The sequence below is a fragment of the Vibrio penaeicida genome, from assembly GCF_030689305.1.
Taxonomy (GTDB): Bacteria; Pseudomonadota; Gammaproteobacteria; order Enterobacterales; family Vibrionaceae; genus Vibrio; species Vibrio penaeicida_B.
The window spans coordinates 57,672-288,357 of sequence record NZ_JAUYVM010000008.1; the positions used below are offsets into that span (position 1 = coordinate 57,672).

Annotated in this window: 194 protein-coding genes and 1 tRNA gene (2 of these 195 only partly in view); 68 read left to right on the forward strand and 127 right to left on the reverse strand. The window is 44.1% G+C overall.

Annotated elements, in window-relative coordinates:
* The 3 genes in view from Q8W40_RS14140 to Q8W40_RS14150 are tightly spaced (at most 3 nt apart) and all read left to right on the forward strand, a layout consistent with a single transcriptional unit that may run on beyond the window.
* A protein-coding gene (locus Q8W40_RS14140; protein ID WP_305398071.1) for a carbohydrate ABC transporter permease crosses the window boundary here: on the forward strand, positions 1 to 542 show its 3' portion. Its footprint begins 379 nt before the window's first position; 542 of the gene's 921 nt are visible here — the last part of the coding sequence; its start codon lies beyond the left edge, outside the window; its stop codon occupies positions 540 to 542.
* Entirely contained in the window at positions 539 to 1,375 is an 837-nt protein-coding gene (locus Q8W40_RS14145; RefSeq protein ID WP_305398072.1) for a carbohydrate ABC transporter permease, read from the forward strand. Before Q8W40_RS14140 ends, Q8W40_RS14145 begins: the two co-directional genes overlap by 4 nt.
* Before the next feature lie 3 nt (positions 1,376 to 1,378).
* Positions 1,379 to 2,083: a 6-phosphogluconolactonase gene (locus tag Q8W40_RS14150; RefSeq protein WP_305398073.1), complete on the forward strand. Its 705-nt coding sequence runs from the start codon at positions 1,379 to 1,381 to the stop codon at positions 2,081 to 2,083.
* Between the two features lie 111 nt (positions 2,084 to 2,194).
* On the opposite strand, the gene Q8W40_RS14155 is transcribed toward Q8W40_RS14150, so the two are convergent.
* Positions 2,195 to 4,399 (reverse strand): hypothetical protein, encoded by a 2,205-nt coding sequence (locus Q8W40_RS14155; RefSeq protein WP_305398074.1) that lies wholly within the window; start codon positions 4,397 to 4,399, stop codon positions 2,195 to 2,197.
* A gap of 506 nt (positions 4,400 to 4,905) precedes the next feature.
* On the opposite strand from Q8W40_RS14155, the gene Q8W40_RS14160 reads away from it, so the two are divergent.
* The 14 genes from Q8W40_RS14160 (at position 4,906) to Q8W40_RS14225 (ending at position 22,377) form a co-directional block, all read left to right on the forward strand.
* Positions 4,906 to 6,105: a DEAD/DEAH box helicase gene (locus Q8W40_RS14160; RefSeq protein ID WP_305398076.1), complete on the forward strand. Its 1,200-nt coding sequence runs from the start codon at positions 4,906 to 4,908 to the stop codon at positions 6,103 to 6,105.
* Between the two features lie 380 nt (positions 6,106 to 6,485).
* A complete protein-coding gene (locus Q8W40_RS14165) occupies positions 6,486 to 8,741 on the forward strand; it encodes a PKD domain-containing protein (protein ID WP_305398078.1) in 2,256 nt (751 codons plus the stop codon).
* A 582-nt stretch (positions 8,742 to 9,323) separates the two neighbouring features.
* Positions 9,324 to 10,868 carry a purple acid phosphatase family protein gene (locus Q8W40_RS14170; protein ID WP_305398079.1) on the forward strand — a complete coding sequence of 515 codons (1,545 nt, stop codon included), beginning with the start codon at positions 9,324 to 9,326 and terminating at the stop codon, positions 10,866 to 10,868.
* A 338-nt stretch (positions 10,869 to 11,206) separates the two neighbouring features.
* Complete coding sequence (gene agaR, locus Q8W40_RS14175) at positions 11,207 to 11,980, forward strand: transcriptional repressor AgaR (protein ID WP_305398081.1); 774 nt, start codon at positions 11,207 to 11,209, stop codon at positions 11,978 to 11,980.
* A 371-nt stretch (positions 11,981 to 12,351) separates the two neighbouring features.
* Positions 12,352 to 13,128 (forward strand): transcriptional repressor AgaR, encoded by a 777-nt coding sequence (gene agaR, locus Q8W40_RS14180; protein WP_305398083.1) that lies wholly within the window; start codon positions 12,352 to 12,354, stop codon positions 13,126 to 13,128.
* A gap of 8 nt (positions 13,129 to 13,136) precedes the next feature.
* The gene (locus Q8W40_RS14185; protein WP_305398084.1) at positions 13,137 to 14,444 is read left to right on the forward strand and encodes a D-tagatose-bisphosphate aldolase, class II, non-catalytic subunit; all 1,308 of its coding nucleotides are present in this window, start codon (positions 13,137 to 13,139) and stop codon (positions 14,442 to 14,444) included.
* Positions 14,444 to 15,616, forward strand: a complete 1,173-nt coding sequence (locus Q8W40_RS14190; RefSeq protein WP_305398086.1) for an SIS domain-containing protein — start codon at positions 14,444 to 14,446, stop codon at positions 15,614 to 15,616. The genes Q8W40_RS14185 and Q8W40_RS14190 overlap by 1 nt, the downstream gene beginning before the upstream one ends.
* 2 nt (positions 15,617 to 15,618) lie before the next feature.
* Positions 15,619 to 16,095 carry a PTS N-acetylgalactosamine transporter subunit IIB gene (agaV, locus tag Q8W40_RS14195; protein WP_305398088.1) on the forward strand — a complete coding sequence of 159 codons (477 nt, stop codon included), beginning with the start codon at positions 15,619 to 15,621 and terminating at the stop codon, positions 16,093 to 16,095.
* Between the two features lie 31 nt (positions 16,096 to 16,126).
* Positions 16,127 to 16,903 carry a PTS N-acetylgalactosamine transporter subunit IIC gene (agaW, locus tag Q8W40_RS14200; protein WP_305398090.1) on the forward strand — a complete coding sequence of 259 codons (777 nt, stop codon included), beginning with the start codon at positions 16,127 to 16,129 and terminating at the stop codon, positions 16,901 to 16,903.
* The gene (gene agaE / locus Q8W40_RS14205) at positions 16,893 to 17,777 is read left to right on the forward strand and encodes a PTS N-acetylgalactosamine transporter subunit IID (RefSeq protein WP_305398092.1); all 885 of its coding nucleotides are present in this window, start codon (positions 16,893 to 16,895) and stop codon (positions 17,775 to 17,777) included. The genes agaW and agaE overlap by 11 nt, the downstream gene beginning before the upstream one ends.
* Before the next feature lie 111 nt (positions 17,778 to 17,888).
* Positions 17,889 to 18,329 (forward strand): PTS galactosamine/N-acetylgalactosamine transporter subunit IIA, encoded by a 441-nt coding sequence (agaF, locus tag Q8W40_RS14210; RefSeq protein ID WP_305398093.1) that lies wholly within the window; start codon positions 17,889 to 17,891, stop codon positions 18,327 to 18,329.
* Entirely contained in the window at positions 18,319 to 19,545 is a 1,227-nt protein-coding gene (nagA, locus tag Q8W40_RS14215; protein WP_305398095.1) for an N-acetylglucosamine-6-phosphate deacetylase, read from the forward strand. The genes agaF and nagA overlap by 11 nt, the downstream gene beginning before the upstream one ends.
* A complete protein-coding gene (locus Q8W40_RS14220) occupies positions 19,536 to 20,390 on the forward strand; it encodes a tagatose bisphosphate family class II aldolase (protein ID WP_305398097.1) in 855 nt (284 codons plus the stop codon). The genes nagA and Q8W40_RS14220 overlap by 10 nt, the downstream gene beginning before the upstream one ends.
* 319 nt (positions 20,391 to 20,709) lie before the next feature.
* A complete protein-coding gene (locus Q8W40_RS14225; RefSeq protein ID WP_305398099.1) occupies positions 20,710 to 22,377 on the forward strand; it encodes a metallophosphoesterase in 1,668 nt (555 codons plus the stop codon).
* Between the two features lie 120 nt (positions 22,378 to 22,497).
* On the opposite strand, the gene Q8W40_RS14230 is transcribed toward Q8W40_RS14225, so the two are convergent.
* From Q8W40_RS14230 to Q8W40_RS14245, 4 genes are read right to left on the reverse strand one after another with little or no spacing between them, the layout of a single operon-like run.
* Positions 22,498 to 23,559 carry a threonine-phosphate decarboxylase gene (locus tag Q8W40_RS14230; protein WP_305398101.1) on the reverse strand — a complete coding sequence of 354 codons (1,062 nt, stop codon included), beginning with the start codon at positions 23,557 to 23,559 and terminating at the stop codon, positions 22,498 to 22,500.
* Positions 23,556 to 24,548 (reverse strand): adenosylcobinamide-phosphate synthase CbiB, encoded by a 993-nt coding sequence (cbiB, locus tag Q8W40_RS14235; RefSeq protein ID WP_305398104.1) that lies wholly within the window; start codon positions 24,546 to 24,548, stop codon positions 23,556 to 23,558. The genes Q8W40_RS14230 and cbiB overlap by 4 nt, the downstream gene beginning before the upstream one ends.
* Positions 24,548 to 25,087: a histidine phosphatase family protein gene (locus tag Q8W40_RS14240; protein WP_305398106.1), complete on the reverse strand. Its 540-nt coding sequence runs from the start codon at positions 25,085 to 25,087 to the stop codon at positions 24,548 to 24,550. Before Q8W40_RS14240 ends, cbiB begins: the two co-directional genes overlap by 1 nt.
* 60 nt (positions 25,088 to 25,147) lie before the next feature.
* A complete protein-coding gene (locus Q8W40_RS14245; RefSeq protein ID WP_305398108.1) occupies positions 25,148 to 25,831 on the reverse strand; it encodes an ArsR/SmtB family transcription factor in 684 nt (227 codons plus the stop codon).
* Between the two features lie 90 nt (positions 25,832 to 25,921).
* On the opposite strand from Q8W40_RS14245, the gene Q8W40_RS14250 reads away from it, so the two are divergent.
* From Q8W40_RS14250 to Q8W40_RS14260, 3 genes are all read left to right on the forward strand, one after another.
* Positions 25,922 to 26,269, forward strand: a complete 348-nt coding sequence (locus Q8W40_RS14250) for an NIPSNAP family protein (protein WP_305398109.1) — start codon at positions 25,922 to 25,924, stop codon at positions 26,267 to 26,269.
* Complete coding sequence (locus tag Q8W40_RS14255; RefSeq protein WP_305398110.1) at positions 26,266 to 26,592, forward strand: antibiotic biosynthesis monooxygenase family protein; 327 nt, start codon at positions 26,266 to 26,268, stop codon at positions 26,590 to 26,592. Before Q8W40_RS14250 ends, Q8W40_RS14255 begins: the two co-directional genes overlap by 4 nt.
* 123 nt (positions 26,593 to 26,715) lie before the next feature.
* Complete coding sequence (locus tag Q8W40_RS14260) at positions 26,716 to 27,624, forward strand: LysR substrate-binding domain-containing protein (RefSeq protein WP_370693390.1); 909 nt, start codon at positions 26,716 to 26,718, stop codon at positions 27,622 to 27,624.
* 27 nt (positions 27,625 to 27,651) lie between these two features.
* Here Q8W40_RS14260 and Q8W40_RS14265 read toward each other — a convergent pair whose 3' ends face one another.
* The 6 genes from Q8W40_RS14265 to Q8W40_RS14290 form a co-directional block, all read right to left on the reverse strand.
* A complete protein-coding gene (locus Q8W40_RS14265; RefSeq protein ID WP_305398112.1) occupies positions 27,652 to 28,290 on the reverse strand; it encodes a glutathione S-transferase in 639 nt (212 codons plus the stop codon).
* Positions 28,291 to 28,360: 70 nt separating this feature from the next.
* Positions 28,361 to 29,062 carry a cupin domain-containing protein gene (locus Q8W40_RS14270; RefSeq protein WP_305398114.1) on the reverse strand — a complete coding sequence of 234 codons (702 nt, stop codon included), beginning with the start codon at positions 29,060 to 29,062 and terminating at the stop codon, positions 28,361 to 28,363.
* Between the two features lie 98 nt (positions 29,063 to 29,160).
* Positions 29,161 to 30,108: a DNA-binding transcriptional regulator DsdC gene (dsdC, locus tag Q8W40_RS14275; RefSeq protein ID WP_305398116.1), complete on the reverse strand. Its 948-nt coding sequence runs from the start codon at positions 30,106 to 30,108 to the stop codon at positions 29,161 to 29,163.
* A 64-nt stretch (positions 30,109 to 30,172) separates the two neighbouring features.
* Positions 30,173 to 31,543 carry a cytochrome P450 gene (locus Q8W40_RS14280; RefSeq protein WP_305398118.1) on the reverse strand — a complete coding sequence of 457 codons (1,371 nt, stop codon included), beginning with the start codon at positions 31,541 to 31,543 and terminating at the stop codon, positions 30,173 to 30,175.
* 126 nt (positions 31,544 to 31,669) lie between these two features.
* The gene (locus Q8W40_RS14285) at positions 31,670 to 32,347 is read right to left on the reverse strand and encodes a hypothetical protein (protein ID WP_305398119.1); all 678 of its coding nucleotides are present in this window, start codon (positions 32,345 to 32,347) and stop codon (positions 31,670 to 31,672) included.
* A 35-nt stretch (positions 32,348 to 32,382) separates the two neighbouring features.
* Entirely contained in the window at positions 32,383 to 33,030 is a 648-nt protein-coding gene (locus Q8W40_RS14290) for a class I SAM-dependent methyltransferase (RefSeq protein WP_305398121.1), read from the reverse strand.
* A 202-nt stretch (positions 33,031 to 33,232) separates the two neighbouring features.
* On the opposite strand from Q8W40_RS14290, the gene Q8W40_RS14295 reads away from it, so the two are divergent.
* Positions 33,233 to 34,561, forward strand: coding sequence for a D-serine ammonia-lyase (locus tag Q8W40_RS14295; protein WP_305398123.1), 1,329 nt, complete (start codon positions 33,233 to 33,235; stop codon positions 34,559 to 34,561).
* A gap of 63 nt (positions 34,562 to 34,624) precedes the next feature.
* On the opposite strand, the gene Q8W40_RS14300 is transcribed toward Q8W40_RS14295, so the two are convergent.
* Positions 34,625 to 35,083 (reverse strand): RNA-binding S4 domain-containing protein, encoded by a 459-nt coding sequence (locus Q8W40_RS14300; protein ID WP_305398125.1) that lies wholly within the window; start codon positions 35,081 to 35,083, stop codon positions 34,625 to 34,627.
* 59 nt (positions 35,084 to 35,142) lie between these two features.
* Positions 35,143 to 35,838: an HAD family hydrolase gene (locus tag Q8W40_RS14305; protein WP_305398127.1), complete on the reverse strand. Its 696-nt coding sequence runs from the start codon at positions 35,836 to 35,838 to the stop codon at positions 35,143 to 35,145.
* Between the two features lie 173 nt (positions 35,839 to 36,011).
* Between Q8W40_RS14305 and Q8W40_RS14310 the strand changes: the two genes are divergently transcribed.
* Positions 36,012 to 36,635, forward strand: coding sequence for a LysE family translocator (locus Q8W40_RS14310; protein ID WP_305398128.1), 624 nt, complete (start codon positions 36,012 to 36,014; stop codon positions 36,633 to 36,635).
* A 44-nt stretch (positions 36,636 to 36,679) separates the two neighbouring features.
* Here the strand turns inward: Q8W40_RS14310 and Q8W40_RS14315 are convergent, their stop codons facing one another.
* A complete protein-coding gene (locus tag Q8W40_RS14315; protein WP_305398129.1) occupies positions 36,680 to 37,192 on the reverse strand; it encodes a GNAT family N-acetyltransferase in 513 nt (170 codons plus the stop codon).
* A 48-nt stretch (positions 37,193 to 37,240) separates the two neighbouring features.
* Positions 37,241 to 38,365 carry a response regulator gene (locus Q8W40_RS14320; RefSeq protein ID WP_305398130.1) on the reverse strand — a complete coding sequence of 375 codons (1,125 nt, stop codon included), beginning with the start codon at positions 38,363 to 38,365 and terminating at the stop codon, positions 37,241 to 37,243.
* Positions 38,366 to 38,421: 56 nt separating this feature from the next.
* Here Q8W40_RS14320 and Q8W40_RS14325 point away from each other — a divergent pair, with 56 nt between their 5' ends.
* On the forward strand, positions 38,422 to 42,480 hold the full coding sequence (locus Q8W40_RS14325; protein WP_305398132.1) for a PAS domain-containing hybrid sensor histidine kinase/response regulator: 4,059 nt from the start codon (positions 38,422 to 38,424) through the stop codon (positions 42,478 to 42,480).
* Between the two features lie 132 nt (positions 42,481 to 42,612).
* Here the strand turns inward: Q8W40_RS14325 and Q8W40_RS14330 are convergent, their stop codons facing one another.
* Positions 42,613 to 44,919 carry a response regulator gene (locus Q8W40_RS14330; protein ID WP_305398133.1) on the reverse strand — a complete coding sequence of 769 codons (2,307 nt, stop codon included), beginning with the start codon at positions 44,917 to 44,919 and terminating at the stop codon, positions 42,613 to 42,615.
* Between the two features lie 417 nt (positions 44,920 to 45,336).
* Here Q8W40_RS14330 and sstT point away from each other — a divergent pair, with 417 nt between their 5' ends.
* Positions 45,337 to 46,551 (forward strand): serine/threonine transporter SstT, encoded by a 1,215-nt coding sequence (sstT, locus tag Q8W40_RS14335; RefSeq protein ID WP_305398134.1) that lies wholly within the window; start codon positions 45,337 to 45,339, stop codon positions 46,549 to 46,551.
* A gap of 69 nt (positions 46,552 to 46,620) precedes the next feature.
* Here sstT and Q8W40_RS14340 read toward each other — a convergent pair whose 3' ends face one another.
* Positions 46,621 to 47,718: a tetratricopeptide repeat protein gene (locus Q8W40_RS14340; RefSeq protein ID WP_305398136.1), complete on the reverse strand. Its 1,098-nt coding sequence runs from the start codon at positions 47,716 to 47,718 to the stop codon at positions 46,621 to 46,623.
* A 459-nt stretch (positions 47,719 to 48,177) separates the two neighbouring features.
* On the opposite strand from Q8W40_RS14340, the gene glgX reads away from it, so the two are divergent.
* Positions 48,178 to 50,127, forward strand: coding sequence for a glycogen debranching protein GlgX (glgX, locus tag Q8W40_RS14345; protein WP_305398138.1), 1,950 nt, complete (start codon positions 48,178 to 48,180; stop codon positions 50,125 to 50,127).
* A gap of 288 nt (positions 50,128 to 50,415) precedes the next feature.
* Positions 50,416 to 52,128 carry a sensor domain-containing diguanylate cyclase gene (locus Q8W40_RS14350; RefSeq protein WP_305398140.1) on the forward strand — a complete coding sequence of 571 codons (1,713 nt, stop codon included), beginning with the start codon at positions 50,416 to 50,418 and terminating at the stop codon, positions 52,126 to 52,128.
* 2 nt (positions 52,129 to 52,130) lie between these two features.
* Here the strand turns inward: Q8W40_RS14350 and Q8W40_RS14355 are convergent, their stop codons facing one another.
* A complete protein-coding gene (locus Q8W40_RS14355; protein WP_305398142.1) occupies positions 52,131 to 53,126 on the reverse strand; it encodes an arginine deiminase-related protein in 996 nt (331 codons plus the stop codon).
* A 603-nt stretch (positions 53,127 to 53,729) separates the two neighbouring features.
* Between Q8W40_RS14355 and Q8W40_RS14360 the strand changes: the two genes are divergently transcribed.
* From Q8W40_RS14360 to Q8W40_RS14370, 3 genes are all read left to right on the forward strand, one after another.
* The gene (locus tag Q8W40_RS14360) at positions 53,730 to 55,595 is read left to right on the forward strand and encodes an ABC transporter ATP-binding protein (protein WP_305398143.1); all 1,866 of its coding nucleotides are present in this window, start codon (positions 53,730 to 53,732) and stop codon (positions 55,593 to 55,595) included.
* 148 nt (positions 55,596 to 55,743) lie between these two features.
* Positions 55,744 to 56,355: an outer membrane protein gene (locus Q8W40_RS14365; RefSeq protein ID WP_305398144.1), complete on the forward strand. Its 612-nt coding sequence runs from the start codon at positions 55,744 to 55,746 to the stop codon at positions 56,353 to 56,355.
* Positions 56,356 to 56,732: 377 nt separating this feature from the next.
* Positions 56,733 to 56,981, forward strand: a complete 249-nt coding sequence (locus Q8W40_RS14370; protein ID WP_126608361.1) for a hypothetical protein — start codon at positions 56,733 to 56,735, stop codon at positions 56,979 to 56,981.
* A gap of 129 nt (positions 56,982 to 57,110) precedes the next feature.
* Here Q8W40_RS14370 and Q8W40_RS14375 read toward each other — a convergent pair.
* Both Q8W40_RS14375 and Q8W40_RS14380 read right to left on the reverse strand, forming a co-directional pair.
* Positions 57,111 to 57,184, reverse strand: a tRNA-Gly gene (locus Q8W40_RS14375).
* 116 nt (positions 57,185 to 57,300) lie between these two features.
* Positions 57,301 to 57,765 (reverse strand): Lrp/AsnC family transcriptional regulator, encoded by a 465-nt coding sequence (locus Q8W40_RS14380; protein ID WP_305398145.1) that lies wholly within the window; start codon positions 57,763 to 57,765, stop codon positions 57,301 to 57,303.
* A 411-nt stretch (positions 57,766 to 58,176) separates the two neighbouring features.
* Here Q8W40_RS14380 and Q8W40_RS14385 point away from each other — a divergent pair, with 411 nt between their 5' ends.
* Positions 58,177 to 59,130, forward strand: a complete 954-nt coding sequence (locus tag Q8W40_RS14385; RefSeq protein WP_305398146.1) for a hypothetical protein — start codon at positions 58,177 to 58,179, stop codon at positions 59,128 to 59,130.
* Between the two features lie 35 nt (positions 59,131 to 59,165).
* Here Q8W40_RS14385 and Q8W40_RS14390 read toward each other — a convergent pair whose 3' ends face one another.
* Both Q8W40_RS14390 and Q8W40_RS14395 read right to left on the reverse strand, forming a co-directional pair.
* Entirely contained in the window at positions 59,166 to 59,879 is a 714-nt protein-coding gene (locus Q8W40_RS14390) for a DUF1223 domain-containing protein (RefSeq protein WP_305398147.1), read from the reverse strand.
* Positions 59,880 to 59,955: 76 nt separating this feature from the next.
* Positions 59,956 to 60,912: a DHH family phosphoesterase gene (locus tag Q8W40_RS14395; protein WP_305398149.1), complete on the reverse strand. Its 957-nt coding sequence runs from the start codon at positions 60,910 to 60,912 to the stop codon at positions 59,956 to 59,958.
* A gap of 241 nt (positions 60,913 to 61,153) precedes the next feature.
* On the opposite strand from Q8W40_RS14395, the gene Q8W40_RS14400 reads away from it, so the two are divergent.
* Positions 61,154 to 61,513 carry a diacylglycerol kinase gene (locus tag Q8W40_RS14400; protein WP_305398151.1) on the forward strand — a complete coding sequence of 120 codons (360 nt, stop codon included), beginning with the start codon at positions 61,154 to 61,156 and terminating at the stop codon, positions 61,511 to 61,513.
* Between the two features lie 88 nt (positions 61,514 to 61,601).
* On the opposite strand, the gene Q8W40_RS14405 is transcribed toward Q8W40_RS14400, so the two are convergent.
* A complete protein-coding gene (locus tag Q8W40_RS14405) occupies positions 61,602 to 61,769 on the reverse strand; it encodes an alternative ribosome-rescue factor A (protein ID WP_370693391.1) in 168 nt (55 codons plus the stop codon).
* A 147-nt stretch (positions 61,770 to 61,916) separates the two neighbouring features.
* Here Q8W40_RS14405 and Q8W40_RS14410 point away from each other — a divergent pair, with 147 nt between their 5' ends.
* Positions 61,917 to 62,687: a DUF4344 domain-containing metallopeptidase gene (locus tag Q8W40_RS14410; RefSeq protein ID WP_305398153.1), complete on the forward strand. Its 771-nt coding sequence runs from the start codon at positions 61,917 to 61,919 to the stop codon at positions 62,685 to 62,687.
* Positions 62,688 to 63,243: 556 nt separating this feature from the next.
* A complete protein-coding gene (locus Q8W40_RS14415; RefSeq protein WP_305398155.1) occupies positions 63,244 to 66,405 on the forward strand; it encodes an Ig-like domain-containing protein in 3,162 nt (1,053 codons plus the stop codon).
* Positions 66,406 to 66,493: 88 nt separating this feature from the next.
* On the opposite strand, the gene Q8W40_RS14420 is transcribed toward Q8W40_RS14415, so the two are convergent.
* Both Q8W40_RS14420 and Q8W40_RS14425 read right to left on the reverse strand, forming a co-directional pair.
* The gene (locus Q8W40_RS14420) at positions 66,494 to 66,805 is read right to left on the reverse strand and encodes a hypothetical protein (protein WP_305398157.1); all 312 of its coding nucleotides are present in this window, start codon (positions 66,803 to 66,805) and stop codon (positions 66,494 to 66,496) included.
* Entirely contained in the window at positions 66,802 to 67,737 is a 936-nt protein-coding gene (locus Q8W40_RS14425) for a hypothetical protein (protein WP_305398159.1), read from the reverse strand. The genes Q8W40_RS14420 and Q8W40_RS14425 overlap by 4 nt, the downstream gene beginning before the upstream one ends.
* Positions 67,738 to 68,074: 337 nt before the next feature.
* Between Q8W40_RS14425 and Q8W40_RS14430 the strand changes: the two genes are divergently transcribed.
* Positions 68,075 to 68,452 carry a VOC family protein gene (locus tag Q8W40_RS14430; RefSeq protein WP_305398160.1) on the forward strand — a complete coding sequence of 126 codons (378 nt, stop codon included), beginning with the start codon at positions 68,075 to 68,077 and terminating at the stop codon, positions 68,450 to 68,452.
* Positions 68,453 to 68,506: 54 nt separating this feature from the next.
* On the opposite strand, the gene Q8W40_RS14435 is transcribed toward Q8W40_RS14430, so the two are convergent.
* The 24 genes from Q8W40_RS14435 to Q8W40_RS14550 all read right to left on the reverse strand — a co-directional run bounded on the left by Q8W40_RS14435 (position 68,507) and on the right by Q8W40_RS14550 (position 98,532).
* Positions 68,507 to 69,121: a fumarylacetoacetate hydrolase family protein gene (locus Q8W40_RS14435; RefSeq protein WP_305398161.1), complete on the reverse strand. Its 615-nt coding sequence runs from the start codon at positions 69,119 to 69,121 to the stop codon at positions 68,507 to 68,509.
* 33 nt (positions 69,122 to 69,154) lie between these two features.
* The gene (locus Q8W40_RS14440; RefSeq protein WP_305398162.1) at positions 69,155 to 69,607 is read right to left on the reverse strand and encodes a MarR family winged helix-turn-helix transcriptional regulator; all 453 of its coding nucleotides are present in this window, start codon (positions 69,605 to 69,607) and stop codon (positions 69,155 to 69,157) included.
* Positions 69,608 to 69,636: 29 nt separating this feature from the next.
* Complete coding sequence (locus Q8W40_RS14445) at positions 69,637 to 73,305, reverse strand: SbcC/MukB-like Walker B domain-containing protein (RefSeq protein ID WP_305398163.1); 3,669 nt, start codon at positions 73,303 to 73,305, stop codon at positions 69,637 to 69,639.
* Complete coding sequence (sbcD, locus tag Q8W40_RS14450; protein ID WP_305398164.1) at positions 73,302 to 74,582, reverse strand: exonuclease subunit SbcD; 1,281 nt, start codon at positions 74,580 to 74,582, stop codon at positions 73,302 to 73,304. The genes Q8W40_RS14445 and sbcD overlap by 4 nt, the downstream gene beginning before the upstream one ends.
* 131 nt (positions 74,583 to 74,713) lie before the next feature.
* Positions 74,714 to 75,124 (reverse strand): VanZ family protein, encoded by a 411-nt coding sequence (locus tag Q8W40_RS14455; RefSeq protein WP_305398166.1) that lies wholly within the window; start codon positions 75,122 to 75,124, stop codon positions 74,714 to 74,716.
* A gap of 25 nt (positions 75,125 to 75,149) precedes the next feature.
* Complete coding sequence (gene galU / locus Q8W40_RS14460) at positions 75,150 to 76,016, reverse strand: UTP--glucose-1-phosphate uridylyltransferase GalU (RefSeq protein WP_104402839.1); 867 nt, start codon at positions 76,014 to 76,016, stop codon at positions 75,150 to 75,152.
* Positions 76,017 to 76,142: 126 nt separating this feature from the next.
* Positions 76,143 to 77,450, reverse strand: coding sequence for an HlyD family type I secretion periplasmic adaptor subunit (locus tag Q8W40_RS14465; RefSeq protein WP_180958415.1), 1,308 nt, complete (start codon positions 77,448 to 77,450; stop codon positions 76,143 to 76,145).
* 10 nt (positions 77,451 to 77,460) lie between these two features.
* A complete protein-coding gene (locus tag Q8W40_RS14470) occupies positions 77,461 to 79,161 on the reverse strand; it encodes a type I secretion system permease/ATPase (protein WP_305398169.1) in 1,701 nt (566 codons plus the stop codon).
* A 211-nt stretch (positions 79,162 to 79,372) separates the two neighbouring features.
* Positions 79,373 to 80,278: a hypothetical protein gene (locus Q8W40_RS14475; protein ID WP_305398171.1), complete on the reverse strand. Its 906-nt coding sequence runs from the start codon at positions 80,276 to 80,278 to the stop codon at positions 79,373 to 79,375.
* 558 nt (positions 80,279 to 80,836) lie between these two features.
* A complete protein-coding gene (locus Q8W40_RS14480) occupies positions 80,837 to 82,705 on the reverse strand; it encodes an acyltransferase family protein (protein ID WP_305398173.1) in 1,869 nt (622 codons plus the stop codon).
* Positions 82,706 to 82,845: 140 nt separating this feature from the next.
* Entirely contained in the window at positions 82,846 to 84,087 is a 1,242-nt protein-coding gene (locus Q8W40_RS14485; protein WP_305398175.1) for an O-antigen ligase family protein, read from the reverse strand.
* A 3-nt stretch (positions 84,088 to 84,090) separates the two neighbouring features.
* Positions 84,091 to 84,849 carry a heparin lyase I family protein gene (locus Q8W40_RS14490; protein WP_305398177.1) on the reverse strand — a complete coding sequence of 253 codons (759 nt, stop codon included), beginning with the start codon at positions 84,847 to 84,849 and terminating at the stop codon, positions 84,091 to 84,093.
* A gap of 1 nt (position 84,850) precedes the next feature.
* Entirely contained in the window at positions 84,851 to 85,573 is a 723-nt protein-coding gene (locus Q8W40_RS14495; protein WP_305398179.1) for a WecB/TagA/CpsF family glycosyltransferase, read from the reverse strand.
* Positions 85,566 to 86,684 carry a glycosyltransferase gene (locus Q8W40_RS14500; protein ID WP_305398180.1) on the reverse strand — a complete coding sequence of 373 codons (1,119 nt, stop codon included), beginning with the start codon at positions 86,682 to 86,684 and terminating at the stop codon, positions 85,566 to 85,568. The genes Q8W40_RS14495 and Q8W40_RS14500 overlap by 8 nt, the downstream gene beginning before the upstream one ends.
* Positions 86,685 to 86,686: 2 nt before the next feature.
* Positions 86,687 to 87,571 (reverse strand): glycosyltransferase family 2 protein, encoded by an 885-nt coding sequence (locus Q8W40_RS14505; protein WP_305398181.1) that lies wholly within the window; start codon positions 87,569 to 87,571, stop codon positions 86,687 to 86,689.
* Positions 87,572 to 87,596: 25 nt separating this feature from the next.
* A complete protein-coding gene (locus Q8W40_RS14510; protein ID WP_305398182.1) occupies positions 87,597 to 88,724 on the reverse strand; it encodes a glycosyltransferase in 1,128 nt (375 codons plus the stop codon).
* Between the two features lie 13 nt (positions 88,725 to 88,737).
* Positions 88,738 to 90,150: an oligosaccharide flippase family protein gene (locus tag Q8W40_RS14515; protein WP_305398184.1), complete on the reverse strand. Its 1,413-nt coding sequence runs from the start codon at positions 90,148 to 90,150 to the stop codon at positions 88,738 to 88,740.
* Positions 90,143 to 91,123: a polysaccharide pyruvyl transferase family protein gene (locus Q8W40_RS14520; RefSeq protein WP_305398186.1), complete on the reverse strand. Its 981-nt coding sequence runs from the start codon at positions 91,121 to 91,123 to the stop codon at positions 90,143 to 90,145. The genes Q8W40_RS14515 and Q8W40_RS14520 overlap by 8 nt, the downstream gene beginning before the upstream one ends.
* Positions 91,124 to 91,127: 4 nt before the next feature.
* A complete protein-coding gene (locus Q8W40_RS14525; protein WP_305398188.1) occupies positions 91,128 to 92,123 on the reverse strand; it encodes a glycosyltransferase family 2 protein in 996 nt (331 codons plus the stop codon).
* A 9-nt stretch (positions 92,124 to 92,132) separates the two neighbouring features.
* Entirely contained in the window at positions 92,133 to 94,343 is a 2,211-nt protein-coding gene (locus tag Q8W40_RS14530) for a GumC family protein (protein WP_305398189.1), read from the reverse strand.
* A gap of 27 nt (positions 94,344 to 94,370) precedes the next feature.
* Positions 94,371 to 94,904 carry a polysaccharide biosynthesis/export family protein gene (locus tag Q8W40_RS14535; protein WP_101113098.1) on the reverse strand — a complete coding sequence of 178 codons (534 nt, stop codon included), beginning with the start codon at positions 94,902 to 94,904 and terminating at the stop codon, positions 94,371 to 94,373.
* Between the two features lie 8 nt (positions 94,905 to 94,912).
* Positions 94,913 to 96,163, reverse strand: coding sequence for an outer membrane beta-barrel protein (locus tag Q8W40_RS14540; RefSeq protein ID WP_305398191.1), 1,251 nt, complete (start codon positions 96,161 to 96,163; stop codon positions 94,913 to 94,915).
* A gap of 13 nt (positions 96,164 to 96,176) precedes the next feature.
* Positions 96,177 to 97,577: an undecaprenyl-phosphate glucose phosphotransferase gene (locus tag Q8W40_RS14545; protein ID WP_305398362.1), complete on the reverse strand. Its 1,401-nt coding sequence runs from the start codon at positions 97,575 to 97,577 to the stop codon at positions 96,177 to 96,179.
* A gap of 307 nt (positions 97,578 to 97,884) precedes the next feature.
* Complete coding sequence (locus Q8W40_RS14550; protein ID WP_305398193.1) at positions 97,885 to 98,532, reverse strand: LuxR C-terminal-related transcriptional regulator; 648 nt, start codon at positions 98,530 to 98,532, stop codon at positions 97,885 to 97,887.
* A gap of 563 nt (positions 98,533 to 99,095) precedes the next feature.
* On the opposite strand from Q8W40_RS14550, the gene Q8W40_RS14555 reads away from it, so the two are divergent.
* Positions 99,096 to 99,578: an acyl-CoA thioesterase gene (locus Q8W40_RS14555; RefSeq protein ID WP_305398195.1), complete on the forward strand. Its 483-nt coding sequence runs from the start codon at positions 99,096 to 99,098 to the stop codon at positions 99,576 to 99,578.
* Positions 99,579 to 99,872: 294 nt separating this feature from the next.
* Positions 99,873 to 100,124, forward strand: coding sequence for a hypothetical protein (locus tag Q8W40_RS14560; RefSeq protein WP_101113103.1), 252 nt, complete (start codon positions 99,873 to 99,875; stop codon positions 100,122 to 100,124).
* Positions 100,125 to 100,614: 490 nt separating this feature from the next.
* On the opposite strand, the gene malG is transcribed toward Q8W40_RS14560, so the two are convergent.
* The 3 genes from malG to malE all read right to left on the reverse strand — a co-directional run bounded on the left by malG (position 100,615) and on the right by malE (position 104,355).
* Positions 100,615 to 101,505: a maltose ABC transporter permease MalG gene (gene malG / locus Q8W40_RS14565; RefSeq protein WP_305398197.1), complete on the reverse strand. Its 891-nt coding sequence runs from the start codon at positions 101,503 to 101,505 to the stop codon at positions 100,615 to 100,617.
* Positions 101,506 to 101,515: 10 nt separating this feature from the next.
* Positions 101,516 to 103,087, reverse strand: a complete 1,572-nt coding sequence (gene malF, locus Q8W40_RS14570) for a maltose ABC transporter permease MalF (RefSeq protein WP_305398199.1) — start codon at positions 103,085 to 103,087, stop codon at positions 101,516 to 101,518.
* An 86-nt stretch (positions 103,088 to 103,173) separates the two neighbouring features.
* Entirely contained in the window at positions 103,174 to 104,355 is a 1,182-nt protein-coding gene (gene malE / locus Q8W40_RS14575; protein ID WP_305398201.1) for a maltose/maltodextrin ABC transporter substrate-binding protein MalE, read from the reverse strand.
* Positions 104,356 to 104,752: 397 nt separating this feature from the next.
* On the opposite strand from malE, the gene malK reads away from it, so the two are divergent.
* Positions 104,753 to 105,862, forward strand: a complete 1,110-nt coding sequence (gene malK, locus Q8W40_RS14580; RefSeq protein ID WP_305398203.1) for a maltose/maltodextrin ABC transporter ATP-binding protein MalK — start codon at positions 104,753 to 104,755, stop codon at positions 105,860 to 105,862.
* 74 nt (positions 105,863 to 105,936) lie between these two features.
* Here malK and Q8W40_RS14585 read toward each other — a convergent pair whose 3' ends face one another.
* The 4 genes from Q8W40_RS14585 to Q8W40_RS14600 all read right to left on the reverse strand — a co-directional run bounded on the left by Q8W40_RS14585 (position 105,937) and on the right by Q8W40_RS14600 (position 109,731).
* Positions 105,937 to 106,107 (reverse strand): hypothetical protein, encoded by a 171-nt coding sequence (locus Q8W40_RS14585; protein WP_305398204.1) that lies wholly within the window; start codon positions 106,105 to 106,107, stop codon positions 105,937 to 105,939.
* A 141-nt stretch (positions 106,108 to 106,248) separates the two neighbouring features.
* The gene (locus tag Q8W40_RS14590) at positions 106,249 to 106,902 is read right to left on the reverse strand and encodes a LuxR C-terminal-related transcriptional regulator (protein ID WP_370693388.1); all 654 of its coding nucleotides are present in this window, start codon (positions 106,900 to 106,902) and stop codon (positions 106,249 to 106,251) included.
* A 629-nt stretch (positions 106,903 to 107,531) separates the two neighbouring features.
* The gene (locus tag Q8W40_RS14595) at positions 107,532 to 107,732 is read right to left on the reverse strand and encodes a chromosome partitioning protein ParA (RefSeq protein ID WP_101113110.1); all 201 of its coding nucleotides are present in this window, start codon (positions 107,730 to 107,732) and stop codon (positions 107,532 to 107,534) included.
* A gap of 82 nt (positions 107,733 to 107,814) precedes the next feature.
* On the reverse strand, positions 107,815 to 109,731 hold the full coding sequence (locus Q8W40_RS14600; RefSeq protein ID WP_305398205.1) for a methyl-accepting chemotaxis protein: 1,917 nt from the start codon (positions 109,729 to 109,731) through the stop codon (positions 107,815 to 107,817).
* A 272-nt stretch (positions 109,732 to 110,003) separates the two neighbouring features.
* On the opposite strand from Q8W40_RS14600, the gene Q8W40_RS14605 reads away from it, so the two are divergent.
* Genes Q8W40_RS14605 through Q8W40_RS14630 form a run of 6 tightly spaced genes read left to right on the forward strand, consistent with a single transcriptional unit; the run spans position 110,004 to position 116,903 of the window.
* Positions 110,004 to 110,960 carry an AAA family ATPase gene (locus Q8W40_RS14605; protein WP_305398207.1) on the forward strand — a complete coding sequence of 319 codons (957 nt, stop codon included), beginning with the start codon at positions 110,004 to 110,006 and terminating at the stop codon, positions 110,958 to 110,960.
* 9 nt (positions 110,961 to 110,969) lie between these two features.
* Complete coding sequence (locus Q8W40_RS14610) at positions 110,970 to 111,890, forward strand: DUF58 domain-containing protein (protein ID WP_305398208.1); 921 nt, start codon at positions 110,970 to 110,972, stop codon at positions 111,888 to 111,890.
* Position 111,891: 1 nt separating this feature from the next.
* Positions 111,892 to 112,380, forward strand: coding sequence for a DUF4381 domain-containing protein (locus tag Q8W40_RS14615; RefSeq protein WP_305398209.1), 489 nt, complete (start codon positions 111,892 to 111,894; stop codon positions 112,378 to 112,380).
* Positions 112,377 to 113,339 carry a vWA domain-containing protein gene (locus Q8W40_RS14620; protein WP_305398210.1) on the forward strand — a complete coding sequence of 321 codons (963 nt, stop codon included), beginning with the start codon at positions 112,377 to 112,379 and terminating at the stop codon, positions 113,337 to 113,339. Before Q8W40_RS14615 ends, Q8W40_RS14620 begins: the two co-directional genes overlap by 4 nt.
* Complete coding sequence (locus Q8W40_RS14625; protein WP_305398212.1) at positions 113,332 to 115,281, forward strand: VWA domain-containing protein; 1,950 nt, start codon at positions 113,332 to 113,334, stop codon at positions 115,279 to 115,281. Before Q8W40_RS14620 ends, Q8W40_RS14625 begins: the two co-directional genes overlap by 8 nt.
* Positions 115,275 to 116,903: a BatD family protein gene (locus Q8W40_RS14630; protein WP_305398214.1), complete on the forward strand. Its 1,629-nt coding sequence runs from the start codon at positions 115,275 to 115,277 to the stop codon at positions 116,901 to 116,903. Before Q8W40_RS14625 ends, Q8W40_RS14630 begins: the two co-directional genes overlap by 7 nt.
* Positions 116,904 to 117,098: 195 nt before the next feature.
* On the opposite strand, the gene Q8W40_RS14635 is transcribed toward Q8W40_RS14630, so the two are convergent.
* From Q8W40_RS14635 to Q8W40_RS14645, 3 genes are all read right to left on the reverse strand, one after another.
* Positions 117,099 to 118,358 carry a sensor histidine kinase gene (locus Q8W40_RS14635; protein WP_305398216.1) on the reverse strand — a complete coding sequence of 420 codons (1,260 nt, stop codon included), beginning with the start codon at positions 118,356 to 118,358 and terminating at the stop codon, positions 117,099 to 117,101.
* Entirely contained in the window at positions 118,355 to 119,026 is a 672-nt protein-coding gene (locus tag Q8W40_RS14640; protein WP_104402803.1) for a response regulator transcription factor, read from the reverse strand. Before Q8W40_RS14640 ends, Q8W40_RS14635 begins: the two co-directional genes overlap by 4 nt.
* A gap of 318 nt (positions 119,027 to 119,344) precedes the next feature.
* Positions 119,345 to 121,369 carry a sensor histidine kinase gene (locus tag Q8W40_RS14645; RefSeq protein ID WP_305398219.1) on the reverse strand — a complete coding sequence of 675 codons (2,025 nt, stop codon included), beginning with the start codon at positions 121,367 to 121,369 and terminating at the stop codon, positions 119,345 to 119,347.
* A gap of 375 nt (positions 121,370 to 121,744) precedes the next feature.
* On the opposite strand from Q8W40_RS14645, the gene Q8W40_RS14650 reads away from it, so the two are divergent.
* Together Q8W40_RS14650 and Q8W40_RS14655 are read left to right on the forward strand one after the other, a co-directional pair.
* The gene (locus tag Q8W40_RS14650; RefSeq protein WP_305398221.1) at positions 121,745 to 123,265 is read left to right on the forward strand and encodes an HD domain-containing phosphohydrolase; all 1,521 of its coding nucleotides are present in this window, start codon (positions 121,745 to 121,747) and stop codon (positions 123,263 to 123,265) included.
* 189 nt (positions 123,266 to 123,454) lie between these two features.
* Positions 123,455 to 124,459, forward strand: a complete 1,005-nt coding sequence (locus tag Q8W40_RS14655) for an adenosine deaminase (protein WP_305398223.1) — start codon at positions 123,455 to 123,457, stop codon at positions 124,457 to 124,459.
* A gap of 111 nt (positions 124,460 to 124,570) precedes the next feature.
* On the opposite strand, the gene Q8W40_RS14660 is transcribed toward Q8W40_RS14655, so the two are convergent.
* The 5 genes from Q8W40_RS14660 to Q8W40_RS14680 form a co-directional block, all read right to left on the reverse strand.
* Positions 124,571 to 126,457 (reverse strand): methyl-accepting chemotaxis protein, encoded by a 1,887-nt coding sequence (locus Q8W40_RS14660; protein ID WP_305398225.1) that lies wholly within the window; start codon positions 126,455 to 126,457, stop codon positions 124,571 to 124,573.
* A gap of 302 nt (positions 126,458 to 126,759) precedes the next feature.
* Complete coding sequence (gene cyoE / locus Q8W40_RS14665; protein ID WP_305398226.1) at positions 126,760 to 127,653, reverse strand: heme o synthase; 894 nt, start codon at positions 127,651 to 127,653, stop codon at positions 126,760 to 126,762.
* 2 nt (positions 127,654 to 127,655) lie between these two features.
* The gene (locus tag Q8W40_RS14670) at positions 127,656 to 128,738 is read right to left on the reverse strand and encodes a COX15/CtaA family protein (RefSeq protein WP_101111514.1); all 1,083 of its coding nucleotides are present in this window, start codon (positions 128,736 to 128,738) and stop codon (positions 127,656 to 127,658) included.
* A gap of 20 nt (positions 128,739 to 128,758) precedes the next feature.
* A complete protein-coding gene (locus Q8W40_RS14675; protein WP_305398227.1) occupies positions 128,759 to 129,331 on the reverse strand; it encodes a hypothetical protein in 573 nt (190 codons plus the stop codon).
* Entirely contained in the window at positions 129,309 to 130,139 is an 831-nt protein-coding gene (locus Q8W40_RS14680) for an SURF1 family protein (protein ID WP_305398228.1), read from the reverse strand. Before Q8W40_RS14680 ends, Q8W40_RS14675 begins: the two co-directional genes overlap by 23 nt.
* Between Q8W40_RS14680 and Q8W40_RS14685 the strand changes: the two genes are divergently transcribed.
* Positions 130,138 to 130,353 (forward strand): DUF2909 domain-containing protein, encoded by a 216-nt coding sequence (locus Q8W40_RS14685; protein WP_305398229.1) that lies wholly within the window; start codon positions 130,138 to 130,140, stop codon positions 130,351 to 130,353. The genes Q8W40_RS14680 and Q8W40_RS14685 overlap by 2 nt on opposite strands.
* A 30-nt stretch (positions 130,354 to 130,383) precedes the next feature.
* Here the strand turns inward: Q8W40_RS14685 and Q8W40_RS14690 are convergent, their stop codons facing one another.
* Genes Q8W40_RS14690 through coxB form a run of 4 tightly spaced genes read right to left on the reverse strand, consistent with a single transcriptional unit; the run spans position 130,384 to position 134,571 of the window.
* Positions 130,384 to 131,259, reverse strand: a complete 876-nt coding sequence (locus Q8W40_RS14690; protein ID WP_305398231.1) for a cytochrome c oxidase subunit 3 — start codon at positions 131,257 to 131,259, stop codon at positions 130,384 to 130,386.
* The gene (locus Q8W40_RS14695) at positions 131,256 to 131,849 is read right to left on the reverse strand and encodes a cytochrome c oxidase assembly protein (RefSeq protein ID WP_305398232.1); all 594 of its coding nucleotides are present in this window, start codon (positions 131,847 to 131,849) and stop codon (positions 131,256 to 131,258) included. The genes Q8W40_RS14690 and Q8W40_RS14695 overlap by 4 nt, the downstream gene beginning before the upstream one ends.
* A 14-nt stretch (positions 131,850 to 131,863) precedes the next feature.
* Positions 131,864 to 133,459, reverse strand: a complete 1,596-nt coding sequence (gene ctaD, locus Q8W40_RS14700; protein WP_305398234.1) for a cytochrome c oxidase subunit I — start codon at positions 133,457 to 133,459, stop codon at positions 131,864 to 131,866.
* Entirely contained in the window at positions 133,456 to 134,571 is a 1,116-nt protein-coding gene (gene coxB, locus Q8W40_RS14705; RefSeq protein ID WP_305398366.1) for a cytochrome c oxidase subunit II, read from the reverse strand. Before coxB ends, ctaD begins: the two co-directional genes overlap by 4 nt.
* A 501-nt stretch (positions 134,572 to 135,072) precedes the next feature.
* On the opposite strand from coxB, the gene Q8W40_RS14710 reads away from it, so the two are divergent.
* Positions 135,073 to 136,785, forward strand: a complete 1,713-nt coding sequence (locus Q8W40_RS14710; RefSeq protein ID WP_305398235.1) for a phospho-sugar mutase — start codon at positions 135,073 to 135,075, stop codon at positions 136,783 to 136,785.
* A 198-nt stretch (positions 136,786 to 136,983) separates the two neighbouring features.
* The gene (locus Q8W40_RS14715; RefSeq protein WP_305398236.1) at positions 136,984 to 137,730 is read left to right on the forward strand and encodes a substrate-binding periplasmic protein; all 747 of its coding nucleotides are present in this window, start codon (positions 136,984 to 136,986) and stop codon (positions 137,728 to 137,730) included.
* Positions 137,731 to 137,769: 39 nt separating this feature from the next.
* On the opposite strand, the gene serB is transcribed toward Q8W40_RS14715, so the two are convergent.
* Positions 137,770 to 138,678, reverse strand: coding sequence for a phosphoserine phosphatase SerB (gene serB, locus Q8W40_RS14720; protein ID WP_305398238.1), 909 nt, complete (start codon positions 138,676 to 138,678; stop codon positions 137,770 to 137,772).
* 351 nt (positions 138,679 to 139,029) lie between these two features.
* Here serB and Q8W40_RS14725 point away from each other — a divergent pair, with 351 nt between their 5' ends.
* The 3 genes from Q8W40_RS14725 to Q8W40_RS14735 all read left to right on the forward strand — a co-directional run bounded on the left by Q8W40_RS14725 (position 139,030) and on the right by Q8W40_RS14735 (position 143,010).
* The gene (locus Q8W40_RS14725; RefSeq protein ID WP_305398239.1) at positions 139,030 to 139,668 is read left to right on the forward strand and encodes a response regulator; all 639 of its coding nucleotides are present in this window, start codon (positions 139,030 to 139,032) and stop codon (positions 139,666 to 139,668) included.
* 373 nt (positions 139,669 to 140,041) lie between these two features.
* The gene (locus tag Q8W40_RS14730; RefSeq protein WP_305398241.1) at positions 140,042 to 141,460 is read left to right on the forward strand and encodes a coniferyl aldehyde dehydrogenase; all 1,419 of its coding nucleotides are present in this window, start codon (positions 140,042 to 140,044) and stop codon (positions 141,458 to 141,460) included.
* Between the two features lie 23 nt (positions 141,461 to 141,483).
* Positions 141,484 to 143,010 (forward strand): AMP-binding protein, encoded by a 1,527-nt coding sequence (locus Q8W40_RS14735; protein WP_305398243.1) that lies wholly within the window; start codon positions 141,484 to 141,486, stop codon positions 143,008 to 143,010.
* Positions 143,011 to 143,191: 181 nt separating this feature from the next.
* Here the strand turns inward: Q8W40_RS14735 and Q8W40_RS14740 are convergent, their stop codons facing one another.
* Positions 143,192 to 144,283, reverse strand: a complete 1,092-nt coding sequence (locus Q8W40_RS14740; protein WP_305398244.1) for an AraC family transcriptional regulator — start codon at positions 144,281 to 144,283, stop codon at positions 143,192 to 143,194.
* A gap of 602 nt (positions 144,284 to 144,885) precedes the next feature.
* Between Q8W40_RS14740 and Q8W40_RS14745 the strand changes: the two genes are divergently transcribed.
* Both Q8W40_RS14745 and Q8W40_RS14750 read left to right on the forward strand, forming a co-directional pair.
* Positions 144,886 to 147,168: a lipoxygenase family protein gene (locus tag Q8W40_RS14745; protein ID WP_305398245.1), complete on the forward strand. Its 2,283-nt coding sequence runs from the start codon at positions 144,886 to 144,888 to the stop codon at positions 147,166 to 147,168.
* Between the two features lie 13 nt (positions 147,169 to 147,181).
* On the forward strand, positions 147,182 to 147,529 hold the full coding sequence (locus tag Q8W40_RS14750) for a hypothetical protein (protein WP_305398246.1): 348 nt from the start codon (positions 147,182 to 147,184) through the stop codon (positions 147,527 to 147,529).
* Between the two features lie 160 nt (positions 147,530 to 147,689).
* Here the strand turns inward: Q8W40_RS14750 and Q8W40_RS14755 are convergent, their stop codons facing one another.
* The 18 genes from Q8W40_RS14755 to Q8W40_RS14840 all read right to left on the reverse strand — a co-directional run bounded on the left by Q8W40_RS14755 (position 147,690) and on the right by Q8W40_RS14840 (position 168,267).
* Positions 147,690 to 150,362: an ATP-binding protein gene (locus tag Q8W40_RS14755; protein WP_305398247.1), complete on the reverse strand. Its 2,673-nt coding sequence runs from the start codon at positions 150,360 to 150,362 to the stop codon at positions 147,690 to 147,692.
* Between the two features lie 5 nt (positions 150,363 to 150,367).
* Positions 150,368 to 151,402, reverse strand: coding sequence for an amino acid ABC transporter substrate-binding protein (locus tag Q8W40_RS14760; protein WP_305398248.1), 1,035 nt, complete (start codon positions 151,400 to 151,402; stop codon positions 150,368 to 150,370).
* 46 nt (positions 151,403 to 151,448) lie between these two features.
* Entirely contained in the window at positions 151,449 to 153,083 is a 1,635-nt protein-coding gene (locus Q8W40_RS14765) for a Na/Pi cotransporter family protein (RefSeq protein ID WP_305398250.1), read from the reverse strand.
* 18 nt (positions 153,084 to 153,101) lie between these two features.
* Entirely contained in the window at positions 153,102 to 153,842 is a 741-nt protein-coding gene (locus tag Q8W40_RS14770; protein ID WP_126606675.1) for an amino acid ABC transporter ATP-binding protein, read from the reverse strand.
* Positions 153,843 to 153,853: 11 nt separating this feature from the next.
* Entirely contained in the window at positions 153,854 to 154,984 is a 1,131-nt protein-coding gene (locus tag Q8W40_RS14775) for an amino acid ABC transporter permease (RefSeq protein WP_305398252.1), read from the reverse strand.
* 12 nt (positions 154,985 to 154,996) lie between these two features.
* Positions 154,997 to 156,166 carry an amino acid ABC transporter permease gene (locus Q8W40_RS14780; protein WP_305398254.1) on the reverse strand — a complete coding sequence of 390 codons (1,170 nt, stop codon included), beginning with the start codon at positions 156,164 to 156,166 and terminating at the stop codon, positions 154,997 to 154,999.
* 59 nt (positions 156,167 to 156,225) lie between these two features.
* Entirely contained in the window at positions 156,226 to 157,245 is a 1,020-nt protein-coding gene (locus Q8W40_RS14785; RefSeq protein WP_305398256.1) for an amino acid ABC transporter substrate-binding protein, read from the reverse strand.
* 247 nt (positions 157,246 to 157,492) lie between these two features.
* Positions 157,493 to 159,232 carry an ABC transporter ATP-binding protein gene (locus Q8W40_RS14790; protein WP_305398257.1) on the reverse strand — a complete coding sequence of 580 codons (1,740 nt, stop codon included), beginning with the start codon at positions 159,230 to 159,232 and terminating at the stop codon, positions 157,493 to 157,495.
* A gap of 10 nt (positions 159,233 to 159,242) precedes the next feature.
* Entirely contained in the window at positions 159,243 to 160,172 is a 930-nt protein-coding gene (locus tag Q8W40_RS14795) for an acetamidase/formamidase family protein (RefSeq protein ID WP_305398259.1), read from the reverse strand.
* A gap of 7 nt (positions 160,173 to 160,179) precedes the next feature.
* On the reverse strand, positions 160,180 to 161,793 hold the full coding sequence (locus tag Q8W40_RS14800) for an ABC transporter substrate-binding protein (RefSeq protein WP_305398260.1): 1,614 nt from the start codon (positions 161,791 to 161,793) through the stop codon (positions 160,180 to 160,182).
* Positions 161,794 to 161,807: 14 nt separating this feature from the next.
* Complete coding sequence (locus Q8W40_RS14805; protein WP_101111539.1) at positions 161,808 to 162,734, reverse strand: ABC transporter permease; 927 nt, start codon at positions 162,732 to 162,734, stop codon at positions 161,808 to 161,810.
* Positions 162,731 to 163,579, reverse strand: coding sequence for an ABC transporter permease (locus tag Q8W40_RS14810; protein ID WP_305398262.1), 849 nt, complete (start codon positions 163,577 to 163,579; stop codon positions 162,731 to 162,733). Before Q8W40_RS14810 ends, Q8W40_RS14805 begins: the two co-directional genes overlap by 4 nt.
* On the reverse strand, positions 163,579 to 164,160 hold the full coding sequence (locus Q8W40_RS14815; protein ID WP_305398264.1) for an ANTAR domain-containing response regulator: 582 nt from the start codon (positions 164,158 to 164,160) through the stop codon (positions 163,579 to 163,581). Before Q8W40_RS14815 ends, Q8W40_RS14810 begins: the two co-directional genes overlap by 1 nt.
* On the reverse strand, positions 164,157 to 165,281 hold the full coding sequence (locus Q8W40_RS14820; protein WP_305398266.1) for a transporter substrate-binding protein: 1,125 nt from the start codon (positions 165,279 to 165,281) through the stop codon (positions 164,157 to 164,159). The genes Q8W40_RS14815 and Q8W40_RS14820 overlap by 4 nt, the downstream gene beginning before the upstream one ends.
* Positions 165,282 to 165,733: 452 nt before the next feature.
* Positions 165,734 to 166,198 carry a GNAT family N-acetyltransferase gene (locus Q8W40_RS14825; RefSeq protein ID WP_305398267.1) on the reverse strand — a complete coding sequence of 155 codons (465 nt, stop codon included), beginning with the start codon at positions 166,196 to 166,198 and terminating at the stop codon, positions 165,734 to 165,736.
* A 43-nt stretch (positions 166,199 to 166,241) separates the two neighbouring features.
* Positions 166,242 to 166,811, reverse strand: coding sequence for a hypothetical protein (locus tag Q8W40_RS14830; protein WP_305398269.1), 570 nt, complete (start codon positions 166,809 to 166,811; stop codon positions 166,242 to 166,244).
* Positions 166,812 to 166,913: 102 nt separating this feature from the next.
* The gene (gene gloA2, locus Q8W40_RS14835; protein ID WP_305398270.1) at positions 166,914 to 167,303 is read right to left on the reverse strand and encodes an SMU1112c/YaeR family gloxylase I-like metalloprotein; all 390 of its coding nucleotides are present in this window, start codon (positions 167,301 to 167,303) and stop codon (positions 166,914 to 166,916) included.
* A 58-nt stretch (positions 167,304 to 167,361) separates the two neighbouring features.
* Complete coding sequence (locus tag Q8W40_RS14840; protein WP_305398272.1) at positions 167,362 to 168,267, reverse strand: LysR family transcriptional regulator; 906 nt, start codon at positions 168,265 to 168,267, stop codon at positions 167,362 to 167,364.
* Between the two features lie 122 nt (positions 168,268 to 168,389).
* Here Q8W40_RS14840 and Q8W40_RS14845 point away from each other — a divergent pair, with 122 nt between their 5' ends.
* Positions 168,390 to 169,196 (forward strand): SDR family NAD(P)-dependent oxidoreductase, encoded by an 807-nt coding sequence (locus Q8W40_RS14845; RefSeq protein WP_305398273.1) that lies wholly within the window; start codon positions 168,390 to 168,392, stop codon positions 169,194 to 169,196.
* 121 nt (positions 169,197 to 169,317) lie between these two features.
* On the opposite strand, the gene Q8W40_RS14850 is transcribed toward Q8W40_RS14845, so the two are convergent.
* Positions 169,318 to 170,061 (reverse strand): sporulation protein, encoded by a 744-nt coding sequence (locus Q8W40_RS14850; protein ID WP_126607568.1) that lies wholly within the window; start codon positions 170,059 to 170,061, stop codon positions 169,318 to 169,320.
* A gap of 123 nt (positions 170,062 to 170,184) precedes the next feature.
* Positions 170,185 to 170,619: a hypothetical protein gene (locus Q8W40_RS14855; RefSeq protein WP_305398368.1), complete on the reverse strand. Its 435-nt coding sequence runs from the start codon at positions 170,617 to 170,619 to the stop codon at positions 170,185 to 170,187.
* A 271-nt stretch (positions 170,620 to 170,890) separates the two neighbouring features.
* On the opposite strand from Q8W40_RS14855, the gene Q8W40_RS14860 reads away from it, so the two are divergent.
* The gene (locus Q8W40_RS14860; protein ID WP_305398275.1) at positions 170,891 to 171,523 is read left to right on the forward strand and encodes an SDR family NAD(P)-dependent oxidoreductase; all 633 of its coding nucleotides are present in this window, start codon (positions 170,891 to 170,893) and stop codon (positions 171,521 to 171,523) included.
* 111 nt (positions 171,524 to 171,634) lie between these two features.
* Here Q8W40_RS14860 and Q8W40_RS14865 read toward each other — a convergent pair whose 3' ends face one another.
* From Q8W40_RS14865 to Q8W40_RS14905, 9 genes are all read right to left on the reverse strand, one after another.
* Positions 171,635 to 172,645 (reverse strand): acyltransferase family protein, encoded by a 1,011-nt coding sequence (locus tag Q8W40_RS14865; protein ID WP_305398277.1) that lies wholly within the window; start codon positions 172,643 to 172,645, stop codon positions 171,635 to 171,637.
* Positions 172,646 to 173,000: 355 nt separating this feature from the next.
* The gene (locus Q8W40_RS14870) at positions 173,001 to 173,714 is read right to left on the reverse strand and encodes a helix-turn-helix domain-containing protein (protein WP_305398279.1); all 714 of its coding nucleotides are present in this window, start codon (positions 173,712 to 173,714) and stop codon (positions 173,001 to 173,003) included.
* 98 nt (positions 173,715 to 173,812) lie between these two features.
* Entirely contained in the window at positions 173,813 to 174,334 is a 522-nt protein-coding gene (locus Q8W40_RS14875) for a GNAT family N-acetyltransferase (RefSeq protein ID WP_305398281.1), read from the reverse strand.
* A gap of 175 nt (positions 174,335 to 174,509) precedes the next feature.
* On the reverse strand, positions 174,510 to 174,956 hold the full coding sequence (locus Q8W40_RS14880) for a methyltransferase family protein (RefSeq protein ID WP_305398283.1): 447 nt from the start codon (positions 174,954 to 174,956) through the stop codon (positions 174,510 to 174,512).
* A 65-nt stretch (positions 174,957 to 175,021) separates the two neighbouring features.
* The gene (locus Q8W40_RS14885; protein ID WP_305398285.1) at positions 175,022 to 175,609 is read right to left on the reverse strand and encodes a Crp/Fnr family transcriptional regulator; all 588 of its coding nucleotides are present in this window, start codon (positions 175,607 to 175,609) and stop codon (positions 175,022 to 175,024) included.
* A gap of 64 nt (positions 175,610 to 175,673) precedes the next feature.
* Positions 175,674 to 177,173, reverse strand: a complete 1,500-nt coding sequence (locus tag Q8W40_RS14890) for an SgrR family transcriptional regulator (protein WP_305398287.1) — start codon at positions 177,171 to 177,173, stop codon at positions 175,674 to 175,676.
* A gap of 27 nt (positions 177,174 to 177,200) precedes the next feature.
* Positions 177,201 to 178,205, reverse strand: coding sequence for a Gfo/Idh/MocA family protein (locus Q8W40_RS14895; RefSeq protein ID WP_305398289.1), 1,005 nt, complete (start codon positions 178,203 to 178,205; stop codon positions 177,201 to 177,203).
* 169 nt (positions 178,206 to 178,374) lie between these two features.
* Entirely contained in the window at positions 178,375 to 178,509 is a 135-nt protein-coding gene (locus tag Q8W40_RS14900) for an entericidin EcnAB (RefSeq protein WP_126607578.1), read from the reverse strand.
* Positions 178,510 to 178,653: 144 nt separating this feature from the next.
* Positions 178,654 to 179,049 (reverse strand): RidA family protein, encoded by a 396-nt coding sequence (locus Q8W40_RS14905; protein WP_305398370.1) that lies wholly within the window; start codon positions 179,047 to 179,049, stop codon positions 178,654 to 178,656.
* A 173-nt stretch (positions 179,050 to 179,222) separates the two neighbouring features.
* On the opposite strand from Q8W40_RS14905, the gene Q8W40_RS14910 reads away from it, so the two are divergent.
* Positions 179,223 to 179,918, forward strand: coding sequence for a helix-turn-helix transcriptional regulator (locus Q8W40_RS14910; RefSeq protein ID WP_305398290.1), 696 nt, complete (start codon positions 179,223 to 179,225; stop codon positions 179,916 to 179,918).
* Positions 179,919 to 179,949: 31 nt separating this feature from the next.
* Here the strand turns inward: Q8W40_RS14910 and Q8W40_RS14915 are convergent, their stop codons facing one another.
* Positions 179,950 to 180,831: a LysR family transcriptional regulator gene (locus tag Q8W40_RS14915; RefSeq protein ID WP_305398292.1), complete on the reverse strand. Its 882-nt coding sequence runs from the start codon at positions 180,829 to 180,831 to the stop codon at positions 179,950 to 179,952.
* Between the two features lie 203 nt (positions 180,832 to 181,034).
* On the opposite strand from Q8W40_RS14915, the gene Q8W40_RS14920 reads away from it, so the two are divergent.
* A complete protein-coding gene (locus Q8W40_RS14920; protein WP_305398294.1) occupies positions 181,035 to 182,222 on the forward strand; it encodes an MFS transporter in 1,188 nt (395 codons plus the stop codon).
* A 202-nt stretch (positions 182,223 to 182,424) separates the two neighbouring features.
* Positions 182,425 to 183,027, forward strand: coding sequence for a LysE/ArgO family amino acid transporter (locus tag Q8W40_RS14925; RefSeq protein WP_305398295.1), 603 nt, complete (start codon positions 182,425 to 182,427; stop codon positions 183,025 to 183,027).
* Between the two features lie 123 nt (positions 183,028 to 183,150).
* Here the strand turns inward: Q8W40_RS14925 and Q8W40_RS14930 are convergent, their stop codons facing one another.
* The 4 genes from Q8W40_RS14930 to Q8W40_RS14945 all read right to left on the reverse strand — a co-directional run bounded on the left by Q8W40_RS14930 (position 183,151) and on the right by Q8W40_RS14945 (position 187,602).
* Positions 183,151 to 184,434 carry an extracellular solute-binding protein gene (locus Q8W40_RS14930; protein WP_305398296.1) on the reverse strand — a complete coding sequence of 428 codons (1,284 nt, stop codon included), beginning with the start codon at positions 184,432 to 184,434 and terminating at the stop codon, positions 183,151 to 183,153.
* A 69-nt stretch (positions 184,435 to 184,503) separates the two neighbouring features.
* The gene (locus Q8W40_RS14935) at positions 184,504 to 185,376 is read right to left on the reverse strand and encodes a carbohydrate ABC transporter permease (protein ID WP_305398298.1); all 873 of its coding nucleotides are present in this window, start codon (positions 185,374 to 185,376) and stop codon (positions 184,504 to 184,506) included.
* Positions 185,376 to 186,515, reverse strand: a complete 1,140-nt coding sequence (locus Q8W40_RS14940) for a carbohydrate ABC transporter permease (protein ID WP_305398372.1) — start codon at positions 186,513 to 186,515, stop codon at positions 185,376 to 185,378. Before Q8W40_RS14940 ends, Q8W40_RS14935 begins: the two co-directional genes overlap by 1 nt.
* Positions 186,502 to 187,602, reverse strand: a complete 1,101-nt coding sequence (locus tag Q8W40_RS14945; protein WP_305398300.1) for a cellulase family glycosylhydrolase — start codon at positions 187,600 to 187,602, stop codon at positions 186,502 to 186,504. The genes Q8W40_RS14940 and Q8W40_RS14945 overlap by 14 nt, the downstream gene beginning before the upstream one ends.
* A gap of 193 nt (positions 187,603 to 187,795) precedes the next feature.
* Between Q8W40_RS14945 and Q8W40_RS14950 the strand changes: the two genes are divergently transcribed.
* From Q8W40_RS14950 to Q8W40_RS14970, 5 genes are all read left to right on the forward strand, one after another.
* Positions 187,796 to 188,803 (forward strand): LacI family DNA-binding transcriptional regulator, encoded by a 1,008-nt coding sequence (locus tag Q8W40_RS14950; RefSeq protein ID WP_185829781.1) that lies wholly within the window; start codon positions 187,796 to 187,798, stop codon positions 188,801 to 188,803.
* A gap of 15 nt (positions 188,804 to 188,818) precedes the next feature.
* Positions 188,819 to 189,238, forward strand: coding sequence for a GFA family protein (locus Q8W40_RS14955; RefSeq protein ID WP_305398302.1), 420 nt, complete (start codon positions 188,819 to 188,821; stop codon positions 189,236 to 189,238).
* Positions 189,239 to 189,252: 14 nt separating this feature from the next.
* Complete coding sequence (locus tag Q8W40_RS14960) at positions 189,253 to 189,786, forward strand: cysteine hydrolase family protein (protein WP_305398304.1); 534 nt, start codon at positions 189,253 to 189,255, stop codon at positions 189,784 to 189,786.
* 51 nt (positions 189,787 to 189,837) lie between these two features.
* On the forward strand, positions 189,838 to 190,422 hold the full coding sequence (locus tag Q8W40_RS14965; protein WP_305398305.1) for an NAD(P)H-dependent oxidoreductase: 585 nt from the start codon (positions 189,838 to 189,840) through the stop codon (positions 190,420 to 190,422).
* Between the two features lie 112 nt (positions 190,423 to 190,534).
* Positions 190,535 to 191,557, forward strand: a complete 1,023-nt coding sequence (locus Q8W40_RS14970) for an alpha/beta hydrolase family protein (RefSeq protein WP_305398306.1) — start codon at positions 190,535 to 190,537, stop codon at positions 191,555 to 191,557.
* Positions 191,558 to 191,606: 49 nt separating this feature from the next.
* On the opposite strand, the gene Q8W40_RS14975 is transcribed toward Q8W40_RS14970, so the two are convergent.
* Positions 191,607 to 192,704 (reverse strand): helix-turn-helix domain-containing protein, encoded by a 1,098-nt coding sequence (locus tag Q8W40_RS14975; RefSeq protein ID WP_305398309.1) that lies wholly within the window; start codon positions 192,702 to 192,704, stop codon positions 191,607 to 191,609.
* Positions 192,705 to 193,289: 585 nt separating this feature from the next.
* Here Q8W40_RS14975 and Q8W40_RS14980 point away from each other — a divergent pair.
* Positions 193,290 to 194,186, forward strand: coding sequence for a LysR substrate-binding domain-containing protein (locus Q8W40_RS14980; protein ID WP_305398374.1), 897 nt, complete (start codon positions 193,290 to 193,292; stop codon positions 194,184 to 194,186).
* A 674-nt stretch (positions 194,187 to 194,860) separates the two neighbouring features.
* Here the strand turns inward: Q8W40_RS14980 and Q8W40_RS14985 are convergent.
* Both Q8W40_RS14985 and Q8W40_RS14990 read right to left on the reverse strand, forming a co-directional pair.
* A complete protein-coding gene (locus Q8W40_RS14985) occupies positions 194,861 to 195,796 on the reverse strand; it encodes an ornithine cyclodeaminase family protein (RefSeq protein WP_305398310.1) in 936 nt (311 codons plus the stop codon).
* Positions 195,797 to 196,939, reverse strand: coding sequence for an alanine racemase (locus tag Q8W40_RS14990; RefSeq protein ID WP_305398311.1), 1,143 nt, complete (start codon positions 196,937 to 196,939; stop codon positions 195,797 to 195,799).
* Between the two features lie 91 nt (positions 196,940 to 197,030).
* Here Q8W40_RS14990 and Q8W40_RS14995 point away from each other — a divergent pair, with 91 nt between their 5' ends.
* Positions 197,031 to 197,999: a LysR substrate-binding domain-containing protein gene (locus Q8W40_RS14995; protein WP_305398312.1), complete on the forward strand. Its 969-nt coding sequence runs from the start codon at positions 197,031 to 197,033 to the stop codon at positions 197,997 to 197,999.
* A gap of 90 nt (positions 198,000 to 198,089) precedes the next feature.
* Here the strand turns inward: Q8W40_RS14995 and kdgR are convergent, their stop codons facing one another.
* From kdgR to Q8W40_RS15015, 4 genes are all read right to left on the reverse strand, one after another.
* On the reverse strand, positions 198,090 to 198,878 hold the full coding sequence (gene kdgR, locus Q8W40_RS15000; protein WP_305398314.1) for a DNA-binding transcriptional regulator KdgR: 789 nt from the start codon (positions 198,876 to 198,878) through the stop codon (positions 198,090 to 198,092).
* 608 nt (positions 198,879 to 199,486) lie between these two features.
* On the reverse strand, positions 199,487 to 201,205 hold the full coding sequence (locus tag Q8W40_RS15005) for a dipeptide ABC transporter ATP-binding protein (RefSeq protein WP_305398315.1): 1,719 nt from the start codon (positions 201,203 to 201,205) through the stop codon (positions 199,487 to 199,489).
* Positions 201,205 to 202,368: an ABC transporter permease gene (locus tag Q8W40_RS15010; RefSeq protein ID WP_305398317.1), complete on the reverse strand. Its 1,164-nt coding sequence runs from the start codon at positions 202,366 to 202,368 to the stop codon at positions 201,205 to 201,207. The genes Q8W40_RS15005 and Q8W40_RS15010 overlap by 1 nt, the downstream gene beginning before the upstream one ends.
* A 2-nt stretch (positions 202,369 to 202,370) precedes the next feature.
* Positions 202,371 to 203,378 (reverse strand): ABC transporter permease, encoded by a 1,008-nt coding sequence (locus Q8W40_RS15015; RefSeq protein WP_305398318.1) that lies wholly within the window; start codon positions 203,376 to 203,378, stop codon positions 202,371 to 202,373.
* 372 nt (positions 203,379 to 203,750) lie between these two features.
* On the opposite strand from Q8W40_RS15015, the gene Q8W40_RS15020 reads away from it, so the two are divergent.
* A complete protein-coding gene (locus Q8W40_RS15020) occupies positions 203,751 to 204,983 on the forward strand; it encodes an aspartyl protease family protein (RefSeq protein ID WP_305398319.1) in 1,233 nt (410 codons plus the stop codon).
* Between the two features lie 124 nt (positions 204,984 to 205,107).
* On the opposite strand, the gene glpK is transcribed toward Q8W40_RS15020, so the two are convergent.
* The gene (gene glpK, locus Q8W40_RS15025) at positions 205,108 to 206,598 is read right to left on the reverse strand and encodes a glycerol kinase GlpK (protein WP_305398320.1); all 1,491 of its coding nucleotides are present in this window, start codon (positions 206,596 to 206,598) and stop codon (positions 205,108 to 205,110) included.
* A gap of 293 nt (positions 206,599 to 206,891) precedes the next feature.
* On the opposite strand from glpK, the gene glpD reads away from it, so the two are divergent.
* Positions 206,892 to 208,448 carry a glycerol-3-phosphate dehydrogenase gene (gene glpD / locus Q8W40_RS15030; RefSeq protein ID WP_305398322.1) on the forward strand — a complete coding sequence of 519 codons (1,557 nt, stop codon included), beginning with the start codon at positions 206,892 to 206,894 and terminating at the stop codon, positions 208,446 to 208,448.
* Positions 208,449 to 208,794: 346 nt separating this feature from the next.
* Entirely contained in the window at positions 208,795 to 209,760 is a 966-nt protein-coding gene (locus Q8W40_RS15035) for a GlxA family transcriptional regulator (RefSeq protein ID WP_305398324.1), read from the forward strand.
* Between the two features lie 33 nt (positions 209,761 to 209,793).
* On the opposite strand, the gene Q8W40_RS15040 is transcribed toward Q8W40_RS15035, so the two are convergent.
* The 15 genes from Q8W40_RS15040 to tssE form a co-directional block, all read right to left on the reverse strand.
* Positions 209,794 to 211,722 (reverse strand): hypothetical protein, encoded by a 1,929-nt coding sequence (locus Q8W40_RS15040; protein ID WP_305398326.1) that lies wholly within the window; start codon positions 211,720 to 211,722, stop codon positions 209,794 to 209,796.
* Between the two features lie 15 nt (positions 211,723 to 211,737).
* Entirely contained in the window at positions 211,738 to 212,379 is a 642-nt protein-coding gene (locus Q8W40_RS15045; protein ID WP_305398328.1) for a protein kinase domain-containing protein, read from the reverse strand.
* 8 nt (positions 212,380 to 212,387) lie between these two features.
* Positions 212,388 to 215,846 (reverse strand): type VI secretion system membrane subunit TssM, encoded by a 3,459-nt coding sequence (gene tssM / locus Q8W40_RS15050; RefSeq protein WP_305398330.1) that lies wholly within the window; start codon positions 215,844 to 215,846, stop codon positions 212,388 to 212,390.
* Between the two features lies 1 nt (position 215,847).
* A complete protein-coding gene (gene icmH / locus Q8W40_RS15055; protein ID WP_305398331.1) occupies positions 215,848 to 216,990 on the reverse strand; it encodes a type IVB secretion system protein IcmH/DotU in 1,143 nt (380 codons plus the stop codon).
* A gap of 7 nt (positions 216,991 to 216,997) precedes the next feature.
* The gene (gene tssK / locus Q8W40_RS15060) at positions 216,998 to 218,314 is read right to left on the reverse strand and encodes a type VI secretion system baseplate subunit TssK (RefSeq protein WP_305398332.1); all 1,317 of its coding nucleotides are present in this window, start codon (positions 218,312 to 218,314) and stop codon (positions 216,998 to 217,000) included.
* A complete protein-coding gene (tssJ, locus tag Q8W40_RS15065) occupies positions 218,314 to 218,784 on the reverse strand; it encodes a type VI secretion system lipoprotein TssJ (protein WP_126607380.1) in 471 nt (156 codons plus the stop codon). The genes tssK and tssJ overlap by 1 nt, the downstream gene beginning before the upstream one ends.
* Positions 218,784 to 219,737 carry a type VI secretion system-associated FHA domain protein gene (locus tag Q8W40_RS15070; RefSeq protein WP_305398335.1) on the reverse strand — a complete coding sequence of 318 codons (954 nt, stop codon included), beginning with the start codon at positions 219,735 to 219,737 and terminating at the stop codon, positions 218,784 to 218,786. Before Q8W40_RS15070 ends, tssJ begins: the two co-directional genes overlap by 1 nt.
* Before the next feature lie 33 nt (positions 219,738 to 219,770).
* The gene (locus Q8W40_RS15075; RefSeq protein ID WP_305398336.1) at positions 219,771 to 220,466 is read right to left on the reverse strand and encodes a transporter substrate-binding domain-containing protein; all 696 of its coding nucleotides are present in this window, start codon (positions 220,464 to 220,466) and stop codon (positions 219,771 to 219,773) included.
* On the reverse strand, positions 220,463 to 221,602 hold the full coding sequence (locus tag Q8W40_RS15080; protein WP_305398337.1) for an ABC transporter substrate binding protein: 1,140 nt from the start codon (positions 221,600 to 221,602) through the stop codon (positions 220,463 to 220,465). The genes Q8W40_RS15075 and Q8W40_RS15080 overlap by 4 nt, the downstream gene beginning before the upstream one ends.
* Entirely contained in the window at positions 221,599 to 223,797 is a 2,199-nt protein-coding gene (locus tag Q8W40_RS15085) for an MFS transporter (protein ID WP_305398339.1), read from the reverse strand. The genes Q8W40_RS15080 and Q8W40_RS15085 overlap by 4 nt, the downstream gene beginning before the upstream one ends.
* 9 nt (positions 223,798 to 223,806) lie before the next feature.
* Positions 223,807 to 224,961 carry a D-alanine--D-alanine ligase family protein gene (locus Q8W40_RS15090; protein ID WP_305398340.1) on the reverse strand — a complete coding sequence of 385 codons (1,155 nt, stop codon included), beginning with the start codon at positions 224,959 to 224,961 and terminating at the stop codon, positions 223,807 to 223,809.
* Between the two features lie 165 nt (positions 224,962 to 225,126).
* Complete coding sequence (gene tssH, locus Q8W40_RS15095) at positions 225,127 to 227,733, reverse strand: type VI secretion system ATPase TssH (RefSeq protein WP_305398341.1); 2,607 nt, start codon at positions 227,731 to 227,733, stop codon at positions 225,127 to 225,129.
* 8 nt (positions 227,734 to 227,741) lie between these two features.
* Positions 227,742 to 228,725 (reverse strand): type VI secretion system baseplate subunit TssG, encoded by a 984-nt coding sequence (gene tssG / locus Q8W40_RS15100; protein WP_101111589.1) that lies wholly within the window; start codon positions 228,723 to 228,725, stop codon positions 227,742 to 227,744.
* Positions 228,707 to 230,488 (reverse strand): type VI secretion system baseplate subunit TssF, encoded by a 1,782-nt coding sequence (tssF, locus tag Q8W40_RS15105; protein ID WP_305398342.1) that lies wholly within the window; start codon positions 230,486 to 230,488, stop codon positions 228,707 to 228,709. The genes tssG and tssF overlap by 19 nt, the downstream gene beginning before the upstream one ends.
* Positions 230,481 to 230,686: the final stretch of a type VI secretion system baseplate subunit TssE gene (gene tssE / locus Q8W40_RS15110; RefSeq protein WP_305398343.1), read on the reverse strand. The gene runs 211 nt beyond the window's last position; only the last 206 of its 417 coding nucleotides appear in the window; its start codon lies beyond the right edge, outside the window — the gene reads right to left on this strand; its stop codon occupies positions 230,481 to 230,483. The genes tssF and tssE overlap by 8 nt, the downstream gene beginning before the upstream one ends.

A 230,686-nucleotide genomic window follows, 5' to 3' on the forward strand; every position in this document is an offset into this window, starting at 1 on the left:
CCATCGTCTCTGCCAGAATGTGGGAATGGATGTTCCACGATCAATATGGCGTGATCAATCAAATAGGCATGTCGATTGGCATTCTGAGTGAAAAGATCGCATGGACGGCAGATCCACAATGGTCGATGGCTGCGATTATCTTCGTCGATGTTTGGAAAACCACCCCCTTTATGACGCTGTTGATCTTGGCCGGTTTGCAAATGCTCCCAAAAGACATCTACGAGGTGGCGAAAGTGGATAATGTCCCTGCTTGGCGAGTCTTTTGGCACATAACCTTACCCCTGATCAAGCCAGCCATTTTGGTGGCGGTAGTATTCCGATTGTTGGATGCGCTGCGTATGTTCGATTTGGCGTATGTGTTAACAGGAAGCAGTGAGTCAACGATCACTATGTCGATATTTGCGCGTAAGCAGTTGGTTGATTTTCAAGATATGGGGTACGGGGCAGCGGCTTCAACTCTGTTGTTCTTCATTGTTGCCTTAGTGACGATCGGGTATTTGTACTTATCCCGCAATAGCTTAATGTCTAAGGAGTCAAGGTGAAGAACTCCACCAGAAATCGCCTCAGCAAAGGGCTGTTCTACATTTTGGTCGCCATTATTGCGGTGTATACCCTATTTCCATTCTATTGGTCTATCGTTTCCTCGTTTAAGCAAGGGGCTGATTTATTCAAAGTCGAGTTTTTCCCAAGCATCCAGTGGGACAATTACATCAGCGTCCTCAGCAATGGTACGTTTTTACGCAATATTCTTAACTCGGTTATTGTCGCGACCGCGGTTGTTGCTGTGTCGCTATTCCTTTCTGTCACCGCGTCTTACGCTCTAGGGCGAGTCAACTTTAAAGGGAGAACCACGATTTTGATGGCGATATTGAGTGTGTCTATGTTTCCTCAAGTGGTGATTCTGTCAGGGCTGCTGGGCATGATAAACCTGCTTGAACTGTACAACACACTCTGGGCGTTGATCCTTGCCTATATGATCTTCACCCTGCCCTTTACCGTTTGGGTCATCACCACTTTTATGAAGGAGCTGCCCCAAGAATTAGAAGACGCCGCAAGAATGGATGGCTGCTCTACCTTTCGAATCATTACCCACGTATTCTTCCCAATACTGGGGCCGGCTTTAGTTAGCACAGGTTTGCTGGCATTCATTGCGGCATGGAACGAATTCTTGTTCGCCCTAACTTTTGTTCTCAATGATGAAATGCGCACGGTTCCTGTAGCCATCGCACTCATTTCTGGCGCTAGCCGTTACGAATTGCCATTTGGTGCCATTATGGCCGCTTCGGTCATTGTGACGGTTCCACTCGTTGTATTGGTTTTAATGTTCCAACGAAAAATTGTATCGGGGCTGACAGCAGGTGCGATTAAAGGATAATTTATGAACGTCACTCAATTGAAAAACCACGAAGAAGTGTCGGCTTACCTCGCCCGTATGCTCACTAGCCAAATTCAAGTCACGCCAGATTCAAGGATCATACTCGCTTCTGGTGGCACACCATCTTTAGCCTATGAAATTACAGGCGAACAGCTACTAGGAGTCGATACCTCACGCGTCACCATCATCAAGCTGGACGAGTGGGTTGGGCTACCTGAAACCAGCGGCAGTAGTTGCGAGTATCAACTGACCCATGAAGTGATAAAACCGTGGGGGATCGAACCACACCATTATATTTCTTTTAACGGCTCCGCGAGTGATATTTTAAGTGAAGCGCTGCGTGTTAAAAGCTGGCTAGCTGCATGCCAACCTGCACACCTTTGCGTTTTGGGGATAGGGCTTAACGGACATATTGGATTCTTAGAGCCTTCCCCTTCTTTGCCGCATCGTTCAAGCGTTGTACCACTGCATGCTATGTCGAAAAACCACCCTATGGTCAAAAATCAGTACGAGGTATCGCTCGGTATCACCATTGGAATTGGCGACATTATGGAGTGTGAAAAAGTCGTCTTAGTAGCAACGGGGGAACACAAGCAACAAATTCTCGCTCGGTTACTGGAAAGTGACATTTCCACGTCACTGCCTGCCAGCCTATTGAAACTGCATCCCAACGTTGAATTGATAGTAGATGATAGCGCGATGTTTTAAGTTTCAGTACTAATGTTAAGGAAGATATACCCAAATGATCCTGTATCCTATTCTTACGATCCGTAGGACGATCTGAGTATTGAGCAACTAACACCCAGATCGATGGCGAGTCTACGAACTCAAATATTCGCTATACAGGTAGTCAATTTGATTTCTATCACCATTTTTAGAGATTGTGATGACGCAACTGAATTCCGCACCGTTCATATCATCAAATCGAGGTTTTCTTGGATCTACCTCTAGCTCAGCAATGGTGTATGACGCTTGATCTGCATTAGGAATCAACTGACCATTCATTCGCCACTGATAAGATTCTACTTTTTCATCATCCTTCAATTCACTGTCAGCACTTACTGAGAGAGTATTACCCACAGCAGGTGTTCCAGAAATATGCAACAGAGGGCGAGCTTGGCGGAATGCTTTACTGCTGAGTTTAGGCGCATCAATTGTTTGATGGTTAATAGCCGAAAGGGTTTCTTCAATAACAGGTTCATTATTACCATCCAAGATAATATCACCATTTCCGTCTCTGGCGTACCTGACATAGTCGCCTATTACATCCGAATTACCTCGTAGATCCACATCACTAATAGTATTTTCGAAAGACAGGTTGTTGACGATTTCACCAGTCCAAGGAACGCGAACACCAACACACCATCGAACCGCAGAAACACGATTGTGATTAATTAACATATCGAAACGTCGCTGTTCATTTTCTCGGTCATTCGTATTTCCAAGATCAAACCCTGAGATGAGTATCCCTGAAGCCATACCTAGGTAACCTCCAACAGCGTTATCATAAATACTGATCGAATGGGATACATTTTCAGAAGCAGCACCAATACCAAAAGTATTTGCAGTAGCTGAATGACCAACTGGAATTCCACCCGAATAAATCAAGTTATTACGACAAGTACCGTTACGACCTGCCAAGCCTATACCAAAAAATTTCCCCCCTACTATACAATTCTCAACAAGATAATGATTCGCATCAATAGCCATTGAGCCTTTCAAACTCGTCGATTCGAGAGATTGCAAACAAACACAATCGTGTACCCAGATATCGTAACACCGGTTACCCACAGAACCTTGCTCACTAAATTGAATGCAATCAGCACCTCCACCTAGAGGTGCATTAAAATAACTGAACGCGATTTCCATCGATCTGTGCCTGTACACCTCTTCCCCTGTATTCACTCCTCGACCATAAACACCATCGCCATAAATATTTTCTACTCGCAAAAACTCGATTCTTGTTCCTTTGCACTCAACTAACCTAATTCCTGAAGAATTAGCATGTTCGTTATTTCCGGATAACGTTATTCTGAGTAAATTTAGATCAATTGTTCCATACACATATAAAGGTATAACCCCTGTCATTTCTGTTCCTGACAAATCTGAATTACTCGAATCTAAATCAATATCTTTGATTACTGTGTTGGCTCTGAGTGCAATAATTTTTCCTTTTGCGGTATCTGGCTGATACCTAATTCCTTCCACTAGATGTTCACGATAATTACCTGAATTTTGTACTAAAGCAGTATTACCTGTCACTATCATTTTCGGTTTATCTAAAAGAGGATCACCAAATGCGCCATAGGTTTGATCCTGATTCATGATTATACCAAGCTCAAATGTGTCCCCCCTTCGGTAGTATATTTCATGAATTTGATAAGAAACTGGAACTGACAGTTCTGATTCCAAAACTGGCTTGTGAGGTTGTTTCCCATCGTTACCTGCATCCCCATGTTGAACGACAAAACGAGCATTCATTGCATCATCATAGATGGACACTTCCAGTTTAGTGGTTTGAATAAGATCATTTCGCGTTCTGGATACTTCAATAATGCGGGAAAATGTATTCACTATAAGAGAAGAATCCTGAACACTTAACACACCATCGATTAGCTGAAACCCCGCTGAATCTCCAGATAAATTCCATAGATCTCCGAACTGGTTTTTGCCAATACGCCCTAGAACGTAACCGTTAGGTGCATCGATCCCGACTCGCAGACATTCAAAAAAAAGATATTCACGATCACGCCCTTCCAAGGTGTCAAAAGGAGGCGGTAACTTATCCATATCAAGCTCAGGTATTAAGCCTCGCTGACTACTAGCGCTAGTATCTCTTTTCACACTATATAAGTGTTCCCACAAAGGATTAGATATCGGCACCCCCGGAGAAATATCTGCCGTTGCTAAATAATGATGAATAAAGCCGTCCTCAATAATTCGAACTTCTGAGCCCTTGATATAATCTAAATCTATATCGTGAACCGTTATCGCGTAGTCCCTTTTCTTTAACTCTATGGTCATATTATTTCTTCCCTAACTTTTTGTGACGTTGATATAATTAACTATTGACGCTTTTATAAATTATCACCACAATATCAGTCACTCAATATTAGAAAAGAGTTATATCGAATTTAAACAATCCATCGTAATATTTATCTCTCTAAAGGTAAGTTATATTTTTAAAAATTTAATATTTAAAATAATAAAGCATTAGTAAATAATGATTAACGTATAGAGATATTAAATTGAAAGCTAATTAAATACTAAGTAATCACTCATTCTGAGAATTCGAAAACTTGCTTGATCATCAGCCCTCAATATTTTCCCTCACTAAATGCATGCCAATCGTCTCACTCTCTCTTGATACCACTCTTGGTTTCCATGTGGCTTAACCTTAAAAATTCCCCCACTTCAACAGCAATCTAAGGTGACTTGGTAAGGGTAAATCACAGCAAACCATGCTAGAATCTGCGCCACTATTTGCACCGTGTTGTAGGTGCACGCTTAAATATCAATTGGATTTCTTCATGCCATTTTCCAAATTAGGACTCAGCCGTCCGATCACTACCGCTATTGCCGAGCAAGGTTACGACTCCCCGACGCCGATTCAGGAACAAGCCATTCCGGTTGCTCTGCAAGGGAAAAACATCATTGCCGCAGCGCAAACGGGAAGCGGTAAAACCGCCAGCTTCGTGCTGCCTATTTTGGAACAACTGAGCCAATCAGAAACTCAGCGTAAAAAGCGTTTCAGAGCATTAATCTTAACCCCGACTCGTGAACTCGCTGTTCAGGTTAATAAAAGCATTAAAGTGTACGCCAAGCATCTAAACCTAAAATCGCTTGTGGTTTATGGAGGTGTAGATGATAAGCCTCAAAAGCAAAAGCTGATTGAAGGCATTGATATTCTAGTAGCGACACCAGGGCGTTTGCTGGATCTGTACACGCAACGTGCCGTGCATTTTGATGAAGCGGAAATATTGGTTCTCGACGAAGCCGATAAAATGCTCGACATGGGCTTTATCGACGACATCAACAAAATCATCGAGCGCTTGCCTGTTGATGTGCAAAACCTGCTGTTCTCTGCCACGCTTTCTCGTAAAGTTCGAGACTTGGCAAAAACCGCTGTGCCAAACCCTGTCGAGATTTCTTTGCACCTGCAAAACGCTGAAAAGCCAAAGATCGACCAGTGGCTAGTGACGGTAGATAAAGACAAGAAATCAGCATTGTTGAGCCATTTGATTCAAGAGAATGACTGGGACCAAGCACTTATCTTTATAGAAACCAAACATGGTGCGGCTAAATTAGTCTCTCAGCTCGAGAAACGTGGCATTCAAGCGGAAGCGTTCCACAGTGGTCGCAGCCAAGCTATTCGCGGGCAAGTCTTAGCGGACTTTAAATCTGGTAAAGTGAAATACTTAGTGGCGACAGGCGTTGCTGCCCGCGGGATAGACATTACCGAACTAAGCCGAGTGGTGAACTACGATTTACCCTTCCCGCCAGACGAATACGTGCACCGCATTGGCCGTACGGGTCGTGCAGGTAAATCAGGTGAAGCGATCTCTTTTGTATCCAAAGACAACTTCAAAAATCTTTGCATGATTGAGAGCCTAATGGGTGAATTGATTGTGCGTAAAGAAGTGGAAGGATTCGCGCCAAGAAAAGAAGTGCCCATTTCTATTCTAAATTATGTGCCTAAGAACAAACGTAAGCCTAAAGATAAAAACTAAAGGCGCTCACAACCTATTGTGAGAAGTCTGGTCAATACCCTTCGTTATTCCTCATAACAAAACCTCATCGACTGAGCCCTCATCAACCGAGGGCTTCATCACGAAAAGTACTCCACGTGTGAAGCAAGCCATCTCTAGCTACTCACTCCGCTTGGCATTCAGGTAACAAATCCGTCTAAGTGCATTTTATGTTCAATGAATGCAAAAACTATGACAGGTTGAACGAACCTCACGTACATAATTATTGTTATTTCAGTTAATTACCGAAGTTTGCGAGTGATTTATAAATTAAAGGTCAGTGCGATTGTTTCTAGAGTATTGGGTTGATAGCTTGCCAGCAGAAGTATCCGATATCTATTTAAATAAGAGGTAAAAGATCTATGAAAAGCTTCACCTTGCGTCCTTTATTCGTTTCCACAGTGTTGGCAACAATGACACTCTCCGCTGCTCATGCCGCGACCACAACTTGGCCGGGTCAAGAAGTGGGCGTATTAACCTATAACCTGACGGCCGACAAGCTGATTAAAACAGGTCCGATTCGCCTAGGGCAGATGGACTTAAATATCTCCGATGCAGAGCTTGATCAAATTCGAGCCAGTGCTCCCGATCAAGCCACGGCTGACAAACTTGTCGAAATTGCGATCCTGAAGCGAAAGGTATGGCGAGCACCTTATTCTTTCGTCATCCCAAATGAACGACCGCATTGGGCAATGGCCATGGCGCATGCCGCGCAGCTTTTCAAAAACGTGACCGGGATTGATGATCCTTACCACAGTGCAAACCTCTACGCAGCCAAAACGCTTCAAGAGAGTGCCGTCGGCGCCGACTATGAAGCAAAAACCTTTACTTATCCGACGCCTCCTACCTATAAAGACCAAGATCCAAATCACTCTAATTATGGCATCTGGAGCACGCTACATAACGGCAGAACCAAACACGATGGATTCTTTCAACTAGAAGGACATATGTATTCTGCTTACGGTGAAATGATGAGGATGTTCCCTAATCGATTCTACAAAGGCATCAAACCAGATTCCGTCTATAAAGCAGTCGCACCTTATGAGATGACCTCTCCAATATATAATGCGGTATTTAAGCCTGAACAAGGAAAAAACAGTTTCGTACCAAGTGCCATTGGCGCGTCGTACTACAACATTTTTGCTTACTACATTTTGGCGCGATCTTCAGATAACTTCGGCGAATTTGTCGTTGAATCAAAAGATCCACTGGCATTAACTAAGTTGATTTCTGTCGGTTACAACCGAGGATTGAGCCCTAACAGCATGGCGTTGAATCCTTTAAAACCGGATGTAAGAGCACACTGCGCGTCTTTGACTGTCATTGACGAATGCTTCGACCCAGAGAACCAAGGTGGCTTCGGAACCAGTTACCTCTATCAAGTGCCGTACAAAGCGGTAGAGCTTAAAGACGTAGCCGAAAATAACGGACCTGGATACCCAGGCTACTACACCAGTCAGATTGACTGGGCAACGGTAAGCAGCTATTTGGACGCACTTGGACCACTTTATACACCTGAAGAAATCACCTCGGCAAAAGCTTCCGCAAAAACAGCATTTGATGCGGTTGCAAAGCAAGGAAGCATAGATTTTGCGAACCAATTTGGCGGTGTTCTTGATGCTATTTTGTTGTCACTTCCAGTGGACACGCCTTGGACACAGCTATGTAAAGCTGATGGCGGCGCGTATGACGCCTTCAACCGTGATGGTACCTTTAAAGGTGTTGAACACAGTTACCGATGCAAACCAGAGACTGTGAGCAAACCGCTTATCTTAGGTACGCGCGTGGGCGACAGAGCACCAGTTGCAAGAGCTGGTGAAGACCAGATCATAAGCCATGTTAAAACAGTGACACTTGATGGGTCTAAGTCTTTTGACCCAGACGGTGATTCCATCACTTATTCATGGAAACAAGTCAGCGGAGCACCTATAGCTTTAACCACTCAAGGTTCACAGGCGACATTTTCAGCGCCGTTAGTGACAGCCACAAGTGTTCATAACTTCCAACTTACGGTCACAGGTAATGGAAAAACAGGCACCGACGAAGTGGTAGTAACATTACGACCTAACCAAGCGCCAGTTATCGCTTACAAGCCCATTAAAGATATCTTTATCGGCGATACGGTCACGATTGACGCAAGTAAAACGATAGACCCTGATGGCGACGCGATTAGCTTCCGCTGGGCTGGGTTGCCAGATGGCTCCGTTGTGAATACAACAACACCCACCATTAGCTTCAACGTACCGGCTGCGACAACTTACACTATTGAGTTAACCGCCACCGACTCGTTAAACAATTCAGCAGTCACCTCTATTCCTGTTCTGGTTGAACTTGTCGACACAGGTTCCACTTGGGATTCGAGCAAAGTTTACCAAAAAGGCGATATCGTTCGTCACCGCAACAAAGAGTTTACGGCTCAATGGCAAACTCAAAGCGAGGAACCAGGGGTTGCTGAAGTGTGGCTGCAATCTTACGGTCCTGAAATCACCGAATGGGATCCAAAACGCATCTATGGTAAAGGCGACCGAGTGCTGTACAACAGCGCAACTTGGGAAGCGAAATGGTATGCCAATTTTGAGAATGTTCCCGGTATCGATGGCGCTTGGGAAAAAGTATAACCAACCACTATTACTTATTACTAGTTAATTAAAGGAGAGCGTAAGCTCTCTTTTATTGTGACCTTTATTCCATGTTCCCCTTTAAATAATGTTATAAGCTCTCAAATTTAAAACCATATAATAAAATTCAACCAAATCAAAAGAAGGGATCAAATAAAAAAGTAAATCATTACTTATTAAAAACCACATTCCATTTAAGCTACCCCCTTCCCTTAGATCTTACTAAAAAACTCCACTCTGAATGAGAAAAAACTCAAAACATACTGATTATCATAATTTTTATCAGAAATACCCGACAAGTTAACGTCTTCACAACATAAATTTGAACTGTGATTAGTCAGAAACCGAAATATGAAAACAATAATTAAATAATAAAAATTTCACTTTTTCTAAAACTCTAACCCTTACTTTCCTTCTTTGTATAGCGTCATTCAAAGCGTACATTTTCTTTTATTAAAAACGAAAGAAAAAACATCATAAAGTTTAATGGGACAAATGTGATCGAGTTAAATAATAAAATTATTTTTAGCTGATTAAATACTTGAATACAACTCGAACATTGATAAATCGCTAGGAGAAAACATGAAAAATCCGTGGCTAACAACCTGTCTATTAAGTGGTGTTGGTATTTGTACCTCTGCAATTGCTAACCAAGAATTTCGCGTTCACCCATACTTACAAAATCCGACGGATAGCGGCATGACCATCATGTGGTTATCAAATGAAAAGTCGCCCGGTGAAGTGACACTACAGCAACATGGTAAGAATAAAGTGTTCACCTCAACACCAAGAGAAGCCAAAGAGTTACGCTATTTTCCGACAGAAATAGAGAAATATGGAAAAGAGTTGGCCAGCACCAGCGCACCTTACATTCATAGTGTCACCCTATCTGGCTTGAATGCTGGAACAGAATACAATTATGCGGTTACACAAAACGGACAAACCTATAATGCCACTTTTACCACAGCACCGAGTAAAGATGGGAACGTTCGGTTTGTCGTGTATTCAGATTCAGAAACAGAGCCTGAATCGACTGGTCGAACCCGTCGCTGGTCTGAACCATATGGCGACTTTAACCGACAGTATATTGTTGATCAGACAATAGGCTACCAACAGAACATGAATGTGATTTCATCAAGACAGCCAAATTTTATCGCCATTGCGGGGGATTTGGTTGAGTCAGGGAATGAACAACGTGATTGGGATGAATTTTGGCGACACAATTCCGGCGAGCTGGGTAATGTCGCTTCGCGTGTTCCCATCTTGCCTGCAATAGGCAACCACGAAAACTACCCAGGTCCGGATGGCGGCAAAAATGAGTACGTAGAAGATCTCTCTGCCCAAGCAATTGCTCGCTACCAAACCTATTTTGATGTACCAGACAACGGCAGCAAGCGTTCTGTGTTTAAAGACAGATATTACCGAGTGGACTATGGTCCCATCACATACATCACCATAGACACGTCCGACGGCAAAGCCGACAAATCGAGCCAAGATACCAACTGGCGTTTGACAGGGATAAACGCCCCCGACTTCAACCCAGGTTCAGAACAGTATCAATGGTTGGAAAAACAACTGGCGGACGCCCAAAAAACAGCCCAATTCACTTTTGTGCAGTTTCATCATGTGCCTTATTCCGTCGGTCCACACGGATTTCCGACTGGCGACCAAGGATTTGAAAAAGGCCAAGATAACCAGTCTGGCGTACCAGTAAGAGTCCTCACTCCACTGTTCAAAAAATACGGTGTCGATGCCGTATTTGCAGGGCACGATGAGATGTACGAGCACTCCGTCGTAGAAGGTATTCATTTTTACGATGTTGGTGTTGGCGGCGACGGGCTTCGCGGTCCCTATTTCGGTAAAGATGGTAAATTCGATGTCCCGCTAGATAACCCTCACCAAGTTTTTCTCGCTCACCTTGACGCTCCAGAGGTGTGGGAAGGCAAAAAGCTGGTAAGTGGTGGTAAGCACTACGGTCATTTAGAAGTGAATGTTCAGAAAACCGAGAAAGGAACGTGGTCGGCGGAAATCGCTCCTGTCTACGTATTCCCAATTATGGACAAATCCGGATTTATCCAAAGCTGGGAAAGAAGAATGTACGACGATGTTGTTACCTTAACCAACTGAGAGAACTAGTTATTACGCGTGCCAGTGCGTACAAGTAAGCATATGAGTAACTGGGTACATGAGTGACTGAATATATTAATAACTAAATATATCAGACACTAACTCAATGGCTTCCTTGTCTACGCTGGCACATTTTTTAAAGCGAGAAGCCTTATTGTGTAACTGTAGGATGTTTGTTACCCCTAAATTATTCGATAAAGGATGAGTCCGATTATGAATGAGTTTGACCGCTTAGATTTTTGATAGCTTGAGTTACTCGATAACTTAAGCTGTTTGATGTCAAGGCAACGTGAGCTAAAGTTAGGCATATACCAATAGCAGAATACGTTTAACCGCCAATGACTGACACAGCAAAACGTCGCGAAGCCATTTTGAGCCACATCCAAACCCACCAGCAAGGTGATGTAAATCATTTCTCGGAGCAATTCCAAGTATCTAAAGTCACCATACGAAACGATCTTAATTACTTAGAAAAACAAGGGTGTGTGACTCGATGTTATGGCGGGGCAAAGCTAAACCATCAATTTGCATTCGATCAACCCTTAAACGACAAACAACAAATCAACAACCGTATTAAGTCAGAGCTCGGTGCTTACGCCGCTAACTTGATCAAGGATGGTGACACCATTTTGCTTGATTCCGGATCCACCACCGAACAAATTGCCCATCACTTAAAAGGCAAACACAATTTAACGGTGATGACCAACGCCATTAATATCGCCTACCATCTTGCCACCCAAGATGGAGTTGATGTTATGGTCACTGGTGGCGTACTTCGTAAAAACTCTTACTCACTCTATGGTGCGGCTGGAGAGCACCTACTTGCAAGCTACCGTTTTAACCTCTTATTTATTGGGGTAGACGGGTTCGACAAAGAAACGGGAATCAGCACGTCCCATCAAGGGGAAGCTGAGGTCAACCGAAAGATGCTTGCGTCGGCGCAGACCGTTGTCGCCATTACCGACTCATCGAAGTTCGATCGCCAAAGCTTTTGCTCGATCGCACGCCCAGAACAAATCGACATACTGATTACCGATAACGGTATTCCGGTTGACTACGCAGAAGCTCTCAAAGCCAAAGGCATTGAGGTGCATATCGTCACCGTCGCTTAACCGCATTATGCGTTAAGGTCTCCCACTTCAATTCAGTATTATTCAAACCTTTTATCTACCCCTATTACTAAAAATGTGATCTTACGCATACGTCACTTCGAAATCTTGCTATGGCTCACTCTTTCATTGCCCCTTTCAGTTCTGAAATCGCAGATCAATGGTGTGATGGTATCTATTGACTGAAACATCAAAATTAAAACGAAAGTAAAACCTTTCACTTTTCATGAACCGAAAGGGTTTTGACCCCAAAAACGAAAGACAATCACCTGTGATCGACCTTTCATTTTTGTTTCATCATGCCTGATTTAATTCACTACAGCAGACAAGAGAACATTTCAGCTGTTTATGAAATACGAAGAAAGGCATTGGTAATGACGAGCACACAAAGACGACAAAAAATCATGGAACACATTCGTTCCCACGGCTCAGGTAAGGTAGATGAGTTCGTAGATGAATTTGACGTGTCAGCAGTGACTATTCGCCATGATCTCAATTTACTGGAAAAAGAAGGCTGCGTTTTTCGATGTTACGGTGGCGCAAATTTGAATCCGAATTTTGCCTTCGACCAGCCGCTATACCGCAAAGATCAGCTCAACCGCAGCACCAAGCAAAAAATCGCTCACGCGGCAGCAGCACTGGTGCAAGATGGGGAAGCCATCATACTCGACTCCGGTTCAACCATTGGGCTAATGCCGCAATACCTCACGAATAAGCAGCATCTTGTCGTTCTCACTAACGCGCTGAATACTGCGTATCAACTCAGCAACAATGAGCAAATCGACTTACACGTGGTCGGTGGCAGTTTGCGCAGAGCGTCGTGCTCATTAACTGGGCATCACGGCGAACAACAAATTCGCTCTTACCTGTTCGATAAACTGTTCTTAGGGGTCGATGGGTTCGATCTGGGCGCAGGCATCACTACACCAGACAACCTCGAAGCTCAAATCAACCGTACCATGTGCGACGTTGCAAGACAGATCATCGCGGTGACCGACTCCAGCAAATTCGGGCGTAAAAGCTTTTGCATGATCCGAGCTGCCAGCCAAATCGACGTATTGGTCACCGACAGCAACATTCCCCATACCACTCATCAAGCGCTGCTCGATATGGGTGTCGACGTCATTCTCGCCGATCAAACGGTTAATTAGGAACTACCATGAAATCTCTACAATCGCTGATTGAACAGCATAAACAAGGACAAACCACTGGCATTTACTCTGTGTGCTCAGCCCATCCTTTGGTGTTGGAAGCCGCTATTAAACAAGCAGCCGCTGACAATCAATTGGTTTTGATAGAAGCGACCTCCAATCAAGTTAACCAGTTTGGTGGCTACACGGGCATGACACCATTGAGTTTTTCCGAACACGTTTATCAGCTAGCCGAAAAACACCGTTTCCCCGCCGAGCGTATCGTTTTAGGTGGTGATCACCTTGGTCCGAACTGTTGGCAACATTTGCCAGCACGCCAAGCCATGGAATATTCCGCGCAAATGATTCATGACTACGTGAGCGCAGGGTTTAAAAAAATTCACCTTGATTGCTCCATGTCCTGTGCTGACGACAAATCACCATTGAGTGAAGCCATCATGGCAGAACGTGCCGCACAACTTTGTGTTGTCGCGGAAAGCGCATGGAATGAAGCAGGTGGAGAGCCACCACTGTACGTGATTGGCACCGAAGTGCCCACGCCCGGTGGCGCACTGGAGTCATTGGAAGAAGAAGGGCTTGAGCTTACAACACCTGAAGAAGCACGAGCCACTCTAGATGCCCATCACCAAGCATTTTACGATGTAGGTCTTGAGCATGTTTGGTCACGCATCATTGGCTTAGTTGTCCAGCCGGGCGTGGAGTTTGATCACCATTCAATTCATCACTATCAAAGCAGCGCGGCTCAACCTTTGAGCAAGGTAGTGGAAGATCTGCCTCACCTTGTCTTTGAAGCACATTCGACCGATTACCAAAACCCACAGGCATACCATGAACTGGTTGACGATCACTTTGCGATTCTCAAAGTCGGTCCCGCGTTAACTTTTGCATTGCGCGAAGCACTCTATGGGCTTGAGCGTGCTGAACAAGAATGGTTAGGGAGCCATGAAGCTTCTCACCTGCGTGACACAGTTGAGCAAATCATGCATGAGGAACCAGACTACTGGCGTTCTCATTACTCGAGTAAAGGACATCAACAATTCCTTGATTGCAGCTACAGCTTAAGCGACCGAATTCGCTATTACTGGACACACCCTGATGTCCAAAAAGCGCAAGATGCATTATTTATCAACCTCAAGGGACGCCCATTACCTCTGACTTTACTCAGCCAGTATTTACCGAATCAGGCAAAAGCCATCCTACAAAATCAAATTCAAAACCTACCTGCTGACATTGTCATACACAAGATCATGGAAGTGACCAAGGTCTATTCCGCCGCTTGTTATTCCAATTCAGTGACGAGTAAGGAGACAATTTAATGACGACCTATTTAGGCTACGAACCCGCTTGGCTAGACCAACGAAATGGTATTCATACCGCCCAAGAGATTGAACACCAACCGCGTTTGTGGCGACGTTTGGCAAACGATTTAGAAAGCCAATCGAATTCAATTAACGCGTTTTTATCGCCTCTGTTATCGCGTTCAGATCTTCGCATCATTCTTACAGGCGCAGGCACTTCGGCATTCATTGGTGACACTGCCATGCCTTTTGTTCAATCGAAGTTGGGCTATCAAGTGGAGTCTATTCCAACCACCGATTTGGTTTCAAACCCAGAGCAATACATTAACTCAGAGCGCCCCACTTTGCTGGTTTCCTACGCTCGCTCTGGTAATAGCCCCGAAAGTGTTGCAACCGTCAAACTGATTGATCAACTCGTTCCAGAACATTTTCATCTGATTCTGACGTGTAATGAAAGTGGCGCTCTTTCTCGTTACGCAGATACCGCAACCAACGCCTATTGCATGATCATGCCTGAAGGCTCTAACGATAAAAGCTTTGCCATGACATCCAGTTTCAGCTGCATGCTGATGTCTACGCTGGTCTTATTAGGTGGTAGTGGTGCGGTTCAATCGCACACAAGCATCGCCACAATTGCTAGCTTATGCGAGAGTAAAATAGAGCAATGGCAATCAGCCATCAAATCTCTTTCTACTCTGCCGTATGAGCGTCTAATTGTGCTTGGTAGCGGCGGGTTTTCAAGGCTGGCACGAGAAGCGTCGCTAAAATCGTTGGAGCTCAGCGCGGGTGCAGTCATGACGGCATTCGACTCTTCTCTCGGGTTCCGTCACGGTCCTAAGTTCACGATTAACGATAAAGCGCTGGTTATTCAGTTTTTCTCCAGCACCAACTATACCCGCCAATACGATATTGACTTGTTCCACGAAATCCAACGCGACCAACAAGCCTTGAAGCACATAGCTCTCACTGAAAAAACGTTAGACAACGCAAATGTATTCGAGCTTGGGCAATTGGATGTGGATGAAGCATGGCTCTGCTTTCCTTACATCTTGTTCTGCCAAATATTGGCGTTTGAGAAATCACTTCAACTTGGGCTAGGACCCGACAATCCTTGTCCAACAGGCGAAGTTAACCGAGTAGTACAAGGAGTGACTATTCATCCATTTAGCAATGACATTAAAAGGAATTAATCATGCCAAATATTGTTTTAAGTCGAATTGATGAACGCCTCGTCCACGGTCAAGTGGGCGTCCAATGGGTTGGCTTCGCAGATGCCAACATTGTGGTCGTCGTTAATGACGAAGTTGCCGAAGACACTATCCAGCAAAATCTGATGGAAATGGTGCTAGCAGACGGCATCGCCATTCGGTTCTGGACGGTGCAAAAGACGCTAGAAACCATTCATAAAGCCGCTGACCGCCAACGTATTTTATTGGTTTGCCGCACTCCTAAAGACTTCCGCCAATTGGTGGAAGGCGGTGTCCCAATTACCAGTATCAATGTTGGCAACATGCACTTTGCGGAAGGGAAAAAACAAGTATCTAAAACGGTTTCGGTCGATGCCGAAGACGTCGAGGAGTTTCATAAACTCAACGCGCTTGGAGTGAGCTGCACTGTGCAAGGTGTTCCTACAGAAAGCGCAACGGATCTTTTTACGCTTATTCAGTAATAAGTATTTTAATAAATAAGGACAAACACTCATGGAAATAGGACTCTTACAGGCGTTGATGCTCGGCATCCTTGCCTTCTTTGCTGGCCTTGATTTGTTCAATGGTCTCACCCACTTCCACCGGCCTGTTGTACTCGGCCCGCTTGTTGGTTTGATTCTTGGCGATCTTCAAACCGGCATTTTGGTGGGCGGTACGCTCGAACTCATTTGGATGGGCTTAGCGCCACTCGCTGGTGCTCAACCGCCTAACGTAATCATCGGAACTATCGTGGGAACCGCGTTTGCCATATCCACCAGCGTTGAACCGAATGTTGCCGTTGGGGTCGCGGTGCCATTTGCTGTCGCAGTTCAAATGGGGATTACCTTGCTCTTTTCCGCTATGTCGGCGGTGATGTCTAAGTGTGATGCCTTTGCTCGCGATGCCGATACGAAAGGCATTGAACGCGTGAACTATTTTGCACTTGCCGTGCTCGGAACCTTCTATTTTCTTTGTGCGTTCTTACCCATTTACCTTGGTGCAGAACACGCTGGCGCCGTCGTAAGCACCCTGCCGAAAGAACTGATTGATGGTCTTGGGGTTGCAGGTGGCATCATGCCCGCCATTGGCTTCGCTGTCTTAATGAAAATCATGATGAAAAACGCTTATATCCCGTACTTCATCCTCGGTTTTGTGGCTGCAGCATGGATAGAGCTGCCTATCCTCGCGATAGCGGCTGCGGCAACAGCTATGGCTATTATCGACTTTATGCGCAAATCAGAACCCACCCCTGTTACAGCACCAACTGAGGACCTTGAAGATGGAATCTAATGTGAGTAATGAAATTGACCTTCGCACTCAAAACACCACTGTACAGCCGGCTCCTGGCGTGTCGCAAGATGAGTACGAAGATAAAGAGATCGGTGCTGAACTGACAAAAGCAGACATCAACAAAATGGCGTGGCGCTCCCTTCTTCTGCAAGCGTCGTTCAACTTTGAACGTATGCAAGCAGCAGGTTGGTTATACGGTTTACTCCCAGCACTGAAAAAGACTCATACCAACAAAGCTGACCTTTCAAAAGCGATGCAAGGGCATATGGGTTTTTTCAATACTCACCCATTCTTAGTAACTTTTGTTATGGGCATTGTGCTGGCAATGGAACGTTCCAAGCAGAATATCAACAGTATTCAAAGTACCAAGATTGCGGTTGGTGCGCCTATGGGAGGGATTGGTGATGCCATGTTCTGGCTAACGCTTCTGCCTATTTGCGGTGGTATCGGTGCCGACCTAGCCCTGCAAGGCTCCATTATGGGGGCAGTGTTCTTTATGGTTCTGTTCAACGTAGTCCACTTTGGCTTGCGATTCGGTCTGGCGCACTACGCGTATCGAATGGGGGTTGCCGCCATCCCAGTCATTAAAGCAAACACCAAAAAAGTCGGTCACGCCGCTTCCATAGTCGGGATGACCGTTATCGGTGCATTGGTCGCAACGTATGTCCGTTTATCGACTACCGCCGAAATCACCGCGGGTGATGCTGTGGTCAAACTGCAAGCCGATGTTATCGACAAGCTCATGCCAGCGTTTCTACCGCTGCTGTACACATTAGCTATGTACGCCTTGGTAAAACGAGGATGGAGCCCTCTTAAACTGATTGGTATCACGGTAACGCTTGGCGTAGTTGGTCGCTTTATGGGCTTTTTGTAAACACCGCTTTTTCACTGGTCGATGTTTTCAATAACTAATGTCCTTTATTTACTAAGGTTTTCACGAAACAAAAGAGGGGCTGAATGATCAGCCCCAAAGAAGGAATAACATATGATTGCTGTCATTTTGTCTGGTCACGGAGGGTTTGCTTCCGGTATTGCGCAAGCGATTTATCAAATCATCGGTGACCAACCACAATTTAAATCTATCGACTTTCCAGAAGAAGCCACCACACCTCAGCTAGAAGCTGAGATGCGCAAAGCCATGAAAGATATAGACTCCGGTGACGGTGTCGTTTTTCTTACCGATCTTCTCGGCGGTACCCCGTTTCGTACAGCTTCGCTGATCAGCCAAGAGCGCAGTGACATAGAAGTGATCACAGGCACAAATTTACAGATGGTAGCGGAAATGCTGCTCGATCGCGACGAGCTAGAACTCACAGAATTTCGAGACCAAGCTTTGGAATGCGCTCATCGTGGAATCACATCCCTCGCTGCAGAGATGACTCAAAAATCAGACCAACCGACAATGGCAGAAGAAGATGGGATCTAACCAAGTAAATCGCCAACCAGACCCAGAGCACATACGTAATATGTATCGTGCCAAACGGATTTTACATGGTAGCCAATGGCTAGATGATGCCGTCATCAGCATAGACGAAATTGGAAACATCAGTGCTATTGAACCGTTCGATACTTCCTGCCACGCATTGGCAGTCGATCTTGGTGAAGCCAGCCTGTTACCGGGGCTGATTGATAGTCATGTGCATGGTGCAAAAGGGTGCGACGTGATGGATGCTAAACACAGCAGCCTAAATACCATGTCTCAGTTCTTCGCATCACAAGGTGTAACAGCGTTTGTCGCGACAACAGTAACTGCACCAGTTGCGAAAATTCGCGCGGCATTAGCGCAAGTCGCACAGAGTAAAAGCCAAGGGGTAGACGGCGCAGAAATTCTCGGTGCTTACCTGGAAGGCCCCTACTTTACCGAGAAAAATAAAGGGGCACATCCCACTCAATGGTTTAGAGAGCTCTCAAAAGAAGAGATCGATGACTGGATTTCTTACAGCGACAACCAATTAATCAGCTTTGCGTTAGCGCCAGAAAAGCAGGGAGCGATTGGCGCTATCCGGTACCTGCGATCACAAGGAATAAAGGTCATGCTAGGTCATACCGATGCCAGTTTTGACCAAGTACAACAAGCCCTAGATGCTGGCGCTAATGGTATTGTTCATTGCTATAACGGCATGAGAGGGCTGCATCATCGTGATCCTGGGGTGGTTGGAGCAGGTCTTATCCACCCAGACTGCTACGTCGAGATGATCGCGGACGGCCATCATGTGCATCCTGCAGCTATCGAGGTAGCACACAAGTGCTGCTCGTCGCGCTTAACCTTGATCACCGACGCCATGTGTGCTGCTGGAATGCCAGATGGTGAATACACATTGGGAGAATACACCGTAACGATGAAAGACGGTGTGGTTAAAACCGACGCTGGTGGCTTGGCAGGCAGCACCCTAACGCTAAATAGTGCGGTGTACAACATTCAGCAGTGGCTCGACTTACCGCTCGAAAAAGCATGGCTTTTGGCGTCACTGACACCCGCAAAATCACTTGGTATTCAAGATCAACTCGGCACTCTGGACATCGGCAAACGCGCTTCCATGGTAGCTTTAAATTCGGATTTTTCAATTACTCACACTTGGGTTAACGGGTGTCTCGTATTCAAATCGGTTTCGATACCCAATCAGGAGGCTTTATGTATCTAATTTCTTCCCGTGAAATGCTTAAACGCGCACAACATGGTGGCTACGCGGTTCCTGCATTCAACATTCATAATCTCGAAACCGTACAAGTGATTGTAGAAACCGCTTCTGAAATGGGATCCCCCGTTATTTTGGCAGGTACTCCGGGCACCTATGATTACGCAGGTACCGATTACCTTGTCAGTATATGTAAAGAAGCTGCCCAGAAACACTCTATACCGTTAGTCATGCATTTAGATCACCATGAAGATCAACAAGATATCCGCAATAAGGTTGAACATGGCATTCGTTCGGTCATGATTGACGGCTCTCACTTCGTATTTGAACAGAATATCGAGATCGTGCGCTCTATCGTGCAGCTTTGCGGTCGCTATGATGCCAGTGTCGAAGCAGAACTCGGCCGATTGGGTGGGCAAGAAGATGACTTAATCGTGGACAGTGCAGATGCCTTCATGACTGACCCAGCCTCGGCGGCAGAATTTGTTCGTAGAACGGGCATTGACTCTTTGGCGGTCGCTATCGGTACCGCCCATGGATTATACAAAGCCGAACCCAAACTCGACTTTGATCGGCTGGAAAAAATTCGAGCGGAAGTCGATATTCCCTTAGTACTTCATGGTGCTTCCGGCATACCAGATGACGTTGTTAAGCGCTGTATTGATTTGGGTGTATGCAAAGTGAATGTCGCGACAGAATTGAAGATCGCATTCTCTGATGCGGTTAAACAGCACTTTGCTGACAACCCTAGTGCAAACGACCCTCGCAAATACATTACACCGGGTAAAACTGCGATGAAGCAAGTTGTAATAGAGAAAATTCGCATGTGTGGCAGCGAAGGAAAAATCTAGTGAGACCTTTACCCTATCAACCAAGAGTTCAAGTAACCATCAATTTTTATAACACCATCCCCCATTAGGTGTTTATTAAGGGGACCGAACCCTCGGTCCTCTATTTTTTCAATGTGCCTCACACCCTCCCATTCTGAGACAACACTACCATTTCCCCTACTAGAACGAAGAACAATACATAAATATCTGAGTTCATATTCTCAAAAGCATCATAGGTGCCTTGTTCTACTGTCACTTTAGTTTCATACCAGTGCAGTAACTCACTACTATGCTATGCGCACAAATCAAACTCCAAAAATTCACTATAGGAAACAAACAGATGCCTATTAGATACTGGCTCATGCTTGTCGCAGTGCTTGCCTTAACAGCGTGTAAAGACAACAAAGAAATGTTCTTCGAATATGGTTCAGAATGGCGCTATTCAGACAGCGGTATCGAACCTTCACTAGATTGGAACCAGCCAAACTATGACGACGCCAACTGGAAGAAAGGCGAAGGCATCTTTTCTTATGGCTACGACCACCCAATTGATGGCAATACTGCGCTTACCAACTACAAAACAATGAGCTTTCCTGAGGCGACACCGAGTGCCTACTATTTCCGAAAAACCATCAAGGTAAACAACCTTTTAATACTGAAAGATGTGTACCTAAAAATGCGTGTGGATGACGCTGCCGTTATTTGGGTAAATGGCGTTGAGATTGCACGATCTCCTCTATTAAAACGCAATCAAGCGCTCACCAATACCACCTCTCCGATGAAGTATTCTAAATATGCTGAGGAAGCCGAAAACACCTTTGTGCTGCCTTCCAAAGCTTTCGTTAAAGGCGAGAATATCATTGCTGTCGCGGTATATAATCAGGTCAACCATTCCACGAATGATGTCCAGTTCAATGCGTCGTTAAATAAAGAACTTAGCTACCAAGGGGAACCAGACGGTCCTTACGTTACCCAACTTTCCAATGGATCAATTCGCATTGAAGCAGTGAGCCAGTCGGGGTTAACTAGACGTACTTATGACCAAGTCCCGAGCAAAGGAATTAAGGTTGACCTACCTGGAGAGTTGGGCAGTTTTAACGTGCAGCTTAAAGAAAGCGTGACACCACCGCCTTACCAATACGATAAACCCACTCAGTTTTTTGTGACTTCCGATTTCGAAGGCAACATAGACGCTCTCGTTTACATGCTGGTTCAGGCTGGAATCATGGACGAGGAATACAATTGGACATACGGCTCTGGGCACTTGTACCACTTAGGTGACCTGTTCGACCGAGGTGAGTACGTGACTGAAAGCTTGTGGCTGTTTTATCACCTTGAAAACCAAGCGCAGCTCGCTGGTGGCGACGTACATTTCATTTTGGGTAACCACGACCTAATGAACTTTTATGGCGATTTCCGCTATGTACACCCTCGCTATTTTGAAAATGCCAGTTTGATGGGTAAAACCTTTTTAGAACTTCACAACAAAGACACCGTGCTTGGTCAGTGGCTACGTTCGAAAAACATTATGGAAATCGCGGGTGACACGCTGTTTGTTCACGCTGGGTTTAATAACGATGTTATCTCTGCCTTAAAAGACAACACGTTGCGATTAGAAGACATCAATGCCTACGGGCGTGAACACATGGATGCTGGCTACATCCGCTATGATGATCAAGGCGAGCTGATTAAAGGTGCGTATTACTTACCTTCACGGCTCTACTGGGATCGCGCCGTGCCACGAGAGCAGTTATCACAGGACCAGCTAGAACAAGGGTTGACCGAATTTGGGGCGCAAGAAGTCATCATTGGGCATACCGTTTTTGAAAAGCCTTCTTATCTATACGATTACCATGTCATTGCAGCAGATGTGGATCATCAAACCAATTACAGCGTAGCAGGAAGAGTTCAAGGCTTGGAATACATGAATGGAACCTACCACCATTTCATTGCGGATAAAGCGGCTGGTATTACGCGTAAGCCTGTGGAGCTTCTAGCACCACGCTAACACTATTCTCTTACGCTAGTTTGCTTTAGGTAAGTACCTTTTAAACAAGCACCTTTTCAGACAAGTACCTCTTTAATTCTGCCCCCTCTCCATCTGAGGGGGTATCATTTTGAGGGAGTATCATCTTGAGAGATTGCTCCAAATATCCCCGAGCGCATTTTCCAGCCTACGCCACTGTTTCTCACCGCGAGGCAGTCCAAAACGTAAAGCATCGCCTTCATCGCATAATCTAACTAGGATCCCTCTTTTCGCAAGCTGTATATGCCGCTTTTCTGCTTCTGCGCATTTCACTGTATGGAACAGTGTTTGTCCTTCAATCTCTTGGAAAAATGCGCTGAGTAATGTTCGCATTTTTTGGCCATCACTCATCAACTGCTCACGGTTGTTCTTTTGCCATTGCTGGTCAAGTAACGCTTGCTTCGCGACGTAACGAGTTGGTCCGGGAACGGTCCAAGGACCTACCCTAGACTGTACCTTTGCTAGCCAGTCGGTAGATGCAAACAAAAAACCCAGCCGCATTCCTGCCAACCCAAAAAATTTGCCAACGGAGCGAAAGACAAAAAGATTGCTTGGTATCCCCTGTGGGTAGAGCGTCAAGACAGACTGATCAGGCGTCATGTCCATAAACGCTTCATCCACCACCAAACAGCCGTGTTCGGGCAGAGTAGATAACCACGATTGAACAACGCTTGGCGCAAACTTGATCCCTTGCGGATTGTTTGGGTTAATCACGAGTAAAACGTCGCAATTGGCAATGGACTGCTCGTCTGGTTTACCATCGTAAAAGATCAGTTCTGCAAGCCCTTTAGCCACACATTGCTGCCACGCGTGCTGATGCTCCTTGTACCCCACTTTTGGCAGTAAGACTCGAAGCGGTTTAGTGCTAAACGTCGGCAAAGTTGAAACTTGGGCCAACACGCGGTGCTCGCATAGTAGAGATGGCAACAACTGAATGCCCGCTTGGCTGCCCGCGATAGGTAAAAGGTGTGGGGATTGATAATATTGCTGCGCGCCTTCAACCAACCCGTCTTCGTCCTCTGGTAAGCGGTTCCACACGTTTGTCGGTATATCGCTTACAGGGTAAGTGTATGGGCTCACGCCAGTGGATAGGTCCAGCCATTCTTCAACAGGAATGCCAAAACGAGCAGAAAATGCCAATAGTTTGCCGCCATGATGAATCATAAGTTGGCTCCTGAAAGCAGCGTGTTCCAATCCAGCATTGCAAGACCGAGCAGTATGAGCACGCCACACCACAATAAGCTGGTTCGAACGACCAGTCGACAAGCTCTTGGGATGTCTTCTGGCTTCGCGAGCTCCCCGGATCCCATGTGAATTTTATTATGCATTTTGCCATGATACATCGCAGGACCACCGATTCTGATGTTAAGTGAACCCGCGCCGGACGTCATGACTGGACCGCCATTAGGGCTAGAACAAGCTTGAGCTTGTGCCTTCCAACACTCCATAGCCTGCTTGGTGTTGCCAAGGAGCGCATAACTGACAGCAGTAGCTTTTGCAGGTAGATACCCCATAACGTCGTCCGCTTTGGCGGCGATAAACCCAAAGCTAATAAACCGATCGTTTTTGTACCCCCACATTGCATCCAGGGTGTTGGTTAGCCTGAATAAAACAGCGCCCGGAGCACCTAGTAATACAAACCAGAAAAGCGCACCAAAAACCGCATCGTTACCGTTTTCTAGCACCGATTCTATGGCGGCGGATGTGACTTGATACTCGGACATCTGCTCGGTTTCTCGGCTTACTATCCAACCAACTTTCTCTCTTGCTTCAGCAAGCTCCCCCGCCTTCAAAGGCTGATGAATCCAACTTGCATGATCAAGCAAACTCTTCTGACCGATACAGAGGTAGAGAATCGCCACCTGAAAGAAAAACCCCCATAACGAAGAAGATCCACTCACCCAAGAAGCAATCCACAAAACAACGCCAACAAAGGGGAAGATAACCAACATCCACGCCACTGATCCTTTGATTTTGCTTTTCAAAGTATCTATCGAGGCTGGAGTATTTAACTTTTCTTCAAGCCAATAAACGATGTTGCCGAAACCGACTAAGGGATGCCATTTTTTAGGCTCTCCGAACAAGGCATCCAGCACCAGTGCACTGCATATCGCTATAGCCGATATAAATACGCTGTTTACCCACCAATCCATTAAGAAGCCTTTTTCCCTGATTCCAACTTTCCGACAATAATGTCGCCATTTTTGGGTAGCGAGACCTCAGCACAGCCGATGTACATTTGTTGCCATGTACGAATCCACTCTCCATGCCCAACCACAATCACAGGTTGATCCGATTGTTGCTGACTCACAGCGTTGATAAATGCTTGAATTCTTGAGTGATAACGCTCAATAGTTTCAGGCATTTTTTTGTTTTTCCGAACGAAATCAGCCCCTAATGGTTTGCCTCCTAATTCTCCAAATTCCCTTTCTCTCAATCGTTTATCAACAACAAGGTACCCACCCAATTCATTGGCCAATATTCTGGCGGATGATAAAGAACGACCTAAATCGCTGGTGTAGATAGGAAAGGGATTATTAGACTGATATTTAAAGACTTTTCGTGCTGATTGGCGAATCTGCTGGATTCCTTTTTGGGTCAAGCGGCTGTCGCGCCACCCTTGCAAAATGCCCGCTCGATTCCATTCCGTCTCTCCATGTCGAACTAGCACTATGGACCGTGTAAATTGCATATAAGAAAAAGCCTTAAAACAAAGGGATAGAAGAATTTACAGTGTAAAATTTCGAGTATTTTATTTTGGCTGAATTTGATATTTCTGATGGAAAAGGCGCAAACCTCTCTGGGTAAATTCAATCGCTCTTGAATCCATATCACGCAAAGCCCACTGTTTTGACAATGCATCATTCAAAATCCATTGCCCGAGACGCCCTGCAAGATGGTTACGCCTTTCACTCCAATCTAAGCAGGCTTTGCACAGAGGACGTTTACTTTTCTTCAGCTCAGACTCATCAAACCCGATGCTTTGGAAGTAGTGCAAGCCTTTCTCTGTTAGCGTTGCGTCGTCTACGTTGTCGGAAACCCACCCCTTAGACACCAAATGATCAAACAGCGATACCCCTAACTCTCCTGCTAGGTGGTCGTAACATACTCGCGATCTTCGAAGCCTTTCGTTTTCAGGTCCCGTTTTAATGCCTAGCGAAGACAGTGAAACTGAAATATTAAGTAATGTCTCAAGTAGCGACGCAATATTTTGATTTTTAAGCTGAAAGTACTTGTGACGCCCTTGTTTTCGGACCGTAAGCATGTCGCCTTCCACCAGCTTCTGTAAATGGCTGCTCGCCGTTTGTGCGGTGATATCGGCTTCGAGGGCAAGCTCGGTTGCGGTAAGTGCTTTTCCACCCATCAATGCCATTAGCATTCTTGATCGAGTTTGGTCTGCGATTAGTCCCGCCACATGGGCAATGTCTGGTTCCATGAGAATAAGTCCTTTCAGTTCGATGCTCATCGAAGCATGCGTTTTCTCGGGCTCGTAGACTGTAGCAAAACTAGTAAGGAGACAACAACCATGACCATCACTTGTTTTATTGAATACCGAATCGACCCATTCAAAGTGAGCCTGTTTGAACAGTATGCTGAAAATTGGAGCAAGATTATTCCAGAATGTGGCGGCGATCTATTAGGGTATTTTGTACCTCACGAAGGTACTAACCATTGTGCCTACGGGCTCATTAGTTTCCCTTCTTTAACCGAGTATGAGGTGTACAGAAAAAGGTTAAAAGAGTCGGAATCGGGGCAATCTAATTTCTCATTTGCTAAAGACCAACGCTTTATTATTGAGGAAAAAAGAACGTTCCTTAAAGTTGTGTCGTCCACCTACAAACAAGCCCCTCGCTCTTTGGAGAGCATTGTATGATTGCCGTGATATTTGAAGTAGAACCCAAAGCGTCGGGCAAGGAAGCGTATTTCGATATCGCGGGGCAACTGAAAGAAGATCTGAATCAGATAGAAGGGTTTATTTCCGTTGAGCGGTTTCAAAGCCTAGTGACGCCCAATAAATTTTTGTCGCTTTCGTTTTGGCAGGATGAAGCCGCTGTAAAACGTTGGCGCACATTGGCAACACACCGCGTCGCGCAGGATAAAGGCAGAGCGGAGTTGTTTACCCAATACCGCCTTAGGGTCGCACATGTAGTCAGAGATTACGGGCTAGAAGAACGGGCTCAAGTGCCATTGGACTAGGGATTGTTGACCTACGCGGTTAAAATTCGTTAGAGCTTTTTCTTCCGTTTCAAAAAGAGTTGCTTGAGTATCATTGTTTGAGGTTTATTATTGAGTTACGAAATCAATAAGATCAAATCCTCTATGAACCGGTTAGCACACCTCAATGGAATTCGAGCTTTTGAAGCATCGGCTCGCCACCTTAGCTTCTCGCAAGCGGCACTTGAACTAAACGTAACGCCTGCTGCTATTGGGCAGCAGGTAAAGCTACTTGAAGAGTGGCTGGGCGTACCGTTATTTGTTCGTTCCAATTCAGGTCAATCTCGACTCCAATTGACCGAAGAAGCAAAGCTGGCGTACCCAGAAATTCAGCAAGGGTTTAGCAGTATCTTAAGTGGATTGGGCAAGTTGAACAGTAGCGTGTTTGATAACAGTTTGCGTGTTGCTGTCAGCCCTTCAATTGCCTCTAAATGGCTGTTACCAAGAATATCGGACTTCCAAACCCAGCACCCCGATTACGACCTAAGAGTGGAAACACACATAAAACCTGTCGACTACACCCGTGAAGGGATAGATGTTGGGATACGTTATGGACGCGGTCAATGGGAAGGGCTTCAAAGCCAAAAACTCATGGATGAGGAAATCTTCCCAGTTTGTTCACCTGAATTTTCGGATAAGCATGGTCTTACAGAGAGACACGCTATTAAATGGGAAAATTTACCGCTTTTGCATGATCTTTCCGTGCCTAGCGGTCAAGGTTACCCGTGTTGGGAAGAGTGGTTTAAAAAAGTGAATACGCCAATGAGCAGTCCCACTAAGGGGTTAAAAATAAACAGCTTCTCGGAAGTGATCGAAGCTGCTATTCGCGGTCAGGGGATCGCATTAGGTAGAGAAGCTTTAGTTGCCCAAGACTTAAAAAGTGGCAAACTCATTCGCCCTTTCGGCACGGCGAGCTATTGCTCTTCCTACAGTTACTTCATCGTTTCACCACTCAAACAATGCAATAAGAACAAATCCAAAGACTTTCACCAGTGGTTGAGCACCCAGATTTAAAAGCTGGCGCAATGCCAGCTTGCTGTCTTATCCCGCTAAACTTGGTCGTTTAGCCATTTTTTCTCGCCATGCCAACAAGTTATTGCAATCAGCAGGGATTGCTACTTGTGCAAAATCAGCAAACGCCAAACCATAAAACAAGGTAATATCCGCCATGGAAAACTCCTTACCTGCCACATATGGGGTATGTAAAAGAACGCTGTCAAAATAACGCATGCCTTCGATCGCGACTTCTCTTTGCCTCTCCCCCCACTCTGGACATGGATTGATTTCCAGCTCGGGACCAAGACCATCTGTTCCGTGATGAAACCAGTTACCGACAGCATCAATAACCATCGATTCCGCACGACGCTGCATCATATGAATTTTCCCACGCTCTAGCGCACTGACTCCGGTAAGGTTTACTCCCTCAAAATAACTGTCGATGTACTCCGTAATTGCGGTAGATTCAGACAAAAATTCACCTTCCGCGGTTTGCATTACGGGCACGGTTCCCAATGGGTTCTTAGCGTAGAAACTTTTGGTTCTATGCTCTTTTTTCATGACGTCCACTTCGACAAATTTCACATTCGACAGCGCCTGTTTTTCAGCCAATGCTGCTCGAATTCGCGCCGGATTTGGAAAACCTGTTGTTTCGTAAACGGTAATTGTATTTTCTCTAGACATAATGATCCCTCACAGATCGATGTGATAGTTATTGGTTGTGTTACGTTAATGAGATAGGAATGAGCGCGTATTAACGCCTGACAAACCCTTTGCCAATTTTTCGGTATAGGGTTACGCCATTATCTGAGCGCAGAATTAAGTGGCTGTGTGGTTTGAATCTCACCCAAGAGTGTGCGGTATAGGTTTCGTCATTGATTTGAAGATCGCCGTCCAATACAAAATATTCTGCGACCTCACCAACAACGTCTTCGACGAGTCGACTACCCGCTGGTAAGCGGATTAACTGGGTGTCTTCATACTCCGATTTCCACAGTTGCAGTGAAGCAATACCATTCCCATTGATCTGCCAATCTGCGGTATTGGTATCCAAAATGAACGACTCATGATTTTCTGAATCTGGCATTTGTGCCAGCTTTACAAAGATCTCACATCCCTCTTTCGAATGTGGTCGATGGGTTGAGCTTACGGGGTTTCGAACGTAAACACCTTTTGGATAGTCGCCGTTTTCATCAGAAAAAACGCCACTTAAGGTAATAAATTCCTCTCCACCTGCATGAGCGTGTGATTCAAAATAGCTTTCTGGCTGATACCGAACAACAGAAGTCGCTCTGCGAACCACTTCTCCCCCAAGTCTTTCAAACATAATTCGCTCGACACCAACCATAGGCGTTGCAGCATACTTTTGTTCTTCTGCCGCTACACGGACGGTTTCGTCAAATTCCACATTAAATTCTAAATGAGGTTGAGCAGCGGTTTCGGGTCTATTTTTCATCTTTCTGCCTTCCGTTAATTTATGTTTTCAATATAAGGAATGAGCGCAAAAGTGACGAACCATTAATTCTTCACAGCCAGTATAGATTTTCTTTATCGCTATTTATTCTCTTCTGCGTGTTTGCGAAGCCACGCTAAAAATTGAACCACTTTCTTAGGGACATTTTCACGAACATTGACCGCATAGTATTGTTGTTTGCACACCACACCACCATCGCCAAAAGGCGCTATCAAGGCTCCATTCGTGAGGAGGTCATTAACCAAGTGTTTCCTGCCCATCGCGACACCGGAATGATTCACTGCCGCCAACAAGGCAAGATCAGAGCGATCAAAAGACATACCCGAATATTTACCGTTTTTCAGATTAATACCGGTGGCATTCGCCCATTCATCCCACTCGCTTCTACCCGAATCAGTATCCCACGCTTGATCGTCATGGAGCAGAGTGACTTGATCCAAGAGTTGAGGCTTTTCGAGCAAATCGTATTGCTCGGCGTATTGAGGTGAACATACAGGAAAAACGGATTCAGACAGAATCTCTGTGCATTGTAGAGACGTGTTTTTCTTATCATCAAAATAGATGGCGACATCAATGCCATACCCTTGAAGCTGGATATTTTCGTTCCCAGTGAGAAGCTTTAGTTCTATTAATGGAAATTGTTGTTTGAAGTCTGCTAGCTTCGGAACAAGCCAACACTGAGCGAAAGAGGGGCGCGAATATACGGTTAGCGTACCCGATACATCACCGTTTTTTATGTCTAAGACATCTTGATTTAAGGCGAATAAAGTTTTGCGCACTGACTGGTACATGCGCTCACCTTCATCTGTTAGAGAGACTTTTCGGCTGGCTCGATGAAACAGTGCAATGCCGAGCTCGTCTTCGAGTTTAGACATTTTATGCGAAACGGCACTAGGCGTAATGGAGAGTTCTTCGGCTGCTAAAGAGAAAGAGCAATGCCTCGCCGCGGCTTCAAAAGTATGCAGCTTAGACAACTGCATACTACTCAGGGTTTGTTGTTTTGAGAATCGATCCTGCTTGGTGTACACGTCTCTCTCCATGAATCTGTATTTACTGAATCATGAAGCTAGCACAAGTCGACTCTCGATGGGATTATCGCTTGTGAATTTGCACCTTAAACCCTACCGGAGACATAGTGAACGCGAATTGCTCTACAACATCCTCCTGACTTTGCTGTGGCTCAACACGAAACGAACTAAACAAAGCATGAAAGGCCAGTTTAATCTCCATCATCGCAAGTGAGCGCCCTGGGCAAAGTCTGGCTCCAGCACCAAACGGCTGTAAGTTTGAAAACGAAGCGCCACCTTGTTCTAGCCAGCGATTTGGATCATATGTCTTTGGATCGGCAAACAACTCCGGATCGAAACCATTAGCATGAAGCATAACAAAAACAGGGGTTCCCTTTTTTACTTCAATATCGCCGATATGGGTATCTTCAATAGGTTCTAAATAAAGTTGGGGGGCGACAGGTTTTAAACGCATGGCTTCATACATAATGGCGGTAGTGTAAGGGACGCGTGGCAACGGCCAGGGCAGAATATGTTCACTGCCTAAGCTTTGCAGCTCTTGGCTCAGTTCTGCCTCTGAAGATTGGTCTCCACTGACTAAGTAGGACATCCATGCAAGCGTGTTTGCGGTGGTATCCTCACCAGCCAATAATAGCGTGAGCGCGTTCGCGAGAATATCGTTGTCCGTGAGTGTGGGATCTCGATTTTGCTCGATCAGCATAATCTGGAGCATGTTTTCAGGCATGTCGTTAAGTGCGGGTTCTTGCGTCAGTTTTCGCCTTTGCTTTTCAATACACCCCGTCACGAACTGCTTTACTTTTTCTAAGCTTGCGTCAAATTGTTTGTCTTTCTTTGTTTTAAAGAATCGCCACATTGGTATCGGTGACTTACAGCGCTGATTCACAATAGGGAAAACGTCACCTAAGGCATCGGCTAAAGGCGTTTCTATTTGTTCTATGGAGTTAAAATCTTCACCAAACGCGAGCAGCGAAGTAACGTCGACCGTGTACTTTTTAAACTCATCAACCAACTCTACTGCTTCTCCAGTTTCCGCCAGAGACTCAAAACGTTTTTTAAGCCGTTCTGTTACTACCGCAAGTTGCGGATAAAAGTGCTTCAGATGGCTAGGTTGAAACATGGGTTCCGTCAGTTTTCTTTGGTGCCGCCAGCGTTCGTCCTCTGCGGAAAAAATACCGTTCAAGCCAACTTCATCAAATACATTTTCAATGCTTTTAAGTCGACGAAACTCATCCGGTCGGGATTTAAGTACTTGCTTCACCTGAGACGGGTCCGCCAGCACCAATACGTTTTTTAGCCCTAGCCGAAGGCGGAACTGAACTCCGTATTCTTCTATCCAACCCAGCATTTGCTGATGGATATTGGGTTTCTTCAAGTAACCAACATGACCGAGAATTCCAGCGGTGGGTGGCATGGGAAGTTGCTCTATTTGCTTCATCCGTTTTTCCTGAAATAGTAATTTATTGGATTGCTAACAAATTAAAAGGCTAACAAAGTGTTAAGAGAGACAGGGTAAGCAGATGTAAGCAAAATTTCTTGGAAAATTTAAGCAAACTTGGACAACTTAGACAAAAAAGAACACGATAACTAAGTTATAAAAAACCAAGCCAATGAATAGAGCAGCGAAGGATTTCCACGCTGATGCATTATTCACCTCTCCTACCCAGCGATGGAAGGCAATAACAGACACATACATTCCATATATGGCAAAGATGGAAATCCAAAATTTCGTATTTTCAATGCCACCTGAAATATTTGGTTTAAGCTTACTCACATCCTCAATTAGGGTTAAAAGTGAGAGGCAAAGCATCATTAACCCATATGCGTAAAACGTCAGGATCATGGTTGAACGTAGGTTGAGTTTGCGCCTTTCTAACGCACAAAGAATGAGATAATGGGTAAAAGCGATAATGGCGATGTAGGCTGCAAACCCCACTACGATGAATTCTTGCTCAATAAACCCGATGGATCGTTCACCCTTTAGTAAATGGGGCGGAATAACAAAAACAAGCACGATAGATTCAATGAAATAGATTAGCGCGCGTTTGATGCCTGTTCTCGATTCGTCAATATGATCGACAAAGGTGTGAGGATGGCGAAACATTTTATACGTCGCCGAAAATATCACGAGGTACTTAGTAAAAAAGACACTAAGAAGATCCAGAAACTCCCTTCTATTTTCACCATTTCCCATAATGTGCCTGCTCGGTTTTGCTTCACCCTCCTTTTGTTTAACATTCATCGGAGTACGCACCAAGCCCCTCAGAAAACAAATGCTTATGATTTCATATTTGCGACATCTTCAGCGGGTGGTTTTCGGGCAACCATAAACATTGAGTCACCTCCGGGCTGCCATTCGTATTCAATGTCAAAACCCGCTTTAAGCAGTTTTTCGGTTAAGCTGTCTTTCGTCATTCGGTTCACAAAAGGGGCTAGATTGAGTGTTTGCATTAACGGAATAAGCAAGCGCCATGCAATGTTAAGTTGCCCGATGAGCGCCGTACTGGAAACGAAAATACCATTAGGTTTTAGCAAGTCGAATACTTGTGCCAGCACGGTGTCGACATCATCCATTAAGTGAAGTACATTCAGCCCGAGTACCGCATCGAAGCTTTGCTTCGTCAAATTAAGTTGGTCAAACGTCCCCTCTTTAAATTCTATATTGCTGACGTCCTCTTGTTCCGCTTTGGATTTTGCAATCTCCAACATGTTCGAGGAAATATCGATGGCAACAATGCTGCTTACATAAGGGGAATGGCTGATTGCTGTTGTACCCGTGCCACAACCAAACTCAAGAATGTTCCAGTCTTGTTCAAAGTAACTTTGCGTTACTTCCAGCTTCTTTTGATATACCGCTTCGTCTCTAACTGGCCTTTTGGCATACTTGGGTGCGCTTTTATTCCAAAAATCTTTGGCTTCTTTCACTTGTATTCCCCTTATCAAAGTGGCGATAGCGAACGTTTACTCTATTCGAATTCAAGATGCCTTAGTTGAACTGGATTCACACATACGTGATTATTCATCATTTGTTCTTTGTACAAGACAGAGATTTAATACCCCCTCAAACTCAAGTTCAAAGTAAGCTCAAACAAGCACCGATCTCTTAGCACACGGAGTACAAAAAGGAATGACTATCCCTAACTTATCCAAACTAATTCAACAGTTCCCGTTGCTTAAAAAACTTATCTCGCTCGAAGAAGTTTGCTGGTTTAACCCCAACGCCACCAACTTAGAAACGGGGTTGCCTTATGTGGGCTTAGGGATAAACGATATTCAGCAAGCGAGTTACCGATTAAAAAGGTTTGCCCCATACATTAGTGAGGTGTTCCCTGAAACGAAAATCAACCAAGGCATAATTGAATCGGAATTGGTCAAGATTCCACACATGCATAAAAAATTAGAGCAGCTCTACGACACAAAAGTAGCGGGGAGATTAATGCTGAAAAAAGACAGTCATCTTCCCATTTCAGGATCCATCAAAGCACGAGGTGGAATTTATGAAGTACTGGCTCATGCTGAAAAGTTGGCGATAGAAGCAGGGCTGCTCAAGGAAAGTGATGATTACCGCATCATCAACTCCGACACATTCCGAGCGTTCTTCAGCCAATACAAAATAGCGGTGGGCTCAACAGGAAACCTCGGTCTGTCGATAGGTATTATGAGTGCCAAGCTTGGATTTTCAGTGTCAGTCCATATGTCAGCAGACGCGCGCCAATGGAAAAAAGACAAGCTCCGACACCATGGTGTCAATGTAGCGGAATACCAACAAGATTACGGGGTAGCCGTCGAACAAGGGCGTAAGGAAGCTGAAAAGGATCCACACTGCTTTTTTATCGATGATGAAAATTCACAAACTCTTTTTCTAGGGTATTCCGTTGCTGGGGAAAGGCTAAAACAGCAGTTAGAAAATCAAAACATCACCGTAGACGAAAATCATCCGCTGTTTGTGTATTTACCATGTGGAGTGGGTGGCGGACCTGGCGGCGTCGCGTTTGGCTTAAAAATGGCACTCGGCGACCATGTGCACTGCATTTTTGCCGAACCGACCCACTCTCCTTGTATGTTGCTTGGCGTACACACGGGATTGCACGACCAAATATGCGTGCAAGATTTGGGCATTGATAACGTGACCGCGGCCGATGGCTTGGCGGTTGGCAGAGCTTCTGGCTTTGTTGGGAGAGCCATGGAACGGTTGCTAGACGGGTACTACACCCTATCAGACGAACATATGTATCGCTTACTGCGAGAACTGTCGTTAACGGAAGATATCCAACTAGAACCGTCAGCTTTGGCTGGCATGGCGGGTCCATTTCATGTTTGCACACACCAAGATTACTTAGACAAGTTCGGCATCGATAACACCAAATTGGACAACGCCACTCACATAGTCTGGGCAACTGGCGGCGGTATGGTGCCAAAGGAAGAAATGGCCAGGTATACAAATCACGTACGATAAAATTGAATTATTCAGCAATGATACGTGAAATAAAAATCGAGCCCGAAAGCTCGATTTTTTAACTTAAAACTTTATTGAACCACGCCCCGTTTGCTCATCACGAGGGGATGGGCTTGGTTTCTTTTCGGGTTGTTCTTTCTTAGCCTTTTTGCTGGTCGCGCTGTTTTTATTGCTAGAGCCTGACTTTTTATTACCTGAAGCTGGCTTTTTATTCTTAGGAGGACTCGCCTTACGACGTTCTTGCTTAGTAGGTTTCGCTTCTTTGGGTTCTGGTTCTGATACTGGCGCATCGCAAATGATAACGTAATATTCCTGATTGAATTCAATCAAGTCGCCATCGTAAAGCTTTCGACGCTTTCGAGTTTCTAGCTCACCATTAACGGCTACATAACCTTCTGAAATGGCGTATTTCGCTTCACCGCCACCACTCACCACATTAGCAATTTTTAATACTTTGTAGAGCTCTATTGGCTGAGATGCGACCTCAACCCCTAGCGCTTCTACTTCAATCTCTTCACTCATTAACGAATCTCACTAGAAAGGACGCGACATTGTAACGATTTTTTCCGAGCATGTAGACATTAATGGCAACCAGAGCATTTATGCTCCAACAGTTTCAAAATGTCTTCTGCCTTGCTCCACAAGTGGCAGGGGTTTTCTGCAGTAAGCTCTTGCTTCGAACCGTAGCCCCACAACACGCCAGCACTCTTCAATCCATTTTTATGCGCAGCGGTCAAATCCACAGCTCGGTCTCCAACCATCAAAGAACGTGCTGTAATAACCCCTTTCTTTTTTAAAGATTCCAATTGTTGCCACTTCTCGATACCAACGTCGCCACCATCAACGAATGCAAAGAGATCTCGAAGGCCATGCATTTCTAGAATTTGACTGGCGTAATCTGCTCGTTTAGATGTGCAAAGACCAAGTGTAAATTGTTGGGATTGATGGAGAGTTTTCAGCGTTTGGGCAATGCCAGTGTAAAGGGTGTTTTCTTTGTATCCGATTTCTGAATAACGTTCGCGGTATTTGTCGACGAGAGATTGTATGAGTTTGGGGTCGTTTTGCTTGGTGATGTCGTAAAAAGTGAGGTCTAACGGGGGGCCGATGTAATTGAGTAAGTGCTGCTCTGAGTAACTGGGGAAGTTGTGTGCTTGCAGCGAATAATTTATGGACCGTATGAAGCCTTGCCGGGGTTCGATTAGTGTGCCGTCCAAATCAAAAATTATGGTTTGATAATCCAATATTCCCTCCTTGCTGTCCGAATTTTTAGTGTTCATGGTACTGCTTTTGATAGCCCACAGATAGTAACGAAATTGTTAAAAAAACACCATTGAAAATTCATGTAAATTTAGTGGGGTCTTAATAGTGGCATTAATCTGGTTTGCGTTAGACTTCACTCCCATTTACAGTGAATGTTTTCGCGGTCTGATAAGCAAACAAGGAAGTGGTAATGATCAGTATGGAATTTCTTCTCACAACCCTAATCGTCGTTTTAATACCTGGGACAGGTGTGATTTTTACAATTTCCGTTGGGTTGTTTCAAGGTCGGCGTGCCAGTATGGCAGCAGCCTTCGGCTGTACTTTAGGTATTATTCCAGCGCTTCTGGCATGTGTATTGGGTTTGAGTGCCATTTTGCACACCAGTGCTTTAGCGTTTCAAGTGATTAAATACGCTGGCGCCGCGTATCTGCTTTACCTCGCCTGGGGGATGTGGTGTGCCAGCAACGAAGGGAAAATGACATTTTCTAAAACAGAGAGTACATCATTTCGAAAAGTCTCCACGCAAGCTTTCCTACTCAATATATTGAATCCCAAGTTATCGCTGTTCTTTTTGGCTTTCCTTCCACAATTCGTCCCTAGCAATACTGACGCAACGCTTTTTAGCATGTTGGTATTAGGTGGAATATTCATGCTAATGACGTTTGTGGTGTTTGTTGCCTACGGTTTATTGGCTCATCAGGTAAGCCAATACGTGACTCAATCTAAACGCGCAATTGCGTTGATTCAAAAAGTATTTTCAGCCAGCTTTGCGGGGTTAGGCGCTAAATTGGCACTAAGCGAAAACTCACTCTAAGAACCAATGCCCCTGCTTAACTGACTCAACTGACTCAACTGACCTCAAGATTCGAAACCCAATACATCCGAATCATTTGAGGTCAGTTGAATTTCTAAAATGGGTAATTGTCGCCCTTCTGGTAATGATGGATAGAGACCCACCTGCTTGCCCCCATATTTTTGATAGAACCCCACGGCATTTGGGTCTGAAACAATGACCAATTTTTCAGCTGATTTCTCACTTATTCGAGCAAACATATCGGTCATCATTTGATCACCAAACCCTAACCCTAGAAATCGCGGCGACACAAAGCAATCTTCTAGTTCGAAGACTTTATCTTCAGACTGGCTAAATGAATACAAGCAGCACAATAGACCATCGGGGGTCACGCCTTTATAAAAGTGACGGTGCATAAAGCATGTTTCTGTTATCGTTAATCCCGTCCGCCATAGCTCAATGAGCTCGGCGCTATACCCCCAAGATGCTTTTGAAGCAAAGATCAGAGTATTGATGTTGGGAATGTCGTTGAGTTGCGCTTTAATAAAAGAACAGCGCGCTGTTGGAGAGTCTGTCATGGAATCCGTTACTGCTGTTACCCTTGTTCATTGGGCAATGATGACGATTTAAAGTTCAAATGGAAGCTGCATTTGCCACACCAAGCCTCTTTCATCCGATTCTAGTTTTGCATGACCCGCAAGAGAGGTATTGATAATATTTGCTGCGACCGTTGCACTTAAGCCAACGTGCCCTGCTCGCCCTCTTTTTGTGGTAAAGAACGGGCGTATTACTTCTGTTAAAATCTCGCTTTCAACGCCAGCACCATTATCCCAGTAAGTAATCGTGAGATGCTGACCCGCCCGCTGCCATGAAATATGAATATTGCGCTTTTCTTCTTTGTTTGAATAGGCATGTACTAGAGAGTTTTCTATCAAGTTATTGAAGACAATGCCAAGCAATTTTGCATCGGTTTTCAATAATTCTTTTTCACCATCTAACCGAACCATAACGCCTGCTTCGGCAAGTTTTGCATGAAAGTGCGCGATCACTTTTTCGATGATTTTAATCAAGCTCACTTCTTCAATGTTCAATTCATTTTCTGTATCCGAAATCGATTTAAACATTTCCATCATATCGGCAACCCGATTCAAGTTATTCAGATTGAGATCGACACTGTCGTGGCAAAAAATAATGAAATCTTTTAATTTCGAGCTAGTGATCTTTTGATCTCTAAACTGTTGCTCAAAACTCAAAATCGTTTCTCTCATGTGTGTAGACGTAAGAATACTCGTCCCTAAAGGGGTATTAATTTCATTAGCAACCCCAACCACCAAGTTGTTTAGCGCGGAAGTGAGCTCTTTCTTAAGGAGTTTTTTCTGTGCTTCACGGAGCGTAAGTTGAGTCTTTACTCTCGCCAATACTTCTTGAGGGCGATACGGTTTAGAAATGTAATCCACCCCCCCTGCATCTAACGCTTCGACAATGCTTTCCACGTCCGTGAATGCACTCACAAAAATAACGGGGATGTCACTAGTATCGGTGTTCTCTTTTAGAATTCTACACAATTCAATCCCAGACATACGGGGCATTTTGATGTCTGAAATGATCAAGTCGGGTTTTTGTTTTTCCACCAGCTTCAAAGCAATGTGTCCACTGGTTGCGGCACGTATACGATACTCCGGCTGCTGCATGATAAGTTGCAACATCCTTAAGTTTTCTGCCACATCATCGACAATCAAAAGTTCATACATAGATCACGTAACACCCCGTTTTTTAACTCAAGTATAGACGAGGAAAATGAGAGTTAATGAGCCAAATGAAAATTTCTGAAATCAAGTCGTTGTCTTCTTGGGAAAAGTACACATTGTTAACTATGCTATTTAGAGTTGTGTTTCCGCAGTGGCGTGGTAATTCCATGAAAATGAAAACTCTATTCAGTCTGTTGTTTTTACTTATGTTTATCGTAAATATAGGTATCATTTTCGTCGTTGATCGAACAATAGATGTTTTCGAAGAAGAAGAACAAGTCCTCCAAGAACAAGCCAATCTAATAAAAATGGGAAGCGAACTTAAGCATAGTTCTGATAATTTGACTAAATTCGCTCGTGCATATGCCCTAACTGGAGACATCAAATGGAAAGCGCTGTTTGAAAGGGTTTTGGATGTCAGAAACGGAAAGGCGCCCATTCCAGAAGGTCACGAATTTGGATATTGGGATGTGATCGCAACGGAGCCTCATTTAAATTTCACCCTAACACCCGGCTTCATTGGAGAAACCTTTTTACAGAGAATACACGACGCTGGAATGTCCGAAAATGAGGTCAATTCGCTTGCTGAAGCGTTATCTAAATCGGACAAACTTGTTGAGTTAGAAGAGAGGGCTTTTGAACAAGTTGAGCTTGCCACCTCTCAGAGCAAACAGAACGCACTCTCCCTTTTGTATGGACAAAATTACTTTGATGAAAAGTCTAAAATCATGTCTGCCATCGAAACGGCCTATTTATCCAGTATGGACAGGCTAATCAGCGAGCAGACTTATGCAGAAAGTCTCGTAGATCGAAACTCTCAAGTACTGTTCGTAGGTATCCTTATCCTCGGTTTCTTTTTAGTTCTATCCTTTGTATTACTTTGGTTGGTTTATATCGCGCCACTTGGGCGAATGCAAAACCAAGTCATCTCTAAAGTGAACGATCAAGACTACGACTTTAAACTCAGCGAACGTGTGCAAGGAGAGCTAGGCGCATTTTCCAGTGCCATCAACTCATTACTCTTTAATTTGCGAAACGAGCTGAGAATTGGACAAACCGTTCAAAACTATAACGATGTGATTCGTGGTAAGGAACAGCTCGACGACGTTGTATCCGCGACCAAACAATTTCTAAACACTCACTTCTCTTTTCCACTCATCACTTTTTACCAAAATAAAAACGGTGATTTAGTCTCCATAAATAGCTTTGGCAACATCTATGACCCGACCCCTGAAAACGATACGTTTCCCTATTACTGTTTAGAAAGCGGCACTCATCTGGTGGTTGAAGCAACAGATGACGTCCCATTGAAACTGGGGATGGGGGAAATGACCATGGAGCTACTTGAACTTCATGCATTTCCGATACAAGCCAACAATAAGCAGCTTGGGGTCATTCAAATAGGCACCATTAAGAAGCTGAACAAAAATACGCTTCGGATCCTTAACGAACTGGTAGAGAACTTCAGTATTGCCTTTCAATTGGGTTTGAATATTGAAATGCAACGAGAGACAGAGCAAGAGGTCACGAGACAACTGGAGCTCAATCAGCACATTATCGACTCCATCCCTAACCCCACTTACTATCGCAATCGATTAGGCGAATATTTGGGCGTTAACGAACAGTTTTGTGAGTTTATGGGGCTGAAGGTAGATCAAGTACTTGGAAGTCATATCGAGACGCTCTTTAACGAAGACACCGTACACGTTCTTAAACGTTATGAGTTGGAGCTTCTGCAAGGCACAAAACGTCTAGAGTTCGAAATGGTACTCACCAATGGCAATGAAGAAGAACGAGATCTGATCGTTTATGAAGCGCCATTTTATGACCAGAACAATGGCATTATGGGTATCGTCGGTACCTTTATGGACGTGACAGAGACAAAACAACTAGAACGAGAATTAATAGAATCAAAAGACTCTGCGGACAAGCTCAGTAAGATAAAAGGCGACTTCTTAGCGAATATGAGCCACGAGATCCGAACGCCAATGAATGCGATTATGGGGATGACTCACCTTGTTCTTTCGTCCAGCTTGGAAGAGCAACAGCGTGTTTACGTGGAGAAAATCGATTATGCCAGCAAACAGCTTCTGGGTATCATCAACGACATTTTAGATTTTTCGAAAGTTGAAGCGGGCAAACTTCAAATTGAGAATACGGCGTTCAATCTCGATAAAGTTCTCGATAACTTAGCGAACGTATTGTCCGTGAAATCTGAAGACAAGGGTATAGAACTCATTTTTAATGTCTCGCCCAATATTCCGAATCATTTAACGGGCGATTCGTTAAGGCTAGGTCAGGTGCTCATCAATCTCGCGGGTAACGCTGTCAAGTTTACCGATAATGGCGAGGTAATCATCAGTGTTTCAGAGGAATCTCGGGCTGGTAACCTTGTGGTTTTGCGGTTCACCGTAGAAGACACCGGAATCGGGATGACACCCGAGCAGATCAACAACCTTTTCCAAGCCTTTAATCAAGGTGATACGTCTACAACTCGTAAGTATGGTGGGACCGGACTGGGGCTGTCTATATCCCAACAATTAATTCAACTCATGGGCGGCGAGATTATGGTGAGTAGCCAATATGGCAAAGGCTCACATTTTTGGTTTGAATTGGAACTGGAAATCAGTGAAGAAACAGAATCAAAAGAACGCTATCTCATTACCCAACATAAAAGTGCATTGGTCATCGACGATAATGATACTGCAAGGCTTATCGTTGCAAGCATGCTGAACGACATGATGTTTGATGTCGACGTCGCATCGAACGCAAAAGATGCTTACCAGATGCTTGAACACGAGAAAAAACAATATGATTTACTTTTAGTGGACTGGAAAATGCCAGAAATTGATGGAATACAAGCTATTGAACACATAACCGAGCACCAACTTTGCCCCAATGCAAAAACGATCCTAATCACGGCCTACGGCAATCAACTCGATTTCAACAACCAATATGCTCACCTTATCGACGGGCTTGTCTTGAAACCAGTTAACCCCTCTAACTTGCTTGATACCATCGTAGACGCATTAGGAAGCTACATTGCTGAAGACGTCCAACAAGCGTCTACTGACTCCCCAACTAAACACAATATTTCAGGCACCCGAATACTATTGGTGGAAGACAACATCACGAACCAAGAAATAGCCTCAACCATACTTGAAAATGAAGGTGCGACAGTCAGCATCGCGAACCATGGCTTAGAAGCACTTGATTTATTAGACAAGAACACATTCGACGTCGTGTTAATGGACATGCAAATGCCCGTTATGGACGGACTAACTGCCACCAAAGAAATTCGGAAACAATACGATGAGTTCAATTTGCCAGTGCTCGCCATGACTGCTAATGCCATGCGTGAAGATGTGGAAGCTTGTCTCAATGTAGGAATGAATGCTCACATAGCCAAACCCATTCATGTTCCTGGGCTTTTGGCTAAAATTTCCGAATTCGCACAAAATCTATCAAGCAAGAAACCAGAGGTAAGCCATCCGAAGCCAGCCTTAAATGGTCATACTAAAAAGCTGGAGAATAACGTGAATTCAGAGCACACATTCCCAGAGGTCGAAGGCATCGATCTTAAAGCCGGTTTACACCGGCTATCAGGCAATGCTGAAATCTATTTCTCGACGCTAAAGCGCTTCTTTAAGTCGCAAGTAAACGATATGGAAGAGCTGTTGAACATGGCTAACGAGCAAGAATTAGAAAAAGCCAAAGACAAGCTGCACGCGATAAAAGGGGCATCGGCAAACCTTTCTGTCGATTTCCTTTATCAGCAATCCTCGATAATGGAAAAAGAGTTAAAGAATGGGCAACCGATTTCTACGGATGATGTGAAGAAAATGATGTCTTTCGTGGAAATGGTTAATTCACAAATTCACGAAGCCGAAGAAAAACCACAAAATAAAATCGCTATCGATAGCAGTTTCCACAAGCTAATCGAACAGCTCAACACAGCGTTGCTAGACGCGGATACGGAAGCTCTTACCATTATTGAAGAATTGCAAAAATACAACCTTGGGGATACCTCACCCCTTAACGAAATGAGCGAGTTACTGGATAACTTCCAGTTTGACCAAGCAGCGGATATGTTGGCAAGGCTTAAACAATCAATTTAACCTCAGCTTCGCGGTCACAAGCTGAGGTCAGCTAACCTTATTGAACTGTTCGACTTAGTACTTTCGATGTGGTGCTTTCGGTATAGTGAATTGTCTAGCTTATTGAGTTGTATAACATATTTAATCTTAAACTTAGTGAGTTGTTCGCTTTTTCGAAAGCTCGCTACTTTCTGAGTTGGATTTAGAGTCTTTGACTATGAATTCAAAGTTGGAAACGTGCTTTCTAAGTACTGTGGACAACTTACTTAAGCTAACCGGCTTTGAAACAAACCCATCCATCCCGACTTCAAAACACCTCTTTTTCTCTTCCGCAAGTACGTTGGCAGTCAATGCGACAATAGGCACCCTTAAGCTAGATTCATTTTCCATTTTTCGAATAGAAAACGTTGCTTCAAACCCATCCATTACAGGCATCTGACAGTCCATGAGAACCAAATCATAATGCTCTACTGCGCACTTTGATACCGCAACTCGTCCATTCTCTGCCACGCTAACATCAACCCCTAAACGTTCAAGCATCTTTTTCATGACAACTTGATTGGAAACTTGGTCTTCCACCAGCAAAACTCTCAAAAGCGATTTCACAGTAGGTTTTATTACAAGTAAATGTGGAGGGGGCGTCAATGGTTCTTTCTCGAATACAGACTTTACTTTACGTTCAAGATCATCAACATCATAAGGTCTTGCTAGGCAGATATCGACACCATGTTTGATGGCTTCTTTATGATCAAATTTGGATGAAGATATCATCATGATTGAGGGTGCTTTATCCCCTAGCCCTTCTTTTATTTGCTTAACAAAATCAAAACTGTCGAGATACGCTAAATCATGATCTATCACTAAAAGCTGATAGGCCAACCCTTTCTTAAGCGCTGTTTTCAACATCGTAGTAACGTAGCTAATATCTTGGCAGCATGTCGACTCCCAGCCCATTTTGTCCAATTGAATAGACGTAATTCTCATATTCAGGCAATAGTCGTCGAGTAGCAGCGCTCTTGGTTTGTCGAGTTCGTCATCAATCATCACAGGCTGCTCTGAGGAATGCGAGAACCGTAACGTAAACGAAAAGTGAGTCCCAACCCCAGGCTCGCTATCCAGTCTTAAATGCCCTCCCATAAGATGTATTAGGTTTCGTGTTATGCCTAAACGCACCCCAGTGGTATTTCGTTCGCTGCTATCACTTGAGATATTTTGTTCAAATACTTCGTCTTGCTGAGTCAGATCAATTCCAACTCCGCTGTCTTTGACTTCAAAGAGTATCGTTTCGGAATTGTCATCATAAGAGAGGTGTTGAACATCTAAAAGAACATAACCACTATCCGTAAATTTAATGGCATTACTCAATAAATTTCGCAGCACTTGTCGAATACGACTTTTATCACCAAGTAATCTTGGATTGATACTGGAATCTAACGTGCATTGGAATAGAAGATCTTTTTCTGTTGCTTTGGCACGGAACATCGCATCAATGTCGTCCACCAATTCAGTGATGCAAAAATCCTTTTTAACAATATCCAACCGGCCAGTTTCCAACTGGGACATATCATGAATATCGCTTACCAAATCCTGTAAATTGGCAGTAGCACTTTGAATAAGAGCAGAGAACTCCTTCAGTTCCTCTTTACTGGGTTCATCTTTCAAGAGTGAAACCATTCCAACGTAGCTGTTTAACGAATTCCTGATTTCATGGCTCATCGTCGACATTAAGTCACTTTTCCGTGCCTTCGCAATTTCGGCTTGCTGGCACGTATTCGATAGTTGAAGAAAGGTCTCTCGAATTCGCACCACTGCATTATTGTATCGCTCATTAAACTGCGACAGTTCATCTTGGAACCAGCGTGATTCAAAGTGAATTTTGTTTGGGAGGTTATTCTCGTCGATTTCCCCAACTCGGCGAGACATTTCACGAATTGGTTTAATGATTGAATTTAATAGAATGATGTAACCAAGCAATACCATCATTAGCGCCAGCAAGCTTTGCGTCGCAAACTCCTGATACGAAAACCTGTCTTGCCATTCAATTTGATTTGGCGACACTAACGCTAAGCTTAACGTTTTATCAGAGCTCCCTTCTTCGAGCCCCCAATGAGATACCACTGAATATTGCGACGAGAATTGACCAAGCTGAATATCGCTTGATCCTGACATGGCTATTTTTACGCCATCGACTTCTGCAAAGCGATATAACTCTTTGACCACCACTTCAAGCTGAAGCTGATCTTTAACCTTTAGATAACGCTGGATCTTGGGAACAAAATACGTATCAACAGAAGCTAAAATCGCTTCCGTCCTTTCAGAATTTTTCTGTTGATCCCAATAGGCATTTGACAGCGTCGACAAAACAGCAAACAGGCTGCCTAACAAGCACAACAAGACCAATATCTGACGGGACAGACTTAACCTAGCTTTCCAACTTAATACGCTACTTAAGATAGTCATAAGAATAACCTTGTAACGTCTATTTTTATTCCTTAAGCATAGCTGGAAAAAACCAACTTAATAGAAACCAAGTTGCTTATTAGTACTTTTTTAATTAGCTCAGAAAATTTTCATTTCTAATCAATAATTTGCCGAGTCTAATAAATCATGTTGCCAACCGATATTTTCTAGAAAGCCCTCTAACGTCACAATAATGAATACTAAGTTAAAGCCAATTCACAGAATATACACCTGGATAGAACATCAATAAGTAAATTTTAAAACATAAATAACTCAATTAACCTAGACAATAAAACTGCAATCTATAAGATCGCATCACCGAAACGAAGAGTTCGGATATTTATAGGACACAATCAGGGTAAATGAGTACTTCTACACCTGACTTAGGCTCAAACTTATTACATTACAGGAAAGATTATGAACAACTCTTCCGTGTTATCACGGTTAGCAAACGGAAATCTTGTCTTACAGATACTCTTAGGCATTTCTTTTGGTGTTGCACTCGCCTTAACCTCACCAGAGACCGCAATAAAAGCGAGTATGCTGGGTGATCTTTTTGTTGGTGCACTTAAAGCGGTTGCCCCCATTTTAGTTTTCATTCTTGTCGCCGCCTCTATCGCCAACCAAAAGAAAAATCAACACACAAATATGAAGCCCGTTATCGTGCTCTACCTTTTGGGTACATTCTTTGCGGCTTTAACCGCCGTGGTGATGAGCTTTGTTTTCCCTACAACTCTAACGTTAGTTGCAGGCGCAGAAGGGGCCACACCTCCACAAGGCATAGCGGAAGTTCTACACACTCTTTTGTTTAAACTGGTAGACAACCCAGTCAGCGCACTGATGAATGCGAACTACATCGGTATTTTGGCGTGGGCGATTGCCTTGGGGCTAGCACTGCACCATGCGTCAGATACGACTAAGGCTGTATTTGAAGATTTAAGTCATGGTGTTTCGCAGATCGTTCGCTTTATTATCAGACTGGCTCCGTTCGGTATTTTCGGGCTCGTGGCTTCTACGTTTGCAACCACTGGCTTCGACGCTCTTTTCGGCTATGCACAGTTACTAGCAGTATTGTTGGGATCAATGTTCATTATGGCGCTGATCATTAACCCAGCCATTGTTTACGCCAAAACGAAACAAAACCCCTATCCTCTCGTTCTTACCTGCTTGCGAGAGAGTGGCGTAACGGCTTTCTTTACACGTTCAAGTGCAGCCAATATTCCGGTTAATATGAATTTGTGTTCCAAGCTTAAACTGCACGAAGACACGTACTCTGTCTCTATCCCTTTAGGGGCGACGATTAACATGGGTGGCGCAGCCATTACTATCACAGTTCTTACACTGGCTGCAGTACATACCATGGGTATTCAGATTGATGTAATGACAGCCTTGCTGCTCTCAATTGTCGCTGCTGTATCAGCGTGTGGTGCATCTGGTGTGGCGGGTGGATCTTTACTTCTGATTCCTTTGGCTTGTGGATTATTTGGTATTCCAAATGACGTTGCGATGCAAGTCGTTGCTGTTGGTTTCATCATCGGTGTTATTCAAGACTCAGCTGAAACCGCTTTGAACAGTTCGACCGATGTAGTGTTCACTGCCGCTGTCTGTAAGTCTTTGGATAAAGATTCGTAATAAACAAAAATGCCCCGCTTCAATCGCGGGGCATTTCCAAAGAGACGATTACCAAGCAATGAGTTTGCGCTAACTCATTGCTTGGGTGAAATCAGAAGATTTGCTGGGTTGTTCAGTATTTTCTTGTTCTAGCGTTCTTACCACAAATTCATCGCCATGGATCTCTGGGAAGTATTCATCACGCTTGTACATTTTATTTAGTGCCTTGATGATCGAATGCCTTTTGATTTTTCCTTCTTCCAGTCTTGATAAAATAGGTTTGGTTAATCCTTGAAGACCTACAATGGCATCAATTCCGATCACATTACCAATTTCATCGCGACGTTTCTTAGCTTTCGAAAAGCCAGAGTGGGCGGAAAGAAAAAACCAAATGTAAGCAAGAGCATTACCTTGAGCATCGGTATCAGCCCAAAGCTCGCCGGCATAAAATTGCGCTCGCCCATTGCCCGTTTCAGCAGCTCGCTCAAGCCAATAAGTGGCACGAGTGTGATTTTGCTCAACGCCTTGCCCTTCAGCATAATGCCGACCCAAACGAATCATTCCTTCGATTGAGCCATGATTTGCGGCTTTGTAACTCCATTCTGCTGCTAAGGCGGAATTAGGTGTAGGATTCGATTCCGCAACGTACCAATCACTCATGTACAACTGAGCATCAATATTTCCGTCTTCAGCCACTTCTTGGATTAAATCAATGCCTTTTTGCAAATCTTGATCAATACCATGGCCTTTCAACAAACATAAGCCCACTTCAAACTGAGCTTGCTTGTCGCCACCTCTCGCCTCTATCACTTTACCCCAATACTTTCCTTTAAGGTTCATAATATGATTATCACTAAAGCGATTACACAAACGAACCACACTGTACATGGCAATTTCATTGTCTGCATTTGCAGCTCGTTCATACCAATGTAATGCTTCTCTCGGATTTCCTAATTCAGCTTCTTTCGCCAAGAATAGCTGAGTTGGAATGTGACCCGTTTCAGCTTTGTATACACGCTCTTGATGATCTTTTGCTTTAGAGGCTTCCATTGCCTTTTTATATGCGGCTTCACGCGCGACTTTATCTCGTTCTTCAGCACGCTTTTTACTGCTGATTGTCATCATACCGACTCCTACTAGTATGAGACAGATAACGGAAGCGCCAATGGCAATGGTCATTACATTCATAGGAAACTGCTGGTGGTGAATACAAGCTGTATTGTACCGTTTTTGAGGGGGCATTTTTAGGGGGAATTGTGTTAAAAGGTGTCGCAACTGCCAATTTAACTATGTAGCTCAAACAAATCAGCCAGTTACTCTACCTATTACATCTCGAACACCAAACAATCGAACGCTGTTTTAACCTTTTGTGTGAATACATTTCTTCGAATTACACTCAAACGCACCCATACCAAACGAGAGCATGTTCAAGATTACACCTCGTATATGATGTGAAATGGAAATATTCCTTCTCTAAAAAAGAATGCTCAGTAAGGTTGACGTACGGTCATTAAAAATCATACTTAAACCAATAATCAAGCTTATGCATATCAACAAACACATCAAGTCCTGTCCACTCGACATGTCGAAATGAAATATGCTGGAGCCTGAATAACCAGAACTTGAAGAATAGAAATACAGTTAGCCATGGATAAAAAACGAGCACGCCCATTTCCACTCGGAGCGACACCAGACTCCACAGGTTGCAACTTTGCTGTTCACGCGCCCGGTGAAACGGATATTCGTCTTGCCTTGTTCGATAAAAACAACGAATTTGTCAGCTATACCCTTCAAAGCTTTGGGCATGGCGTGAAAGCCATATACCTAGAGGGCGTTGAGCCAGGGCAAAACTATGGTTTTATCGTGCCATTTGAAGATTCCGAAATATTAATCTCCGATCCTTATGCCAAAGCACTCAGTAAACCTCTTCACTATGTGCCACCGTATACGCCTGAAAAAAGCTGGGTTTTAGCCAAAAGTGTTGTTACGTCGTCGGAGTTCGACTGGCAAGGCATTGAGCCGCCAAGACGTGCTCTTGAAGATATGATTCTGTTCGAAACGCATGTCAAAGGCTTAACTAAGCTACACCCTGAGCTCCCTACAGCGCAAAGAGGGACTTATCGTGCGTTAGCTAGCAAAGAAATGCTCGCGTTTTACCAAAAACAGGGTATTAATACCATTCAGCTACTTCCTATAGCTGCTTGTATGCACGAGCCACACTTGCTTGAAAAAGGAATGGCAAACTATTGGGGTTATAACCCATTCGTCTTTATGGCCCCAGATCCTAGATACGCAGAGGCAGACGCAGTTAGGGAACTAAAAACCGCCATTAGAGAACTTCATCGCAACGGCATAGAAGTCATTTTGGATGTGGTATACAACCATACTGCCGAAGGTGGCGCTGACGGACCTGAGTTTAATCTTAAAAAGCTCGATCCTTTACACTACCTGGTTCACGACGAGCATTTTTCAAACTATACAGGATGTGGCAACACCTTAGACCTAACACATCAACCCACCCTCAACTTAGTCATGGACACACTAAGGTACTGGGTACAGGAATACCATATTGACGGCTTCCGGTTCGATCTGGCCGCCACACTCGGGAGAAACGGCGAACACTTCAACCATAAAGCGTCCTTTTTTCAAGCAGTAAGACAAGATCCTTCTCTTCGTGAAACCAAGTTAATTGCTGAACCTTGGGATATTGGACCAAATGGATACCAAGTTGGCGGCTTTCCTGATGGTTGGAATGAATGCAACGACAAGTTCCGTGATATTAGCCGTAGTTTTTGGCGAGGTGACCAAGGCTATCTTAAAGAGTTTGCCACCCGTTTGATGGGCTCTAGAGACATATACTCTGCAAGCCGCTGGCCTGAGAAGCTTACGATCAATTACGTCACCTACCATGACGGCTTCACACTGCAAGATTTAGTGTCTTATAAACACAAAAACAATCTGAAAAATGGTGAATGCAATCGAGACGGGCATGGAGACAATCGAAGCTCAAACTATGGTGTGGAAGGCGACACAAATAACATGCTCATCAAAGCCATGAGGGAAAAACAAAAGCGGAATTTCATGGCCAGCTTACTCTTTAGTTTTGGTGTCCCTCATATCCTAACGGCAGATCTCCTCTCTCACTCTCAAAATGGTAATAATAATGCCTACTGTCAGGACAACGATCTCAGTTGGCTAAACTGGGAACTGTCCGAGCGGCAAAAACACTTCAAAGATTGGCTGGCGACGCTTGTCGCAGCAAGAAATAAGTACATGCTCCCATTTGTACGGGCATTTAGTGGGGATTCACGAAACGACAACCGAATTACTTGGCTCCGAACTGACAGCGAGGTCATGTCCCATGACGATTGGAACATCGTCAGCGCCATCGCACTTCACATGGGAATAGGTGAAAATGGCCGGGAGCTTCTGTACCTAATTAATCAATCAAGCGTCCCTGCAAGGTACAAATTACCGGCATCTAAGGATCAGCACTGGCAAATCATATGCGATACCTCTTTGAATCATAAGCTTGATGAAGAAGTACATGGTGAGCAGCTGGTCACGCCTATGACACTCATGATTCTACACAATTAACGCTATATCGTACCCAAGTCATTCTTGCGGAAAATATCAACGTATTTCCACTTGGGTACGCCCAATTTATTTAATTTATAAATTAGCTCACTTCATTTACAGAACAAATAACCGTTCTCGCCATATACATCCAGTCGATATGCATTGATACACGCTTAATTTAGGTCTAAGATGACGAATACAAAAATGGGATCTACTTCAAAATTTTAATAAAAAACAACGTCTATGGCTTTACCAAAAATATTAATAAAATTCATTCGTCCATTTATCGTCTTACTGATAACTGGAATGTTATATACGGCATATCAAGAACTTAAGGAGACAGAAACCCAAGCATACCGACAATCACAGGCAAATATTCGAACTGCAAGTTCGCTAATACATGCTCATTTAGAATCAACGGTGAGCAAGTTCTACATATTAGAGCAGACATGGCTTGAAAAAGGCTTTGGATCTTATCAGGAAATGGTTCAGCAGATCTTGCTGGAAACCCCTATCTACTCCGATATTATTCTTCACTCCGAGTCCAAAGATAATTACCGTTCTTATCGTGGAACCTCTTTAACAAAAAGCTCAGTTAAAAACTTAAGGTGGAAAAGGCTGCATAGCTACGGTGACAAATTTTACGTTTCTTCTATATATGAGAAAGAGCCTGGTCATTGGGTTTTTGCCGTCAAACACTCCAACCCTAAGCTGCTTTTCAATATGTGGATTGAATTCGATCTCTTTTACACAACACAACATTTTAAAGATCTCAAAACTTTAGACAGTGGCTACGTCTTTGTTGTTGACGCTACTGAAAAACGGTTGGTATTCCACCCCGATCCACAACGTGTTGGAACACGTTCAATCAGCTACAGCGCAGGTATTGAAGAGCAAGTAGATAATGGTGTTCGGTTCGGAACCATTGAATACTATTACAATAATGACAACAAAATTTCGGTCTTCGATGCTGATAACGATTTAGGGTGGGTGTTTGTTTCTGGCACAGGGCAGGCAGAGATTCTCGCCAGCTCTTATCAATTTAGCCTGACAGCAATCATGTTTTGTTCTTTATTGTTTCTAACAGTGGCGGTGAACTATATTACATTGCAGTTAAACCAAGAGCTCGAAAAACTGAATATGGCACCGGATCTTTTGACGTTCAAAAACCAACTCAGAACCATATTTCGTCGGTTTTTTAGTCATAACGGTCTTCAGCTCTGCCTATATGACCAGCAGCAACACACCTTTTCCACGATCGATTATCACGGGAATTTAAACGCGATATTGCAGAACAAGCATTTAGCCGACAAGCTAAGCCACCAAAAAAACCTAAGCTACACATTAGGAAAGCATGGTGATGAACTGGCTCAAACGTTAAAAATACATTCGCGCCATTACACTATCCCACTCATAGTTCGAGAAAAATTACTCGGTGTTGTCTACCTTTCTTGCGCTATTCCTACTTATCGAACCCTAATACTTCTTGTTAGAGATTTCGCTCAAGTTTCTTTATCTAACTTATTTCTTAATCATCAGCTCAAAAACAAAGACGGCATGACTCAGCTAGACAATAAGCAGTACTTTTATTCTCGCCTGAACCAACCCGTCGAGCATTCCAATCGCTACCTAGCGTTTATCGACATTGATGACTTTAAGGCTATCAATGATAGGAATGGACATCTATGCGGCGATCAGCTCATCACTGAAGTGGCAAAAACAATGAGCTCACTGTTCCCTGCTCCAACGGTTATCAGCGTTGCTCGATTCGGAGGTGAAGAGTTTTGTATATTGTTTGATGCAACTACCGCACAAGAGGCATTTGAACGAATAGAACACCTGAGAGATGAAATAGAAAATATTGATTTTATGTATGAAGATAAGGAATTGAACGTAACGGTCAGTATTGGGCTAACTAAAACAGAGCAAGATCAACACTCATCGTTAGAAAGAGCTGATCTTGCATTGTGCCGAGCAAAAAATGCTGGGAAAAACCAAGTAGTGATGAAAGCCGCTTAGCGTTAAAGCGTGGCAACTCGTGGAGAAAGGAAAATTTCTCCTAGCATACACCGCACACTACCACCACCAATTGTCTCGATGGTTCCCACATCAAATGGAAGCAGTTTGCCATGTTGAGCAAGCTGCTTTCTTTGAGTCTCGCTAAATGCATTGAATGCAGACTGTGACATGGCAATTAACTTATCACCATTAACCGACTGTAATTCCAAGATATTGCCGCAGAACTTGTTCATTTGTTCAATGCTAATACTGATTACTTGGCGGTCTTTTGCTAGCGATTTCAATACGAAGCGTCTCTCGTACTCTGGGATCACTTCATCACAAATCACACAAAATGATTCGCCCACCGCCATCATCACATTGGTGTGATAAATTGGGTGACCTGTTTCTGGTAACGCTGTTTGAAAACTGATCACTCGGTCGTAACCAATTTGCTTGGCGTAATCTTCGAGTACTTCTCGGTCACAACGCTGAGATAAAGCTGCATAAAGAGTTCGGTTAACATGATCTTTGACCATCACTCCGGTACTTTCCAAATACGCTTCTTTGTTTGTATAACTTAAAAGGCTGTCGTTTGTAGAACGGACGTTTCTACCCGCTTTTTCAAGCGCCTGTACAAGTGCTTCTGTTCTTACTTCGTGTCTTCGGTTTTCACACGCCATAGGAAAAGTGAAAAATTCGCCATTTCGCGTCGTACTGAACCAGTTATTAGGAAAAACGGCATCAGGTGTTTCAATCATCGATTCAGGGTAATCAAATTCGACGACTTGAATACCGTTCTGGCGTAATGTTTTTGCCATCAATTTGAATTCTGACATCGCTTTTTCACGAATAACTTCTGTTGATTCGTCTACTGCGTGTTGAAATTCATTATCCGCTGCTGTTTGCGCATTAAACGCAAATTCTTTTGGTGGGGCCATAACAACACAGTTTGCATTCTGGACACCTTGCTCACTGTACAACAGAGAGTCGACATTTTGATTAGGAGAATTAAACATGTTTTCCCTGACAACTTTGATTGGAACACCTTTGAATTGTAAACACAATGTTAACCATTATTTCACTGTAATAACGTCAGTTTGAGAAATCAGAAGCCAACAATTCACTGCAATCACCCAAGTTTACCGAAAATATCACTGAACGCAAATTTCGATCACATATTAAACCATCATGACCTACTTGATCGATACATTCATCCATTAAGTTATTAATACACCAATGGTTTCACTGTATTTTAGCTCTCAGTTAAAACAAAGCATTTAAACACTTACCCCCAAAATACTTTGCTCAAGTAACGATATTGATTAATAACAAATTAATTTCATGATCACTAAAATATCAATGCATTAAGTTGATTACATTTCATTAATGTTGGTGTAGAGTAAACCGCTTAGATATTCTTTATGTGTACAGAGAAAGTCTGAGTTTTCCTTAGCTACTTCAAGCCTTTACCTTGAGATCTCTTTAGTAGTTAGGGTTCGAATAGAAGAGCTCCTCTCCTCTTTGAATCGATCACCTTAAATTTAAACAAAATAATCAGTTGCGCTAATAAGCCCACTGCCCATTAGTGGCGGCGGGACGTATTCTATTAGGAAGGATATATGTTCAAACTGTTCGAAAGCTTTACAAAGGCTTTTCCCAAGGATGAGCCCGAACAACCACCAAAAGGCATTTTCGCTTTTTGTCGTCATTATACGAAAGGGTACGAAATCCCACTGGTCATCATGGCCATTTTCGCCACCTTAGTTGCCATTATTGAAGTCTCTCTATTCGGCTTTATGGGGCAGCTTGTTGATTTACTTAGCCAAAGTAACCCCGAGACCTTTTGGCAGGAAAACAAAGACACCCTACTTTGGTTTGGCTTTTTGCTACTCGTTGCTATGCCTATTCTTGTTTTGGTGTACTCATTACTTATTCACCAAACCATGTTGGGCAACTACCCAATGTCCATTCGTTGGCTAGCCCACCGGTATCTGCTGAAACAAAGCCTCTCTTTCTATCAGGACGATTTTGCAGGTCGCGTAGCAACGAAGGTTATGCAAACATCGCTCGCCGTAAGAGAAACCGTAATGAAAACGTGCGATGTTTTTGTTTACGTTTTGGTTTACTTCACATCGATAGTGGTCATTCTTGCACAAGCTGACTGGCGTTTAATGATCCCAATGCTGGCTTGGTTAACGGCATACGTGAGTATTCAAATTTACTTTGTCCCGCGCTTAAAGAAAGTCGCTGCAGAACAAGCTGATGCGCGTTCTACAATGACAGGTAGAATTGTTGACAGCTATACAAACATCGCCACAGTGAAGCTCTTTTCACACAGTAAGCGGGAAACCGAGTATGCCGAGGAAGGTATGAAAGGGTTCTTAGACACTGTGCACCGCCAAATGCGCTTGGTAACAGGCTTCGATGTGTGCGTTGAGATCTCTAACTACATCATGGTATTTGCTGTAGCCAGCATGTCTATATTCCTTTGGATGGATAATGCCATCAGTGTTGGTGCAATAGCCATTGCTATAGCACTGGCGTTGCGCATCAATGGTATGTCGATGTGGATAATGTGGGAAGTGACGGCGTTGTTTGAAAACATGGGTACGGTGGTCGATGGTGCTAATACGCTATCAAAACCGATAGCCATTGAAGATAAAAAAGACGCCAAAGATCTCAATGTAGAACATGGGGGCATCAGCTTCGATAATGTCAGTTTCCATTACGGTGAAAACAAAGGCGTCATCGACAACCTTAACCTCGACATAAAACCTGGCGAGAAAGTCGGATTAGTCGGACGCTCTGGCGCAGGTAAATCAACATTGGTTAACCTTCTGCTCCGCTTCCACGATGTTGAAGGCGGTAGTATCAAGATCGATGGTCAAAACATATCAGAGGTCACTCAAGATTCACTTCGAGCTAAAATCGGCATGGTAACGCAAGACACTTCGCTTCTACACCGCTCGATTCGGGACAACATTTTATATGGTAACCCCGATGCATCTGAAGAAGGCATGATCAATGCAACGAGACAAGCTCAAGCTCATGAGTTCATCGATACGTTAACCGACCCGTTTGGTAATGTTGGTTATGATGCTCAAGTCGGCGAAAGAGGTGTGAAACTGTCGGGCGGGCAAAGACAGCGTATTGCTATTTCACGAGTACTACTAAAAGACGCGCCTCTGCTTATTATGGACGAAGCAACGTCGGCGCTCGATTCAGAGGTTGAAGCGGCAATTCAACATAGTTTGAATGAGCTCATGGAAGGGAAAACGGTTATTGCCATTGCACACCGTCTATCAACCATTGCAGCCATGGATCGCCTAATCGTTCTGGACAAAGGTAACATCGTTGAACAGGGTACCCACCAAGAGCTTGTTCGGTCTGGTGGAATTTATGCACAACTTTGGGCACACCAAACTGGCGGTTTCATTGCAGAAGATTGTGAACTAGAAGCCAGAGAAGAAACGAGCCAAGTATAAGCTCGCGCTTGTATCATCTATAAAGGCGGCAAAAATGCCGCCTTTTTTATTTCCCTTCCACACTTACACTTACTTACCAATCTGCCGCTCAATAACGTGATATTCGTCGTAAAATGTGCACCTATTAAACGATGCCTTCACAAAAAATATGACTAAGTTCTACCTTCCATTTCTGCTCTTTTCAATGCCGTTTCAAACGAATGCTTACGAAAAAATTAATGATCTGATGCTGAACATTAAGCTCGGAAAAGCGAACCTGTCTGCCGTGAACAGCGTTGAAAATTTGGAAGGAACAATACTCGGCCTTGGTATTACATTCCATACTAATGAATATACGGGCAGTGAGCATACTCTCATTGGTTTTGAGATGGGAATGGAGCAATTCTCAGAAAGTGGAGAAACCGTCGATTTTGCAGGAAGTAAGATGCACAGTGATGTGGTGTTGAATACTTTTTCACTTTCTCCAGTATTCACTTATATCCCAATGCAAAACATACAGCTTTACGGTAAAGCCGGGCTTGGGTTTGCCTTTGGAACCATTCAAGGAAGCAACCCACTTCATTCAGAGTCAATCGACATGTACAGCCATGGTGCATCTTTAGGTTTTGGAGTTGGAGCTAGATACCAAATCAAGAGAATCTTGCTGGGAATTGAGTACACCAAGCAAGACTTTACATCCACGTTTTCCAGTGCGCAGACGCAATTTAATGGCAAAGGACGCATCAACAGCTTGACGTTTTCCGCTTCCTATCAATTCTGAAAATACGCATTCCACTGATTAACTTAGTACACAGCATTCAATCTTCAAACTCAAATAATTGAGCTTTTAAATAAATATGTTTCACGTATAAGAATGGGTTGTGAAAGTTATATGTAACATCGAAAAATATATTAATTAAATAAATTCAATGACATATTTTTAGCCACAAAGTAAATGGAAATATGTATTACATAATGAAACATTGACCATCTAGATGTCATATAAGCTACTGAGTAAATTGCATGCACAGAGCATAACCTCTAGCTAAAGAGCACCGAGTAAACGCCTTTAAAAGGCATGTTAGTCTGCATTGTTGAGTTAGAGTACTCAAAAACAATAAACAACTTTGAGCGACATCGAAGGAATAAAAACAGCATATGAATCAAGATTTTTTAAACCTAACCCGTACCCAAACAGACTTCATACAGCGCCACAACTCACCCTTGATTACGTTATCGATTCAAGTTCACTGCATCGGTAATACAAAAGAAGTGTATACAGTGGCAGACAAACGGAACGCTGTTGGGAAAATAACACTTATAGAGACATACAAACAGATGGATGGTGAGTGGATGTTTAGCACTTCGATCGAAACGTACACGGAGTCCGGTGAGTTCTTAAATTAAGATACTGACGATAGGAGCAAGGTGAAGGATTACGCTCTTTTAGTCTCGCAAATTCTATAAAGACAAAGCTAGGTATTAATTATTTGTATCTGTAGGGGAATATAAAATATTGAAGTCTAGCGAAGGGATTGGAGCGTGCAGCGGGAATCGAACCCGCATCATCAGCTTGGAAGGCTGAGGTAATGCCATTATACGATGCACGCATCATCGTGGAACGAGTTCTATATTGCCACAAGCATTGAGAATTGGAACCCCCAAAGGTCACTTTTTTCTTAGAAACTCAACTGGTTGCTTGATTTTAAATCAACATGAACAAGCATTAATCGAATATTTGAATTCTCGTGTCGTATTTTACCTTGTTCATGGAGATCAAAGTTCGAAAGTTCTTCACGTTAGGATTAGAATACAGTAACTCATCGCAAAGTGATTCATAGCTTTCCATGGTGGGCGAGTCGATAATTAAGACAAAATCGACCTCTCCCGTCACCTTATAGCACTCTTTTACTGCCATCGTCTTGTTTACTTTATCGATGAACGCGCGATTCAACTCAAGTCGGTCTCGCTCCATGATGACTTCCACAACCATATGAATCATAGGACCAAGCTTTTGATGATTGATCAAAGCCACTTCCTTGCTAATCACCCCTTCTTCTTTAAGCCGTTTCACTCTTTTAAAACAAGCGGGAGCTGAAAGCCCAACGGACTCCGACAGTTCGACATTCGTTACTGAGCTGTCTTCCTGTAAACGCCTTAAAATGGCTTTGTCCAATTTATCTAAAAACATACTTACCTTACTAAGTTTACACTTCAATAACCGCTCATGATGTGCCTTGGCTTCTCATGATATGCGGCTCACTCTCGCTTAAGTTAAGAAACCGAAGTCTGCCAGCATCCAAACAATCTAGCACTTAAGTTTACTTAAAGACTGGCGTTTCACTTTTTAACTTTCGTTATGGAATTCACGTCCAATTTAGCCCAAAAGCCTCTTATGTTGGTGCAGTTTATGCTTCAAAAAATACAATTCCTCAACACTTTGATTGTGCAGCTATTTTAGCGGATTGAAATATTGTTAACATAATTAACCCAAAAAAGAAATTTATGAAAATTTATAGCTCTTGAAACTAAAATTATTTTTCGCCACTTGGAATAAAATAGAGTCAGACAAATAACTTACGATAATGAATGAGGAGTACCTATGGAAGCCATTTGGAAAGGAGGCGCTGACCTATTAAAAGACATAAACCGTGTTTATTGGACACTGCTAAAAATAATGGTGCCTACTCTCATCATTGTGAGAGTGTTAGATATGGTTGGAGGAACGCAGTATCTAGCATCAGCGCTTTCGCCAATAATGGAAATGTTCGGGCTTCCTCAAGAGTGGGGGTTAGTTTGGGCCGTCGCCATTCTCACCAATATCTATACTGCTATGGTGGTTTTCTACGACATTGCGAGCCAATCAAGCTTTACAGGTGCACAAATCTCAGTTCTTGGGCTGCTAATATTGTTCGCGCATTCATTACCCATTGAAGGTGCGGTAGCAAAAGCCACAGGGGTCCCGTGGTGGATAACACTCTCATTTCGAGTGGGCGGTGGTTTAGTGATTGGATGGATTGCTCATATCACGTACCAAATCGGCGGATGGCAACAATCCCCTGTTTCATTACTCTGGAAACCTGATCCTATTGGTCACAGTTGGTCCCAGTGGGTTCTAGACCAGAGCCAAATGTTAATATCGATATACATTATTATTGCCACGTTGATGACCTTGTTAAAACTACTTCGGTTATTGGGAATAGAAAGGTTGCTCCACATAGCCCTTTCCCCATTAATGAAAGGGCTCACCATTGGGAAAGAGGCAACAAACATCACTATTATTGGAATGACACTAGGGTTAGGTTTTGGTGCTGGATTGCTAATCAACGAAATAAAACAGGGAAAGATCTCAAAACGTGACACATTAATCGTCGTCTGCTTTTTGGGCTTATGCCACAGCATTATCGAAGATACATTATTAATTCTTCTACTGGGTGCCGACATTTATGCTGTGCTTTGGGGAAGGATAGCGTTCTCGATCATAGTGATTGCGATATGGGCGCGATTAATAAAGCGCCCAAGCCCTCACATCAACATAATTGCTGATAGCAAATGATCGTTTGTATTTGAACCAACTGCAATCAACAAACCTCAGCGAATGTAACCCGCAACAGTTTGAACTGGCTGACTCTGATTCCCCTGAGTCAGCCAAACAGCGACAGCATCCGCATTATTAGATGCCATGATATTTTGGAAGTCCCAGTGTTGTTCTGCATTCATTTGGTATTTATTCAAAACCACAAAATCATGCTCGAGCTCTCGCCCTCTGTTTTCTCCAGCTTTAATCTTTGTTTTTTCATCCATAGCCAGCAAGACTAAGTGCGCTGTGTATTTACCTTTCTGATCGTATTTTAATGAAAAGTCATCTTGATTCTTTTCTAGCGTGAGTACCCCGCGATCATTCTGGCTTTTTGTGGGAAGCGGGCTTCGTGAGAAAAATCCACGCCACTCTTTTCCATCAACAACAAACCCTGGCGTGTAGACAGAACTGATCGACCCATACGCACGATACAAACGCTGTCTTTGACTGTAAGCAGGATGAGCGAATTCATCTTTCCACCCTAAGTAATCCCAATAGTCGACATGAAACGCAACTGGAATGATCTCTTCCCATAGTTTTGCTGAAGATTGGAATTTACTTAAGAACCGATCCGCTGGCGGGCAACTCGAACACCCTTCAGACGTGAACAACTCGACAAGTTGTGCTGGTTGCCCTTGGTGCGTCCAAGTTTGAGCTGATACAGATGTCGACATTAGGAGGGCTGTCGCACTAAGCCCAAGTAAAGTGAAAGAGCGGTTTTTCATGGGAACTGTCCGTTGATTGACTCAAACAGACAGACCTACAAACTCATTATTTTCTTTCATTTTACTTACAGAGAGTCTAGCGGTAGTAGGACTCTATACGTTCAATAAAACGCGGTAAATCGGAAGGATGCAATGCGTTTATCCCAGCAGCGGCTTCACGCCCTCCCCCAGTTGGAAACTCACTGCAAATTTGCCCGGCACCTTGTTTATTATTAAGCGGTGCGCGCAGGGAGACTGTGTAAGAACCATCTGGATTACTGGTTAAAACCGCGTGAGCAGACGTCGGGGTTGAATTGGCTAAATGGTTCCCTAATACCCCACTAATCCTTCCAGACCAAGGCTCATCGGGTAATTGTATGACCATTAGCACATCCGATTTATGGGAAGCTTTTGCCGCTAAAGCGTTAGCAAAGTCACTCTCATAGGCGGATTTAAGTACGTGATAAGGAGAATCTGCCTGCTGAATCGCATCAAATGGAGACGAATAAGGCAACAAAGCGTTAAACAAATCAGCTGGGTGATAATGCAAATCTTCGACTGTTGCACCATAACCATTGTAATTCACCAGCGTACCGAATTCTTTTAATTGATCTTTCTGTGCCTTGGTTAGAGGAACTTGATCAGCAAGGGTATCCGCTCGTGCAATCATATTGTCGCCGTATGCCGCTGTGATAGCCCATAAGCGGTATTTTCCAGCAAGGAGTTTATCCACTATCAAAGCCGTACAAGTGTTTGGGTCGGTATCAATATGAGTTTGAAGATTATCCGCTTCAGGAATGTCACCCGGTCTGTGATGATCGGCGTAGAAAACCTTTGTCCCTACCTCAAGCGCGTTTAACAAATCGGCTTTGTTCTTTTCCATTGAGATATCGAGAACGGTTAGGTCATCACCTTGCTGCACATCGACTTTACTGATGAGCTTGATGTCACGCTTAACGCCAGTAACGAGAACCGCGTCTTTAGGTTGGTTCAGCCTAAGCTGTAAAAGGGCAATTATGCCGTCCGCATCGCCGTTAAAAATATCGTAATTCATCCATATCTCATTCTATTGCACAGTCCTTATGCTCAACTCGCTAACGCAACATTGGTAGAGCACACGTATAGAGTAAGTGTTGCCATAATCCTGTCAACGAAATTAAATCTATGAAAATAGAATAAAATATTCTCTAAAAAATATATGGGGTGAACACTATGCTAGCCTCGTCGAACCTAGCATCTAAAGGTGACTTAGGTATACAATGCGTGCTTTGTATTGAAAACACTGTAGGAAAATAATGAAACCTGGTGCTACCGGATTAACTCGCGTTGTGCATGCGACACGCTACTCGATGAAAGGTTTAAAAGCGGCGTGGAAAAATGAAGCGGCTTTTCGTCAAGAAATAGGGTTGCTCGTAGTTCTCAGCACGTTGACGTTTTTTCTACCCGTCACTCCGCTAGAACAAGTTGCGATGATAGGTGTTGTGCTTTTGGTGATCATTGTTGAACTGCTCAATTCCGCTATTGAAACAGTGGTAGACCGCTTTGGTTCAGAATGGAATGAGTTAAGCGGACGCGCTAAAGACATTGGGTCTGCGGCGGTGTTTGTCGCTTTGCTACTGGCGGGGCTTGTCTGGATAGGTATTCTATTTCTATAGATTTACCAAGCTATAGATTTGCCAAGCTACAAAATTCCAAAGCTTTAAAACGTTCTTTAACGAAAGAGCCCTATTCGAAGAATAGCGATTATGCCGCTTGCTTTGAATAGGGCTCTTTCCCTTTGTGCTTGTTGCCTCGGCTAAAACTACCTTTCCCTTTCTTCGCTTTAACCACCCGGGTTTTATACAGCTCGCTGGTGACTATCGCTTTAAGCGCATTATCTTGAATCACGCCTCTACCGTGTTCGTGTTGCATCTCAACCACATTTTCAGTGGCAAGCTTCGCATTTTTGCGTTTCTTTGCCATTTTAGGCTCCTTTGTTTAATTCGCAGGCAATATTGGCTTTCGTAGTTAGGAAAGTCAATGCTAATTTTAGAAGCATAACCTCAAAGGAATGTCTTCATGAAATATACATTTTCGACCTGTTTTTTTGCGGCACTGCTTTCTGCATCATCATTCGCGCAGAACAATATTGCTCTTAACTATTTAACGCCACTCAATGACGAAGAGAAGACCGTAAAATCTTTACTTATAGACAGCGGGGTTAACGAATTGGTGGTCGGATTTGGCGACACTCTGTTTCCCTTCAAAAGTACGCTAACGATTGAGTATGGTTCTGACGACGGTCCGCTGTTTAATCCCGAAACCAATAAAGTGCAAATGCCCTACTCTTTCGTCACAGAAGCGCATCACCATTTCGCAAAAAATGATTATCAAAAGAAATACGGCAAGAAACCCGAGCTAGGCGCAATAGATACAGTACTTCACACCCTGATTCACGAACTGGGCCACGCATACATCGCAGACCAGCAGATCCCCATTTTAGGTAAAGAGGAAGATGCCGTTGATAATCTGGCTGCCATCATAATGATTGAATATGTAGAAAACGGAGCAGATGCCGCTATCAGCGCCGCAGATATGTTTGATTTCGAAACGCAAGGACAGCCAGACAAATACCAACTTGTCGAATATGCTGGTGAGCATAGCTTTAATTTACAGCGTTACTTTCAAACACTGTGCCTTGTTTATGGTAGCGACCCTGAAAAGTTTGCTGGTTTACTGGATGAAGTAGAAAAAGAATATCGAGAGGAGAGAGAGTCTTTTTGCGAATATCAGTACAACACTACCAGAGACAATTGGCACACTTATCTGGGTCAAATAGATAAAGAGTGATGGTGTATACCCAAGTAACCTCAAGATACTTGGTTCAGCGAGAATTAACTGGCTTTCAGACAAGGCACCGATATGAAGATCTAGTCATTCTAAATCAAGAATCGGTAACGCAGTATGAAAGCCAGTTAAACTCGCCCTTGGGAGCCCATATTCTGTCCCATTTCATCGTCAAAGAACTTGGAAAGGACGCGTCATTACACCGCGTTCTTCTCCTTGCTCTGAAACAGACTATGAGGCTCTGAATCCTGTATCTTGAGGTCACTTGGGTATAGACCTCAAAGTCAATTCATTTAAACTGAGCCTAACTCTCTGAAGTTGTAATGATAAACGACCTGTGTGTTTAAACGACCTATATCGCTTCTATCCAATAAGAGTGGAAGCGTATTTCCCATTTTCTTTACGTTCTCCGCTTTTTGTTTAACGCTTTAAAAAACCGACACTTACCCTTCCTATACAATTTTTCTTCCTAAGCACTTTTTGCTTCTCTCGTCATTTTTACCCGAGATAGAGCTTAACAAACCCACTGTCCTTCCAAACCCATTGCCTGAGCCCAAATATGCATTTAAAAACACTTCTTTTCACCTTTTTACTAAGCAGTCTTGTATCGGGCTGTGGAGGAGAGTCATCCCCCTCTTCTCAATCTAACGGAAATGGAAATAAGCCAACCACTCCAGGAACTCAAAAACCCACTAAACCGACTCAGCCAGAACACCAAGTTTCTGCTCACGAACTGCTGCCTTATTCTTTCAATGCTGTTGTTCAAGTTGCGGGGCGACCACATACTGTGGAACTGCAAAAATTTTCTGTCAGGCAAGAAAACGCCACCTTTTATGTTTTGAACACAGACAAATCTAGCCAAATGGAACCACTCAAATACATTCCTGAGGTACGCAGCTACCGAGGCAAAGTGGTTGGTCAACCAGAATCGACTATCGTCGGGTATGTTGATGGCAATAATCAGTTTTATGGCAGAGTTTTTTATGGTGGTATCAAATCTTGGGAGATAAAGAATCTCAACGTAAAAACAAAATCAACGGTTGTTGCCAGTGCATCCACAACGCTGAATCGGTCACCGGAAGATTTGAAACCAATCTCAACCTCTCATGTACTTCCTGAGCCCTCTTTAGAGAGCCCGATACCAAGTATGAAGGATTTCTACCTACAAAGAGCAGATATCACTTTTCATGCCACGGAAGACAGTTACACAAAAATATTCGGAAAAAATCTAGAGTCAGCCATTGGCGGCATGGATTACATGGCAAATTTACTGGACTATTTGTTTACAAGAGATGCGCTGATTCGTTTCAGTTACCCCGGTGGCTTGATCACTCAGAAATCGGGGAGTGTTACTCAATCAACTCAGCAAACGGCACTCAGAAATGCATTAAAGGGCAAATTCTCGTTGTTTCACTATTTCACCGGTCCAAGAAACTCCGGCGCAAATGCTGGGCTTACCAGCTTCTGTGAATTCAGTATATCGGCTTGGTGTACACTGCATGAAGTCGGTCATGCATTTAATTTGGGGCATGATATTGGGGTAGAAACCAACAGTGTTATGGGTGCGGTTGAACTGATCCCAACCAATGCAATATCGGTGATCAAATCTTCTCCAGCAGCAACACGAGGAACGATTGTTGGAGCGTTGCGCTCCCCTATAAGCCCTAACGCGAATATCGATCACATTGATGTGTCGCGAGATGGTCAAGCCACGATCAACGTGTTGGACAATGATTTCGATGCTAACGGTCCACTTTCAGGAGGTACTATAAAAATTCATAGTGTGGACACGCGCTCGCTTGCCTATGGCAATATCTCTTGGGACTCCAATGGCAAAGTCACCTACCAAGCGCCTAAAGGGTTTGTTGGAGACGACCACTTTCATTACACCATCATTGATGAAACTGGGATGAAAGACGAATCGGAAGTCCATGTAAAAGTCATATCCGATTCTAGAGTCGCCTTTTTTAAGAAAAGTAACGCTACTCGCCACACCAATCTACAACCCTACAACACAACAAAATATAGAACGACCCCGGTGGACCAAGTTCATAACCTCGCGGGTAAAGAACAATTTATTTCGCTTCTTCACAGCAACGCTAAGTACCCAAATTTAGGGTTTACTCAGCAAGTATTAAAAGAAGGCGGATACGATACCGTTTATGAAAAAAACAACACGATGGCACTACGTGACTATATGCCGCACGAGCTCGCTCCCGGCCGTTCCAGCTTTTCGGTGTCGTTAGTACTCACTCAAGACGGTGATTTTATTTCTCGTGATAGTAATGGTGACTTTCACAAAACCATCCAAGAGCTTTCATTGATAGGGCAAGGGAAACTCGATGACGGCTACGCTTTGTCATATTTTAACGGCAATCAACATCGCGTTAAGCTGAATGGTTCTCCTGCTAAGGGGCTAGGATGGACGCTAGTGTCTCGCCAGTTCTTCACTCAGCAACGTTTTAACCAGCGCCCACATGAGATTCATGCGTTTGCCTCACCAGATTCGGTCACAGTGAATGACAATAAGCCGCATGTCATCACTTGGGTTATCAATCGAGAAGCAAACACGGTGACGACTTACGTCGATGGCGTAGCTATCCCAATGGCTTTAGACAGCAATCCAACTCATTTTGCAAGAAATGTACCTTTGCCTGCAGATTTTGGGGGAATTTACCCTGGTGGAACACATTATTGGTACAGTTCCGGGAGAGATTTACATACAGAGTCTTACGGCCCTTGGTTTATGAGAACCACAAACTCCGATGCTGGGAAAGAAAACCCAAGCATCTGGGAAACATCAACGGAGTTCCTCTCCAAAAACATGAACGTCGATAACGTACAGATTTTCACTTATGCGTTGTCTTATGCACAAGTCACACAAATTGCTCAGGGGGGTTACCCTGCTTATACAAATTCACCTTACAATGGTCAGGCAGTATTCTTCGATAAGCCTATTACGTTGAATTGGGAACATGATAAAGCCAGCAGCTTCAAACTGATGTATGGCTATGAGCCATCCCTCAAGCATCCAAAGTTCTCTCAAGAAATAGGGGCAAAAAACACTCAAACGGTCGCAATTAATGATGCCCATGAAGCCTTATATTGGCGTATCGATAGTAATGTAAATGGAAAATGGGTAACTGGGCACACTTGGTCTGTTCGAAATCAACTCCAGATTGGGAATATGTTGTCACTCTCATTTACACAAGACGAGCTAACCAATTCGGCGCAGACGAATGCTGCTCCGTGGGGGAAGAACATCGAAGAAGACTTCGGTAACGTCCGCGTAAAGGTCAGTAATCAAACGGACTCTAATGGACGCTCAACACTATTGCTGCGAGGTGACAACGCCAACATCACATTTACTAGTAATGGTGGTCGAGAGATCAAGCAACTCAACGTATCGCTGGGATCCTATAACCAAGAGAAAGTTGGCGATCTCGCGATACAGTACCGCTCAGGCAGCCAATGGAAAGACGCAAAAGTACTGCATAAAAATGGATTGCCGACAGGGCAAAATTACAATGGCATGTACTCACACTCTTCCGGAGTGGGAAACGGAAAAGGCGGACCGGGCAAAAATCGTTATGTACCAGCATCTACTGATAATTTAAGTTCATATAAAGTGTCATTTCCATCTGGGGTCTTTGAAGCGAGAATCATTGTTCGAGGACATAAAAACGTTGTGGCGATCATAGACCACGTGACTTTGATGTAGAAAGGTTGGATAGAGATTAGGGTTAACAGACCTTAATCTCTACTCATTCAAACTGATACCCAAGTGACCTAAAGGTACTTGGGTATACTCAAACTAATGCGTCCAAAATTTTATCAATGGCCTCAATCACCTTCTTGGAAATCTTCAATAGTTTGGCGTGAGAATCCAGAGCGTCTTCGGCCTCTATCGCAACGTTTTGTTGTTGCTTTAGCAGTTCGATGGCAATCGCAACCTCACTCGAAGGCTTCTCCGATTTTGCCAATACCCAGCGATCCAGCCGCATAAACAACTCATGCTGTTGCTCTCGAATCTCGAATTGTTCATTACCGGTTGCTGATTGCGTTGCTCGGTTAAGCGCCTTCATACTAGCTTGAATTTCTTTGAAAACGGCGTCCGTCATTTGTCTTGTCCTTTGCAACTTAGCTTACTATCAACGACTTCAACACCTTCTTCACAGTTTTCTAGTAAACCTTTTGTTGTATTGAATCGCACAGTGATGTCTTTCATCCTAGCTTGAGTTTGTACCACCGTCGCCTTAGTAAACGTTCCGCTATTGAGGCTTTCTGCCACCTGATTATGGCTCATTCGGAAAGTATCAATGGCTCTGATTGTTTGCTGTATGAGAATCGGGGTCGCGGCCATTTCTTCCCATTGTGCATACAATCGCTCTATCTCATCTCGGCTGGCTTTTAGTGGCATCTGACGAATGTTTGCTCTTCGATTGAAATCCTGAACTTCTTCGCTCAACACATATGAGCGTGATAGATAGATTGCTGTACCAATTTGATGTTCTTCAATCAATTCGACTAATCTGAGACTAAGCTGAGAAACAATTGCATCGGAGTTTGTAATGACTTTTTTAAGCGCCCTCTGCTTTTTATCTTCACTGTAGCTCCCAACTAGAGCCACCAGCGCACTTTGAGCTATCCCTTCCTTTTCTTTTGGTATGGGCAGGCTAACCCATTGTGACGACTCTGCGGCTTGATACAAATTCAAAGCTGCCAACTCCGCATCGGCCTCATTATTGGCAGAAGCCAGATCATTAAGCGCTTTTGAATAAGCGAGAAGCGCTTTTGATATTGCAATAATGGGAGAATTTTCTGGAAGTTGGTAAGTTGCTAAAGGCTCAAACTCATCGGAATTTAGCTTTGCTTTAGAGGAACCATTATATTTAGCGGCAAGATGGGTGAGATCGCGGTGAGATTTCGCCTGATTGTATTCACTAACGACCCCAGATACATGTTCAAGCATGTTGGTCGCAGACTGGCTAAAATCTGCAACTTTATTTTCCGGCACGTTAGAGCACCCCGAAAGTACCAATATCGTAGCCATTGCTACTGCATTTTTCGTAAACATCCTTTTAACTTTCATCGCTCACTTCATGTGTTGAAAAACATACTTGCACATATAATGTTGACTATTTGTGACTTCATGCACGAATTTTTAGATAACACCACCCTGCCCAACATTTAATTACACCTTTAATTTCAGCAGGTTATATTTATAGCACTGCGTATAATTGAGCATAATCACTTAGTTGCTCCTTAATATGAGACCCTTACTTCATTAGCCGATATATGTTACAAAGTTTGAGTAGGCTAACGCTACGCTCGCTCTTTTATCTCGGTGCTAGAATTACACCCGAGTAGACAATTTGAAAGGAAACATGATGTCTGTTGATCGATTGATGACCACACTTTGTACCCACAACTTACTCGCATCTAAACAATTTTATCAAACACTGTTTGGGTTTAATGTAGGCTTTGAAAGTGAGTGGTTTATCCAATTGGTCCACCCCAAAAGCAACGTTGAATTAGGGCTTATCACAGCAGAGCATGAATTGGTTCCCCCTCGGTATCAGGGAGCAGCTAGTGGCTTATTTGTTACTCTTGTCGTCGAAGATGTCGATGCTGTATTTAAAGCCGCCGAGCAGAAAAATTACGTTGTTCTTCAAACACCTGAACCCACATTTTATGGTCAAAAAAGGCTATTATTAGAAGACCCAGCTGGCGTTCTTATTGATGTTTCCACGCCACTTCCTATCTAACGTTGCTTTATTACGCATTACCCGGAAACGTAAAACAGCAGAAACGGGGTAGCACTATTTTGCTACCCATTCCGTTTCGATAAGTGTTTTATCTTGGCATTTAATGCGCGCTAAAAAGAGATCGCCCTTTTCAATGATTCCGACTCCTTTTGGTGTGCCTGTCATAATGACATCCCCATCTTCTAAACCGGTGTAGCTTTGCAGTTCATCCAAAATTTGAAGAGGCGGATACAGCATATCTTTAGTACCACCAGACTGAACACGAACGCAGTTTATGAAGAGTTCTAAGGTCAAATTGGGTAAATCTCGCTGAGAAATAGGGACAAAACGACTGAATACAGCACTACCATCAAACGCCTTTGCTCTCTCCCATGGTAGCCCTTTGCCTTTCAGATTCGATTGAAGTGTTCTCTTGGTTAAATCCAACCCAAATCCAACATAGCTAAGCTTACCTTCCATTACCACAAAGCAAATTTCTCCTTCGTAGTGGAGCGTTTCACCGTGGAATGAGTGAAGCGTAGAACTGATAGAACTATTGGGTTTATTGAACACCACCATTTGGTCTGGAACACTGTTGTTTAGCTCAGCAATATGTTCTGAATAATTTCGACCAACACATAGTACTTTTGAAGGTGTCACTGTCCGTTGTTCAACCTGAATGGTGTTCATCGCTAATCCTTGAGTTAATGGTTAATCCTAAAGTTAGTCGCGATCGAGCTTATTGAGCAACTTTTCACATAGCTGCTTCATTTGAATCAAATCTTCAAGATCCATATCCAATGCACACAGCATGGCGCTTGGCACTTTTTTAGCTTCTAACTTCAGTTCTTGTCCTTGCTCGGTTAGGTGCAGCTCTCTCACACGCTCGTCATGTTGTGCTCGCCGCCTTTCCACCAGCCCTTTGCTCGAAAGCCGTTTCAGTAATGGCGTAAGTGTACCTGAATCTAAATAGAGTTTATTGCCTAGCTCTTTGACATTAATACCATTTTGTGACCAAAGCACCATCATAACCAGATATTGTGGATAGGTAAGATCGAGCTTTTCTAGCAGCGGGCGATAAGCACGTACTACGGCATTGGTAGCGCTATAAAGTGGAAAGCAAAATTGATTTTCCAATTGTAGAACTTTTCCGCTCTCTATCTCTTTCTTCGTCATTATTTGTTCTCTGACCCTAATATGCCAATTTATACTCGATATTCGGATGCGAGTTCACTGATGCCAAGACCACTTTTCTTAGACACTTTCAATTGAACCGGAATACGTTCTTTCATCGCCTCAATATGGCTAATAACACCGATCATTTTTCCAGAAGCATTTAAGCTATCCAAAGCATCCAATGCTATATCCAAAGTTTGCGCATCCAATGTGCCAAAGCCTTCGTCTAAGAATAATGAGTCGATACTCGTCTTGTGGCTAACAAGATCAGATAAAGCCAGCGCTAATGCTAGGCTCACCAAGAAGCTTTCGCCACCAGACAATGTTTTCGTATCTCGTTCACTGTCGCCTTGCCATAAATCCAACACACTGAGATCTAAGCCTTCACCTTGCTTGCGTTGCAATTGATATCGACCGTACAAGCGAGAAAGCTGCTTATTCGCCAGATGAATCAAGTTATCGAGTGTTAAACCTTGTGCGAACTTTCTGAATTTATCGCCTTTTTGGGAACCAATCATGGAATGCAGATACTGGATATCATCGTAGACGACCCGATAGCTCTCTATTTCTTCAAAAAACGCCGCCTGATCATTTCGCCTTTGCTGATCCGATGCCAACTCTTGGTTAATTTCCCCTTCCCGCTTGGTTCGCAGATCCAGTGCTTGCTGAACTTCCTCTAGTTTGAAAGTCAGCGCTTCTAAGCTGTCTTTATCCCATTCGGGGGCATTAACGTGCTCATTCATTTCATTCAGTTTCTTTTTGCAACTTTCAAGTAGCGTTTGAGACTGCGTGATGGCATGGATAAGGCTTTGTTGAAGCGCCTTTAATTTGCCTTTTTCGTCTTCAGCCAACAGCGCGGCTTGGTACGCTTCTGTGTTCTCAAATGGGCTGGTTTCCAGAGCAGTTAGCCAAGAGCTTTCGGCTTCTTTAAGCGATTTTTCTGTGACATCTAAGTTTGCAATCAAGGTCGATTTTTTACCTAGCGCGTTCGCTAGTTTTTCTTGCGACAGTTTTAACTGACCATCAACAATTTTGTGCAAACTATCTAGAGTCGTAATTTTTTCACGAATTTGAGTTCGTTCATTAGTAACCACCTTGTCTTTAAAGGCTTTTAAACGCTTCGACTTAATCTCAGTCAGGGCATGCTCTGTATTTTTTACTTGCTGAAGCTGAACGTTTAGTTCATTCGATAATTCTGCTTTCTGCTTTGCCAAAGTATCAGAGTGGTTTTGAGTAACCGCGATGCTCTGCTTTAACTCTTCTAACTTTTGACTGGACTGTCGATATTCTGAAATTTGTTTTTCTAATCCACCAAACCACTGTTGGGTGTTTTGAGAGGGAAAATTCAGCCCTAAAGATTCAACCTGATGTTTAAACTCGTTTTCGGCGGTTTGTGTTTCTTTAGTTAAGCCTTGAGATCTAGCGAGTAATTCTTTGGTCATTGACTCGGACATTTGCAAGTCTTTATCCAGTAACTGCAACCGCCCATCTAACTGCTGTAATTTTTCAGATAGATCCTTTCTGCGCTTTTGGGTTTGTTCTAACTCTTTGAATGCGGATTTATTCTGTGAAAGGTGTGTTTTGGTATACGTGATTTTTTGTTCCAAGCCTTTAACCGCATTCAACGCGCTGTTTGTATCTTCTATGGAAATCGGCGCTTCCAGGTTTGGTATTTTCGCATCCCACTCAGAAGCCATTTTCCCTAGCTCTACTTGAAGAGAGTCGGCTTTCTCTTGGCTCTCTTTTTGGTGACGTTCTAACGTATTCACTTGAACCGAAAGTGCTTCACCAGAGTGTTTGATCTCTTCGAGTTGCTTTTCTGCTTCATGCTTTTTTGACACGGTTTCAGGTAGTGCTTCAATGCCATTTTCCAATATAGGGTGCTCTAAGCCACCACACAAAGGGCAAGGTACGTCCGGAGACAATTGAGCACGGTACACAGCCAAATGCTCCTCTTGAGACACCAATTGGTAAAGGGATTGCACCAGTTGATTCTGAGACTTGTACTGCGTTCGCATGTTATCGCGTTGTGTAAGCAATACTGCGAGATCTGATTTCTGCTTATCTCGTTCCTGATCGAGATTTCGTTTTTCGTTGTTTAACTCGCTCCAGCGCTCCTGACTATGCTGAAGCTGTAACGTCAAAATTAGCTGTTGATTTAGCCGCTCTAGCTCTGAATCCAGGCTCTCGACCGTGCCATTTTGACAAAGTGCCTTAAAAGCAGCGGTGGCTTTTGTTTCTTCGTCATTCAGCTGTTGATAAGCAGGGGTGAGCTGCGACTTCTCCGATTCCAGCTGGCTCTTTTTCCTTACATGCTCGCTGAGCTCAGACTCTGCTTGCTTTAGCTTTTGGATTAGGTGTTGGCTTTCCTGCCATTGGCTTTGAATAAGAGAGGTTTGTACTTTCCACTTTTCTAAGTTTGGGGCAACCTGCGCAAGCGTTTCATTTTGCTTTAGAAACAGCTCCGTATTCCGCAATTCATCACTTTGAGATGCCGCCAATAGCTCAATGCGCTTTATTTCCTCTTGCATGTCATTAAGTTTGGCTTCGGATTGTGCAACCGACTTTGACTCTGTCTGTATCTTGTTTGCCTGTTGTTCCATTTGGTTATCCAACGGTAAAACCGTCTGGGTAATCAAATCTTCTAGATCATGCTGCTCTTTTTTGGCGTTAACGAGCGCTTGCTGGGATTCATCAAGCTTTTGATTCAGGGATTGGAAAGCCTCTTCTAATTCCGTCGTTTCACGAGTTAAGCCCGTGATTTCGAGTTGCTGCTGCGAATGAGACTGATGCAGTTCGGTACACTTAGAATAGAGTGGTTGAAGACGTTCAGCGGGCTCAGAAAACGAGAGCTTATCGAGGTCGTTTTGAGATTCTAATTGAGATTTCTGTGCCGCTTCCAGTGCAACTTCTGCACTTTGAAGCTCTTTTTCCAAATTTGCTTTATCATTTTTCCATCGGATGCTCATGTCTAATTGCTGTTTAGACAATTTGGCGTCAGATTGCAGGGCAACCAAGCTATCGAGCTCCTCTTTTAATTCACTGCAATACTCCGCACTGAGTAACTGTACACCTTGCGCTTTTGACTCTAGCGCGACCATCTTCTGTTTGGATTCTGACCAATGTTGATGAACGCGCTCCGATATCAAACCATAAATCTCGGTACCCGTTAGCTCTTCAAGCAGCTCCGCTCTTTCTGACTCTTTAGCATTAAGAAACGCAGCGAATTGCCCCTGAGAAAGCATCATTGATTTAGTGAAACGATCGAAGTTCAGTCCTGTTACGTGCTCAACGACTTCTAATTTCTTTTTGGCTTGTGAGGCAATGATTTTGTTGTTTTCAACTTCTGCGAGTTCGACGACGGCTGCCTGTAGGTTCCCGTCGGATTTGCCATGGGAACGTCGCATACTCCAAAACGCGCGATAAGCTTTCCCTTTAACGTCAAATTCAACCTCAGAGAGGCATTCCGCTTCTCCTCTTGTCATCACTTCATTGTTGGAAGGCGTGAGCAACCCAAGGCGTGGGGTTTTGTGATAGATCGCTAAGCATATAGCATCGAGAAGCGTGGTTTTTCCTGCACCCGTAGAACCTGTAATGGCAAAAAGCCCATTATCGTTAAAGGGCGCTTGGGTGAAGTCTATTTTCCACTCCCCTTTAAGCGAATTGAGGTTTTTGAATCTTAAAGAGAGGATCTTCATTTCATTGATTCCTCAACTTCCGACACGATCTTCAAAAATGCGTTTTGTAATCGCGCCTTCCGTTCAAGCTCTTCATCAGATTCAAACACTTCTTGATCCAACCTTTTCTCAAACACATCTGCTGGTTTAAGTTCATCTAGCGTCTCGTTCTTTTCTTGTGTCAGTGCCTTTCTTCGTGAGGACTGGCTGCGTTTAAGTTGCAGAACTTCAACAGGGATATCCTCAACCAGTAGCTGAATACGCTGCTGAAGATCGGAAAGATAGTCGTCTATTTCCACCTCAATACTGACCCACATTGAGCCATCCCCAAGCTGCTGTTCATTCTGAGGCTCTTTTAACGAATTCTCATCTAACCGATAATCGTTGAGCTGAGTTTCAATTTCTGCCAAAGAGCCTGAAATAGTTGCCATTGCTTGGAAGCGAGGAATAAAAATAGGTGTAATGGTTGGTGAGACGTTTTGTTCAAAATCCAACAACAATACTTGTTTCTCTGATTTCAGTTCATCAAAGCTTAATGGAATAGGTGAGCCGCAATAACGTATGTGTTCCTTTTTAGCCACTATTTGGGGGCGATGAATATGCCCCAATGCGATGTAGTCTGCGGGAGGGAACCCGTCAGCGGCAAATCCTTCTAGGCTGCCTATATAAATATCCCTGACCGATTCAGATTGTTTCACTCCCATAGCAGTGAGATGCCCAGTCGCAACAATAGGGATAGCTCTATCTGAGCTTGCACGTTGTAATTCTTTTTGCCTGATGAGTGCGTGGTTATACACGCTCGCATAATGTGTTTTAATCGCGTCTGCCAACGCTACTTTTTTGTCTATCGATGATTCACCAGATTGACTGACAACCAGATCCCTTGGGCGCAAAAAAGGTATAGCGCACAGCAAAGCGCCAATATCGCCCTTATCGTCTTTTAGTTCTATTACTTGCTGATCATTTTCTTCAAGACTGCTGGCGATTACGTGCGTATTGAGATAAGCGAGAATCTGCTTCGTTTCATTCAGTACTGAAACAGAATCGTGGTTACCACCTAAAACAACCAACGCACACTGCGTTTTTTGCAGTGCAACAACAAATTGGTTGTACATTTCTCGAGCGTAGCTTGGTGGTGAGCCCGTATCAAAAATGTCGCCAGCGACAATCAGCGCGTTAACTTGATGCACAGTGATCTGCTCTAGAAGCCAATCTAAAAAAGCCTGATGTTCGTTTTTTCTGCTCTTGGTGTAGAAGTTTTGACCTAAGTGCCAGTCTGAAGTGTGAATGATCCGCATGTCATTGTTTTTTCATTTTTATCATGCAGCCAGTTTATACCCAAGTCACCTCAGGATGCTAGGAAATGGTATTAAACTGGGAAATGGTTGTTAGAGCAGATAAGGCTACGTATACCTAAGTGACTTTGAGGCTATTTGAGATCTTTAGAAAAAAAGGATGAAACTTGATATAACAAAACACCACCAAGGCACCCAAAAATATTACACGAGAGATCAACCCAAGAAAATTGCCGGCTCGGAATCCAGATCTGAGAAAATTCGTCGATCAGCATTAATAGCAGTAACAAACTCAGAAAGGGTTTTCCGGTTACTTTGCTTGCGAGCGTTGCTGTAAATCCTAATATAAAAGCAAAAGAGAAGTGAAAAGCGAGATCATAATGCTGAATGGCATAACGCAGGTTACCGGAAAGCAAACCGATGCTCTGCAGTATAGAAAGGCTGCCTACCAATGCGATGCAGCTAAAAAACAGACCAATCACCAAGCTCTGTTGAACTGAGTTGGAACGATTGGTCTGGTTATCGAGTTCTTTCATCTTTGTCATAATCTCGGGGGAGTATCCCCTTCAATTATTTCTTACCCGTTACCTTTTTGGCAAGTTTTGAAGCGTGACCTTTAAGATAAACATTTTCGTAGCAGTAATTCGTTGCTTCGATATAGCCTTCAACGCTACCACAATCGAATCGCTGACCGTCGAATTTGTACGCTAGTACACAACCAGATTGCGCTTGCTTGAGGAGTGCATCCGTTATTTGGATTTCACCACCTTTGCCTGGTTCTGTTTTCTCGATCAATTCGAAGATATCAGGTGTTAAGATATAGCGGCCGATGATCGCAAGATTGCTTGGTGCGGTACCCGGTTCAGGCTTTTCTACCATATCATCAACACGGAATAGTTTGTCTTTGATCATTTCACCAGAAATCACACCGTACTTGTGTGTTTCTTCTTCTGGTACTTCTTCGACCGCGACTATCGAGCAACGAAACTGCTTATACAGTGCAACCATTTGTGCCAATACACCTTCGTATTTATTCACACAAAGATCATCAGCCAAGACAACGGCAAACGGCTCATCACCCACCAATTCACGCCCAGTAAGAATAGCGTGACCCAACCCTTTCATCTCTCGTTGACGGATATAGGTAAAATTAGCCGCATCGATAATTTCACGAATATCGATCAACAGCTCTTCTTTGTTTGTTCCACTGATTTGGTGTTCTAACTCGTAGTTTTTATCAAAGTGATCCATTAAGGAATGTTTACCACGTCCCGTAACAATACACATATCGGTCATTCCAGCTTGTATCGCTTCTTCCACACCATATTCAATCAATGGTTTGTTAACGATAGGCATCATTTCCTTAGGCATCGATTTCGTTGCTGGTAAAAAGCGCGTTCCATAGCCAGCTGCCGGAAAAAGGCATTTCTTGATCATCTCAACTCCGTTTTCGTTGTTCAGTTATGGGTTAACCCATAAGATTTAAATTGGTGTTATTGGTGAAAAGGTCGTTGACCTTTCGTATCTCACTTTAATTAAGTGATTGTTATATATGATTCTGATTCAGCTTTCTCTGAAAGCTCTCAGTAAACTGACTTTCAGGGGTTCTAACAGGTAGTCCAATGGTCGTTTTTCTTCTAGCAGTACGTAGACTTCCGCTGGCATCCCTGGATACAACTCCAAATCTGGGTTGTTGGATATTTCTTGGCTATTTAGCTTCACTTTTACTTTGAAACCACTCAGCTCCTCGCCATCAGAATTCGTTCTGTCAGCATCGATGTATACAACCTCACCTTGCACCGGAGGCGTTGTTCTGAAATTAAACGCCGAAAGACGAATCAAAGCTTGCTGACCAACCCTAACCACGTCAATATCATTAGGGTTAATGATCGCTTCTACAATCAAGCTGTCGTTGTCTGGAACAATTTCCATCAGGCTTTCACCTGCCCCAACGACTTCACCTGCAGCATTCACTTTCAACCCTAATACAACTCCACTAGCTGGACTCTTTACGACCGTACGAGCCTGCACATCCTTGGCGAGGTTTAATTCTGCTTCTAAGGTGATAAGCGCATTGCGAACCTCTGCGATTTGAGTTTCAACCTCAGAGCGATTTCTTTGTTGAATCGCACTTTTTTGCTGATCCAGTTCAGATAGCGATAAGATCTGCCCATCCAATTCAGACTGAACCGAAATAATGTCTGAGACCAGTAAAACTTCTGACCTCTTGAGCTCCAGTACTTTTAAGCGTGAGGTGAAACCTTCGGCTAAAAGCTGATCATGCATTTCTATTTCGTCGTTGAGAAACCCCAACGCTTGTTTCCTCTGTGCCAACATCTGAGACGAGAAGGAGCGCCGATTTCGGGTCTGTTTCAAGCGTGAGTCTACGATATCCAACTCCTTCATCCGCATATCCATGCGGCTGGTAAACAGAGAACGCTGATTGGCGATTAGCGTGTCAATCTCCAACGCAAGGTGGGGAAACTGCTCTTTGTCAATAGAAGGAACATAACGGGACAAATTATCTCGTTCTGCCAGCAATCGTTGATATTCTATTTGGCGGCTAATCCAAGTAAGTTGAGTTTGCTTTAGTCGACTCTGAAACGTGATATCTGAAATTTTTATCAGCGGAGCACCTTTCTCAACTTTCTGACCTTCACGAACATAAACTTGGGCAACAATGCCGCCTTCTAAGTGTTCAATGCTTTTCCGTTTACTCTCGACAATAACAATGCCCGAAGCTATCGCAGCGGAATCCAGCTTCGCAAACCAAGTCCAAGCCGCAAATAAACCTAAGCTCAAGAACAAAAATATTGTCGCGCGCTTTATGAGACGATTGTTGTCGGTCATTAACTGTGTTGAGTCATTCATCATGAAGCCTTTAGTATTTTATCGCTTGGTAGTTTGAGTGACTGGCGATATTCACGCTTTTCTTATCCAGTTTCGTTTTATTTTCGTACGCTTCTGAAATGACACCATCTTTAAGTTCAACGACATAATCAGCCAGCTTCATCATTAACGGAGAACTGCTTACGAAGATGATCCCTACTCCGTTACTTTTTAACGTTTCGAGGTGTTTAACCAAATATTGAATCGTTTGGTTATCAAGAAATGCCGTCGGCTCATCCAAAATGAGAAGTTTAGGTTGGTAATAAAAGCAGCGAGCTAAGGCCAAACGTTGCATTTCACTACGAGACAGTTCCACCCCTTCTAAACCCAGCATGGTTCCGTAGCTTTGCGGGAGCTTCGCGACAAAGCTGTGGCACTGGGCTGCTTTACTCGCTTTTACGACATTTTCAGGGACATGCATATCTAAATGATCACCAAACCCACTGATATTGTCAGATACAGTCGCATCAAAAACATCAATCACTTGGGGTAAATAACCGATGGACTCAGCGAGACGCATGGTATTCAGCTTGTCGATATTGATCCCATTGACTCGTACTTGCCCTTTAGTTGGCACATAATAATTCGCCAAAAGCTTGAGCAAGGTTGATTTACCGGCTCCGGATGCCCCTTTAATAGCCAAGCAATGACCAGGCTTTAGGTTGAAGCCAATGTTGTGAACCAAAAGTCGGTCGCCTAGCCCTCGATAAGTCACTTGGTCAACAGACAACTCAATCTCTTCTAATGCGATATCCATTTTGCTGTCTTCTTGATGACTAGAAAAAACAGCACTGATTCTTTCGAACGCTTCTTTCGATTCCAACCAATTGAAGTATTGGTTTGCACCTTGATCTATCGGTGCCAGTATTCTGCCTAGTAATATTGAAGCTGCCAAAAGCGAGCCAGCCATTATCTGTTCGTTAATAACCAACCAAGCACCAACCGCAAAAACACCAATTTGAACAGTCATCCTGATCATCTTAATGATGCTTTGACCATGATTAGTGAATCGCTTTGAACGCTGCTCTTGTTCAAGGGTTCGGCTGTGTTTTTGATTCCAGCGCTCCAGTACTTTTCCTGAGGCTTGATACGCCTTAAGTAACTTCCCCTTACTAAACAGTTTTTGAACTGAGGACGATTGCTGGATCGCCATATTCTTCGCTTCGTTCATATTTTTGTGTGTCAACAGCAGTAACAAGCCACTTGCCGCCGATAGCACCAGTGTTGCTGCAAGCGCATAAGCGCCGAGTACAGGATGAAGAAGAAATAGAACAATGATGAAAATGAGCGACCAAGGAAGGTCCGATAAGCTTCGATGAAAAGGAGAAGATAAATATTGTTTCGCCAATTGATGATCTTTTACCGCTTTGTGTGCAGCTGCCGCATTCTTGGAGGATAAATTAAGGCTCTTTTGAATCAGCAATTCGCCAAACGATTGATCATAAATAGACGATAGATTATTGAGAACTTGTTGTCGTGTATAGTCCATCGCAACTTGTACGATAAGGAGAAAGACAGCAATTACAGCAAGAAAAAGGAGTGTATCCGTACTGCGAGAAGAGAGTACACGGTCAAAGACCTGCAAACTGTATATTGGCAATACCAATACTAAGAGATTTGCAAATACGGAGAATATTTGAAAATAGAAGAAGTTTTTCTTGCGATAAGAAGTGAATGTAGACCAACGTTTCATAAACGATTTCTGCCTGTGAGTCTTTTAATATTTATTATGTTTCTAGCCTGCTTAGACTCTTAAAATAAAAAACCTAAGACAAAACAAGTATAAAGTGCCTCAGGCTTCGCGGGCATACTCAGAATGCATATTGGGAGTAATTTCACCCCTGCGCATGAGCCAAGTACTAAAAGGGATCGCACTTAGCAGGCGATCCCTCATTATGACTAACTTATACTGGAGCAAAGTCCGTATCAGTAGTCAGGATCTGATAGGCATCGTCAGCAGTGTAAACTGTCACAGAGAAGAACACATCAGCATTCAGACCTTGTGCCTGCAAGTACATTTCTTCTGCAGAACTCAATGCGCTGCTGGAATGTCCCGTAATGCTTCCGTCCAGTGTTAGGTCAATATTAGACAGTACCAAACCAAATCCAACTTCCGATTCAGCATCATTTGCAGCCAGTAAGGTGCTGTCAATAGTGAGTGCCGCTGGCGCAACTTTCCCTGTACCTTTAACTACTTCAAAGTTTTCAAACGTCACCGTATCCGTGCCGCTCAGTTTTAATACATCGAAACCAGAGCCACCGTCTGCATCACGCCCAGTAACACCTGCAGCTGGACCGAGCAAACCAGATACATCAACCTCGTCATTGCCCGTACCTGCATCAATATCAAATTGTGTGAACTGCGAATTTTTCGCATTCGTAATTGAAATTGTGTCGTTACCAGCACCTGAGTTAATCTCAAATAGGTTGCCCCAGCTAATGCTGTTTGAATATGCTGACACAGCGATGTTGTCGTTGCCTGTGCCTGTATCAATTTCACCACGCTTAGCGTTAGAAACTGCGATAGACGCACCATTGTTGTTTTGATTATCGATATCTACATCAACAAAGTTGTTTACATAAACAATTTGATCGTTGCCATCGACTTTTGCTTCTTTGTATCCGGCTTTATTCCAGCTGTCAGAAGAAAGGATTGTTGCGCTCAAAACACCGCCCGTAGACTCAAGGTTAACACCATCTGCAGATATCGAACCCACTCCAACGAGAGATTGGGTTGCATTACCTGCAGTAAGACCTGACGCTGAGCCTGTGCCATCTGTATTAGTTGTCCCTACATATGTTGTAGTCATTTCCATGTCTCCAAATTATAAATAACACAAGATTAACTAGCACCAAGATTTAAGGCTTATTATGTTTGGTGCCACATTGTTGAAATCATGAAAAATTATATTGACCTTAACATCAATTTGACACTGCCCTGACAGACAATAATGACAAAATAGGACTGCAGCATTAGAGTTTCCTAACCTAATACGCCTCGTTTAATTAAATAGGGTGAGAAGAACTAAATTACGGCATTAAAAAGAAAAAAAATAATTCTAGGAAATCATTAATAAATCAAATAAGTACTAGATAATTGTTCATACCCACTCAAATAAATCCATAAAATAGAATAACTGAATACTTAAAAATCAATAGGTTAAGCAATTTAATACTTAACTAAAAGTTTAGTTTCGTACATCTTAACTTTCACCTAGTGCTTCTCTAGAATGACAAAGTAAAATCATACTTAAAAGTCGCTTCAAATCACAATTCATTCTTTATGTCTGGTCAAATTAATCAGTTTAGAAAACTAAACCTAGAGAAGTTAACTCACATGGTATCTCTAGGTTATTTATAAAACGTTTTTAATATAAGTAATCCAATACAAACTCTTTCGCGATAAAGTCTGAGCCAGAAAGACTCAAATGGCCATAATCAAAGGCTATTAATTCTTCTTCAACGTAAGCTCTACAACTTAGTTTACCGTTACTTGTCTTACAAAGGTTTGATATCATGTCAACAAAAATAAAATCTTCATTCTCCTTAGAGATATGTTTCATATATTCATTCGATTCTATTAAACTATATCTGAAATTTTTATCATGAATGAATACTTCTCCCATATGTCTTTTTGTATAAACACTCGGTAACGAAGGATCCCATTGAGGAAACGGACCAATTACAATTATATTTTCAATACCATTTTCTTTTAGAGTGCTAATCGTATTAACCCAATCATTTTTTTCATGATTGTGAGACATCCCCAAAATCACAGTTTGAGGTTTAGTTTGATTAATGGTTTCAAGCGCTATGCTATTGGAGAAATCACAACCAACATCAAATCTATCATACCCTTCTCTTTTTAAAATGAATGAAGGTTCACAACCAGAAGAAGTTAGTTGACTAAATGAATTTAACTCTATGTGGTTTCTTAGCCCAGTAGATAACGCTCCCATATGAGAGTCACCCCAAAGAAAAATTCCGCCCGACTCCTTTGCAATACAACTACCATCTATTTTAGGCTGACCCGTAGCTAGTATCTGCAGTGACGCATTACAACGTCGAAATAAACCTGTTGGGTCCATTTCATAGCCATCATAAGCAGCCATCATCTTAGCTTCTTTAGAAATTGATATAGGCCTTGATTCAGTTGTAATACCATTGTAATCAAAAATTATGAATGAAGGGACCATTACGGTTAAAGCTAGTAATACAGGCTTCACTTTAAAGAATTCCTGCCAACGCTTGTAAAGGAAGTAATTATTTCTCTCTATATACTCAAAGCTTAACAAACCTAATATCAAAGATAATAATGGACCTATAATAATCCAATAATCCAAAGCATACGTATAACCTAGAACAACTACTGGCCAGTGCCAAAGATAGATAGAATAAGACCATTTTCCTAAATATTGAAAGACAAAATTATTAGTGATAATACTAGACTGATAATTAGCGACAATAATTAAATATGTTCCAAACACAGGGAAAAATGCCAAGTGACCTGGCCAAGGTATTTCACTTGAAACTAAAACATATGAACCGAAAATCAACATTAAGCCAATTATATTTGCGATTTTCTTCTTTACCTCAGGAAGGTTCCAGGGATAAAGGAAGGCAACCCCACCCAACATCATTTCCCATCCTCTAGTAGGCAGTAAATAATATGCTGGATCTGCCCACTTCATTGTCGCTCCAACACTAAAGAAGTAACCCAGTAAGGTTCCAACAACAATTAATCTTTTTAGGCTTTCCAAGGATAAGAAGTTTTTTAGTGTCATCAACACTATTGGATAGATGATATAAAACTGCCACTCTACAGATAGAGACCATGTGTGAAGTAGCCACTTTTCGTGAGATGCGGCATCAAAGTACCCAGATTCTTTCCAATAAATTATGTTAGAGACAAACCCCACACTACCCGCTGCATGCTTTCCTAATGTTTTGTAATCAAAAGGGGTTAAGTAAAACCACCCAAACACTAGCAAAAGAATACAAAGTACAGCAAGCGCTGGAATTATCCTATTAGCTCTAGCTACATAAAACTTAAATAGACTGAAATCCTTATTTTCCAATCCTTTAAAAATTATGCTTGTCATTAAAAAGCCAGAAATCACAAAGAAAACATCAACACCTGCAAATCCACCAGGTATCCAAGAGATATTAAAGTGAAAAAGAACAACGGCAATTACTGCTATCGCTCTAAGTCCATTTATATCATACCTAAAATTCATAATAGCCACTCAACTTATAACGCATCTTATCAATAAAACAAACTTGAATATTCATATCTAGGAACAATTGGAAATTATAATGATTTCTATTGTATTTTTATATCTAGCCAAAAGATCTTGTTGATAATATATATTCACATTCATTCGTCTAGTACTTCACGAGAATGACAGAATAAAATCATACTTAGTAGTAATACCCACGTAAATGCATTACTTAGTAACACACCACTTGATGCCGAGGCAATCGTCATTCCGCCAGTTATGGTACTTATAGCGATAGCTAGCATTTGCTCATATCGTCGAGTTAACGTTTTTGCCATAAGTGCAGAAAATATACTTCTCCCAATCCATACAAGTACTAGAATACTACCTGGAATACCTATACCTAATACCAAATCCATATAAGAGCTGTGAGTTGTTTTTGCTGCCCAACCAAATGCGGAAGAATATTGATACATAATTTCTGGTCTTGTGAAAACACCAAAACCATAACCCAAAAGAGGTTTATCCAAAATCAAATCAAATAGAACTTCCCACAATCCAGTTCGCCCTGTTAGGGTTGGATCTTTTCCTAGAAAATAAAAAATGTCATGTAGAAATATATTCAACAGCGAAACAACGAAAGCAAGACCGACAAAATAAAATGATAATAAGACTATCTTCTGTCTAATAAGAGGTTTAGATATCACGACTAGAACAACAAAAAAGGTTGAAACCACAATCACCATTGTTAACAATGCTGTAACAGATTTGGACATCGCAACCATCAGAAAACAAATTGAGAACAACCCAAATTGCTTAAAATCTCGACGTTTAGATTCAAACCACCATTTTTGGAAAAATATAATGCTGATAGTTGCAAAAAAAGAACCTGCTCCATTTTTATGAGCAAACAGCCCTCTCCAAGCTCCAGAGTGAATACCACTCATCATTCCATATTGTGGAAATACAATCACATAAACGAAATTTATTATCACAACTACCGTGAAAAACTTGACTAAGCCGTCATATAGAGCTTCAGGACCATAATATTGATAATAGAGTAGTATAGGAATAGATACCACCGCCGCCGAAATAAGATAACGAAATGCCAACAACATATTTGGAGAAAACAATATAGATAAAACAACAAAAAGAGTAACGAGATTAGCGAGAATGCTAACTTTAAACTTCTTAACTACCGCAAGCCCAGAGAAAAACAAAAAAACCAAGAGGATTCCAAGCAAGGCCATCTGCATGACTTTTTGAGGTAAAAAAGATATTTGACTGAGTTGATGCTGAGCTGATGGATAACCAAACCCCATACCAGAAGCTCTAATAAGAACCAAATAGAAGAGGACGGTTAGGCAATATAGATTAAATTTTTCTTTGTGTATCAGCATAAATTAATTAAGCTCCAAATCCTTTATCTTTAAGCTTATTTCAGGGTATTTGTCCCAGCCTGTTGGTTTGTATATACCCAATTTGAAGAATGGCATTTTTTCGTCATTTAGAGTGTTAGGCCCACAAGTTTCACTCAATATTTGGTCATCTAGATAAGTTTTCAAACAAGCTGAGTCCTTGTTCGAAAGCGTCCCCTCAATCTTAAAAATGTGCCATTTTTCGGAAGAATAACTCACCCCTTTAAAAAGTGTGCGTGTCTTGATCGAGTTACTCCTTGAAGCACATGTACCGTCTACTGTTTTTGATACTCTTTTGTGGTCCCAACGATTAAACATTCTTAACTTTCCCGATCGGGTTTCTAAAGCCACAATCGGACATCGCCATTTTTCGCCTTTATCTGGAAATGAATGGATTTGAAAATAACTATGCCAACGATCTGAATACGCATAATTATCTTTAACTTTGAATCTAAAGCTCAAAGAAAATGGCTCATCTCGTTTCAGTGCTTTTTGCACTGCAATCTCACAGCGCTTTCGACCTTTTTTTGGTTTAAGAGTGAATTCAATTTCTGAGCTCAATTTGGATCTATTCCAAAGAGTAGGGTGACATTCATAAACAAGAGAAGTTTCTCGATTAGTTGTAATGAAATCTTCTGGTTCCATTGATTTTTTTGAATTATTAGCAAAGGCTACATTTGAACCCGAGGCAAACCAAATCAAAGAGCACAATATAGCAATCGAATGAATTCGGATATTCTGCATACTATTTACTCATCTTTAATATTATGGAACGAAATAAAAACATCACATTTCCAACAACATAGCGACGAAACAAGCGCTTTGGCTCTTTCATTAATCGAAACACCCATTCAAGACTCAACTTTTGTACCCAATCAGGTGCTCTTTCCACCTTTCCTGATATGAAATCTAAAATTGCGCCACCGTTAATTGTCGAAATATTAGGGTGAGCTTCTCGGATAACTTTAGATACCGCCTCTTGCTTAGGCATCCCCATCGCCATAACAACGACATCTACAGAATGCTCGCATAGATGATCTACATAGGCAGAAGGTTCTTTAAAACCATCCAATACGGTAACAACATTAACACCTTGAGATTGTAGTTTCTGTATAGCAATCGTAAGTTCTATGTCCGTTGAACCAAAAAGTGCGACTCTCTTATTTTGAAATACTTCTTTAAGCAAAATGGGAATAAAGTAAGTCCCATTCAAATTATAGCCAGGTGATCTACCCAGTAATTTGAATAGAATTTTTACTCCGATTCCGTCACGAAATACAATATCGCAAGCAAGAATGGCTTCAAAAAAGCCTTTATTTTGACAAGCAACATTAAAAGCGTGAGCATTAAGAAAAGCGATGTTTAACCGTTTTCCTTGCTTGACCTCACTTTGGCAGTAAGAAACCGCTTCCGAACAAGATTCAAATACGATAATTTTTGAAATGAATTGGCGAAATTCGTTAATCATAGCTGCCTTGCTTAATAAAACTCAGAGCTTGCTTCGCTCTTATTTTCCAAGTGTTTTTCTTAGCGAATACTTGTCTAGATTCCTTTAAATCCAGTGAATCTGAATCAATTGCCCGGCCTATCAATTCAATAAAAGCCTCATCCGTTTCAGCAACATTAACCAATTTTTTCCCCTCTTGATCAAAATCACAAGCACTTGAAACTGAAGGGATACCAGCAGCGCAGTATTCATAAAGCTTAAGCGGGTTACGGTATTGATTAAACGGAGATGAACGATACGGACAAATACCGACTTTAAAAGAAGACATTGCACTGGAAAGTTGCTCGTACGGGATCAACCCAGGTAGCTCCAAATTATCGAATCGTTTCGCTAGTTCTGATATCGCGAAACTATTCACTTTCCCAATCAATCTTATCGACATACTAGGATACGCAATGCATATTTTTTCAATCAAGTTCTCGTCGGTTGACTCATCAATTGATCCGACAAAGCCGATTACATTTTCAGGCTCCGATGCGGTGCTGGTAGACGAAACCAACGCTTCACTTACTGCATTAGGGAGGTATACCACTTTCGCGTCCCCAGAAATTCCAGACAGTCTTTCAACCAACCGATGACTGGTCGCAAAACACACGGTGCTATTCTCTATGCATGACTTTAAGGTATTTTGATAAGCTTTATGTTTGGAAAATGGGTATTGAGTATCACCGTCGTAATTGTCGTAGTGCGTGTAAGCATAAGGAATACCTAAATCCTGTAAATACAGGGATTGATCCGGCTTATAAAACCAGAGGCAAGACACTTTACTTCCTGACTTTCTACCCGCCTTTGCTACTTGCCATTTTATGGGTAACGAAACCGCTAAATACCTTAGAACTTTGTTGTTTAGCGTCCAACTACTGGGGAGTAACGTAACAAGAGGAAACACTCGGGTGTTACCAACTTGTTCTTCTGCTAAATACGCCTTGTCGACTTTCAAACACCATTTTGGTCGTTTGAAATAGAGTAACGGTATGTTTTCATTAACTAAGGTATCACTGATCGCATTAATAAATGGGCGACGATGAAACTTTTTATATTGGTCGGAGATAGAAAAAATCGCAATGCTCATAATTATCGCCCTTTTTCTATGCCATCACTAATAAAGATACCTTTATAGAATCCCATCATCCACGCAAGTCCACAGACATACATGATTGGACAAAGCACAAAAAGCATCATGGGACTAAAAGCATATTTAAGATTCCGTAGGTTAATTCGCGTAATCTTAGCTAGCATAATGAAGGGTAGAAACAGGGCTAGAAGCCAACCGGTTCCTTTGGTTTCATATCGAAGAAAAAACAAGTTATTCCCTGTAATATAAATTTTCTTTATGACATTTTTGAATGGTGAATCCTGAATTTGATAGCCAATCACATCAGGAAAAAAGTGCAGGATGTGACCCTCTTTCACTAATCGTTCCGTTAGCTCCGTGTCCTGCATACGTGGAATATCACTGAATCCGCCTATTTCATCAAATAGCGCTTTCTCGATGATCATGAGCGCCGAGCTTAAATTCGCGCGTTCTGTTGGTGTACGGGAGGACTGGGACTCATGATTAAAATAGTAATGCTCAATATAGGAAGTAAGTGTGGCTTTTTTACTTTTATCCAGCTCTAGTGCACCTCCAAATATTTTCGCTCCATCTTTGGCGCGTTTAACACCCCTGACTAAAGCTTGTTCATCCAAAACAACGTCAGCATCAACGAAAACCAAATACTCTCCGCTTGCTGCCCTTGCGCCAATATTCCGCCCACCACCAGGGTTAAAGCGTTGCTTTTCTTTTAGTAGACATACAAACGGAAATTGAGCACAGATTTTATCAACGTCATCATTAGGGGAGCAATCAACGACGATCACTTCAGCATCGACACGATCCAATTGCTTTGCAAGCGCAGACAAGTTTCGTCTAAGGTTTTTCTGGGATTGATAAGACGGAATAATTATGGAAAGTTTCACAGATATATCTCTCACATATTACTTGTTACTTACTTTGCAAGACTGCTTGATAAATATTTTCAAGCTCTAGACATTGCTTCTTTAGGTTATGTTTTTCATGTACAAATTCGATAGCATTTTGACTGTATCTTTCCCACAAATCATGGTCATAAGATAAATTCAAAATTGCATCCGCTAGCCTATCAACATTCTTTTCATTAACAACGGTGCCAGTTTCTCCATCCACAATCGCTTCAGGCATACCTCCACTGTTGAAAACTACAGCGGGCGTTCCCACAGCTTGAGCTTCTACGATGGTTAAAGCCAACGCCTCAGCTTGACCATTTGGTAAATTCACACTTGGTTGAGCGTAAACTGTTGCTTTTTGCATCCAAACTTTTACCTCCTCTGGGGTTTGACGACCAGTAAAGTAAACATCTACTCCCTTAGTCTTGGCTAATTGCTCCAGGCTAGACCGTTCTTCACCATCCCCTAATAAGACAAGTCTCATATCTGATGCTAACTTTTGTACTTTAGCCATCGCATTAATCAAATATTCATGTCCTTTGTATGCAGTCATCCTACCTACACACAAAACGATTTTTTCACGCTTTACAGCTTTTGAAGGCTGGAAAAATTCAGTATCAACTCCAATATAATGCCTAATGATCTTGCTCTCGGGAAAACCTAGTCTGACCATTCGAAGTTTGACCCAATCGGATACCGCAATAAACTGAGAGGCGTTATGAGCAAGTTTCTCTCTATTCTGCATATAACGAAGGTGTAACCTTCCGTGCTTTTCTATAGTAGGAGACTCAATGACATCAAAGCCATGAAAGGTAACAATAAGTGGTGCATTCAATTTTTCTGCAAGAGATAAAGCGGTCATTCCATTCGGACCAAAATGTGCGTGAATCAATTCCGGTTTTAACAACTTAAAGCGGCTAAGGAGGTTGGGTAAAACAATTCCTAGCTTAAGCAATTTGTCTGTAAAGCTCCCTAGAAAACCTAATTTCACAATATGTGTTCTAGATTCAGGTAATGATAGCCCCGATACCACTCTGTCACTGCCAAAGTAATGAGCATGGTAATCCGTTAGAGCTTCTCCTTGCGCACGTATAAAGGTTTGTGAATATGGAAGTAGGTGATTTGAGAAAACAATGACACTCTTCATAAATCTATCTGCGTTACCTATTTAAAAATTGACGAAATTCCTGCCGCCAGGATGGATAAATCAGTTGCATGCTAGTGAAGTAACTAGTGACCCCAATCAAACATGTTGCAAAAAACACAAAAGCAAAACTAGATTCGAAAAACTGTTCGAATACGAATACTGAAATAGCCATGCCAAAGGAAGCAAGCCACGCAGGTGACACAGGCTTAATTTGGTTAAACCAACTCAACCCAAATATTTTGCTATATCCAGTCATACTGAATGGCATAGTCACAAACACACGAGCGAGCATTGCTAGTGCTGCAGCGAGCACACCGTAAGTAGGCGCAAAGACGGCAGTAATGGCAAGCGCAACAATGGTGCCAAAAACATCTGACGCGAGTGCTGTACTTGGCTTAGCAATCGCTGTAAATGAAACAGGCACATAAATTCGAGCCAGACTTAGCACTGCCACTATTGCAAATATCTGGGTCGGCAATATGGCGTCTATCCACTTCTCACCAAACAACCACGGCACAAGAGTGGGCACAACAAGTGCCAAACCAATAAAGAGCGGCGTCACAATCATTGCAGTGAACTTGGTAGAGGACTGAAATAGCTGGCAGAGTTCCTCTTTTTTACTTTGACGTCGAGAGAAAACAGGCAGCGCATAACTTAGTAACCCACTGGCTATGGCACTTCGAGGCATTTCAACCATGCGCCAAGCGAATCCAAATAACCCAACTGTTGTCGCGCCAGCCGTCATACCTAATACAATTGGAATACCTCGAATGGATGCATCCCAACTTAGGCGGCGCACACACAGCATCCAACCAATAGAGCTCAATTCAAAAAATACTTTCCGATGAAATGCAGCCCCTATAGAGTGTTTAGACACGATCAAAAGATAAGCAAACCCAACCGCTTCGATAATGATTGATTGCGCTACAACTGCAATACTACCGAAACCATAGAATGCCATAGACACACCGGACACAGCACCAATCAATCTCGAAATCATGGTACGTTTGGCCAATGTATCAAACCGACCTGCTCGTCTAAGTTTGGCGACATAAAGAGAAGACACACTCACCAAAATAATATGCAGAAGAGAGAATGCTATGAGGTTAAATAGAGCAGGGTCTAGCTGCACCAGCCAACAAATGATTAATACTGTTGTACAAAGGAATAGGCTGATGCTTATTCCTCCCCAAAAAGCGGTATCAAAGTGAGTCGAATCTGGCTTGTTATGACGCACTAGCGCATCTTCAAAAAGATTCCCAAATATAAGGGCAATCCCTTGACCTATGGACAGCGCCAAAACGGCTACACCAAATTCCGTCGGCGTTAGCAACCTAGCGTAAATAAAGAAGGTTGCAATCGATACCACTGTCATGCCGAATTTTTCCACAGCGATCCACAGCAGTTTTACAATTCGGTTATTCATTTGCCGCTTTCTTAATGCTTTGCGGTTCTTCACTTTGGAGTTTTAAACCTAGCCAGCAACTCGCATACCGTTTTAGTTTTCCGTAGCTGTTATCTCTCATAACAACATCGTTACCAACTAAAAGAGAAAGAATCATTCCATGAAGGCGATCTGTATCAACAACACTATAAGACGTAAATTTCTCTACACCCCGTTGAATCAAGTTGTTGCTATACCACTTCCAGAAAGCATCAAGACCCAAGTTCAAATGAAGTTTGTTTTCATACCTCGCCAGCCTTCTGGCGATATTGTAGCAACGTTCATCAAAAGGTTTGAAAAGGTCATCCCAATCAAATCTATCGCCATCTTCGCCAGTATCTGTTGCTTCAATATCGCGCCTTCTCAGGCTTAGTGTCCCTTCAGAAGTCCGGACAATACCTTTCCAACGATCAGACATTGCAAACGCCATATCAGGCAACAGTTTCAGATCATCATCATCAAACGCCTCACTCATCACTTCGAATGAGTGCTCATCTCGGACAAACATATAAAGATTGTTATGAGACTTAAACAGCGGAACCTTCTGAGTTAACTGAGTAGCATCCTGATAATGAACAGACTGCGGCATGATCAGAATTGTGTTTTCCGGAAACGACTCGATTACGCGCTCGCGTAACGACTGATGATGCGGGTATAAATCACCGAAATTACCACCGCCATGAAGCACAAGAACCGTCTCTTTTGGAATTTTCTTACTGAACAAGCGTTCTTGGTTTCGTTCAGATATACGTGCAGTGATATTTACTTCCAATGCCCTAAAAAGCGCTTCAGTTCCTTCAGCAATCAAAAGGTCACCAACATTAAGGTGTACTGGATAATCAATAAAGATTGCGTCTTTGTTCTCTAGATGTGGTCGAAAGTTTTCAACCAAAGTTTTTTTCAACGAATCTAGAATCTGTTCGTTGAATTCAATGATAGGGGCTGATTGTTCCACGATATTATCCTTTAGGCTTTACTGGCACAGGTTTAGCGCTACTCAAACGCTTCTTTACGCGTTGCATAACACTCATTCCTTGAGTAGGTGAGCAGGAGTCCATATATGCCTTAGCTTGAGCGTCAGAATTCACACTTGGCTGAGTTTTCCATGCTGCTAATGCTTTGGGCACCATAGAAAAACCTTGGAAAAGCCCCTTAAATGTCGACCAAATAAGACCAGAGCGAACACCTCGCCAAACTAAAATACCCGTGTGGAATATCGCAGTTGGTAGAAAGGTTTTAAATTTAAAATGAAGATACGTTTTGTTTCGAACGTCAAATGTCCAGCGTCCACCAGTCCATGCAACACGGTGCTCGGCAGAAACTTTGTGACCAATGACGACTTCCGGCGTGTACTTAATTTTGTAATGGGAATTCATCAAGCGCTTCGACAGATCAACTTCTTCATGCAAGAAAAAGAGGTCGGCATCATAGCCATTGATCCCATCAAAGGCGTCACGTCTAAGCATATGACCAGCCCCAACGAAACGATCAGTGTAGAAAGATTGCTCTGAAGCTTCTTCCACATTTTGATGGTAAGACCAACTTGTCAGATCATCTTCTTGGCTGCCAAAGCGAAGAATGCGGAACGCTAATGCACCAATTTCGGGTTCGCCTTTCATGATTTCACATGCTTTTGCTAACTGATGTTCATCAATGAATTCAGCATCATTGTCCAGCGCGACAATAAAATCTCCGGAGCCCTGATCTGAAGCTTGGTTTCGCCCTCCAGGAACACCTAAGTTAGTGCGATTGCACACCAGTTGTATACGGGGGTCTTTAAGGCAATGTTGACGTAGTCGCGCTAATCCATCGGGCTGCGAACCTTGGTCGACAACAATAATTTTCAGCTCAATACCCTGTTGGGTCAGCGCGCTGTCTATGGCATCAAGCGTGTCGTCAATTCGATCCCAAGAAAGAATCGTAATATCAACGGTTGGTTTATCTAGCATTTCCATTATTTTGACCTAGCTTTGCTCGTAAGTACCGTAGTACTGGTAAGCATCCTGAGTTTTACTCTGATCTTGATTTAAAATGACACCTTCAATGACGCTCTTGTATTTGAGCATTCTTGAGATAGCGAAATTCAACTGATTTACTTTTGTGCTATTGGCTTTCACAACCATTACACAGGAGGTAGTCACATTAGCAACCAACATTGGGTCGGTTACAACATTCACTGGTGGTGTATCTATTATTATTCGGTCGTACTTATCACTCACCAATTCAATCATTTCTTTGTATTGATCGGAACCGAGCAACTCTTGAGGATTAGGGATGAGTAATCCAGATGTCATCACATCCAACCCAGACTCCTCATGGTGATAGATACAATCTTCTAACTCAGCACCCATAAGAAGGTAATTGGTCATCCCTGGCTGTGCGTTGCTAAGGTGAAAACGCTCCCCAACTGAAGGCTTACGAAGATCACAGTCTATGAGAAGTACTTTTTCCATTGCGGCAAATGATTCAGCTAAGCTAACCGATACCGTTGTTTTTCCTTCACCAGGAACAGAAGAAGTGACGGCAACACACTTACGCTTGTTTTGCATAAGAGTTAACTTGAGAGAAGTACGAATACTCCGTATCGATTCCCCGAACTCTTTATGTTCTTTATCCAAGAAAAGCTCTGCGCCAATCTTTTCTTTGCGATATTTTTTCGCCTTGATTTTTGGAACACTTCCTAAGCCAGAAAGCCCGACTTTGTTCTCTACATCAACACGTCTTTCGAAGGTGTTTCTCATCGCCTCAAGAATAAAGGCCATCGCTAACCCAAACACAAACGCGCCGATCGCAGCAATCAAGATAATCAAGACTTTTCGAGGCTTGGCTGGAATCAAAGGGATGCTTGCTTTATCTGTAAAACGCGCAATGGCATTTTGATAGTCACTGGTTGCCGACGTTTCTTTTTGGCGTGTTAAAAACAGATCATACAGCTGTCTGTTGGTTTCTACTTCTCGTCTGCGGGTTTCAAATTCCGCTTTCTTTAACGCGACGGACTGGAATTCTTTTTTCTTTGATTCTAACTCTCTCTTTAACCCTCTTTCTTGCTCGAGTGCGGTCGAAAGCTCTTTCTCAATTCCAACCACAAGCTGTTTAAGGATCTTAGTCGAACGACTTTGTAATGCGTTCAATTCAGCCTTTGCACGAATCATCTTGTCGTGCTTAGGACCGTATCGTTTAGATAGCTCAAACACTCGTTTCTCGGCATCAACTTCGTTGGAGCGAATATCGCGAATTTGTGGATGATTAGAAACTTGCTTAATGGCGTATAGGCTCGAGATGTCCGTGCTGCTGTTTTTTTGAAGGACTGAAAATAGAGAGTCAGCAGCCAATCTGCGATCTCTTGCTTCAGAAAGCTGATTGGTTAGGTTAGTTAGCTCCGTTGTAGCCAATCCATCAATACCTGCTGCATCAACAAGACCTTCGCGCTCCATAAAACGTGCTAACTTTCGTTCCGATAATTCAAGCTGGTGCTCAAGTTCACCTAGACGGGAATTGATCCAAAGAGACGCTTGCTGATTGGCTTCCAGTTGCGATTCGATATGGTTTTGAATGTAAGCCTCACCCACTGTATTCGCGACATTTGCAGCCAATAGTGGATCATCCGAAAGATAAGTAATGCTGACTAGCTGAGTATCTTTTACCGGGCTAACCGATAAATTGCGCTTGAATTCACGAAGAATAGTCTGACGGTGACTATCTCTGAGTTGCTCTTCAAGAATAGGGCGAGGTTTTTGGATATAATCAGACAACAACGGCAACTCATAGAAAGCGTTCTTTACATCTTTAACAAACGTCTTGATTCCGCTTGGCTCTGACTGTTCAACTTCGACAACATTAGCATCGATAACACCAATACCCAACTCACTGATTACCTTCTCTGCAATTCGATTTGACCGAATAATTTCATACTGGGTTTGATAATATTCTTGTTTACTGGTGTCCACGCCAACCACCTGCTCAATCGAAATCACTTTGTTTTGCTGATTTTCAATTAACAAAGTGGACGTCGCTTTATATTCCGGCGTTATAGTAAGAACATAGAGAGTGACTAAAACCACAACAAATAGGGTAAACGCTAAAACGGATATTAGATTTTGCTTTACTAACTGAATGTATTTACTTAGGTCAATGAACTCGTCATTGCGCTTTAAGTCATCGCTTTTAACTATCATAAAATTTGAATTCTGATTCTTGTTGGATTAGAAAAAACTTTGCTCAATGACAATGATGTCACCTGGGTTGACCGCTTTGCTCAACGAAACGCCTTTTTGCGTTCCTCCCTCACCATTCGGGGTGATATTGATTTTTTTGCGTGCTGCTCGATCAGTAAAGCCACCAGCAAGTGCTATAGCTTTATCTACCGTAAGTCCAGGTTGGTATTCATAACCCCCAGGCTTTTTAACTTCGCCGTTGACATAGATCTCTCGGAATGAAATGAAGTTAACCATTACCTTGGGCGTTATCAGATAATCCCCTTTCAAGCCTTTTTCAATAGCAAGTTTGAGCTGTTGTGCTGTTTGTCCTTTTGCAGTCATTTCACCCAAGTATGGGTAATCAAAGGTTCCACTTGAATTAATTAACAATTCGTCGAACGATAGATCTGGCTCTCCGTACACACTAATCTGAATACGATCACCAGGTCCGATTTTGTATGTAGTCGCAAATGACGCCGAAAACGCTTGAAGCGGAAACAGCAGTAATAATGCAACGAAAGATAAAAATGTTTTATTCATAGCCCCAACTAATATGCAATAGAACCGGAAACTGACCATACCGTTTGGTCGTAGCCATAACCTTCCCAACTCGACGTTTTATCTGTTTTTCTGACTCCAACGAAGAAGTCCACTAATTCACTAAATTCATATCCAATATTCGCAGACCACTCAAAAGATTTATCATCTCTTAACACACCATTCTGGAATGCACCGGTATATTCTTGAGATTGAGCCACTACGACGGCTCTGGTGTATATCTGAGGACGCCAATAATGTTTCCAGCCGACACTAAGATTCGTATCTTTGACGTAGTCACCATCTTGATCTGGGTCTCTGGCAACCTGTTCGGTTTTAATGCTCCATGTAGAGTGATAAAAAGGATTCCAATCCAACCCAACTAACCAGCTCAAACCTGCAAAATCTTCACGCTCCGCATCGATAAAGTCTTTATCTTGCAGACCAATTTTGGCATAACCTTTTATTTTTCCAGTAGGATCCCACTCTAAACCTACAAAATAGCTATTCGTATTGCTGTCCTGAGAAGGCACACCATTTGCGGTAAGAGAATACGTTTTCTTAGCGAACTCATACTCTAAAGTGGCTTTGGTATTAGCCAGCCATTGATAAGAAAACTTCAACCCAGCGTAGCGATTGTCATAATCTCTAAAACGTGTGCTCCTGCCATCGTTCGAGCCACCAATATCCCGAAAATTCTTGTACTCAATATCGCTGTAGCCAATTTTGGTCTCTATTTGCCCTTTTGCTCCGCTTGCACCGTAGGTATAGGTAGTCACTGCAGAACGTTGGCGGTAATCCAAAGGGCTATCGATAGCGGTTGAGGTTCCATCCCCTTCACTTAAGCCTGTACCACGGGCTTCATGAAGGTCGGCAATTCGAAAATCAGCACGGACAACATGACGAAACCCTAACTTCAGCGTATTTTTACTTTCGAAGAAGTGATCTGTGAAATTATCTTTTGAGCTTGAGAAATAGCGACCATCACTCAGCCTGTATGACAATACAAATTCATGTTCGCGAGGTTGAAACCTCACAGAAATGTTCGGGTCTAAGATCAGAAATGATGTAGATACTGCGTTTTTCGATTCAGACGCACGCAACAAGTTGTCATTTTGTCCGAATTTCGCTTTAACTCCAGGCGCTATCTCAATCCCTGACTCCGTTACAAAAGGCTCTGCAGCTGAGGAGTGACTATGAGCAAAAGCAATGACACCCGACACCAAACAGAAGAACTTTTTTAAGGAATATTTCATCGTCATAAGGTACTCGGTTTTAGTAAGCCGTTTTGCCAGTGAACCCTTTAAATATAGTCAGAAATACGATCTTTAGATCCATTCCAAATGACCAGTTTTGGATATAGGCCAAATCGAACTCAACGCGTTTTTCCATTTTATCGATAGTATCTGTTTCACCACGGTATCCATTTACTTGTGCCCAGCCTGTAATACCCGGCTTAACTTTATGGCGTAACATATATCTATCAACAATTTGGCGAAATTCTTCATTGTGGCTGACAGCATGTGGGCGAGGACCTACAATCGACATGGAACCCTGAAGGACATTGAAAAACTGAGGGAGTTCGTCAAGAGATGTTCGACGAATAAACGCTCCAAAGCGTGTCACTCGTGGATCGTTTTTGGTCGCTTGTTTAACCACCGCACCATTATCCATCACTTTCATTGAGCGAAATTTCCACACTTTGATTTTTCGACCATCCAACCCATACCGATCTTGCTTAAACAACACAGGTCCAGGAGAAGAAAGTTTCACACCCAATGCAACCGCGGTTAGCACGGGTGAAATCATCAATAGAATGATGGAAGATAAAACGATGTCTTCCACACGTTTAATCCACGAAGAAAACCCGTTAAACGGCGTATCGAAAACACTTAAAGTGTGAACGTCACCAATGTGGTGCCATCGAGAATGCAAAAGGTTATACGTGAAGAAATCAGGCACTAAATAAGTATTGGCAGTCGTATCAGAAAAACGGGCAAGAAAGTCTGAGATCCGTTTGTTCGCATGTAATGGCATTGCGATATAAACATGCTCAATCTCGCCATTTTTCGCACGTTCCAACGCTTTCTCTACATTGCCTAATATCTTATAAGATGTCGATTTCTGTAAGCGCTCTGCGTTACGTTCATCGTAGAAACCATCCAAAACGACACCGTGTTGGTTGTTACGTTCAATTTCACGCGCAAGCTTAAGACCGTGCTCAGTAAAGCCGATAATGACCGCTCGACGCGTATTGAAGCCTTGTTTGCGTAGGTTCAACAACACAAATCGGTAAACACAACGCCAAAGCATTAACAAAATAGGAGCAACGACAAACCATGCACCAATAACAACACGTGAAAAATCTACGCCTGTTTTAGTGAAATAGCCAAGAGCAAGAAGAATAACCGTAGCAACAAACCATGGAAGTAACGTAAGTTGGCACTGCTCTCGTAATGTGTTGGTTCGCCATGAGCGATATAGGTTGGCACTTTCGGCACCCAAGAGGTAGGAAATAATTGCGATAACACCGATCAAGTTGTAGTCGCGATTGAATTCACCGACATATAAGAGGGTTAATACAAAAAGCGACCCACCAATAATTCCGATGTCGGCTAAACGAAATAAAAATGCAAATTCAGTTTCATAAGAGCGGATCAAGCCCTTTTTTTCCATATCCATATCTGACCGCTAGTTGTGTTGATTTAAAGTACACAGAATTTGCGCACCTCTTTTCCATACGAAATACGACTTAACCAACGTGACAACACAGATAATTATGCTTTGTTTGGTAAGTGTAATCGTAAAAGCCTAAAAGAGCTACGCGACTAGTTATTATGATTGTTAATTCGGTAGATAATTTATCGAAAAATTGAAATTATTTAAGTGGTTAAAAGAATGATTTTGTCAGGCACTAAAAGTAGTACTTCATTTCATCCTAATTTAGTGCCCAAACATCACCTGACTACAGTACCAATAAAAATTATAAGTGTTTTTTCGCCCAAGCCATTGCTTGAAGACGATTTTTAACTTCTATTTTTTTAAAAATATTATACAAATGCGATTTGATCGTATGCTCACTTATGAATAACTTGTCCGCAATTTCTATATTGGATTCCCCTGTTTTTAACGTTTCGAGGATTTCTATTTCTCTACGGGTCAAATCTACCTGAATGGCCTCATCTTCCATGTAGCTTGAATCATTTTTTTGATAAAAGCTCAATAGCTGATTGATTACTTTACGAGGTAACCAATTTTCACCTTGGGAAATAGATAGCAATCCATTGCATACGCTTTCAAGATCATCCCTTGCTCCAAAACACCCATGAAGCTTTTTCCATTTGACTAACTCTTTAAATTCAACATCTTGCTCGCTATTAAGCAAAACGACAGCGGTAAGCCCCTCTGATTTACCCAACGCCGAAGCGACCCAATCAATGTTATCCTTAACACTCAAATCCACAAGTGCAATAAACTCCTCTCCCATGAGAAGTTCGCTTTCTAAGCCATCATAATCTACTACTGTCACCAATAATGGGACGTGTGATTCAACATAACTTTTGAAATAGTTACTTTGAATGTTCTTGTTGGTAATGAATATTATATTAGCTTTATTACTTGTGTTATCCATACTAATACCAGTTTCCCATCAGTCTATGTTAATGCCTTTTCTGTAGGAGTATCTCCGTACTCATTGTTTTCCAGCATCATTCTTATCTAGTCAACCGACTTAATAAAGTAAGCAGAAACTTGAGAGTATACAATCGACAAGTGACTTTGCAAAAAAATCCATTCTATATATAACGCTTTATAACTGCTTTCTTACTATTGAGACGGCAGATGCTCGCTAAGAATCTTGTTGTATTTATAAAACTCGACTATTTGCTTGCACTTTCTAATACCTTACTAGGTCTAGTATTAGAATATTAGTGTATTTTTGAAACCCCAGCTCAAAAGTACTAGTATTTCGCCTCATGTAGAGACGGTACGATATTCCATGAATACACTAATATTAAAACATCGCTAATATTTGAGGTCCCACGCAAATTTAGTGATACCCACATAGATATATGAAATTTATTGTTGATATATTTCGTTTTTATTGAATTTAATTCTCCCCAGAGTTAGTGGCATCACAGACCAGCACGAGCTCCATGAACTACACTTAAGTTTTAAGCATTACGACTGGATATTATGAGCAACAGCCAACGAGAAATAACCCTGCGCTTTCTAGCAGAACCCACAGACGTCAACTTTGGTGGAAAAGTTCATGGTGGCGCCGTCATGAAGTGGATTGATTTGGCAGCATATGCGTGTGCGGCTGGGTGGAGTGGAAAGTATTGTATTACCGCTTATGCGGGTGGTATCCGATTTGTTGCGCCAATTCGCGTAGGAAACCTTGTCGAAGTCACAGCTAAGGTTATATACACTGGTCGTAGTTCAATGCACATCGCTCTAGATGTGCAGGCTGGTGACCCCAAATCCGCCTCCAAGATACTGACCACGCACTGTATCGTCATTATGGTAGCTGTGGATGAAAATGGTCAGCCTACTCAAGTACCTGAATGGGTGCCTACTGACGAAAAAGACATTGAGCTTCGTGAATCTGCCGTTCGGCTTATGGATATGAGGAAGCAAATTGGTGCGGAGATGGAAGCACACGTTAAAGACAAGTAGCGGTTTCATTTTCAGCTCAAATTCGAAAATAGTCATTTCGTACAAGCGAATTCCGAGCTCTTTTTATGTGAATGTGATCCAAATTTCATTTCATCCAAATAAGCTCAAGACTGAGCTTATTCAACCTTACCCTAAGGACCTTGTCTTCTGGTCTATTTTATCTCCAGAGAACTTGGAAAAGGCGACTCCGTCGTATTCTTTATTCACTTAAGCTCCTGTCATCAATGTTTCATCTTTATTTGTTCTAATGCTCTCCACTATCATCATTCGGTTTGGCGCACAGTAAATTGAGCAATGATTAAATTAAGTGAACAAACAATCAAAGATTTGAAATCTGTTGAGTACCAATGGGTTCGAACACTTTACGCTGAAGGTTATCAGCCCTTTGAAATCAATCACTACATCCAGACTTGTTTTGGGGGAGATGATGTTTTTGCGGATTTATTTAGACGAGTAGCCCTTGATCAGGAGAGCATATACGTATTAATGCGGCACCTTGGGTGGGCACCTTCCAATCGCGAATATTTGTATGGCAAAGCGCTTTAAACTACCTAAAACGTTATTGATAATCACTACATACAAATTAAATTTACAATTTTCTCATTAATTAGATTGAACTGCCCCGCAATTTTTTTGATAACTTAGTTATTAACTTTCGAATCGGCTTTGCACACAAACAAATCCTGTTATATTGAATCAATCTCTCATTATTCCTAATCAATGAGAGATTCTTACTATGAAATATAGAACACAAGGCGGATTTATAAATGCCTTGATACAGCTACGAGAAGAAGTTTGAGCGTTTTTTCTATTTTCTTTTGCTGTGCTATATAAAGTTTTTGCAATAAAAAGCCCAAGCTTAAAGCTCGGGCTATCGTTACAAAAACTGTTAGACAAATACGTAAGGAACTCAGCTAACAGCCAGCTATGCGTAACCAAGTAATTTGCAGCGCACTTAAATCAACTGATCAGCGGCCAAACCAATACGTTGATAGTACACAGATTATTATATTCGTGAATAATTCACGAACTCCTATTATCCTTTAACTCCCCCCGCTGTCAATCCTCCAATAAGCCATCTTTGCGCCAGTAAGAACACGATAGTTATCGGAATAGCAGATAAAACCGCCGCAGCAGCGAAATCTCCCCATAGATAATTTTGCGGATACAAATATTGTTGCATACCGACAGCTAAAGTATAGGTATCAACATCGGAAAGTAGCAAGGATGCGACAGGAACTTCTGTAACTGCCGCTATGAATGCCAAAATAAATACAACGGCGAGAATGGGCACAGAAAGCGGCAGTAAAACCAACCTAAAAGCTTGCCATGGTGTTGCGCCATCCAGTGCTGCCGCTTCTTCCAGTGATGAGTCAATGGTTTCGAAGTAGCCTTTAATCGTCCAAACATGCAAGGTAATACCACCCAGATAGGAAAATATTAGCCCACCATGCGTATTTAGACCCACAAATGGAATGTACTGCCCCAACCTATCAAACAAGGCATACAATGCCACCAGAGCCAGTACAGCAGGAAACATCTGAAAGATCATCATTGCTTTCAATAGAGTGGTTTTCCCACCAAATTTTAACCTGGCAAACGCATATGCAGATGTGGTCGACAATGCCACAATAAGCACAGAACTGATTGCGGCCACCTTAACTGAATTCCATAGCCACAACAAAACGGGAAATGGAGGCGGTGTCGCAGAGCCATCAGCGTGAGTCACTGTAAACCCTAGTGCCAACTTCCAATGCTCTAGAGATGGGCTTGAAGGAATGATTTCCCCCGTTGCAAAATTGCCTTCTCGTAAAGAAATTGCAATAACCATAACTAATGGGAATAAAATCAGCGCTAGAAAAAACCAAAGCGCAATGTGCGTTGCCCAAACTCTGTATTTCAGCGATTGTCCTTGTACCATTGGCATAATTCTACTCCTAACGCTCAGACAGTTTGGTAAATTTAAGATTAAGGAGAGCCAACCCACCCACTAGTAAGAAAATCAGCGTTGCTATTGCACTGGCAAGACCAAAGTCTTGTCCGCCAGAGCCTTCAAACGCGATTCGATAGGTATAGCTCACTAACAAGTCGGTATAACCCGCGGGTTCCGATGTTCCAATACGGTTTGGTCCACCTTCTGTGAGCAGCATGATCATAACGAAGTTATTAAAATTGAAAGCAAAAGTCGCAATGAGTAACGGCGTTAATGGTCGCATCATCAACGGCAGCGTTATGTGAACGAAGTTTTTTATGGGGCCAGCGCCATCAATGGCAGAGGCCTCATACAAATCATTCGGAATTGCTTTCAATAACCCCATACATAAAATCATCATATACGGGAAACCCAACCATGTGTTTACAACTAGCACCATGGTTTTGGCTAAAATGGGATCAGAGAACCAAGTCGGGCTGATCCCAAAAAGTGCATTCAACACCATGTTTATCTCACCGAAGCTTTGGTTAAATAACCCTTTAAAGATGAGGATAGAAATGAAAGACGGGACCGCATAAGGGAGGATCAGCATAACTCTATAAACGGCTCTCCCTTTTAATGCCTCCCACTGAACAACACTCGCTAATATCAAGCCAATAAACAGGGTGAACACCACCGTACAAACCGAAAACACTATCGTCCAAATGAAGATATTGATAAACGGCTCTTTGATTCCCTCATCTTTCCAAACACGTTCAAAGTTGTCGGTTCCTATGTTAACCACATATCCCGGAGAAATAGGGTCGCCTTGGAATTTACCGTTTGAAAACGCTTGATAGTAACCAATGTCGTCGTTGGGCTTAAATATTTGTTGGTTTTCTTGGTTAACCAGTGTTCGCCGGTCTTCAAGCAGGTGATATTTAGACTGTACCGAACCAAATTTCCTCAACCCGTTCATTGTCACTTCTTCACCGTTTGGCAGTGTAAGAGTGAGTGTAGAGAGTGTCTTGCGATGCTTTATGACGGTTTTCATTTTTTCCTTGCTACCTGTAGGGCTAGCAACAGAAAGCATTGGAATTGTAGTCGATGTTATGTTGTCAAATTCGATGACTGTAGATGCCACCCACTTCCCCGACTGATTAATAAACACCCGGAAACCATTCTCAGAGCTGTGCAGTTGAAACGGGTAGTTTTCTCCGCTTTGAAAAGTTTGACCAAGCAGGACAGATTGAGCTCGTTCGAATGAAAGTTGGTTCTTTGCACTGTAATTAGTCAATGCTAAACCAACGGTATAAACCAAAGGAAACACGACAAACAGAATCATCCCCGCAATGCCTGGGTAGATATATCGATGCGCGTAGGTTTTCTTACTACCAAAGATTGCGACGGCAAGCGCGGTTAACACAACGGTGAGTATTGCAAAAGCAAACTCACCTTGAGCATACATTAGAATACTTGCGTAACCGTTAACCAAAGAAATACCCACCAACACCAACCATTTGATGATGAGTTGTGTCGAGAAAGAAGGTGAGGATACCGTTTCGCTCAACGATTCAGTATTAGAAAATGACGGCATATAAAGACTCGCTGTACAGCAAAGGAAGATAACTCGCACCACTACTTAGATGCAGTGGTGCAATAGATTTTCTGAACCCCTGCGGGTTATTTAGTCATTTGTTTCTCAGCATCACTCAATGCCGCGGCTACCCCCTGACGACCGTCTACAATGTTAATCACCGCACTTTTTGCAGAGCTCCAGAAAGCATTCATTTGAGGAATATTAGGCATCACTTCTCCGTTTTTCGCATTGATCATCGTCGCTGCTATACGCTTGTCCTTCGCAATCTCTTGTTGAAAAGTGTTTAACGCTACGGCACCCAGAGGTTTGTCGTTATTGATGGTACGTAAGCCTTCGTTTGTCAGTAAGTAGCTTTCAATAAACTCAACCGCTAAGTCCTTATTTGGAGAAGCCGTGCTAATACCAGCGGTTAATACGCCGACAAATGGTTTGGATGGCTGACCATTGAACTTCGGAAGTGTCGCTACCCCGTAATTAATGCCCGATTTCTCTATATTTCCCCAAGCCCAAGGTCCATTAATTGTCATCGCAACGTTGCCTTTGTTGAACTCCGATTCCGACACCGAATAATCCATATCTGGAGAAATCACACCTTTATCTGCCAGCGATTTAACAAAGTTCATTGCAGCCGCGACACCTTCTTTATTGATGCCGGCGTCTTTTACGTCGTAGCCACCCACTTTACTCTTAAACGCATAACCACCGTCCGCCGCCATGAGCGGCCATGTGAAATACGGTTCTTTTAGGTTCCACATAATGGCTGATTTTCCGTCTTTCTTTAGTTTTGCATTGAGTGCTTCGATCTCCTCCCAGTTTTGTGGAGGGTTCGGTACTAAGTCTTTGTTGTAAATCAGAGATAAAGATTCGACAGCGACTGGGTAACCAATGAATTTGCCTTTATAAGTCACTGCGTCCCATGCAAAATCGACAATGCCTTCTTTGATTTCCTTGGATGGGTTCACTTCAACTAATAAACCCGATTCTGCATAGCCACCAAAACGGTCATGTGCCCAAAAGACAATATCGGGTCCATCTCCAGTAGATGCGGTTTGCGGAAACTTGTCTTGTAAAGAATCTGGGTGCGCTACCGTCACCTTGATACCAGTATCCTCTTCAAACTGCTTGCCCACTTCGGCTAAACCGTTGTAGCCCTTATCGCCGTTAATCCAAATCGTTAACTGCCCTTCTTCAATGGCTGCACTTGCAGCGAAAGAGCCAAGAGACGCTATGGCGCAAAGCGCAAATGCACGTACTGGAGCATTCATATTGTTATCCTTTTTAATATGTAGAGATACGCAGATAATGATGATAGAACGACAGGGAAACATCATCATCCTAAATGCTACGCCTTACCACAGACGCTGACGTTTCGTGACCGTCATTGTATTTATCAATAACTCCAGATCACAAAATATGACGATTTTGTGACTTCCACCTCGCCCACTAATTTATAGGCACGTTAGAGGTTGTTGATTGTACTCGGGGTCTCCTCCTTAACTACTCCCCCCATGCCTCACTTGCTTAGGATGACCCATTTAGTTTTGCAATCGGTCATTATAAAGCACAATTATTTTTGAGGCTTCTAGAGGTCTTTGATATTTTAAAAACCCTCTAATCTCGAAAAATCTTTATAGCTCAAAAGGTTAATCTAAGGAAAGCGATATGGCGAGCGTTACGCTTAAAAACGTGTCAAAAGCTTATGGCGACACACTTATCTCAAAAAACATCGACTTAGAAGTCGAGCAGGGAGAGTTTGTCGTATTCGTAGGACCTTCAGGCTGTGGAAAATCGACTCTACTTCGATGTATCGCGGGGCTTGAAGATATTACATCGGGCGATCTCTACATTGGTGAAACAAGAATGAACGATATTGAGCCATCCAAGCGAGGAGTGGGCATGGTCTTTCAATCTTATGCTCTTTACCCTCACCTCAATTTGTTCGACAACATGTCATTTGGCCTCAAATTGGCTAAAGCCAATAAAAACGAAATAAAGAAGCGAGTTACTGAAGCCGCCGACATTTTGCAATTAACCCCATTGCTCCAACGCCAGCCTAAAGCTTTGTCTGGTGGCCAACGTCAACGCGTGGCTATAGGGCGTACACTGGTTTCGCAGCCAGACGTTTTTCTGTTAGATGAACCACTTTCTAATCTGGATGCGGCCCTAAGAGTCCAAATGCGCAGTGAGATCACTAAATTGCAACGCCAGCTTGGCTGCACAATGATCTACGTAACCCACGATCAAGTTGAAGCCATGACAATGGCAGATAAGATTGTGGTTTTGGATGCCGGTTATGTTTCTCAGATAGGAAAACCTTTAGAGCTTTACCATTACCCTAAAAATCAATTTGTCGCTGGATTCATCGGTTCACCAAAGATGAACTTTATTGATGTAAAAATAGAAAAGGTCGAATCAGATCAAGTTTTGGTTCAAACAGAGGGCAATCAAGCATTTTGGATTCAAGTCGATGGATCCACGGTGAGCTCTGGCGAAAAAATGGCATTAGGCATAAGACCAGAACACCTTGTTGAACATTCGGCATCGGACCATATTATAAATGGAACGGTTCAAGCGGTTGAAAAACTAGGCAATGAAACGCAAATTTACCTGAGCTTGAGTGACTCAGACACGCAAGTCATTTACAGGGCACCAGATACCATAGAAGTAGAACCCAACCAACTGTTTACTGTCGGAATTCCCGCTCATCGATGCCACTTGTTCCACAAAGATGGAAGCGCATGCCAGCGTTTGTACAAAGAGAAAGGTGTTTAAAACAATATGGCTTCTAGGGGGACATAGAAGCCGTAGTAGCTACAATGCAAGGTGGGCTGTTGGCTGTGGAACGGCTAACTCGAAGTATCAGACCACTTTATCCGGTTATACACTTCCTCATGAAGCGTTTGGTTAGATTGTTCAAGACGCAAAATCAATGATTCAATTTTATCCATCCAATTCAAATCTTTATTTCGATCGAGAGCTTTATCATCAATATTCGTTTCATGCTCTTTGTCAGCCATTGCTGTGCTCCCCATAAATCCACTCTCTTTCTAAGTACCTTTATTGGTTTGCTTTTATTTGGGCTATAACGCCCAAGCAAAAGTACTTAGGAAAACCATATTACAATCATAGTCCAACTTTTTGCGAGAGGAGCAAAGTCGTTAAACGAGTTCTTCTTGGCTGATGTTTTCTTTTGCCCAAATCAAGGCTTGAAGACGATTTTTTGCGTGAATTTTCTTAAATAAATTATGCAAATGCGTTTTGACCGTATTTTCACTAACAAACAGTTTGTCCGCGATTTCTGTGTTCGTTGCACCCTTAGCCAAATGTCGAATGATCTGTTGCTCACGGCGAGTCAGTTTTGAATAAAGCGCGTTAGTGGTGCTCTTTTGGCGCTGTCGATAGTACATTATGTATTCTTGAGCTAACTTGCGGCTTAACCACATCTCACCATTTTGAATGGCTCTCATGCCTTTTGATAGCGTGTCAATATCATCATCCAAATAGAACACGCCCACCAGACTCGTCCAATCTAACAATTTTCTTGAATCGATGTTTTTCTCACAATTCAGTAAAACCTCTTGGCTTTGTGGAAAGTAGCGATTTTTGTACTGTAAATACTTTGGTAAAAACCCAGAATTAATAGCACTCATATCAATAACAACAAAGTTATCTGTCTCGAGAGATAAACCTAACTCTCGGTTTTCTAATATTGAATCGAGTTGTAAAACCTTCACATATATGTGCAATTTCTCTTCTAAAGACCGCTGAAGTAGCTGTGATTGCATTGTGTTATTTGTTATTAGAGTAAACACCACAGTGTTCCTTTTAATTATTTTTCCAACTGGGTTGAGCTGTATACGTTATAAATATAAACGGCAATGTCAAGGCACACACTTCAAATACAACAAAATGCGTATAACCTTTACATATAACTCATTGATTATATTGCAGTCTCACTTATGAGAAATGCCCTTTATTCTATATCTCGAATTCTGTTCGAATAATTTTATCGAATGGAGAACCCATTAATAAAGTGACAAGAATCACTAATTATTGCCTATATTTAATTCTAGATATCACTTAAAGCATTATTATTTAGAATGCTGTCTTGTCTACTCATAATAGCATTATCCACTTTACGGTTTATATTGGTATTGATTTTAATATCAATTAATAGAAAATTGAGTGAACATGCAAAACTCAGATTCACATTGGTGAACTTGGTTCAAATAAATAGTCGTTCATACTGTTATATATTGGAGTAGTTTCAAAACAATAAAATCAAGCATCGATAATACTGCATGATACACCCAAAAGGCTTGCTATACCTAAGTAACGTCAAGGTGCAGGATTCAGAGCCCCATACTCTGTTACATTGCAAGGAAAAGAAAAGCGCCAGAATAGGCGCTTTATACACTATGATCCCACGTTAGAGACGTTTCTAATGAACGGGCTTGGTGCCTTTCTCAGAAAACTTGCCGAAGTACTCTTCCATGATTTCCGGAGTCAGTTTCCCTTCCGCTTCAAGTTCTTTTAATTTAGCGACAATTTCTCGTTGCTCCTCCAAAGAGGGGAGTTTTACTTCAGGTTCACTGACAACCTCTTCAGTCATTGCGGCCAGATCTTTTTCGAAATCACTCATAACGTACTACCTTAAAAATAATTTTCTAAATTCTAACTATTCATCACCGTGGATTCCAGCAGAAATGAAAGCTCTGAACTCCTTAGAGCTTAAAGTTGCTCACCATGGCATCCAAACGTTTAGAAAGCGACTGAAGCTCTGCACTCGCATCTGCAAGCTCTTGTGCGGTACCAGTAGTAAGCTCATTAATCGCATTGATCTCTTCAATGTTTTCATTAATAGTATGCACCACCGTCGACTGCTCTTCAGTTGCTGTTGCTACTTGGGTATTACGGTCAGAAATATCGCTGATGCTCTCTGAAATGCGTCCAAGTACTTCTACAGCTTGGTCGGTCGATTCCACCCCTTCCATCGTTACTTCTTGACCCGCTTCCATAGCAGAAACCGCATCTTGAGCATCCGCTTGAAGTTGGTTAATCATTTTCTGAATTTCTTCTGTCGAATCGGCAGTACGACTTGCAAGGTTTCGTACTTCATCGGCAACAACAGCAAAACCTCGCCCTTGTTCTCCAGCACGTGCCGCTTCAATGGCTGCATTTAACGCCAGTAAGTTAGTTTGCTCGGATATATCGCGAATAACATCCAGTATGGAGCCAATGTCTTGTGTTGTACCAGCCAGTTTCTGTACAACACCACCAATATGGTCGATATCAGATGCCAATCGGCTAATTGCATCTTTAGCACGGAAAACAACACCGCGGCCATCTTCGGTATTCGACTCTGCACCACTTGCCGTTTCTGCAGCCGTTGCCGCATTGGACGCAATTTCACTGATCGTTGCACCCATTTGGTTGATAGCTGTCACCACTTGAATGGTCTGGTCACGCTGATTTTGACTGTTGTCGTGCGTAATGTGAGATTTCTCAGCCACACCTTCCGCTGCAATCTGCAAAGCGTTACTGGTTGCCGCCACCTCTTTCACGGAGTTATGAATCTTTTCGATAAAGCCATTAAAGCCCTGAGAAAGCTTTGCAATCTCATCGTTTCCATTAATTTCTATGCGCTGCGCTAAGTTACCATCGCCTTCACCTAGTTGGCGGAAGCGCTCTGCAATCACATTAATAGGCTTGGTAATGCTGCTCGCGAGAATCAGGCTCAATACAACAAAAATTAGCGCAACAACTAGCGTGGTCAACATCATCTTTTGCGCTGTCGAATCGAGCTCTGCAAACACTTCTTCAACAGGTACTTGCGCCACAATAAACCAATCCATCGAAGCCACATATTGGCTTACAACAAATACATCTTTCCCGTCATATTGCGCACGAACGATGTTATAACCTGATTTATTTAAAAGATTTGAAGCTTCTGAACCGTAGATCCCCGTGAGATCAGAGTCAGACTTTGAAGATTGCTTATGAATCTGAACCTTTCCCGACGAATCGGTTAAAAAGACAAAACCCGATTGCTCTATTTGAAAACTATTCAGAAGAGAAACCATATCGTTTAAAGATTTAGAAAGACCGGACATCGTCTTACCAGATACAATCTGGTAGTTGGCGAACATTTTCACTTCGCCTGTCGATTCGGTAAATACACTCACCATGGTTTCCTGACCCGATGAAGTAAAACCAAAAAACCAGCCATCTTGCTGACGGGTTAACTGACGCAAAAAGCCATTCTGATTCCAGTAATAAGCGGTATCACGGTTAGCGACTGATGCATCATTCAATTTGTATTGGCTACGAATGGTATTAAGCTGGTCAACCAACATTTTTTCCGTAGCTGGATCGCGCTCTGTAGAACTCACAGCTTGTTGAATAAACGTGTTGTTTGCAATTTGCTCCGCAGCAGAAAGAAGCTGAGTCACTTCTTGATCGACTTCAGAGCTGACGAGATTAAGCATGGATGGAAGCTCTATTTCAACCAAGCGATGCTCCAATACATCACGAGCTTGGTTTTGAGCCATAAATCCAACAATACTGGTGGAAGCCAATACCGCGAATGCCATGCCAATTACGATCTTTTGTTTAATATTCATAGACAGAGAACCGAACATACGATTGCCTTTTTAAAAACTTTGGTAGGAGGAGTCTCCAGCACTCTTGATTTTGTCAATACAATTTGAGACGGAGGAGGTAACAGTTTGTAACTTATCGGCAGAGTATACAGAACCTTTACTGACTTTATTACAAATAACTTGTAAGCATTTTATGAATTTACACACAGTGTCTTGATTTTTCTAAACGAACCAATATCTTGTAGCTGAACTTTTTTAGATTTTATGAGTCGGACTTGTCGACTAATTTGTAAATTGGAGCCTTTCAACGCATGCAAGTGAACCTATTTCAACAATTGCAGACGCATTTAAACTCACAAGTTATTGGACAAAGTGAGCTGGTAAAGCAAATCCTCGTCGCTTTACTGGCAGACGGTCACATTTTGGTAGAAGGACCGCCAGGGTTGGCTAAAACGCGTGCCGTAAAATGTTTAGCCGACTGCATTGAAAGTGATTTTCACCGAGTCCAGTTCACGCCAGATTTACTGCCCGCTGATCTGACGGGCACGGATATCTATCGCCCAGAAACTGGGTCGTTTTCCTTTCAAAAAGGTCCTATATTTCATTCGTTGATTCTTGCCGACGAAATCAACCGTGCACCAGCAAAAGTCCAAGCCGCTATGCTTGAAGCCATGGCAGAAGGACAAGTGACCGCTGGCAGCCAAACCTACTCACTGCCTGAACTCTTTTTAGTCATTGCGACACAAAACCCGATTGAGCAAGAAGGCACATACCCGCTGCCAGAGGCTCAACTGGATCGTTTTTTACTTCATCTTGAAGTAGATTATCCAGATGCAGAAAGCGAATTGGCTATCCTTCGTCTAAACCGTGGTGAAGCGTTGAACGACGAGAAAGCAGAACAAGTCACAATCAGCCAACGAGATATCTTTGCCGCACGTAAAGAAGCCCTTAGCTTGCATATGGAAGAATCCATAGAGCAATACATCATTCGTTTGGTGATGGCGACACGCCAGCCTAGTCAATACAGCGATGAACTTGCCCAGTGGCTAGAAATGGGGGTAAGCCCGCGTGCTACTATCGCTCTAGACAGAGCTGCCCGTGCTCACGCTTGGCTTAGTGGTCGTGATTTTGTGTCGCCAGAGGATGTTCAAGCGATGGCTTATCCAGTACTGAGACACAGAATGCTGTTGAGTTATTCTGCACAAGCACAAGGCATTAGCGCTAATCATGCCGTCAAAACCATTCTTTCACTGGTCGGCAGCGCGTAAGAGTTCACTATGTCCAACATGCCCCCTTACGCCAATGGCGCTTTTCTTTCCATTGAAGAGCTGCTTTATTACAAAAGTCAGACTGCAAAATGGCTTCCCCCCGCGAAAAGCTTGTGGTCTCAACTCAGTGGAAGCCATCAAAGCCGCGGCAAAGGCCGTGGAATGAACTTTTCTGAAGTTCGCCAATACCAAGCGGGGGACGATATTCGCTCCATCGATTGGCGAGTCACCGCTCGTACCGGAAAGGCCCATACAAAGCTGTTTGAAGAAGAACGTGAGCAGCCCGTTATTTTGCTTATCGACCTGAGTAGCCAAATGCGATTTGGCTCTTCTTTGTTGCTTAAATCCGTTCAAGCGGCTCATATGGCAAGCCTAATTGGGTGGCTAACGGTTCAAGCGGGTGATAGGCTCGGCACCGTGATATCGACTGGTAACGAGATAGTCGACGTTAAGCCTATGGCGCGTGCAAAAGGGGTATTGAGCGTTATTGAAGCTATCATAGAGGCTCACAACAGAGCGCTGCAAAGCGTCAACCAATCACCAGCATCTATCAACTGGTCTACATCACTGCAAGAACTCCATAGACTCAGCCCTAAAGGCAGTGAGATCATCCTACTGAGCGATTTTATATCGTTTAGCGAACCCGACTTCACCCTTCTTAGCCAAGTAGCTCAGCACAATCGTCTACGGGCCATTCAATTTTATGACCCTCTCGAACAAGGGGAAACAAGGTACAAGGGGCAAAATGCCGTTAGCGATGGCAAGCAAAGCCGATGGGTGGATTTTTCTTCTTCCAAAACCAAACACAGTTTTCGTCAGGATTTCAGCGCCCGCTCAGAAATGTTAAAGAATGGATTTATGAAACAAGGTATTCATTTTAGTCAAATTTCGGCTGGCGATAACCTGATGAACCAATTACACAGAGGTTAGAATGCAAAACAGCCCTCAATCTCTTAATTTAGCACCCATTCAATTGCCTCAAGAGCCTGGACTATGGCCTTTGGCTTGGGGTTGGTGGGCAGTGGCTATTATTGCCATTGTCGCTATATTGGGTGCCGCATTGCTTTTTAAACAATACCGAGCAAGACGTCACGCTAAACGAATAGCACAAGATAAACTCAAGCAAATTAAATCGGCGAAGGATGGTATGCAGTTATTGCGTCAAGCTGCTCTGAGTTACTTTCCAAGAGAACACATTGCTTCGCTTTCAGGGCGAGATTGGTATGCATTTTTAGATCAACAGCTCAAAGCACCTCGTTTTCTATCCAAAGCCAGCACTTGGGATGAGCTCCTATACATGCCCAGCAGTCAATCGGGTAACACTTCTCAACCAACCGAGCTCTTGAGTGATATTGAATATTGGATTAACCATGCCCTTCCACCTCGTCAACTGGCCGCGCTCAACAAGGGGGGAAGATGATCGATTTTGAATGGCTCTGGGCATTTTTGCTACTTCCACTGCCCGTTCTTGTGTACTTTTGGGCACCTAAAACACAAGAGTCACAAGCAGTTCAGCTCCCTAGTATTCCTAATACCCAGCTAGGGGAAACGCCTAATCGAAGTGGTCAGAAACTGCTGCTACTTAGCATTTGGCTATTACTTGTTACAGCAATGGCTCGTCCTGTTTGGCTTGGCGAGCCCGTAGAGTTTTATCCAGAGCATCGAGATATGATGCTAGTCGTTGATCTCTCCTACTCCATGAGTAAAGAAGACATGCTGGAAGATGGCGACTACATCGATCGCCTCTCTGCGGTTAAAAACGTGGTCGGCGAATTTGTGGCTAAACGAAAGGGAGATAGGCTTGGGCTCGTCTTATTCGCTGATCATGCGTACTTGCAAACTCCGCTGACGCTCGACAGACAAGCGGTCAAATCTCAGCTCGATAGAACAGTGCTAAAGCTCATCGGAACCAGCACCGCCATTGGTGAAGGTATTGGTCTTGCGACTAAAACGTTTATAGACAGTGACGCCCCACAAAGGGTTATGGTGCTGCTTAGCGACGGTAGCAACACTGCCGGAATTATAGACCCTATAGAAGCAACAAAAATTGCCAAAGAATACGGTGCAACCATTTATACCGTAGGCGTAGGTGCAGGAGAGATGGTGGTAAAAGACTTCCTATTTGAACGTGTGGTAAATACAGCAGAAGATCTGGATGAGAAAACGCTGATTCAGATTGCAGACATGACGGGTGGACAATACTTCCGCGCTCGAAACAGTGATGAGCTTGCCACCATTTACGACACAATCAACGCACTTGAGCCCGTATCAAGTGCTAGCCAAACTTGGCGTCCTAAGTCCGAATGGTTCTGGCTACCGCTTTCAGTCGTTCTCTTTCTGTCTTTGGTTCTAGCGTCACTTAGGAGGAATCATGGCTGATTTTCTATTTATGAATCCTTACTGGCTTTTAGGGATCCTTCCTGCGATTGCTTTGAGTTTCTGGATAAAAAGAGGGAGTTCCTCTAAAGGATTGATTGCAAGTCATCTTGCTCAAGCCATGGGTATTTCACAGAATCGAGCACGTTACATACACCATTTCTGGTTTGTGTTTTGGTGCATCAGTTGTATCGCTCTTGCCGGTCCGAGCTTCGAAAAACAGACTCGTCCAGCATTCAATGTCAGCCATGCTCGCGTATTGGTTTTGGACATGTCACGCTCTTTATACGCCAACGACATCAAGCCCAACCGATTACAGCAACTTAAATATAAAGCGCTCGATCTCCTCCCTGAATGGAAAGAAGGCAGTACTGGTTTGGTCATCTTTGCCGGAGGTGCCTATACCATTAGCCCTTTAACAACAGACAGCCAAACACTCGCGAGCCTCATTCCTGATCTAAAGCCCGAAATAATGCCGCATCAAGGCAGCAACGTAGTAGCCGCTGTTGAATTGGCGATAAAGTTAATGAGCGATGCTGGGCACCAAAAAGGCGACATCATATTGCTAGCCGATGAACTAACGGAAGCACAGGCGAAAAGCGTCACAAAGTTACTTGGAAAAAGCTGGCGAATGTCTACCATTGCTATTGGCACGGAACAAGGTGCGCCTATCTTACTCCCCGAAGGTGAATTGCTGAAATCTCCAAGTGGAAACACGGTGATTGCCAAAACCGAATTTGATGGATTTAATTTGGTGGCTCGTCACTCTGGTGGGGTATTCTCCCCACTGCGTGGTGATGGTAAAGATGTCGAAGCCATTTCAGCGCTTTCGATTACGCCATCCACTTCCTCTGACAGCGACAGCCAAGAAGTCAGCGACCGAATTAATCACGGATATTGGTTGTTGCCCGCTCTTGTCATTGCAGCTCTTAGCTTGTTCCGCAAAGGATTTGTATTTGCGATTGTTCTACTCGTCTTCCCAATGCCAAAACCTGTGCTTGCCTCTCCTTTCCAAACAGACGATCAAGCAGGATTCCAAGCCTACCAAAGTCAAGACTTTGAAAAGGCCGCAGAACTCTTTGAATCGAAAGAGTGGGCGGGTGCAGCTTGGTATGAAGCAAAGCAATACGACAAAGCAATCGAAAGCCTTGAAGGTATTCAAACGGAAGGCGCACAATACAACTTAGCCAACGCATTGGCGCAAAAAGGTGAGCTTGAGAAAGCACGGGACCTGTATGAATCTATTTTGGAAAAGAATCCAAACTTCGAGGATGCAAAACGAAATTTAAGCATTGTTGAAGAAGCGCTGAAGCAACAGCAACAGCAACAGCAACAGCAACAGCAACAGCAACAGCAACAGCAACAGCAACAGCAACAGCAGGATTCTCAAAGCGATTCAAATCAAGAACAACAGGACGAGCAAAACGCCTCTTCTCAAGAGGATAGCGCTGACTCTCAAAACTCGCAGGATCAACAAAACCAGCAACAACAAAACGGCGAACAGTCACAATCTCAACAATCTAAGGAGTCGTCAGAAAATTCAGACGATGCTAGCCAAACAGGCGAGCAAAGTGAATCTCAGGATAAAAAGGGGTCCGACGACTTCAATGGTTCTGAAGGGAAACCAGACTCTGACATAAAACCAGACGCTGATAGAAAACAAGGCTCTCAGGGAAAGCAAGATTCTGAAAATGAGGACGAAAGTGAATCATCACCTCAACCAGCAAGTTCAGAGCGTGAGCCTGGAAATGAATCTGAAGAAGATACACAAAACCAAATTGCCACCAACTCTCAAGCCCAAGGCAGCACCCAAGAGGTCGATCCTCAAATTAGGCAATTGGAACAAATCCAACAACAAGCGGATGCGAGCCGTCTGCTTAGAGCACAAATGATTTTACAAGAAAGACAAAACCCCGCTTCTCAAAGGTCTGAACAATCATGGTAATTCGTAATTTCTTATCATCCGTACGGTGGTTCTTCTCCCTCACTGTCTTATTGGTTCTTGCGACACCAACAGCATTTGCAAACGATGCCGTTGCAACGGCGACAGTGAGCCGAACCAGCGTCGCTAAAGATGAAGTATTTCAACTCAAAATCTCAGTCAATAAGCGTGTATCAAACAGCAAAGTCGACTTTTCTATTTTGCAGCCAGCCTTTTATATGGGACGACCTAGTTTTGGATCGTATACCAATTCGGTCAATGGAAAAACGACCGTTAGTAGCGAGTGGACCGTCGCATTAGCCGCAACCCAAACGGGCATTTTGAAAATCCCGAGTTTCGAAATAGACGGCGCAAAAACTGCTCCCATCGCCATTCAAGTGACAAACGACAGAAATGCGCGTACCCAAGATGATGTCATTCAGCTTGCCGCCAATATTGAAAAAAGTGATTTGTATGAAGGTGAGCGTACAACGCTTCATGCAAGACTGATCATCAAAGCGGATCTTCGTCGCTTGCAGAACACCAATATCGAGTCAGCCTTTGGGGAAGGTTTATCCATCGAACCGATCGGCGAAAGCAATCAGTACCAATCGGTTGTCGATGGTGTGGAAGCGACCGTTGTCGATCAGTCGTTCTATATCATCCCTGAGCGTTCAGGTACATTAACGCTGCACCCTCCTCGCCTCAAAGGGGCACTAATTGAAAGCCCAGGGACAAGAAGCAGCGGTACTCGGCTCATTCAACTTGATAAAAGCGCCCCTGCCATCACCTTAACAGTGAAAGCGAAGCCTTCCACGTATCAAGGTGCGTGGCTGCCTACACCATCGTTGATGGTGGATCAGCTTTGGCAAGATGAAGAAGGTAATCGCATTACTTCCGATGCCTTCACCACAAAAGTAGGTTCTCCTATTCAACGAACATTAGTGATCCGAGCAAAAGATTTGAGCCAGCAACAAATGCCAAACTTGAAGGTGACCTATCCTGCACATATTCGTGTGTACGATGAGGCCCCTCAGTTCTCTCAAGGCAATAATGGCGACATTATCATGACCGTTAAGCAGGTGTTGATTGCAAAGGAGACAGGGCAATTCGAATTGCCAGCGGTGGGCGTTCGATGGTGGAATAGCGAAGCGGGTCGAGAGCAAACATCAACCGCCAATCACATGTTTGTCACGGTTGAAGAAGGCGAAGTAAGTGATGCTATTCCCGTGGTGCAGCCAGTTTTACCTCAGCAAACTGTCACTGTTATCGACAGTGGCTTCTGGCCATATCTTACGGCTTTCTTCGCTCTGCTTTGGTTAGCCACCTTAGCACTTCTATCGAAGGTTAAACGCAGTCCAATACGTGTTCCTTCTAAACCTATCAACGTGAAATCAGACAACTCTACAGAGCAGCTGGTTCAAGCAGTAAAAAGCAAAGATGGCATTTTGTTCGATAGATTATATCGGGAGTGGGCGGAAACCATTCAACTCAACGACGCTATCATCAGCCAAGCTAACGCTTTCAGACAAAGCTTGTATGGCAAGGGCGACGCGACATTTGATGAGAGCACATTTATCATTGAAATCAATGGCGCAAACAAGCAAAAAATTGCAGATTCTTCCAATGTGCTTCCGTCACTTTAACAGGTAGCCTGTATTTACTTTGGTAACGTAAAACCTGAAAGCCAAAATCAGCTAACAACAAAGGGATGAGTTAGATAACTTCATCTCTCGATAAAAGAAAGCGCGCTGTGCATAGCGCGCTTTTTGTTTGCGTTCATTTTCACAAGTCATCCCTGTGTGCAGGATGAGTGTTTCAATTGCTTGAGTCTGTTAATTCTAAGTCGACAGCAAGTCTTTTTTCTCGAACTTCACGGTAACGTGCACCATCCCATCTTTGGCAGCAAAATCGAAATGCCAGAGCTGCGTTTGACATATTCTTTTTACCAACTCTAACCCCAAACCAAAGCCACTGGATTGACGCCCTTGATAATTCGCAGAGTTTGAAATGCGCACCGCCTCATCACCCACTGATATTTCAACTTCACCGTGTTCGGCATACTGAAAGGCATTTCGGATAAGGTTGCTCAACACAATATTAAGTAAATCGGGATTGGCCGATAGCTGGCTCTCTCCTTTCACATTGACTGTAAGTGCTTTTTGTTGCCTTAGGTAACTTAAGTCTTCCACCAGCTGTTCACAACAATGCCGCAAATTCTGATCGGTTTTGTCTAACGGTTGTCCCGATTCTCTTGCAAGCCACAACAAAGACTGTGTTAATGACTGCATATTATCCAAGGCATAGCGAGCGCGCTTTAAGGGCCTTGAAGGAGGGATTTGCTCATCTATGGTATCGAGAGATGCTTGCATGATTGCTAAAGGTGTACGGAGTTCGTGGCTTGCGTGTCTTAAAAACTGGGTTTCACGTTCATTGAATTGGCTAACGCGATCAATGGCATCTTCCAGCTGTTTCGCCAATTCGTTAAGCTCGGTAAATCGGTATTTAGGTCGAGGCTCTTCTTTTGACGTGCCTAATGTCGAAGCCCACCGATTAAGATGTACAAATGGTGCGCCGATACTTCTCATCCACCAAAGCGCAACAAGCACCAAAATGGCAGAGAAACAGATCAACGACCAAATACTTTGCTCAATAACTGTGTTGGCAAATTCTTCAATAAGCCATTCAATGTCTTCTACGGGATATTGACTGAGTAGATAGACATACTCCCCATTACTGAGTAGATGAGACATGATGGAAATATGGTATTCCTCACCGTTTATCTCTTTCATTATCGCGGTTTCATCTTTCGCATGGACACTCTCGGCCGACCCAAACGTTTTTTTAATGTGGTCGGGAAGGATTTCCCAGCTTCGGTACACTTTTGTGGAAGACAGCGTTGTTACGCTAGAGTCTGGGTCTTTCTCTAAGTGGCGGACCATGGCTCGAACATCCATCCAAGCGGCCGTATTCGATACTTTTTCAAGACTCAGAGAATATTGAACCATTGCAATAATGATCATATCGATCACAAGGAAAAAACCGAAAAGAACCAGCTTTTGCATCAGGTCCTTTTTCAAGGATATGGAATACGCTTTCATTCCAATACCTTCACCTGTATACCGGCATTAATGCGGGTATGCAGTAGAGGAGAACCAAAAGGCTTGTCTAGAACCTTTCTCAAATTACTCAGCTGTACATTCAGGTTCCCCGGCTCTACCGGATCATCTGGCCAAACAGCATTTTCCAATTCAGGTCTAGGTACCACCCTAGGGCTTTGAATAACCAAGTAATGAAGAATACGCCACCCGATGGGCGTCATTTTCAACCTTTTTCCTGATCGGTAAGCTTCTTGTGTGTTCAAATCGAGCTCTAAGTCGCCTATAGATAGGTTGCTCGACACGTTCGGCTTCGTTCGTTTTGATAGGGCTTGCAATCGCGCCCAAACAACAGGCATCGGGCAGGGCTTTACGACAAAATCATCGACACCACTGCGGAAGCCTTCCAGTTCATCTTCAACTGTGTCGTATGCGGTCATCATCAATACAGGAGTTTGAATACGCGCTTCTCGCAGCATTCTACATACCTCGTATCCATCCATTTTGGGCATGTTTACATCCAATATGATGACATCTGTATCGCCTTGCAGCGCGAGCGAGAGCCCACTTTGTCCGTTGTAGGCGAAATCACACTCTACACCTTTCAACTCCAAATAATCTGCAAGTGCGCCAGCAAATTGGTTATCGTCATCAATGATTAAGACTTGCATGTTTTTTCCTCGTCCCTTTCTTCCGACACGTTACTCGTGCTCTGTCTTTCTGAGTCAATTCAGGTCCCAGATTTAGCCGAAAAACTAGCATGTAATCGGTTAATATGACCTTAAGTTTACAGGGTTCACGGTGAAGAGAAGTCACCAAATGTTTGGAATGCGACAAAGCGCGATCAGAGAGTGAATCTTCGATTAAGTTTCGAACAAAATGGCATCTATACCCAAGTGGCTTCAAGATGCTTGGTTCTGCGAGAGTTAACTGGTTTTCAGACAAGACACCGATTTAAAGATCTAGCCATTCTAAATCAAGAATCAGAGCTATGCCGATTCTTGTTTATCTTGAAGATCAAGTTGTAGCGGTACGGTAATAACAAACTCAGCCCCATGTCCAAGTTCAGAAGAACACTCTATTTTTCCTTTCAACAACTGATTAACCATGTTGTAGATAATATTCGCACCTAATCCACTTCCGCCTTTTCCTCGCTTGGTAGTGACAAATGGTTCAAATATGCGCTTGAGTATTTGTTCATCAACACCTTGCCCTGTGTCCTTGTAGCAGATAATTAAATTTTCTTCATTGGTAGAGACATGTATGAAAATGTTCTTATCCCCGCTCCATTCATCAAATCCATGTCGGATACTATTGGCAATGAGATTGGTGTAGATCTGAATGTAGCAGCTCGGATAACTCTCGATATGAATGTTATCGGGGCAATCCACCTCAACACTCACATTGGCTACTTTTAACTCATGAGACAGTGAGAGCAGCACTTTCTCTAAGTTCTCTTTCACATTAAACGGATAGACGGATTCGCTACTCTGATCTACAGCAACTTGTTTGAAGCTTGATACCAGTTGCTCCGCCCGAGAAAGGTTTGCAGTAAGAATTTGAGCCGACTCTTTTAGCGACTCTATCGCACCAGAAAACTGTGTTTTAGACAGTTTCCCTGTTTCAAATCCCGTTTGCAGTACGTTTACTTTTTCGTCTATAAAACTTGTTGCCGTAACGCTTATACCAAGTGGTGTATTGATCTCGTGAGCAACCCCTCCAACCAAGCTACCGAGCGAGGCCATTTTTTCCGCTTCAATTAACGATTCTTGCGTTTCTTCAAGCTTGCTAAGGGTATCGGAAAGTTCATGATTCGCTTCTTCTAGAGAGTGTGTTCTGTCTTTCACTTTTTGCTCTAACTCTCGATTTAGCGAGATCAATTGGTTTTCCGCATTCGTCAAATCGGTAACATCTATGCCAAAGCACATGACTCGCATTTGCTCTTTATTTTCAATAACACGCCATTGTAAAAACCGTTGCTTCCCTTCTTGATCTCGCATTGTAAAAACCAAATCGAATTCGGGAATATTTTCGATCAATTCCTGCTCGCTTTCCTTCTCTACGTCTTCATCCACAAAATACCCAAACCAGTTTTCTCCTATCAGCTCACGCTCTTCCACTCCAAGAAGAGCCTCCACTTCAGAGTTAACCAGTTGAATTTCGAATTGGTCATTTAAAGAACAGATCAAAGAAGGAGAAGATTGAATAATTACACGGGTAAAATCACGTTCATATTCAAGCTGGTTATTCATTTTTTTACGTTTGCCGAGCTCCGAATCAATACGATGGTATAAAGCATTAATAGATTCGACTAACGTATCCAGCTCATCTTGATGATTACTTCTGTCCAAACTCAACAAATCACCAGATTCGTTGCTGTCCAGTTTGTGCCCTTGCACGAAAGAGGAAATACGATTGATGTGCTTTATCACGACGTGATAGACCACGTAAAGAACGCACATCGCGACAAGAAAGATTTTCACCAACTGAGTTTCGAGGACAATTATGGCTTTTTCCCAAAGCTTTCCATAAATCAGCTGATAAGATGCCTCGATTCTTAGCCCACCAATTTTTTCATCTTTGTGGACCAAATCGTAGAGATGGCTTAATTCATTGAGGGGGCTTTGCTCTCCAATTTCCACCACGGAGTTAAGCGTGCCATTGTGAAATGAAAAGATACCGACGTACTCAACACTAGAAACGTTTAAAATACCGTTTGCTTGAATCAGCATCTGCTCTTCATCCAAATTCCACAAGCTGTTTGAAATAGAGGAAGTTAAGCTTTGCTCTAGCGAGCTGATGGAATTTTGAAGAAGTTGAACTTCTTTTTTATAGTCCCAGTAAAGTTGTACAGCCGTAATAGCGACCGCAAGTACAGACGTACACAAAACAATATAGATCAGCAATCGAACAGCAAAACTGTGCCTATTCATTGTCTTTAACGTTGAAATGATCCCATCAGACTTACTCGTGCTAGAAGTGTCCGAACTATTATTAGGAACACCTGAACTCATCGACTTTCCTCATCCATACATGATGCATCTAGTTGATTAACGTAAATATAATTAAACCTCAAACCATTGAATATACCCACGCTAACCCCATGTTCAAATCACACTCAACCTATGAGCTCTATGCTCAACATCTAACGTTCTAAATAGTATAGACAGTGAAATTAGATTTTCTTGATATTGTAAGTAAATTTCCTTGAGTGATCAGAGCTATGTTCTTGCTTTCTACCTAATCACTTAACTCCTAATTAGAATTTGTGCTTTAAATGAAATCTTTGTCTACACTTGTTTCAGACGGATGATTTTTTGCGATGCCTTTTCTCTCCATTTTGGAGTAAAAAAGGGCGTGAAATGGAAATAGATTGAGTTATGGGGTCAATGATGGGAAATGATGATCAATTCCTCTTTTCAGATCATGAAGAAGAATCGGAAATTGAAGAACGTGAGACATGGAAGGTCTTAATCGTCGATGACGATGCTGACATTCATAAAGTCACCCAATTTGTTCTCAACGACTTCGAGTATCTGGGAAGAAAACTTAACTTTGTAAACGCATACTCCGCAGCAGAAGCCAAAGAGGTATTTGTAGAACACGATGATATCGCCGTTGTATTTCTTGATGTCGTTATGGAATCGAACCATGCCGGGCTTGATCTGGTCGACTGGTTACGTGTAGAGCAAGGGAACAAAACCAGCAGAATCATTTTGCGTACAGGTCAGCCAGGCGATGCTCCTGAATCCGAAGTCATTAAAAAGTATGAAATTAATGACTATAAAAACAAAACAGAGCTAACGGCGACAAAACTAAACACCACCCTTTGCGCAGCGTTGCGTTCTTATCGCGACATTATGGTGATCGAAAACACCAAGAAAGGGCTGAATACGATCATCAATTCTTCAGCATCTATTTTGGTTGAAGGAGATGGTGGGCATTGGCTAGACGGGATTCTTTCTCAACTTTCTGCTTTGCTGCATCTTGGCGAAGTTCACGCGTTCAATTTTGCTGCGCAAGAAGTGGAAGGGAAATGGCAGGTCGTCGCTTCTTCCGAGGGTGGTGAAGGACTCATTGGTAAAGAACTGGATGAGTTTATATCCTGCTCCGTTGATGATGTCACCAGCACCAAAGATCGCTTTATTCAAGTTAAAGACGAAGAATTTCTCATTCCAGTCAAAGTGAATAAAAGCGTTGGTCTACTGATCGTACACTGCCCAAGAAGCAGCATTGAAGAAAACATCGAAATACTCGATATATTCATCCGAAACATCACTATCGCTTACGAAAAAGTCATTTTGCTCAATGAGGTTCGTGATACCCAAAAAGAAATTGCCTATCGCCTTGGGGAAGTGGTGGAGACACGCTCAAAAGAATCAGGGAGCCACGTTAAGCGAGTAGCCGAAATATCGCGCTTTCTTGCCTCAAAATATGGCTTACCACCAGAGCAATGTGAAAAGATTAAACTCGCCTCTCCGTTGCACGACATTGGAAAGATTGCGATTCCCGATGCGGTACTCAATAAGCCAGGGAAACTCGATGCTGAAGAGTGGGTGACCATGATGTCTCATGCCAGTGTAGGCGCAGAGATCTTACGTGGTTCTAACCTAGAGATTTTGAATATCGCAGCAAACATTGCTGGTCACCATCACGAAAAGTGGGACGGTTCAGGATACCCGAATAAAATATCAGCCGAATCGATTCCAATCGAAGCTCGTATTACAGCACTAGCCGACGTTTTTGACGCTCTAGCATCCAAGCGCTGCTACAAAGATGCATGGCCAAGTGACAAAATTTTCGAATTATTCCAACAAGAAGCAGGGAAACATTTTGATCCTAAACTGACCGAAATTTTTCTTGAAAACTTCGATGAATTGCAAGGGATACGGGGGTCATTTCCTGACTAGCAATTTCATTTCTATTTCCTTAGCCAGCGGATGTCGCTGGTTTTTTTTTAATACTCTTTTAAAAACGTAAATGAGATCTCCAACACCAAAGTGACTCTTAACTTTTCTCATCATATTGAATCTAAACTAAGCTGAGGCTTCAAAGTAAATACCTTGCAATAATCAGTAAGCACGACATAAGGAGTTTCTATGAAAGCATTTATCCAGCACCTCCCAAAAGTAGAGCTCCATCTGCATATTGAAGGGTCTCTTGAGCCAGAACTAATGTTTGAACTGGCTAAACGCAACAAGGTTTCCATTCCATTTAGCAGTATTCAAGAGGTAAGAGACGCGTATCACTTCCATAATCTGCAATCCTTTTTAGATATCTATTACCAGGGAGCCAATGTACTGGTTAAAGAGGAAGATTTTTATGATCTTACGTGGGCATATTTGCTGAGATGCAAGCAAGACAATGTGGTGCATACAGAGATCTTTTTTGATCCTCAAACCCACACCGACCGAGGCATTTCATTTCACACTGTTATCAGCGGTATCTCAAAAGCACTGGATAAAGCGGAATCAGAGCTTGGAATAAGCAGTCAAATCATCATGTGCTTTTTGCGCCACCTCGATGAAGAAGCTGCATTGAACACCTTAGAAGAAGCGTTACCCTACAAAGAAAAAATCATCGGTGTCGGTCTGGACTCTTCCGAAGTTGGACATCCACCAGAAAAGTTCGAACGAGTATTTGCAAAAGCACGCTCTGAGGGTTTCTTAACCGTAGCGCACGCTGGAGAGGAAGGCCCCGCACAAAACATCATTGATGCCTTGGATATGCTAAAAACATCTAGAATCGACCATGGCGTTCGCTGTGTTGACGACGAGGCACTGGTTCAGCGACTGGTCGAAAACCAAATTCCATTGACTGTCTGCCCACTTTCCAACACCAAATTGAAAGTATTCGAGCAAATGAGTCAGCACAACATCGTCGACCTACTCAGAAAAGGCGTGTGCGTGACCATCAATTCGGATGATCCAGCCTACTTCGGTGGCTATATGACGGATAACTTCCTTGCCGTCTCAGAGGCTCTCAATCCAACGAAGCCGGAGTTAGCGCAGTTTTCTCTAAATGCTATCGAAGCCAGCTTTATTTCACCACCATACAAAGAAACGTTACGCGATACGGTCATCAAGTATCTTGCGAATAATTAGGGTGAGAATAGAAGCTTAACGCTTAGGTAAAGATAAACAAAAAGCCCCAACTTTGGGGCTTTTGAACGTTAATGCGGTAAAGTCTGTTGAACTAGTTAACCTACTTTAAACTTAAACTTTAAAGCTATTCACTGAGCGTTGTAATTCGCTGGAAACGGAATTCAATTCCAACGCTGTCTGGACATTGCCCTGAACATCTTGAACAGTACTGCGAGCCAGATCGTTCACATTCACCACGTTTTCATTAATATCCGTCGCAACATGAGACTGCTCTTCCGCAGCCGTAGCAATCTGATTATTCATGTCCTGAATTTTGCTAATTTCTTCTTGTATCACTTGCAGCGATTGACTTGCTTCGTCCGATTTCACTAAAGTTTTCTTAGCGTTTTCTGCGTTTTCTTCCATTAAACTCACAGACTGTTTCGCTTGCTCTTGAAGCACCGAAATCATAGATTGGATTTCATTGGTGCTTTCCTGAGTTTTATTGGCGAGGTTACGAACTTCATCTGCCACCACAGCAAAACCACGACCTTGTTCGCCAGCACGGGCAGCCTCAATAGCGGCATTCAGAGCGAGCAAGTTGGTTTGCTCAGCAATACCGCGAATAACGTCTAGAATCCCACCCACATTCATCGTTTCTTTTTCAACTTCCAAGATGGAAGATTGAACACTTTCGATATTATTAACTAACAAGTTGATGTCTGTGTTCATTTGGCTAACGACACCAAGCCCCTGAGTGGAAGACTCACTGGCATCGTTAGAAGAAGTCGATGCTTGCATTGCATTTTGGGCCACTTCAGCAACGGTTGCTGTCATTTCGTTCATTGCGGTTGCCACTTGCTCTAGTTGCATCATTTGAGACTCGGATGAGCGGTTTACCTGATTTGAAGAAGATTCGAGTTGACCAGATAAATCGGTAAGGGCGGCAGACGAGGTATTAATGTTTCCGATGATCTGCTTAATGCTTTCCCCCATGATCAATGTCGAGCGATAAACCCCTGTTTCACTCCCCTCTAGCGGTCGAATCATCGTTAAGTCGCCATTCGCAATTCGGTTAACAAACTCTTCAATCTCTTTAGGTTCGCCACCGATTGGGCCATACATCAATTTTTCGACAGCGGCATACACGACAACGATACCAATAACTGCAAAGACAAGCCCTGCAATACCGTTGATCTTCACCATAGTATTCGAAGGTTCGTTAATATCGTCCCACGACGCCCAAGCCCAAACAGACCATCCCAACGAATCAATTCTGGAAGACACAACGTAAAAATCCCCCTTATCAGGCACGTTGTAAGAGTGTTCACTGCTTTTATGAGTGCCGAATTCGCGATAGCTTGGACGCAACTCATAGATGTTCTTACCAACAAAATCGGGGTAACTGGCGGCCATCAAGAAACCATCAGCACGTGATACAAAGAGGTTTGGCTCAGCCGAGAGTTCATTAATGTAGTCGGTGATGTCGCTCATCTTTAAACTCAGACCAATCACAGCCTTAATTTCACCATTCCGACGATAAGGGATCACCGCTGACATGGTTAAATCCCCTGTCGTAGACAGATAAGGATTGGTGACTGAACGCGCTGCACCACTAAAGCCTTGAATAAACCATTCGCGTTGCTTTTGTTTGGCATTGAAGTCGGGAATCAGACCGTTAACATCGTACGTCGTGCCATCAGGCAAACCGACATACATATTCAGCACTTTTAAGCTTTGCTTGCCGTGCGTCAATGCATCGATAACGCGATCGCTGATCACTGGTGCGCCTTCACTATCAAGCCTAATACCAGCGCCTGTCGTTTCTAGTGCTGTAAAGTATTTATTCATTTTACTTTCGACAGCTTTCGCAACTAAAAATGATTTATCTGAAAGGTTCTTACGATAGTCGTCGGTTGTGGCCGTTTTGAATTCAAAATATCCAATGACCGAAGTCACCAGAATTGTAAACGCGATCAAGCAACCGATTGCGGTTACCAGCTTAGATTTCACACTCATTTAAAATATTGTCCGATAATTTTGTTGGCTTCGTGTGAAATCTATCAGTAAGGAAGGGAGACTAGGAAACACATTTTGCACTAATAATTAAACAAAATTATCGGTTTCTTTAGGCTCAAAATCACCAATATGATTTGATGGTTCTTTGGGGAACACCTTATTTCACCATAAAATTATTCGTTGAGTTTAAAATTTCAAACCCAAAAAACATACAAGAATGATAACGAAATGAATTGTGGAAATGAGCTTTTTGAAAAACCATGTACTCAAACCACCTTGAGGTGATTTGAGTATAATTGTCACTAACCTAGGAAATGATCCACCAGTAAAGCAACAAATAAGAACATCAATTGATAGATAGAGAAGATGAAGGTACTCATGGCATCACCCTCTTCCTCATGATATTTCAGTTTCCACGCTTTATAGATGAATCCAGCACTTAAAAAGCTTGATACGACTAAGTAAATAAGGCCGCTCATGCCAACCAAAACTGGGAATAGGCATGCAATAGCTAACAGGACGGTGTACAACAAAATACTGGTTTTAGTGTATTCCACACCATGTGTCACTGGCAGCATGGGAATATCAGCACGTGAATAATCGTCCTTCCTGTGTATGGCTAACGCCCAAAAATGAGGGGGTGTCCAGATAAAGATGATCATCACAAGTAGCCAAGCATGGGAATGCAATTCATTGGTGACCGCCGTCCATCCAAGTAAAGGAGGCATAGCACCAGCAATTCCGGCTATCACGATATTTTGAGGCGTTGCTCGCTTTAAATACAAGGTGTACACCAGCGCATAACCCACCAAACTTGCTAGAGTCAGCCAAGCCGTTAACTCATTCACCCACCAGTACAATGCGACAAACCCAGCGATACCGAGCACAATCGCAAATATAAACGCGTTGACGGCTTTAACGTGCCCAGAGGGCAAAGGGCGCTGATAAGTTCTCGCCATTATGGCATCAATTCTGCGATCAATTAGGTGATTAAATGCCGCTGCACTCGACGCCATTAATCCGATCCCAGCTAATGCGATCAATGCCGTCACAACGGGAAACTGCCCTTTTATTGCCAAAATCATTCCTACCACTGCCGTCAGTAGCATTAAAGCAACGACTTTAGGTTTCGTGAGCTTGTAATAATCTTGCCACGACGCGCCTTCTATTCCTGCTCTAGAAAGAGATTTATCCATACTCAAAGCCCTCGCTCTTGTTCCATAAGAGGCTGTGACACACTGCGCCACACATGGAAATTGATGTAAATCGTACACAACAGTAAAAGTGCCGCACCAAGGTTATGCGCCACCGCTACAGGTAATGGGAGATTCAATAAAACATTACTCATACCAAGTCCAATTTGGGCGACGAGTAACACCATTAACATAAACGCTCCCTTGCGAAGCTGAATATGCGTTTGCTGAAACAACTGAAACGCCAACCCCATCAACACAACAGATGTCACTACCGCTCCGATTCTATGCGTAACGTGAATGGTCATTCTTGCCCCATAATCCAAGACCCCAAATTCATAATTTGTGTGTCCTTCTTGGCGGAAATCAAAGGCTTCAGAAAAATTCAAATAGCCAACCCAATCCCCTTCACAAATGGGTAACTCCGTACACATTAATGCGGCGTAATTGGAAGAGGTCCACCCCCCTAGAAAGATTTGAAGAACAACCACTGCAAGAGAGAAAGAAGCCAAAAGTTTCAGCATTGGTGTGTTGACGACGATAGGTTCATGCGGAGAAGTTATTGAAGAGGGGTTTCCATCGCTCACCGTAAAGTGTGCAATGTCATTGAGTTCGTAGCCCACTTCTTGTTTAAGGCGACAGTAGAGCAAAAACAACAAGCTAAATAAGGTAAACCCACCCATTAAGTGCAACATGACAATCACGGGCATCAATTTGAGCGTCACTGTCCACATCCCTAGCGCCGCCTGAAAGACGATGAGCAGCGACAGTGAAACCGGAATCACCCGCCCGCCATGGCGAGATTGAAGCGTCAAATAACTAATGGCAAAAACAACCAGTCCAAGCGTTCCCGCCAAATAACGGTGAATCATCTCTAACCAAGCTTTATAAGGCTCGACTTCGTTTTCTGGGTAGAGGAGTTTGGCGGTGGAAAGTGCTTTATCTGTCGAAGGCACACTAAGATGACCGTAACAACCCGGCCAATCTGGGCAACCCAACCCCGCGTCAGCTAGCCGCGTGTACGCGCCCATTAAGATAACCAAAAATGTCAGAATCAGGCTTACTTGAATCAGTCTGATGATATTCATACGCGCCCCCTATCCTTGATTTACCCCACGCGAGATAACTTCAATAGTTTCTTAAAGTCGGCAATTAACCCCTTACTCTGCTGTACTAGTAATTCAGGGTTAAGCTGCTTCGGGTAATGCATAACCAATTGACCTCGTGGGTCTACAATGATGTATTCATTGGTGTTGAAATCAGAAAGAAATTTGTCGTTAGATTTAACGCGATTGAAGCTGTAATCCTGCAGTACCGACGTGTCGCTATTTGGGTGAATGTATACCGTTGGTTTAACGCGCTCTTGGTACTTCCCTAGGGATACATAGCTTTGTTGCAGTAAGTGCAACTGCTGGCGGCACAATGCATTGCATTCTTTCGGTAGAACATACCCAAGTTGCCACTGTTTTTCAGATTCTGAACCCATGGAATAATCGGTTAAGTAACTATCTGGCTCCACCAAAACCCCCTGATTTGTCACCCCAGGTTGATACCAATTCATTTCCAAAATAACTTTGGCAACAATGGCTGGCATCGCAAACAACCCCACCAGCGCAAGTAAAATGATGCGCCCACGCTTCACATTGGGTGTAGAATCTCTATCCATGTTTTGAACTGTCATCGTTTTCTCCCTTGGGTATCAGGCGAATATTGAGTGCTCTAAGCAGCACCAACGCCATAATGAGCGCAAAAACTAATGCCATCGAAAACCACTGCAACGCATACCCAAAATGTTTTTGAGAAGACATTGGAACCGGGTGCCAAGGCTGAGGGTATTCAAGGTTTAAGTTGCTGGGCTGAATAACAAAAGGCAGTAAAGGAAGCCCAAGCTCTCCTTCCAAAGCTTCTATATTCAGGTTTTGAATTCGTTTGGGCCATCCACTTTCCGCATGAAGCTTGTCACTAACGGGGTTGCTTTGTTTTTGATACACCCTCCCCTCCAGCAACTCGGGTTGGGTTAGCTCTTTAAAGCTGGGCAATACGCGACGATCATGCCCCGTCTTCACAAACCCGAGCTCTACCAGCACATAACGTCCGTTTCCCTGATAGCCCGATGTCACTTTCATCGGTTGAAGCATCAAATACCCCACTTGTCCGTTCCAAACCTGGTTATCAAGCAAAAACGTACGATGCGAAACAGGCATAACATCCATTTTCACTTTTGCTCCAGTCAGGCTTTGCTGCGCATCACTTAAATATTCCTGACTGAGATTGGGGCTGATGTCGTTTGCCCTCTTTAGCAACATATCTAAAGGCTCCGGTGCCATCGTCGCTCGCTGGGCTAGTGCCTTTTCGTAGTCTAACTTTTGTTCACCACGTCCCATTTGCCAAAAGCCCAACTTGATCAGCAGAGTAAATACCACCAAAGTGAGAATTAGGGCGAACCAAAATTTTGGTTTTAACGTCAACGCAACCCAGGGAGACAACATGGTAGCCTCACTGTTTAAACTCGTTCTGGTCTTGACACTCTGTTTCATTATCTTCAACCTTGGTCGCGCTTTAGTGGTGATGGTAAAAGGCAAAAGCGATAAGCCTGCCAGTCACTTCTTGGGTCGCCGTTTAGTTTTCTCCGCTTTGGTTATCGTATTTTTGCTCATTGCGCTTCAGGCGGGCTGGATTGAACCCAACCCTAGACCTTACTAACGCCAGCTCTACTCATTCGGGGTAGAGCTTCTAAAGCACATACACAAAGATAAATAGACATAGCCAAACCACGTCCACAAAATGCCAATACCAACTTCCCGCTTGAAACGCGAAGTGATTTTCAGGTGTGAAGTGGTCGTAGGCAATTCTTGCCAGCAATACCGACAAGAAAATAGTCCCCAGTAACACATGCATGCCGTGGAAACCTGTTAACAAGAAGAAGGTGTTGCCATACACACCAGACTGCAGCGTCAGCCCCATTTCCTGATAAGCGTGAATGTATTCTTCCGCTTGATAGAACAAGAACACAATCGCCAAAATAATGGTAATCTCCAACCACACCACCAGCGCCATTCGGTGGTTCTTCTCTAAACTGGTATGCGCCATATGTAGCGTGATGGAAGAAGTCAGAAGAATCATGGTGTTGAGAAAAGGCAATCCTTGCCAGCCCATTGCTTCTGTCGTTTGCCCTGCTGGGGTTAATGTGAGTGGCCACATCGCTTCAAATGCAGGCCAAAGCACTTCATGAGTCATTTGATTATTGTCTGCCCCCGCCAGCCACGGGACAGAAATCATTCGGGCATAAAATAGCGCACCAAAGAAAGCACAGAAAAACATGATTTCCGAGAAAATAAACCAGCTCATGCCCTGCCGGAAGGAAATATCAATTTGTTGGGAATAAAAACCCGACAAAGATTCACCAATAACGTTTCGCATCCATCCGATGAACATCACCAGAAAAACGACAAATCCGCCTATTAGAAAGACTTTCCCAAACACACTGCCGGTTTCTAAATTTTGTACAGTAACGCCAGCGCCGACTGCAATAAAAAACAAGGCAATCGCGCCGACTATCGGCCAAATACTGTGTGAGGGGACATAATAAGTTTGGTGTTGTGTTGTCATTGCACCGCTCCTTGATCCGTTTCTGAGCGTGAAATTAGAGCCACGGTTTTCTTATCTTCTGGCTCTGTGATATTGAATAGCGTGTAGGAAAGTGTCAGCGTATGGATAGAGTCGGGAATCGTCGGCTCAATATAGAAAATTACGGGCAGTTCAGCGCTTTTATTCCCTTCCAACGGCTGGCGATTAAAACAAAAGCATTCAATTTTATTGAAGTACGCCGCGCCATTACCCGGGGCAATCGAAGGAACGGCTTGACCAATCAATGGTGAACCGTTGAGATTCGTCGCCATATACCGTGTTTGAACTACCTGCCCGGGGTGAACATCCATGACCTTTTTAGCGGGTATGAACGTCCACGGCATATCAGGTTTTACATGTGCCATGAACTCAACACGAATAACACGTGATGTATCCACCTGCATGCCTACTGGGCTGCTCACGGCTTCATTGTTGGGTTTACCGTTAATACCAAGTTGCTCGCACATAATGTCGTACAGTGGTATTAAGGCAAACCCAAAGCCGAACATGCCTAGTACACCAAGCAAAAGCCAGCCTGTCAGTTTGCGATTTGAAGGTTTTGCCGTATCCATCGCTGCATCTCCGATCAATCAACTTTAGGTGGCTGACTGAATGTGTGATGAGGTGCTGGGCTTGGTACTGTCCATTCCAAACCTTCCGCTCTTTCCCACGACCGAGCCTTGGCTTTCTCGCCTCCTTTGATGCATTTAATCACCAACCAAAGGAAAATAAGCTGAGACAGGCCAAACGCAAATCCGCCAATCGACACAATTTGGTTCACGTCCGCAAACTGAATGGCGTAGTCGGGAATTCGCCTAGGCATGCCTGCCAATCCCAAAAAGTGCATCGGGAAGAACAGAACATTCACCGAAATCACCGAACACCAGAAATGCCATAGACTCAACCGATGATCGTACATGTGACCCGTCCATTTAGGCAGCCAGTAGTAGGCGGCCGCCATGATCGAGAAGACGGCTCCGGAAACTAAAACATAATGGAAGTGCGCCACCACAAAATAGGTATCGTGGTATTGGAAATCAGCGGGCACAATCGCCAACATCAATCCCGAGAACCCACCTATCGTAAACAGCACAATAAATGCGATAGCAAACAACATGGGCGTTTCAAAGGTCATGGCTCCCCGCCACATCGTCGCCACCCAGTTGAAGACTTTTACCCCTGTCGGCACCGCAATCAACATGGTGCAATACATGAAAAAGAGTTCGGCAAACACTGGCATCCCGGTGGTGAACATGTGGTGTGCCCAAACCAAAAACGAAAGCAGCGCGATACTACACGTCGCGTACACCATGGAGTGATAACCAAACAGCTTCTTACCACTGAAGGCTGGAATAATGGCCGATACGATCCCGAAGGAAGGTAAGATCATGATGTACACTTCGGGGTGCCCAAAGAACCAGAAAATGTGCTGGAACATCACTGGGTCGCCGCCGCCTGCTGCATCAAAGAAACTGGTGCCAAAGTACTTGTCTGTCAGAACCATAGTAACGGCGCCGGCCAGCACGGGCATTACGGCTATTAACAAAAATGCCGTGATTAACCATGTCCAAACAAACATTGGAAGCTTAAACCAAGTCATGCCCGGAGCACGCATGTTGACAATGGTCACGATCACGTTGATCGCCCCCATTATGGAACTGATACCCATAATATGGACAGAAAACACGAACAATGCGGTGCTATCAGGACCATACGTCGTCGACAATGGCGCGTAGAACGTCCAACCAAAGTCCGGACCGCCACCTTCCATAAAGAGCGAACTGATTAAAATGAGAAACGCAAAAGGCAATATCCAGAAGCTCAAGTTATTCATACGTGGCAAAGCCATATCTGGCGCACCAATCATGAGCGGAATCATCCAGTTTGCCAGCCCGGTAAAGGCTGGCATCACCGCACCAAACACCATGACTAAGCCATGTACCGTAGTCATCTGATTGAAGAAGTGCGGGTCTACCAACTGCAAGCCAGGCTGGAACAATTCGGCGCGAATGATCATCGCCATTAACCCGCCCGTTAAAAACATCGCAAAGCTGAACCACAAATACAGCGTGCCAATGTCTTTATGATTGGTCGAATATACCCAACGAGCCAGCCCTGAAGGCGCTGCATGATGATCGTCATGATCATTTTCATGAGAATTTACATCGGTTGAACTGTTCATTGTCCCTCCTCGCTGCGCAAAGTATTCACGTCTGACGCTTGCGCCATATCGCCTTTGTCATTACCCCAAGCATTCCGCTCGTACGTTACTACTGCGGCAATTTGCTCATCGGTTAACTGATTTCCAAACGCTTGCATGGCTGTACCTGCCACCCCGTTAAGCACAACATCAATGTGATTGTTCAAATCACCTAATGTCACAGGGCTGTCTTTCATCGCAGGGAAAACACCCGGAACACCCAATCCATTAGCCTGATGACACACCGCGCATCGGTCGTTGTACACTTGCTCGCCCATTGCCATGAGTTCATCCATAGAAAGCTCTTTAGAAAGTGCGGCTTTTGCCTCTTCTGCTGCTTGCTTCGCGACCAATTTTTGGGCGACTAACCATTCATCGAAGTCTTTCTCTTCCATGGCATGCACCACTATCGGCATAAAGCCGTGGTTCCGACCACACAATTCAGCACATTGACCGCGATAAACACCCGGTTCATCGATTTTGGTCCACGCTTCATTGATGAATCCTGGCACCGTATCTTTCTTCACAGCGAAATCCGGCACCCACCAAGAGTGGATGACATCGTCAGACGTCAAGAGAAACCGGACTTTCCGGTTGATGGGAAGAACAAGCGGATTGTCGACTTCAAGCAGGTAATTAGCCCCTTTCAGTTCATCACCTTCAATCTGCTTGGAGGATGTGGTTAACAAGCTAAAAAATTCGACATCCTCACCGAAATAGCTGTAATGCCACTTCCATTGAGAACCGGTAATCTTAACCGTGATATCAGATTGGCTGGTATCTTCCATATCGATAAGCGTTGTGGTGGCTGGCACCGCCATCGCAACCAATATTAGTATCGGAATCACAGTCCATATGATTTCCACTTTCGTGCTCTCATGAAAGTTCGCCGCTACAGCGCCCTGAGATTTACGATGCTTGAAAATGGCGTAAAACATGACCCCAAAAACGACAACCGCAATGGCACAGCAGATGTAAAAAATCAGCATATGAAGGTCATAGACCTGTTCACTGATTCGGGTTACACCCCTTGTCATATTGTATTGGCTTCCAGACCATGCCACCGTTGGGATTAGCGCACCCCATAAACACAAAGACGTTAATCTTTTCAAAAGATCTCTCCTCTGTTTCCGCTTACGGGCTAGACACGTGTGGTAGCGCAACGTGAATACCTCATAAGCATCAGATCGCCGTCCAAATCCGTTTGTGTTTTTATAGACGGTGATCCACTTCGCATTTCCACACAGTAATGTGATGGAACGCATGCCATGCGACTTTGGAATTATTTCCAAAGCGCTAACTATTTGTTATGGCTTTGTTAATAACCCTAGATTCTTGGCGGCAATTGTTCAAGAATTAAACGACTCTCTCCATTTTGGAATTAGACTTTGATCCCCAATTTGCCCCTTAATACTCCAGTTGTTGCTTATTGTTCGCTGAAATATCTTCTGTAAAAATTTCAAAAAAAATTCATCTCGATTTAATCGATTGCGACCCCATTGTGAGATCTAAACCACAAAAAAAGGTGTAATCGGAAATGGATATCAATTAATTTAGAGACATACTATTTAGGTACCCTTTGACAGGAAAAAACGATGAACGAATTGATGAAAAGCTGGCTGGAAAGAGACCCAGATCCTCGTACACGTGAAGAGCTGAATACACTTCAAAAAGAAAACCGCTCTGAAGAAATTGCAGACCGATTCAAAGGACGTTTAGAATTTGGTACCGCGGGTTTACGCGGCGTTGTCGGGGCCGGTCCTAACCGCATGAACCGACTGGTTATCCAAGAAACCGCGACGGGTCTTGGTCAGTACCTGTTAAAAGCACAACAAGGTGCGGCAGAAAAAGGCGTTGTCATTGGTTACGATGGTCGCCCTGATTCGAAACAATTTGCCCACGACACCGCCTCTGCTCTTGCTGCGCAAGGCATCAAGGTTTACTTAACTCACGATGTTGCGGCTACTCCAATTGTTGCTTTTGGTGTTCTACACCTTGGTACAGCTGCCGCTGTTGTTGTCACCGCCAGCCATAACCCGCCTGAGTACAATGGCTTCAAAGTGTACTGGGACAATGGCGCTCAAATCATTCCACCACACGATTCTGGTATTGCTGCGAAAATTGACGATGCGGCTCAAAAGCCTCTTAACCTTATGCCACTTGAAGAAGCCGAAGAAAAAGGCTTACTCGTTTGGTTGAAAAACGATTACTACCAAACCTACCGCGACACCGCGAACGCCAGCCCATTGTTGCAAAGCGATCCATCGCAACAAGCCGAGAACCTAACTCTTGCCTATACAGCTATGCATGGTGTTGGCGCAAATATGGCTGAAACGCTGCTTGCCGATGCTGGATTTACACAAGTACACAGCGTAGCTGCACAACGCGAACCTGACGGCAGCTTCCCAACCGTCAATTTCCCTAACCCTGAAGAAAAAGGGGCGATGGACCTAGTGATTGCAGAAGCGAAGAAGCACAACGCAGAATTAGCGTGTGCGAATGACCCAGATGCCGACCGTTTTGCAGCAGCCGCAAGAAAAGCGGATGGCGAATACCAAATGTTAACGGGCGATCAGGTTGGTGTATTGTTTGGTCACTACCTGCTTAATCAAGCGCAAGATAACCAAAAGTTAGTGGGTGCAACGATTGTTTCTTCTAGCCTTCTAGCCAAAGTTGCGGAAGCCGCGGGTGGTACGTTCTACAAAACGCTAACGGGTTTTAAATGGCTGACTAACGTCGCTATGCAAGAGCAAACGGAAGACAAACAGTTCCTTTTCGCTTACGAAGAAGCACTGGGTTATACCGTAGGGACATTGGTTTGGGATAAAGACGGCCTAACCGCTTTGGTTGCCTTTGCTCAATTAGCTGCTCGCTTAAAAGCGCAAGGCAAGACCGTTTGGGATCAGCTAGAAGAGATTTACCGACAGCATGGCATGGTGATCAACGCGCAGCACAGCATCGCGCTTGACCCTTCAGCACCACCAATTGGAGATACGCTTCGTGCTAACCCACCAGCGACTATTGCTGGGCAGACGATTGCAAGTATTGAAGATTTCAAACTGTCGAAGCAAACCTTCGAAGACGGAAGTGAAAAAGCCCTAGAATTCCCAATCAGTGACGTGTTGATTTATCACCTCAATAACGGTTCACGTGTTGTGGTTCGCCCTTCTGGCACAGAGCCTAAGCTGAAGTGTTACTACGAAGTGGTTGAACCATTTAGTGCAGAAGAAAGCTACGCGAACGCGCACAAGCGTGCTGAAGAGAAGATCGACATGTTGATCAGTGAGCATCAGCACTCTCTTCAATAAGCCCTAAATTTAAATCCAATAGTCTAGAGAACGGAATCTCAGACATCGAGCCCTCTTCTGGAGGGCTTTGTCGTCTATTTCATCTTGGGTTATGCCATCACAATTAGTGAAATCATTTTAATAGCTAGGATTTCATAGGCGAGTTCAGAATTCCGACTAAGCTTACTAAAAACATAAATGCCTTTTTGGAATTTCGTGATGCTAAAAATATTGGGTCTTTGCCTTTTGGCTTTTGTCTTACCTGTTCAGGCTGATGTCAATCGAACACTTAAAGTATGCTGGGAAGACGAAGCCAAACCGCCATTTCTGATGTTCAGTAGCAAAAATGAACCTTATGGCATCATGGTAGATGTCGTAGGCGTTGCGCTCAAAGAGAATGGCTACGAGCTGGAACATATTATTCAACCATGGAAACGCTGCTTACACTCTATTCAGAGTGGTAAGGTTGATTTGGTTCCCAACGCCTCATACAAACTGCAGCGCACGGAGTTTTCACGCTACTCTTACCCTATCTATGAAACCAATATCGCTTTGTTCTACAAAGCGAAACGATTCAGTTCGCCACCTCAGTTTTTGTCTCAGGAAGACATTGCCAACTATAAAGTTGGTGGCGTCTCTGGGTTCAACTACAGCTTTGTTCATCCCGATGTGAATATTGATGTAGGGGCAAAATCGCGCGAGCACTTAGTAAAAAAACTCATCGCAGATCGTGTTGATTTCGCTTTGCTGCAAGTAGAGGTGCTCAACTATTTAGCCAAACAGAAAAAGATCGATGCCACATTGCTGGAGTATGTCCCTTTTCCAGGCAAAAAATCCAAGGCGTACCACGTAATTTTTAGTAAAAAGACAAACGACTCTGAAAACTTGAAAATCCTGTTTAATCAAACTTTTTTAAACATGAAACACAATGGTGAGATTGAAAAAATTAAAGCAAAATACATGTAACCACTTTTTGTGCCATTACAAATTTGTATCGTTACAAGTTTATGCCGTTACAAACAGTGTTTCTTTCAAACCCATTGCGTACAGTATGGTCGTGAGATCAGTGTGTTGTATAACCAAATCGCAATCCGAGATTAGTGTCGGTTTAGGGTGGTGACCAACGCCAAGCCCACTTTCCTTCAGCATGTACTTATCGTTCGCACCATCCCCAACCGCGCATACATCCGCACTCTCGATCTGGAATGTTGACGCACATTTTGCCGCAATGGATGCTTTCTCTCGCCCATCAATAATTAATCCTTCCACTTCCCCGCTTAACATTCCATTACGGACATTGACATGATTGGCATAATACGCACTGAACCCACACATTTCCGCTACGTATTGGGCAAATACCGACAGGCCACTGGTAATCAAAACAGTTCTACACGCGTTCGCTTCTAATGTTCTCACTAACGTTTTGGCACCTTGACTTAACTTGATTTCACCACAAAGCGAAAACATCGTCTCTACCGACATTCCCTCTAACAATTGAACCCGACACTTAAATGAATCCTGAAAATCCAGTACACCATTCATCGCGTTTTCGGTGATGGTTTTTACCTCAGACCAAACACCATTCAAGCTCGCAAGCTCATCCATCATTTCCTGAACAATGATCGTCGCTTCCATATCGGCAACCAGCAACTTTTTTTGTCGTGCGTCTTTATGCTGAATCACACAATCAAATTCCAATCCTTTCGATTCTGCCTTCGCTCTCAACTGCTCAACCAGAAAAGACGCATTTTTATCATTGATGTCCAAATGAAAATCCGCCGCTTTTTCATAGGAAAGCCACGTAACATGTTTGAAGCGAACTCGATATTGGGAACAGAGAGTTAAAACAACCATAAAAATGGATGACCATTGATGGCCATTGTTTGCCTTGGTGACGACAGTCAGTACATACATAATTTATCTCGACGTTATTTATATTGTTGTACTGCAGATAAAACCGCCATTGTCCCGCAACACAGATATAGATTGACGAAAAAATAGGTGCTCTACCATTCACCTAAAGACATAATTTTTGCTCATAACTTTTAGCACCGCTTTCAATATTATTGGGAAAAATATGTACAGAAGTAACAACCCCACACCATACTAAGTATGTCGCGAGCAGTACCCCTCACGTGGGCTACGACTTTAGTTATAGTGAAGCGATATATACTTAGTTATAAGCCTTTCGTTTTGCCAAGTTGGTCATTGCGTAACCTAAGGCTTCTGTGCATCCTTTCTATTCACCCAACTCAAGGAAGTAGCATGTTAAACATACTGATTGCGGATGATCATGCGTTAGTTCGAAAGGGAGTTATCGCAGCACTTTCAGAGCATGTGAGCTCAGTTAACTGCGAAGAGTGCACGTGTATTGCCGACGTAATGACAAAGCTATCCGGTGGTGATGCAGATTTGGTTTTACTGGATATTTGCCTTCCAGATGCCGATGGGTTTTCAGGGTTGAGATCCATTAAATCTTCCTACCCTTCCGTCCCCGTCGCCATACTTTCTGCCAGAGACGACGAGCAATCCGTTCGGGGTGCATTGGATGCAGGAGCTGATGGATATATACCCAAAGCCAGTTCAACTCAGGTCATGTTGAGTGCTATCCAGTTAATTTTAGAGGGAGAAGTCTATCTCCCTTCATTGCTCCTACAAGCAACACAATCTCAAACCGATGGGTTGTCAAACAGTTCCTCGAATGCGCGCTCAGCTTCCGGTCTGACAAAAAGGCAGCAAGAAGTTCTTCAACTTATTGAGAAGGGATACTCAAACAAAGAAATTGCCCGCGAAATTTTCTGCACAGAAGGAACAGTAAAAGCACACGTCACTGCCATTTTTAAACTGCTAGGCGTGAATAGCCGAGTCAAAGCCGTGATTGCAGCCAAAGCCATTCAAGAGTAACCCGCCCGCGAGGGGTCAAACACAAGGTGACCTCTCCATACCCTTATACCCTTAGCCTCATATCCCCTAGACCTTAAGAGATAATCTTTTGGCACGAATTCATAACACTCCCAATCAGGCAGTAAGAGATACTGTTCATCATTAACGAGCGCCAATTTACCGCTGTCATTACGTTGTTTTTATTTCGGTTTTCAAGCGAATACACCGATGCAAACCGTAAGGTTAATGATCGTCGGTTGAGTAAATCCTTCATTTTTAGGCTTGTACTTCTGCCTATTCATTATGCGCTCCAAGGATTCAGGACATTCAACTAGGTGAGAACTGTATTGGCTTTTTGTACAGCGGCTCTCGCTAAGGCATTAGGAGCAATGAGATGAAAAACGAGCCAATCGACTTACAGCTAAGCGTTCACTATTTACGGTTAACGAGCGCTTTCAACGCTAACCCTTTTCCCAGCTACGACGCTCGTATTGAAAAGCTGAAATCGCTCAAGCACACCATTTTGCGCAACCAAGACTGCCTGCTAAAAGCATTAAGTCAGGATTTTGGCTACAGAAGTGATTATGAAAGTATTGTTGGTGATATTTATACGACCGTTTCAGCCATTAATTACACGCTAAAACACCTGAAAAGCTGGATGAAGCCTAATCGCCTTAAAATCGGTATACAACATCAACCTGCTCACTCAAGTGTGGTGTACCAGCCTCTTGGAGTAGTGGGCATAATCGCCCCCTGGAATTACCCGATCAACTTGGCACTGACCCCTTTAACCGCCGCTATCGCTGCGGGTAACCGAGTGATGTTAAAAGCCTCTGAACATACACCAAAAACAAACCAGCAACTAAAACGAATCTTGTCGGAAGTCTTCGAGGCAGACCAAGTCACCTTCATCCAAGGCGGTGCAGAAACGGCCATCGAGTTTACTAAGCTAAAGTTTGATCATATTTTTTTCACAGGCTCAACGGCAGTGGGCAGAGAAGTGATGCGTGCCGCAGCCGACAACTTGGTTCCATGCACATTGGAATTAGGCGGGAAATCGCCGGTAATCATCGACCAGAATGTGGATATTCCGAAAGCGGTAACTCGCTTCATTTTTGGAAAAACATTCAACGCAGGGCAAACGTGCGTGGCTCCCGATTATGTGTTTTGCCCCACCAGCAAAATTAAACAACTGGTTGAAGCGGTTTCGAACCAATATAAAGAAATGTACACGGAAGAATCTGAAAACATCGATTCCACCCATGTCATTAATCAAAATCAATTTGACCGCCTTTCCGAACTGGTGGAAGACGCAGTAGCAAAAGGCGCAAAAACTCATACCATTTCTCCGCTTTCCACACGAGACCAAAATACCTTTTTCCCACTCACGCTGATTACTGATTGCCAACCGGATATGCGTGTAATGCAAGAGGAGATATTTGGTCCCATTCTGCCCATTGTCGGGTACGAAAAAAAAGAAGAAGTCGCGCAGAGTATTTGCGCTGGCGATCGCCCTCTCGCCCTGTACCTCATCGGTGACGATAAAGACTTCCAAGAATACATACTCACCCACACCCATTCCGGCGGGGTGTGTATTAATGATGCCGCCTTCCATGTCACGGTGGAAGAGCTTCCATTTGGTGGTGTGGGTCAATCAGGATTTGGGAAATACCATGGACGGGAAGGTTTTCTTACCTTTTCGAATGCAAAAGCCATTTTAAAAAGAGGCGGGCATCTTTACCCGATGTCATTTTTGTTTCCGCCCTACGGCAACAAAATGCACGCACTTTTTTACAAGCTTTTTGTCCGCTAACGCGAAAAATAAGGTGAGATACTATGAACAGTAATGCGAATTTAGGGAAAATGATCGAGCTTACGTGTGCTCGTTTCGGCGACAGGGTCGCATTTGAATGCCAAGGAAAGGAAATCACCTTTAATCAAGTTGAACATCAGTCTAAGCAGCTCGCCATATGGTTTCAGCAACACCCAGAGTTGATACAAGGTGACCGTATTGCTATCCAACTGCCCAATGTACTGCATTATCCCATTGTGGCTTATGCCGCTTTACGTGCGGGGTTGGTCGTTGTAAACACCAACCCACTCTACACCTACCGAGAATTAAGCCACCAATTGGCGGATTCAGGCGCGAAAGCTTTGGTTGTGCTCGATGCAAACAACATCGATATTGAACAAATCAAGTTCGATACGAATGTCAGCATTTTTCTGCAAGCCAGCCCCGTTTTGAACGAGAATTCGCAAGTCACTCCCATTGATAGCGCCATAGACATGGCTTCTGGAGAACTGGCTCCCTACGATCCTTCCTACTCTGATATTTGCGTATTGCAATATACTGGCGGCACGACGGGTCAAGCAAAAGGGGCGTGCTTAACTCACCATGGATTAGTCCAAAACATCCTTCAGTTAAGCCATCGACTGAATAAGCAGCTGAACGATAATGGAGAGATTTCCATTTGCCCATTACCTCTGTATCACATTTATGCTTTTGCCGTGAATATGCTTCTAATTTTCTCATACGGGGGTAGAAATGTGCTCATACCTAACCCTCGTGATATTGATTCGATGATCACAGCAATCGAACCTCACTCATTCACTATGTTCTCTGGGATCAACACGCTTTTCGTTGCCTTATGTCACCACCCAAAATTTAAGTCACTGAATTTTGATAGTTTAAAATTAACGCTTTCTGGTGGGGCCGCGCTGACGGAAAATGCTCGGAAAATGTGGTTGGACACGACAGGGAAAACCATATCAGAAGGTTATGGGATGTCTGAAACTTCGCCGGTCATCGCCCTCAATGAACCTGGAAATGAAGAATACGGCACCGTCGGATTGCCGCTTGTCGATACGAAAGTGGAAATCTGGGATCTCAACGAAAAGCCCTTAGAATCGGGAGAAGTCGGCGAAATAGTGATTAGCGGTCCGCAAGTTATGGAAGGGTATTGGAATCGTTCTCAGGAAACTGAAGAAGTCATTACCTCAAGCGGCTTTTTTAAAACGGGGGATCTTGGGCTCATTATGCCTTCTGGGGCAATCAAAATTGTCGACCGACTCAAAGACATGATTTTAGTGTCTGGTTTTAACGTCTACCCGACCGAAATTGAACAAGTGTTGTGCGACCACCCATCCATTATGGAAGCCGCCGTTGTCGGAGGGGAGGATCCGAAAACAGGCGAGGCGGTTCTAGCCTATATCACCGTGTCTAACCCGCTCACTATTGATGAAGTTGTCGCGCATTGTCGCGAGAATTTGACCGCCTACAAAGTCCCTAAAATGATACAAATTCTGCCAGAGCTACCAAAGTCGACCGTTGGGAAAATTCTAAGAAGAGAGCTTCGCCGATAGAACTGCCATTGTCGCTATAAAGCGCTCAACCTAACAAAGTCGACATCGTCATTAAGCAGGGCATTCCACTCTCTCGGAATGCCTGCTTTCTTTTTCTGCCAAAAAAATTCACACAGACTCGAATGCAACTTAACCCGAGGCGCATTTCACCAGTAAAGAATGAGGCAAGTTTGAGCGTTAATTAACCTTGCAGGCTGACATGAGAATGGCTGATATCGCTTTTTACATCAGTCGAACTTTCTATATCGCTGGAGCTTAGGTACCGAGCACGGTATTCACCTGGGGTACAATTCGTCCAACGCTTAAAGGCTCGATTGAAATTTGCCACACTAGAAAAACCCACTAGATAGCCAATTTCTCCCAAACTGAGATGGGGTTGCTTAATGTACTCCATTGCTATCCGCTTGCGTGTATTCTCTAAGATTTCTTTGTAGCTCGTGCCTTGTTCATTGAGCTTGCGCTGGAGATTTCGAAGGCTAATGCCCAGTTGTTTCGCGATATCATATTGAGATGGCGCACCTACAGAGAGGTGATCGGTAATGCTGTTGATGATGGTATAGGTTAGATTTTCTTTATCAACGCGAGATAAGAATTGATCAAGTACTTTCTTGTGAACTTGATTGAGCATAGGGTTACAGCCCAACGCGCGTTTTTTAGCTTCCTCAAGATCATAAACAATCGTATTTTTTTCAGCACCAAACTCCACTTCACAGCCAAAGTACTCTTCCAAATACTGAGTATTGTCAGGGCGTTCGTAAGCAAACGTCACCAACTTAACATCGGGTTCGTAACTGGCAATTTCGCGTGAAAACTGAACCAAAGTTGCCATGAATGTTTCGGTGGATACTCGGGACAACACGTTCCTGCCGCTATCGGGGTATTTATGAACGATAAGCTCCGAGACCATTTTGTTGTCGTGAGTATGAACTTGCATACTGCAACAGTTTGAAATGACACGCTTGTACTGCGCAATTCGCTCGAACGCATCAAGCAAACTATCGGAAGATATCATCGCGTAGCCCAAAGCATGAAACGTACTGGGATGAAAGTTTTTGGCAACTTGTGTGGGGAAGTAAAACCCGAGCGCTTGTTTGTTGCAGTGAATCAACAAATCTGAAAGTCGTTCAATGCCTATTCTAGCTTCAGGGTTATTAATGCAGGCTGGGTCTATATCAAATTGATCTAGAATGGCACTTGTTTGTAAATTGGCATCATTCATTGCCTTAGTGATGGGTATGAGCCACCCGCTCAGTGTTGAATAATACTCGTTCATAAAGCTAAACCACTCAAACCAGTCAGTTAACACAAATTTAACATAAAGCGTAAGTAATCGTAATGATACCAATAATGAGATTATGGGTATTATTCTTTGTGTTTCAATATTAAGACTTCTCGCCGCTCATTTGCCCGTTCCTGAGTGCCAACAGAGACTAAAAAAAGAAGGGCCTCATCACTGTTACGCTTCGTCCTCCCCTAACTCTATCGCTTATTTATCAGAACATTAGCGACTTATTCAACCACACCAACCCGCCTTTTTCCCTTCAACAGCAAGGCGTGCGCACAAAGACAATCATGTGGCAGGTAATGACAATTGAAACAATAAAAATACGATTAACATGACATCATGGGTTCATCATTTAGCGTTGATACTTTCCGCCTAAGATCATACCGTTTGTACAAGAAACGTACTTGTTGACTAGGTATTCTCAACATCAGATTGAGCTATGGAATAAATGAGTGAAGCCCGGAAAAACCGGAGAGAAACACGGCAAACGGATCACATTATCGTTCGTCGACATTTAACTATAGCCCCACATCATCAGCCTATGCTGAGCTGTGTTGCGGTAACTACACGACATGAATGCAGGTATGTTTATGAGTGACATCGAAAACAACAAGGCGTTTCTGGATTCGCCTGAATTTCATCAACTACAACAACAGATTGCAACCTATGAACGACTCAGGCAATCGGGGTTGCCTGAACAAGATGCGATGCAAAGAAGTTTACAATATGACACCCAAGAAAAATTAGATCCCATCGTGCTTCCAAACTGGGAAGATTGGGAGCGAATTTGCCCCAAAGACGCCGATCCAAACTGGCGGCCTCAAGCAGTAACGGGTTCCCGCATTAACGAATTACCTGAATTTCCATTTCCCGTTATTCCACAGCATGCGACTGAAGAACAAAAAGCCGCGCGTAAAAAGCAAATTGAGCAGGCTAAAAAAAACAACTGGCATGATTACAAACGTCTTCTTAATGTCCCTGTTCACGGAAACGTAGATTCAATAGAAGTGCGAAACAACACGCCGTGGACAGTGAGAGGAACAGAAGAAGAGCGAAATGCTCGCGCACAGGAATGGGACTTTGGGGTAAGCGATACCTGCCTAGCACGTGCCGATGATTGGGCACTGTTTGACGCGAGCGTACGGCACATCAGTAAAAACCTCGTACGAATTGCTTTAATAGGCGGTCCAGCCGTCATTAGCGGCCTCATACTTTTGCTTGGAAAACTGGTTGAATTGGTCATTACAGGGCAGGCAAAATTCGAAACCGTCGACCCAATTGTTCTAACGGTGCCCCCTGTAGCAGTCTGGTCTGCGGACGATTTAATGTTCTACCCTTACGACATTGATAGCGATACCGGTGCTCGTAAATACGACCCTCAATACCCTCGCCCACCGTGGCACGAAGACTTCTTTAACGATGATGTGATCGCACACCTTCAAATTGCACCTGAAACCCCAGTTTTTGATTACTTTCAGCCTCTCAAAGAGCCAATGAGTAACTTCCCGTTTACGGATGCAATGTTCAACAAAATCGAAGGGTTTAAAGACGACAACTTTGCTGATGCCATGAGTGAAGGGCGAGTATTTGTGACCGACTTTGGCGATTTTCATGACGAAGTCATGGCGCAATTCCAGCCCGATAGAACAGCAGACGACATCCCACAAACGGGGGGAAGGCTGTACCCCGCTATCGCGATGTTTGCGGTTCCGAAAGGAAGCAACAAACTGAAAACCATCGCAATACAACCCACTCAACGCCCACCTTTGAACGACTGGGAATGGTGGTGGTGGTACAACTTTGGATTTGGTAACGTCCCTCATCCACCATCAAAAATCATCACACCAGCCGATGATAAGTGGACATGGAGAATGGCGAAAAATACGTTTACCACCATGTATTCCATGTCCAATGTGATTGATCACTTATCAACCCATGTGTTTCTCTGGCCGGTATCCACCAGTTTTTATCGAACCATACCGGAAAGCCACCCACTATCAGCCTTGGTACTGCCACATTTATCATCGCTTTCTTTTAACAATTATCTAGGCGTATTTTTTGACCCTTCCACCAAAACGTCCAACCCTGACGGAACAGCCGTTTATGGCGATGGCTACGGCGGAACGTTAACGGGGGTGGTGAAAACCATCTCAGGCATCAGTAACAAGTCGTTTGTTCACGGCACCATAAGACGTTCTAAACACTATCACTTTACCCAACATGGTCAGCCATTTGATCGCAGAAAAAATGGGGAATTTGATGCTATCGGGGATTACCCACAACACGATGATGACATCGGACAGTGGCAAGCCATACGCGATTGGGTAGAAGGGTATATCCATCTCTACTACAACAGCGATAGCGATGTTGCTAACGATAATGAAGTGCAGGATTTTTTCGAAGACGCGTATGGCGCGGGTGTGAATGGATTCCCTGCTTCTGCCTCTACTAGACAAGAGCTGATCGACACCATCAGCCACCTTATTTACTGGATGTCGGTAAACCATGGGTTAGGTAATTTGTCAGGATTCCAGCCATTGGGCGCTCTTGGGTACTATTCACATCTCGCATTGGACCCAGGTGGTTACAGAACAAAAACCGACTGGTTACACGCTTGCCCTCGATTAAATGTCGGGATGGGGCTCTTTGAATTTGCTAGAAACTTCCTCGATGTACCGGTTCCTTGGCACCGAAGTTTTGGTAAATACCCACAAGGTAACTTTATGCATGATCCTCGTGTGTACACACATTTACACCAGTTCCAAAGTGAATGTAAAAATATCGATGACACGCTAAGAGCGAAAAACCGAAACAGACGTTGGGCATATGAGTTAAAACTCCCCTCCACGTTAACAGTAAGCCCTTGGAATTAATTGGAGAATCAATATGTTTAAAAACAACGTGAATCGCCGACAAATGATGAAACTTGTAGGCAAAACATCTGTGGCGGGTTATGCCTTAACGTCTATCAGCCTCAATGCTTCCACCAATCTTATATCCGCAAAAGGTGAAGACGAGGCAAGCTCTCCAGAAGCGTTCATTCAATCGATTCTCAGAAAGAAACTTGGGAAGCTTGATGAAGTGACAGAGGAAGAAATCACGTTTTTCGCGAAGCAATATGTGGCGTTCCATGGGGAAGATTTCAATTATAAGAAACAGTTGGAGTCCCCTATAGATGAGCTCATGTTAATGAAGGAGTTTGTGCAAAGTGTTAAGTATCGACCAATCGCGTAAACAGCGCTTACTTCACTAAGCTTTGCCAATCGCCCTTCGTGTTTGTTGTCACCGAGGGCGATTGTTTTACTCATACAAAACGTATAGCTCGACTCTCGTTAGCCTCAGAAATGAAACCGATATGAGGAGCTGTTAACTCTCTGTATCTAAATCCCTGTATTTAACTCTCAGTATTTAGATCTCGCCAGATATGCCGTAATAGAGCGCCTAACTTCCCAGCACTGACTGGCTTGGTAAGAAAATGGGCACCAATAGATTCTGCATTCACTCGAACTTCTGGGCTAGAATCTCCAGAAATCACCACACTGGAAAATTCAGGTCGATTGGTTTTACGTTTCAGTTCCGCCACCACATCCAGAGCAGAATACCCATCGTCTAGGTGAAAATCGGATATCAGGATAAAAGGTTCGGCATTCGAGAACTCAAAGCATTCAACATCTGAATAGTATTTAAATTCATGAACTTCGCATCCCCAGCGCTCCAGTAGTTGCCTAGTGGTATTCAATACTTGAGGGTCGTTCTCCACAAGCAAAACGGGTAAACCGTCCATTTTTCTGGTTGGATAACTTTCCTGATCGTGTTGAATTCTGGGGGCATCGTGTTTGCCTCTTGGTAATGCGACGGAAAAACCCGTTCCGCGCTCAGACGAATAGACGTGTATGTCCCCTTCCATCAGTTTTGCGAGCTGCATCGTGATGGCGAGCCCTAAACCAAGACCCGACTTGCCCTCTGTCTGAGTTTTTTTGCCTTGGTAAAACTCTTTGAATATTTTCTGTTGTTCATGCGACGGAATACCCGGTCCGTTATCCCAAATTTGTATCTGAATCTGCTCCGTTCTATTTCTTACTCCTAACAGGATTTTCCCCTGTTCAGAATAGCGCACAGCATTGGACAATAGGTTACGTACGATTCGCTCCACCATCGCGAGATCCGCAAATACATGCGCAGAAGTGGGCACATAACGGAGCATCGATTCTGGTTTATCCAAACCATGCCGATACTCTTGAGCAAGACGAGCGAGCATTCCATCCAAAGCGAAGTGTTCTAATCTTGGTGTGATGGCTCCGGCTTCTAGCCGCGAGAAATCCAGAATGTCTGTAAAGAGCTGATTCATACTTTGATGTGCAAAATACACATCTTTTAGCCGCTCAAAATATGGGGTGTGTCGAGCGTCTTCTATAAGCGGTTCCAATAGCAGCCCCATCGCGTGTAATGGCTGCCGGAGATCGTGGCTAGCAGACGCTAGGAATTGGGATTTCGCTCGATCTGCGGATTCGGCTTTCTCCATCGCACATATCAGTGCACTCTCCGCCACTTTTCGGTGAGTGATGTCCGTATGCACACCTACGGTTCCACCTTGCTCTGTTCTGCGCTCAATGATGGAAATCCACGTACCGCTGCTCAACTCCAAATCCAAACTTTGTATTTGGTTGTCTCTCAGTGCCAACCTTTTTTCGAGGTAATTTTCCGGTTGAGAGACCTTATTGTAACGAGATAACCACAGTAATAAATCGGTAAAATCTCGCTCTTCCATATCCCAAGTTTCAGGAAAGCCATACAATTCCCGATACCGAGCGTTGCACAACACCAACTTGTCTCTCTCGTCATATAAAACAAAACCTTCTGTAATGCTCTCTATCGCATCCAATAACTGATTCTGAGCTTGGCTTGCTGCATTTCTTGCTTGTTTTAATTGGTACTCTCTGTCTTGAATCGTATCGACAAAAAACTTCAACGTACCTGCCATGTCCGTAATTTCGTCATTGCCTTCTAGAGGTATACGCACCAGCGTACCTTTTGCGTGCGCATCCATGCTGGTTTTGAGGGATTGTATTCGGCTGATCACAGAACGATCGATATAGAGGAAAATCCCCACACCCGCCACTACGCAGACAATGGCGGCTAATACCAATTGAATGGTTCTCTGTTTTGTTTCTTCAACAATATCTTGATTCTGACGCATGACCTTTTGTTCTATCTGGTCAATGATCACCGTGGTAACAGACAGGAACCGGCTCACGCTTTGTCTGTGTTGGGAAAACACGCCATCTAATTCCGATTGCACTTGAAACTTCTTTTGGTTCAAAGCAAATAGGCCGCTGGCACCTTCAGCAAGTTCAACCATTTTAGTAAGTGCTTGTTTGTGTTTTGATCTTTCCCCTTTTTCAAACAGGTCCAATTCAGATTCCAGAGTCTGCTCCAGCACATCAAATTCTTTTTGATACCGCCGTAACAAGACCGGATGCTCAACTCCACTCAATTGATTCAACAAGATCGACATGTTGGCGAATGTGAGATACCAGTTTGAATGAAATATTTGCCTAGATTCTGTGGCGACAATGTGGTGTTTTTGAGTAAAATCCGACTGCAACTGATTGATTTGATATAGGGTGTGTCGCCAGCTATTGTCCCATTCTATTCGCTTTGACACCAAGCGACTCAATTCACTAAAGCTGTCAGATAAATCGGACCGGTAGCCATTCAAACGCTCTGCTTGTTCACTGTTTACAGCATTGTTGGACAGTAGCGTGATGGCATTGCCCAGCAATGAGTCCTGATCCCGGACTTGAAACATCACAGACTCATTAGCCTGTTGGGAGCGCGCCGTCATCATCGAGGGCGCAAAAGACATCAACGACGCATTAAATTGCCTTAAATCCGACGCCGCTATGATCGCTTTAACCCCATCGACTGCAACATCATTAAAGCGCTTTTGAAATCCATTGTAGGCGTTAATGGCCATGATGCTCACCAGCACTGCCAGCAACACCAGTACCCCAAGTGACAGGAACATGCGAACTGAAATTCCGTAACGAGAACGATCAAACTTCATATTAACTACCGAAAAGGCGCAGGTTGATGTAAACCACCGTTAATCCAAAGTTCATTCACTCCCCGATCTATCCCTTCAATAGACGCCTCGCTTAGGTTCTGGCTATACAATTCTTCATAATTGCCGACATCTCTAATAATTCTGAAAGCCCATTTGGCATCCAAGCCTAGGCTGCCTAGCCATACATCAGGTGTATTCAGTAGTCGCTTCGCTTCTGGGCTGAGCTTGGTACCCGCGTTAGTAACATTTTGGCTACTCAACCCTAAGTACTCAGCAAGAATAGGAACTTGGCTGCTCCAACGCACCACATCAAACCAATTGGGATCGTCGTCTCTCACATAGGGTCCGAGCGGCTCACGGGAAATCACATCACTCAGTAAATGATAGCCATTAGGATCATCAAGCAACCCCGTTAAACCACCGAGCAAATCGGTGACTTCGGAGGTCATTAGCTGGCAACGGCTGCGTAAAAACGCATGCCATCGCCCGGCTTGACTCTCGGTTTCAAGTATTTCGAAGGGTAAGTTGTTCTGTTGGATATAGTCTTTAATGTTTTCAAGTGATGTGGTTCCTTTGGTTACGCACACCGTCGCTTTATCCAATTCTGCCGCCCGAACGATTGCTACCGTTTTCTTCCCATTAACGTATTTATTGATGAGCAGCCTCTGTTCGTCATACAAGGTCACCCCTGTAAAACTCAGACCCAAACTCACATCGCGCTGAAATGTCCATGTCGCTGTGCGAATAATCACATCCACTTCTTTGTTTGCTAATGCCTTAAATCGTCCTTGGCTATCCAAGGGGATGTATTGAACGGCTTCAACATCCTTAAGAACGGCGGCAGCGATCGCTCGGCAGAAATCAACATCAAACCCTTTCCATTTCCCATCTCGGCTTCGCGTTGCAAAACCGAAATCGTCAATCCCGACCCCGCAACGTAAATAGCCCCTCTCTTGAACAGCTTGAAGCGTCTCTCCTCCCCACCCCCGTTCCGCTTGAAATAGGACAACAATCAAAATGCCCAACACGATTTTTTTCATGCACATTCCTTTCTGCAATGATACTTTTTGGTTAGGGTCTGTTGCTCTAGACCATTCCCTCAAAAGGCTTTTTCTCTTCAAAGGATAGCAACATTGGCTTCACAACGGACAAAATTTGAGCATCGATGTAACAAAGATCGCGAATCAAATCCATGTGATACGCGCTGGTCTCTAAGCTTTCAATTTTGCCCGCTTTGATACGCCGAATATGTTCTCGAACACCCTCTTCTTCCATTTCGTGAATTTGCTTGCGTTCGTGGTAAATTTGCTTCGCCATCGCCTGATCATTGGTGATAAACGTGCCAAGCATTAACTTTAGTCGCCGATGAACGTGTTTGTGTATCGACAACAACTCCTCTTCACCTCCTGATGAGAAATGCTTATTTTGGTTGGCTTTGGTGGCTAATATTGTTGCCATACTCTCAGTAAGATCACCGATGTGCTCCAATTTCGTTGAGAACACGAGGATTTCCGTAACACGTTTGCTTTCAAATTTATCCAACTCCGTCCTACTGACGGCTGAGAGGAAATGGCGAATTTTTTCATGCAATTCGTCAATACTATTATCGAGCGCACCTATTCGTTCTGCTGTTTTCAAGTCATTGTTCACAATCGCGTCGCGAGTAAGGAGTAACATTTTGTCGACCACATCGCCCATTCTCATGGTTTCTCTTAATGCAGCGGCAAGCGCCGTTTTCGGATCGCCAATGTAATCGCTGTCTAAATGCCGCGCATCGTCAGAAACTGGCTGTTTCGAGTTTGAAGCTAAAATAGTGGACATAAAATCGGCGACAGGATGAATAAAGCCAATAAAGAACAAAGCGATAGCGATGTTAAACATCATGTGAAAATGGACCAGCTGACGTGAATCCGAACTGTCTATGTAGCGCATTAACTCAGGTAGGTACGCCAAAAAGGGGCTTACCACCAACACACCGGAAAGCTTAAACAATCCATTCCCAATAGGGACACGCCGAGCGATAGGCGCGTCATTCAATGTCGCCATGATAGGAGGTAACGCACTGCCAAGGTTCGCCCCTAAAATCATGGCAAAGGCTAATTCCAAGGGTAAAACTTGGTTGGAGACCATTGAAACAATCAGTAGAACAACCGCTAAACTGGAATGAAGCAGCCAAGTCAGCAGTGCCGCCAAAATAATGCCCAACCCAATTTCGCTTTCAAGTGCGCCAATGAGATGAACTAATAAAGAGGATTCATTTAAAAACGCGGACAACTCTACAAGAATTTTCAGCGATAAGAGCATGAGCCCCAACCCAAACAGCGCGTAGCCAGAGCTTTGCACGACAAACGCCTTGCCATGCTTACGAAGTAAATGCCCCAAAATCATCAGGAAAGGGGATATCCAACTGGCATCAAAAGTAAGCACCTGTGCCACCAATGTCGTGCCGACATCTGCCCCCAGCATAACGGCCAATGCTGGTGCGGTGCTGATCAACCCACGAGCAGAAAAGGAGGCCACCATTAACCCTGTTGCTGTGCTGCTTTGCAACAAAGTGGTGACCCCTGCCCCTACAAGCAAAGCGGAAAATCGATTGGCAACACTCATGCCTATGGCGACTTTCAAGTCATGACCAAACGCCTGAGTGATGCCTTTTCGTACCATATTCATCCCCCACAAAAGCAGGACTATCGCCCCGAACAGAGATAATAAAGTTTGCATAATGACCTTTACTTGGAATTAGTGAGAGAGTATTTGACTCAAAAACGATCGTGTTCTGTCGACTCTCGGATGATTAAAGAAATTCTCAGGATCGTTCTCTTCCACGATCTCCCCTCCGTCCATAAAAATCACTCGGTCAGCCACTTCTTTGGCAAACCCCATTTCATGCGTTACGCACACCATTGTCATGCCTTCTTCTGCGAGCTCGACCATTACATCCAGCACCTCTTTGATCATCTCTGGATCAAGCGCAGAGGTGGGCTCATCGAACAGCATGACTTTGGGGTTCATGCATAATGAGCGAGCAATCGCCACGCGTTGTTGCTGACCGCCCGATAACTGACCTGGGTATTTGTGGCTATGCTCTGCGATGTTGACCCGCTTAAGGAAATTCAACGCCATCACCTCCGCTTCTGCTTTTGGCATGCTGCGTACAAGCATCGGAGCGAGCGTTAAGTTCTCTAAAATGGTCATATGAGGGAACAAATTAAAATGCTGGAAGACCATTCCTACATCGCTGCGTACATTCTCTATATTTTTGAGTGAATGATTCAGCTCTACCCCTTCAACGTGTATTTCCCCTTCTTGGTGCTCCTCCAAGCGGTTTAAACAGCGTATTAGCGTCGATTTACCTGAACCAGAAGGTCCGCATAAAACGATTTTCTCGCCTTTTCTCACTTCAAAATCGATGTTTCTTAGTACGTGAAATTGGTCGTACCATTTATTCAACCCTTTCACTTCAATCATGACTTCACTCATTTTCTTTCCTTTTAATGATGAGATTTCGCACCCTGTTCTTCTAAATGCTTGCCATAGCGACTCATGGAGTAGCAAATTACCCAATACACGAACGCCCCAAACACGTAAGACTCTGCTTCAAAGCCAAGCCAATCTGCGTCTTGCGTTGTTGATTTCAGCATCCCCAGTAAGTCCAATAGACCCACAATAAGAACCAAAGAGGTGTCTTTAAAAAGCGCAATACAGCGACCAATGAGTGGGGGTAAAACATGGCGTAGCGCTTGTGGGATCACGATGTAAAACATGGTCCACCGATAATTCAGCCCCAGTGCTTTTGCCGCATCAAACTGCCCGTTGGGTATCGCCTGAAGCCCACCCCGAATGACTTCTGCTATGTAAGCGGATGAAAACAAAATGATGCCTACTTGAATTCTAAGCAGGTTATTGATGTCCATGCCTTCGGGCAAAAAGAGAGGCAACATAACGGATGCCATAAACAGGATGGTGATCAGTGGCACGCCGCGAATCGTCTCTATTGAGGTGACACACCAAATTCTGAGTAGAGGAACGTTAGAAAAACGACCAAGTGCCAACAGAATGCCTAGCGGCACTGAGATAATGATGCCCACACACGCCAGTAGAAGGCTGAGCATTAATCCCCCCCAGCGAGATTGATCCACTTCCGGCAGCCCTAACGATCCTCCGCCAATTAACCAGTAGGCGACGAACGGCAGTACCAGCCACAGCGACACCATTCGCAACCCTTTCACTTTTTGCGTAATGGTCAGCCCTATCACCCCAAACAGTAGGAGTAGAGACAGCGTGGGCCGCCATACCTCTTCGGGCGGATAAATCCCAACCATTAATATGCGAAAATTCGCAGCCACAAATGCCCAGCACGCTCCCGCACCTTCTACACGGCACTCTTGCGCACTGCCCTGCCATACACTGTCGATGAACGCCCAGCTAATGAATGGGGGAAGTCCCCACATCAGGATGGTAATGGATAGTAAGGTCAACAAGCTGTTGTACCACCCATCAAACAAATTTTTATGTATCCAATGAACAATCCCTGTCACTTGAACGGGCGGTGTCATAGGTGGTTGAGGGATGAACTCTATCGGCTCGCTGTTCACAATGGATCTTTCTATTACCGTCGTCATTGCTCGCTCCTTCTAGCGCTCGACCAGTTGAACTTTCGAGTTCAATACATTCATTAACCAGGAAATCACAAGGTTGATTGCCATATAAACCGCCATCCACATCGCGATGATCTCAATCGCTTGGCCGTTTTGACCTATGATGGTTCCGCCAATGGACACCATGTCTGGATACCCAATAGCAACGGCTAATGAGCTGTTCTTAACCAAACTTGCGTAGTCGTTGGTTGTCGCAGGGATCGTGACCCTAAGCGCCTGAGGAAGGAGGACCCGAGTGGTGATGTAAGATGATTTAAGCCCGAGCGCTTGTGCCGCTTCTATCTGTCCTTTATCAACCGACTGCAATCCACTGCGCACGTTTTCTCCAATAAATGCTGCGGTGTACAGTACAAGCCCAACAAGCAGAGCAAGAAACTCGGGGCGTAGAGATATACCTCCCGCGAAGTTGAACCCTTGCTGCACGGGAATATCCCACGTAATGGGGTTACCTAGCATCAAGTACGTTAGCGTAGGCAACACGATGACAATACTTAATGCCAACCGACCTGTTGGCAACGAATGCCCCGTTCTTTCACTGTAGTTTTTTCCCCATCTCAGCAAAATCCCGAACAAAACCAATGACACAATCAAAGAAAAAACCAGAACTGAGAAGCCGTCACCAGCCATGGGTTTGGGGAGATAAAGCCCACGTACGTTTAGGCGTATATGTTCAGAAATTTCAATACTTTCTCGCACATGCGGTAGGCTCGCTAGCACAACGGTATACACAAAAATAAGTATCAGAAGCAGTGGTACATTCCGAAGTGACTCCACATAAACAGAAGCAAGCTTTTTAACGATGTAGTTTTTGCTCACCCGACATACCCCAACGAATACGCCCAATATCGTGGATAACACAATGGCAATGAACGACACATACACCGTATTCACTACACCATTAACAAATGCCCACCCATAGCTATCAGTAGGAAAATAAACCAATAGCGAATCGCCAATAGGCAACCCTGCTTCTTGATTCAAAAATTCGAAACCAGACTCAATCCCCCTTGCTTGAAGGTTCGATTGAGTATTTTGAAAAATTAAAAAAGCGAGCCAGAAAAGTGTTCCGAGCACCAACACCTGAGCGCTCAGCTTCACAAAATGAGATTCACTGGCTTTTAACCGACTTATTGTTGAAATAGCCACACATTTTCCCTCAATAGGTGGCTTGGTTTAACATCGACATAAACCAAGCCATGTCAGTGTTAACGGATCGGGTAAGCGTACATAAGACCGCCATTGACCCACATTGAATTGACGCCTCGCTCTAACCCTAGCGGCGTGTTCTTTCCTAAGTTGCGTTCAAAGATTTCTTCGTAGTTTCCGACCGCCAGCAACGAACGTTTCAACCACTCAGGATCGAGGCTGAGTGCTTTACCCATATTCCCCGAAGCCCCTAACATTCTTTGCACGCTAGGATCCTTGGATATTTTGGCCTGCTCGCTCACGTTACTTTGAGTGATGCCTTTTTCTTCAGCTTGCATTAACCCATTGATGACCCAAGTGACGAGATCTTTCCATTGGTTATCACCATGGCGAACCAGAGGCGCGAGTGGCTCTTTGGAAATGAGGTGATCGAGAATAACGTGCTTAGAGGAGTCTGGTAGCGTTGAACGCCACGACGCCAGTTGGCTCACATCGGTCGTAAAGGCATCACACCGGCCGGACTTGTACGCATTGAAGGCTTCTTTTTTACCCTCAAAAACCACCGCTTCTAGCTTGATGCTATTAGCTCGTGCAAAATCGGTTAGGTTGAGTTCTGTGGTTGTGCCAGTCGTCACACACACTGACGCCCCATTAAGTTGCAAGGCGTGCTTGATGCCAAGCTGTTTATTCACCATAAAACCTTGGCCGTCGTAATACACAACTTTGGTAAAATCGACGCCCTCTTTGGTGTCGCGTTTCATTGTCCATGTGGTGGTTCTTGAGGTCATGTCGACCTGACCAGAAGCCAATGCGACAATTTTCTGCTTGGACGCCAGCGGGACAAATTTCACTTTTTCCGCGTCACCGAGCACCGCGGCAGCGACTGCACGGCAAATATCCACATCCAGCCCTATCCATCGTCCACTGCTATCGGGGTTGGAAAACCCAGGTGTACCTTCACTGACTCCGCATGCCAGTTCGCCTTTCTTTCTAATATCGTCGATTGTTCCAGCGTGAACAAAACCCGATCCGAGTACTGCTAGAGTGGCTAATGCACCCCATACCTTCCTTGTCACCATAAATCCTCCATTCGTGTTCATGGCATACAGGGGACTTACCCTGTTTATCCAGTGTATGGAGTCTTATGGAGAAGAAATATTGGGCAGAAGTAGAAAATAAAAGAGGCATTGGTTATAGAACTTCTTCCGATTAATCCGAAAGGAATACGACTTTTGATACAAACTGAAATAGGGTTAACTGACTACTTGTGACAAGTAACTGTAATAACTAAAAATATTTCAAAAGAAGGTGTTCGACAACGAACACCTAGTAGTTCACTGCAACGATGTGTTCATGCCCAACGTCTTCGTACTTGAGCACGTCTTCGATAACAGAAACATTGCGAATGGGATCGGGCATTTTGTGTTCCGATAGCACCATAGAGAGATCGCGTTTTACATCCACATCCGCAATAGGTACGGCTTGCATTAAACGCTGGGTGTAGCTGTGACGAGGTGAACTGAGTACCTCATCTCTGGGGCCCATTTCAACTATCCGCCCACCATGCATTACCGCCACTCGGTGTGATACTTGCTCCACGACGGCCATATCATGGGAAATGAACAAATAGCTCACACCCAGTTTCTTCTGCAATCGTTCCAAAAGCTCAAGAACTTGCGCCTGAACAGACACATCCAGTGCCGAAACGGATTCATCTGCAATCACCAATTTGGGCTGAGATGCAATAGCCCGAGCGATGCTGATCCGTTGACGTTGCCCACCTGAAAACTGATGAGGGTATCGATTCATGTGATTCGGCAACATGTCGACTTGTTCAAGCAACAACGCGACATGATCGCGTACATCTGAAGCTGGGCATATTCCATGAATCAGCAATGGCTCTTTGAGCAGTTGGAATATGGTTTTTCGTGGATTTAAGGAACTGTAGGGGTCTTGAAATACCATTTGAATATCTTTGCGAATGGCGCGTAAACCCTGACCACGCAGCCCGTTTAGCTCAACACCATTAAGGTTGGCGCTGCCACAAAACGACAGCATGTTCATCAACGCTTTTCCGATGGTGGATTTACCGCAGCCGCTCTCGCCCACTAGCCCTAAGGTTTCACCCGGTTTTATCGCGAACGACACATTTTCTACCGCCCTCACCTCCAGTTTTTCTTTTTGCCACCAAACATGTTGAACCGGAAACCGTACACAAAGATTGTTTACGTCCAGTAAAGGCTGGCTTTGAGGTACTTCTTCAACAGGCTTGGCATGCCCGAGTTTAGGCACAGCGGCCAATAAATCTTTGGTGTAGTTTGCGGTGGGAGATAAAAACAAGCTGCGCACATCCGATTGTTCCTCCACCACCCCTTGGTTCATCACCACAACTTTATCCGCCATTTCTGCGACCACCCCCATATCGTGAGTGATCATCAAAACTCCGGTATCGAAGTCGCTTTTGAGTTCATTGAGCAGCGATAAAATCTGCGCTTGAATGGTGACGTCTAAAGCGGTTGTTGGCTCATCGGCAATCAAAATTTTAGGGCGACACACCAGAGACATGGCTATCATGATACGCTGTAACATTCCGCCAGACATTTCATGAGGATACTGATGATAGCGCTTCTGCGCATGAGGGACTTTCACCGCGTCTAACATACTGATCGCCATCAGTTTGGCGCTGCCGTAATCGACACTACGGTGCGCTTGAATGGCTTCGCACAGTTGCTGACCAGCGGTCATTAGAGGATTCAGCGATGTCATCGGCTCCTGAAAAATCATGGCGATGTCGTCCCCACGCATCGCACGCATGCTCTTTTCAGGCGTGGTCAATAGGTCTTTCCCCTCAAACCAGATATGACCACTTACCACTTTCGCAACGGGCGGCAGTAACCCCATAATTGCGGTACTGGATAGCGACTTCCCACTCCCAGATTCCCCAGCAATACAAACGGTTTCACCCGAATTCAGAGTAAACGACAAATCGTCGACCACCCTGTGATATTGCTTCCCTGCCGCAATGTCGATGGAAAGATGTTCCACCGACAACATCGCCTTATCCATTCGGTAACTCCTACTCGAACACTACGTTAGGCATGTAGAATGTGACGAGCCAATTTGGCGCATCGACAATTTCACTGATCCTTAAGTCGCCACACACTGAGCAGAGCATGTAAGCTTGCTCGGGTGTCATATGATGTTGAGCGCAAAGCAAATCCACCATTTGGCTGACAGCGCTTCGTGCGCCAGCCATCAGATCTGGCTCTACCCCCGTTGTGACTTGATACCCTTTACTGTCTAGGTGGTTAGTCACAGGACCGGTTGTGGTGAAGTATGGCGTATCGATTTTTAGGTTATCTACAACATCCAGTTCGACCACTACATTCATTGGGCTTTCTATCGCGGTTCCGCATACTTCCCCATCACCTTGAGCCGCATGGGTATCACCGATAGACAATAGCGCCCCTTCCACTTCAATAGGCAGATAAAGCGTGGTACCAGCCGACAAATCTCGGATGTCCATATTGCCCCCAACCCGCCTAGGGGGCACAACGGAATGATCCCCGTTTTGTGCCGGAGCAACGCCAATGGTGCCAGCAAACGGTTTAAGTGGCACGTTGGCGCATTGCCCAAAAGCCGCTGGAGCTAGGGTTTGCGTGTCGTACGACCAAAGGTTCAAGGCTGGGGCTTGAAATTGGTCTGCCAGCAATCCAAAACCTGGAATATTGGCGGTCCAGCCAAACCCGCTGGGCTTGAATTCGTGAATGGTCATTTTCAACACATCGCCCGGTCTCGCACCTTCAACGAATATAGGCCCAGTTACTGGATTGATTTTGCCAAAGTCCAGCCCTGCAATGGCTTCAGCCGTAGAAGAGGTGGTGAGTTGCCCACCAGAGCTGTCTAAGCATTCAAATTCCAATGTGGTTCCCCGCGCCACATGGTACGCGGGGGGAATGGCGTTATTCCAACCATGATGGTGGTGGATGCTATGAATGGTTTTCACAAACGAGTTATTGCACATCTTTAGCCCACACATTTTCATAGTTAACAGGAATATGAACCGGATCAACGAAGATACTGGTGTCACCGCCTAAGCGTTCAGAACGAATGGTAAAACGACGTTCGTTAAATACCGGCACCCAAGGCGCATCAGCCATCAAGTCGACGTAGATGCTTTCCCACTCTTTCATTCGTTGTGCTTGCTGCGATTCCGCTACCATTGCGTCGGCTTTTGCTGCTCGCTCGTCTAGATCTTCGTTGCAATACCATGCCCAGTTCCAGCCGCCATCAACTGCGCCACCACAACCAAGAATCGGTCCATAGAAGTTTGACGGATCAGGGAAGTCTGCAATCCAAGCCATGCCGCCAGACCAAATCATTGGCGCTTGGCTGGCGTCACCCCCAGCGGCGATCACATTGGCTTGCGCGAGTGCTTTAATTTCGGCTTTCACGCCAATTTTGGCTAAATCTTGTTGAATGGCCTGTGCAATACGTGGCTGTGGATCGGTATTCGCGACGTAGATTTCAGTACTGAAACCGTCTTTAAAACCTGCTTCTGCTAGCTTGTTTTTGGCCATTTCTGGGTCGTACGCGTAGCCTTTGTAAGACTTGGAATATCCAGGCATAGCAGGAGGCAATGGTTGGTTCGCTGGTGTGCCGCGCCCATTAATGATTTGTACAATGCGACGTTTATTGATCGCCATATTCACAGCTTGGCGTACCTTCACGTTATCGAATGGCTTCATCTTCACGTTCATGGTGATGTAGCCGGTGTGTAATTGGTCGCCTGCAATAATTAATGGTTTGTATTGCGGGCTGTTTTTCATTTGAAGAAACTTCGCTGGTGGGATGCCATCACCCGCAATATCCACTTCTCCTTTTTCTAAACGAAGTAGTGCGACCACAGGCTCTTGCCCAACTTCAAATCGAATCTCATCCAAATAAGGTAAGCCCGATTTGTTGTAAGCTTCATTGCGTTGGAAGGTTAGGTATTGCCCCAGTTTCCATTCACCCAATTTAAATGCCCCTGTTCCGACTGGGTGCTTACCAAAGTCTGCTCCCCATTTTTCGACGGACTCTTGTGGCACCACAAAGGCAAAGTTGATCGCCAACACATGAAGGAAAGTGGCATCAGGGCGAGACAGTTGGAAGCTAACGGTGTAATCATCAACGGCTTTAACGCTATCGAGCCCTTTGGATTCACCATTATTAAACGCTTCAAACCCTTCTAGCGATCCGAAAAATCCAGCACCTGGACTTTGAGTCGTTGGATTGATGGTACGTTCAATGGAATACTTCACGTCTTGCGCTTTGACTTCACGACCGTTATGGAAGCGAACGCCTTGTTTGAGTTTGAAGGTGTAGGTTTTACCGTCATCAGATATGGTGTAGCTTTCAGCGAGATCAGGTTCCAATTCGGTAGTGCCCGGCTTGTAATCCATCAATCCATCAAACAGTGCTTTGATCATCGACCAGTTTTGCCAGTCGTAACCTATGGCTGGGTCTAGCGTTGAAACATCATCCTTGTAAGTCACAATCATGGAGCCGCCTTGCTTTACTTCTGCCGATGTCAAAAAAGACACCGCCATCAAAGATAAAGCTGCGGTAATAGCTAACTTTTTCATCACACTTTTCCTTGTTACAGTTTTTTCAAGTCAATCCTTGGATCAACAAACGGTGAGATCAGATCAGCCAGCAAATTCCCCAATACAATAGCTACCGCAGAAACCAAGGTGACGCCCACAATAATGGGTATATCGACACGTTGAATTGCTTGCCATGCTAGCTGCCCTATGCCCGGCCAACCGAATACAGACTCCACCACCACCATGCCGCCAATAAAAATACCTATGTCGATTGCTATCATGGAAATGATCGGCAAAATCGCGTTAGGAATCATGTGTCGGCATATAATCCTTGTGTGGCTGAGCCCTTTGGCTTTGGCCGTTCGTATGTAGTCTTGATGCAGCACTTCAATCATCGAAGAACGCATCATCCGCGCGTACCACCCACTGCCCAATATTCCTAGCGTAATGGCAGGAAGCACCAAGTGTTTCCATTCACCATATCCCCCAATCGGGAACCAAGACCATTGCACAGCGAATAAATATAAAAACATCATTGCTGCTACGAAATGTGGAGACGATACCCCCACAAATGAAAAAATCATCAACCCACGATCAATCAGGCTATTGCGTTTGAGCGCAGCAATAATGCCCAGAGAAAGCCCTATCACGAGTTCGACACCAATTCCGGCTATCATTAGCTGCAAAGAGGCGGGAAGGCGCGAAGCAATCAACTCTGATACTTCCGTTTTTTGTAACCACGAGCGCCCCATGTCTCCTTGAAGCAAGTTGGTTAAATAGCGCCAATATTGCTCATAAAAAGGCAAATTTAGCCCCAGTTGTTCGCGAATATTGTTGACGGTTTCAGCGGTTGCGCTTCGCCCTGCGATTTGCCTTGCAGGATCGGCCGGCAACAAATAAAGCAGCAAGTAAGTAATGAAGGTAACGCCTAGCAGAATAAAAGCCGCATGCAGTAAGCGCTTCAATAGGTAGTAACTCATCCTGCTTCTCTCCCATTCAGAGTTGGGTCGAGTGCATCGCGCAGTGCATCCCCCAAAATGTTGAAGCACAGCGAAAGCAAAATAATCACGCTACCGGGAATAAACACCAGCCAAGGAGCGACACTGAAATAGGTTTGATTTTCGAAGATAATGTTGCCCCAGCTAGGAATAGGCGGTTGGACACCAATCCCTAAGTAAGAAAGCGTTGCTTCAAGCAATACGGTGGTTGAAATGCCAAGCGTTCCCCATACCAACATCGTTGGCACCAGATGTGGGAAAACATGACTGAGCAAAATTTTACTCTCCGAGACCCCAATGGCTTTTTCGGCCGCGATGAAGTCTTTTTCGCTGATCGCCAACGTTTCTGAATACACAACCCTGGCGATTTGCACCCAGTTGACCATGGCAATAACCATAGCGACGATCCACAAGCTGGGGGTAAAAATGGCCGCAAGCGCTATCGCCAAAAGCAGCGCTGGAAAAGCCATCATAAGATCGGTGAACCGCATCAATACGGTGCCCACCCACCCTTTAAAATACGCTGCCGTAACCCCTACTGCCGTTCCAATAATGATGGCAATGCCATTGGCGACGAGCCCAATAAGCAACGAGGTTTGCGAGCCGTAAATAATGCGTGATAAAAGGTCGCGTCCCAGTAAGTCGGTTCCTAACCAAAAGGTGTCATTAGGAGGGAGAGGCGCGCCTTCTAATGTTAGCCCTTCAAAGAACTGCTCAGTTGGATCATAAGGTGCGAAAAGGGATGCACCCACTGCAAGGCAGACAATAGCGCATATGACCACAATCGAGATAACGACCGAGGGACGCGACAATAACTGTTTCCACATTAGCCTTCACTCCTAAGCCTTTCGTAGCTCATGTTTCCTTGTGCTAATTCAAGACAAATTTGCTCTACAGGCAGGTTTCGGTGCATCGAATATTGTCGTAAAACTTCGTAGGCTTTTTGCTCGGTGAGTTTGTGCGTTTCCATCACTTTTATCACCGCCTCTGTCACAACAGGACGCAGCTTATGGCGTGTTCTTAACGTATCTAACTCTTGTTGCAGCGCGGTATGTTGCTGAGAGAGTTTTAATGCCATGTGAAACGCGGAATACAACCCCACTTGGTGAATGGGCTTACCAACAACCGACAGCGCCCCCATAGAGATGGCGCGCTCTATTTCAGTTGGGGAACCATGAGCCAAAAGCCCAACAACTGGCATGGATTGTCGAATCGGTTTTTGTACAGCAATATCGGCAAAATAGTGTTGCACATCAATAAGTAAAAGGTCCGTCGGTGTCGTGTCTATACGGTCACTGATGTGGCAAAAAATGCCCATTCGTTCGGTAGATTTTTGGATCTGACTGCATGTCCGCTCATCCGCAGAAATCACAGAAATTTTGTTGATGGATAGCGTCGACACACTCATTTGACCACCCTCAATCGAGTCGGCATTTCGGGTTCATCAACATCGGTAAGAAACCCTTGAGCAATGAGGTACGGGTTAGGTTCGATAGGTGAGTAAGATTTCACCATGCGAAAATCCCCACCATTACGTTCTCCTATAAAACAGGGCAAAACTGCATGCTGATTATTGGAGATGGCTAGCGTGTGCCCCATTGGAGTTTCAGTTCGTACTTTATGTAGAACTGAACGCACTGACGTTACGTCATCACTTCCTGCTAATGAAATAGCATTGGCGAGACTAAGAATAGAAAGATAAGCGCCGACAAAGTTGCTTGAGACGGGTTCACTGTCTGATATTGCCAATTTTGCTGTATCGGTAAATTGGGGGTCTATCGATTGCAAAAAAGTCAGCGCAGTAAACAAACGTAAATTTGGCAAGGCGCGAATGCTTGCCAGTTCACACTCACTGAGGTTGCTGCTCAAGACTGGGAGGGAATCGGCGCTCCATGCATCATTAAGTTGATGCAAAAACGCATAGCTGGATTCTCCAACTAAATTATTAATGACAAAATCAGGCTGATGGGATTTCAGGTTGTCTATCGACAATCGGAAATCTTTGGTGTCGAAGCGATAATAGCTGTCTTCCACTATCTCACCACCAATGCTGGCAATGGCGTCTCTGGCGATACGGTTACTTTCCCAGCCCCATACATAATTGGAGCCAAGCAGTGCAACTCGCTTTCCAAATCGCGGCACAGCATATCGAAGCATTGGCAATAAGTTTTGATTAGGGCAAGCCCCGTGGTACACAACATGTTCGTCGCATTCGTATCCTTCATAGGGCGAGCCATACCAAAGCAGTGCCTGGTACTCATGCACATCTGGGATCACTTCCTTGCGAGCACTCGATGTGATGGTGCCGACAATGTGTTTTATCCCTTGCTTCAACAAAGACTGCGCGCCGTTGATGTACTCATCCATGTTGCCTTTTGGATCAATATGATGCCCTTTTAGCTGGAATTGAAAACGTTCATCTGCGTTCACTTTTTCAATCGCATAGCGAGCACCAAGTAAGGCGTTGTAACCTATCTTTCGATAAGTACCCTCTGTTGAATAAAGTAAACCTATGTGAAACGTATCCATACCTAACTTCCACGACTAATTGTTCTAAGCTCTGCTTCCTAGCAGCTGATTTTTGAAAATAAAAAAGCCTAAATGAATTCGAATTACCGAATTCATTTAGGCTTCGTTACCTTGCTACGCATTTTTATGAGTCTTAATCGAAGCATGCTTCGTGCTCATCCTTTTTCTTGAATTTGGCTCGACAAGAAAAAAGTGCATCAGTACTTAATTAAGCCCTGAGTGCCGTTTAGTTTTACACCCCACATAATTTGTGGTCAATATGTTAAATAATTCTCACAGCCCCTTAATCTCAAAAATGAAACAATAAATTCAAAACCACATACTCACTCAAAAGCATATTGGAGATGACAATTATTTGTTATTTTTCAATATTTTGAGTAAAAAGTGGATTTTTGAAAAATGTTACAGTATTGCAATAGATAAATAATTATCTCTTATTTAAGACAGGCGCATCATCCCCTTTTAAGCAAGGAGTTATCCCAGCGGAATAGGATATCAGGCAGCCCCTCTTCATTGTCGCAGTTACCTAAACTGGCCTCAAACCCGTGCTTTATATAAAAGGATTGCGCACCTTTGTTGAATTCAAATGTTCTTAACTCTAGGAAATGCCCGGCTTGGGACTTTGCCATTCGTATGAATTCACTACCAATACCTTTCCCTTGATAATCGGGGTGAATATACAATTGGTTAATCTCGTTGGGTTTTATTGCCATGAACCCAATGGCTTGTTCAGAATCGTTCACGGCAACAAAAATACGATAAGACAAAGGGAGAATATGGGAGAGGAAATGCATCTGAGATTCAAAAGAATGCACGGGGTTAATTCCCACGCTCTGACGCATGTTTTCACGCCAGAATGTGGTTATTTCTTCTGTATAACATTCTTTAAAAGGCACTATTTTGTAGTTTACAGCCATATCACCTCCTTTGATTTACCTCCAAGGTGCTTTAACGCTTGATCTAGTATTCAAACACGGAATACGACCAGTAACTTTCGCCTGTGGATTCCGTTTGTTTCCATCCTTGGGATTTGAGCTGTTTAGCAATGAGTCGATTCATTATGCCATGTCCTAGCAAAAATACGCTCTCATGTTGGTTCGCTAGCGCACTTAAATAATTCGCCTCTAACCTCGCTCGCTCTTTGGCTTCATGAATAGGCTCTCCATTTTTAGCAAACCCAAACAACCAACAAAGTCGAAAAATCACAGCCCAGCAGAGAAAGTTTAGCTTGGGGGTTTGCCAGTTGAGATAAGGTAAGTCAGATTCTCGAAAGCATTTTTGTACGTGATGAACCTCTTCTACCCCGAGCATTCTCACGGACGAAACCGCCCGCGGTAACTGGCTGCTCACGGCTATGTTACAGCCTTGCGCCGCCTTAATCGCTTGCTCACTAGGAAGCGTAGAGAAATTTAAATCCGACGATTCGTATTCAAGCACAAGTGAACCAAGATCATGGGAAGAAAACCTTTGGCTTTTCAAACTGTGCAGATCGAGTTCTGGTTGCCCATGCCGCATCAAAACAATTTTCAATGGCTCGTACCAACTAGCAAAAAATGAAATGCGATAGTAAATCCAAACATCTAATCTTGAAGTTAATTTGTGCTAAACAAACCAGCCATTCTGAACAGAAAATTAAGTAGAAACTTCGTAAAGTTCAAGTGGAAGCCCATCTGGATCTTGAAAAAAAGTATAACGACTGTGAGTAAACTCATCGATTCGAATGGGTTCAACCTCAACATTATTCTTTTCTAGGTGTTCAACAACGTCTTCGATACAAGTAACTGAAAATGCTAAATGTCTTAGTCCCCTCGCTTCGGGTTGAGTCGGTCTTTTAGGTGGATTGGGAAAGGAAAACAACTCGATCTGGTTGCCATTTGGAAGCGCCAAATCGAGTTTGTAAGATGCACGATCTTCTCGGTAGTTTTCGGCAATAATTTTCAGTCCCAAAATGTCACAATAAAATGCCTTAGAGACAGAATAATCGGAACATATGATCGCAGTATGATGAATTCCCTTTAGCATATTTGCCCTTGTTAGATTGTTATCTTCTGTAGCCAAAAGATATTTGGTTCAACGAGAATTAACGGGACAAACAGTCGTCCCAGTATGGGGGCTCCCCATAACATTCAACTAAATAATCAATAAACACTCGTACTTTAGGAGCAAGCTGACGAGAGCTTGGATATACCGCCCATATGGCCGTATCAGACTGCAATGGGTAATCGGTAAGGATCGGTTTAAGCTCGCCAGATTCAAGTTGCTTGTATGCACTCCAAGTAGAGTTAATCGTAATACCTAGCCCTTCAATACAGGCATCTCTCACTGCTTCGCCGTTGTCCGCTTTAAAACTTGCTTGTGTTTTAACCACTATGGGCTTATCTGCCGTTTCAAACACCCATGAGTCTAGTCCTGTTAGATGTATACATTGGTGGTGATGCAAATCTTTGGGGGAATCTGGCTCACCATACTCCTTAATGTAGTCTGGGGATGCACACACAACTCGGTTATCTGGCGCAAGCTTTCTGGCAATTAGGCTCGAATTTTTAAGTTCTGCGTTTCTAATAGCGACATCAAACCCGCCATCAACCAAATCCACAATGGCATCAGAAAAGCGAATGTCTAAATGAATCTTAGGGTATAAAGACAAAAACTCTTTCAGCACAGGCATTAAATGCATACGCCCAAACGACGCTGGTGCAGTCACCCTTAATGTACCTGAAGGCGTGGTTTCTCCAGCACCCACTGATGCCGCGGCAGCTTCAACACTGGCAATGACTTCCTGAGCATAGGGCAAGAAAATTTTACCTTCTTCTGAAAGCGAAACTTTTCTTGTAGTGCGGTGAATTAACCGAACACCTAACTCCTCTTCTAGCTTACCGATGTAAGAACTGGCGACGGCGGGAGATAAACCCAGCTCTTTGCCTGCGCCACTAATATTATGAGTCCCGGCTATTCTTAGAAACAGTTTAAGGTGTTCAATATTCATGAGAGCCTATTTTCAATATTATTTTGATAGTGAATATATTAAATTCGCCATTATCAATTTATTTTATATTAAATATATTAGGAAGAACCAACCCCACATATTTTTAAACCAAGCAGGCAATAATGAAAAAAATAATTCTGATTACAGGTGCAACTGATGGTATTGGTCTTGAAACAGCCAAAAAACTGGCTGTTGAAGGTCACCAACTGCTGATCCATGGACGTAGCCCCAGTAAGCTCGCTGAAGCTAAACGTCAGATATCCGAACTCAATACCTCTGCCGCTGTAGAAACCTACGTCGCCGATTTATCGACAATGTCTAATGTGAAACTGTTTATTGCAGACATTGAGTCAAACCACAGTGCGCTGGATATTGTGATCAATAATGCGGGAGTTTACACAACACCGAACACGGATACCGAAGATGGGCTGGACGTTCGTTTTGCTGTTAACACGCTTGCACCGTACTTAATCACCAAATCCTTAGCTCCGATAATAAACCGTGGAGGGCGTGTCATTAACCTGTCCTCTGCCGCTCAAGCACCAGTTAATTTGGATGCATTGAAAGGAGAAACTAAGCTTTCTGATGGCTCTGCTTACGCTCAAAGTAAATTAGCGCTAACAGCTTGGAACCATCACCTTGCTCAATCACTGCCTCAACCTGCACCAGTATTAATTGCCGTAAACCCTGGTTCGATGCTTGGAAGCAAAATGGTAAAAGAGGCTTATGGGGTCGCAGGAGGGGATATCGCCATAGGCGCCGACATTCTTGTACGCACTGCTCTGGAAGAAAAATTTGGTCTCGCTAATGGACAATATTTTGATAATGATTCTGGGAAAATTACATCCCCTCATCCTGATGCCATCAACGCGAGTAAAGTGAAGGCCATTGTCGAGACCATTGAAGCGGTACTAAGAAGATTGGTTTAGCCTTCAGTTTTCTTTTCAGCTATCAGGATGACAAAGTAAAAATCCCGACACAGATTCGGGATTTTTGATGTTCAGACAAGTTAGCAACAGAGTCTCGTCTTACTTAGAGCTGTCTTTCAGACTAAACAGAAAGAACGCGTGATACTGCTGCTTGCACTTCTCGCGCAGAAGCGTTTCGGTTTAACGTGAAAGATACATATTGATCTCCACGAAGACTCATTGCTCGGTCAACTTCAGCCAAACAATGAACCACGTCGCCCTCTAGAATAAACGATAGTTCAATCTCTTTGCTGGTGACAAAGCCATTGTTGCGAAATTCAATTTCCTGATAACAACCTGAGTGCGACTGAAATGTGTTCGCGCGTAAATGCCCTTTTTCAACGTCTGCTTTTACCATCGTAAACCCTGCTGATTCGATAGCAGATATCACGCTGGAGACGACAGGGAGAGGTTTCACCTCGACAAGATCTCGGTCTTTAGGGTCGATAGCAAAATCAATATCCAACGTTGTTTCTACCCAAACATGACATAGGTTGTTTAGTGCATTCAACGCCGTTACTGGTGTTTCATCGTGAAGCTTGAGTTCAAAATTGACTTGTTTCTCTTCACCTGGGCCAATAACAAAAGGTTCAACCGCTTGAAGATGACCCAGCACAAAAGATGGGTAGCTCGTGCCACTGTCTGATTCCTCTTTTACTTGAGTGCAAAGTTTCAGTTTTATCGCATCAATTTGTTGCTCAACATCACCGCCTTGAATATGAACTGTCCCTTCTAACGTTTCACCTTGAGAAAGGCTCATATTGTGCAACACCGTATCCACTTTCGCTGCACCAATACCTAATGACGCCTTTAACTTTCCAAACATCTGTATTCCTTATTATTTGTTGAGACAAAGATTAGATATGGGTTGTAGCACGTAGATTCAAGCATCAATAACGATACATCACTCGAAAAGCTGCCTTCGAGTTACAAAAGCAAGCTTAAACACTCAACTGAGCTTTTCGAGGTACCAAGTTCCATGACAAGGCCCATTGTTTAGGTTCCACTTCCCATGAATTTTATCGCTCGCGACCTTGCCAGCAAATCGATAATCCCATTGACCATGGCTTGCATACAATGTCAGATCTTTGTTCTCTGATACCCAACCTTTGAGCGGTGTTCCGTTGTATGTGAGAACAAAGGTGACCAGCCCATCAACCACGTCGCCTTCTATTGTGGTTGGTTCGCATAAGCTGCTGTTCGATTCGTTGATCCGACGACCTACCCATTTCCCATCAAATTCACTCGATACATTAAAATCAGGCGCTTCTGGCAATTTAGGGAACGAATCTGGGTTACTTGATGCAAACCAATCAAGTTTGCTTCCCACCAGCAGAAAAGCCACAAAGGAAAAAGTCAGTGTATACGCCGCTATTTTTTTCATCATTCAGTGAAACCAAGAAGTAGTAACCAAATGAATTATATGAAATAAAAACCAAAATCGGGTGATTCGATGTAAACCCTGCGATTCGCTTCTCAGTAGAAATTAACCCACTAAAATTTTCACTTTCCTACAAGGAGTGTGAGCCACTTGTATTCAACCTTTGTCCCATCTAGATCGGACCAGTGTGTACGAAAACGATTCCGTGTTTAATCCATTGGTAATCTTATAGTTAGACATGTAAATTATTCTTATTCACATTTGGAGATTTACTATGAATACCGTCGTTATTTGGGGAGCAGCCAGCGGTTTAGGCGCCGCTATGGTTGAGTACTTTCATCAGCACGATTATCAAGTTATAGCTGTTGCTCGCACACCAGAGAAAAACCCTCGCCTTGCAGAACTTGGGGTTAAAGCGTTGATCTGTGATGCCACCGTTGAAGCGCAGGTAAAGGAAACCGTCGGTCACATTCCTAAAGGAGCACTGGTTATTTCGACCATGGGAAGTTTCCGCGCTGAAGTCCCCGTAGATTACATTGGTCATCGCAACTTAATTAATGCACTAGAAGGACACGACGTTAAGCGCTTTTTGCTGGTCACCTCACTGGGGTGCGGGGATTCGTGGCAGTACTTATCAGAGCGCTCAAAACAAGGGTTTGGTGCGGCTGTGCGTGAAAAATCTTTGGCGGAATCTTGGCTTCAAAGCAGCAACGTTCCTTTCACTATTTTAAGACCGGGCGGTCTGAAAGATGGTGAAATCACAGAGAAAGGTGAGCTGTCTCAGAACGATGAAGTGCATGGGCTGATCCATCGCAGTGAAGTCGCGCGTTTAGCGCAGAAATTGCTTACTGATGACAGTGCACTTGGTCAAGTTTATCAGTGCATTGACCCAACACTCACTTGGTAACACCCCAAGATATATACTCAAGTAACCTTTAGTATCCTATTTTGAGAGAACCCAGCAGAAAGTGAACTGTTTTGCTGGGTTGTCGTTTAACGAAGCTACAGCTAAATCTTATTAGTTACGTGGCAGGAAAAAGCGAGAAATAGGTGCAGATAGGATATAAGGAATACGAAACGCCTCAATGACTTTGTGCGCCACTAAAGGTGCCAGTGTGGCCACTGCCATACCAACAATCAAATGCACCGATGCAGACTCGATCCCCATCCCTTTTGTTAACACCACTCTCACGCCACTGCCGGCTAATATATGCATGACATAAATCGACATCGACGCTACTCCTAGCGTTTTCAAAAAACCAAAAGATCCTTTAGATATCGTGATGGATAGTGACGTGACAAACGCTATCGAGCAAATAGCAACAATCAGTGATTCTGCCCCTCTCTGGCTGTAGTCCAACCCCCATAAGCCGTGATATACCCACTGCATAAAGGCAAATAAAATTAACGTAACGCCCAGTGCCACACCTGATTTAAAGAAGCGTTCTAAAGCGTACTGAGTGAAGATTATTCCTAAAGAGAAGAACACCAGGTTTTGAGTTAAGTAGTTAATCAGAGTGACGTTTGGCAAAAATGAAGCAAATACGTACAGCAATACCGTGACGACAAAAAGCCCCATCCCCAACGCTTTAGAACCGATGGAATACACGACAGAGCTGACTAGAAACACAAAGAAAAGCGCATACAAGAACCAAAACTGGGCTCTTGGCTCCCAAAGCAATGCAAATACATCACTGAAAGATACATTCCCGTTAGTGTAGTTCGATAAAACGGCTTCAATACTGCCTTGCAATAAAGACCACAAAACATACGGGTAGAAAATGGTGTCCACCTTGCTGAACATCAGTTTCTTAGCACCTCGCTTGGAAAACGAACGGTAAAAAAACAACCCTGACAAAAAGAAAAATAGCGGCATGTGAAAGCTATAAACCACGCTGTCTGCCATATGATAAAACGCAGTAGGCATATCTATGTTGGCGTTGAACAACCCTCTCGCCACATGCCCATACACTACAAGTAGAATACCTATACCTTTTGCGTAATCGACCCAATCCGTTCTATTTTCCACGTCCTACCCTATTTTATTTTTGCTTATTGGCTGAGTTACGACGATCTGTTAAAGCTCGCCAAAATCCCTCAAATAATGCCTTAAACGCATGACTCTTATTTGAGACGACTTGACCTTTTCCTTACAGCTCAAGCCAGTGAAACTACAAAAAATAAAACAAAATCTTGCAATTTCAATTGGTTAAATGGATAACACGTATTATTATTACAGTATTAGCTCAACAGGATTTGAACCAGCTTCACCGCCTGAATTTTCAGTATTCGCGTTAACTTGGATACTTGAGGGGCTCAGCTGGCTTTTAAATAGGGGGGAGGTATGTTTAAAAAACTCAATACAGACAGGGGTTACCTAATAATTAATTAGCTCTTCTTCGCTCTACGTATAGCCCAACAATGCCTGAAACAAAACAAAATACACCAAGCAATTCTATCCAACCGTTGACTAATCTTGCCTTCTCCACTTTTCCTTTTAGCTTAAAGACTCTATACCCATCGTCGACATCTATCTTGAATTCGCTTCCTAAACGCTCCTTCTTCAGAACCACTTCTGTCTTCATTCGTTCTTCGAATGATTTAATCAACTGCTCTCGCTGTTCTCGGTTTTGGCTGCCTGATGGAAGCGTTGCTCGCCAAGACGTCAATAAATCTTTCGATTCCCCTTCATAAAGGATCCCGCTAGATTCATAACGATAGTAAGTTTCATCAAAAATGACCGCACTCTTCCCTGCGTAAAACAACACAAAACCTGCAATTAAAAAAATGCATGAGATGGTTAATATACGTTTCTGAAGGTTATCGCTATTCGCCTGCTTGCTTTGGACCCATGCTTTAACATCTGGAATTTTTAAAAGTTCTGACTCAATGTATTCTGATTCAAATGAACGAATGAAATCATCTGTTTTTGTGCCTAGTGCCGACAGTAATCTAAGGAAAACGTCGTTGGACGGAGTACATTTATTGTTCTCAAGTTTGGAAAGATAAGATTGTTCAATCCCTGCTTGTTCAGCCATCTCTGGCTGGCTTAACCCTAAATCATTGCGCATACTCTTAATTTTATCGCCTAGTTTCATGTATGGTCTCCAATACCATGTCAAAGGCTTATGATTCTCAGGTATTCATATAGAAATGAGAAGAGGAATATCCATTAATAACTTTGAATATCAATATATTAAGTAGGAAACCTTTGTTTTCCGACTTCTTTCATAAGCCGAATATCAATGATGGTTTCGCCGTCGTATTCCGTTTTTTCGAATTCACCAGTCTCAACAAAACCAAGCTTTTGATAGAACTTCATAGCCGATTGGTTATTGTCTAAAACGTAAAGAGAGATACGTTTGATAGCCTCTGCTTTTACCACTTGATTAAACGCGTTCATTAACTGTGTTCCGACACCTTGCCGGTATAGATAAGGGGAAAGGTACAGCTTGCTTAATTCGATAACATCCGAGTGGGTGGGATTGATGTAGTAGGATAAAAAGCCGATCACTTGCTGGTCGCGCTCAGCAACAATAACGCATTCACTTTCCGTTTGAATGATGCTGCTCCATTCTTTTCTTCTCACATCAAGGGTATAGCCCGATATGTACCCTTGAGGCATTAATCCTTCAAAAGCTACGCCCCAAGAATCCACATGTATCTGGGCAATTTGGTTTATATCTTTTAGTAACGCGGATCTTATCTCTACAGTCATTGTGTTTTCTCAGTACTTCTTTTTCTAAAAGCTTACCTGTTTACTCACCAAGTAAGGCGGCAAACCTTAACAGAATTCATCATGCAAACTGACGGGAATAGCATGAAGTGGCACGCAATTCCCCCTTATTTCGTCCCCCTAAATCAACGACCTTTTGGGTTAACCTGGCCTCTGGTTAGATCCAACGCCTCACAGAATTTCGATACAGGCTGTATTCCTCACCAAATTTCTTGATCATTTCTCGCTCTTCATAAGCGATATACCACCGATCCGAAACGACAACATAGAACACAACCAACAAAAACGATGAGATAGCTGCGCCAAATAAAACAGCAAATCCAAATAACGAAATGGAGAACCCAAGGTACATAGGGTTTCGGGTGAATTTGAATGCGCCTGTTGTTACCAGCTTTCCCGGTTCATCAAACGTCATTATGTTGGTTCCAACTTTGCGAAACAAAGCGCTACTTCTACCCGCGAGGGCAATACCAAAAGCAACAAACAATAAACCTAGAAATGAATAAGGCATGGTGATTAAGTGAGGTGAATTTGAGTACCAACAAACAGCACCCATCGCGAAAACCGTCAGCACAAATAAATAGGGGGGAAGTAACTTTTTCATCTGCGTATCCTAAAAACTTAATGAGGAGTTGCAGTCTACTTGTTAGAAAAGTGGCAAGCCTTAACTTATGTTAAGCCCAACTCTCTGCGGATCCGTGAAAGCGTCACATCCGTAATACCTAGGTACATAGCAACATGACGTAATGGAATAAGGTGGCTTTCTTCCGCAAACTCGCTTAGGAAGTTTTGGTACCGTGTTTTGGCATCCAATAGTAAAAACTCCGCCTCTCGACGTTCTTTCTTCAGAACCAATTGCTCATAGATTTTTCTTACAAAGGCGTTCCAATAAGGGTGTTTTTCCGACAAAGCTATAAGGGAGGAATAAGGGATAGAGGCTAGGCTGCATGATGTGATGGTTTCAGCATAAAAAGGGCTCGGAGCAGTCGCGACCAGCGAGCTTACGCTAGTAAATGCACCACCCGCTTTCACTAGGGATTTGTTTCGCTCTAACCCTTCTGAATCAAGGTAGTAGTATCGACCAACACCTTGAAGTAAGAAATGCACATCCGTAACGATATCACCCTCTGAAAAAATCGATTGTTTCTCTTGGTAATCAGCAAAAGAAAACTGCTGAAGATCATGGGGGTCGTACTGAATATTCGGTACCACCCGAGCTAAGAAGTGTTTTAATCGCTGTTCAGATGATTCGCTCATTTTCCCTACTGTTTCAAATTCCAACTAGCGGATAGATTACGTCTATCGAAGAGATTATGTCTAACTACAATTCTAACGGCAGATCCGAAATCCAGATATCGCCTAACTCACACCAACCAAACCCGTTCACTCGTGCATTCTCAATTTTTTTGGAAACCGCTAAATTGAACGACTCTTGCTTCAATTCCACCACCATTCCGAGTGCTTTTGCTTTGGCTTTTAGTGCTTCTAACCCTTCCAATGCATCGGCATGATTTGTGCGCGATCGAATGCCCTTGATATCGCTCTGAAAACAATCTGAACGAAATGGGTATAAGCAAAAGAAAGACAACCACGAAATAAACGCATCATTTTCATCAATGATGCTGCAAAAAGCTTGTTCGAAATCTTGGTGGTAGTGCCCATATGGGACAACTTCAACTTTATGATTTTCACCGTTCGTGTTTAAAGCAGCAAAACTTAGCGCTTGGCATTCCGATGTATCTTCGCTGCTTATCTTCAAGTTGTCGCTGCAAAATCCGATATCAGTACCATCTTCCTTGTTAAGGATTTTTAAAAATGTAGACAGTTTCTGGCTTTCAATGGATTGTGTTTGATCAGGCATTTGTAGGCACACTTGGTTTACTGCGCAGCTTTTGCTTTTCGCCCAATCTGGATAAACCCACAACTCTACTCGTTTCAGTATGGCTGAGCTATGGCTGTATCGGTCATTCCGACCAAGCCTAAGCATTTTCGATGAAAATACATCAAGAGAAAAAGCGCCAGACCCTATCAAACGTTCACTGGAAGGCAGCTTAAAGATTGATGCTTCCGCTCGTGAAAGCAACCGAGGTAAATACCAATCTGCCTGACTCAGCGTGATTTCTATTAGCTCGTTCGACGTCGCCTTCACACTTGTTATGTGCCGATACAAACGCGCCCAACATTGAGTTGAGACGAGAGTTTGCAAGCATCTCACTACATCTTGAGCACTCAGCAAACTTCCATCATGAAAATGTACGCCGCTGCGAACTTGAAAATGCCAGCACGTCGCACTGGAATTGCTACGCCATTGATAAGCAAGGTCGCCTTCTAACTTACCGTTATGGATACACGTTAATCGTTGGCAGATCTGAGTCACCAAAAAACGTTCCGTACGGCGCAAAGAACTGAACGGGTGTAATCTTTCTAGCTCTCGATGAAATGGGATATACGCGATTCGTTGAATGGCTTCTTGCGATTGCGCTAGGTAAGCTTCCAGCTCTTTTTGAGGATCTCTGCCCCCGAAAGACAACACATTAAGAAGCTGTTCTACGTTACCGGAATCAGCCAAAGGATTCGCAATTTCATAACACGCTTCTATCGGCTCAATACAACAAGACAACCGCGCTTTTTTGTTTCGCCCAGATTGGGCTACCCAATCGATCCACCCAACTGCGACCATTTTTTTCAACAGCGTTTGAACGTGCCGCTCACTGACGTGCAAGAGCGCCGCCAGTTCACTTATCTGACATTCCGATGTTCCGGGGCCATAAGTGCTAAACAACCGTTCGTAGATATCGAGTTTGCGTTTAAGGTTTTCCATTCCATCCTTTTCTTTGTGTTACGGGCTTTATCTCTGGGTTAAGTGTGCGTAACCCGCGTCTACTAAGCTGTGTTCCATAATCGACAGTACTTGCTCGGTCACGTGAGGTTTTAAAACGGCTGATAGACGCTTTTCATCAAGCAGGAGCTGGGAAAAATGTTCTATCTCGTATTCAAACCCATTCCCTTTTATCGGGTGGTTTATAGAAAAAGATCCATTTTGAGTTTCGATGCTGATATGGCTCGGGTTCCACCACTTATCATGAATGGTAATGGTCACATCCCTGCCTTTTAACACCGCCTCGCGAGGCAAGTCTTTTACGATGGAAGCAGAGATTGTTCCGCTTATCGCGCCATCAAATTGGAAGAGTGCATCTTCATCCACTTTGGACTGCGCAAAAGAGGTCGACATTTTAACGGCTGGAGTGGAAACCTTAACATTGAGTGTGTCACACAAATCGCAGAACAGCCATAAACCGTATACGCCTACATCCAATGTCGTCCCGCCTGCCAGCTCGTGATTGAATATGAACAAGTCTGGATCGAAATCGTGCTCATTACCAAAGCCCGCTTCTATCGAAGTAAGTTGAATTTGGTTATCTACCAGGTAGCTCTTCAACTCTTGGTATGCGGGAAACGCCACCGTTTTCATGGCTTCTAATAGCAAAACGCCCTGTTGTTTTGCTAATGCGCTCATAGCAAGCCAATCTGCTACGTTCGTAAAAGCCGGTTTTTCCACTAGGACATGCTTTTTATGTTTAAGAAACAATTCTGTTAAAGGTTGATGGTAAGGATGAACCGTCGCCACATAAATGGCTTGTACGTTCGGATCTTTCGCTAACGCTTCGTAGCTTCCATAAAAGGTATCGCATCCATATTTCTCTCCAAAACCTTGAGCTCGGTTTTGGTCTCTGGCTGCCACTGCATACAGCTCGGCATTGTCGCAATATTGTGTTAAGGCGGTAGCAAAGCGCGTCGCAATGTTTCCTAACCCTGCGATGCCCCATTTTATCTTGTTGTTTGATGCGCTCATTGTTTAACTCCTTAGTAATGCGCAGCAGTGTAGCGAGAGACAACGCTATTTAATATGGAACAAAGCCACTGAGTTGTTCTGTGTTTCTCTCTCAGAAATGTTTTTCCAACAAAAAAGCAGCGTATTCAAAATACACTGCTTTTTGATAATTCAGTTTAAAATGAGCCTATTACTCAGTCGCGTCGTGGATAGTCTCTTTTGTATCTTTCCAAATCTCGGATGAATCGTCTTTAACGCCTTCCCAAGTTTTTGCGCAACCACCAAGAACAAAACTCATAGCAACAATTAAAAAAGACACTCTCATAATGTAAATCCTTACTCGTTATTATCTTGTTGTGGATTCTAACAAAGAAGGAAAAATAATGCTTACTCTGCGACTTAATTGATACTGGTTTGCTTAGTAATGAGAATGTTTTGGTGGTTATTCAATAGCCTACCGCCAGAACCATTAGTCTACGGCTATTGCTTCTATTTCAAATAGCAACTCAGGTAGCGCAAGCCGGGTAACCCCTAATAGCGTCATTGGGGGTGCTGCGTTGACTGGTCCCATTCGCATTCCAAGAATATCGAAATGTTTCATCGCTTCGTCCACATCCGTGGTGTAAATACGCAATTGAGTAAGATTGGCGAGCCCCATGTCTGCTGCTTTTAGCACTGTCTCAAGGTTATCCATAGCCAAGGCAATTTGGTTCCGCATGTCCCCAATGTGCTGCGGCGCACCTTCTGCATCCACCGCTGTTTGCCCTGCGCAATTTAGCTGACGACTAGCGCCTTCAATAATTTCAGCTTGGCTGTAGCCAAGATTCAAAGACCAATTCCATGGGTTAACGGCTGTTCTTTTCATCACTTCTATTCCTATGTTGGGTGAGTGGAATAGAGCATAACGACACTCTACTGACAGCATGGTGTCAGTAGGGTTAATTTAATATACTCACCTAATCAAGGGCGTATCACTGAGCTAACGCCACAAGTACAAAATTCAGTGATGACAACAAATTTCTACGCAGGAGCAAAAGAATGAGACGAGCAGATAGGCTACTAAAAATGGCTCATTATCTTAGAAGCCGCCATCGCGCCGTCACCGCACAGCAAATTGCCGAGGAATTTCAAATCTGTACTCGCACTGTTTACCGAGACATTCAAGATTTGGTTACGTCGGGCGCACCGATTTATGGCGAAGCGGGTGTAGGGTACATCATCGACAAGAAATACTACCTTCCCCCTGTCACCTTTGATATTGATGAGCTGGAAGCGATTGGCCTTGGCATCAGCATGGTACGCCAATGGACCGATGATCCCTTTGCATTGAAAGCAACAAGCGCTCTTGAAAAAATTCAAGCAATCTTACCAGCCCAGCTTCAAGGCGAATATCAACAAATCACTACCTACTCCATGCCAAGTGAAGCGATTCTTCCGTGGAGCATCAGTTTCTCCGACCTCCGTGAATGCATACGCGAAAAACGAAAAATCGACATTCATTACTGTGACGACAACAAGAAAACGACTTCTCGAACGTTGCGCCCACTTGCACTGATATTTTTTAGCCCCGTTTGGCTACTCGTTAGCTGGTGCGAAAAAAGGAAAGACTTCCGCCATTTTCGCCTCGATCGCATTCAATCTATGGTGTTAAGTGACGAGTATTTTGAAGATGAAGAGGATAAAAATCTCGAAGCGTATAAAGCCCAAGATGAACAATGTGAGGGGATAGGGTAATTCTTTCCCCCTTCAGTAGAGAGCACAAAAGTTACAACAACAATTTTGGCTGAATAAAATCTATGAATACCGAAATACGCTTAGCGACGGACGACGATCGGTAATACACCGCATTGATCTGTTCCCTATCGGCACTTGAGAATTTTTCTGTTTCGAGTAATGGAATTAGCCGACCTTCCTCGATGTCTTTTTTCACCATAAAGCCAGACAAACACGCTATGCCATTACCTGCTAATGCCAGTTGACGAACGGTCTCGCCATTACTGGATACAAATTTCGGATCTAATACATCAAACCCTTTTAACGGCCATTGGTTCAACACTCTAGCCCCTGAGAAGCCGATGGTGTCATGTACTGAGAGGTCGCTGGTTTTCTGAGGAATGCCGCGACACGCTAGATAGGCAGGCGAAGCAACAATGTATAGCGTGCTTTTACCAAAAGGTCTGGCGTGGAGTGTAGAGTCGTTCAGTCTCCCAATCCGAATCGCCAAGTCGGTTTTCTTCTCTAATAAATCCACAAACCCTTCATTCGACGTCAATTCCAACTGGATGTTAGGAAACGCGTCATTAAATGGCTTTACTAATGGCACTAACTGATGAAAAACAAATGGGCTTGCTGCGTCCACTCGCAACCGACCTTTGGGCAGATCGCCACGGGAAATGACCTCTTCTTCTGCTTGTTGGATTTGCATCAAACCTAGCCTAACCGTATCGACAAACTGACGTCCTTCTTCTGTAAGCTCTACCCGACGTGTCGTTCGATTAAAAATGGAGACATTAAGCTGACGCTCAACCTTACTCACCGCACGCGACACACGTGCCACCTGTATGTTTAATGCTTCGGCTGCGGCTGAAAATCCCCCTGAATCCACCACCGCCAGTAACATTTCTAAATCATCCGATCGGGTTAGCATGTCTACTCTCTACATTCATAAGCTGAAATCATTTTATTGCATATTCCACAAAAGTCATTTGTTAAAACCTCTATTTTTAACAATTATTAGATTCCGCATAATTCGCCTCTATTCATTGGGACAAGTACGAAACACACCACTATCGAACGATACGTGCTTCTCAGAACTTTCATTCTCAGAACTGTCATGGAGAGAACAACACTATGCCTTTAGCCCTTCTCGCATTAACGCTCAGCGCTTTTGCTATCGGGACCACCGAATTTGTCATTGTGGGGCTGATTCCTACAATGGCGGCCGATTTACAGGTTTCCTTACCCTCTGCTGGATTGTTAGTTAGCCTATATGCGCTCGGTGTCGCGATCGGCGCGCCCGTTTTAACCGCACTCACTGGAAAGTGGAATCGCAAACACGTGCTTCTTTTCGTGATGAGCTTGTTTGTGGCCGGAAACTTGGTGGCTTGGCAAGCGCCAAACTACGATACGTTGATCGTTGCTCGCATATTGACTGGGCTGGCTCATGGGGTATTTTTCTCGATAGGTTCAACCATTGCCACAGGGTTAGTGCCAAAAGAAAAAGCCGCCAGCGCGATAGCGATTATGTTTACAGGTTTAACCGTGGCCCTGGTAACGGGTGTACCTTTGGGTACCTATATTGGCCAAACTTTTGGCTGGCAAGCCACTTTCTTAACTGTCGCCGTGCTTGGTCTAATTGCCTTGATTTTCAGTTTGCTCCTTGTGCCAAACAATTTAAAGCAACCACCAGCCACCAAGCTGTCTTCGCAACTTCGAGTGCTCACTCACCCTCGCTTATTGCTTGTCTATGCCATAACTGCCTTGGGTTATGGCGGCACCTTTACCGCGTTCACTTTCCTAGCGCCTATTCTTGAGCAAGTCTCTGGGTTTAGCTCTAGCGCCATTGGTTTGATTATGTTGGTTTACGGCGTTTCAGTCGCAGTGGGTAATATTTGGGGTGGGAAAATGGCCGACAAAATGGGACCAATCAAAGCCCTCACTATTATCTTTTCAGGTCTCGCGACTATTTTGGTCGTATTTAACTTTACAGCAGTTAACCCAATTGCCGCGACGGCAACCATTTTAATTTGGGGCGCATTTGCATTCGGTAACGTACCTGGGTTGCAAGTCTATGTGGTCAACTTGGCAGAGAAACACACACCTGACGCGGTCGATGTCGCATCTGGGCTGAACATCGCTGCATTTAATGTCGGCATTGCTTTAGGTGCTTGGGGTGGCGGGCTTATTGTGGCAGAAGCGGGATTAATGCATACGCCGTGGGTGGGTGCAGTTATCGTTGTCATAGCTATTGCTCTCACTCGATTCAGTGGAAAGCTCGATAAGAATAAAAAATTCGAGCTCGCCAAGCAGACGGCTTAGCCCTTCTCAGTTTTAAACACCTACCTAGTTTCAAACCCAACCGACACGATCAGTCATGGCGTGTCGGTACACTTATCCTACAACTTCCATTCCTCCCCTTTAGCTTTACTTATGCCTCATCAGAATAACTATTTGAGTAAAGAGTCACTTTTCAGGCATGCTTATTTAAGGATTGCTCATTAATGACGTAAAAGGAATTTGAATGTTATCAACTTACATAGCCGGTTTTAGTCTTAGCCTTTCGCTTATTCTGGCTATTGGTTCGCAAAACGCGTTTGTGATTAAGCAAGGAATAAAGAAACAACATGTCTTTCTGGTGTGCTTAGTGTGCGGCACATCCGATGCCATCCTGATTTCTATGGGAGTATCCGGCTTTGGTGCGCTTGTTCAGGAATTCCCCTCGATAGAGCAATTTGCCCGTTTCGGTGGGGCTGCGTTTTTGCTGGTGTATTCTTTTTTGAGTTTCAAATCCGCATTTAAAGAATCTCATGCCATGAACCTTGTAGGTGAATCCGAATCATCTTGGAAGAAAACGGTTTTAATTTGCCTAGCGTTTACGTGGCTCAACCCTCACGTTTATCTGGACACGGTAGTGCTGTTAGGCTCTATCTCAACTCAATATGAAGAAACAAAATTCTATTTTGGGCTGGGGGCTGTCAGTGCTTCACTCGTGTTCTTTTTCAGCCTAGGTTATGGTGCTAGGTTACTTAAACCTTTGTTTCAAAAACCTTCTTCATGGAAAATACTGGAGTTCTTGGTTGGCGTTATGATGCTCTTTATCGCGATAAGCTTATTGTTAGGCTAAGTTTATTGAGCCTTACATTACAAGTAGAAAAAAGAATCGGTACGTGGATGGAAATAAAAAAGGACAGCCGACTTTCGCAGCTGTCCAAACTCCGTGCGCCACGGAAAACGTTAAAGGACCTTATTAACGTAAATCTTCAACATCAATCTGCGCGTCTTCCAAAGCGTCATCAACCGACTTACCCGTCAACCAAACAGATTGAAATTCACGGTTAAGAACATCTTGAATGGCTCCATACTTCGCTGATGGCGGTGTGTCACCCACTATATCGGCAGTCTCGACGTATTCGTTGCGATGTGGGAGTCGTTGGTAAGCACTAGATTCTAGGACCGACTTCCTAACAGCCATATGCCCAGTGCGTGCCCAATCCAAGTTATGCTTGTATATCCATGCGAGTGCTTTCATCGCAGCATCGTATTTTTTAGCATCCTTTTTCACACTGGCTGGCATTACCCATATGTGTGAATCCGCCCATGTAGCAGGCTGATCAAATAGCTTGGGAAAACTGGCGATTTGATATTCGTTTAACGCAACGTTGGTGTCCAAAGCTTGCTGATCATAAAAATCGACGACCCATGTACCATTCACTAGCACCGCCGACTTTCCGTCTAAAAATGCTTGTTGCGATTCAGCATAATTAAGCTGGGGATTGGCGTACCCACTACCAAACAGATCCGTGATGGTTTTCAACGCGTTTCGTGTTTGCTGTGTATCCACCGTAACTTCATTTGAATCAAAGATATTGCTGTTTTGTTGCCACAATAAAGCAAGCACTAGTCGGACACCGATTGGAAATTGAGCAAAATCTGCCGCCAGATAATCTTTACCCGTTTTTTCCTTCATTTGCTTGGCATGCGCCAATAATTCGGAGGGTGTGGTCGGTAACATTGGTTTGCCATTGCTGTCGACTAACCCAGCTTGTTCAAACAAATCTTTATTCAAGTGCCAAAGGTTGGCGTGAAAATCCATCGGTACGCCGAATGCTTTTCCTTGATAACTCACCGCATTGCGTGCGCTGTCAGTCCAATCACTGGTGTCTATCCCATATTGTTTTAAGTCGGCGTCAGTGAGTTCAGCTAAAATGCCAACACTTGCAAACTCTGGCACTCGATGTTTGTGCATAACATGAACATCTGGTGGTGTACCACCTGCATAGCTGGCTTTTACTTGATCGTAATAATTTCCCCAGTCCGTAGGAAGCGTCGTCACCTTCACCCCATTGTTTGCACTGTCAAAGGTTCCAATAATCGATTGGATAATACATGCTTCACCAATCGCGTCTGCAACGACATTAGAGGGTTGCTCACATGCACCAAAAAATCGACCTAACGTAATCTCTGTATCCGATGCCAACCCTTCTGTTGAAAGGGTAGCGAACACGAGTGTTGCTATTAATTTAAGTTTCATTTCAAACTCCTTTTCCTTGCTTAAACGCAAGCGTTCCTTAGCCTTGTGAGCAAACTTCTGTTGCCCATGTTATTTCTCTCCGCCTAAAGCGAAGCCCTGAATAATGTACTTTTGAAACATTAGATAGGCGGCAATAACGGGCAACGACGCAAAAACGCCAGATGCCATCAACCGGCCTAGCCCTTCAGACTGTGCGAAGTTGCCCTGAATCGAAGCCAACCCAACGGTTATCGTGAACATATCGGGGCGCTGAGTTGAAACCAGCGGCCACAGATAATCGTTCCACGAATACAGAAAAGTGATGATGCCCAACGTAGTGAGAACAGGCTTTGCCAGCGGCATAAATATGTAGATAAAGCATCGTATATGACCAACACCGTCCAGCCGTGCGGCTTCGGTGAGTTCATTCGGTACTTCTTTAAAAAATTGCGTCATCATGAACACGCCAATGGGCAACGCGACGCGAGGCAATACCAGTGCTCCGTATGTGTTGTGCCAACCCAGATCTGCAAATAAGGTATACAGCGGTATAAAGATGGCTTGCTCTGGAATAACCAGCCCTGCCAGCACAATTGGGTAGAGAATTTTTTTACCCACAAACTGAATGCGAGCAAAGGCATACCCCGCCAAACTGGATAGCAATAGCACTAAGAAAGTGGTGCTGCCAGAGACGATAACGCTATTTAGGAACCACCTCGGCGTTTGCCCATACGAAAATAAGGACTGATAATTTTCAGTCGTGAAAGGAACAGGGACTAAGCCAAGCAAGGTGTTTCCTGTCTCTCTTGCCAGTAATTCATTTGGTTGAAACGACAAAGACAGCATCCACAAAAAGGGCATTAACCATACCGCGGCAAAAACAACCAGTAATGCCAACATGATTGTATTTGTGGTTCGTAGCGAGAACAGCGAGCGTCGGGTCGAATTTGTTAATCTATTCATTATTCGCCCCCAGTTTTACTGAGCCGCATATGTAGCAGGCTAAAAAAGAGCATGAGAGCAAACAAAATCATTGCCATCGCCGATGCGTAGCCAACTTCAGAATCTCGAAAAGCGGTTTGATAGATGTAGCGAACCAACACTTGAGTTCTGTCACTGGGGCCCCCGCTAGTCATTAGATGTGATTGCCCGAATACTTGGAAATGAAGCACAATAAGCATCACAACAACAAAGCTGGTTGTTCGCCTTATTGAAGGCAACACGATGTACCAAGTTAACCGCCACCCTCTCGCGTTATCTAATCGAGCGGCTTCTAATCTGTCTTCTGGAATGGCTTGCAATCCAGACAAAAACACAACAAGTGCGAAACCAAGTGACCACCATACTGTTGTGATTACTAGGGCTGGCATCGCAAGGGATTCATCGGTTAACCAAGACGGTGGGGTAATACTGAAAGAATGGAGAATATTGGCGATAAACCCTTGTTGAGGGCTGTACATCATCTGCCAGATAAGAGTGACCACGGTGACAGACAGCACTTGCGTACCAAAAAAGATCGTTCGCATTACAGCAGAAAGCCGAGTGGGCTTATTCAGCTTCATTGCCAACATTAGAGCGAGAACCGTAATGGAAGGAACGGTTAGAGCGACAAATTCCAACGTGTGAATCACCGATTGCCAAAAGCGGCGATCACCCATTCTAAAATGGCTATCCGTGCCCACCCCAAGGACAAATACCACAATAAAAAGAGCCGAGACCAATATGAGCACCTTGCTCACGGAAACCCTTCGCTGTGTCACCCACCGCCACGCCATATAAGCAATAAGGCATAACAAAGGTAATCTTAGGTACCAGAGCTGGGTAACATCAAAGTGCCAACGGCGCGGAAAAAGCAACTTTTGATAATGGTCTAAACCAATGAACGTTTTTGCGTCCGGATTAAAAGCCACCTCTAATAGATTCCAATCATGAAAACTGATCCAAACGCCTTTCATGAATGGATAAAGAAGAAACGCAAACATGATAACGGCATAAGGAGCAACAAACGCCCATCCAATGATACTGTCTTTTCGGGCTCTATCTTTTCGAGCTCTATCTTTTCGAGCACTGGCTTTTTGGATATTGGCTTTAAGGTGCTTCATCACAGTGACTCCCAAACGAGAATTGACGAACCAAATCCACTTCTTCTTCACTGTAGGGGTGACCCATTTCATCTAAAAAGTCATGAAACCATAGAGATTCATCGTCCTGATTCACTTCAATGGATGGCCATGGAAGTGACGTTTGAATCTTGCCTCTCACCAACCCCCACTGCATCACACCGACAGAATACTTCTGCATAATTGGAAGTATAGATGCGTAATTTGAATCGCAGTGACGAGCAAGCCACTCTGTGCAATACATTGGTCGGTCAAGCACTGCCAAACGCTGAACAATTTTCTGCATTTCTTGTGGGTTCACATACGCGTGAAAGGTAATAACATCCGAGAGCTCTAAGCACATTTTGTCGGTAGGGTGCAAATAAGCCGTCTCGCCAGCGTTATCGGTTGGGACGTGCCAAGCGCCTATTGTCAGTGGTTGCTCTGGCGAAACTTGCCGAGCCCATTGAAAACAATGCTTTGCTAACGATTGACTGTACTGTTCGAGTTCTTCGGTAAATTCAAACTCACCGAACTGAGTGAAAATCATGCGATTCGTCGGCTCGTTATACAAATCCCACATGATGACTCGTTGATCGTCGCTAAACTGCGCGATGATGTCGGTAACGTAGCGTTCGATGAATAACCAGTTACTGGTATCCATGACCATATTCCGACCAGGAGAACCAACCCCTCTGCTATTGTGTACTCTCGGGATGGGCGCTTTTTGAATTCCTGTATGACCAGGCTCACCTCCAAACTCACAGTCATCTAATAACGTTAGAATCACCTTCAACTCAAAGCGCGCACATACTGAGAGAAAATCATCCACTCGTGAAAGCAACGCTTTGCTGTCTTTTTGCCATTCCAAAAACGGGAGGTTTGTTCTCACACAGTTAAACCCAACATGCTTAGCCCAGCTCAGCTCTTGCTCTATTGTAGGAAGATCGAACGTGTTCTCAGACCACATTTCGTTCCAATTTACCGCCGTCCTTGGTAGGTAGTTAAATCCACAAAGCGAAGGCTGACTCTTCCACCATTTATTTACTTTCTCTTTCGACCAGCGCTCCAGTTTTCTTTCATCTTCCATGCTCTAAAAACCTGCATATTCCCGTTGCAAACCATTATTAATATAATTAGCTAATATTATTAGTTGATCAAATATTAATCACACCAATGTGATCTAACACGACTTTCTTTCGGTTGGGATACACCCATAAGGTAGGGACACGTACACTGAAAACCAGATAACCAAAGCGATAAAAATGAAAGGCTTCCAAGACATGAAACGTGTAACCATGACAGACATCGCACACGCAGCCGGCGTTTCGCAGGGAACCGTGTCTTTGGTTTTGAACAACTCCCAATCTCTTAAACTTGCTGAAGAAACACGCAAGCGAGTACTTGATGCAGCCGATCAGTTAGGCTACAAACGAAAAACGCCTATTGATCACAACAGAAAGCGAAAAATTGCCGTTATTGTGAACGACCTCGTTAGCTTGGATCCGTTTGTTGATGCCGTTGATGCCATCACAGAGAGTGCTCGGGAGAACAATCGCATCGCCGTGTTATTCAATACGGCAAATAATGAAGATTTAGAAGACGATATCTTTAAAGAGATTTCTAGCAACGACTACGACGGTATTATTATGGCGTCCTCTATGACAAGGGCACTGGATAAATCACATCGCTTCCTAGAAGGTAAACCAACCGTACTGCTTAACTGCTTCATTGAATCCAGCAATACGTATTCTTCTATCGTCCCAGACGACCTTACAGGCATGTATAACCTCACGAATCATCTAATCGAATCTGGTCGGAAAAATATTGCATTTATTGGCGGCGAAGAATGGATGATGGCAACTCAAAAGCGTCGAGAAGGATTCGTGAAAGCACATTCAGAACACGGTTTAGCGGTGAATGAAGACTGGCTATTTAATGCCGATTGGTCGATGAATAAAGCGTATCAAACTACGTTAAAGCTATTGAGCCAACAGCCAATCCCTAACGCAATAGCCTGTACCAGTGATCTTATGGCAATGGGTGTGGTCAATGCACTATTGCAAAAAGGGGTCAGAATACCGGAAGATATCGCTGTCTGTGGCTACGATAATCAACCCATTGCAACGGATTGTCACCCACCGTTAACCTCATATAGTTTACCCTATGAAGAAATGGGTAAAATGGCAGTGGAAATTCTCCTACAAAAAGTCGAAGATCCAACAAGTTACTCGGCTAAATATGAAGCACACGGAAATCTGGAAGTACGTGATTCTAGCCCCAACCATTAACCGACATAAGATGATATGACGACTTCAAATACCCACAAAGGCTCCTGCCTTTGCAAAAAGGTCTCTTTTGAAATAATGGGGGATATCAAAGCGGTTACGCACTGTCATTGCAAGATGTGCCAAAAGTCTCACGGGGCGGCTTTCGCTACATACGCGGCCACTCGAAAAGAGCATTTTTCTCTAATAGGAAAAGAGCATCTCGCTCGTTTTCGATCTTCTGAGGACGTGACACGATCTTTCTGTACACACTGCGGGGCGAATGTTCTCTGGCAGGATTCAGGAACATTTAGCAGTGAATGGACAACCTTTGCTCTGGCGTTACTTGATACTCCATTTGAAAGAGAAAAACAGAAACATATACATTTGGAATCCAAAGCCCATTGGCTATCAATCAATGATTCTCGACTAAAACACTCTACTGATGCGAGTGAATGAAAGGACACAATAGAATGAAATCAGCACTCCTTGTAATAGACGTACAACAAGGTTTAATGGGACCCAAACCGCAACCGTATGAAACAGAAAAAGTCATAAACCGAATAAACCAAGCCACAAGCTGGGCGAGAGCGAAAGATATTCCCGTCATATTTGTGCGCCATGAAGCCCCGAACTCCATCGTTGAAATGGGCAGTGAGGGCTGGCAAGTACACCAAGATTTGGATCAGGTTGCAGCGGATTCTTACATCAACAAAACCACACCCGATTCATTCCACAACACCCCTCTGCAAACCTTACTCGACGAACACCAAATCCAACACCTCTACGTATGCGGTTACGCCACAGAGTTTTGCGTAGACACAACCACTCGACGCGCCGCAGGTTTGGGCTATCCGGTAACACTGATTTCAGATGCTCATACAACGCATGATAAGCCTCACGCGAGCGGAAGTACTATTCGAGAACATCACAACTGCACACTTCCCTCTATTCAAAGCTTTGGCGTTAAGTTAGCGGCTATTCCTACGGCTGAGTTAGTTTCTTAAGGTATCCCCTGACGCTCTTGACCCTTATTAAATTTCCCCTAAGGAGACACTGTGAATACATTGGTTGTTGTAACGCACCCTATTCAATCGAGCCTCTGCCAACACTTGGCTAAAGAAGTCATTGAACACCTCGAATCGAAAGGGCATTCGGTTACGGTTAAAGATTTGTATAAAGAACAATTCGACCCGGTATTGAGTGAAAACGAACGTCAAAGCTATTACGCCGATCATTTCGATGCTTCTAAAACGCAATCTGATATTGAGCAACTCGAAAACGCAGAACACTTAGTCTTGGTGTTTCCTACTTGGTGGTTTAACTTTCCGGCTATATTGAAAGGTTGGTTTGACCGAGTATGGGTGCCGGGAAGAGCGTACAACCACTCCGAAGATATGAAAGCTATTACCCCTAATTTGGGAAATTTAAAGAAAGTTACTGCAATCACTACATTGGGTTCTCCATGGTGGGTTGATCGCTTTGTACTGCGTCGTCCCGTTTACAAAATTCTTAAATTTGCCTTGCTTGGGGCTTGTGCTAAAAACTGTTCGTTCCAAATGTTTTCTCTTTACCAAAGTGAAGTTGCCAAACAAAACCAAGTGACCAAGTTCTTAAACAAGGTAAAAAACAATATTCTGTAGCATACAAAATGTAGCAAATTAGGTTTTAGGGCGTCCTCGATCGTGTTCTAGGACGTATCTAGCCTAGCTTTTTCGCAAAATGGCTTCTCTATCCACTCAATGAGAAGTCGTCATGAAAAAGCTTTATTCACTCTTTTTGTTCGCCTGCCTTTTGTTCCCTTCACTGTCGAATAGTCAAGACATCGGCTTTCTACAAACATCCATCGAGTCAGACACTCGTCCGCTTAACCTGACCGTTTGGTATCCAACGCGTGATAACACGGTACTGAAAGTAAAAGTGGCTGACAATATCGCTTTTGAAGGTATATCGGTAAGAAAAAATGCTCAGATTCACCATGAAAAGCGTCCGCTCGTCATGCTCTCTCACGGCTATCGAGGCAGTTGGCGTAACCTGAATTGGTTAGCAGAATATTTGGTGGATTCCGGCTACATCGTGGCTGCACCCGATCACCCAGGGACCACCACATTTAACGCATCTCAGGAGCAAGCAGCGATGTGGTGGGAGCGCCCAAGAGACATCAGCCGAGCGATCGATTGGATGCTTAAAGACTCCGAATTTCACTCCGTCGTTGATAGGAAAAATATCGCTGCCATTGGACACTCTATGGGTGGATGGACAGTAATAAACCTTGCAGGGGGTATAACTGATTCGACTCAAATTAAACAAGAATGCTTGGCTCACCCTAATCCACAAGTGTGCAAACTGCTCCCTGAGATGGGGTTGGATAAGCCAACAAAACAACACAGTCATTTAACCGATGAGCGCATTAAAGCGGTCGTATCGCTCGATCTCGGGCTGGCAAGAGGCTTTATTCCCGAAAGCCTGCATGACGTCGCCATTCCGGTTTTGATTCAAGCGGCAGGCACTAATACGGCGTATTTGCCCCACGAGTTGGAATCGGGATATCTCGCTTCCATACTCCCAGAAAAAACAACGCGCTATGAGTTAATTCAAGACGCAACACATTTCAGCTTTATGCAGCTATGTAAGCCTGGTGGTCGAGCGATTATCGAAGAAGAGCACAAAGGCGACGGCATGGTTTGTGATGATGGAATGAAGCGAACTCGACAAGAACTGCATGCAGCAATGGCAGAGTCGATTAAAAATTTCTTAGCAGCGTCACTCACCCACTAAGCAAGACACCGCTGATTCAGCCGCCAGATTTCTCTTTGGATCGGTTTAATTACTCATTGGATCGGTTCATCTGGCGGTATTTACTTGGCGTCGAATCTGTAATTCGGCTGAATTCACGGTTGAAATTGGACTTACTGTGAAAGCCAACCATTTCATAAATTTCAGTAATGGAGTGATTGGAGGTCTCCAGCAAGTTCATGGCATTCTGGATTCGGTACTCATTGATAAACTGAGAAACGTTCTTCCCTTTCAGGCTGTTTACGGCAATAGATATATTTCGCGCAGGGATACCGGACTTTCGTGCCAATCGGTTTAAATTTAGGTTAGGGTCAAGGTGCAGTTGAGATGCGAGCAGTAACTTCTCGACAGTGTCCAACACCTGAGTATGCGTATCTTCTTCGCTATCTGTAGCCTCTTCACTATCTGTAGCCTCTTCACTATCTGTAGCCTCTTCACTATCTGTAGCTAAAGCATTCAGCGTGACCGCTTCTTTTTTCTCAACGGGTTCGGAATTCAGTTCTAACGAAATAGTACCGCCCGCAATGCTGACGGCATAAGCGAGAATAGGAAGAATTAAGACATGTCCTACCGACAATATGGTCGTGATATTTTGGCCTTCAGATAAAGCAAAATCCAGCACAATTCCCACATCAACAACCGCAGAAAACAACAATAAACCCGATGTGAAATAGAGCGACGTTTTAAACGCATCGATTTGAGAAAATTTCACCCCTTTCCATTCATCTGGAGAGAGTTGAGTCAACTTAAACAAAGCAATTGCGTACCCAACATAAGTGCCAATAATGAAAAAGTCGATAAAATCACGCATTTCATTGAACTGGCTGATACTGATGCTGACGAGAGCTACAACAGCGACATGAAGCAGCTTCCAGTGACTTTTATTACTCATGGCATGGGAATAACACCACCACGTCAAAGGAGGAACGAGTGAAGCCACAATAGGCTGAATACTCCTCACCCATGACCATTCCGTTGTCCATCTTGCGCCAACTAAACTGATGGTCAATGCGCTACATAAAATAAAAGCCAGTGCCGGATAATAAGATTTGTCGTGCCGCTTAAGCAACACAGTAAACAACACTAATAGGAGTATAACGACAACAAAGGGGAGTGGAATGGATGGCATGCTGGAGAAATGTCCTTTAGAGAACCGTGAAGATGCATCAAGCATATACCCATGTCACGGCAAGATGCCAGACATTAACCGTCCAAAAGCCATTCTGTATAAATTATACATGACACTGAATAGTCATGATGCAAACTGTCTCGAACTGTATACACATTAATATATTGTTACATATTGTGGCCATGTGATTGGAGAAGATGAAAGCACTTAATCTGAATAAAATACACACAATTCCAACACAAAAAGTGACCCCCATTCCAGTTATTCTATGCAATGAAACGAACTGTATTCTTTATGCAAATAAATAACTGGAAAATACAACTTTCTTTCAGAAAATTGACTTGATAATAATTCTATAAAATCTATAAGATGTATGTACTAAAAATAAGAAACACAATATCTTTCTAGGAAAAGCTAACCATGGTGACCGTTCACTTTCCATACTCATTTCCTAATTACTCACATATACCTTTATGAACTTTTTCATAGCCATTGATTTAATAAAATTATTTTAAAAATCTTCGAATAATATTTCTTATTATTTCGTTGATAAACTTTCATATATGGAGAAGTGCTTTGGAAAATATGAAGCGATACTGTATTTTTTCTGTTGTTGCCAGTGCAGGAAGTATGACGGCAGCGTCTAAAAGATTAGGGATGTCACCGTCTGCAATCAGTCAAAATATATCTCAACTTGAAAACGCCCTTGGGGTGACATTATTACACCGTTCAACCCGTGGATTATCCGTAAGCGAGGCTGGGCAAATATTATTGCAAGGTTACGGTCAGATGCGCTCGCACTTTGAAAGTTTAGAGCAAAAATTGTCCGATTGCCGTGAAGGTGTAAAAGGCGATGTGCGCATTACGTGCAGCACTGGTCTAGCACAAGCGACCATTGCTAATGCTCTTTCCCCTTGTCTTTCTAGTTACCCTGACATTCGTCTAAATCTCGTCGCAGATGACAAAATGAGAGACATCGTTCAAGAGAATATTGATATCGCAATTACGCTCGGGGAAACCAAAGACTGTAACTTAGTTTATCGTCCTTTAGGCAGTATTCCACGTGTGTTGTGTGCTTCTGAAAGCTATCTTTCAACCTTTGGCATACCGCAGTTGGGTTCGGATTTGATAAACCATCACTGGATAGTCAATTCGGACAGCGACACCATCGAAGTCGTCTGCAAAACGGCAGAGTTCGAAGAGAAATCTAACTTAAATGTTCGATGTAAAGTCAATAGCGAAATGACGGCACGTTCATTTGCCCTATCTGGACACGGATTAGTTCTTTTACCTCTGCCTTTTGTAGAAGATAATTTAAGGCGTGGGGAGCTAACCAGCGTTTTAAATCATATGACATGGCCCGACATTAAAGTGCAAGCTCTAACCATTAGCCGAACTGTACCTAAAAAAGTCGATGTTATGCTTGACGCGTTAAAGCGCTTTTTTAAACCGGAAGAGAAAAAAGCAAAGGCTTTGCATTAAATCACCAGCAAGGTTGATGATTCAAGGACCTGAACGAAGAACAAAGCCTTTGCGGGAACCTGTTTTAGTAGTGGCGCGATAGTTGAAAGTTTACATCCACTCTTCCTGTCACGGTGGAAAATGGATAAGCATAATTGCTTACTTTATATACAAAAACCTATTAATGGTTTTTAGGCACAACGCAATTGTATTTCTTATTATGTTTAGCAATTGTGTACTGCTTTTGTGCAGTACCTTAAATACCATAAAGTACCTCCTGACGAATTGTTCCTTATGAATTATGAGGATGAATAGTGAATACCCATTTAATTGTGGACTCATTCACAATCAATAGATATGTCACCCTCGACCTAGCAAAATCATAATATCGAATTAGGAGGAATTAGATAATAGGTAAAAACTGAAATCTGTTTTAAGTAATATGATTATTATTTAAGGAATTTCTTAATTAAACAAATAAAAAAAGCAAACGATTACTTTTAAAAAACTTTAAATCAGTCGTAAAATTAATGTCGTAAAAATGTAAATCAAAAGTTCTCACGTCTTATAGTTGATAATATATTCAATTGATTTCATTTACTACCCTCAAAATTCAAACTTTTATAACTATAAATATATTAGCCACCTAAACAATTAATCAAAGAAATGCAAATTTAATTTTCCACCAATGCTTCTTATTTGACCTCCGAAAGCTTAAGTAGCCGCTTGGCAACAAATAGATCTTGTAATGCAATCCCAGAACTATCAAAAATCGTGATCTGTTTGTCGGAGTTTCTTCCCCAATTCGATTGAACAAGTACTCTGTGCATTTCAGTTATTTCTGACCCGGAATTGACGTGTTGGAATTCTCCAATCACTCTCGACTGCTTTTCGTAATCGCAGAATAACGTGGCACGTTCGAACAGCTTTGTTGGGATCTCCTTCTTACCTACCTTATCAGCTCCCATTGCTGATACATGTGTTCCAGGCTGTATCCAATCGGCATCAAACAAGGGAGATTGAGCTGTCGTCACTGTGACAACAATATCGGAACACTCACAAGCTTGTTTCGCTGTCACATTTTTTCCGAAGCCGCACGCATCGGCGACCAAACCATCACTTCTTAGCTTCTCTACTAAAGCGATTGATCGCGCTTCACTGCGCCCAACAACCCATATCTGTTCAATATCACGAATGGCACAGACTGCACTGACGTCGTAATACGCTTGATGCCCAGTACCAAAAACTGTGAGTTTCGAGGCATCTTTGCGTGCTAACACATCCGTTGCAACGGCATCAGCCGCTGCCGTGCGGTAAGCATTCACTTCCCCAGCTTCAACGGTTGCCATTAGCCCACCCGTTTCTGGGTCCAGTAAAAAGATAGCAGTGTTATGGCAAGGTATGCCTTTTTGCGAATTTTCGGGCCAATATGAACCTGTTTTCCAGCCAACAACATTGGGGGTACTGGCAGACTTTAGCGAAAACATACTTCCTGGCTGATCACCAGCCGCATTGACGACAGGAAACAGTGTCGCACTCTCCCCAACCGCTAGATAAGCATCCTTTACCGCGGCGTACGCCAGCTCGTGAGTGATCAGTTGTCGTGTTGTTTCTTCGTTAAGATAAATCATTTACCACCCCTGAATTCTTTGCCAAATCTCTGTCGAGTTATCGGTGTCAACAACATGATAGGTTTGATGCATAGACGCCGTAGCACACGCATGATTGGGTAAAATTCGCAGTTGCGTGCCTACGGGCAACATCGAGAGATCAAACTGACCTTTTTCATGCTCTATGATTCCATGCTCTTGATTGAGCTGGGACACCCTCAACCCTTCGACTAAATTCCCATTCACATCGGTCACTAGGCCAAATGAGTCTTTTTCATCGGCGAGCCTAAGGCCAGGATCACTGGATAACGCCATCCAACCCGCATCAACAATCAACCACCCTTTTTCAACGTTATGACCGATAACACTGGTTACAACGGACAAGGCAATATCACTGGGATCGCAAACGCCTACTTTCGCCATGACCAAATCAAAAAAACAGTACACACCCGCACGAACTTCCGTTATGCCGTCATACTCTTCACCAGAAAATGCGGTCGGCGTCGAACCCACACTCACCACTTTGCATTCGATATGATTATCAGCAAGCATTTTTACGGCGCGGCGGGCACACTCAACTTCTTGTTTCGCTGCCGCTGCAAGTTCTTGCTGGGATTGGCAGAAATACGACTCTCCCGCATGCGTTAGCACACCTCTAAATTCAGCGCCTCCACGTTGAAGAATGTGAGCGATTTCGACCAAAAGTAGAGAGTCTGATCGAATCCCGCCTCGGTGCCCATCGCAGTCCAATTCGATCAAAGCTGGAATAGCACACCCGGATTTTTGGCAAAAAGCCGCAACCAATTTTGCTTGTTCAACACTGTCTAAAATAACGGCAATGTCCACACCACCAAGAAGCAACGACTGTATTCTTGGGAGTTTGCTTGCCGTAATACCGACGGCATAGATAAACTCACGATATCCTGATGCCGCCAATACTTCGGCTTCCTTGAGCGTAGAGACCGTCGCGGGAGAGTGCTTCTCTGGTAATACATGGTGGGTTGCTTCAACAGAACGCACCGTTTTCAAATGCGGACGTAGTACGACACCATGGCTTTCCATCCTCTTCCTTAAACGCAAGACATTGTGTAAGAATTGCGCTTTATCGAGTCTTAAGTAGGGCGTATCAAGCTGCGTTGGCTGTTCGTTTCTATCTTGGTTCATCACAAACTCCTAACGTGTTTTCTTTAGTGTCACTCAAATATGTTTGAGTTAAAATTAATCAATACCAATACACTAATTAGGTTTGAACCAAATGATTACCACGGAAGATTTAAAATTCATTCAAGTGGTCGCAAGCCATAGAACTCTATCGGACGTTGCTCGCACGCTGAACATCACGCCGCCTTCGGTGACGTTGCGGCTTCAACATATCGAAAAAAAGCTGTCGATCTCTCTGATTCAAAGACCCTCTCGGACCGTATGCTTAACGGAGGAAGGTCGGTTGTTGTTAGACAGAGGCGCATCCATCATTCGAGAGCTTGAAGAGCTTCAACACGTGATCGATAACAACAAACAAACCGTCAGCGGAAAACTGCGAGTACTTGCACCACTAGGGTTCGGCAATGACTATGTCACGCCTTTATTAGCGGAATACAAGAAACAACACCCACAACTAGAAGTAGAACTTGAGCTATCAGACAACCCCACGTGGTCACATCACCACAAGTGGGACATCATTATTTACATAGGTAAGCTGCAAGACTCCTCTTTGCGAATGGTAACCTTAGCTAAAAACCAGCGCTTTCTGTGCGCTTCTCCTGATTACCTCCGCCAATACGGTGAACCTAAAAATCCTGAAGATCTCCACCAACACCAATGCATTTCGCTGAGAGAAAACAATGAAGATGTCACGCTGTGGTCGCTGACTCATAAAAAAAGCAAAAGCGAGCAATTGATTAGGGTAGAGCCTTCGATGGCGAGTAATGAAGGTCGGGTTGTGAAAGATTGGGGAATCGCAGGAATGGGGATCATCATGCGATCGCAATGGGACGTTCAGCCCCAAATCAACTGCGGCGAGCTAACCCGGATAATGTGCGACTATGAATTACCGAGCGCCGACATCATTGCGCTTTTGAATACCACTGAACAAGAACGCTCGAAAAGGGTCAGTGGCTTCTTAGCCCTATTAAAAGAGCATTTATTGCCCGCACCGTGGAAAGCTCAGTCAATAAGCGCTAAATCGTTAAAATCAAAAACTGTAGAGATCAAAAAAGGAAGGTGAAATCACCTTCCGTTCAAATCACATCGTCTCCAATAGCCGCATTCTTTTAACGAAACCAGAGAGCGTGAGTCTTTTCTCGATGCAAAATCGTTATTTCCCGTGAGGGTACGCTTTACAGCCAAGTTTTAGCGAAATTCGAGCCGCAGCGGCATGAAGCTCCGCGATATACTCTGTTTTCTTCTCTTCAGTGAAACGAATTGTAGGCAAGGAAACACTCATGCCCGCAACGACTTGATTGAAACGGTCGTACACTGGCACAGCAAGGCAGCGTAGCCCAACTTCCTGTTCTTCGTTATCTTCACCGAAGCCTTGTTCTTTCACAGTAGGCAATTCGCCGAGTAAGGATTCCACATTCTCGTGTGTTTTGTCGGTCGACTTAATGAACTCCACAACCGACAGGATATGACGAACGTCCTCTTCCTCTCGCTCCGCCAACAACACTTTACCAATGGCGGTGGTGTGAAGTGGGTTACGACGACCAATGCGCGACTGCATACGAAGGTTATATTTCGAATCAATCTTGTGGATGTAGATAATACCATCACCATCGAGCGCACCTAAGTGCAACGCCTCGTTAGTTAGATCGGAAATTCGGCGCATTTCAATGTCCGCAAGATCCACTAAATCAACATATTCCAGCGCGCTTGCACCAAGTTCAAACAGCTTTAGCGTTAATGAGTAGTTTTCACTTTCGCCTTCCTGAGATACATAACCCAACGTTTTCATGGTTTGTAGGAAGCGATAAACCGTGCTCTTAGACATCATAAGACGCTGAGCTAATTCACTGATGCCAATATCCTTTTGTGTACTCAGTGCTTGTAAAATACCAAATGTTTTCAGAACCGAAGATACGGATTCAGGTTGCTTTGTTGTTGTCATTATTACTCCACAAATAGCTTGGTTATGGGTAAAAAGCTCTAGCGTCCCCTGCCAAAGCCAGTGGCAAAATTGCCATTCCGTTGCGTTTTAATCAAATCAAAACGGACAAAAACGATAGATTTGCCACTATTCTCCAAATCATATAATCAATTTAAAATAATGTTCTATAAAAAAAAAGAGCGTTAAACTTTTTTTTTGAACTCAGCCTAGATTGATGTTCAAAATTTATCTTTAAACAAATGAATTATCTGGAATTAGTTACTTCCGCTTATCGATTTTAGTCGTCTTGTTTCACTGCTGCAACGAATATTAAACCTACACATCCAGCTCAATTAAATGAAAGCTCAGAAATAAATAGTATTAATTTTATAAACTAATTGATATTTAATCTTTGTTGTAAAGCTACCGAGAAAATAAGCATTCACAATGAAATCGATTAACTCAATATTAATTGCATTTTTATTTTATCTTATTGAATTTAAAACCAATAAAAATCGTTTAACTTTCTGATTTTTCTACTTATATCTAAGTAATTACAAAGCCTTGTACAGAGCAAGAAAAGGAAAAACGCCTCCTAAAAAGGAGGCGAAATCTAGATCTTACTTTGACTACATTGAGGCTTGTACTCCTTTATTAGGAGAAAGCTCAATTTCTGGAGGCAACTCAGCAACTGGAACAGCAGAGATTAATTCGCGAGTGTATGGTTGCTGTGGATTGTGAATAACCTCGTTTACGCTTCCTTGCTCCACAATTTTTCCATGTTGAAGCACAATCACGCGGTCACAGAAGTATTTCACCGTCGCAATATCGTGTGTAATCAGAATAAACGCCGTCCCGTAGGTATTTTGGAACTCTATCAATAGATCCAACACCTGTGAGCGTAGGGATACGTCCAGCGCCGCAGTGGCTTCATCGGCTATCACCACTTTTGGCAAAGTAACCAAAGCACGCGCGATAACAATCCGCTGGCGCTGACCACCCGAAAAAGCATGCGGGAAACGGCTTGAGAATTCCGGTGGTAACCCAACCCACTTCATCATATTCCTAACACGTTCTTCTCGCTGCTTACTACTCATTTCAGAGCGCAGCAGTTTTAGCGGCTCTTCTATGATATCGAATACCGTCATTCTTGGGTTAAGCGACGACCAAGGGTCTTGAAAGATCAAACGCAAATCAGCGAACAACGGATCTCGCTTAATTCGTTTGTAATCCGACAGCTCCAATTCGACTTTGCCTTGTTTATCGACATACTGAATAGAACCAGAAGTGGCTGGCGCCATCCCTAAAATCGCTCGCCCTAAAGTACTTTTCCCTGATCCCGATTCTCCAACAATACCCAGTGACTCCCCTGGGTGAAGCACAAGGTTTGCATCGTCTACAGCAGTCATGATCTGCTTTTTCTGGAACATTTTTGCAGGCTTTTCAAATTGCTTGGTTACCGAAATAACGTCCAATATCGGTTGATCGTTCTCACCTTCAATCAATGAAAAAGGTTTTTTAACTTTTGATGGCTCCTCTAGTGCTCGGGTCGCATGCATCAACTTAATGGTATATGGGTGTTCCGGCTGTTCAAATATCTGGCGTACACTGCCGCACTCCACCAATATTCCCTTTTCCATGACTGCCACGCGATCGGAAATTTGAGCCACTACGCCTAAGTCATGAGTAATGAACAAAATCGCCATTCCGATCTCTTTTTGAAGCTGTGAAAACAGCGCCAATATTTCGGCTTGAGTCGTCACATCCAACGCCGTGGTCGGCTCATCGGCAATCAATATGTCGGGACGACTCGCAATGGCCATTGCAATAACCACACGCTGACGTTGCCCTCCGGACAATTCAAAAGAGTATTTGTTGATGAGGCTTTCTGGCTCTGGCATTTGTACTTGAGTCAGCAATTCAACCGTTCTTTCGTGAGCAGACTTCTTGCTAATGCTTGGGTCTACTAAACACAACACTTCTTTAATCTGGTCACCAACCGTATGCACAGGGCTCAGTGCAGCCATGGGTTCTTGTGAAACCAAAGAAAAGCTAAAACACCTTAAGGCGCGCATCTCTTTACTGCGAGGATCAATCTGCGTAATGTCGATGATTTGCCCAGAATCGGTGGTGAGTAATATTTCACCCGAATCGATTCGACCAGGACGATCCAGCAGCTGCATGATGGCACTCGATGTGACCGATTTCCCTGAACCTGATTCGCCAATAACCGAAAGTGTTTCGCCTTTGTAGAGGTCAAACGACACCCCTTTTACCGCATGAAAGTGCTCCGTGCTGGTCGGGAAGCTTACGTTTAAATCTTTAACCTGTAGAATTTTCTCAGCCATTATTTTGCTCCCTGATCATGGTATGGGTCGCATGCATCACGCAGACCATCGCCGACGAAGTTCATTGCCAGAATCACAACAACCACTGCTGCTGCCGGAATAAGTAACCAAGAGGCTTCTGCTAGTGCTCGAATGTTTTGAGCTTCTTGCAGCAACACACCCCAACTAACCATTGGCGCTTGTAAACCCAACCCAAGGAAACTCAACGCAGTTTCGCCCAAAATCATGGCAGGAATCGCCAATGTCACCACCGCAATAATATGGCTTAAGAAGTTAGGCACCATGTACCGGCGAATGATCTCAAATGGGCTATTCCCATCCAACCAAGCGGCTGCAACATACTCTTCACTTCGAAGCGACATGAATCGGCTGCGCACCACTCGCGCCATATCTGGCCAAGAGACTAACCCGAGAATTATGGTGATCAAAAAGTATTTCGTGAGCGAACTCCACTCTGAAGGCAGTGAAGCTGACAGAGCCATCCACAATGGCAAAGTGGGAATCGACTTCATAAATTCGATGCTTCGCTGAATGAAATTATCGATGGTTCCACCAAAGTATCCGGAAATACCACCAATCAGAATCCCGAGCACAAAGGTCGTAAATACCCCCATCAGACCGACAGACAACGAGATTCTTGCGCCATAAATAAGACGGGAAAGCATGTCGCGCCCCATTCTATCTGAGCCAAAAATAAAGAACGGCTGTCTCTTGTTTTCAGGCACGATGAACTTGTAACTCATCGGGATAAATCCCATCAATTCGTAGCGTTCCGTTTTACCGAAAAACTCAAAGTACACTTTCTTATTTTCATCAAGCGTGTAATGACGCTTCAATGTTCGCAAATCCGTTTTACTCTTGTAAAATTCCAAGTGCGGTGCCCAACGCCAGCCATCATCGGTGCTTTCAAACAAGCTAACAGACTGAGGTGGCGCGTAGGTGTAGCGGCGCCAGTTGTCGCTTGGGTCAAAAGGTGCAAAAAACTCGGCGAAAATCGCCACAAAGTAAATCAGAGCCAAAAACCAAATGCTGTACCAAGCCAATTTGTGCTGACGCAATTTAATACCAATCAGCTGCCACTGTGTCGCAGTGCTCAAATCGAGCGGCTGCTTTTTCTTTCTGCCAAATAGGCGACCAAACCAATTCATTGTAGACGTTGTCATAATTAAAACTCCTTAGACACGCCAACGCGTACACGGGGATTTACCCAGTACAGCAGCAGGTCAGAAATCAGGGTACCGATAATGGTAAGAATGGACATAATAAGAAGTACGTCGCCAGCGACATACATATCCTGAGAGCGCAGTGCAGACAGCATTAACGGACCTAAGGTAGGGATGTTCATCACTTGGCTCACGATAATATCCGCCCCCAACAACGCAGGAAGCATCCAACCAATAGTAGAAACAATAGGCAAAATGGCGATTCGAACCGGGTACTTCATAATAAGACGAGCCTCGGACTGCCCTTTCGCGCGCGCCGTTTTCACATAAGGCTTTTTCAATTCATCAAGAAGGTTCGCTCGCATGATTCGGATGATTCCTGCAAGACCTGCTGTACCCACCACCAAAATGTAGATCCAACTGCGAGAAGCGGCGTCCATAAACTTTGCCCACGACATAGGTTGATCGAGGTACGCTTCGGAATACAGCCCAGACACAACCGTATCGAAACTGTAGTAGCCAATCAGCAACGCGACGATAGCAATCACAAAATTTGGCGTCGCCATACCAATAAAGCCAAATACAGTGGCGATGTAGTCACCAAAGGAATACTGACGAAGTGCGGAATACATCCCAATAGGAATGGCGACTAAAAATTGAAAAAAGAAAACGGCAAGCGCAAGGCATACTGTCGGCCAAACTCGTGGCTCTATCGTGTCCCATACCGGCTGGCTATTGGTGAGTGAAATACCCAAATCACCGGTCATTAACCCCATCATCCAGTTGGCGTACCGCTCAAGCAGTGGCTTATCTAGCCCATACATTTCGCGGAGTGTGTAAATCATCTGCGGATCGACGGTTTGACCCATCGCTTGAAGTTCTGCAATTTTAGATGAGGCAAAGTCGCCGGGCGGTAAATCGATCACCGCAAACACGACAATGGAAACGGCAAAGATGGTGACGAAAATCGACACCAGCCGCTTACCAGCAAACAGAAAAAAACTGTTCATTCATTGTTCCTTAACTTCGAAACCCATTGTGGCTGTTGATCATTCTATTGCTCATAAACGGAATACTGAGCAAAGAGATACGTGTCTCTAAATGCACATTGAAAAGCGTCCTTTTCCCTGATGCATTTTTATTAGAACGCATTGAATAATATTTTTGAAACGCTTTTTCATATTTTTGCCAAGCCAGTCAGCAAAAATACTATGAAGCGTGATCAACGCCAAATATTTGTATCAGTAATGATTTACAGGAGGGAAGTTTTGTAAGAGGAAAGTCAATTATATTAGCAGTATCAATTTTGCGACAACAGTTCCCCTTCGATTGCTGTAAAACAAGTTACGTACCTTCCCGATACGGAATCATCAGGAACTACTATGAAAAAACTTAATATAATATTTATCAACGTCGTACTTTTGCTTGGCTGCACAAGCAACACACCACAAAACGGTTTACATGAGGTTTTACTGACTAAGCCATACACGGAAACTAAACGTTTCCACTCTGTCGTACCCGTGCTTACTATTGAGAACAAGATGTATCTCTACGCCAGTATTAATGGGAAACGGTATAGCTTTATCTTTGACACAGGTTCACCCACTATTCTGACCAAGCAGGTTGCTACTGATCTTGGGTTAGAAGTCATGGGTACCAACAAGGGAAAAGACGCGAATGGAAACCTCGTTTCCATGGATTTGTCTATTGCAGATTCAATATCGATCGGTGATGTCAATTTTCGCAATGTCCCTGTCTTTATATTCGACCCATCACACCTTACAAGAGCGTCATGCTACTTAGAAGGTGGGGTTATAGGTTCAGAAATTCTTCCCCTAGCAACATGGCAGCTTAATTTTTATGATAGTGAGATTGTCATAACCAGTGACAGGCGAAAACTGGAATACATTAACAACGCCTCCCGCGCGTCACTTAAGCAGGGCGGCTACCCACACGCGCCTATTTTTGAACACCGCATAAACGGGAAATTTAAGGACAATGCGCTGTTTGATACAGGCAACACTGAGTTACTTAACCTTAACCCACTGGCGCTGCAACAAATGATCACTGATGAAGTGATTCCTAACCCCAAAGTTGAGGGGCATGGTTCATTTGGCGAATCCGCAGGCGGCGAAGCAGAACCAACCACGTATTATCAAGCCTCTATTGAAAGTATGAGTATAGGTGGATTGGAGCTGGAAAATTTCTACGCTTGGACTCGCACAACAACACCAACACTGATTGGTGCAAAACTGCTGGAAAACCATATAGTCACGCTGGACTACCCAAATAGAAATGCATATTTCTATCCACTTAAAGAAAGAAGAAAGGATAAAGAGAGACCTAAGGAGCCTGTCAATTGGGGCTTTCGAACCAGTATCGGAGAATTAAACGCCCTTAACGTGAGTTTTCTCGAGTCCCCTTCGATTGCAGAAAATGCTGGGCTTCAATTGGGCGACCGAGTTCTAAAAGTGAGCTACCGAGATACCACCTATATTGCACCGGAAAAGCATTGCGAAATACTTCGCTGGCTACCCAGAGCGGTTGATGGTCAAGATCTTGAGCTAAAAGTACTGCGTGGTGACGATCATAAAATCATTCGGATGGAGCTATAAGCAGTCAAAATTCAATAGAGAAGCAATGGATAATTAATAGAACCATCCGTTTTCACTATGGAGACAACGGATGGTTCTATACTTAAGTAACCTACTTTATTCTTGAACTTATTTATTCTTGAATTTACTTCGCTTGAGTTTGACGTATCGCTTGCTTCCATCCCTCATAGAGACGTGATTGAGTGTTTCGCTTCATCTGTGGCGAGAACACTTTGTCCACTTGGCGCTTATCGTCTAACTCTTTCTTATCTTGCCAAAAACCGACAGCTAACCCCGCGAGTATAGCGGCACCTAATGCTGTGGATTCTGTTACCGAAGGGCGCACCACTTTGGTGTGCATAATGTCAGATTGAAATTGCATGAGGAAATCATTCGCAACGGCACCACCATCTACACGAACCTGATTTAGCTTAATACCCGCATCTTCTTCCATGGCTTCAAGAACATCACGGCTTTGGTAGGCAATAGATTCCAATGTGGCGCGTATGATGTGGTTTCGGTTAGTGCCTCGCGTAATGCCAGTGAGCGTGCCTCTGGCATGAGGGTCCCAATAAGGAGCACCAAGCCCTACAAATGCAGGCACCAGATAAACACCATTCGAATCTTCGACTTTCTCGGCAAAATATTGCGTATCGGAGGCATCGCGGATCAAGCCTAATTCATCGCGTAGCCACTGCACAGTTGCTCCGCCCATAAAGACACTGCCTTCCAAGGCATATGCTATATCATCGCCAATTTTATACGCGATGGTGGTTAGCAACCCATGCTTAGACTGAATGGCTTGATCGCCCGTGTTCATCAACAAGAAGCAACCCGTTCCGTAGGTATTTTTCACCATGCCCTTAGTAAAGCACTGCTGACCAATCATCGCGGCTTGCTGGTCACCTGCAATGCCGGAGATAGGGATTTCTGTCCCACCACCTATGTTGGCATAGCCGTACACTTCACTGCTCGACTTCACTTCAGGCATCATGCTGCGCGGAATATTAAACAGCTCCAACAGCTTGTTATCCCATTCCAATGTATGAATGTTGAATAGCATAGAGCGGGATGCATTCGATACATCAGTCACATGGGATTTGCCATTGGTGAGTTTCCAGATCAACCAAGTATCGACCGTTCCGAACAAGAGCTCCCCTTTTTCAGCTCTCTCTCGCACGCCTTCTACGTTATCCAGAATCCATTGAATTTTAGAACCCGAGAAGTAAGCATCAACCACTAAACCCGTGGTTTGTTGAATGTAGTCTCCCCAGCCTTGCGCTTTAATTGCATCACAAGTTTCAGCTGTGCGGCGGCATTGCCAAACAATCGCATTGTAAACAGGGTGTCCCGTGTTTTTGTCCCAAACAATGGTGGTTTCACGTTGGTTGGTAATACCGATTGCGGCGACTTGCTCGTTATCAATGTCCGATTGAGCTAAGACTTCAGTTAAGGAAGAACGCTGCGTCCCCCAAATTTCCATTGGATCGTGTTCAACCCATCCGCCTTTCGGATAGATCTGACTAAATTCACGCTGTGTCGTGCTCAAAATATTAGCACTCTGATCGAAGATGATAGCGCGAGAGCTGGTTGTTCCCTGATCCAAGGCAACGATGACTTTGTTGCGTACTTCCATGAATGCTCCGTGACCCTTTTTGATTAAATTAACTGCATTCTTCCATCAAATGTTCGTTTTCGCAACAAAACACTCAAAGGTTAATTCGATGTAAACGCATAACTGTGAGCTCGGTTAAACCTAAACATTATAACGTTTGTATTGACGTAACATTACAATTCAAGGTCAGTATTCGATAGGTTACAAGGGCTTTACTAAAATATTTTGTTGGTTTTTTACTCGACCTACTTATTAGTTTGTGTATATACTGCTCAATAACGAAAACAAACGAACATTTACGAAGGTAGAGAACTATGTCAACGCAAGCTGAATTCGATAAAACGACTTCTGCTAAACATCACTCAAGCAAGAGTGAAGAATACGATGTCGTGATCATTGGTGGCGGAATCAATGGTGTAGCAGTCGCTGCGGATGCGGCAGGTCGCGGGTTAAAAGTCGGGCTGTACGAGATGTCGGATCTCGCCTCGGCGACATCGTCTGCAAGCAGCAAGCTTATTCACGGTGGTTTACGCTACCTTGAACATTACGAATTTCGCTTAGTGAGTGAAGCACTAGCAGAACGTGAAGTGCTATTAAAAAATGCACCTCACCTTGTTGCTCCTATGCGCTTTCAGTTGCCTCATCGTCCTCACCTTCGCCCTGCATGGATGATCCGTGCTGGTTTGTTTCTTTACGATCACATTGGTAAACGTGTCTCTCTACCCGCAAGCCACGGCGTTAACTTTGCCCAATCCAGCCCATTACTGCCAGAAATGAAAGTAGGCTTTGAGTATTCAGATTGCGCGGTCGATGATGCTCGTTTAGTGGTTGCAAACGCTCAAATGGCGACGCAATTTGGCGCGACTGTGGAAACTCGTTCTCGATGCATCGATGCCACTCGCAGCGCAGAAGGTTGGGAAATCGAGATTGAAAACACACAAGATCATTCAGTGAAAACCGTAACTGCAAAGGCACTTGTTAACGCTGCTGGACCTTGGGTGGACCGCTTTTTTGATAGCCAGCTTAAGATGCGTTCTCCTCGCGGTATTCGTCTAGTAAAAGGCAGCCACATCGTTGTTCCGCGTTTGTACCCTGAAAACCATGCCTTTATCTTGCAAAACGAAGACAACCGCATTGTGTTTGTTATCCCATACCAAGACAAATACTCCTGCATTGGTACGACCGATGTGGAATATCAAGGCGATCCTTCAAAAGTAGAGATCAGCCAAGATGAAGTCACTTACCTGTGTGACATTGTGAACCAACACTTTGTGGAGAAAGTCTCTCCAGGCGACGTGATTAATACTTGGTCAGGCGTGCGCCCACTTTGCGACGACGAATCTTCAGATGCGCAAGCGGTGACGCGTGATTACACCATCGAGCTGGATGATATGTTTGATGACGCGCCCTTGTTGTCCATCTTCGGCGGTAAGCTCACCACTTACCGTAAGTTAGGGCAAGCCGCAGTGAACAAGCTCGCGCCATTCTTCCCTAAAATGAAAGAGGAGTGGACAAAGTCAGCCGTGCTTCCAGGTGGCGATTTTTCCAATCGCGAACAGCTTTCTACTGCACTCCACCATAGTTACCCATGGCTCCCCCAAGACATCATCCGTCGTTGGGTGCGGGCTTATGGAACACTAAGCCATCGAATCATTGGGCAAAGATCCTGCTTAGAAGACATGGGCACCGATTTCGGTCACGGTTTATACCAAGCAGAAGTGGATTATTTAGTTCAGCATGAATGGGCAACTACAGCCGATGATATTTTATGGCGACGCTCAAAGCTCGGTATAGAATTTAGTGAACTGGATGTGGAAAAACTTGAGCTCTATTTAAACAAACCTGAAGCAAGATTAGGAATCGCCGTTTAAAAAAGTCTTTTAGATCAATACAATCTTTTACTTTTCAGCTCCTGCAACACCTACCTCTTATTGCCTACCCGGCTCAAAAATAGCCGTGGTAGGCTCTTTATAAATCCAACCCTCTGCCAATAAAGTGTCATTTTTACTCGCAATGTTTTTCTTTCTAAATATAATGCCTATTTATAACACAGGATACGTGACACCCAATTTCAGAGTATTTTCACTCTGATTTTTTCATACTAAAGCTCATAAAATTATAAAGTCACGAAGGAAAAACAATAAGAAAGAACGCCAAGGAATGGTGAAACTGGTCGGTTGAACCTTAATAATAAATTCCATCATATATAGGCGTTTTGTGGAAAAAAGACCCATAACATTAACTGCACTTGCATTTGCTGACGCTCCGGTCACTTCAATCTCTGGACCAATCGAAGTTTTGACTATTGCCGCCTTTCTTGCTGGCGCACCGCAACCCATAATTAACATCGTAACTCAGGACAACATGCCCGTTAACGGTTTGGGGGGAGTATCACTGTCCCCTACCATCGCAATGGAAGATGTCAAAGAAACCGACATACTGCTAGTCGGCTCTGTCGGTTTTCCAGATAAAGAACTCAAAGCTTGTTCAGAAGCTGCACTTCAATGGCTAAAAAGCTTTGAAAGCAAAAACATCCCCATCATTTCCATCTGCACAGGTGCGTTTGCGCTCGCCAAAGCAGATTTGTTGTCTAAATGTAACGCTACAACACACTGGCACTTCGCCAACATGTACCGTGATATGTTTCCGGAAATCAAACTTCGCGTTGAACGTCGCGTCACGTGTGATAATAACCGTTACTGCACCTCAGGTATCAGCGGTTATAGCGATGTCATGATGTTGATCGTAGAGCAACTCTTTGGTTTAACTGTACGCGAAAATTGCCATCAATTTATCTTTGGTGACACCGACCAAGTACAGCAAAAATCGTTGGCTAAATTTATCCCTTATCGCCAGCATAACGATTCATTAATCCATCAGCTTCAAGACTGGATGCACAGTAGCCACAATTATCAGTTTTCGGTATCTGAATTGAGCAAACGCATCCACTTGAGTGAGAGACAGATGAAGCGTCGATTCAAACTGGCGACCGGACAAACACCGATTCAATACATTCAGCAGATTCGGCTGTCCACAGCTAAAGACAGATTGGAGAAAACTAAGCAGACTGTAGAAGAAATTAGCCGAGCAGTGGGTTACGAAGACGTGCGATACTTCCGGGAATTGTTCAAGAAATCGAATGACATGACGCCCTTGGAATATCGAAAGCGTTATCAGCATTAAACAAATGGCGGGGATATCCCGCCATTTTTTATGCTACTGAGGTTTTACTGCAAGCAGCCCTGCACTAACTAACCCCCGTGATACATTTGAGTAGTCATTAGAAGTCAGAGGATTAGGGTTCATCGCACTCATTCCCACCATAGCCAATGCGCCAGATAATGACTTGGTTCCAGATTGCTTAGCCAAGTTATTTTTCGTCTGATTCATTCTCGCTTGATTATCGATATCGACAGCGGCCTGATTAACCTCTTCTGGCGACATATGAATAGCATCACCAACACCCAGCGTTTCCAAGTATTTGTCTAATACATGGCGCTCTGGGCTTGAAATACGATCGTGCAAGGTTTGTACGCCATCTTGAACTGAAACGTTACTGAATGTTGGAATTCGCCAAATTTCTTCAGCCAGCTTACGGTAATCCGCTTCAAGTAAATTCAGTGCCATGGCAATAGAATCTGCACAACGACCCAACGCTATTTCGTTGACATTTCTATTGTATTTAATGTCATTCTTCCACTTAGTTTGTTTGCTTCTAAGGTGCTTGCCAAACGAGTCCCAAAGCAGAATTTTTAACAGCATAGGATTTACCATTGTACCAAACTCTACGTTTGTCCCTACCCCTACTGTTGCCCCTGCTGAACCTTTGAACGTAAAATCACCAGAGCCTTTAACTATGGCTTCTAAACCCGCGGATGCTCCTATACCTGCATTTACAGAACCGGTCACGCTGCCAGCCAGCATTTTGAGACCACGAGCTTTCAACGTAAACGTACTGGTTCCCTGAGCTTTTGCTCCCGCAAAAACGCTCGCACCAATTTTAGTTTTGATCACTTCATCGCCAGCAAAGATATTTGCTGTGTTCAACGTACCAGTAAACTGAACTTTTGCGCTAGCACCAACAAATAGCTCTCCTTCATTTTTCAGAGACATAAAGTCTGCGACTGAAAGTTCATGAGATATGGTCAGTTTCATACCCGCTTGCGCTGCTAGCTGCGCATCAATTTCTAGGTCAATACCCGGAATGAGCTGCATGGAAGCGAAAGAATCATCTTCATCTTCTTTTTTGTCCGTTTCCCATGCTTTACTTGGCGACTTATCGAAACTGAATTTGGTGCTTGTCTTTTTGCCCGCTTCTTCACCCAGCTTCTTTTCTCGAAATCCTGCAGCGCCACCCTGACCTATTTTTGTATGTGCGCTGAACTTACTGTTTTCACGGCCAAATACTTCAGCCGACGCGTTAATCTGGTTCTTCATTTTTCCGAAGTCCCAGGTTTTCTCAAAAGCTATTTTCGCTTCAGCAAATAGAGATTGAGATGCTTCATAACTTGCCGAAAAGTCTTCGGCACTGAGCTTTCCTTCAGAAGAAGACTCAGCGCCTTTTTTGCAAGATTTCTGAAACAGCTCATTCAACGTAGGCCAAAGGTCCGCATTACATTTCAAGTGGTTTTGGTAAGCTTCCCGAAGCGCGTGAACTTGCGCCTCCAAGATCTCAACTTTCAACTGACCCAACTCACCTGAAACGACAATACTGCTATGTGAGCGTTTCAATACTTCTTGTTTGTTATGCAGCATTTGAAAGAACGCACGGTTTATCAGTTTTGAACGGACCGATTCAGTAGGTGATCGGTGTGGCTGGATAACCTTCACGACACTACCAAACTTTTTCGTCACTCGTTCTACAAAAAACTGCCATACAGGATGTTTAGTAACCGCTGCACTATTGCTGTTACCTGACTGACGATACAAATCAGCCTCAACCTCGGAATAGATAATATCTATCGCTTTCTCTAAATAAGGTAAGGCTCTATTGGAGTGCCTTCTGCCGCATGCGAGAGACAGTTTTTTTAACCACTGCTCAATCTCTATTGCACACCCTAAATTGTTGATTAATTTTCCACCGTCTCCTTTGATTGATGACACATCAAAATCGAGATTGGCGGCGGCAAGCTGTTTTTTATTCATAGGCTTTCCTGTTGTTTAAACCTCAACGCTTAAGGCATCTCGCCATGTATAAAGCGTTGAGCGTATTGAGTCGTCACGTGCTACCGACATGACCTGATCGATGATTTGAAGTAACGGAAACCAGTCATCTCCCGTATCCACTAGCCCTTCTCCACTCAATTGATTGGGCGATGCAAACATTGGGGTTGCCTGCCAATCAGTAAGTGCTTCCCGAGAAGTTCCAATGCGATGACTGGCCCCGAAATCAATCAATCGAATTGTTCTTAAATTAGGGACATAAAGTATGTTGGAAGGCTTAATGTCACCATGAACCCAGCCGTTTTTATGGCAGTGTTTGATTGCCTGAATTACGTGTGATAGTAACGACGTAAACAGCGCCACATCCTGCGGGTTAAAGTCACTCAGAGGTATAGCGCGTTGATCAAACTCCAGCATAAGCTGCAGGTTCAACCAATCCACATCCAGTACCTTTTGAATTTGACTGCCTCTGCATTCCTGAAGAGCAGTCCATTCACGCTCAAGTGGCTCTTTTTTCTCAAATTGCTTGATGTAGCGATCCGGTGACTCACCAATTGTCACTAACTGGTGAGCTTTAACTCGCGTGACTAATTCTCGACCACGTGATGTATTCATCGGATTCACTACACCGTCTAACATGCCTTTTCCTATAACTGCCTAGGCAAAGTAAATTGAACAAACAAAGACTTATCCAACGGTTGGTTGGAGTCGCGCAGCGTGTAGTCCAATACAATGTTGCTCTGGTTTATTTTGTAATCCAGTTTGCGAATCAAGCGGCTGGCTGTCGAACTGCTACGGTTCGAAAAAATGGCTCGGAACAGCGCCCACTGACCAGTAAAGGACTGCGACACCGCTCGGTTTTTACCGTTATAGAATTCCGTGCTGAGGTAACCGTCCACATCAGAGGTTGGCCATATCACGTCACGCCATACTCGCGGACCATGTTTATAGCTAAACAGGCTTTCTGCTTCCCTTAACTGGAATTCCGTGACATTGGTGCTCATTGAACTCGCTTTGAAGCCAATTCTCAGTGCGAGCTCTTCTCCAGAGGAACCGAAGAAGATCTTACTGAGCTTCCTTGCACGTTCGAGTTGCTTACGCGTATTTACGCTGATAGGAAGGGTAAGACCACCCACTTCGTTGAATTTCAAGCGGTCGTTATCCCAATAAACAAACGGTTTTAGATACTCATCGACATAAAGTTCAAGACGGCCACTGGTTTTAAAGAATTGAGTAAAGTCATCCAAACTCACTTCACCACGCCCATGTTGAGCAAATGGGAAGCGACCCTCAATGGCAGACACATAAAACTGGTAAACACGCTCGTCCCACTGAATATTCAGATAAGACACGCTGCCACGAACGACTTGCCCCCACGCTTGCTTACTCAGATCTTTCGTCCAAGAGGCCACCTTGCTTGGCGCTTTGCTGCCCGCTTTTCGAAAATTCACAATGGGGTCTGCACTACCCTGAGCATGCGCAATAGCATAAGCGTGGAAGGATTTCCCCGGATTGGTGCTAGACAGTGCGGCGTCAAAGAACGAGTTCAGCTCATCCACCTGAGCAATCAAAGCGTCGATCGGCTTGTCATTTCCTTTATCTTTACCGCTGCCATTTACAAAACGAGAGAAAGGCAGAAACGCTTCATTCACGACGAAAGAAGGTTGTAATCTCAGCAGCTTATCACCCACAGCTCGGTTTACTTTGTTGGCTTTATTTAGCGCCTTTTTGGCTTTTTTGAGACCAAGTTGACCAGCGACGCGTTTTTGTCCCTTGGTGTCAGGCTGCTCAGCGACAGCCAATGTGGTGTTAACCACCACAGCGTCTAACACGTCCAACAGCGGACTGGTTGCAGGCGCACGAGCATTTCTGAGAGCAAAGCTTAGATCAGATGCATTATTGAACTGCTTAACCTGAATGTTATTAACCAGATCCTTCCACTGATAAATGTAATCCGCGAAGTATAGGCGCTGCACTTGCTTACTCAATTCCGTAAGCTCAACCACCGATGCACCAGACATATCACCCTGAATCGCCTTAAACTCGCTCATTAGGGTATTCAAGAGCTCAGATTTAGCGCTCAAATCAATCTGTGCGTAGCCTTGCTTAGTGAAGACTTCAGGGATCAAATAACCGTGAAAGTCACTGGAAAACTCAAATAGGCTGTCAAATTTTTCACCCAGTTGACTGCGCAAATCCACTTGAGTGCGGTATTCAGGCATGGCTTTGATACGCGCGTAGATCAAGCGCTCTGGCGATAAACCTTCTAGGTTATTGGTCGCCACGGCAATCAGATCTAGGTTGGGTTGAAGTTGGTTGTCATAATTACCGTTGAATACATCTTCAATTAGCAGCGACAAAACGGACAGCTCGTCCGGAGATAATTCCCCCTGGTCCTTTAAGTTGTCTAATAAGTAGGTTTGCAGCTCCTCAAAGTTAAGCTGTTCCTTATCAAACAACATCTGGTAGTAGCGAAGAATTTCAAAAATCCTGCTTGGATTTCCCAAATTCACGTAAACGTACAATTCACTGCTGATCAGTTCTTCAAGTTTGGGCAGTAAGATTTGATGCAACTGCCTTTCATAGGCGAGGTAGACGCTCTCTGCGGTATTCGTCTGTTTCACACTGACCATTTCATGCCAAGGTCTAGGCTGTACCCCTTCAACAACAACACTTTCCAACTCAGATAGCACCGCGATCATCTCGGACATAGAGTAATCATTACTCAGCTCATTGATGCCACTTTTGTAGAAGCGAATCTGCGCCAACGCTGCTGTACGCCAATCTTCATCAACGTTCCAGTTATCTTTTAACTTGAGTCCAGCAATGGAAATCAGCGCCACAATAGAGACTAATACCGCAGAGCGAAACGCAAAATAACCAGCATGACGCCACTCATTAACGCCCACAATGTTCTTCTCAGGAAGAATGACTTTGTTGAACAAGCGTTGAGTAAAGTAACCTCGGCGGTTTGGCTGTTGGTCTTCATGCCTAACTGAGTTAAATTCGGCGCGCTGCGCAACTACTTGCGTCAGTAAATCGTGTTCAACGCCTTTTTGCCCTGAGGACATCATATAAGCGCCACGAATCCATACCGCTTCTCGAACGCGATTCTCGCGACCGATATCGGTCAGTAATTCGTTGACTCGCTCTAAAAAAATTCGAAGCTGATAAGGCCATGCGATGATCGAACCCGATTTTTCGCTGTTCACGTTTCGAAGCAACTCGAATTGCTGCTCCGCGATAGACTGAATCAATTTATAGCTTTCTGCTTCGAATTGATGCTTGTCGTAGCGACGCAATTGATCGCATTCGAAGGTAATGCCGAATGGGTTCTCAGAATCACACGCCGTGAAACTTTCAAAGAAGCCAGTGAAGTCCGCAATGGTGTCTGCTTTGGAAAATGCAGCATATACAGGTAAGTTGAGATCCAGCTCTCCCCCCATTGACAGCACGGCTTCCTGATAAATGCCCGAAAGCTTGGCTCGTTCTTTTTTGTCACCGGTCATGAGTCGATCACAACCGATCACCGCAACAATACCGTTTAAGCCTTGTCTTGGACGGTACTTAAGAAATTGCTTTGCCAGTACTTTCCAAAGTGCTTCGTCGATACCCTCGCTGTCAAATATCCTATGGCCGACCTCCACCACAACAGCATTATCATTGCTCCAGAAACGCAAGTACTGTTCGGTATCACTTTCGTCTAGGTAGCGATCGTTAACAGGTTCAAACCCGTTTTGCAGTAAAATAGCGCTTTTAGCGTCTTTTTCACCACCAACAACCAAATACCAAGGTAAGTTGTATAAGCTCTCTAGTTTGTTGCGCCCCTGTCCCAGAATTTTCTTGGTCGCGACGCGGAACAATTGTTGAATAACTCGCGTATCTTGCTTAAGCAGAACTTCAAGATCGTGCTCTTCCGATTCCGCTTGGCTAAGGTTGCGTTGTTTCCACCACCAAAGTGCAGTGAAGATTAGGATAATGCTCGTTAGGCCGGTCGCTACCCACTTCAACCAAGTAGGTTTCCCTTCGGGTAAATACACCCAAAGTGTTATGCTTCCTACAATGGCAGCGATGGCTAAGACAATGGAAAAAATCTTTTTAAACATCTTACTTCTGCGCTCTTCTTATCGTGGCGTTTAGTCCAAAACGTACATTCAGTTCGTTTTTCAGTTTTCGAATTTCGCTCAAGTCATCGCCCGCATGAATGTATAACTCAACACCATGATCCGACTCACGAGTGAACGACTCGTAACCGGCTTGATTAAGCTCTGAAGACAAGCGAGTAGCATCTCTAGAACGAGAGAAAACGGCCAGAACAATTTCCCATTGCTGAGCAACCACTTTGCCCTGCATCCCCGTTATCTCTTCAAGGTTTTCTTCCTCTCGACCCAGATCTTCATCCGTACTTAGGTAAAGCAGTTCACCGCTGGTTTTCTTTAAGCTCACACCAGACATATCGATGGCGCCGAATTGTGCCAATAGCGGCTGAGATCGACTGTGATACCAATACTCGGTAAAACCATATCCAGTGGCGAGAATCAAAAACGTCAGTCCCAACGTTTTTCCCATGCTGATCATCAGCCAAGGTTGTTTCCCTTCAATCAATTTAGGGGTTTGCGGGACTGGCAAAGCGCTTTCATTGCGATAGCGACGAATCAGCCCGTAAGCGCGGGAAGTAATGTCATGCAATTGACTTTCATCTTCATGGCGAAAACGCCCCTTGAAGCCAAGGGTCAGCAACACGTACTGAAGCTCAATGAAGTCCGAAAGTTTGCTTGGCTGCTGGCAAGCTTTCTCAAGCAAGATGAAAAAGGCTTCGCCGCCGTTGCGTTGTAAAAAAACCTTGCTCAAAAGCGAATAATTTTCCCAGCGAGCACGCTCTCCCCATGAGGTGTAGAGCACCGCTTCATCAAAGGCGGCACACAACACGAAACAACTTTTTTCGATAACATTGGGGTGATAATCCAAGTGCAAACCGCGTAAACGGAAGGCTTCAATCGCATCCAGCAATTGTTGGCGAAAGCGGTTAATATCGCGTGGCGCACCTTGGCGCTTGATCGTAACCAAAATACCCAACAGTTCCGTTGCCGCGTTCATCAGCGGACTGCCGTATACCGTTAGGTTTTCAATTAACTGCTCGGTACCCGACGTGTCCGCTTTCGGGCTCAGATTACTCCGCTCTTTACTTTGTGTATTCGCTGCTTGGCGATGAATTTGAACCGTGGGTTCTTCGTTAAATAGTCCTGCCATTGCCTACCTACCTGATCACATGAAAGTCAACGTGGATATCGTCGATTCTTTCATCGATATGAAGGGCAATCGCTTCGTCTCGTTTCACCAAGGCTTGCCATAAGTCCGACTTAGTATCGATTTCGAAGTACGCCGCATCATTCAGCGATTTCAGCTCTGATGGCGCATAAGGCAAATGGCGCAGTGGTACGCCAGATAAAGCGTTACGCACTAGTCCTGCTATATCACCGTTGCCAGCAAGTTTCGCTGCACGTGGGAACTCTTCGCTCAGGCGCGTTGCACCCATCGACGAAGACACCACCAGCACAAAACGGCCTTGGTTGTACAAACTACGGTCATCGACCAAAGTGCGGAGCAAACGGCGGCTCGTAAACAATTGTCGGTCCCACTTGAGAGTAGAAACGTTATCGATTTGAACTTCACGTAACAACACCAGTAACTCTGCAAACACTGAAGAGAAAATGCTGTAGAGATCGTTTTGGTTCCAAGCAGGGAAAGACTTCGGCATTTTGCCTTCTAAGCCTTGCATTTGACCCGCCATCGAAACACATTCGAGGTATAGATGACGCGTCAGAAAGGTGTTATCGAGGTTCCATTGCTCTAATTTCGGCATCCATGCGCCCATGACTTGTAGCCATAGGTAATCTCGCATTAAAGACTGATAACTTTTGCTGCTGGTTTCGGCTTGCAGTCGTGCATGGATCGCACGCGATCGATACTGCACTTGCGCAAACACATCCGCCACCGAATCGGTAAGATAGCTAGACACACCAAAATGCAGACTCTGAGGGATAAAAGCCTGATTGAGGATAACTGCACCTTCAGATTTGTGTTCACTGATTTCCGCCACGGCAATTAGAATAAAGTCTTTCAGTTCATCGCCTTCGAGTTTTAGCTGAATGTTCATTTGCGCCAGCTCAAGTTGCACTGGGTCACTGTGCTCGCGGCTGGTGTCGTAAACGGGGTGTTCATTGGCACTGTGTCTTAAACGTACATCTTCACCAACGTCAATGGTCCCCGGTCTTGAAACTGGTAAAGCGAGATACACTTTTTTATGGCTGGTGTTTTTAGGCACATCGATAACAAGTGCCTGTTCGATTTCAAACGGTGTCCCGTCAGGGAAAATGCCTTTCGCTCGGCGTACTGACACCTTACCAATGCTTAGCATGGTTCGATCCAACTCAAGATGAGTTAAACCGTAAGAGTTAGGGCTGATCTGTCCGACAAATTCGCGAGTAAAATGCTCAACGTAGCGTTCTTGTTGTTGAAAATGTTGTGGGGAAAGGAACATACCTTCGCTCCAAACCACTTTATTATTATCCATTATTTTTCTTCTTCTCCCGACACGGACAGGTTGATGCCATCCACTTCAATATTGATTGCTACTGAATTGAAAACCACAGGTTCGTAGATCACTTTATTCTTAGCTTCTCGGTAATCGGCAAATCCAGCTATTACCCCAATGAACTTCACACCAGTTCCTAGCGGGATCACTTCTTGACGTGTTTCTCCGGGTAACAAACTTGGTAACTGACGAGCCAAAGCCAATTCCGCTTTCAATACGCCCTGCTCATCGTTGAAAATTTGAATAAAGTCGGCTTGCTCAAACGCATTGCTGTTGGTCAGCTGATAAATACGCAGCTCAACTGGGGAGGGTTTCCCCTCTACATTGGGATTGATGTTGGAAGCAGCAGTGATGTTGATGATCAGCTTTGGTTCCACCAACTCGTCACTCCATAAACTGCACCCAGAAAGCAACAGTAATAAGCTCAATACGCAGATACGTCGAAACATCACTTCTCCCCTTCTAAATTACGCTGCAAGCGCATCGCGTCGCGGAAGTACGCTTGAAACTTCACCTGCCAATCTCGGTTTTCAACCTGTCTGGTGAAATAACGCTTGTACATATCCCAGTACTTCGGTTTACGAGACCAAAATCCACTTCCAGACAAGTCATCGAACATCGACTCCATCGTTTTTGGCGAAATATCAGAAAACAAACGGGTTAACGCCATTTCCATTGCTTTGTCTGTGCGCTCCTGCAAACGCTGCTCTTGGCTTTGTCGTTCTGCCATGGCAAACGCTGTGGACTGAGCCACCGTGTTGATATCGTTGTTTGTTGTTGGCTGAGTCGCTGCCACTTCTCGCAATGGAAACGACGCATGAAGGTCACTGTCTTTTAGTGGATCCTCATCGTCTGTCTGGAATTCGAGGTTCAAATACGTTTGCTGCGTTTGCTTTGTGGTATCCGTGTGCAAAAACGGATCATCATCCACCACATCCAGCGTCGAAATAGTGAAATCGGGCTGGTCGGATACCTCAGGAACATCCTGAATAAATGGCGTAATTTCATTGCTGAATGGGTCATCACCAAACGGCGAGGCGGCAAGGTTTTCCGAACCGCTTTGTGCTTTCGCTTGATCCGGTACAAAACACGAAACAAGCAATCGGTAACGACCGATGTCTAACACGTCACCATCGCTCAATGTCGATTGATTACCGTTACCTAAAGGCACATCAGAACCATTGATAAATAAGCCATTGGTGCTGTTGTCTGCGATTTGATATCCGCGTGAAGTCTTACGAACGATGGCGTGCGTACCTGAAATTTCTCGGCTCGCGTCGCTCAATTGCAATGTCGCACCAAAGGCACGACCAATGTCCCCACCTTCTTCAGGAAATGCCTGATTCCACTGAGCAATGCTTTCACCATCTGGAGAGCTAATAATTCTAATTGATAGAGGCATTTGACTGACCTTCAATAAATTCGATAGTTGGAATTAACGGCACTGAGAAATAGCGTCATTAAACTCGTTAAGAAAATTGGGATACTTCTTCGTAAACGCTTTCGAGAAATACACGCCCAAGGGTTGAGATTTCACCCTCGTACGAGATATCGCTCGGTAGCTGATACCCATTTTCTTAATGGTTTCGTCGATCACCGCGTCGTTACCCAAAATTGCGCCAACTTCTCCGCCGAGCATCAATTCAATCAGGGCTTTTGGTGTTCTTGGCTTCTTACTCACGCGGTAACCATTTTTATGTAGCCAAAACCATTTGTTCGAACCAAACAGTGCCGCAACTTCGACCTGTGATTTGAACGTGATGTTGTTCATTTCCGCTGAGTCCGACAGAGAGAACCAACTCCAGTTTTGCTCATCTAGCGGAGCAGAATATTCCGCATACTCATCGCGTTTGCTGTTATGAGATGCGAGGAAAAACCCGTGTTGGGAGCCCACCTCTGTCATGAGCTGAGCGCGATCCCATTTGGTCATGGTGAGCTGGTAAGGTTGGTCCATTACCCGCATCACGCATTTCACTTTGTCGATACCCGGACCTTTCATTTCACCCTTTTCTTGGTATTGATAAGGGAACCACTCTTGGGTCGCCAATAGCAGTCTCTCTGGGCGATTAAACGCCAATGCTGACTCACTGACCCCAGCACTAATCATAGCTATAAAAAGAATTCGAATCATGGCTCGTTGTGCTCCATGCTCATGCCAGAAGAACGCACAACGTTGCCATCTCGTGCGTAAATATCACTGGCCATTTCAATCAAAACAAAAGGCACTTGTGTGTTCACTCGCTCAGCTTGCTTGAAGCTAATGGAAATATCGGGAGGCGAGAGAACCCCAATAGGTAAGGAAGCTGGCGCAATGCCTGATTTTAGAATGTCGAGACCGTATAACGCGGCTTGGTGAGCGTTGTTATCAAACCCAACCCCCACCGACATCAAAGCACTTTGCGCAGTGCCGTTAACCGCGTCTGGAACCGCCGTCAATAGAGGTAAAAATTCCGAGTAAATATTAATTTCATCAATACGATTCAGTAGACTAGAGCTCCCCGTCAACCAAAGCAGAGAACTACTCAGAGATTTATCATCGACCTTCATGGCGTTTACTTGTTCTCGCATAACACGACCAAGCGAACGCTCTGGTTCGCGTTCATCCACCTCAATCGGAAAAATGCGAATACCCTGTTTTTCCGCTTCGTTTTTTAAAGGGAGATACTGAGTCAGATAGGCACTGGTGTTTGACTTGGCATACAGCACACCAATTTGCGTCAAGTCGGGGCGGAATCGGCGCAAGAAGCTCAAGGTGACGCCCGCTGGCAAATTCAGCGATGTATAAGCGAAGTTGTTGCCACTCGTTTGATAGTTGTCCGTCAATCCCATCAACACCGGATCTTTGGCGTTCACAGACACAACTGGCAGCTTACCCCCAGAATAGGTTTTATGGAGTAACACAGTGGCACGAGATCCCACGGTGTAAATAAGGCTGGCTTCTTTTTCTGCTCGTAGGGACCAGGCTCTTAGACCGGCTATTGTGTTAGGCAGAAGGAAAACACGAAATGACACGCTAGGCATTTCGCGGCGGTACACTTTAAGAATCGTCGACAACGCCACATCATAAGAATCGGCTTTTCGAGAGACCAGTACCCAAACCACAGGGTGTTCACCACGCGGCGAAAACAAAACGTCCGAGTCATTGGCGTTAATTTCCCATTGAGCACGCTTTTCCTTTTTTAAATGATCACCTAACCATTCAGGCCATTCTGCATGGCTCATTGGCGATAGCAGTACGTTGACCAAAAGCAAAATTATACGAATCATACGACTGCTTCCTGTTTTGGTTCACGATCAAATATCCACATGAGGAAACCAGCTACGGTAAAGAAGGCAGAAAGCGCAAAGAAGGCGTATTCATTACCCAAACGAGTAAGCAAAATCCCAACGACTATCGAGCCCAAAACATGTCCCAATCGCTCTAGAAAACGATAGGTCGATGCCACAGAATTGGCATTCGCACCTTGTGTTGTGGTCACAACGTGTGTCACTACAGGCGCGTTAATGAGACCATGGGAAACGCCCATAACCAGCATCGCCGCCGTCGCGGTCAACACTAAATAAGTGACATCCTCAAATAAGAAGGCGACAGAGAGCACGCCCAAAGACATTGCTGCCACTAAGCTCCCAAGACAAAGCGCCCATTTGGCTGAACCGATTCGGTCGATCATTGGGGACACTTTTCCACTGATGAACAAAACAGAGAACGCATAAGCCATTAGCACCTGACCGATGCTTTCACGCTCAACACCAGCATTGGAAAGCAGGATGGGCACAGCAAAAAAGACCACGCCCGTGAGCATCATCTTGGTGGGAATACCAACCAGTAACATGGTGCGCATAAAAGCAGGTACACGCATCAATGCAGCGGAGTCTTTTAACATCATGGTTAAATTCTCTTTCAATGATCCAGAGTTGCTGCCTTGAGGCACCATCGAAGGCAGAGAAAGACTGAAGAGATACATAAGGCCACCCACTAATACAGACAGCATAAAGATGCCCTGTACACCAACCGTATCAGCCAAAAGTGCGCCAATCGCGGCACCGGAAATAAAGCCCGCATTGAAGCAGAAGACAATGATTCCAGCAGCCTGGGTTTTATTCGATTGGTCACTGCAACGCAGAATATAGCCTTGCACTGCGATGAAGATCGTCGCTTGCCCAACACCAGAGATGAAACGCGCCACCAATACAGTAATTAGTTGAGAGTCGTAGGCGAGTAATAAACACCCTGCAGAAGAGAGTAAGACCCCCACACCCAGTACCTTGCGAATGTCGTAGACTTCCACTAGTCGAGACACTGGTAGTAAGGTCGCGGCAAAGCCCACGAAATACAGGGTAAAGAAGTAAGACGACCAGCTTTCGCTTGCACCGCTCTCTATCGCGACCTGAGTCAAGTATTGTGGTAACACAGGTGCCATCAAAGACTCCATCAGTACGGTCACCAACAGCAACGGTTTAATTTGCGCGAGCACCGTATCGTTCTTAGGTTGCTGCCCCGAATGGCTAAGCAGTCGGATAAAGGCGAAGCAAATAAAGGCGCACCCAGCGAACAAAATCGCAAAATTCTTTAAGGTACGTACCAACTGCGCCAACAACGCCTTTGGGTAAAACGCGACGGTGACTTGATTGCCTTTGGCATCCCCGACGAGAAACTCCGCCATGTTCTCAACCGACATACCTTTACCATTCGCGCTGCTTTTAGCGATCTCCTCTGTACCTTGAGAAACCGAAATAGAAGACACTTCCGGGTTAGAATGGCGAAAACTGCCCAGCATTTCGCTTATACCACTCACCTGATGGTGGCTGATACCGGCGTTCAAAACAGGAGCCAAGCGCTGAGTCACAATGTTTGCCATTGAACTGGCTTTGTTTTCCAAACCAGATTTGTACAACGCTCCAACCATCAAAAAAACACTTGCCGACATCGCAAGGAACACCCCACCGAACGCGGTGAAGTAGGTTTTCGGATTTTCGCTGCGCAGGACAAAGAACACGAACACCGCGGTCAGTACGATCACCAATACCATCATGGGCTGAAAGCGTGCATTTATGGTTTTTTCAATCTCGTGATCGCTGAGCAGCACTTCCAGTGCCCCGACCTGAGTAAACTTGTTACTTAGAGGAATGGTCACTAGGCTGCCCACAAAACGCTCGTCGGTGTAGCGATATAGCTCCTGTTGACCGGAAATTACCCGAATATCGACCACCGAGGAATCGGCTTTAGCAATGGGTGAAAGCACCTTTTCCAGACCGGCGATGTCTTGCAACGGTACCCCCGAACTCAGTACCTGTTCGATACCAATTCGCGCGGCCTCCGTCTGAGCCAGAACCGCATCGCGGCTCTGTTGTTGGTAACTTTTCAGCGCTTGCGCGTAACCCACGACGAAGATCAGCGTTAGCGACAAAATAACCAGTAATGCGCCAAGTAACAGGCGACTATATTGCTTAAACGTATTCAACGAAAACTCCTAGCTCGTACTCAGTGCGTCGAATTGTTCGTTCAAGCAATGAGCGACAGCCATTGGTCGCTTTTGTTTAAGGAAAGACAATCGGTTAAACACCAAAGATTGCACTAAATCGGTGTAATCCATGCCTTCACGCGCCAAGTCATGGCACACCAAGCTGATTTTCTCGCCTTCTGGTCGCTTCAGATCTGGCTTAGGGTTGGTTTCGAGTACATACAAATTGCCCTCTTTGTCCATGCGAAGATCCACACGAACCAAGGTTTGCAAACCCAGCTGGCGGTAAATTTTCTGCCCAATGTCGGCCAGTTCGCCACGCAGCTTTTCGTCGTTGACCGCCACTAGGCGATCTTGAGTGATGGGCTTTACATCCATCGACGTAAAAATGGGTTCATCTTCGTCAAGAACACGTTCCGTAATGGAGAACGCCATTGGCGTTTCAGACTGTGTGAGTTTTCCTTCTTTAAAGACGTATTCACCGGCAACAGCCACGACAAACTCACGCCCGCCTAGGAACGGTTCGATCATCACGGTATTGCCCGTCGCTTGGCGCACTTTTTCTACAGTCGCAGCAAGATCATTGCGCTCAAAAACCGGATAAACGTGTATAGACGCACGACCGGACACTGGTTTCACAATGAACCCTTCGTTGAATATTGCTTCAATTTCATCGATCGCACCTTGCTTCACCGCATCATCGAAACACTCATCGATACCAATCGTCACAAATGGAGCCGTAGGCAGACCTGCAGCTTTAATTTCATGTTTGAACAGGTGTTTGTTATCCAGAATACCTGCCGTCATTGGGGAGTGGCCGACGTATGGCACACCTAACATTTCAAGGGTGGAAGGAAGGTGACACATGGAGTCAAACCCTTGCAGCCCGCCGCTGTTGGTGATGACTAATTCGGTCCCTTTTTCTCTAAGTTGCTGTGCCAAATTAAGGTCTTCGGCAAACACTTCCACATCTTGGAAACCCGACTCACGCAGGGCGTTCGCAATATCATGCGCAACAGGCGCGTACGTTTTAGTCGAGCGAGGGCTCAAGTTTTCAAAAATATAACTGCCCTCCTGACCTTTATCCCCACCGTGAATCACGGCGACTTTTAAGTTCTGGCGAATCCATTCCAGTTGCGGCTTAGAAAAAACTGAATGCGTCATCTGTTTATACTCATGGTGTTGTGTTGCTAAAAAGGCGCTTCAAATGGCAACCCGGCAGCAATCAATGTTTAAAAAAGTAAATAATTAAAGTAATCGTTATTGTTATAAGTGGGCAGACATACTGCCCATTCGCACCGAGATCTCACGCCTCGTTATCATTTGTTTTTATTGGATTTTAATCACAAAAAGGCCGTTTTCAGTGTGTACCTTGACCGCTTCTACAGGTTTGCTTTCACTCATGCGAACAATGCACTGGTTTGCCAGTTCTGGCATTAGTTGACGATTGATCAACTGCTCAACGGCACGGGCACCGGTTTCAGGTGAATCATTCATGTTTACCAGCAGTTCAATGACATCTGGGTGATAGTCAAAACTTGCCCCATAGTGCAACTGAACGCGCTTACGAATGCGATTCAGTGACAGCTCGGCGATTTTGCCCAATTCTTCATCATTCAATGGGAAATACGGCACGATAGTCGCCCGCCCAAGGAAAGCAGGTTTAAAGTGATTCTGAAGCTCTGGGAAAATAGTTTGTGTAAGCGCAGGAACATCAGGTCGACCGTTTGTACAAGCATTCACCACCGCACCATCAGCGGCGTTCGACGTCATGATGATGATGGTGTTGCGAAAATCGATGTTTCGCCCCTCACTGTCAGAAATCGAGCCTTTATCAAAGATCTGATAAAAGATGTCGTGCACGCCCGGGTGCGCTTTTTCCATTTCATCCAAAAGAAGAACCGAATATGGGTTTTTGCGCACCGCTTCGGTTAGCACGCCACCTTTTCCATATCCGACATAGCCCGCTGGTGAGCCCAGTAACATCGAGACTTTGTGCTCTTCTTTGAATTCCGTCATGTTGATGGTGGTAATATTGCGTTCACCGCCGTAAAGCAGATCCGTTAGCGCCAACGCTGTTTCGGTTTTACCCACACCACTAGGACCACACATGAGGAAAACACCGACAGGTTTACGTGGGTCTGTTAAACCAGCGCGAGAAAGACGAATCGCTTGAGAAAGTTCCGCAATCGGAGTGACTTGCCCTATCACTCGCTCACCGATATGAGACTCTAGGTGCATCAGTCTTTCCACTTCTTGGCTCAACATATTGCCAACAGGAATACCCGTCCAAAGTGCTACTACGTCAGCGATGGTTTGCTCTGTCACCTGAGCCAGTACTAATGGTTGCTCACCCTGCTTGTCACGCAGTACCTGCATTTTCTCTGCAAGCTGTGCTTTGGCTTCAAGGGAGGTGATTGAACCTTTTTCTTTAAGCTCTTCATCCAACTGGATTTGCAGTGCAATGATCTCATCCACTAGCATGCGTTCTTCGTTCCAACGCAGTTCAATCGACTGATGTTCTGCTTCAAGAGACGCCAAACGCTGTTTCGCTTCTTCCAAACGTTCGCTTTCAACCGACCACAACGCCGACTCGTGAATCAAGGTATCGATTTCGTTATTGGCGTAGCGAATCTGCTCTGCGATCGCTTCCATTTGGCGAGGTGCTGCGCTTTGGCTCAAACCAATGCGAGAACACGCCGTGTCCAATAGGCTAATCGCCTTATCAGGTAGCTTACGTTCTGGTAGATAACGAATGGAAAGAGAGACCGCTGCATCAATTGCTTCTTGCATCACTTTTACGTTGTGATGCTTTTCCAAGCTACGCTTAACGCCACGAAGCATGTGGATCGCGTCTTCTTCGTTGGGCTCATCCACCGACACCACTTGGAAACGACGAGTCAACGCAGCATCTGATTCAAAGTATTGCTTGTATTCCGCCCATGTAGTTGCGGCAAGAGAGCGAAACTCACCTCGCGCCAACGCTGGTTTTAGAATATTTGCCGCATCGTTTTGACCGGCAGTACCACCCGCACCGATCAACGTATGTGCTTCATCAATAAACATGATGATGGGTGTCGATGATTGTTTGATCTCGTTGATCACATCTTTCAAGCGATTTTCAAATTCGCCTTTAATGCTCGCCCCCGCTTGCAGAAGAGAGAGATCCAAACTGCGAAGCTCAACGTTCATCAAAGCCGGCGGTACATTACCGTTCACGATCTCTTGAGCCAAACCCTCTACTATCGCAGTTTTGCCCACACCAGGGTCGCCCACCAAGATCGGGCTGTTTTGCCGACGTCGACATAAAATGTCGATGGATTTACGAATCTCCTCACCTCTCCCAGTAATTGGGTCGAGCTTGCCACTGCGTGCGGCTTCCGTTAAGTTTTGCGAGTACTTGTCCAAAGCTGGCGTGGCGGAATCACCACTGGCTGCGACCATGCTCTCGGCAGGTTGCGTCGATTGGCTGGGTGTATTGACCGCCAAAGACTGACTGCGCAACCATTCAGAAGACAATACGGACACCCACTGACTAAGTACGCCATTGTAAGCACTCTGACCAACACGCTGTTTCAGCACCATTAATACGTGAAATTCATTAACCACCGATTGCTGATTATTCAGTGACGCGATCATCCAAGCATCTTTGAGTAATTCGACTAACTCCGGCGACAACGAAGGCGACACGTCGGTACCACGAGGCAAGCTTGCTAGGTGGTTATTGCAACGCTCGATCAACGTCTCTTTAGCTAAAGACGCTTGTTGCATTGCAGCATCCCAACCTTTCGATTGTTGCAGCAACTGAAAAAACCAGTGTTCAGGCTCAATAGAGAAATGAACTCGGTTGACGCATTCCCCAGCAGCAGATTCCAGAGCACTTTTCAGCGAAGGGGTCAGCCTTTTGACCAAGCTTTGCAATTCAATATTAATCATTCTTTTTCCTAACTTTTCGTCAGTGGCATTTCTACAAACTGTTGGCTATTGGATTGGTTGTTCATCCATGCGGACTGCCCAATTCTTAGCCCACTTTTATGGCTACCAGAGAGCTTTAATCTCGGCAAATATTGGCTGTTTACCTTCATGTAAAGGGCATACTTGGTGTTTACCCCCATGTAACTACGAACCATGTGGTCCACAGCATGAATCATTTTTTTGTCGCTACGGATCCTCAGGTAGTGCGAGTAATCTTTCGGACAGATTTTGATATTCAGTTTTTGACCGATCATTGGCGTTGATTTGCCCGCTAACGCGCCCATCCCTAATTGTTGATTCTTCCCAGATTGCCCAAGCTGAGTCAGTGAACATGGCGTTAATGGCAGATATTCCAAACCACTACGCTCGACTTCAAATTGAGCTTCGAAGTAATCTTCCAGCATGGCTTTAAGTGCTAAAGGGCAAGTCAACTTAAGCCCCAATAATCCTGTGTACTGCACCAAGTGAGATTCGGGCATCGGCGCAACTTCACCCGATTGCCCCGCAAGGCTCGATAGCATCTCGGTGATGGACTGACGGTGACGATTCCAGTGGAATGTTTCTTCTTCCATCTGGTAGGTCAGCTCATGTTTTTGTTTAGTTTCGCAGTACAGTCGGTAGTAGCGGTTATTGAACGTATCGAAGAAATCGAGCGGCGCTTCATCGCCTTGTTCAAATCGCGCCTTCAATGCTTGGTTATACATTGCGCGAGGCATGGTTCCCGCATTGCCAGACAAAGACGCCACCGAGGTTTTTAAGGTGTACGCGCCATTTCTCTCTGAGGACACTTGCGAAACTTCCGATTTATAGTAGGCAGGAAGAATCTCTGCGCTAAAATTCACCGCAGGTCGTTGACCATTCGTGTGAGCTTGATGCTTGAAGATTTGCCACGCTTTTTCTAATTGCCCTTCAAACGTCCCCTGAGACAAGCGAATTACAGCAGACTCTTGCACCCAGTTCTCCTTGGGAAAGAGAGGTAAACCCCATCCTGCCCTTCAAGATAAATATCCACTTGCGTAAAGCTGTTGAAGCCAGCGAAATAGGCAAAGAAGTAATCCAGCAAATACCCAAACATTGAGATACCGCCATTGACGTTTGCGGCATCGAGTGTGATGGATATTTTGGTGCCATAGGCAAAACACGTTTTGCCAGAAACGCGGATCGGAGCCACGACTTGCTCTTGCTCAATCTTGTGCAATGACTCGATGTAAACATGGTTCTGCACCGCTTGATTGTGGTTGTAGAGCTCGAATACATTCTTAAGCGTTGCTATTGGGTTATCTGTCCCCAAAATAGCGTGATAATTGAAATGTAAGTGGCACAGCAGCGCCCACACATTTTTATTGGTGTCTCGGCTGCGCACCGGCAGCGTTGGTCGACGTAATAGCGTCATAGATGCAGGGATGGTCAGAGAATCACGACAACTGATTTGGCTGGTAACGGGCAATGAACCAGCACGGACGCCATCGCTCGCGGTCGTTGTAACAGACCAAATACGAGGCTCAGAGGTCGCACTCACGTGATCTAAATCCGCCACTTTCAGACTGCTGCTCAATACGCCTCTTTCATGAGTATTTTGTACCAACTGCCAGCGAAGCGCGCATTCTGCATCATTGTATTTTTCACCGTAGATCTGCGACACCGAGAAGGGTTCACCTTCCGTGACATCCAAGACGTCATCAACGGAAAAGACTTCAAGGTCACTGCCTTGCCCAGAATCCAGATGGATCGGGTACTGCTTCTGACTGAAATCAATTTGGACTGGCTCCGACACCTTGCTTTGCAAGTTGACTAAAGGTGTACAAAACAAAGAAAAATGATGAGCTTGCAGGCTACGCGCCATATCAACACTCACCTCATTCAAGAAAATTTGAATGCGAAATTGAGACCCCGTGGTTTTACTGATCACGTTACCCAGATCCAAGGTGAATCCTTGGAAGCGCTCAGAGAACATAAAGAACTCGGTCAGCAATTTAAAGCCGCCAAAACTCGCGGCTTGATAGGGCAATATGGTGTCTTCTGCGTCAAACCCTATAGGCTGCATCGCAGATTGACCCAGCGTGAAGCAGGTGTCGTTGTTGCAAACACACACCTGAGCAATTCCTTGCGCTATCACGTCATACAAACGCAACGCAAAGTGGCTTTCGCCTTTGAGGTGCAATTTCAAGCGATCGATGCCCAACTCACTTAATTCGATGCCTTCGTCTGTAGCATCAATCGTCAGTTCTAACATCGCTTTTGCGCTTTCAGCGCCAGCGGGTTTGGCCATATCAAAAGGAGCAAACAGCACCTCGGCAGACGTGACCGTGATTGGGAACAGATCCAAGTCTTCCGTGGTACGAAATACGACAGGTTCATCTGATCCGTCAGAAACATCGAATTCAGTACCTTTTGGAATGCAGTGCTTTGCGTTGGCATCCTCTGCGATATCAAAATCCAGCATACTGTAGGATGGAACCGGTTTGAGGTAATGCGGGAACAACAAGTTAACCAAGCTTTCCGTCAGCTCTGGGTAGGATTCATCCAAGCGCTGCTGGAGCTTACCGTTCATTAAGGCGACGCTTTCAATCAAACGCGCAACTTGCGGATCGTCGATACTGTCTTTTCGAATCCCCAAAGCATGCGCCGCGCCCGGATGACGCTCCGTGAATTGAGAGGCTTCGGAGCGTATAAAACGCAGTTCCTGTTCAAAATAGGAAAGCAAAGAATCAGACAAAATTCGACTTCCTTACATCAAGTTTGTTACTGCTGAGATCCAGAAAAGAATCCAGCACAATGGCTTCATCGCCCAGATCTGAATGCACAACGGCAGAAAGACGAAAGCTCAGTTGGTTATCGCCTACTTTGCCTTCTTGCACCTCAATCTCAACTTGGGTTAGACGTGGCTCGTAGAAACGGATTAGATTTTCGACCT

Coding starts and splice junctions, on each gene's coding strand:
- Q8W40_RS14150 (WP_305398073.1), top strand. CDS start 1,379: ATGAACGTCACTCAATTGAAAAACCACGAAGAAGTGTCGGCTTACCTC.
- Q8W40_RS14155 (WP_305398074.1), bottom strand. CDS start 4,399: ATGACCATAGAGTTAAAGAAAAGGGACTACGCGATAACGGTTCACGAT.
- Q8W40_RS14160 (WP_305398076.1), top strand. CDS start 4,906: ATGCCATTTTCCAAATTAGGACTCAGCCGTCCGATCACTACCGCTATT.
- Q8W40_RS14165 (WP_305398078.1), top strand. CDS start 6,486: ATGAAAAGCTTCACCTTGCGTCCTTTATTCGTTTCCACAGTGTTGGCA.
- Q8W40_RS14170 (WP_305398079.1), top strand. CDS start 9,324: ATGAAAAATCCGTGGCTAACAACCTGTCTATTAAGTGGTGTTGGTATT.
- agaR (WP_305398081.1), top strand. CDS start 11,207: ATGACTGACACAGCAAAACGTCGCGAAGCCATTTTGAGCCACATCCAA.
- agaR (WP_305398083.1), top strand. CDS start 12,352: ATGACGAGCACACAAAGACGACAAAAAATCATGGAACACATTCGTTCC.
- Q8W40_RS14185 (WP_305398084.1), top strand. CDS start 13,137: ATGAAATCTCTACAATCGCTGATTGAACAGCATAAACAAGGACAAACC.
- Q8W40_RS14190 (WP_305398086.1), top strand. CDS start 14,444: ATGACGACCTATTTAGGCTACGAACCCGCTTGGCTAGACCAACGAAAT.
- agaV (WP_305398088.1), top strand. CDS start 15,619: ATGCCAAATATTGTTTTAAGTCGAATTGATGAACGCCTCGTCCACGGT.
- agaW (WP_305398090.1), top strand. CDS start 16,127: ATGGAAATAGGACTCTTACAGGCGTTGATGCTCGGCATCCTTGCCTTC.
- agaE (WP_305398092.1), top strand. CDS start 16,893: ATGGAATCTAATGTGAGTAATGAAATTGACCTTCGCACTCAAAACACC.
- agaF (WP_305398093.1), top strand. CDS start 17,889: ATGATTGCTGTCATTTTGTCTGGTCACGGAGGGTTTGCTTCCGGTATT.
- nagA (WP_305398095.1), top strand. CDS start 18,319: ATGGGATCTAACCAAGTAAATCGCCAACCAGACCCAGAGCACATACGT.
- Q8W40_RS14220 (WP_305398097.1), top strand. CDS start 19,536: ATGTATCTAATTTCTTCCCGTGAAATGCTTAAACGCGCACAACATGGT.
- Q8W40_RS14225 (WP_305398099.1), top strand. CDS start 20,710: ATGCCTATTAGATACTGGCTCATGCTTGTCGCAGTGCTTGCCTTAACA.
- Q8W40_RS14230 (WP_305398101.1), bottom strand. CDS start 23,559: ATGATTCATCATGGCGGCAAACTATTGGCATTTTCTGCTCGTTTTGGC.
- cbiB (WP_305398104.1), bottom strand. CDS start 24,548: ATGGATTGGTGGGTAAACAGCGTATTTATATCGGCTATAGCGATATGC.
- Q8W40_RS14240 (WP_305398106.1), bottom strand. CDS start 25,087: ATGCAATTTACACGGTCCATAGTGCTAGTTCGACATGGAGAGACGGAA.
- Q8W40_RS14245 (WP_305398108.1), bottom strand. CDS start 25,831: ATGGAACCAGACATTGCCCATGTGGCGGGACTAATCGCAGACCAAACT.
- Q8W40_RS14250 (WP_305398109.1), top strand. CDS start 25,922: ATGACCATCACTTGTTTTATTGAATACCGAATCGACCCATTCAAAGTG.
- Q8W40_RS14255 (WP_305398110.1), top strand. CDS start 26,266: ATGATTGCCGTGATATTTGAAGTAGAACCCAAAGCGTCGGGCAAGGAA.
- Q8W40_RS14260 (WP_370693390.1), top strand. CDS start 26,716: ATGAACCGGTTAGCACACCTCAATGGAATTCGAGCTTTTGAAGCATCG.
- Q8W40_RS14265 (WP_305398112.1), bottom strand. CDS start 28,290: ATGTCTAGAGAAAATACAATTACCGTTTACGAAACAACAGGTTTTCCA.
- Q8W40_RS14270 (WP_305398114.1), bottom strand. CDS start 29,062: ATGAAAAATAGACCCGAAACCGCTGCTCAACCTCATTTAGAATTTAAT.
- Q8W40_RS14280 (WP_305398118.1), bottom strand. CDS start 31,543: ATGAAGCAAATAGAGCAACTTCCCATGCCACCCACCGCTGGAATTCTC.
- Q8W40_RS14285 (WP_305398119.1), bottom strand. CDS start 32,347: ATGAATGTTAAACAAAAGGAGGGTGAAGCAAAACCGAGCAGGCACATT.
- Q8W40_RS14295 (WP_305398123.1), top strand. CDS start 33,233: ATGACTATCCCTAACTTATCCAAACTAATTCAACAGTTCCCGTTGCTT.
- Q8W40_RS14300 (WP_305398125.1), bottom strand. CDS start 35,083: ATGAGTGAAGAGATTGAAGTAGAAGCGCTAGGGGTTGAGGTCGCATCT.
- Q8W40_RS14305 (WP_305398127.1), bottom strand. CDS start 35,838: ATGAACACTAAAAATTCGGACAGCAAGGAGGGAATATTGGATTATCAA.
- Q8W40_RS14310 (WP_305398128.1), top strand. CDS start 36,012: ATGATCAGTATGGAATTTCTTCTCACAACCCTAATCGTCGTTTTAATA.
- Q8W40_RS14315 (WP_305398129.1), bottom strand. CDS start 37,192: ATGACAGACTCTCCAACAGCGCGCTGTTCTTTTATTAAAGCGCAACTC.
- Q8W40_RS14320 (WP_305398130.1), bottom strand. CDS start 38,365: ATGTATGAACTTTTGATTGTCGATGATGTGGCAGAAAACTTAAGGATG.
- Q8W40_RS14325 (WP_305398132.1), top strand. CDS start 38,422: ATGAGCCAAATGAAAATTTCTGAAATCAAGTCGTTGTCTTCTTGGGAA.
- Q8W40_RS14330 (WP_305398133.1), bottom strand. CDS start 44,919: ATGACTATCTTAAGTAGCGTATTAAGTTGGAAAGCTAGGTTAAGTCTG.
- sstT (WP_305398134.1), top strand. CDS start 45,337: ATGAACAACTCTTCCGTGTTATCACGGTTAGCAAACGGAAATCTTGTC.
- Q8W40_RS14340 (WP_305398136.1), bottom strand. CDS start 47,718: ATGAATGTAATGACCATTGCCATTGGCGCTTCCGTTATCTGTCTCATA.
- glgX (WP_305398138.1), top strand. CDS start 48,178: ATGGATAAAAAACGAGCACGCCCATTTCCACTCGGAGCGACACCAGAC.
- Q8W40_RS14350 (WP_305398140.1), top strand. CDS start 50,416: ATGTTATATACGGCATATCAAGAACTTAAGGAGACAGAAACCCAAGCA.
- Q8W40_RS14355 (WP_305398142.1), bottom strand. CDS start 53,126: ATGTTTAATTCTCCTAATCAAAATGTCGACTCTCTGTTGTACAGTGAG.
- Q8W40_RS14360 (WP_305398143.1), top strand. CDS start 53,730: ATGTTCAAACTGTTCGAAAGCTTTACAAAGGCTTTTCCCAAGGATGAG.
- Q8W40_RS14365 (WP_305398144.1), top strand. CDS start 55,744: ATGACTAAGTTCTACCTTCCATTTCTGCTCTTTTCAATGCCGTTTCAA.
- Q8W40_RS14370 (WP_126608361.1), top strand. CDS start 56,733: ATGAATCAAGATTTTTTAAACCTAACCCGTACCCAAACAGACTTCATA.
- Q8W40_RS14380 (WP_305398145.1), bottom strand. CDS start 57,765: ATGTTTTTAGATAAATTGGACAAAGCCATTTTAAGGCGTTTACAGGAA.
- Q8W40_RS14385 (WP_305398146.1), top strand. CDS start 58,177: ATGGAAGCCATTTGGAAAGGAGGCGCTGACCTATTAAAAGACATAAAC.
- Q8W40_RS14390 (WP_305398147.1), bottom strand. CDS start 59,879: ATGAAAAACCGCTCTTTCACTTTACTTGGGCTTAGTGCGACAGCCCTC.
- Q8W40_RS14395 (WP_305398149.1), bottom strand. CDS start 60,912: ATGAATTACGATATTTTTAACGGCGATGCGGACGGCATAATTGCCCTT.
- Q8W40_RS14400 (WP_305398151.1), top strand. CDS start 61,154: ATGAAACCTGGTGCTACCGGATTAACTCGCGTTGTGCATGCGACACGC.
- Q8W40_RS14405 (WP_370693391.1), bottom strand. CDS start 61,769: ATGCAACACGAACACGGTAGAGGCGTGATTCAAGATAATGCGCTTAAA.
- Q8W40_RS14410 (WP_305398153.1), top strand. CDS start 61,917: ATGAAATATACATTTTCGACCTGTTTTTTTGCGGCACTGCTTTCTGCA.
- Q8W40_RS14415 (WP_305398155.1), top strand. CDS start 63,244: ATGCATTTAAAAACACTTCTTTTCACCTTTTTACTAAGCAGTCTTGTA.
- Q8W40_RS14420 (WP_305398157.1), bottom strand. CDS start 66,805: ATGACGGACGCCGTTTTCAAAGAAATTCAAGCTAGTATGAAGGCGCTT.
- Q8W40_RS14425 (WP_305398159.1), bottom strand. CDS start 67,737: ATGGCTACGATATTGGTACTTTCGGGGTGCTCTAACGTGCCGGAAAAT.
- Q8W40_RS14430 (WP_305398160.1), top strand. CDS start 68,075: ATGTCTGTTGATCGATTGATGACCACACTTTGTACCCACAACTTACTC.
- Q8W40_RS14435 (WP_305398161.1), bottom strand. CDS start 69,121: ATGAACACCATTCAGGTTGAACAACGGACAGTGACACCTTCAAAAGTA.
- Q8W40_RS14440 (WP_305398162.1), bottom strand. CDS start 69,607: ATGACGAAGAAAGAGATAGAGAGCGGAAAAGTTCTACAATTGGAAAAT.
- Q8W40_RS14445 (WP_305398163.1), bottom strand. CDS start 73,305: ATGAAGATCCTCTCTTTAAGATTCAAAAACCTCAATTCGCTTAAAGGG.
- sbcD (WP_305398164.1), bottom strand. CDS start 74,582: ATGCGGATCATTCACACTTCAGACTGGCACTTAGGTCAAAACTTCTAC.
- Q8W40_RS14455 (WP_305398166.1), bottom strand. CDS start 75,124: ATGACAAAGATGAAAGAACTCGATAACCAGACCAATCGTTCCAACTCA.
- galU (WP_104402839.1), bottom strand. CDS start 76,016: ATGATCAAGAAATGCCTTTTTCCGGCAGCTGGCTATGGAACGCGCTTT.
- Q8W40_RS14465 (WP_180958415.1), bottom strand. CDS start 77,450: ATGAATGACTCAACACAGTTAATGACCGACAACAATCGTCTCATAAAG.
- Q8W40_RS14470 (WP_305398169.1), bottom strand. CDS start 79,161: ATGAAACGTTGGTCTACATTCACTTCTTATCGCAAGAAAAACTTCTTC.
- Q8W40_RS14475 (WP_305398171.1), bottom strand. CDS start 80,278: ATGACTACAACATATGTAGGGACAACTAATACAGATGGCACAGGCTCA.
- Q8W40_RS14480 (WP_305398173.1), bottom strand. CDS start 82,705: ATGAATTTTAGGTATGATATAAATGGACTTAGAGCGATAGCAGTAATT.
- Q8W40_RS14485 (WP_305398175.1), bottom strand. CDS start 84,087: ATGCTGATACACAAAGAAAAATTTAATCTATATTGCCTAACCGTCCTC.
- Q8W40_RS14490 (WP_305398177.1), bottom strand. CDS start 84,849: ATGCAGAATATCCGAATTCATTCGATTGCTATATTGTGCTCTTTGATT.
- Q8W40_RS14495 (WP_305398179.1), bottom strand. CDS start 85,573: ATGATTAACGAATTTCGCCAATTCATTTCAAAAATTATCGTATTTGAA.
- Q8W40_RS14500 (WP_305398180.1), bottom strand. CDS start 86,684: ATGAGCATTGCGATTTTTTCTATCTCCGACCAATATAAAAAGTTTCAT.
- Q8W40_RS14510 (WP_305398182.1), bottom strand. CDS start 88,724: ATGAAGAGTGTCATTGTTTTCTCAAATCACCTACTTCCATATTCACAA.
- Q8W40_RS14515 (WP_305398184.1), bottom strand. CDS start 90,150: ATGAATAACCGAATTGTAAAACTGCTGTGGATCGCTGTGGAAAAATTC.
- Q8W40_RS14525 (WP_305398188.1), bottom strand. CDS start 92,123: ATGGAAATGCTAGATAAACCAACCGTTGATATTACGATTCTTTCTTGG.
- Q8W40_RS14530 (WP_305398189.1), bottom strand. CDS start 94,343: ATGATAGTTAAAAGCGATGACTTAAAGCGCAATGACGAGTTCATTGAC.
- Q8W40_RS14535 (WP_101113098.1), bottom strand. CDS start 94,904: ATGAATAAAACATTTTTATCTTTCGTTGCATTATTACTGCTGTTTCCG.
- Q8W40_RS14540 (WP_305398191.1), bottom strand. CDS start 96,163: ATGACGATGAAATATTCCTTAAAAAAGTTCTTCTGTTTGGTGTCGGGT.
- Q8W40_RS14545 (WP_305398362.1), bottom strand. CDS start 97,577: ATGGAAAAAAAGGGCTTGATCCGCTCTTATGAAACTGAATTTGCATTT.
- Q8W40_RS14550 (WP_305398193.1), bottom strand. CDS start 98,532: ATGGATAACACAAGTAATAAAGCTAATATAATATTCATTACCAACAAG.
- Q8W40_RS14555 (WP_305398195.1), top strand. CDS start 99,096: ATGAGCAACAGCCAACGAGAAATAACCCTGCGCTTTCTAGCAGAACCC.
- Q8W40_RS14560 (WP_101113103.1), top strand. CDS start 99,873: ATGATTAAATTAAGTGAACAAACAATCAAAGATTTGAAATCTGTTGAG.
- malG (WP_305398197.1), bottom strand. CDS start 101,505: ATGCCAATGGTACAAGGACAATCGCTGAAATACAGAGTTTGGGCAACG.
- malF (WP_305398199.1), bottom strand. CDS start 103,087: ATGCCGTCATTTTCTAATACTGAATCGTTGAGCGAAACGGTATCCTCA.
- malE (WP_305398201.1), bottom strand. CDS start 104,355: ATGAATGCTCCAGTACGTGCATTTGCGCTTTGCGCCATAGCGTCTCTT.
- malK (WP_305398203.1), top strand. CDS start 104,753: ATGGCGAGCGTTACGCTTAAAAACGTGTCAAAAGCTTATGGCGACACA.
- Q8W40_RS14585 (WP_305398204.1), bottom strand. CDS start 106,107: ATGGCTGACAAAGAGCATGAAACGAATATTGATGATAAAGCTCTCGAT.
- Q8W40_RS14595 (WP_101113110.1), bottom strand. CDS start 107,732: ATGAGTGATTTCGAAAAAGATCTGGCCGCAATGACTGAAGAGGTTGTC.
- Q8W40_RS14600 (WP_305398205.1), bottom strand. CDS start 109,731: ATGTTCGGTTCTCTGTCTATGAATATTAAACAAAAGATCGTAATTGGC.
- Q8W40_RS14605 (WP_305398207.1), top strand. CDS start 110,004: ATGCAAGTGAACCTATTTCAACAATTGCAGACGCATTTAAACTCACAA.
- Q8W40_RS14610 (WP_305398208.1), top strand. CDS start 110,970: ATGTCCAACATGCCCCCTTACGCCAATGGCGCTTTTCTTTCCATTGAA.
- Q8W40_RS14615 (WP_305398209.1), top strand. CDS start 111,892: ATGCAAAACAGCCCTCAATCTCTTAATTTAGCACCCATTCAATTGCCT.
- Q8W40_RS14620 (WP_305398210.1), top strand. CDS start 112,377: ATGATCGATTTTGAATGGCTCTGGGCATTTTTGCTACTTCCACTGCCC.
- Q8W40_RS14625 (WP_305398212.1), top strand. CDS start 113,332: ATGGCTGATTTTCTATTTATGAATCCTTACTGGCTTTTAGGGATCCTT.
- Q8W40_RS14630 (WP_305398214.1), top strand. CDS start 115,275: ATGGTAATTCGTAATTTCTTATCATCCGTACGGTGGTTCTTCTCCCTC.
- Q8W40_RS14635 (WP_305398216.1), bottom strand. CDS start 118,358: ATGAAAGCGTATTCCATATCCTTGAAAAAGGACCTGATGCAAAAGCTG.
- Q8W40_RS14640 (WP_104402803.1), bottom strand. CDS start 119,026: ATGCAAGTCTTAATCATTGATGACGATAACCAATTTGCTGGCGCACTT.
- Q8W40_RS14645 (WP_305398219.1), bottom strand. CDS start 121,369: ATGAGTTCAGGTGTTCCTAATAATAGTTCGGACACTTCTAGCACGAGT.
- Q8W40_RS14650 (WP_305398221.1), top strand. CDS start 121,745: ATGATGGGAAATGATGATCAATTCCTCTTTTCAGATCATGAAGAAGAA.
- Q8W40_RS14655 (WP_305398223.1), top strand. CDS start 123,455: ATGAAAGCATTTATCCAGCACCTCCCAAAAGTAGAGCTCCATCTGCAT.
- Q8W40_RS14660 (WP_305398225.1), bottom strand. CDS start 126,457: ATGAGTGTGAAATCTAAGCTGGTAACCGCAATCGGTTGCTTGATCGCG.
- cyoE (WP_305398226.1), bottom strand. CDS start 127,653: ATGGATAAATCTCTTTCTAGAGCAGGAATAGAAGGCGCGTCGTGGCAA.
- Q8W40_RS14670 (WP_101111514.1), bottom strand. CDS start 128,738: ATGAATATCATCAGACTGATTCAAGTAAGCCTGATTCTGACATTTTTG.
- Q8W40_RS14675 (WP_305398227.1), bottom strand. CDS start 129,331: ATGACAGTTCAAAACATGGATAGAGATTCTACACCCAATGTGAAGCGT.
- Q8W40_RS14685 (WP_305398229.1), top strand. CDS start 130,138: ATGGTAGCCTCACTGTTTAAACTCGTTCTGGTCTTGACACTCTGTTTC.
- Q8W40_RS14680 (WP_305398228.1), bottom strand. CDS start 130,139: ATGTTGTCTCCCTGGGTTGCGTTGACGTTAAAACCAAAATTTTGGTTC.
- Q8W40_RS14690 (WP_305398231.1), bottom strand. CDS start 131,259: ATGACAACACAACACCAAACTTATTATGTCCCCTCACACAGTATTTGG.
- Q8W40_RS14695 (WP_305398232.1), bottom strand. CDS start 131,849: ATGGATACGGCAAAACCTTCAAATCGCAAACTGACAGGCTGGCTTTTG.
- ctaD (WP_305398234.1), bottom strand. CDS start 133,459: ATGAACAGTTCAACCGATGTAAATTCTCATGAAAATGATCATGACGAT.
- Q8W40_RS14710 (WP_305398235.1), top strand. CDS start 135,073: ATGAACGAATTGATGAAAAGCTGGCTGGAAAGAGACCCAGATCCTCGT.
- Q8W40_RS14715 (WP_305398236.1), top strand. CDS start 136,984: ATGCTAAAAATATTGGGTCTTTGCCTTTTGGCTTTTGTCTTACCTGTT.
- serB (WP_305398238.1), bottom strand. CDS start 138,678: ATGTATGTACTGACTGTCGTCACCAAGGCAAACAATGGCCATCAATGG.
- Q8W40_RS14725 (WP_305398239.1), top strand. CDS start 139,030: ATGTTAAACATACTGATTGCGGATGATCATGCGTTAGTTCGAAAGGGA.
- Q8W40_RS14730 (WP_305398241.1), top strand. CDS start 140,042: ATGAAAAACGAGCCAATCGACTTACAGCTAAGCGTTCACTATTTACGG.
- Q8W40_RS14735 (WP_305398243.1), top strand. CDS start 141,484: ATGAACAGTAATGCGAATTTAGGGAAAATGATCGAGCTTACGTGTGCT.
- Q8W40_RS14740 (WP_305398244.1), bottom strand. CDS start 144,283: ATGAACGAGTATTATTCAACACTGAGCGGGTGGCTCATACCCATCACT.
- Q8W40_RS14745 (WP_305398245.1), top strand. CDS start 144,886: ATGAGTGACATCGAAAACAACAAGGCGTTTCTGGATTCGCCTGAATTT.
- Q8W40_RS14750 (WP_305398246.1), top strand. CDS start 147,182: ATGTTTAAAAACAACGTGAATCGCCGACAAATGATGAAACTTGTAGGC.
- Q8W40_RS14755 (WP_305398247.1), bottom strand. CDS start 150,362: ATGAAGTTTGATCGTTCTCGTTACGGAATTTCAGTTCGCATGTTCCTG.
- Q8W40_RS14760 (WP_305398248.1), bottom strand. CDS start 151,402: ATGAAAAAAATCGTGTTGGGCATTTTGATTGTTGTCCTATTTCAAGCG.
- Q8W40_RS14765 (WP_305398250.1), bottom strand. CDS start 153,083: ATGCAAACTTTATTATCTCTGTTCGGGGCGATAGTCCTGCTTTTGTGG.
- Q8W40_RS14770 (WP_126606675.1), bottom strand. CDS start 153,842: ATGAGTGAAGTCATGATTGAAGTGAAAGGGTTGAATAAATGGTACGAC.
- Q8W40_RS14775 (WP_305398252.1), bottom strand. CDS start 154,984: ATGACGACGGTAATAGAAAGATCCATTGTGAACAGCGAGCCGATAGAG.
- Q8W40_RS14785 (WP_305398256.1), bottom strand. CDS start 157,245: ATGGTGACAAGGAAGGTATGGGGTGCATTAGCCACTCTAGCAGTACTC.
- Q8W40_RS14790 (WP_305398257.1), bottom strand. CDS start 159,232: ATGGATAAGGCGATGTTGTCGGTGGAACATCTTTCCATCGACATTGCG.
- Q8W40_RS14800 (WP_305398260.1), bottom strand. CDS start 161,793: ATGAAAAAGTTAGCTATTACCGCAGCTTTATCTTTGATGGCGGTGTCT.
- Q8W40_RS14805 (WP_101111539.1), bottom strand. CDS start 162,734: ATGAGTTACTACCTATTGAAGCGCTTACTGCATGCGGCTTTTATTCTG.
- Q8W40_RS14810 (WP_305398262.1), bottom strand. CDS start 163,579: ATGTGGAAACAGTTATTGTCGCGTCCCTCGGTCGTTATCTCGATTGTG.
- Q8W40_RS14815 (WP_305398264.1), bottom strand. CDS start 164,160: ATGAGTGTGTCGACGCTATCCATCAACAAAATTTCTGTGATTTCTGCG.
- Q8W40_RS14820 (WP_305398266.1), bottom strand. CDS start 165,281: ATGGATACGTTTCACATAGGTTTACTTTATTCAACAGAGGGTACTTAT.
- Q8W40_RS14825 (WP_305398267.1), bottom strand. CDS start 166,198: ATGGCTGTAAACTACAAAATAGTGCCTTTTAAAGAATGTTATACAGAA.
- gloA2 (WP_305398270.1), bottom strand. CDS start 167,303: ATGCTAAAGGGAATTCATCATACTGCGATCATATGTTCCGATTATTCT.
- Q8W40_RS14840 (WP_305398272.1), bottom strand. CDS start 168,267: ATGAATATTGAACACCTTAAACTGTTTCTAAGAATAGCCGGGACTCAT.
- Q8W40_RS14845 (WP_305398273.1), top strand. CDS start 168,390: ATGAAAAAAATAATTCTGATTACAGGTGCAACTGATGGTATTGGTCTT.
- Q8W40_RS14850 (WP_126607568.1), bottom strand. CDS start 170,061: ATGTTTGGAAAGTTAAAGGCGTCATTAGGTATTGGTGCAGCGAAAGTG.
- Q8W40_RS14855 (WP_305398368.1), bottom strand. CDS start 170,619: ATGAAAAAAATAGCGGCGTATACACTGACTTTTTCCTTTGTGGCTTTT.
- Q8W40_RS14860 (WP_305398275.1), top strand. CDS start 170,891: ATGAATACCGTCGTTATTTGGGGAGCAGCCAGCGGTTTAGGCGCCGCT.
- Q8W40_RS14870 (WP_305398279.1), bottom strand. CDS start 173,714: ATGAAACTAGGCGATAAAATTAAGAGTATGCGCAATGATTTAGGGTTA.
- Q8W40_RS14875 (WP_305398281.1), bottom strand. CDS start 174,334: ATGACTGTAGAGATAAGATCCGCGTTACTAAAAGATATAAACCAAATT.
- Q8W40_RS14880 (WP_305398283.1), bottom strand. CDS start 174,956: ATGAAAAAGTTACTTCCCCCCTATTTATTTGTGCTGACGGTTTTCGCG.
- Q8W40_RS14885 (WP_305398285.1), bottom strand. CDS start 175,609: ATGAGCGAATCATCTGAACAGCGATTAAAACACTTCTTAGCTCGGGTG.
- Q8W40_RS14890 (WP_305398287.1), bottom strand. CDS start 177,173: ATGGAAAACCTTAAACGCAAACTCGATATCTACGAACGGTTGTTTAGC.
- Q8W40_RS14895 (WP_305398289.1), bottom strand. CDS start 178,205: ATGAGCGCATCAAACAACAAGATAAAATGGGGCATCGCAGGGTTAGGA.
- Q8W40_RS14900 (WP_126607578.1), bottom strand. CDS start 178,509: ATGAGAGTGTCTTTTTTAATTGTTGCTATGAGTTTTGTTCTTGGTGGT.
- Q8W40_RS14905 (WP_305398370.1), bottom strand. CDS start 179,049: ATGAAAAGAACAGCCGTTAACCCATGGAATTGGTCTTTGAATCTTGGC.
- Q8W40_RS14910 (WP_305398290.1), top strand. CDS start 179,223: ATGAGACGAGCAGATAGGCTACTAAAAATGGCTCATTATCTTAGAAGC.
- Q8W40_RS14915 (WP_305398292.1), bottom strand. CDS start 180,831: ATGCTAACCCGATCGGATGATTTAGAAATGTTACTGGCGGTGGTGGAT.
- Q8W40_RS14920 (WP_305398294.1), top strand. CDS start 181,035: ATGCCTTTAGCCCTTCTCGCATTAACGCTCAGCGCTTTTGCTATCGGG.
- Q8W40_RS14925 (WP_305398295.1), top strand. CDS start 182,425: ATGTTATCAACTTACATAGCCGGTTTTAGTCTTAGCCTTTCGCTTATT.
- Q8W40_RS14930 (WP_305398296.1), bottom strand. CDS start 184,434: ATGAAACTTAAATTAATAGCAACACTCGTGTTCGCTACCCTTTCAACA.
- Q8W40_RS14935 (WP_305398298.1), bottom strand. CDS start 185,376: ATGAATAGATTAACAAATTCGACCCGACGCTCGCTGTTCTCGCTACGA.
- Q8W40_RS14940 (WP_305398372.1), bottom strand. CDS start 186,515: ATGAAGCACCTTAAAGCCAATATCCAAAAAGCCAGTGCTCGAAAAGAT.
- Q8W40_RS14945 (WP_305398300.1), bottom strand. CDS start 187,602: ATGGAAGATGAAAGAAAACTGGAGCGCTGGTCGAAAGAGAAAGTAAAT.
- Q8W40_RS14950 (WP_185829781.1), top strand. CDS start 187,796: ATGAAACGTGTAACCATGACAGACATCGCACACGCAGCCGGCGTTTCG.
- Q8W40_RS14955 (WP_305398302.1), top strand. CDS start 188,819: ATGACGACTTCAAATACCCACAAAGGCTCCTGCCTTTGCAAAAAGGTC.
- Q8W40_RS14960 (WP_305398304.1), top strand. CDS start 189,253: ATGAAATCAGCACTCCTTGTAATAGACGTACAACAAGGTTTAATGGGA.
- Q8W40_RS14970 (WP_305398306.1), top strand. CDS start 190,535: ATGAAAAAGCTTTATTCACTCTTTTTGTTCGCCTGCCTTTTGTTCCCT.
- Q8W40_RS14975 (WP_305398309.1), bottom strand. CDS start 192,704: ATGCCATCCATTCCACTCCCCTTTGTTGTCGTTATACTCCTATTAGTG.
- Q8W40_RS14980 (WP_305398374.1), top strand. CDS start 193,290: ATGAAGCGATACTGTATTTTTTCTGTTGTTGCCAGTGCAGGAAGTATG.
- Q8W40_RS14985 (WP_305398310.1), bottom strand. CDS start 195,796: ATGATTTATCTTAACGAAGAAACAACACGACAACTGATCACTCACGAG.
- Q8W40_RS14990 (WP_305398311.1), bottom strand. CDS start 196,939: ATGAACCAAGATAGAAACGAACAGCCAACGCAGCTTGATACGCCCTAC.
- Q8W40_RS14995 (WP_305398312.1), top strand. CDS start 197,031: ATGATTACCACGGAAGATTTAAAATTCATTCAAGTGGTCGCAAGCCAT.
- kdgR (WP_305398314.1), bottom strand. CDS start 198,878: ATGACAACAACAAAGCAACCTGAATCCGTATCTTCGGTTCTGAAAACA.
- Q8W40_RS15005 (WP_305398315.1), bottom strand. CDS start 201,205: ATGGCTGAGAAAATTCTACAGGTTAAAGATTTAAACGTAAGCTTCCCG.
- Q8W40_RS15010 (WP_305398317.1), bottom strand. CDS start 202,368: ATGACAACGTCTACAATGAATTGGTTTGGTCGCCTATTTGGCAGAAAG.
- Q8W40_RS15015 (WP_305398318.1), bottom strand. CDS start 203,378: ATGAACAGTTTTTTTCTGTTTGCTGGTAAGCGGCTGGTGTCGATTTTC.
- Q8W40_RS15020 (WP_305398319.1), top strand. CDS start 203,751: ATGAAAAAACTTAATATAATATTTATCAACGTCGTACTTTTGCTTGGC.
- glpK (WP_305398320.1), bottom strand. CDS start 206,598: ATGGAAGTACGCAACAAAGTCATCGTTGCCTTGGATCAGGGAACAACC.
- glpD (WP_305398322.1), top strand. CDS start 206,892: ATGTCAACGCAAGCTGAATTCGATAAAACGACTTCTGCTAAACATCAC.
- Q8W40_RS15040 (WP_305398326.1), bottom strand. CDS start 211,722: ATGAATAAAAAACAGCTTGCCGCCGCCAATCTCGATTTTGATGTGTCA.
- Q8W40_RS15045 (WP_305398328.1), bottom strand. CDS start 212,379: ATGTTAGACGGTGTAGTGAATCCGATGAATACATCACGTGGTCGAGAA.
- tssM (WP_305398330.1), bottom strand. CDS start 215,846: ATGTTTAAAAAGATTTTTTCCATTGTCTTAGCCATCGCTGCCATTGTA.
- icmH (WP_305398331.1), bottom strand. CDS start 216,990: ATGGCAGGACTATTTAACGAAGAACCCACGGTTCAAATTCATCGCCAA.
- tssK (WP_305398332.1), bottom strand. CDS start 218,314: ATGGATAATAATAAAGTGGTTTGGAGCGAAGGTATGTTCCTTTCCCCA.
- tssJ (WP_126607380.1), bottom strand. CDS start 218,784: ATGTTTCGACGTATCTGCGTATTGAGCTTATTACTGTTGCTTTCTGGG.
- Q8W40_RS15070 (WP_305398335.1), bottom strand. CDS start 219,737: ATGCCTCTATCAATTAGAATTATTAGCTCTCCAGATGGTGAAAGCATT.
- Q8W40_RS15075 (WP_305398336.1), bottom strand. CDS start 220,466: ATGATTCGAATTCTTTTTATAGCTATGATTAGTGCTGGGGTCAGTGAG.
- Q8W40_RS15080 (WP_305398337.1), bottom strand. CDS start 221,602: ATGATTCGTATAATTTTGCTTTTGGTCAACGTACTGCTATCGCCAATG.
- Q8W40_RS15090 (WP_305398340.1), bottom strand. CDS start 224,961: ATGACGCATTCAGTTTTTTCTAAGCCGCAACTGGAATGGATTCGCCAG.
- tssH (WP_305398341.1), bottom strand. CDS start 227,733: ATGATTAATATTGAATTGCAAAGCTTGGTCAAAAGGCTGACCCCTTCG.